This window comes from Pantoea sp. GD03673, assembly GCF_029844725.1.
Classification (GTDB): Bacteria; Pseudomonadota; Gammaproteobacteria; order Enterobacterales; family Enterobacteriaceae; genus Pantoea.
The window spans coordinates 457,722-688,407 of sequence record NZ_JAOCKJ010000001.1 but is presented as its reverse complement, the minus strand read 5'-3'; the positions used below and the strand labels follow the sequence as shown (position 1 = coordinate 688,407).

Genomic DNA, 230,686 nt, shown 5'->3' with positions numbered 1-230,686 from the left:
AACGGTGATTATGTCAACGTCACGCGTAAGATTCGGGTTATGCCGCTGGTCGTGGATAATAGCGAGCTCAGGTATGACGGGCTGACCCTGCGTAAAGTGGCGCGTCCGACCGTGGAGTGTCAGCAGGCACTGGAAGAAGTGGCAAAGCAGCCGAAAGCCGCCGTGATTCAGAATATCGAACCGCAGCTGCTGCGCACGCCGATCACTGAGCATAACGCGCAGTCGTAACCGCAGCCCATCAAAAACGTCCCGGCAGAGCATGCACGTGTCTGCCGGGACGGTTAACATTTACTCCGTCTCTTATTCTGCTATTACCCAGACGCTGACGCTGCCACCGTTACAGGCAAACAGGGCGGTGCCGTGTTCATCGGCGGTAATGGTCTCTTCACGATTACCCAGATGATCGCGCCAGACCTTACCGGCAAAGCCTTCTCCCATCGGCACACTTTTCTCGCCTGCATCACCGTTCGACATGATCACCACACAGCCCGGCTGTGTTTCGGTGCCGCTACGGCTGAACGCCACGCAATTGGGATGGTCAAAATAGTCGGTCTGCACGCCCCAGCCATATTGCTGACGCGCCCGGATTAATCCTTCCAGTTCAGGAATGACCGGCATCTCAATTTTGTGTTTCTCGCCATCACCGCCCTCATCTTCATAGGTCGCCCCGAACAGATCAGGATAGAAAATGGTGGGCACGCCCTGCTCGCGCAGCAGGATAAGCGCATAGGCCAGCGGTTTGAACCAGGCCTCCACCGGTGCTTCCAGCGACTGCAGCGGCTGAGTATCATGGTTGGCCACGATTGTCACGGCATGCCACGGGTCCGCCACCACCAGCGAGTTCGCAAAAATCTGGCTCATGTCATAGGCGCTGCCTGCGGTTGAAGCCTGATGGAAGTTCATGTGCAGTGGCGCATCAAACAGCATCGTTTTGCCTTCAACCTGATGCACATACTCCTGCAGCTTCCCGGTTTCAAACGACCAGTATTCCGCGACGATAAACATCGGTTCTTTAGCGGCTTCCTGAATATGGTCGATCCACTCTTTATAGAACCAGGCCGGAATATGTTTTACCGCATCCAGACGGAAGCCGGTGCAGGGCACCTGTTCCATCACCCAGCGCGCCCAGTATTTCAGCTCTTCCCTGACCGCATTGTTGCGGAAATCGATGTTGGCACCCATCAGATAGTCGAAGTTACCCAGCTCGTTATCCACCTGATCGTTCCAGCCTTCGGCGGTGTAATCATTGATGATTTTGAATACGCCGTTTTCGTCCGGATTTTCGATGTGGTCTACGCCGCTAAAGCATTTGTGATCCCAGACAAATTTCGAATACTCACCGGCACGGGCCGGAAAGGTGAATTTCGTCCAGGCTTCACATTCAACAACCTCGTCGTCGATTTCATCACGGTTGTCCGGATTGACGCGGTTAACGCTGATCGCTTCTTTCTCGTCAGCGCCCATTTTATGGTTCAGCACCACATCCAGCAGCACCCCAACGTTGTGGCTGCGCAGGGCTTCGGTCGCCGCCAGTAACTGCTGTTTATCACCATATTTGGTGGCAACAGCGCCTTTCTGATCAAATTCACCGAGGTCAAAGAGATCGTAGCTGTCGTAACCGACAGAATAGCCACCCGAATCCCCTTTGTAGCACGGTGGTAACCACACCATACTGATACCAATTTCGCTGAGCCAGGCCGCCCGATCGGCGACTTCAGGCCACAGTTTGCTGCCATCCGGGTAATACCAATGGAAAAACTGTAATAACGTTGGGTTTTGCATGTACCGCACTCCAGGGGATGATGAAAATCAAGTATGGAGTAAGCGGCAGAAAAGAGACGCCGCGCAGAAAAATAAATCTGGCGGCGTCACCGGGCAGGGGATCAGGAGAGGGTTTCGCGGGGGACCATAACAACGCCGCCCTGGTTGCCATAGGCGGACATGACCGATTTCTGGCGGCTGTTCTGACCGACCAGTGAGGCCAGCTCATCCATCCGCGCCTGCAGCAGGCGTTTCACTTCGCTTTCGTTATCCAGAATGTGGCGCAGGACCGGGCGTAGCTGTTCCTGCATCTGGGATGACGGCGACACCGCCTCTGTCGATTGGGCTAAGTTCTGCACCGCATTGACATATTCCATCTCCCTGCTGATCAATTCATCCCATTCGCCCTGTGCTGCATGACGCAGCATTCCCTGGCTGAGATCGAGTAACTGTTGGTAAACGGCAATCAAATGCGGTGAAGTCGTCATTAAACGGCGTCCTGAATCAGGTTAGGTTGAACCACTTCTTTCCACGCGTCTGCGATGTTGCGCAGCAGGCCTTCGACCTCCTCAATCGCGGCAACATCGTTGTGCAGGTTGGCCTGCAGCAGGCGACGCGTCATGTAGTTGTAAAGATCCAGCAGGTTGTCTGCCAGCTCATCACCCCGGTTTTCAGCAAGGCCCTCTTTCAGCCCTGCTTCGATAATATTGATGGCTTTAGAAATAGAGCTGCCTTTGCCTTCAATATTGCCATCCTGCATAAACAGGCGGGCGCGGATTAATGCGCTCAGTGCGCCGTCGAACAGCATCACGACCAGCTGCTGCTGGCTGGCGCTCATCACGGCGCTTTCTACGCCAATTTTTGCATAGGCTTTGGTGCCTGTAGCGGTGTACATGGTCACTCCTATGATTTTTCAGAAGAACTTGACGTATCGAACTGCTGCGTCAGATAGGTACTGGTTGAGTTAAGTTTACTGATGGCCAGATCCAGCTGGGTAAACTGCGTCTTATAACGTGCGATATCCGCATCAATGCGGTCGCTGGTGGTGTTATAGAGGGCCGTTAAGGTATTCAGTGTCTTACTGACGCCATCCGTTGCCGCCTGAACAATTCCTTTGGATGCCAGCCAGTCAGTCAGTTTGCTGTCTATTTTGGCGGTGATACCGGTTTTACCGTCACCCACGATCATCTCTTTCACACCCGCAGCATCTTTATCCAGTGCCGCGCTCAGCTTGGTCGAATCCAGTTTTAAGGAACCGGTAGTGGGATCCGTTGTTACCCCAATCTGTCCCAGTGATTTGTAGGACGATGTGCTTTGGGCGTTGGTCAGCATCGTTTTCAGCTGCGTTTCGATAGTCCGTAACGTGCTGTCGCCGAGCAGGGCACCATTGGTGGAGTCCTGGGCATCCGTATTGGTATCAACCTTGGTGTATTTGGTCAGGGTATTGAACTGATCCAGCAACGTATTGTAGGCATCTACCCAAGCGCTGACGGCGCTGGAGGCTTTTGAGGTGTCTTTGGTGATCGTCAGCGTCTGACTGCCCACGGTCTGTGCGGTCAGATTTAAGGTAATGCCTTCCAGCGCATCGCTAATCTGATTGCTGCTGTTTTCAATCGCAACGTTGTTAACCGTGAGCTGGGCATTCTGCGCTTTAACGCTTTCGGTCATCACATTGCTGCTGGCGCTGGCGTCAAAGCCCACAATGCCCTGCAGCGTGCTGTCACCGGTAACGGCAACGGTTGCTACCGCATTATCGCTGCCGGTTTTATTGGCGCTTAATGACAGGCGGAAGCTGCCGTCTGACACCTTGATAATACTGGCGGTGATGCCAGCATTTGCGCCATTGATCGCGTCACGCATACCGGTCAGCGAGGTCTGTTCGGTGGACAGCGTGATGCTTTTGCTGGTGCCATCTTTTAAGGTAATTGCGATGCTGCGGCTGGCCACAGAACTGTCGCCGAGGGCAGCGGTGTTGCTGCTCTGCACCGCAGAGGTCAGCACCTGCGCCTGCGCCAGCTGTGTAACGTTAATGGCATATTTACCGGCCACGGTGCTGCCAGAGGTGGTGGCGCTGATGGCCGAAGAGCTGCTGGTCGCGGTGGTGGCAGTAAAGAGGTCGGCACTGTTCAGCTTGGTGTTGGCGGTCTGGAACGTCGTCAGAGCGCTTTTCAGCGTTGAATAGGCACTGAGCTTGGCGGTATAAGCCGACTGCTGCGTTGAGATGGGTTTGAGTGCGGCTTTCTCAGCGGTCTGCAAACTGTCAAGCATGGTACTGAGCGGCAGGCCGGAGCCCACACCGAGATTGCTAATACTGGCCATGTTAATTCCTTTATAAGGTCGACAGGGAAATTGAATACCTGGGTTATCGGCCTTGAATAAGGAAAGTTTAACGTTATTTGCCTTAGTGTAATGACGTAAATAAGCACTATAGAGAAGGGTAATTCAGCCGCTAGAAAATTAATGAATCAGGTCTAAAGAAGTTCGGCAGGGTGGCGATAACTTAAAACGTGACAGGCTGAAGCAGAAAAATTCGCCTGGTACTAAAAAAATTCTAAAGGTTGTTAAACGGCAGACGATAACAACTTTGACGGCGCTGAAGCCGGCGGGTTGAAGCCCACACCTTAACCGAAAGACTTGATTAACAGGAAAATTTATCATGGCCCAAGTCATTAATACCAACAGCCTCTCGCTGATCACTCAGAACAACATCAACAAGAACCAGTCAGCTCTGTCTACTTCAATGGAGCGTCTGTCTTCTGGTTTACGTATCAACAGCGCGAAAGATGACGCTGCTGGTCAGGCAATTGCCAACCGTTTCACCTCTAACATCAAAGGCCTGACTCAGGCTGCTCGTAACGCCAACGACGGTATCTCTGCTGCGCAGACTACTGAAGGCGCGCTGTCAGAAATCAACAACAACTTACAGCGTATCCGTGAGCTGACTGTACAGGCTTCAAGCGGTACTAACTCAGATTCTGACAAATCTTCAATCCAGGACGAAATCAAATCACGTCTGGACGAGATTGACCGCGTATCTGGTCAGACCCAGTTCAACGGCGTGAACGTGCTGGCTAAAGACGGCAAAATGAACATCCAGGTTGGTGCAAATGATGGCGAAACCATCACTATCGACCTGAAAAAAATCGACTCCAAGACCCTGGGTCTGGATAGCTTCAACGTCAACGGCCCGGCAGGCACCCCAACTGCAGCTGGCGCAACAGAGTTCAAAGCAGCTTACGGTTCAACCACCAACGTAACTGGCGCAACTGTTGCTGAATCAAGTGCTAATGCCCTGTCTACCCGTCTGGGTGTTGCAGCGTCAGGTGTGACTGTTGATTCTGGTACTGTGTACAAAGATGACAACGGCAAAATGTTTGCTAAAGTCACCGTTGCTTCAGCAAGCGCTGCTGAAACCAACAACCTGAAAGCAAATGGCTTTGATATCGCCAGCGGCGCGTCTCAGTCCTTCTTCGTCGCAGTTGACCCACAGTCAGCGGATACTGCAACGACTGCAGGCAAAGCAGCGTTCAAACTGGACACCTCTAACATGAGCCTGTCTAGCCTGACCACTGGCGCATCATCAAGCCCACTGGCTAAACTGGACGAAGCGATTGCAAGCGTGGACAAGTTCCGTTCTTCACTGGGTGCGATTCAGAACCGTCTGAACTCAGCCGTGACTAACCTGAGCAACACCACCACTAACCTGTCAGCTGCACAGTCTCGTATCCAGGATGCTGACTACGCAACTGAAGTTTCAAACATGTCTAAAGCGCAGATCGTACAGCAGGCTGGTAACTCAGTGTTGGCAAAAGCTAACCAGGTTCCACAGCAGGTTCTGTCTCTGCTGCAGGGCTAATCGATTCTTACTGAATCAACGTAAAAAACCTCGCTTCGGCGGGGTTTTTTTTGGCTGAAAACGAGGACTGCGTTGCCGTTCTGGCAGATTAGCCCCTGTTTGCTGTTTTACTTCTCCGATTGAACCCAGGCACAAAGATTATGCTAAAGCAAAATGTGCGCTGCTCTCAGTCGATCATGACTAAGAGGAGTCAGTGAGAGAGAGTAAAATGCATCAACACGATCTGGTCAGCATTATTATTACCGCAGGGGCTTCAGCCTGGTTTACGCGCGCGCTCGACAGCGCACTCAGCCAGGATTACCCGCATATCGAAATCATTGTGGCTGATTACAGTGATGCCCCTTTTATTCACAAGAAGCTCGAAAGTTATCTTGATCAACACGGCCACCTTCTCCGCTATGTCAAAATCGACGACGAAACCGGACCGGTTTATCAGGCTGCCGTTAGCGCGGCGCGCGGAAAATATATCAAGTTCCTGTCCGATGCCGATCTTCTGAAACCGGTCTGCGTCTCCACGTTAGTGGCCGGACTGATGGCACACCCTGCGTGTCGGGTAGCGATCTCCCGTCGGGAGCGGATAGGTCCACAGGATGAAGTCCTGCCCGAGCTTATCTCCACATCAGCGCTGAACAGCGAAAATTGTATTATCAACGGCCAGGATTTGCTGCGTAATCAGACACTGAAAGCGTACAGCCTGCCGGGCGAACTGACCGCAGCGCTGTTTTATCGCGACGATCTCACCAGCAGCCTGATCGATCAGTCACTGCTCACCACCGGAGAACCGGCATTGCAGGCGGTTCCGGCGCTGGTCATTTACCACCATCATCTGAGCCACAGCCACCTTCTCTGGTTTGCCGCGCCGCTGTGCAGTGTGCGTGCTTCAGACGTGGAGTTTCAGCCTCATCAGCGTGAAAGTGACGATATTTTCAGGAACGGGCGTGAAGCGTTATATGAAAAAATCCGTCACGAAAGCGGGTTTGATGTCGGGCATGACCCACAACTGGTCCGCGTTGCCTCGCTGGCGCAACCCGATCTGTTCAGCCTTAAAAATCTTGCTGAAGAGCAGCAGAAGAACTTTACCTTAGGCACGCTCGCGACGTGGCGAGGTTCACGCACCCTGAATCCTCTGCAGCACAAGATGTTAGTGGATCTGGCCGCGACGCACGCGCATCCCATCAGCGTGCTGGCAGTCATTACCGTTACGCACGACACCGCCGCCGGTCTGGATGCGCTTTTACGCTCAATCAGCCAGACAGCAACAGTGGGCATCCGGTTTGAACCGGTCATCATTGCCATCGACGTTATTCCCGACACGGATGCTGAATGCTATGCCGCCACAGAGCAGAGCCGCATCCCTGTTATCAATCAACTCATCCATGAACGTGAAGACCAGTGGGTGATGTTTCTGGAGGCAACCACTGTTCTGCACGCCTCTGGTGTGATCGCATTAAGCAAAATGCTTCTCGCTGAAAACACCTGTTTAGCGCTCTATGCTGATGAATTTTTCTACATTGATAATGCGCCAATGGGTGCCGCGTTCAGGCCCGATTTTAATCTTGATTTGTTGCTCAGTTCCCCCAAAACGATGGCGCAACACTGGCTATTCCGCCGGGAACTACTGTTAGCTGCCGAAGGACTGGATGCTGATTATCCCGCGTCGGCTGAATTTGATCTCATTGTTAAGCTGATTGAATCTCAGGGATTTGACAGTATTGGTCATAGTGCGGAGCCGCTGTTAACAGGGCAGCTGAAAAGCAGGGACATCCTTGAAGATGTGGCCATCATTGAGCGGCATTTGCAAAACCGTGGCTATCCCGATGGACGGGCGGCATTAGATAACTTTTTCAATTACCGTTTACGTTACAACCATCCCGATAAGCCGGTTGTCTCCATCATCATTCTGGCTAACTGGCATCTCGCCTCGCTGATTAGTTGCGTCACGACCGTGCTGGAAAAAACGACTTATCACCGTTATGAGATGATCATCATCTGCGATAACCAGGGAACGCCTGAGCGGGACAAATGGGTGTCAGACATTGCAGGCGTTGATCCTGCCCGCATAAAAACGGCCCGCTTTAACGGCGCTTTCCGTCACAGCGCCATGGCTAATCTGGCCGCGGAACAGGCCACCGGCGACTATCTGCTTTTTATGCATTGTGAAATGGCGGTCACAGACGGTGAATGGCTCGACAATCTCCTGAATCATGGACTGCGACCGGAAGTGTTTGCGGTTGGTGGCAAGCATCTCTCGTCTGACAACAAGATCAGGCATGCAGGCTACGTCCTCGGTGTAAACGGTGCGGTGGGTGAAGTCTTCAGGGGCAATGACGACAAAGATGCCAACTATCTGGGGCGCATGAACGTCGATCAGAACTACAGTGCCGTTTCGGGTGATCTGGTGCTGATGCGTAAATCGGTCTTCGATGAGCTGGGGGGATTTGATCAGGACAAGCGCCTGTATGCGGATGTTGATCTCTGTCTGAAAGCGCGAGAGCTGGGGTATCTGACGGTCTGGACGCCGTATGCCCGTTTACACCGCCCCGCAGCCCGCACCAGCCCGTTCCCGGATGAAACGGTGCAGACATCCAGCAAATTAAAGCAGCTGGAAGAAGATAAAATTTATGCTGAATGGATGCCGGTCGTCGCCAGTGATCCTGCCTATAACCCCAATCTGTCACTGAGAAGCCGTCACTTCGAATTAAGAAACGATGATGTGAACGGGCTGACGGTCAGAGCAGAAAATCTGCCCACATTCCTGGCGCATAATGCCGATGTGTACGGTTGCGGACATTATCGTATTACGCAACCGCTTGAGGCGATGATAGCGGAAGGCGTTGCTCAGGGAAAAAGCGGCATGACGCTTCTGACACTGAGTGAAATGGGGCAGTTCAGACCCGACAGCCTGATTATCCAGCGCCGGTATGCACCTGCATTCCATAACTGGATGGAGCGGGTCAGCAAACTCCACAACGTCTTCAAAGTGTTTGAGCTGGATGATTACATTATTAATCTGCCCATGAAGCATCATGGCCGTCACGCTTATAAGCAGGAAACGGCAAAGTTAGTACGCAAAAGCCTGAGCTTTTTTGACCGCTTTGTGGTCTCGACCGCGCCACTGGCCGACGCGATGCGTGATATGCATCCTGACATTGTGGTGATGAAAAATCGCCTTCCCTCAGAGGCCTGGGGCAGGCTTCATTCACTGCGTCAGCAGGGCAAGAAACCCCGAGTGGGCTGGGCCGGTGGCGTCAGTCATCGCGGCGATCTTGAAATGATTTTCGATATCGTCCGGGAATTTTCGGCTGATGTTGAATGGGTCTTTATGGGGATGTGCCCGGATAAACTCCGGCCCTATGTGCATGAGGTTCACAGTGGGGTGGATCTCACGCTTTATCCTGCAGCGCTCGCGTCCCTTAATCTCGATCTGGCGCTGGCACCGGTTGAAGACAACATCTTCAACGCCTGCAAAAGTAATCTGCGATTACTGGAATACGGTGCCTGCGGCGTGCCGGTTATTTGCAGTAACGTTGCCTGTTATCGTGACGACAATCTTCCGGTTACCCGGGTCAATAACCGGTTTATTGACTGGCGCGAGGCTATCCGCATGCATCTTGCCGACCCCGATGCCAGTGCAAAAATGGGGCGGGAACTGCAGGCTGAGATCCGACAAAACTGGATGCTGACAGGCGAGAGCCTGCGCCTGTGGGCAAAGGCATGGCAGCCCTGATTGAGGCTGGCACCTGTTAACTTTTCAGGCCGTCTGATCAACTTTTCAGATGGCCTGAAACAGCGCAGAACGCAGATGGGTTAAGCGATTTCATCACTGTGGCAGGCCGGAGTGGCAATGTCTGACTATAAACACCCTTATTATATATTTTCCCCTGACTATCGGGAGTCATCCGGTGGTATTCAGGCTTTGCACAAACTCTGCCATCAAATCAATCTGCATGGCGGCAATGCGTGGATGGCAAACTGCGATATCGTCAATCCTGCCTGGAATACGCCAGTGCTGGACGGGGATATTTATGCCCGGCATAAAGCGGAACGGATACCCATCGCCGTTTACCCTGAAATCTATTCCGGTAATCCGATTAAGGCGGAAGTCTGCGTGCGCTATATGCTGAATCATGAAGCGCTGCTTAATGGAAATCGCCTTGATGAAACTGAAGAGGATCTCTTCTTCTGGTATAGCTCGCAGCTGATTGTCAAAGAACCTGACGTTAATTTTTTAACGATGGTCGGCCCGGATTTAGAAATGTTCTCGGATGACGGCAGAGTCAGAACGACAACACTGCTTTATCTGAATCGGGTGCCCGAAGAGAAAGTCGATTTTACGACGTTACCCGACGATATCACGGTTATTTCGGTTAAAAATCCTCACCCTCTGGCGGAGCTGGCAGAGATTTTAAAGTCGGCCTCGGTGATGTACACCTTCGAATGGTCCGGGACCTGCAACCTCGCGGCGTTGTGTGGGGTGCCGGTGGTTTCTCTGGTCGCCAGGGGGTATGAAAAGTTCGCCATCTCTGACGCGTCGATTCGCGACATGGGCGGGGCGGGCGTCTGCTTTAGTGACGATCCCGCCGAACTGGAGAGGACGCGTGCCGGGCTTTATAAAGTGCGCGAACACATGCGAAAATTTGAAGCAAACTTCTCACAGCAGCTTACCCACTTTTTCAGTAAAACCCAGGCGGCTGCCAATAAGAAAAGTGAAGAGAAGTTTGTTTCAACGGAAAACTGGCTTGCCCGGTATCCCGTGCCTGAAAACGCGCGGGCTGAAGCCGGTGGCAGTCTGTCCCTCAGCGTTGTGATCCTGCAGGACACTGCATCAAAGCAGGCACTCGACGCAACACTCACCTCACTTCACACGCTGAATGTGAATGTTAAACTCTGCGCGATTGCGGAAATGAGCGATGAGGATCTCAAACCCGAAAACTTCAGCCGCGGGTTAAGTCACCTGCTGGCTGAAGACCAGCATGAATGGATACTGTTCCTGCGCCCTGGCGACAGAATCCATCCGACTCTTTTCGCCAGTCTTTCTCTGTTCAGCGAGAAAATGGCGACTGCACTGGCCTTTTATTCAGACCGGCTCGCTCTGGAGTCGGACGGGAGAACATCGTCCCTTTTCCTGCCCGATTTTGACCTGGATTACTTTTTAGCAATGCCGGAATGCTTTGCAAGGGGCGCTTTCTTCAGACGTGAATTGTGCCTGGAGATTGTTAAATCGCGCCACATTTCACACCAGACGGTTGAAATGGATTTGTTATTCCCGCTGGTTAACGCACGGCTTATGGCTGACATTCAGCATATCCCGCTGCCCGTGCTGACGGTGTTGTCAGCAGACAATCATCACGACGCGTTAAAGCAGGCTTTGCTGGCAGAACACCTGACCCTGAGAGGGTACAGCGGCGCTTCGATTGAAAAAGAGAAGGGCGCGTTTGTTATACATTACCCTGACGCCGGCATTAAAAAGCTTAGCGTCGTTATTGTCGTAGAAGATGCAATTGATCAGGTTAAGCGGATGCTTTCGACGTTTGTCGATACCGTCACGGATACCGACTATGAAATCATTTTCATTGATAACCTGTCACAGGATGCGCGTGTCAGAACATGGCTATCCTCACTATCCGGTATGAATGAGGACATCTTCAGAGTCTATTTCGTTGATGAGAAAATCAGCAACGTCAGCGCGCTCAATTATGCTCTCTCAGTGGCGCGGGGCGAATTTACACTTTATCTGTCCTGCGGCATTTATTTTAACAATACAGCGTGGCTGAACGCCTTGCTGAACCATTGCGGACGTTCTGAACTCCTCGCCTGTGCGCCGTTTTTAACAAATAAACGTAACCGCCTCTATTCCCCCGGCGTGGTTGAGGGCGCGGCGCGCAGTCACTTCGATCCGTTATCCCCGGCGCATGCAGACTCGCCAGCACTGTGGGTGCCACGACAACATTTACTGCTCAGCAGTGAATGTATCATGCTACGAACCGCATCCTGCCAGCAGGCTGGAGGGCTGAATGAACAGCTGCCGACGGTAAATGAGGCGATCGCCGATCTGCTGTTAAGGGCTTCTGATAAGGAAACGGTGACGTTAGCCGTGCCTCAGTCGCGGGTGTGCTGCGATGAGATCAAGGCAGAGGCAGAACTCACCGTCGGCGATTCGCTGTTTTCAGAAAAATGGATTGGCCGGTTAGCCAGCGATCCTGCGGTGAATCCGAACCTCTCCTGGCAGGGTGAGCGTTATGAACGGGAGAATGATCGTTCGCGGATAGCAGCCCGTCTGGGCTTAACGCTCAACGCGTTATTTTTGTTTAATGCCAAAGACACTGCGGAATCGCAGCGTGTAAAAGCGCGCGCGCTGTCACTGTCGGATTCCGGTAACGGCCTGCACACCCTGATATGCCCGCATGTCCCGGCAGCGGAACTTTACAGGATCAAGCCTGAGTGTGTGGTGATGAGCGATGTGATGGCCCACAAAAACGGGTGGCTGTTCAGGAACCGGCATCTGTTCCCTGACACCCGCTTTATCGTTGAGGTGAGCAGGGCGTCGTTCAGCACGGAGAGTCATCACTCTGGTCGTGATGAGATTCTGCGGAACGCCGATCTGCTGGTGGTCAGAAATGCCGCTGCACTGAAGCTGTTCCGCCATCAACACGTCGTCCTGCAGGCTGACAAACTCAGCACCGACTGGCAGCAACTTATCCCGGCCAGTCCGCGTCCATCCGACCACCACGAGAAGCCCAGAGTGGGCATCGTGCTAGCGGATTTGCTCCCGGAAGACTGGCGACATATTGAAGCGCTGATTAAAGAGATGAGTGAGCGCGTCTGCTGGATTATCTACGGTGCCTGTCCTGACGCGTGGAAACCCTGGATCCATGAATATCATCGTAAAGTGCCGCAAAACAGGCTGCCGGAGATGTTTCAGTCGCTCAGATTAGACCTTGCGCTTGCACCCCTTTCCGATTCTGTGCTGAATCAGGCGGAAGGGCATCAGGTCATTGCGCAGTTAGGTGCCTGCGGTTACCCGGTGCTTGCCAGCGATCATGACGCTTATAAAGAGATAAGGAGCGTTGAGCGTGTTAAAAATAAAACGTCGCAGTGGCGGTTTATGATTAACAAAATGATCAGCAATCCACCGTTATTGCGCAGCCTGGGTGAAACTATCTATCAGGAAGTGAATGCAGACCGGATTTATCAGCAGGGTGAACGGCCAGCATGGCTGACCGGCCAGGCGTGCTAAAACCGGGAGGACGGGTACGCAGGCGTATCCGTCCCGTGCAGGTTTTTTTAGCACATCGCCCATCGCAGTCAGACAAGGATGATCACCCCGCCCGTTACAGTTCCCCCCCGGTCTGCCGATAACTCTTCACAGAACAACATCATTTTTTGATTTTAACTTTGTGGAGTGTCCATGCGCTTCAATTACGACCTGTTACCGGGTGAGCGGCTGACCTTCGAGGAGATCGCCCGGCGTTATGCGTTGCAATACCCTGATGATAAAGAGCTGACGGCGCGCGCCTTGCTGAGCCCGTCAACCGGCCTGCGCACGCTGAAGATCCGTGCGGTATTCGCACGGGAAGAGAGCAACAGCCCGCTGGAGGATCTGCTGTTTATCTCCAGTGATAACGAGCGTAAAAATTACCTGCGTCGCTTTGAGCACTACCTTAAGCAGAATCTCTCTTTCCTCTATTTTCGTCGCAGCGACAACGAGAAGCGCGACAACCTGTGGAAAGTGATGGGCAACAGCCAGGTCTTCGCGATGATCGATCCACAATCCGCTACGGCACAAAATCTGTTAAACAGTCGCGGCTACAAACTGGTGCTGATGCATCAGGATGATGAAGACATTTACTGGCAGCTCTTTAATCCGCAGGCCGATCCCTGTTTTCCGCAGTCGCAGCGTATTCAGTTCATTGTGGTGCTGAGCACCCCGCAGCACAAAGTTCCTGCGGCGGTGATGCCGGGAACGGAAGTTGGACGCCGCGTTAAAGCCCGCGTGCTTCAGCGCGCCAGCCAGGCGGAATTCAGCGCCGGTGTTAAAGCGCGATATGGTGCCTGCGTGATGACCGGAACCCAGCTGACCGAACGCCACAACTGGCCGTGGGTCGAAGCCTGCCATATCGACACGCAGGAAGGCGATGATGGTGTCCTGGCGGACAACAGCATCGATAACGGCCTGTTTTTACGCAGTGATTTACAGCGGCTATTTATTAACCGACTGATTAGCATTGATGCTGAATCGGGAACGATTCAGGTGCATCCTGGCGAAGAGGCGCTGCAGCATATTGCGCCCTGGTATCAGGAGCTGGATGGCCGTGTCTGCAGTTTGTGGGCCGCGGTGCCCCCCGCCACGCGGCAACGGCTGCGCGACCGTCGCTGATTCCGGCCAGCGTGCAGAGGGATCTGCACGCTGACATAACAAAAATCAAATAGCCTCGTTTTACCCCGCCTATTCAGCCAATCGAAAACGCTACAGAATTGGATAATCATGCCGATAACTTCATTAACGCAGGGTAGTCAACGTGAACGATTTCTATACCGCCGAAGGCGTGATGGACAAGCATTCGCTCTGGCAGCGCTACGTGCCGCTGGTGCGCCATGAAGCGTTGCGTCTGCAGGTTCGCCTGCCGGCCAGCGTTGAGCTTGACGACTTGCTGCAGGCCGGTGGGATAGGGCTGTTAAATGCCGTAGAGCGTTACGACGCGCTCCAGGGCACAGCTTTTACCACCTATGCCGTGCAGCGCATTCGTGGCGCCATGCTCGACGAGCTTCGCAGTCGGGACTGGGCACCACGCAGCGTGCGGCGTAACGCACGTGAAGTGGCAGGCGCAATGCACAGAGTGGAACAGTCGCTGGGGCGCTCTGCCTCCGAGCAGGAAGTGGCGCAGCAGTTGAATGTTTCCATGGAGGAGTACCGGCAGATCCTGCTGGACACCAACAACAGTCAACTCTTCTCCTACGACGAGTATCGGGAAGAGCACGGCGACAGCGCGGAGCTGGTGACGGAAGGCCATGAAGAGGCTAATCCACTTCACCAGTTGCTTGAAGGGAGTCTGCGTGAGCGCGTCATTGAAGCGATCGAAGCGTTACCCGATCGTGAAAAGATGGTGCTGACACTGTACTACCAGGAAGAACTGAACCTGAAAGAGATTGGCGCGGTACTTGATGTGGGTGAATCCCGTGTCAGCCAGCTGCACAGTCAGGCGATCAAACGCCTGCGGGCCCGACTTGCGGGAGCGCGCTAGCAGTATCAGTTCCTGGCGATTCAAAAATTATAAGAAACCGGGGACTCAGTAATGGGAGCCAAAACCAAGGCCAGACCGTTAAGTCGTTATCTTAAAGACTATAAACACAGCCAGAGCAACTGTTCACACTGTGGCAAGGTATTAGATCGAATGGCGCTCGTTTTTCGTGGCCAGATCATCAATAAAGAGGCCATCGCACGGATGGACCAGATGATTGATGAGCAGCTGTGGCTGAAACTTCAGCCCGAGCTGACCGCGCTTTGTCGTTTTTGCAGTGATATTTTTTGTAATACCCATCCTAATTACTTCGACATTATGGCGTTTAAACAGTACCTGTTTGAACAGACAGAGATGAGCCCCAGCACGATTCGTGAATATGTGGTGCGTCTGCGTCGACTGGATGAGATGCTGAAAGCCAAAAATTTCCCGGCCGAAAAGCTGAAAGGAAATAGCTGGCATCAGTGTCTGGAAAGCGATCTGCCTGATGCCGGTAATAACAATTATCGCATCGCGCTGCGCAAGTACGATCAGTTCTTAGGCTGGCAGCAGGCGTAAACCTGATCTGCACCGATTGCTCCCCCGCGTGTCTGCGGCACGTTCTCCCTTACCCGCCCGTCGGGCAAAAGGGAAGGGGGAGCACGGCGCTTCTCTCTTCTCACCTTTTAATCACCGCATCTGCTGACACCTGAATCAGAGTGATCCTTTTCGCATCTTCTGCAACACTGTAAAGATTATTTGAATGCCCGACCGGAGGCAGCTTTGTCTTTACACCTGTTACACCAATTCCCGCGTCTTGAACTGCTTGGCGCACCGACGCCGTTAGAACATCTGCCACGGCTCTCTGACTATCTCGGTCGCGATATTTTCATCAAACGTGATGACTTCACGCCGGTGGCGATGGGCGGCAACAAACTGCGCAAGCTGGAATTTCTGGCAGCGGATGCGCTGCGCGAAGGCGCAGACGTGCTGCTGACGGCGGGCGCGATCCAGTCTAACCATGTGCGTCAGACGGCGGCTGTCGCGGCCCGGCTTGGCCTGAAATGTGTGGCGCTGCTGGAAAATCCGATTGGCACCCACGCTGAAAACTACCTGAGCAACGGCAACCGCCTGCTGCTGGATCTGATGGATGCAGAAGTGATCATGGTCGATGCCCTGCACAATCCCACGGAACAGCTGGCTGAAGAGGCCACGCGTCTGGAAGCCCAGGGCTTCCGGCCTTACGTTGTGCCGGTCGGCGGCTCAAATGCGCTGGGTGCGCTAGGCTATGTAGAGTGCGCGCAGGAGATAGCTCATCAGAGTGAAGGCGTAGTCGATTTTGCCGCTGTGGTCGTCGCCTCGGGCAGTGCCGGTACCCATGCCGGTCTGGCAGTGGGTCTGGAGCATTTGCTGCCGGAGACTGAGCTGGTGGGCGTCACCGTTTCCCGTCAGGTTGAGGCGCAGTTGCCGCTGGTCGGGCGGTTGCGTCAGTCACTGGCAGAGACGCTGGAAGTGCAGGCAACGGCACCGATCACCCTGTGGGACGACTATTTCGCGCCACGTTACGGCGAGCCGAATGACGAAGGTATGGCTGCGGTGAAACTGCTCGCGCAGCTCGAAGGGATCCTGCTGGACCCGGTTTATACCGGCAAGGCAATGGCCGGACTGCTGGACGGCATCAGTCAGAATCGTTTTCGCCGTGAAGGCCCGTTGCTGTTTATTCATACGGGCGGCGCACCGGCGTTATTTGCTTATCATCCTTCGGTCTGAGACAAGCGAATAAAACAGTTTATACTCCGTGCGTTATCATTTTGAACTGGCAGCAATAAGCGGTGCTGCCCTTATAAGAACACACACACAATACTGTCAATAATGGGGTGAATATGTCCTTTTCTCGTGCAGGTCGTCAGATGGTGATGGGCGTCATGGCTGTGGCGCTGATCGCGGGCGTCAACGTTAAAACCTTTGCAGCGGAAAACCTGCTGAACAAAATTAAAGAGCGCGGCACGCTGCTGGTGGGCCTGGAAGGCACCTATCCACCCTTCAGCTTCCAGGATGAAAAGGGCAAGCTGACCGGCTTTGAAGTGGAATTCGCGCAGGAGCTGGCGCAGCACATGGGCGTCAAAGCGAGCCTGAAGCCGACCAAATGGGACGGTATGCTGGCTTCACTCGACGCGAAGCGCATCGATGTGGTGATCAACCAGGTCACCATCTCTGATGAGCGTAAAAAGAAGTATGACTTCTCTACGCCTTACACGGTCTCCGGCATTCAGGCGCTGACCATGAAGGCCAACGCAGGCACCATCACCAAACCGGCCGATCTGGCGGGCAAGAAAGTGGGCGTGGGTCTGGGCACCAACTACGAACAGTGGCTGCGTGAGAATGTGAAGGGTGTGGACATCCGTACCTATGATGATGACCCGACGAAATATCAGGATCTGCGATCTGGTCGTCTGAATGCCATTCTGGTCGATCGTCTGGCCGCGCTGGATCTGGTGAAGAAAACTGGCGATACCATGGCGGTTGCGGGTGATGCCTTCTCCCGTCAGGAATCTGGCGTTGCAGTGCGTAAAGGCAACGACGATCTGCTGAAAGCGATCGACCAGGCCATTGCGGATATGCAAAAAGATGGCTCGCTGAGCAAGCTGTCTGAGAAATGGTTTGGCGCGGACGTGACGAAATAATGCAGGAAAGTCTTCAACTGGTGCTGGATTCAGCACCATTTTTATTAAAAGGCGCGCTGTTTACGCTGCAGCTCAGCATCGGCGGGATGTTCTTTGGCCTGCTGCTGGGCTTTATTCTGGCGCTGATGCGGCTGTCGCGCTTCTGGCCGGTTCGCTGGGTGGCACGGATCTATGTCTCCATTTTCCGGGGTACTCCGCTTATCGCCCAGCTGTTTATGATCTACTACGGCCTGCCGCAGTTTGGCATTGAGCTGGATCCGATTCCTTCCGCGATGATTGGTCTTTCCCTGAATACCGCTGCCTATGCTTCAGAGTCACTGCGCGGCGCGATTGCCTCCATCGAGCGGGGACAGTGGGAAGCGGCGGCAAGTATCGGTATGACGCGCTGGCAAACCCTGCGCCGGGTGATTCTGCCGCAGGCGGCACGTACCGCGCTGCCTCCGCTGGGCAACAGCTTTATCAGCCTGGTGAAGGATACCTCGCTGGCGGCCACTATTCAGGTGCCGGAGCTGTTCCGTCAGGCGCAGCTGATTACCTCGCGCACGCTGGAAGTCTTTACCATGTATCTGGCGGCCTCGCTGATTTACTGGGTGATGGCAACGGTGTTGTCTGCGTTGCAGAACCGGCTGGAACAGCATGTTAATCGTCAGGATTCGGAGTCGAAATGAGCGCCATCGAAGTCAGAAAGCTGGTGAAATCGTTTAATGGCCAGACGGTGCTGCACGACATCGACCTTGATGTGGCCGCTGGTGAAGTGGTGGCGATTATCGGCCCCAGCGGCTCAGGTAAAACCACTCTGCTGCGGAGTATCAACCTGCTGGAAGTGCCGGATAGCGGCACCATCCGGGTCGGGGAGATTACCGTGGATGCAGCACTGGCACAAAGTAAGCAGAAAGAGCAGGTGCGTCGTCTGCGTCAGCAGGTTGGCTTTGTCTTTCAGAACTTCAATCTGTTTCCACACCGTTCGGTGCTGGAGAACATCATTGAAGGGCCGGTCATCGTCAAAGGCGAAGCGAAGGCGGATGCGGTAGCCCGCGCCCGCTCGCTGCTGGAGAAGGTCGGGCTGCACGGCAAAGAGCAGAGCTATCCCCGCCGTCTGTCGGGCGGACAGCAACAGCGCGTGGCGATTGCACGAGCGCTGGCGATGCGGCCTGAAGTGATCCTGTTCGATGAACCAACCTCGGCGCTGGATCCGGAGCTGGTGGGCGAGGTGCTCAACACCATTCGCGCACTGGCCGAAGAGAAACGCACGCTGGTTATCGTCACGCATGAGATGAGCTTTGCCCGCGACGTTGCGGACCGCGCCATCTTTATGGATCAGGGGCGCATTGTGGAGCAGGGCGACGCGAAAGCGTTATTCAGTAACCCACAGCAGCCGCGTACCCGCCAGTTCCTTGATAAGTTTCTCAGTCAGTAAGCCTGTGGCCTTCTCCGGAAGGCCCCATTCCCTCTTGTTCATCACTGTATGTTCAGGCAAAACACATTCTGATGAGACGCTATTCTGGCGCAGTATCATAATTCTCTAATAAGCCGCTAAACGTTTTGCCACATCTGACAAATCTTTTCTTTTCATCAACTGGTTATTGGTTTTTATTTCTGCCACTTTCTCTTATTTATCTCAGCCGCATTATCAAACATTATTGTTCTTTATTTTGTCTGTGCTGATGATCGCTGGCGCAGAATATTGCTAATCGATAAGTGTAAGGAAACGTTCGGCTAAGTAAATAACTGTGGCATCAGGGCCACGCAATAGGTTTTAAGAGTTTCGCTACATTCAATGCTGTTTCAATGGCGAATAATCGCTGAATAATCATAAAAGCAATACTGATTTCCTCGCTTTTACTTTCCAGCTTTCTGACCTACACAGCAGGAGTCACTGAATGAGCCAGACTAAGTCAGACCAGATATTATGGGTAGATACCCTGAAGGGCGCTTGCATATTGCTGGTGGTCCTGTACCACACGGTGCTACCCGGTTTTGAGGGGACGATGAAATATCTCTCTGCCGGATGGATCCCCGCCGAAATATGGATACAGTTTAATACGGTCCTGTCGCCGCTGCGTATGCCCGCCTTTTTCTTTGTCTCGGGATTGCTGGCAACAAATGGCATTCTGAACCGGCCGTGGAAACAGGTGTTTACCAGTCGCATCACGAATCTCTTCTATCTCTATATTCTGTGGGGTTTTATTCAGTGGTGGTCCATTATTGGCATCTCTACTGAAATTACCGGGCAGCGTATTTCTCAGAATCTTAATGCCGCCTATGCCGGTTCGCTGTTTGAGTTTCTTAAGCTGACTTTTATGGCCATGAGTACCTCGTGGTATCTCTATGGACTGGGACTCTATTTCCTCTGCGCCAAAATTTTCCGTGAATATAAGCTGGTCCTGGTGGCTGTGGCGATTCTGCTGAATTATCTGGCAGTTGAAAAAGTGATCCCGTTCTGGGGCCCACAGAGCCTGGCGCAATATTTCCTGTTCTTCCTGCTAGGGGCATTCTGGAGCCAGACTATGTTGCGTCTGAGTGAATGGCGGCGGGAGAATCTGGTGCCCTGGGCGTTACTTGCCACGCTGGCCGGGGTGCATGTGATATTCGGTCTGGATAAAAGTCTGTTCCTGTGCGTGCTGGCGGTGTTGTTCAGTATCGCCGCCTGCCGCTGGCTGAATCAGCATTTCAGCATGCGCTATCTCAACTGGGTCGGCCGCAATACGCTGCAGATTTACGTTATTCACCGAATTTTTATTGAGTTCTTTGGGATGTCCGCAATTCTGTTCGCGCAGCGGCATCATCTGTTTGAGCAGGCGTGGTTTTCGTTCCTGTGGGCCTGCTTCTACCCGGTAGCCATCGTGGGGCTTTGCTCGGTCTGTTCAGTGGCAATCTGGTCGCTGACTAACCGTGGCGTCGGGCAGTCGCTGTTTGTGTTCCCGACACTGATGAAGAGGGCACCGGGAGGGGGGTGAGTATCGGCTGGGCAGCGGGCTGGTTGTGAGGGGGGTTCGCTTTGCAGCGGGCTGGGTATGAGAAGGTTACGCCTGGCGGCGGGCTGGCTCTGAGCGGGATACGCCCGCCAGGCGGTGGGGAGTTTCAGGTTGCCCGTGCAGGCGGACGCGTCAAGGGGCGGACGCCCGCCCCTTAACAATCCCGGCGTCCGGCAGCCTCCGCGCCCCGCGAAGCGGGGTGCCTTCGTCACGCTCTGCGGCCGACGGACCACCCGGACGCGCCATCCCTGGCGCGATCCGTCCTTTCGCCGACGTCCTGTCGGCTCATCCTGGCCTCCGGTTGTTCCTCAGCGCTGCGGATGCCTCTGGCAGACCGCTGCTGGTGGGTTTTGTCTGGTCTGGGGGATTAAGCTGCTGAAAGCGTGTAAAGGGCCGGCGGGTTTGGCTGTGCAGCAGGCTGGCTGTGAGGGGGTTACGCTTTGCAGCGGGCTGGCTCTGAGCGGGGTACGCCCGCCAGGCGGTGGGGAGTTTCAGGTTGCCCGTGCAGGCGGACGCGTCAAGGGGCGGACCCCGCCCCTTAACAATCCCGGCGTCCGGCAGCCTCCGCGCCCCGCGAAGCGGGGTGCCTTCGTCACGCCCTGCGGCCGACGGACCGTCCGGACGCGCCATCCCTGGCGCGACCCGTCCTTTCGCCGACGTCCTGTCGGCTCTTCCTGGCCTCCGGTTGTTCCTCAGCGCTTCGGATGCCTCTGGCAGACCTGCGCCTTTCATGTCTTTGTTTTTTTCAGGCGACGTGTTGTCTGCTGGTTTGAAAACCATAACCATAACCAAAACCAATTACGGATTACGGAACCCACAGCGATAATCTCACTGTCCGAAAAAAACGGGAGTTAAGCGGGCAGGGGTAAGGCCATTCAGGCAGCTGAGCCTGGCGCAAAAAACCCCTAAAACCCACAGCGATAAATTACCTGACACAGAAATAAGAGATAACAGCGGGAAGGAGGGCCGTCTGAACCGCTGAGCGGATGAGGGATTTCAGGACGAGCGACAGGGATGTCGCGAAGAGTCGGGTTCGCGCCAGGGATGGCGCGTCCCGGCGGTCCGTGAGAAATCCTGAAGAAGCGAAGGGACCGCGAAGCGGCGGTGAAGCAGGCGGGAGCCGGGGTCAGGGGGGCGCGGCGACTGGCGCCCCCCTGTCGGTCGCCTGCAGAGGCGGAACTGAAACTGCCCGGCTCACCAGGCGAACGAAACCTTCTCATAGCCCGTTCGCGCAGCGAACTCCCCCAGCTTCAGCGCCGCAGCAACGAACCCCCCTTATCCGATGGTCATCAGACTCGCGTTACCGCCCGCCGCGGCGGTATTCACACTCAGCGAACGCTCAATCAGAAGACGCTCCAGCAGCAGATTGGTTTCGCCGCGGGCAAAGCCCTGCACCGAGACAATCGCGCCGTCACGTGCTGCAATCTGTTCGCACAGGGTTCGCAGCTGATCGGCATCACCGTGATAAATCACCGCATCAAACTCTGAGGCTAACGGGTCACGTGCCAGTGTAATGCGCGCTTTCACGGCGTCCGGTAGCGAGGCCCGCAGCGTGCGATGCAGCTCATCATCCTGCCACAGCGCTTTACTGCCGACGCTGGTAACCGCAGCCAGCTGGATTAAGGCATCCTGCTCGTTGTCAGCCAGACACAGCACCTGATCACGCGGTAACAGCGAGAAGGTATTGCGCTCACCTGTCGGGCCGGGCAGCAGACGGACCACGCCCGCCTGTGCCTGCTCACCATAGTGGTGGCAGAGTCTGGCCAGTTCAGGTTTGTCTTTAGCCCAGCTGCTCAGCGCCTGATGCGGGGCAAGCAGGGACTGACGCAGCGTGCTGTCCGCCGGGCGTTCGGCATCCTGCCGATCAAAGGTCAGACGCAGCGCACCATCCGGACGATTCGCCAGCAGGCGGTAAAGATAGAGCGGACCACCGGCTTTCGGACCGGTACCGGACAGGCCTTCGCCGCCGAACGGCTGGACGCCAACCACCGCGCCAACCATGTTACGGTTAACGTAGAGGTTGCCGACGCGGGCGTTGGCCGTGACCTGTGCAATGGTCTCGTCGATGCGGGTATGCACGCCCAGGGTCAGGCCATAGCCTGAGGCATTAATCTGCTCAACCAGCTGCGGCAGAGCAGTGCGGGTGAAGCGCACCACGTGCAGCACCGGTCCAAAAATCTCTTTATCCAGATCGCTGACCTGATTCAGTTCAATCAGTGTCGGTTTGACAAAGGTGCCGCTGTTCCACTCTTTGCTGTCCTGCGGGTTATCCTGTACCGCCTGATAAACCGTGAAGCCCTTGTTGCGCATCGCCTGAATATGGCGATCGATGTTGGCTTTCGCCTCGGCATCAATCACCGGACCGATGTCGGTTGAGAAGCGCTCCGGGTTGCCCATGCGGCACTCCGCCATCGCGCCGCGCAGCATCTTCAGCGTGTGGTCAGCAACATCTTCCTGAACGCAGAGCAGGCGCAGGGCAGAGCAGCGCTGTCCGGCACTGTCGAAAGCCGAGGCGACGATATCGATAACCACCTGCTCCGTCAGTGCGGAAGAGTCGACAATCATGGCATTCATCCCGCCGGTTTCCGCAATCAGCGGCACAGGACGACCTTGCTGGTCAAGACGACCGGCCAGATTCCGCTGCAGCAGCGTCGCGACAGCAGTTGAGCCGGTGAACATGACGCCCCGAACACGATCATCACCGGTCAGTTGCGCACCAACGGTTTCACCCTGACCCGGCAGCAGTTGCAGCACGCCTGGCGGCACACCCGCATCCAGCAGGATCTGCACCGCCTGTGCGGCAATCAGCGGCGTCTGCTCAGCCGGTTTGGCCAGCACGCTGTTGCCCGCAGCCAATGCGGCCGCAATCTGACCGGTGAAGATCGCCAGCGGGAAGTTCCACGGGCTGATACAGACCACCGGGCCCAGTGGGCGATGGGTTTCATTGTCGAAATCGTCGCGCACCATACCGGCGTAGTAATAGAGGAAATCAACCGCTTCGCGCACTTCCGCGATGGCGTTGCTGTAGGTTTTACCCGCTTCACGCACCAGAATGCCAATGAGTTGCTGCATCTGGCCTTCCATATTCTGTGCGGCGCGTTCCAGAATCGCTGCTCGCTCCTGCGGCGGTGTGGCAAACCAGATTGGTCCGCTATTCACCGCGGCATCCAGTGCCACAGAGACTTCCTGCCCGGTGGCTTCACGAACCTGACCCACGCGGTCACCCGGTGCAGCCGGATTCAGAACGTCGCGCAGTTCGCCCGCACCCGCTTCACCCTCAATCATCGGCCCGGCAATGCAGGGCTGTGCGGCGCTGCTCAGCAGAGCGCTGGAGAGGGAGGCAAGACGATGTTCGTTGGCCATGTCCAGACCCGCAGAGTTAACGCGATTATCGCCATACAGCTCACGCGGTAGTGGGATCTTCGGATGAGGCAGACCAATCGCGCCCTCGCTGACGCCCAGCTTCTCGACGGCCGTTACCGGGTCGGCCACCAGCTCATCGATCGGCAGTGAGGTATCGGCAATGCGGTTAACAAACGAGGTATTAGCCCCGTTTTCCAGCAGGCGGCGAACCAGATAGGCCAGCAGGGTTTCGTGGGTGCCGACCGGCGCATAGATACGGCAGGGACGGTTAAGCTTGCCGTCAGCCACTTTGCCGACAACCTGCTCATACAGCGGTTCGCCCATGCCGTGCAGGCACTGGAACTCATACTGACCCGGATAGTAGTTATTGCCTGCCAGCTGATAAATCGCCGCCAGGGTGTGGGCGTTGTGAGTCGCAAACTGCGGATAGATCAGGCTGGGAACGGAGAGCAGTTTGCGGGCGCACGCCAGGTAAGAGATGTCAGTGTAAATCTTGCGGGTGTAAACCGGATAGCCTTCCAGACCTTCCATCTGGGCGCGCTTGATTTCGCTGTCCCAGTACGCGCCTTTCACCAGACGGATCATCAGGCGACGACGGCTGCGCTGAGCCAGATCGATCAGCTCATCGATCACAAACGGACAGCGTTTCATGTAAGCCTGAATGACGAAGCCGATGCCGTTCCAGCCTTCCAGTTCTGGCTCGAAACAGAGTTTCTCCAGCATATCCAGCGACAGCTCCAGCCGGTCGGCTTCTTCGGCATCAATGTTAATGCCGATGTCATAAGAGCGGGCCAGCAGCGTCAGTGATTTCAGAATAGGGTAAAGCTCTTCCATTACCCGCTCATACTGCGCACGGCTGTAGCGGGGATGCAGTGCAGAGAGCTTGATGGAGATGCCGGGACCTTCATAGATGCCACGGCCATTCGACGCTTTACCAATGGCGTGGATCGCCTGCTGATAAGAGAGCAGATAGGCTTTGGCATCCCCTGCGGTCAGGGCGGCTTCACCCAGCATGTCATAGGAGTAGCGGAAGCCTTTTTCTTCCAGTTTGCGGGCGTTAGCCAGCGCTTCGGCAATGGTTTCACCGGTGACGAACTGCTCGCCCATCAGACGCATCGCCATGTCCACACCTTTGCGGATCAGCGGCTCGCCGCCCTTGCCAATAATGCGGTTAAGCGAGCTTGAAAGGTTCGCTTCGTTGTGGGTCGAAACCAGACGGCCGGTAAACAGCAGGCCCCAGGTCGCCGCGTTGACGAACAGTGACGGGCTGCGTCCCAGATGTGACTGCCAGTTGCCGTTGCTGATTTTATCGCGGATCAGGGCATCACGTGTCGGCTTGTCAGGAATACGCAGCAGTGCTTCAGCCAGGCACATCAGTGCCACACCTTCATGTGACGATAATGAGAACTCCTGCAACAGGCTTTGCACCATGCCAGCGCGTCCTGTTGCACCTTTCTGGTGCCGCAGCCTGTCGGCGAGCTGATAAGCCAGCTGATGGGTTTTCTCTGCCAGCGCCGCCGGTAAGCGTGCCTGCTCCAGCATCATTGGCACCGCGTCCGTCTCGGGACGACGCCACGCAGCGGTCACCGCCGAGCGGGTTACGGACTGAGGTAAAATTTGCTCTGCGAAGTCCAGGAACGGCTGGTGCGTCTCCTCGGGCTGGATGTCGTCAGACTCCGCGGCGGCCTGGGCAGAAAGCGGGATCTCCGGCACGGCATCGCCGCTCTCCAGCTGACCCAGGTAGTTGAAGATTGCCTGTTTAATCAGCCAGTGTGGCGTGCGATCAATACGCTGCGCAGCCAGTTTGATGCGCTCGCGTGTCGCGTCATCCAGTTTTACACCCATGGTGGTTGTAGCCATGACTCCAGAGCTCCTTAATAGTGGTTCAGTACGGCGTTGGCTGCACTATCACTTAAGTTGCAACTTTGTGCAACCGTGTTAAATGTGAGCCAGTTAACACCCTTTTAACGTTGGCAATTGTTAAATCGCGCAATGCGGCACGGATATTGCTGCAAGATCCTCGCCAGGTTGGCAGGCCCGATATAAAGCGGGTTTTTGGCAGGTGATACTGGAGTGCAACCGGATAACTGTGAGCGAGTGCAACCTATCAGCACGTTTTCACAAACGGTTAGTGAAATCACTGTAACGCCTGTGTTAAATCCATTGTGCGCGCCACGCCTTTCCGGCAGGATACCGCGCCGCTGGGAAATGACTGACGCCCTGACGAAAAAATCGGCCCGTTCTGCCCCGTTCCGGCAGGCGGGTAGCTGGCGATTTCTCTGGGATATCAAATAATAAGTGGAGAGACAGATGAGTGTAAGTACACCAATGCTGGTGACCTTTGTGGTTTATATTCTTGGGATGGTATTAATCGGTTTTGTGGCCTATCGCTCAACCAAAAACTTTGATGATTACATCCTCGGTGGCCGCAGTCTGGGTAGTGTGGTCACGGCACTCTCTGCCGGTGCATCCGATATGAGCGGCTGGCTGCTGATGGGATTACCAGGAGCCATCTTCATCTCTGGTATCTCGGAAAGCTGGATTGCGATTGGTCTGACGATCGGTGCCTGGCTGAACTGGAAAATCGTGGCCGGTCGCCTGCGGGTGCAGACCGAGCATCACAACAATGCTCTGACGCTGCCGGACTTCTTTACCAGCCGCTTTGAAGACCACAGTAAAATTCTGCGCGTGATTTCCGCCATCGTGATACTGGTGTTCTTCACCATCTATTGTGCCTCGGGCGTGGTGGCGGGTGCGCGACTGTTTGAAAGCACCTTTGGCATGGACTACCAGACCGCTCTGTGGGCGGGTGCAGCGGCCACCATCCTCTATACGCTGGTAGGCGGTTTCCTGGCCGTAAGCTGGACCGACACCGTGCAGGCCAGCCTGATGATTTTTGCCCTGATCCTGACGCCGGTGTTTGTGATTATCGCGGTCGGCGGCTGGTCTGATTCGCTGGCGGTGATTGAGGCGAAGAGCCTGGAAAACCTCGACATGCTGAAAGGGCTGAACTTCGTCGCGGTGATCTCCCTGCTCGGCTGGGGCTTGGGCTATTTCGGGCAGCCGCATATTCTGGCGCGCTTTATGGCGGCAGATTCGCATCGCTCCATCCGTACCGCGCGTCGCATCGGTATGGCGTGGATGGTGCTCTGTCTGGCGGGCGCGGTGGCAGTGGGATTCTTCGGTATCGCCTACTTCCAGAACAACCCGGCGCTGGCAACCGGCGTCAACGACAACGCGGAGCGTGTCTTTATTGAGCTGGCGCGTATCCTGTTCAACCCGTGGATTGCCGGCATCCTGCTGTCAGCGATTCTGGCGGCCGTGATGTCAACGCTGAGCTGTCAGCTGCTGGTTTGCTCCAGCGCCCTGACTGAAGACCTTTACAAAGGCTTCCTGCGTAAAAATGCCAGCCAGAAAGAGCTGGTGTGGGTAGGGCGACTGATGGTGCTGCTGGTGGCGCTGATTGCAATTGCGCTGGCGTCTAACCCGGAAAACCGTGTGCTGGGTCTGGTGAGCTATGCCTGGGCGGGCTTTGGTGCTGCCTTTGGTCCGGTGGTGCTGTTTGGCGTCTGCTGGAAGCGCATGAACCGCAACGGTGCGCTGGCCGGTATGATTGTCGGTGCGCTGACCGTGCTGGTGTGGAAACAGTATGGCTGGCTGGGCCTGTATGAAATCATCCCTGGTTTCATTTTCGCCAGCATCGCGATTGTGGTCTTCAGCCTGATGGGGCGTGAACCGTCAGCAGAAGCGCAGCAGCGCTTTGCCGCCGCAGAGGCAGAGTTCCAGACCAAATAAGCGAAGCGTTAATCAGCAAGGCCCGCCCCGCAAGGAGCGGGCTTTTTTTGTTACAAAGATAAATCACTCAAAGATGAAATTATCTCCACCGGCAACTTGTTTTTTTCTCAGCGATAATGATAATCGGTATCGTTTACACTTTACCTGAATTTACTGTCTATTGACGCTGCTTAACATTCAAGAGGTTGGCAATGTTTGTTCCCTTTCTCATCATGCTGCGCGAAGGACTTGAAGCCGCGCTGATTGTCAGCCTGATAGCCAGCTACCTCAAGCGCACCCAGCGTACCCAGTGGTTTCCGGCGATGTGGGCGGGCGTGTTTATCGCCGCTGCGCTCTGTCTGGGCCTGGGTCTGTTTATCAATGCCACTACCGGCGAATTCCCGCAAAAAGAACAGGAGCTGTTTGAAGGCATCGTGGCGGTGATTGCGGTGGTGATCCTCACCTCAATGGTGTTCTGGATGCGCAAAGTTGCCCGTAACATCCGGGTTGAGCTTGAGCAGGCTGTCGATCAGGCGTTGCAGCGCTCTGGCCGTGGCGGTCTGGCGCTGGTACTGATGGTGTTTCTTGCCGTGGCCCGCGAAGGGCTGGAGTCGGTGTTCTTCCTGCTGGCGGCCTTTACCCAGGATGTCGGCTATGCGCCGCCGATTGGCGCGGTGCTGGGGCTGGCAACGGCGGTGGTGCTGGGCATGCTGCTCTACTGGGGCGGCATCCGCCTGAACATGGCCCATTTCTTCCGCTGGACCAGCGTCTTCATTCTGTTTGTCGCGGCCGGCCTGGCAGCAGGTGCGATTCGCGCGTTCCACGAAGCGGGATTATGGAATCGCTTTCAGGATGTGGCCTTCGATCTCAGTGATACCTTATCGACCCATTCGCTGTTCGGCACGCTGCTGGAAGGCATTCTGGGTTATCAGGAGGCCCCCAGCGTCAGTGAAGTGACCCTTTACTTCGTCTACCTGATCCCGGCACTGATTCTGTTCTTTATGCCTGCACGGCCTGCTACGTCAGCCACGGTGTAATCAGACATTTAACGGGCGCGCCCGCCGCGTCTGCAACTTAACAGGGAATATCGAGATGACAATCTGTTTTCGCCGCAAGGCACTGCTGCTTCCTCTGCTGGCGATCTCCGCAACGGCGGCCGCCGCGGTGCCTCAGGTTACCGTAAGCGTTAATGACAAGCAGTGTGAGCCGATGAGCTTAACGGTCAAAGCTGGCAAGACTCAGTTTCTGATCAAAAACAACAGCCAGAAAGCGCTGGAGTGGGAGATCCTGAAAGGTGTGCTGGTGGTTGAAGAGCGTGAAAACATCGCGCCGGGTTTCAGTCAGAAGCTGACCGCAAATCTTGAGCCGGGCGAATACGAGATGACCTGCGGCCTGCTGAGCAATCCAAAAGGCAAGCTGATCGTAGAAGGTGAGGGCGCGGCGAAAAACAGCCCGTCCACGCGTCTGCAGCTGGAAGGACCGATCACCGCCTATAAAGCGTGGGTGACGGAGCAGGTTAACCAGCTGGTTAGCAATACCCAGACGTTTACTGACGCCGTCAAAGCAGGGGATGTGGAAAAAGCCAAAGCGCTGTTTGCCCCGACCCGTCAGTATTATGAGCGCATTGAGCCGATTGCGGAGCTTTTCTCCGATCTCGACGGCAGCATTGATGCCCGTGAAGATGACTACGAGAAGAAATCGGCCGATCCTAAGTTCACCGGTTTCCACCGTCTGGAGAAAGCGCTGTTTGCCGATAACAGCACCAAAGGGATGGCGGACTACGCGGATCAGCTGAATAAAGATGTGAAAGATTTGCAGGTGCGCATCAGCGAGCTGGCCTTCCCGCCCGCAAAAGTGGTCGGTGGCGCTGCCGGTCTGATTGAAGAGGTCGCCTCCAGCAAAATTTCCGGCGAGGAAGACCGTTACAGCCGCACTGATCTGTGGGACTTCCAGGCCAACATTGATGGCGCACAGAAAATCGTTGAGCTGCTGCGCCCGATGGTCAGCAAAGCCAACCCGCAGCTGCTGGCCAAAGTGGATGCCAACTTCACGAAAGTGGATGCGATCCTGAGTAAGTATCGCACTCAGACCGGTTTCGAATCCTATGAGAAGCTGACCAGCGCCGATCGTAATGCGCTGAAAGGACCGATCACCGCCCTGGCGGAAGATCTTTCATTACTTCGTGGCACACTGGGTCTGGATTAATCATGAGTCGTAAGGAAGATGACGCGCAGCCTGCGCGTCGTCGTTTACTGAAAGGACTGGGGCTGCTGGGCGGCGCGGCAGCACTGGGTGGCGGCTGCCCGTTCCATGCCGCCGCCGACAGCTTTTCGCCGGGTACGGTAACGCCGCAGGCGCGAGAGCAGACGCAGCCATTTTATGGTCAGCATCAGGCGGGCATCACGACGCCACAGCAGGCCTCAATGATGCTGGTGGCGTTTGACCTGCTCAGCAGCGATAAAGCCGAGCTTAAGCGGTTGTTTCAGCTGCTGACCCGGCGTATCGCCTTTCTGACCACTGGCGGGCCAGCACCTGCGGTGACCAATCCGCAGCTGCCTCCGATGGACTCCGGTATTCTTGGCGCGACTATCGCGCCTGACAATCTGACGATTACCGTGTCGGTTGGCGATTCACTGTTTGATGAGCGTTTTGGTCTGGCGCGGCTGAAGCCGAAAAAATTGCAGCCGATGACGCGCTTTCCCAATGATTCACTGGATGCCAGCCAGTGTCATGGCGATCTGCTGTTACAGCTTTGTGCCAACACCCAGGATACGGTGATTCATGCACTGCGTGACATCATCAAGCATACGCCTGACCTGCTTGGCGTACGCTGGCGTCGCGAAGGCTTTATCTCCGATCACGCGGCACGCAGTCAGGGGCAGGAGACGCCGATTAATCTGCTGGGTTTCAAAGATGGCACGGCCAATCCGGATACCCACAATCCTGCCCTGATGAATCAGCTGCTGTGGGTGACCGCCGATCAGGATGAACCGGCCTGGGCGCGCAATGGCAGCTATCAGGCCGTGCGCTTAATCCGCTTTCACGTGGAAATGTGGGATCGCACGCCGCTGGGTGAGCAGCAAACCATTTTTGGGCGCGACAAGCTGAGCGGTGCGCCGCTGGGAATGAAGCATGAACATGACGTTCCGGATTATGCCCGTGACCCGGACGGTGACGTGATTGCGCTGGATGCGCACATCCGCCTTGCTAATCCCCGCACGCCTGAGACGGCAAGCAGCCTGATGCTGCGGCGCGGCTACAGTTACTCGGCGGGTATCTCTGCATCCGGTCAGCTGGAGATGGGACTGCTGTTTGTCTGCTATCAGCACGATCTGGAACGCGGCTTTCTCACGGTGCAGCAGCGTCTGAACGGCGAAGCGCTGGAAGAATATATCCGGCCTTTTGGCGGCGGTTACTTTTTCGCTTTGCCCGGTGTCACCGATGCCAGTCATTATTTAGCACAGCCGTTACTGGAGGCATGATTAAATATTAACCATCGCAGGCGGTCTGTTCGCTGACCGCCTGCGTTTTCGGTTACCGCGTTTGGCTTGCTGAGTTTTTACTGAGATTAAGCGGTTTTCCCACGTATAAAAAATAATCTAAGCATCTGTAATTTATGGCTTTTACATTTACTCTTAAAAGAAATAGTTACGCGTGATTAGCAATTCCTTTGCCAGCAGGTAAAATTACTATTGCAAAGTTCCAACAAAATGATGCACTTTATTGAACAGGCGTAATCGGATGTGTCGCTGTATCACACTGGAGTTCGCGCATGGGTCGATTGTTTTACGGAAAGTCACTGTCACTGAATAAATTGCGCCTGACCGCGAGGGCAATTTTGCCTCGTTATTTCTTCCTCCCCTCAACCTATTCTTTTGTCTTAGCACAGCCTGTACTATCCGGTGTTCAGCCACGCTATTGCGCTGCTGCATACCCACTATCCTGTCCTGTCATGGCTCTAAAGGAAGCCAACTGAAACCTCTAAAGCGTTCACGTAATCGCAACGGGCCACCGGCCTCGCGCGGGAAATGAAACCAACTGAAAGGTGCCACTATGGGAAGACAGAAAGCAGTGATCAAAGCGCGTCGTGAAGCGAGAAGAGTGCTTCGTAATGACTCACGGAGTCATCGTCAGCGTGAAGAAGAGTCGGTCACTTCGCTGGTGCATATGAGCGGACTGGATGCAATTGGCATGGCACGCGATACGCGTGACCGGTTACCGATTGAAGCCCGCAATGAAGCTCAGGCGCACTATCTTAATGCCATAGGAACGAAACAGCTGATCTTTGCAACCGGTGAAGCCGGATGCGGTAAAACCTGGATCAGTGCCGCGAAAGCGGCTGAGGCCCTGATTAATAAGGATATCGACAGGATTATCGTTACGCGCCCGGTACTTCAGGCAGATGAGGATTTGGGATTCCTGCCCGGTGATATTTCTGAGAAATTCGCCCCTTATTTCCGCCCGGTTTATGACATTCTGGTTAAACGTCTTGGCGCATCATTTATGCAATATTGTCTGCGTCCGGAAATTGCCAAAGTAGAGATTGCGCCCTTCGCCTATATGCGTGGTCGCACCTTTGAAAATGCGGTGGTGATTCTGGATGAGGCGCAGAACGTGACCGCCGCGCAGATGAAAATGTTCCTGACCCGACTGGGCGAAAACGTCACAGTTATTGTTAACGGCGATATTACCCAATGCGACTTGCCCGCTGGGGTGCCTTCCGGTCTCACGGACGCGCTGGCGCGTTTTGAAGAGGACGAGATGGTGGGCATTGTGCGCTTTGGCAAAGAGGATTGTGTGCGTTCTGCGCTGTGTCAGCGCACCCTGCACGCGTATAGCTAGCGTTTGATTGAGTAGAAGTGTAGCGCCCAAACCCGGCTTCGGCCGGGTTTTCTTATTGTAATTGAAGAGCTTCTTCATGCTGCAGCTGTACCTGCCCGCGTTAGTCATAAAATGGATTGGCGCAGAACAAGGCACCTTTCAGTTACGGTTTTCCATAAGTTTTTCTCACCACATGTACCTAGCCCGTGTGTGGGCACTGCATAAATCCATGCTCAAAATGTCAAGAGCCAGGCTAACCGGCGCATTAGCAATCTCTTCCCGGTAACTGATTTCTCTCAAGCTTTATAGCCCTATTTTTTATTATTTTTCGTCAAAACTTAACGTGTCGAGGCGCTGTCAGGCCGCAAGATAACGGAGATATTGGTGGTTTTATAAGAAAGTTCTGATTGAATATCAATGTTTTGCATGGGGTTTAATTATTGCTTTCCGTAATTAACGTACTATATATTTACCCTGTACACACAAGGAAGATGTGACTATTGGCCGCTTTCCGTGCCATTTTACAGGAGTAAATATGAGAAATTTTTACCAGTCAGAGGTTCCCAAAGGCCGCATTAATCTCCAATTGACGTTACATACGGGTGGCGCTGCTAAGAAAACCGAGTTGCCTTTGAAGTTGTTGGTTACAGGTGACTTCAGCAACGGTCAGGAGCAGTGTCCGATCTCTGAGCGTGAAAAAATCAACGTCGATAAAAACAACTTCAACAGCGTGCTGGCGGATATTGCTCCGTCCGTTAACCTCTCAGTCAAAAACACCCTTAAGGCAGACGGCAGCGAAGACAATGTCTCACTTCGCTTCGAAGACATGAAAGACTTCGAACCGGAGCAGGTTGCCCGCCAGATCCCACAGCTGCGAGCCTTACTCGCCATGCGCGACCTCAAATCTAACCTGCTGGACAACGCGACTTTCGCAAAGCGTTGGAAACCATCCTCAAAGGTCCCGCGCTTAGCAACGAGCTGCGCAGCGAACTGTCAGCATTGGCAACGGAAAAAAGTCTGGCTCCATTTGATTAACGGATTAACGGATTAACGAAAGAGAATGCTCATGTCTGTACAAAACGAAACCGCGCACGGCGGCGAAACTACTGTACTTGAAAAACCGACCAGCAACAGTGTTTACAGCTCGTTGTTTGAAAAGGTCAACCTGTCTCCCGTTTCAACCCTGAGCGATCTGAACGTCTGGCAGGATAATCAGACAATGTCTGATGCTTCTGCAGATGAGCGCACTACCGCAGCCATGCAGGTGTTTCTGGAACGCCTGATGCAGAGCGGTACCCGGGTTGAAAAGCTGAACAAACACCTGATCGATCACCACATCGCCCAGCTTGACCAGCAAATCAGCCGCCAGCTGGATGAGGTGATGCACCACGATGACTTCCAGAAAGTAGAATCTGTATGGCGCGGCCTGAAGTCGCTAGTGGATAAGACCGATTTTCGCCAGAACGTCAAAATCGAGTTACTTGATCTCTCCAAGGAGGATTTGCGCCAGGACTTCGAATACGCACCGGAAATAACCAAGAGCGGCCTCTATCTGCAGACATACGTGGCCGAATACGACACACCTGGCGGCGAACCGATTAGCGCATTAATCTCCTCATACGAATTCGATGCCTCCGCACAGGATGTGGCGCTGCTGCGTAACATCTCTAGAGTGGCCGCTGCGGCGCATATGCCGTTTATCGGCTCGGCGGGCCCGGCATTTTTCCTGAAAGATTCAATGAAAGCGGTTGCGGCGATTAAAGACATCGGCAACTACTTTGACCGTGCAGAATACATTAAGTGGAAATCGTTCCGCGAAACCGACGATTCACGCTACATCGGCCTGACCATGCCGCGCGTGTTAGGACGTCTGCCATATGGCCCGGATACCGTGCCGTTGCGCAGCTTTAACTACGTGGAAGAAGTGAAAGGCCCGGAGCATGACAAATACCTCTGGACCAACGCTTCATTTGCCTTCGCCTCCAACATGGTGCGCAGCTTCATCAGCAACGGCTGGTGCGTGCAAATTCGTGGCCCACAGGCCGGCGGTGCGGTGCAGGATCTGCCGCTCCACCTGTACGATGTCGGCACGGGCAACCAGGTGAAAATCCCGTCTGAGGTGATGATCCCGGAAACCCGCGAGTTTGAGTTCGCCAACCTCGGCTTTATCACGCTGTCGTACTACAAAAACCGCGATTACGCCTGCTTCTTCTCGGCTAATTCGACTCAAAAGTCAGCGCTGTACGACACGCCTGATGCCACCGCTAACAGCCGAATCAATGCACGCCTGCCGTATATTTTCCTGCTGTCACGTATCGCCCATTACCTGAAGCTAATTCAGCGCGAAAACATCGGCACCACCAAAGACCGTCGTCTGCTTGAACTTGAGCTGAATACGTGGGTGAAGAGCCTGGTCACCGGGATGACCGATCCGGGCGACGAGCTAAAGGCGTCTCATCCGCTGCGCAATGCCAAAGTGCTGGTGGAAGATATTGAAGACAACCCCGGCTTCTTCCGCATCAAGCTGTTTGCCATCCCGCACTTCCAGGTGGAAGGCATGGACGTGAACCTGTCGTTGGTGTCGCAGATGCCAAAAGCTAAATTCTGACAAACGGAATATCAGGGATGAAAATATATCGTCCGTTATGGAACGAGGGGGCGCTACTGTCTCCTCAGCAGTTCCAGCAGCAATCAGCCTGGGAGGCCTTCACTAATGCCGGCCTCGCGGCGCTCGCCTCGCCCCATCCGTGGGGCATTGAAACGCTGGAGCTGGATGAATCCCAGCTCTCTTCTGGCCGGGTGCGCATTCAGGCACTACGTGCCTGGCTGCCGGATGGCACGCTTATTGACACGCAGCATGCGGATCTGGCACCGGCGCCGCGCGATTTGAACAACGATGTATCTGCCGATACTGACAGCGTGATTGTGATGCTGGCGCTTCCGCTCATGCAGCCTGGTGGTGACAACGTCAAATCGGAAGGTGAGATCACCAAGCGACCTCAGCGATTCCGTGAAGAGTGGGTCAGCGTGCAGGATGCCTTCGCTTCAGAGATGGAGTCTATGGCGGTGGCACGCTTCAGCCTGGCGCTGCGCTTTGCTCATGAGAGTAATGAAGCATGGGAAACCTGCACGCTCTGTCGCCTGATAAAAGACGGGCAGAGCGGATGGCGTGTTGACGCTGCTTTCATCCCGCCGCTGGGGCGCTGGTCTGCAAGCGCGGCGCTGCAGGAACGACTGGTGCTGTTGAACCGTCAGTTGCGTTCACGCCGTCAGCGACTGATGTCGATGCGCCGCGAAAGCAACGAGCGTCTGGCCGATTTTGCCGTGGCTGATGTATCGCTGTTCTGGTTGCTGAATGCACTGAACTCGCATGCCCGTGTGCTCAGCGAATATGAGCGTACGCCTGATCGTCACCCGGAGCAGGTGTGGGCCGAGCTGACGCGTCTTGCGGGTAGCATCATGACCTTTTCTCTTGAACACGATATTGAAGCGATTCCGCTCTATCGGCATGACTCGCTCGCTCAAACCTTCCCGCCGCTGTTTGATCTGATTGCCTCGTTGCTGGAAGCCAGCCTGCCGTCTCGTGTGGTAGCGCTGGAGATGTCGCGGCCCGACAGCCAGACGTGGAAAGCCTCGCTGCACGACCTGCGTTTGCGGGAAGACGCCGACTTCTATCTTTCAGTCCGCTCTGACGTGCCAGCCTGGCAGGTTACTGAACGCTTTCCTGAGTTATGCAAAGCGGGGGCGCCGGACGATGTGAATGCGATATCCAGCAGCGCACTGAACGGTATTCCGCTGATCACTGTCAGCCGCGTGCCTGCTGCACTGCCGGTCCGGATGGAGAACCAGTACTTTGCGTTGGATATGTCCAGTCCTGCTGCCGCCACCATGCTGGATCAGGGCGTATGTCTGTTCTACGTGCCGTCACTGCTGGGCAACCTTGAACTGGAACTCTTCGCGGTGATGCGCTCATGACTAACGACATCAATATCGACAAACTGATGGCAGACACCTGGCTGACGGTGTCAATGCTGAAACATGCCACCAGCATTACGGATGGCAGGCAGCTGTATCGCAACTGCGTGGCACAGGTGGAAAGCGTTCGCGCTGCACTGAAAGAGGCGGGGATTGACGACGAGAGCATTGCGCACGTCAGTTACGCCCAGTGTGCGCTGCTGGACGAGACCGTGCTGAACCGTGCGCCTGGCGATGCGCAGAGCGGTGATGGCACAGTGAGCGCGCAGGTTGAGTGGCGCAGTGTGCCGCTGCAGGCACGTTTCTTTGGCTCGCTGCGCGCGGGGGAAGCGCTCTGGGATCGCGTGGCCGAAATCCTGCGCCAGCCAGCGCCACGTCAGGAAGTTTTGACCTGCTATCAGAGGGTGCTGTCGCTGGGCTTTCAGGGCATGTATGGCACAGGAGCGGCTAATCCCGCGCTGCGCCAGCAGGCGCTCGATGCACTGAATGAGCGCGTCTCTCCGCTGGACGCGGAATTATCGCTGGTGGTTAGCAAAACCCGGCTTCGCCACTTCCGCTGGTTCCGTTCGGCCTGGGTCTGGGCCGGAATGGCGCTGATCGTGACCGGTCTGGTGTGGTGGGGAGGCCATCTGTGGTTGCAGTCACTGCTGGCTGCTCAGCTGCCGGAGCTGCGCTCCTGATGCGCCGCTCCTTTACCTTATCTGTACTGCTGCCAACGGCGATTGCTGTTTCCGCGCTGCTGTGGCTGCTGTGGAGTTTCTTACCACTGTCGTTGCCGCTTAAGTGGCTGGTCACGTTGGCGGGGCTGGTGGTTGTTTCTGTGGTGTTGCGCTCCGTCTGGCAGCGTTTCACCGCCAGCTCAGCAGCCAGCGAAACATTGTTAACCGATCTGCCTGACGGCCCGGTTGTGCTGGTGACGGGCAACGGGCTGGATGTGTTGTTTGGTGAGCAACGGGTGCGTAAAAGCGCGGCGGGCAGCCTGCACAGAATCGACAGGCTGACATCGCTGCGTGAGAGCGTTGAACAAATCTGGCGATATGCGCCTGGCCAGGCGGGGCGTCTGTCGGTGCTTTACACCTGCCTGCCCGATCAGATTAGCGATGAAGGAGAGCTGAGGGCCAGCATCCGCGCGCTACGACAGTTGCTCGGCAGCCTTACTGGCGTCACCGGATTTCCGCTGCCGCTTGCGGTGCAGTGCCAGCTCTCCGGTCCCTCTACACCGTGGTTACTCAATAGTGGTGATGTCACGACGCTGACCGATGACGAAGGTAACCAACAATCCGTCGATGACTGGCAGCAGCAGGGTGACAATATCCGCTGCGTTCCGGCGCTCCGCCAGGCATCGGCATTAATCCGCCAGATCATTCTCGATGAATTGCAAAAGCCGGATCGACTCAGCCCCGGACAGCATCCGGTAGCGCTTTTCCTGCGTCTGGGTGCGGAGACGGGAGACACGGATTCGCTCTGGAGCCAGTGGCTAACGCGTCACGCCATCATGCGCTACGTCACCCCAATGCCGGACACCATGCCGGATCGTCCGTTTACTGATCCGCTGCTTGCCGTGCTGGCACCCCTGACATTTGCCGTACAGGGCGGACGCACGGCTCGTCGCGTCACCGGTGTCCTGCTTTTCTGCGCTCTGGCGGCCACTGCCTGCTCGGTGATGAATAATCGCGCGCTGATTGAACGCACCGGAATGACCCTGCAACGCTGGTACGCCATTCCGGCGGAGAGCCATGATGTCATGGCGGCAACGTTGACAGGCTTGCAGCAGGATGCGCTGCTGCTTGAACGCTGGCACCGTCAGGGCGAACCGCCAAGTTACGGACTGGGCCTCTATCCGGGGGCGCGGCTGTGGTTTGCGCTGCAGCAGGCGATTGATAGCTATGTTCCGCCAGCGAAACCGCTCCCTGTTGCTGCGCCGAAGATTGTGCGCCTTGACAGCATGTCGCTGTTTGACACGGGTAAGGCCGATCTGAAGGCCGGATCCACCCGCATGCTGGTGAACTCGCTGGTTGGCATTAAAGCCCGTCCGGGCTGGCTGATTGTTGTCAGCGGCCATACCGACAGTACCGGGAATGCACAACTTAACCAGGCGCTCTCTTTACGGCGTGCTCAGGCGGTGCGCGACTGGATGCGCGACACCGGCGACGTGCCGGAGAGTTGTTTTGCGGTGCAGGGCTACGGTGCAGATCGTCCACTTGAGAGTAACGACACATCGGATGGCCGCGCGGCTAACAGGCGCGTCGAGATCAGTCTGGTGCCGCAGGCGGATGCCTGCCGGATGCCGGACGCAACCCTGCCGGCATCACAGGATGATGGCGACGAATATCCAGAAACGGAGTAACACATAGTAATTACGGTATACCTGGGGTTGAAGGACGGCGGCGGTGCGGACATCAAAGGTTCCGTGGACGTTAAGGATCGCGAGGGCAGCATCGAAGTGGTGGCGCAGAAATATAACCAGTATATCACGGCCGCCGCATTCATTTGCCGTTCCTGTTCACCAGAGACATCGACTCTTACAGCCCTGACCCCTGCAAAGACGGCAATATTATGCAGTCCGATTCGTGGAATAAAAGTGCAACAGCCTGATTCGCACTGATGCCCAGGGGAAGTTCACCCGCGGCGTCAGCATTTGCGGAAGATGCCTTATGCCTTCATCCACTTCGGGTGAAACTATGAGTCATCTTCACCTTTCAACCGGCCTTATGCGCTTTGGATTACGGCGATGGGCGGTAGCATGCTTCTAACCCGGAGAAATTTATTATGGACAGTCAGACAGCAGCGCTTCTGCGTCGCCTGAATCCCTGCTGTGCGCAGGCGCTGCAACCCGGCGAACCGCTGCTCACCGCTTACGTTGATGTAAGCATTATGGCGAGCGTCATCGCCGACCGGATCGGCATACCGCTCTCTTCGTTAATGAAGGATGAGCAGGCAGAGTTACCGGCACTGGAAAACCAGCTCAGTACCCGCGTGGTGCTGCAGGACGCGGCTCTAAGCGCCATCGCGCAGCGCCTGCACGCCTCAACGATGCAGCAACTGGGGGAGGTGCCGGAATCCATCGAATCCGACATGCATGAGTGCCTGGGTCCGATACTGCGTGACAACTTCCAGCCCGCGCTGCTGGCACGCATCCGGACGGGGAGTTACCTTCCTCTGGCACCAGAAGCCATGGACATCAACGTGGAGAGGAAGCTTAAAAAGATGAGCCAGCGGCCGCTTCGCCACTATGATCTACAGATGGGAATCACGGCTACACATTATGATACGGTGACTGACGCCTGCCTGCTGCCGGATACCGACGCGCGCGACGCCGACAGCCTGCTCAATCAGCAGATTTTGCCAGTACTGAGTCAGCAACCGCTGCAATATATTACCACCACTCAGCATCCGCAGATTCTGCAACTGGACCGGTATGACGAAGAGGGCGTGGTGATGGAGTTTAACGCGCCTGCAACGGAGGTCAGCTGTGTCTGAAATACTGGTTTCCGCCGCGCAAAAAATGACGCAGACGCTGGGGCATTCCCGCTATCTGGTCAGCGTGCACGACTGCCCGCACACGCTGGACGTGCTTAACTTCCACGCCGAAGAAGCGCTCAGCGAGCCGTGGCGCTATGTCGTCACCGTGACCTGCGACAGTGCAACAGTTGCCACTGAAGCGGTGTTGCTGAAGCCCGCCACCTTTACTTTCCAACAGCCGGTTTTTACCGGCGCGCCTGCTCTGCCGGTGCGTCAGGTATATGGCGTGGTGCACTCGTTTCGTCGACTGTCCACCTCTGCTGATGAAACCCGCTACCGGCTAACGCTGGTACCGCGTCTGGCGCTGCTGCGTCACACCCGCCGCAGCGAGATCTACCTCAATATGTCGGTGCCGGAAGTGGTGGAGCAGGTGCTGCGCTCACATCAGTTTGAGGGGCCGGACTTTGGCTTTCGGCTGACGCGTGAATATCCGCAGCGCGAGCTCATCACGCAGTGGCGCGAGACTGATCTGCAGTTTATGCAGCGCCTGCTCGCGGAGGTCGGGATTTTCTGGCGCTTTGAGATGGACAATCGCCTCGGTCAGGACGTTGTGATCTTTCTCGATTCTCAGCAACATTATCAGCAGGGTATGCGATTGCCCGTGCACCCGGCTTCGGGCCTGACCAATAGCGGTCTGGAGAGCATTGAGCGCATTGAAACGCACAACAGTGTGGTGAGCGCCCGGGTTGCCACAAGGGATTACAACTACCGCGAAGCGCTGGTGCCGCAGGACAGCACGCAGTCCGTCACCGGTCCCGAAGGTATCACCACCGGTGAGGTCTATCACTACGCTGAACCGTTTCTGTCTGAAGGTGAGCCGGATGATGCGGAATCGGGGGCGTTCTTTGCCCAGCTGCGGCATGAGCGCCTGCTCAGCGATCAGCAACAGGCCTGCGGCAAAAGCAACAGCGCGCAGCTGACGCCAGGGCAGGTGCTGGAGAGTGGCGATGCGTTTCCGGCAGGGTTTGCCGACGGGATTGTCATCACCCGCGTGCGCAGTAAAGGTTCGCGCAGTAAAAGCTTCAGTCTGCACTTCGATGGCGTACCCTACAGCGATAAGCTGTGCTGGCGTCCGGCACTGATTGATCGCCCGATAATCAGCGGCACATTGCCTGCCCGCGTTGAAAGTACCGACAGCAGCGACCTCTACGCCTGGCTGGATAACACCGGGCGCTATCGCGTGCGGCTGGATTTTGACCGCAACGCGCGCGAAGCCGGATACAGCTACCTGTGGTTGCGGCTGGCAAAACCGTATGCCGGCCCGGATTATGGCTGGCATGCGCCGCTGCTGGCAGGCACTGAGGTCTCCGTGGCTTTCGATAGCGGTGATCCAGATCGGCCCTACATCGCCCACGCGCAGCATGACTCCGAACATGCAGACCACGTTACCCGTGATAACCACAGCCGCAACGTACTGCGCACACCCGCCAATAACAAGCTCAGGATGGAAGACCTGCGCCAGCAGGAGCACATCAAGCTGGCGACGGAGTACGGCAAAAGTCAGATTAGCCTCGGTCATATTGTGGATGCACAGCGTAAGCCACGCGGACGTGGTTTTGAGCTCAGGACCGATGAGCGCGGTGCGGTACGGGCGGGCAGCGGCCTGTTCCTGACGGCAGACGAGCAGCCGAAAGCGCAGGGTGAAGTGCTGGCGATGCAACCCGCACTCAACAACATCAGCGCGGCTAACGAGCAGATGCAGGCGCTGAACAACGCGGCACAGGCGGCACAGGCGCTGACCTGCGACATCTCCGCGCAGCTGAGCCTCGCAGCTGAGCGGCTGAAAGGGTTGCAGTCGGCGGTGCTGCTGGCAAGCGCCCCGCAGGGTGTTGCCCTGACATCGGGCGAACACCTGCAGTTAACCAGCGGCAGGCACACCTTTATTAACGCCGGTAAAAACCTGAACGTGGGGGCGATAAAGAACCTGTCGCTGGCGGCTGAGCAGGCGCTGGGGCTGTTTGCCCATAAGCAGCAGATGTCGCTGATAGCCAATCAGGGCGACGTGGTGATGCAGGCACAGCACAATAGCCTGAACCTGAATGCGGCGCAGCAACTCACTGTGACCAGCACGGACGATGACATCATCATCAGCACGCCGAAGACGCTGACGCTGAACGGCGGTGGCTCTTATCTGAAGCTGAGCGGTGCCGGTATTGAGCACGGCTCGGAAGGGAAGATGATCATGAACGTGGCGCAGTTTCTCATTCCGGGCAGCGGTGCTGACTTGCCAGTAGAGACGCCCGACTTCAAACATAGTGAGTTCAGCCTCATCACACGCAACGTGCCTAAGTGGGCAAGCGAATAACAGGGAAGGTTATTAAATGTCTGCAGTTTTATCTAAATTCAGTTTTCCGGTGCCAATGAACAAGGCCGGACAGGTTTTCGGTTCAGCAGAAGAACTGTTGGCGAAGCTCGGTGGTGAAAGTTCCGGGCAGTACCTCGTCGGGCGTCAGGGCATGTGGCACGGTGGCATTCACATCACCCATGAGACCGCTCCCTGGTGTGCGCTGAGCACCGACAGAGAAGATGAGCAGGCCTTCTGTAACAATCAGCCTTATAAGGGCGAGCAGTTTATCCGCTGCATGGCGGACGGCGAGATTGTGGCGTACCGGGTGTGTAAGGACTATGACAGCGCGGCCATCAGCTGGAATGGCGGCAGGTTGCATATGTCTAATGCCTTTGTGCTGGTGAAGCACTACATCCAGCCGGGAGACACTGCTGAAAGCGGCCTGACGTTCTATACGCTCTATATGAACCTTGCACCACTGAGCGCCTATACACAAACAGGCAGTGAGCTGACGCGTACAGTGGTGAAAAAACAGCGCTATTATGCCAGTGCGGTAGACACGGCAGCATCAAAGATTGCCGGCACGCTGAAAGCCGGAACGGTGCTCACGCTAAGCGGCAATATTATCAGCCGGAACAAGGATCATCGACAATTTACAGAGGGAACCCTTGTTGCTGAAACGACTAATGAAGATGGCATTGTGTTGGCAGTCGGTACGAAAGTCTGGACTGTTTCAGACCGGGGGGCACTGAGCACCGCCAACTCGGTTGAGAAACCGTCGTGGTGGGCTCAGTGCTCACCGGCTTATGGTTTAGAGGGCAACGGTCAGGTGGAGGCAGCCACCCGTAAGGTAGTAAAATATTATCTGAGCAGTGATGACGTTCAGAGCGGTACGTCGGCGGGCAAGCTGGCCGCAGGGTTCCCCCTGCGCTATCCGTCGGGCAACAGCGTACAGCAGGTAATAAGGCCCATCATGACACCAGGTACCAGCCCGCCCATTCCTTCAGGCGCAGTTAACACCTTCAGCCTGGTTACGCTGGATACCGCGGTTGGCAACCTAAAGACAGGAGACCGCGTCTGGGCTGTATCGGATGAGGAGTATTTAGCGGTCACAGCGGCTGCAAGTTCAGGGGAGCAACCTGTATTCGGAGACGTGGTGCTCCCTGCAACACCCATCGCCATTCGTGCTGGCGACAGTATCGGGCATATGGGATTTTATGAACTCCCCACAGAGAGCGGAAAGGTGGCTCGCTATCAGGTGCATGTTGAGTGCCTGAGCATTAGTGATGTAGCTGAGTTCATCACTAATCCTGGCAAGGTAGGCGAGGATAAACCCGCGTTCCTGATGCATAATCCCGAAGCAGTGCTGTACGCGAAAAATGCCGAAGGGGTGATGGTTGCGACATCGCGTAAAACCAGAAGCCAGGGTATCGTCACGCTGTCAAAGGTGTCGGTGGTGAAAGAGGGTGATCAATCAAAGTACTACCAGATACGCCAGGAGGGGGGCTGGATAGCGGCATCCGACGCACAACTTATTTCCCAATATGCGCTGGCGGACAGGGGGTTTGTCACGCTTGACAAGTCATCAGCTAGCTTTGACCTTATAGACGGTAAGTTGCAACCGGATAACATCGTAAAAGACATCCTGTCGCAGCTTAAAACGGCTGCGGAAGCGGATAATCGTCCCGGTTATGCGCTGAACCAGCATAACTATCAGCGCCTGCTGGCGAAGATCGATAGCAACAACGACGGCCGCTATTCAATTGAGGAGTATTTGCAGGCCCTAAATATTGTGTCCTATCGGGATCGGCTGCAGCGTATTATCGCAAGGCATCCAAGCGAGTGGTATTTCGGCAAAGACGATCCATTGTGGAAAACGTATCTGGATACGCTGACGGGTGCTAACGCGAAGTGGAAAACCTATCTCGAAACGTTTATTGAGCAGATGAGCTGGATGAAGAAAGTGCCTGGCATGGAGCCAGCGGTATGGCATATGCATCCTGTGGTGTTTTTATCAGCGCTTGAACATCAAGTGTGTGATTGTGAAGTCTTATATGCCGATAAATTTAAAGTTACCAGATATGGCAGTGTTTATGGACCTATTTATAAAGGGAGTATAAGTCTAAAAGATTATTCTCGGTGGGATGTTCTTATTTCTCAGGGTAAATTAACCTCGGATGAGAAAGAAATACTTATAGCAATGTCAGAAAATGAAGGGAATATGGATGCACTACAATCTTACGATAGTGAGGTAATTACTGCGGGCGCAATGCAAAAAACAGTTAAAGACACTTTTAAGCCAAACGCTGACCCAGCGATTGACTTGAGAGGTAAGGGGGAGTTATCCGCACAATTTGCAAAATTCAAAAACCTTCATCCGGAATTGTATTGTAACTATGCAGTGAGCTGTGGCTGGACAGTTGAGGGAGAAGGCTCATCAGCAGTTCTTTATTATAGTGATTCACTGTTGACCAATAGCGATAAAATCACAGGGGCCGCCCTCAAGGGTTTGATCCGAAATGGATGTACTCAGGAGAAGTATGGCATGGTTGTTCACAACAAGCCTCTTGCGTCCTTACTGAAAGTGATTTTGTTGCCTGAATATCAAGACATTCAAGTCTTAGATTTTATTGATAGACTTCATAGTGCTGAAAATAAAGTTGTGAAATCTAGTTTTAAAATTCGAGATTTCGTGAAAAGTAAATTCGGAAGGGCTGTTGTATTAGACCACTCAGTGAATAGACCAGCTAATGTGGTAAGGGATTTTAAAAAAGCCATTGATAAGTTTTATGAAAATAACTCAAGTGTAAACAGCGATCCAACGCTTTGGGGAAGTGATTTTACTAAAAATGAAAGTGATCTTCTCAATGAATATAAGCTAACAAGAAAAATGACTGATTCCGTTGGCAGATTCAACTCATTAAAGGGTAAGCTATGAAATGTAAAGTGTTTTTAAATTTCGTTTTTTTCATGATGAGTTGCGTGCCGTTTTATTCATTTTCTGATGTGACGATATTATCTCCACTTGGAACTAGTGTGACTTTCTCAGATAAAAAAACTGGAGAGAATTATGATTCATACTCGTGGGGGGTGCTGACCTTTAAAGGAAAGAAGGGTGATGTTGATTTGGGCATAAAAGATCGATATTTTACCGAAGATGGTTCATCTAAGGTATCACCGTCAGGCCGATATTTAGTTGTTAATAGTGTTTCTGGTGGCTATCTGCAAAATGAGGCAGGCGAAAAAGAATACGTTGATAAAGCCTTTTGCAGTGTTGTAGATATGAAAAATGGATGTTATGTCAGTGACTGGGATGGAGAAGCATGTGGCTATGAATGGAATGAAAACGAAGATGTTCTTGAAAACTCTCAGGGTACAGATAAATTTGATTTTCTATCGTTTAGACCAAAAATAGATGATGTTAAGGATTCTCTATCTTCACTTAGCGAACTTACAGTAAGGCGATATATGCGCTGCGATTCGCCGGGAATCAATAACATTAATATCTACTCAAGATTATCTCAAGTAAATAAAGCATCAAAGTTGATTGTCAATGAAGGTGTCTTGGAATATTTGAAAGGGGTAACCGAAGAGAAAATGATTATACAAAAATCGTTCCTTTACTCATCTCCAAACGATGGCGGTAAAACAGCCTCATATCTTGTCGCTGGGGATAAAGTAAAAATACTACAATTCTCAAAAGACCGTCAGTGGATTAATGTTGGTTACATCAATGTGAAAGGCACGCCTCTTGTTGCATGGATACTCGCTGAATTTATAGATAAATAAATATGTTAGTGCGCTGTTCTGCATTGTTTTGTTTGGTTGTGTTTACTTTCGTTGCCAGCGATAAAATTACAGTTAAATGCTTTAAGTCGGGTTCGGCTCACGTTAAATTCGTCCAGGTCTCTACAATCGACGCGCAACCAGGCTACGTGTTATACAAAAAGTCCAGCGCCCTTATTACGTTGATATCTGAGAAAATTGAGTGTGAGGATAATGATGATGAACGCCCGCAGGCGTGTAATTCATTATGGCTTGAGGTTGTTAATGGAAAAGTAAACGGAACCTATCAGTTTGATTATATAGCAATCGGGGGTGTGAATACCAAATTCAACGAAGACCTTGATGCCTGTAATTCTGAGAGCTCCGACTGCGTTTGGAAATAACTCAATTCATTTAATAACTTTTTTTACTAAATAAAAAAACCACAAGGAATATGTGATGTTTCAGTTTATCCGTAAAGGCGACAAAACTACCCATGGTGGTGCAGTACAAACCTGCTCAGACACCATGATCGTCGGCGGTATTGGCGTCGCGCGCAAAGGGGATAAAGTCTCGTGTCCGCAGCCCGGTCATGGAACGACCACAATCATTGAAGGTAACCCTGAATTTCTTGATCACGGTGTACCGGTGGCATTCCACGGTCATAAATGCGGCTGCGGTTGTTCGCTGATCAGCTCATTCGCACCAGCGAAAGTGGGGTAATCATGCCTGTCTGGCTGGATGCCATTCCGGATGAGGCGCCGAAGGTTATTCGTCCAGCCCTGCACCGATGGCTGATACTACTAGTGGTGATTCTGGTCACTGTTATCATCGCCGGAGTCTGGTTCTGGCAGGGACCGCGCGAAGGTATTGTTTTCTGGTTAACGCTTACCGGCCTGCCTCTCTGTTTCTGGGGATTGCTCTTCTGCCTGCGCCGATTTGCTTATAAAACTGAGCAGGTTGGAGCAGAATCCTGGAATCGCGAGAGAAAGTCGCTCCTGGAACGCGAAACCCGGCGCGGTCAGCAGCCAGCCTGGATACTGGGCAGCCGCATTGAAATGTGTGCCGGGCAGGATGCTGAATCCATCAGAGACACCATCAGCCGGGCGGTTCCAGTGATAGAAGCACTGCGCCAGCCGGGGCACGCTGCGCCGGTTTATTACGCCGCGCTGCCTTATGCTGACGCGATGAATATCTCGCAGCAAAACGATGTTATAGAACTCATCACCTCCGGGATTACCGATACTTTGGCACCACTGCGTGAAGACCTCTCCTGCTGGTTGCAGATCGATAGCAACCTGCCCGCACAGCCAGAAACCTCCATGGCAATCGTGCGTCAGCTTGAAACGCAAAGCGGCAGAGTGTTCAGCCGTATCAGTCTAACGGGCATGGCGGGAATGGACCACTGGCTGGACAGAGCCACAGAGTCGCCGTCAGTGCTGGTAAGCATCGCCATTCACCTGCCGGAAAATCGCAAGGAAGGAGGGGCGGATGCCATTACTGCGCAGGTGCTGGCAAACCGTCCTTCTGACCATTATCCCGACGCCGTCATGCTGCACCGCCCCGAGCAGGGCAGTACAGATAACCTCAATGGCACTCTGAAGCGCGCACTGCTTTGGGCGGATGTCAGCGCAGAGCAACTGAATGGCGCATGGATGACCGGTCAGGCCATTACGCAGGGCGCCGCATGGAACACAGCGCTGGAATCCTGTGGTGCAACTTTTAGTCTCACTGACGCGCTGATCACCCCTGATCACGCAGCCGGTTATGCCGGTGTGGCCGCACCGTGGGCTGTTATCGCGCTGGCGCAGTCATCGCTGTCCTCTGGTGAGTCACTTGCCATTGCCAGCCAGTCACCAGATGAGGATGCCATCTGGGTTGCTGTGGTTAAACGTATAAAAGAAGAGAAAGGATCAACAGGGAATGTCTGACGAAAAATCCCGCTCGCTGATTGGCGCTGCCACGGCCATTTTTGTTCTACTTATAATTATCTGTGCCTTTCTGCTGTGGGCCTGGCCGCAGGCCATTGAGACTGCAGTCGGCATTCCACCGCTGGATGGCATTCGTATCGTCACCGTTGCGGTTGGGCTGATCGCGGTTGTTCTGCTTATCGGCTGGCTGGTGGAGTCGCTGACGCGCCGCGCCGGTAGTCAGGGGCTGCTAGCCGGATGGGGAAAAAATAAACAGAAGGCCGCACAGCAGCCAGCCGTTCAAGAGACCGTGGATACGCCGGTGAGTGCAGGGAAAAAGCGTTTTAGCGCAGAGCAGGTCAGGGAGTTACTGCGATTTCGCTATAGTCGCCGCTGGCAGCGGCAGGTGCGCATCCTTCTGGTGCAGGGCAGTGTTGCCGATACCGATGATGCCTTTCCCGGTTTAACCCGTGATAGCTGGCTGGAAGGCGAAGGATTTGTGCTGGTATACGCAGGTGAGCCGCAGGCGCATCCGGATGAGCCACTGCTGAATGGGCTGAAACAATTGCGTCCGCGCTGTCCGGCTGACGGGTTGCTGATGGTGGTGAATACCGGTTCGCTGCCCGCTAAGGCCACCAGTGATGCCATCGCGCGCGCGCGCCAGAAAACGGATAGCCTGCTGGGCTGGAAACTGCCGGTGTGGATTTGGAGCATTCAGCCAACCGCCTGGGCGCAGGATAACGACAGCGCACCGATTGCGCTGACGGCAGGTGCACAGGCCGGACGTAACGATCTGGCTTTGCTGCTGCATGAACTACAACCCCGTCTGCGCGAGGTGGGGACTGCCCGATTGCTTGCTGATGTCCGTAATGACTGGCATCTGGCGCTGGCCGCGCGGCTTGAGGGGGCGATGGGAGATCGTCTGATCGGCATGTTCCAGTCGCTGACGGATGCGCCCGCCGCCTGCCGTATTCCCGGTCTCTTCTTCAGCCCGCCGCGTGCCGCCGGTGAGCACGATGCGCACGTGCTGCCGGGAGAGCCGGTCTGGAACACGCTGGCAGAGTGCTGTCAGGCAGCGCGTCCACGCAAATTGACTACGGACTGGCTGCGTCTGGCTCGCATCACTCTGGCTGCGGTGCTGGCGCTGTGGTGCGCGGGCACACTGCTGTCGCTGGTGGCTAACCGCACACAGATTTATCAGGCACATGAAACGGCGCGTATCGCCGCTGATACTCGCGTGCCGCTCACACAGCGTCTGCAGAACCAGCTCCTGCTGCAACAGGCCATCGCCCGGTTACAGCACCGTCAGGCGACCGGTGCCCCCTGGTATACTCGCTTCGGCCTGAATCAGGATGCCGCCACGCTGGCGTCACTCTGGCCGCTGTATGCCGGCATCAACAATCCGCTGATGCGTGATTCCGCAGCACAGTACCTGCACACGCAACTGGAGAAGTTTGTCAGCCTGCCGCCTGCCAGCAGCGCCCGCCTCGACGCCACACGTCAGGCGTATGACTGGCTGAAGGCCTATCTGATGCTGGCACGTCCGGCGAACGTTGATGCCGCCTGGCTGGCACAGCATACGCTGACGCTGTGGCCAGCACGTCAGGACGTTTCCGCTGGTAGCTGGCAGTCGCTGGCACCGAAGCTGCTGGGATTCCAGGCGCAGAACCTGCCCCTGCATCCTGAATGGAAAATCAAACCAGACAGAGAGCTGATTGGCACCGTGCGCCAGATCCTGCTGAAACAGATTGGTCAGCGTAACGCGGAATCCGGCCTGTATCAGGAGATGCTGAAAAAGGTGGGGCGTAACTGGCCGGATCTGGCGCTGACGGATATGGTAGGCGATACCGATGCGACGCCGCTATTCCGTACCGAGGAAGTGGTGCCTGGCATGTTCACCCGCCAGGCTTGGGAAGAACAGGTTGAACAGGCGATTGACGAGGTGGTGAGTGCCCGCCGTGATGAAATTGACTGGGTGTTAACGGATAAATCGCGCCAGCCCGGCAGGGAGATAGCGCCAGAAGCTCTGAAGGCACGCCTTACAGAACGCTACTTCACTGATTTTGGCAATGTCTGGCTGAATATGATCAACAGCATCCAGTGGGTGGAAGCGAGTTCGCTGTCGGAAGCCATCGGGCAACTAAACCAACTGGCCGATGTGCGGCAGTCGCCGCTGGTGGCGCTGATGAATACGCTGGCCTGGCAGGGCAAAACCGGACAGAAATCCGACGCGCTGGCCGATACGCTGGTGGACTCGGCGAAGCAACTGCTCACGCGTGAGAAGAAGCCACGACAGATGATCTCGCAAGCAAAGGGGCCAACCGGACCGCTCGATGCAGTGTTCGGTCCGCTTACCAGCCTGATGGACGGCAAGGACGGTACCGGCAGCAATGGCAACCTCAGCTTCCAGTCCTGGCTGGCGCGCGTCACTCAGGTACGCCTCAAGCTTCAGCAGGTGACCAGTGCACCAGATCCGCAGGCGATGGCGCAGATGCTGGCACAGACCGTGTTCCAGGGACGGTCCATTGATATCACCGAGACCCGCGACTACAGCAGTCTGGTGGCTGCCAGCCTCGGCCAGGAGTGGAGTGGTTTCGGGCAGGCGCTGCTAGTGCAGCCGCTCGATCTGGCCTGGCGGCAGGTGTTGTCGCCTGCGGCAGACAGCCTGAACACCCGCTGGCAGAACACCATCGTCAGCCAGTGGAATGCGGCCTTTGCCGGACGCTATCCGTTCAAAGCCACCGGCAGCGATGCATCACTGCCGCTGCTGGCGCAGTTTGTGCGTGGCGACAGCGGGCGTATCACCACGTTCCTGAAGACCAATCTGGGCGGGATCCTGCATCAGGAAGGGAACCGCTGGGTGGTCGATCCGTCTGCCAGCCAGGGTATGCGGGTCAGTCCGGCGTTTCTCTATGCCATTAACCGGCTGGGTTCGCTGACCGATGTGGTTTTTGCCAAAGGCGATGCCAGTTTACGCTTCGAGCTGATGGCGCGTCCGTCAAAGGATGTGGCACGCGTTCAGTTCACGCTTGACGGCCAGAATCTGGATTTCTTCAACCAGATGGAAGGCTGGCAGAGCTTCATCTGGCCGGGTGAAACCTATTATCCCGGCGCGAATCTCACCTGGCAGAGCACCACCAGCGGCGGTATGCAACTGTATGGCAATTACCAGGGTAACTGGGGCTTTATTCGCCTGTTGGAAAAAGCGCGGACCACGGCGCTGGACAGCAGCCGCACGCAACTGGTCTGGTCGACGGATGACGGCAAAACACTGCAATTTATCCTGCGCAGCGAACTGGGCGAAGGGCCACTGACGCTGCTCCGGCTGCGCGCTTTCACGTTGCCGGAAAATATCTTCGATGTGGATGCCACTGCGCTGGCGCTGGATGATGAGGTGAGTGAATGACGCGTGCACTGCATTCGACTCTCGCGTTTGCCAGCCCTTTCGAAAGCTGGACGCCAGGCCTGTTCAGCCACGCCGTTCACTGGCGCGAAGCCACTGCAGACAAGCTCTGACAATAATGACCTGCACCGGATATACCGGCTGGCTCACGGAGTAGCTGCTGCGTCACACGTCGCCGGAAGAGGGATGTGTATCCGCTCCTTGCATGGCGCGGCGCACGCATCAACCGGTGTATCTGCCGCTGGTCGCGCGTCAGACCGCTAAACGCTGCTGCGCTTTGATGAACTTTTGTTCAGCGCACTGCGCCTCAGCCCGACGGATTGGGAACCGACAATGAGGCTTGAGGTTTGATAGCGCAGCCTGAATATGCTGCCCGTGAAATCGGTACGCCCTGAATCGGAAAAACTGCGGCTATCTCTGCAGATGGCCCTGATAATTTAGACCGATCATGCGCGGGCGCTGATCTTTTGCAACTGACTGAGAACAATACACCAGGAATTCGTGCATGGATGATTTAACCCTGCGTTATTACGAAGCCGAGATGCGCTATCTGCGTGAGGCCGGTAAAGAGTTTGCGCGCGCTCATCCCGACCGCGCTGCGATGCTCAACATGGACAAACCCGGCGCGCGCGATCCGTACGTCGAGCGGCTGTTTGAGGGCTTCGCCTTTCTGATGGGGAGAATGCGTCAGAAGCTGGATGATGACCTGCCCGAGCTGACCGAAGGTCTGGTCAGCCTACTCTGGCCGCACTACATGCGCACCATTCCTTCGCTTTCAGTCGTGGCGTTTACCCCGCAGTGGCAGAAGCTGCGCCAGGCGGAAACATTACCGTCTGGCTTTTCGGTACTGTCGCATCCGGTCGGCGAGCACCGCACGGCCTGCCAGTACCGCACTACTCGCGATATGGCACTGCAGCCGCTGCATCTGAGCGAGGCGCGCCTGCATACCAAAACCAGCGGTCGCTCAGCGATTCGTCTGCGTTTTGCCTGCCCACCGGGAGTGGACTGGGGTAAATGTGGCATTGATAAGGTAGCGCTCTACCTCAGTGCTGACAGCCCATTAGCTTCTGCGCTGCATCTGGCACTGACCCGTCAGGTACAGGCCGTGTATGTCAATCACGCTGGAACGAACAGTGAACGCACCCGATTTGACGGCTGGTTTCGCCCGATGGGGTTTGACGACAGCGACCAACTGTGGCCAAAAGGCGAGAGCGCTTTCAGCGGCTATCAGTTGCTGCTGGAGTACTTCAGCTTCCGGCAGAAATTCATGTTTCTCGAGCTGCGCGGGCTTGAGGGCATCGGCCTCAGCGGTGAGTCCACCTGGTTTGAGCTGGATGTGGTGCTGACTGAAACCTGGTCTGCCGATTTGCCGTTTGAAACCGAAAACTTCCGCCTGCACTGCGCGCCGGTGATCAACCTGTTTGGCCTGGAGGCGGACCCGCTGATGCTGAATCCGCTGGAGAACGAGTATTTGCTGCGTCCGCTGCGCCAGCAGGACGGTCACACCGAAATTTACAGCGTGGATGAGATCCACGGTTCAATGAAATCGGGCAAACAGGCCTACGTGCCGTTCAGCAGCTTCCGCCATAAGGGTGGCATGATGCGACACGATGTACCGGAGCGCTATTTCCACACCCGCGTAAAACGCGGAGTATCGGGCATGGTGGACACCTGGATTATTCTGGGCGGCAGCGCGTTTGACCTCGACAAATTGACTGAGAAGCCCGAGTCGCTTTCCGTGAGTATCACTGGCACCAATGGGCAGTTGCCGCGCCAGGCGCTGGAGAGCACGCTGCTGGATCGGGTGGTGAAAGCAGGCAAAGTGCCGGTGACGGTGATGAACCTCACCACGCCGACCATGCCGCTCTATCCGCCGGCTGCTGACAGATTCCACTGGCGGGTGATGAGCCATCTCGGCTCTAACTTTCTCAGCATGATGGATAACCCGGAGGTGCTGCGTGGCACGATGGCGCTTTACGACTGGACGGATGATGAGATGAATCGTCGTCGGCTGGAGGCTATCGTTGCGGTGAAGCACACGCTAATTCGCCGCTTCGAACGCGGTTTTATGCTGCGCGGTGTGGATATTGAAGTCACGCTCAATGCGGATAACTTCGCCGGTGAAGGCGATATCAATCTGTTTGGTGAAATGCTGCACCGCTTCTTTGCGCTGTATGCCGACATCCATCTTTTTAATCAGCTGACGCTGGTACTGCAACCCACAGGGAAGAGACTGCAATGGCAGGAGAATCACAGCCAGCACATACCGGGCTGACAGCGAAGCTGGGTAAAGACATTTGGCGGGTGAACTTTTACCGCTACTGCCAGTTGCTGGAACAGGAAAATGCCGGACAGCCGTTACTGGGGACCAGCAGCCATCCGGGCGACGATCCGGTACGCTTCCAACCATGGCCGGGCATGGGCTTTCCGGCCAGCGAGCTCCGGGCGGTGGAGTGGGATGACGATCATCCGGGTTTGCCGCCGAGCGTTCGCACCACATTTCTCGGCATGTATGGCGTGGATTCGCCGCTACCGGGATCCTATCTCGACGATATTGCCCAGCGGCGCGAAGGGCATGAGGCGCTGACGGCGTTTCTCGATATTTTCAGTCACCGCATCACCACACAGTATTATCGCATCTGGCGCAAGTACGCCTATCCGGCCACCTTTGAGGCGGGCGGTGCGGACAAAACTTCGCAGTGTCTGCTGGGGCTGGTGGGGTTGGGCATTCCCGGCACGGCGCAACATGTTGCCACGCCGGTATCGCGCTTTCTGGCGCTGCTTGGCACCATGCGGCTGCCCACGCGTAACGCGGAAGGAATTCAGGCGCTGGTGCGTTTGCTGGCCCCAGCCACGGAAGCCCGGGTATTTGAGCATGATACGGTGATCGTGCCGATGCAGGCTCGCAGTGGCCTCGCTAAAGCAAACCGGGTATCGCTGTCGCAGCGGGCAGTGCTGGGCAAATCCGCCCGTGACGGTAACAGCCGGGTGCGGGTTTCATTGTTTACGCAGGATCCTGCGGAAGCGCAGGGCTGGCTGCCCGGTAATCATCTGCAGACTGACCTGCTGGCATTGATGCGCGTTTATCTGGGTTACCGCAGTGACGCCCGCCTGCAACTGACCATTCCACTGTCGCTGCTGCCCGAGCCACGTCTCGACAGAAAGCAACGCCTGATCCTCGGACGTACCGGCGTGCTGGGGCTTAAACCCGCTAAGCAGAATAACCCGCCAGCGCATCTCACCATCAACCTCGGCTACTACGAAGGGATGGCGCTGTCACAAAGCGAGCCCGCAGCCAGCGGTCATTATCGCTTCGAATAATATCTGTGAAAGGAATCTGACTATGTTTGTTTGCTCCGGATGGCGCATTCTGTTGCTCTCTGCCTGCGGCCTGCTCGCGGGCTGTGGCCTGACCCAGACCGTTACTGACGGAACGGTCAACGTGACGAAATCGATCTTCTACAAAAAGATTAAAGTGCTGCATCTCGACTTCGTTCCTCGCGCCGCCGTCAACGCCGATGGCGGTCAAACCCCGCTTGCGAGCATGGTGCGCGTTTATCAGTTGAAGGATAAACAGGCGGTTGAAGCAGCGGACTACGCCTCGCTACTGCGCTATGGCGATCGGGTGCTGAAGGAGGATGTGCTGCAGTCCCGTTCACTGTTGGTGATGCCGGACGGCCATGCCACCCTCAACGTGCCGATGGATGAAGAGGCGAAGTACGTAGCGGTGGTTGCGCTGTTTAACCAGCCCGATCTGGTCAACAACCGCTGGCGGCTGGTACTTGAACGTAATGATCTCGATCCTGACTTTCCGCGCGTTATTGAACTGGGCAGCGGCACGTTGACCCTGCTGCCGGTGAAGGAGTGATGCACATGGAGGTGTGGCTTTCCCGGTTCACCGGTCAGAATCATTATCATCTTGAGATCCACAACTGTGCGCTCCAGCCGGATGTGCTGAAGTTCTACGGGCGCGAAGCGCTGAACGAGCCGTTCCGCTGGAAGATTGAGTTTACCTGCACACAGGCAGTGGTGATGGAGGACATGCTGATGACCTTCGCCAGCTTCAGCATGCGCAGCGGCAAGCGAGTGTTCGGCGTCATCACCGGATTTGACTGGCTTGCCACCACGGCAGACCAGTCGCACTACCGCATCCGGCTGGAATCCCGCCTGGCGCTGCTTTCCCGCACCCGCCGCAGCCGCGTGTTTCAGAACCTGAGCGTGCCGGAGCTGGCGGAGCAACTGCTGCGCGAGCACGGTTATGAAGGCCCGGAATTTGAGTTTCGCCTGACGCAGCCGCTGCCGCAGCGCGAGCTGATTACCCAGTGGCGGGAAAGCGACCTCGACTTTCTGCGCCGCATCCTGGCGGAAACCGGCATCTGGTTCCGCAGCGAGATGAATTCTGTTACCGAAAAGGAAACACTGATTTTCGCCGACAGCCAGCAGGACTATGCCGAAGGCGCCACGCTGCCGTGTCGTGGGTTGTCCGGCCTGCATGACGGCGGACGGGAAGCGGTATGGGGGTTGCGCAGCTGGCATGAGGTGGTGACCGGCGGCGTGGCGGTGAAGGATTATAACTATCGTCAGGCGGCAGAACCGGGCGAGGTAAAAGCCGCCGTGCGCGGTCACGCCATCACCACCGGCGAACACTATCGCTACGCGGAGCCGTTTGCGATGGCGGGCGATGATACCGCAGAACCCGAGAACGGCGCGTTTTATGCCCGGCTGCACCATGAGCGGGCGCTGAATCACGCCGCGCGTCTGCATCTGTTTAGCAACAGCGAGGCAGTTGCGCCGGGGCAACTGCTGAACGTCAGCGATAATAGCAGCGGAGAACTGGACGCCGGCATGGTGATTCGCCTCGCGACCTTTCACGGCGCGCGCGACCGTAAGCTTCAGGTATCGTTGTGGGGTATTCCCTACAGCGAACAATACGTTATGCGGCCTGAACCTCTTTCGCGCCCGGTTATCAGCGGAACGCTACCCGCCCGCATCGAGAGCCGTAACGCGGACGATATTTACAGCTGGCTGGATGAGCAGGGCCGCTACCGGGTGAAGCTGGACATTGACCGCGACAGCAGCGAATCCGGTTACAGCTACCTGTGGCTGCGGCAGGCAAAACCTTATGCCGGTGACACGCATGGCTGGCACACGCCGCTGGTGCAGGGCACAGAAGTCGCCATCGCCTTCGACGGCGGCGACCCGGACCGACCTTATATTGCGCACGCCCTCCACGACTCTGTACATCCCGACATTGTCAGCCGCGACAACCGCAGCCAGAACATCCTGCGCACCCCCGCGCGTAACGAGCTGCGCATGGAGGACAAGCGCGGCAGCGAGCACGTGGCGCTCTCCACCGAATACGGCAAAACCCAGATGAATCAGGGACACATTACTGATGCGCAGGGGAAACAGCGCGGCGCAGGTTTTGAGCTCAGAACCGACGAGCACGGCGTGATCCGCGTGGCAAAAGGGCTATTTGTCACCGCCGACGGGCAGCAGAAAGCGGTGGGCGAGGTGCTGGAGATGGACAGCGCGCTGCGGGAAATCGAACTCTGTCTGGAACAGATGAAGCAGTTGGACACGGCGATGCAGCAGGCGCAGGCGCTGCGGGCAGACCTCAATGCGCAGATAGCGATGTTTAATGAACGGCTGAAACCGCTTAACGAGATGCTCCACTTTGCCGCGCCGGAAGGTATGGCGTTTGCCAGCGGCGAAAATCTGCAGATGGCGGCAACAGAGAATGTGGCGATCAACGCGGGCGGCGATATCAGCGTGGGCGCGATGGAAGATATCAGCCTGATGTCCGGAGAAAGCGCCGGACTGTTTGCCCGCAGCGGCAGACTGAGCCTGATTGCCGGAGAGGGACCGCTGGTGATGCAGGCGCAGAATGCGGCGATGCAGTTGCTGTCGGAGAAGAAACTCAGCATGAGTGCCGAGCAGGACATGCTGTTTGCCGCGAAAAAGCGCATCACGCTGATTGGCGGCGGCAGCTATCTGAAAATCGAGGACGGGAAAATTGAGTACGGCACTACCGGGCGCTATATCGGCAAGGTGAATGCGGTAATGAAGGGCGGGGTACAGGGAATGCAAGCGTCACTTCCGAAAATGGGAACCGCCTATATGTACTCGGCTGTGTACCAGATTCTGGACAATACGGGCAAAGCGCTGGTTGGTGCGCCCTGGCGTCTTACGACGACTTCAGGCCAGATTTACGCAGGCTACAGTGATGAGGAAGGCCGCACCGTGCCAGTTTACACCCGAGTTCAGCAAAACGTAGAGCTGCATATTTTGAGCAAAAAAGTTCAGCAGGAAGACACGCTGTGGTTCATCGGCGACGTCGCTGATGAGAGACTCGAAACTGAATTCAGGGAGAGCAATACCTGATGGAACTGCCAGATTTACCCGGTGCGCCCAATGGCGTACCTGATATCCCAGATGCCGCGTTGGGCAAGAATAGTCAACCCTGGGACTGTACTACCACCGGCATTGAAATGGTGGAAAAACAGTCCAGATTACCCACCTCAAATAATCGTCAGTATCTGCATATCAAGGTGGAATATGCTATGCGCTTTCCCCGGTTGTCGGCTGAAATCCAGCGCGAAGGGAAAGCGTACCAAATGAGCCTCAAGCAGCTGATGATGAGTGGCCTGATTCGCGTGGACGAAATCGCTGCAAACTATCACTGGTGGTATAAAGCCGAGGTATCTTTCGACATGCGTACCTCGCCGCCGCGCCCGTTTCTCAGCAGTTCGCTTTTGAATGAAGGCGCGGGTAGGCGGCACACCACGAATCCTTTCCCGGTACCGGGCAAAGGGATTTATCGCCGTCCGGACGTGATTATTGTGAAAGATAAACAGGACCGCTGGCCGGGGCTGGCAGGACCTGATGCGGAAGGCCAGATACATGGTAATAATCTGGCCCGGCTGGTAGAAGTGAAGTTTCCTGGAGATGAATTATATGAAGAGCAGTATCGTGATTATATGGAAATAGTTGGTGGGCCCGGTAACGAAAAGCAGATGACTATCCTTGAGATTCACGACTGCCGTCCGCAGGAGCAGAAGTGGACGGACCAGGTGGTTAACGTGACGATGAAAGCCTGGAAAACCAGCGGTGCAAAATACTGGCCGCTGGCTCTTTATCCTCCTATCTTCACACCGCGCCCACCTTCAGCCCCCGTTCCGGCAAAAATTGAGCCCTGGACCTATGCCCGGAAAGGGGTAGCTGATCTGAGTGAGGGGGTGATTAACGGAATAGCGAAGGGCTGGAATATGTTATCCAGGGAAATGCAACAGGAGCTCAGTGCGGTTGCTGGCTGGTTAAATGACAGCGGCGAGTGGGTGTACAAACAAAGTAGCCAAGTGTGGCACTGGGCCAGCAGAACGGGGCGCATTGTGGCTTCCTGGACAGATGAGCAGCTACGGTCTGCCTGGCATGAAATTCAGCGGGCGACAGACATGACGCTGGATATGTTGCAACAGGTAGATTGGGTGCAGATCCTGACGAATGTGGCAAAGACCGTTGGCGTTATCCTGTTCGCCGTTGGAATTGGTGTTCTGATCGTAGTTCTGGGGGTCCCCGAGGCAGTTATTGCCGCATTTTTACTGATTGTCCGTCTGGCGATGAGTGCATGGGGGGCGCTGGCCGCCATACTCGGCACTGGAACAGCCACAGCTATAGCAGCCCAATAAGGAGTCAAAATGGAAGTTAAGGGTTATGAACTGGATTACATTGAAAAGTGGCTTCCGGAAGCCTCGGTAAAATACAAAGATGGCAGTCCAGCAGTGAATCTGGGACTAATAATTACTGTTTTTTTTAAAGATGGGCATACTTCAAACGTTCGCCGAAAAATGGTTGAATGCGTAGACAAATTTTATTCTGAATTTAAATCGAAGTTAAAAAAAACATTGACGACAAAATGGGTCGGAATTACCGATAAAAATTACGGTAAAAAACGCCAGGAAATAATTGACTCCACGCCAGAGGAGATTTTCTCATGGTATTTGGGAAGTGCAGAAAAAAGCAACATAGCCCCAGATTACAGTATATTAATTATGGGGGAGAGGGTTTTTCACAATGAAAGTAATCGCTCGGTTATTAAACTGACACTCCCATTATCACTGCTCAGCAATGTTGATGGTAAGGAAAATTTTGAGTCATGGTTATTATGGTTGAGCAATACATTTGTAGTAGAGAGTGGGTATGCAGGTTTGTCATTTGTCCTTCCTTATTCACGTGAGCGTATGTTTCCTTATGAGTATCAACTGGCGAAACGCTTCCCGGGAGTAATTGTCGATTCAATAGGCACGCTGGAAGGCAAGGCGGCTCTGATTGGCCTTAAAAGCGCCAGCTGGTACACCGTTCTGGGTAACCCGTGGCTGGAGAAAATCGGTGGCAGAGAGAAGCTGAATGCCTGTCTGAAAGCCACTCCAGCTATTGAACAGCTTACTTACAACAGTGGCATTATCCTGAAAGCGGGCCGTTTACCACCAGCTCTGGGAGAAATAAAAACGGAAGACCTCCCCCCATTGCTGGTTAGAGTGAATAAAATAATCAGACCGATACGTTTTAATAAACCGCGTTCATTTCATTTTTATTCCGAATATGAAGATTTTCAATTTGAAACAGAATCTACCATGCAGTGGATTCGACGTTTTGATGACGTCAGTGGCCTGATTGAAGAGGCCATTACAGCCTGTGATTCTGTACGGATAACCTGCTGGGCGGACGAGGTTTCACCTCATGCAGGAGAGTGGGCTGCAATCATGAAAGGAACGACACAATATATTCAGGTGCCTGAAGGTAAAAAAATGCCGTTATATGTAGATAAAAATGGCATAGCACACAGAGCGTGCTGGACGTTATTGAAAAGAGATGATGGTGGAAACGTATTTATTATACCTGATGCCTGAGCAGGTAATTTAAATTACAGCGCATCTTTACATAAACTGAGGTTGAAAAAGTTGTAAACAGTTTATGAAATAACACATCCATTGCAACCGCTCGCTCCAGTCAGATGTGCTTAAGTTCTATGGGCGCGAAGCGCTGAACGAGCCGTTCTGCTGGGAGATTGAGTTTACCTGCACGCAGGCAGTGGTGATGGAGGACATGCTGATGACCTTCGCCAGCTTCAGCATGCGCAGCGGCAAGCGAGTGTTCGGCGTCATCACCGGATTTGACTGGTTTGCCACCACGGCAGACCAGTCGCACTACCGCATCCGGCTGGAATCCCGCCTGGCGCTGCTGTCCCGCACCCGCCGCAGCCGCGTGTTTCAGAACCTGAGCGTGCCGGAGCTGGCGGAGCAACTGCTGCGCGAGCACGGTTATGAAGGCCCGGAATTTGAGTTTCGCCTGACGCAGCCGCTGCCGCAGCGCGAGCTGATTACCCAGTGGCGGGAAAGCGACCTCGACTTTCTGCGCCGCATCCTGGCGAAAACCGGCGTCTGGTTCCGCAGCGAGTGGTGATGAAAAAGAGAGGGGTATTAATTGGCTATAGCGATGATGTTAAGGAACTTGATTCCAATGCTCAGGCCAATATTATTGGTATAGGCCATAAGTTTGATACCGTGAATGAGTGGTAGGGTGCAATGGGCAACGATAATTTAAAAGTATGTGTTAGGGAAAAACAAAATTATCTGAAGGCAACCTGACGTTTCAAGTTGAAAAATTGGGTTTTTACCTGAAGGATACATACGATTTTGTTGACGAGGGGGAAACTCCAGAACCTCTGGGAGTTTGGAGTCAAAACAGAATATGTTCTTTACATGTCAGCATATTTATCAGGGTTATGTTGGCTCCTGATAAGGCAATATACTGGATTTGTTCCTGTTTTTAACTCTGATTTTCACCGATGGCAAGAAAACACAATGCTGGTGGTGATTTTATCGTTCTTTATTTTGTTCTATGGATTGATCCCCTGCCTAAAGATAAGTTGGTGCTTTTATGAAGGGATTAATTTCACGTAGGTTAGCCTTGGTGGTTTTTTTGTTTTGTGGTTTTTTTTACCATCAACGCTGATTCCTGGAACCTACAAAATGATTTATCAAGAACTAAGCCCGAATAAAAAATACATAGTAATTATTTATCGTGGAGTAGTTATTTCTCCAAAGTTACTCTATAAATATTTAACTAACAATAATTATTTTTTTCTTTGTATGATGACTCAGGTAAGGAGGTTTATAAATCGCCACCATATTATGGTGCTTCCGGAATTTTAGTATATGACTCAATAAGATTTTTATATGGGAAGCGAAACTGGTTATTTTTTCCAGATTCCGATGGCTATAATTCATTACAATTAAAAATTTAAATTAACACAGATGGATTGATATGCTGATCTAGGGTAGATAAAACTATTGCAGGCATTAAAAGTCTGGATGCTAAAAGTAAACAACTATTCAATAAGCGATAGCGGCGAAACGAACCATGATGTCGATTAAAAAAACCAGATACCCGATGAGTGATGAACTGGTGCGTCGTCAGCTATTCTGGCTATTGCAGCGGCTGAGTAGTTACACGCTATGGCAACGTAAACGTGATAACTGGGCTTATTTTGTTGAAAAGTTTGAACATGCGCTGAGAACCTGGCCGGAGGAGATTACTAAAGGTTTTGACCCGGAAGCGATTGTCTGGGCTTATGACGCGCTGCGTCTTTACGATGAGGGATTACCCGAACTGGCCAAGGGAAACAGGCAAGTATGGCAAATAAATACAGGAGAATTTTATCAGCTCGCCCGGCCAGTGGGATTAATAGAGAGTTATTTTTACCTGCCTTGCCATGAAAGGGGAGGGCAAAGAGAACCCTATCCACCTGAGGTCGAAAAACTGAATAAATTGAAAGTAGCGGCGAAAATCCATGGTGATTATTTTTTATATCCACCATCGAAAAATGTTTGCTATTATTTTGATGCCGAGTTCTTGTTTGAAAAAAGCCACTATGAGTATAACCTGAATAAATTGTCCTATCCCGTATTTCCCAAAAATCTGCCTCCAGTGCCTTATCGTAGAGATATTATTATCCAAACAGATGATGTCGTTCCCTGTGACGGCATCTGGGAACCGGTTAAAATTGAATATAATCATAAATTTTTTATAATAAAAAAGGATATCAGTGGATTTAAGAATCTTGGTGCTTACAATTATTTCATTCGCGGAGCTAAAGCTCCACGGCAAGTGTATTATGACGTACTGATGGAGAGTAATGAAGACATTCTGATACCCGACGATCCGATCCGCTACCGCGACGTACACTGGCGGTTGGTATGGGAAGACACGCGCTACTGCGACGGTATCATTCCAGATGAATCGCAATATTTTCTCGACGATCAACCGGGAAAACGCATTACTTGCGCCAGTGGCGAAATATGTCCGCACAGTGGTCGTTGGGCAACCATTGCGGGTAACCATCAGCAGTTTATTGATACCCAGTCCGGGCAAGTTATGCCTGAAGCCACACAGCATCAGAGTAACATATACGCACCAAAAATTTATCTACCAGCAGTCTGGAAGCTGCTTGAGCGTCAAGGTGAGGGGAGTGTCTTTATTCGAGAGTAAAGTGGGCAAGGCATCGTCAATGCAGTGCGTATTGAATATCAGACAGAAATGAAGGAACGAATCTTGATGTCGATTAAAAAGTCCAGATATCTAATGGATGATGAAGTGATGCGCCGGCAGTTATAAATTTTATCGATGATTTAATTCTTGAATCTTTTGATAAGAATAATCAGGTTATCGTGTCGGTGCCCGATAATATTCAGTGAGTTCTTAGTTTCTTGCAGGAGTATTTAAGCATCTGCAGGATCGGATATGTCATGCATACTGCTGTTGAAACCCGGAACCGCAGATCAACTGATGACCTGGCTCACCAGGACTTTATGCAATATAAAACCGGGTCAGAGAGGGCTTCTTCTGCGCTACGGGAACAGACTCTGCCGGGAGGGCTGCATAACGGCTTTAATGCAGATACCTGAAGGTATTAACCTGATCCGCTTCGGTACAGGGGTCATGCCGGGTAAAGGGGGCGGGTTCGCCATCCTGGTCAGCAGCCATAAGTGAATCACCACACACTTATGAAGCGTCTGACAGAACGTAATCACAAACAGGACAAATATGTCAGCGAAGACACAATTTTTCAAAAAACTTGAATCCTCCAAAATGGCCTTTGGCTCGGGAATGAGTAAAGGTGATGCTGATATCGCTGCCTTTTGCCAGAAAATGGAACAGCTGCATGAAAATATAAAGCAGTGGCTGGAGGGTTCAGGTCTGGTTATTAAAACCCGGCCGATAAAAGTGGTAGAGCTTCTGCTCAGAAACGGCAGTTTTCCTGTCACCGAAATCACCGTAAGTCTTGAAGGAAGAACGCTGAGTTTTACACCTCTCTTTCTCTACGGTCAGGGAGTGACCGGGTGCACAGAGGTCACACTTTCTATTGAAAGGAAACAAACGACACTCACTCGGCTATTGATGCGCTCTGGCCGAAACAGCGAATGGTTATGTTGCCCGGTCAATACAGCATATCGCTGTGAAACCTATTTTGATGAGGAGATGTTTTTTTGTCTGTTGAGTAAACTACTCCCCTAAGAAATATCATTCATTGCAAAATTTAATTATTGCAATGAATGCTTGCTCCTTAACTGAATTTAGATCGTGCTGAAGGATGGCTGCGCTGCTGCCAAATGAAGGCAACCTGTGATATTTAAGTTAAGCGGAAACTGACCTGATTGTGTGATCGCGGAATATACTCATGCTGGCTATTTTAGTTAACCCGGTAAGCGCTCCGGGCTATTGATCAATAGCCCCTTGAGAATCTGGTGATCCCGGATTAATCGCCCGGTCACAAAAGATGGCGGTGAGAAGGGCATTGATTCGCTTCGCTCACCCTGTGGGTAGCGTCGCAGGCTCCGCTGTCCGGCATGCTGCGCATGCGGTCGAACCCCGGTGGGGGTTCTCACCCCTTCTCTGTGCAAGATGCAAAAAAAACCTGAACTTTCGTTCAGGCTCTTCTTCAGAATGTGGCGGTGAGAGGGGGATTGATTCGCTTCGCTCACCCTGCGGGCAGCGTCGCAGGCTCCGCTGTCCGGCATGCTGCGCATGCGGTCGAACCCCGGCGGGGGTTCTCACCCCTTCTCTGTGCAAGATGCAAAAAAAAAACCTGAACTTTCGTTCAGGCTCTTCTTCAGAATGTGGCGGTGAGAAGGGCATTGATTCGCTTCGCTCACCCTGCGGGCAGCGTCGCAGGCTCCGCTGTCCGGCATGCTGCGCATGCGGTCGAACCCCGGCGGGGGTTCTCACCCCCTCTCTGTGCAATATGCAAAAAAAGCCTGAACTTTCGTTCAGGCTCTTCTTCAGAATGTGGCGGTGAGAGGGGGATTCGAACCCCCGATACGTTGCCGTATACACACTTTCCAGGCGTGCTCCTTCAGCCACTCGGACACCTCACCACATTTACTCCGCTGACCGCGCTGGGTCAACGGGGCGCTACTATAGGGAGTCGGCTGAAAAGGGTCAAGCACTATTTTTTTCTTTTGTTCTATTCGCTTAAGCTCTGAACGAATCGATTTATTACGGCCTGAAACCGGCCAGTTATGCGCCCGTTCCCACAATAATAACGCGCCAGAAGCGTGCTTTTTCACGGCTGCTTTACGGTAAAACAAAACGGGGCGGCGTACAGGCCGGCTTTCCAGCCAGAGGTCGCCCCGTCAGAAGCCAGAACTAGCTCTTCACCCGATTCGCAAAGCTTTTGCGCAGCTTCTGCAGTTTCGGTGGGATAACGGCCATGCAGTAACCGTTACGCTGGCCAGCACCTTCCCAGTAATCCTGATGATAGGCTTCAGCGGGATACCACTCTTTCAGCGGCTCAATGGTTGTGACTACCGGCACATCATGATCAGCCTGTGCGCGTTCAATGGCGGCACGCGCTTCGGCTTCCTGCTCTGCATTCGCCGGGAAAATGGCGGAGCGATACTGGGTGCCGATGTCATTGCCCTGACGGTTCAGTTGGGTCGGATCATGCGTGACAAAGCTGATATCCAGCAGATCGCCGTAGGTTACCTGCTCCGGATCAAAGCCAATGCGGATCGCTTCTGCATGACCGGTTGCGCCGCTGCAAACCTGCTCATAAGTCGGATTAGGACGGGCACCGCCGGTGTAACCGCTCTCTACCGACTCTACGCCGATCACATCTTTGAATACCGCTTCGGTACACCAGAAACAGCCGCCAGCGATAACTGCGTATTCGATTGCCATAATAATTTACTCCTGTCAGGTCGAAAGAGGTGAATGGGGGCGCAGCAGAGCGCTTTCAACTAGATAAGCATCTCCGGTTTAAAATCTCCGCTCTTATCCAGCCGTTTATCGCTCATCACGCTGAACCGGCCTTCACCGGTGTAGTGCAGGGTGGCGGGATATTCCGGTTGCTCGGCAACATGCGCTTTAACGATCTCAAAAATAAACAGGTTATAGCGGGCGACCATAGCATCGTCATAAAGCTGACATTCGAAGCTGGCAAAACATTCGGCAATCATCGGCGCTCCCACCACCTGAGCGGGCTCCGGCGTCAGGCCAAACGCTTCAAACTTATCAATACTGTCACCGTGGCTGTTGCCGACAGCCACAACTTCATTAATCAGTGAGGCAGAAGGAATATTCAGCACGCACTGACCGCTTTGGCGAATCAGCGCGTGGCTGTGGTTCATGCCTGAAATCATGCAGCCGACCAGTGACGGAGAGAACTCCAGCACCGTGTGCCAGCCAAGCGTCATGATGTCACTGTGATCCTCATACTGTGAACTGAGCAGCAGCACCGGTCCAGGCTCAAGGTATTTGCGGGCTTTGCTGACCGGAAAAGCATATTTTGCATGCGTTGGCTCATGGCGTAGCTCCTTTAACGAACGGTAGCCAGTAAGTGTAGAGTACCCTGCGGGTCTGTCAGTGGGGATAAAGGCGAGGGCAATGCGGGATCAAGACAAAACAGATATTTTTACCGGCAGTATCGTGCGCTTAAGGTTTCCTTAATCTGCAGTCGCGATACTGCCTGCTTTAACGGAGGATACTGCTATGAAAACTGCGCCTGCTGCTCTGCCTGTTTCTGCATCACGTCCCATCAGCGAATATGCTGCACTGCTGATTGCCGCAGCAACCGTTGTTCTGTTCCTGTCAGCCTGGTTTACCGCTTAAAACTTAATGACGGCGCGGCAACCGCTTCGGTCGCGACGGTTCTCTAAGAAAAACTGAAAGCGGTGTAACTGGACGATGCGGCTGACAATGCTCAGCCCGAGTCCGATTCCGCCATAGCGGCTGTCCATGCGGATAAACGCCTTACTCAGCTCGCCACTTTTACTTTCATCGATCCCCGGTCCCTCATCTTCCACCACCAGCATGGGCTGTGGAACAGACAACAGCTGCACACTGATGGTGCTGTTATCCGGGCTGTAGCGATGGGCGTTCTCCACCAGATTACGCAGGAGCATCTTCAGCAAAGTGGCATCACCACGCACAAACTGCTCCTGCGGCAGATCGAGCACCAGCCTCTGCTGATGCGCCTCCAGCATGATACTCAGCTCCGCTTCCATGGGCAGAATCACATCTTCAATCAGCCCGACGTTCTGATAGGTGCCCGAGGTAAACGACTGTCCGGCGCGTGCCAGATTCAGCAACTGCGACACGCTGTGGGTCATCTGATCCAGCCGCTGCACCAGCGGCTGAACTTTGACATCGCTGTTGCGTTCGATGAGCTCCAGATGCAGCCGCAGTCCCGCCAGCGGTGTGCGCAACTCATGCGCCACGTCGGCGGTAAACAACCGTTCGCGCTCCAGACTGCTGTTAAGACGGGCAACCAGCTGGTTTATCGCCTGCGTCACGGCATCGATCTCATGAACCTGACTGTAGCAGGCAACGGGATCGAGATTCTCTTCGCTGCGGTTTTCCAGTTCTCGCTGCAGCTGATAAAGCGGCCGGGTGATCCATTTCACCGCCTGATAGCAAAGCAGCAGTGTCAGGGTAATCATCACCAGACTCGGCACCGCCAGGCTGGCCACGGCTTCATGAATTTCACGCTTAACGTGGCTGTCCATGTTTCGCTTCTGCAACTGCGCTTCCACCAGAAACTGAATCTGTTCTTTACTCTCATGCCACAGCCAGACCACGCTGATCACCTGGAAGACCAGCAGGATCAGACCAATGGTCAGGATGAGGCGGAACCGCATACTGCGATGATCAAAACGTCTTATCATGTCGCCTCGCGAACGCCATCCTGCGTCACCAGCGCGTAACCAAACCCGCGCACGGTGCGGATGGCGCTTTTGCCAATTTTGTCGCGCAGATTATGAATGTGCACTTCCAGGGTATTAGTTGAAGGCTCGGTCTCCCAGTTATAGATATCCTGGTAAAGAATTTCACGGTGTACCGGATTACCGGCCTTCAGCATCAGTCGTGACAGAATGGCAAACTCTTTGGGCGTCAGGTCCAGCAGCACATCGCTGAGGGTGATCTGACGATGGGTCATATCCAGCGCCAGCGCCCCGACTCTCACCTGACTGTCGCCCTGATTGACGTGACGGCGGATCAGTGCGCGAATCCGCGCCAGCAGCTCATCCAGCGAAAACGGTTTGATCAGATAGTCGTCAGCGCCTGCGTCAAGCCCGGCAATGCGCTCGCTGATGGTGTCACGCGCGGTCAGAATCAGCACCGGGGTCATCTTCTTCTGCCGCCGCAGGCGTATCAGGAAGTGCAGGCCATCTTCATCCGGCAACCCCAGGTCCAGCACCACCAGACTATAAAGGCCGCTGGCGAAATGCGCCTCTGCATCCCGCACCCGCGTCACGCCATCGCAGACATAACCTTCACCTTCCAGCGCCAGCATCAGGCCCTGCAGCAGCAGGGCATCATCTTCAACAATCAGTATCTTCATTAGGGTTGGCTCCGACACGATGTCAAAATATCATCCGCAGGCACATATTCGTGGGTCGCGGTGCCGGTTAATCCCAGCATGGTTGAAAACAGATTATCCTGTGAAAAATCGTCTGTCGCCGCCAGTTTATTCAGACAGCCGCGATTAACCGCATAGCGTTTCTGATATTCATCAGAAAGCCAGATCAGCAGCGGTACATGTTTCTGCGTATCCGGAGCGATAGCATAGGGCAGGCCATGCAGGTACGCACCGTTTTCACCCAGCGATTCGCCGTGGTCAGACAGGTAAACCAGGCTGGTGGTGAAGCGATCCTGATGGGCACGCAGAACATTGATAGCCTTATCGACAATATGATCCACATTGACCAGCGTGTTGTCATAGGTGTTGATAAGCTGCTGTTGCGAACAGTCCTGAATCTGATTGGTGTCACAGGTGGGTTCAAACTGACGGAACTGTGGCGGATAACGATGGCTGTAAGTCGGACCATGGCTGCCAATGGTGTGCAGCACAATCACCGCGTTGCCTTTCAGCTGGCTGATATACTCATCGAGACCGTGGAACAGCACGTCGTCATAACATTCACCCTCAATACACATGCCGGGCAGGTTCAGGCTGGTCATGTCCTGATGCGGCACCCGGTCACAGGCACCTTTACAGCCGCCATCATTTTCATTCCACAACACGCTGATACCGGCGCGCTGAATAATATCCAGCAGTCCCTCCTGATGGGCGGCCAGCACATCATCGTAGTGCGCACGTGGCATATTAGAGAACATGCAGGGTACCGACACCGCCGTCGCCGTGCCGCACGATGTGGTGTGTGGGAAATAGATCACATCATCTTTTGCCAGGAGGGGATTGGTCAGACGACCGTAGCCGCCCAGCGAGAAGTTCTGCGCACGTGACGTCTCCCCCAGTACCAGAATGGTCAGATTCGGTTTGCCACTGCTGTGGCTCGGCTGCAAATGGGCATCTTCACCGATGCGGACCAGCGGCACATTCTGCAACTGCTCATGCTTATACCAGGAAAGCGTCGCCGCAATACTGTTAGACGGGCTGAGGGCTTTAACCAGCTCGCGGTTGTTGCGGAACAGCGAGGCGTAATCTTTATAGAAGAGCAGGGCAACCAGCACGATCAGCGAGGCGGAAAGCAATACGCTAAGCACTCGCGCCAGCACGCCACGCCACTGCTGCCGTTTTATCCGGGGCCAGAACATCAGCAGCGCCATCAGAACGCCCGAGGTGAGCAGGGTGAACAGCAGCTTCGGCGTAATCAGCGCAAAAGATTCAGAGGCCGTGGTATCCATCATATTGGTGATCATCGAGCGATCGACCACGATGTTATAGGTCTGAATAAAATACTGTGCCGACGCAGAGAGCAAAATAAACAGCGCGGCCAGCAGCCGATCCAGCCAGATAAACGAGGCCAGTGTAATCACGATGTTTATCACGCTAAAGGCCACTAAAGGCATCGATAAAAACACCAGCGTGGTATGCAGGTCGTTCAGCGGCATTACCGCCAGTACCTGACGGTAATAGGCAATATTAAGGAAAACCGCGATATAAACCGCAGCCAGGATCAGCAACGTAAGGCGGCTAATCAGCGGCCTCTTAAGGGTAAGCGCCATATGAGCAGGGACCAGAGTCATTAAAGTGTCATGAGAGTGCGCTTTCTATATTAGGAATACCTTAAGATGCTTAAGCTTTGAAGCGTATCCGCTGTACCTGATGTGAAAGAGGGGATTCTCCAGCCAGCTTCGGACCGATGCCGTCGCTATGATTAACGCGGGCACCGACGTAAAGGGCACTTTTCTGCTGACTTAACCGCAGCGGCTGGCATGAAAACTGCATATTTCTGGCATTACCCCTGTTTACGACTACACTTAATGCGAAGATGTTCCCGGTTAGCCAGTATTGTCAGCAATGCGCCTGCACGTTTGAGGAGAGTGACCTATCCAATCACCGCGTTTTACCCCTCAATCACCGCTTTATCAGAATTTCCCGCTTGCTGACCTGACTGCGTCAGGACATTCTTGTTTTAACTCAATGTTTTATTAAATTTGATTTTCAGGAGAAGTGACGTGACCCAAGCGGCAGACACCCATGCCAGGTACCCGACATTAGAGGGGAAGCAGTACGCCTTCTTTTTTGATGTTGACGGCACGCTGGCAGCGATACAGTCCCGTCCCGAAGCGGTATTTATTCCTGAGCAGGTTATCGCGCAACTTCAGAAACTCTCTGCACTCTCGCAGGGCGCACTTGCGCTGGTCTCCGGCAGACCCATCGAACAACTTGATGCCCTGGCCGCGCCCTGGCACGGCCCGGCTGCGGGCGTGCATGGTGCTGAGCGACGTAATGCAGACGGTCATGTTCATCGCATCAGCCTGCCGATCGAGGTCGAGCAAAATCTCAGGATGGAACTGCAGGACGCAATGGCATGCTGGCCCGGCACTCAGCTTGAGGTGAAAGGCATGGCCTTTGCACTTCATTATCGTCAGGCGATGCAGCATGAGCAGGATGTGTTGCGACTGGCTGAACAGTCAGTCAAGCGCTTCCCGGGACTGGCGCTTCAGCCAGGGAAATGTGTGGTTGAGATTAAACCAGCAGGCATCGATAAAGGTGCGGCAATTAGCGATTTTATGCAGCAGCCCCCTTTTGCCGGACGTACGCCCGTTTTTATTGGCGACGATCTGACTGACGAGAAGGGCTTTCTGGCCGTTAACGAACGGCAGGGCGTCTCGATTAAAGTTGGCGAAGGGTCAAGTCAGGCCGATTATCGGCTTAATGATGTCGATGCCGTTTACGGCTGGCTGGAAAGAACATTATTACTATTAGAGCAAGACAACGTCGGTAAGGAGTTTAGGTTATGAGTCGTTTAGTGGTTGTATCTAACCGTGTCGCCATGCCAGATGGGTCTAAAACCAGCGCAGGCGGCCTGGCCGTCGGCATTCTCGATGCCCTGAAAAGCACGGGTGGATTATGGTTTGGCTGGAACGGTGAAATCAGCGAGTTCACGGGCGAAGACGTGGAAGATGTCAGTGTGCAGGAGCACGAAGGTATTGAGTATGCCTCCTTCCCGCTAAGCCAGAACGATTACGATCTCTATTATTGTCAGTTCTCTAATACGGTCATCTGGCCCGCCTTCCATTATCGCCTCGATCTGGTGCAGTTCCAGCGTGAGGCCTGGGAAGGGTATTGCGAGGTTAATGATGCGGTGGCGCAGCGTTTAAAACCGCTGATCAAGCCTGACGATATTGTCTGGATCCACGATTATCACTTTTTACCGTTCGCGGCCGCGCTGCGTCGGGCGGGCATTAATAACCGTATCGGCTTCTTCCTCCACATTCCGTTCCCCACCCCCGAAATCTTCAATGCACTGCCTCCGCACAAAGAGCTGCTTGAAATGCTGTGTGAATATGACCTGCTGGGTTTCCAGACCGAATCAGATCGGGTGGCGTTCCTGGACAGCGTCAGCCAGCTCACGCAGTTGCAGAATAAAGGGGATAAAAAGCACCGCGCCTTTGGCAACACCTTTATGACAGAGGTGTATCCCATCGGCATTGAGCCAGACAGTATTAAAGAAATGGCCGAAGGCCCACTGCCGCCAAAAATGGCCGCGATGAAGAAAGAGCTGGGCGATGCACGCAATATTATTGCCTGTGAACGCCTCGACTATTCTAAAGGGCTGCCGGAGCGTTTTCTGGCCTATGAAGCGCTGCTGGAAAACTTCCCGCAGCATCGCGGCAAAATCCGCTATTCACAGATTGCCCCGACCTCGCGTGGTGATGTGCAGGCGTATCAGGATATCCGTCATCAGCTGGAGACCGAAGCCGGGCGTATTAACGGTAAGTACGGAACGCTGGGCTGGACCCCGCTCTACTATCTTAACCAGCATTTTGACCGTCGCCTGCTGATGAAAATCTTCCGCCTGACCGATGTGGGGCTGGTTACGCCGCTGCGTGACGGCATGAACCTGGTGGCGAAAGAGTATGTGGCTGCACAGGACCCGGATGATCCTGGTGTACTGGTGCTGTCGCGCTTTGCCGGTGCCGCCAACGAACTGACCTCCGCGCTGATTGTGAACCCGTACGATCGTGATGAAGTGGCCGCCGCGCTGGATAAGGCAATTACCATGCCGCGAACCGAAAGGATTTCACGCTACAACGATATGATGGCGGTCCTGCGCAAAAACGACATTACCGCCTGGCGCGAAAGCTTCCTGAAAGATCTGGAACGCATTGACCCACGCAGTGTTGACCACAGCACCGTTAACAAGGTGGCGACTTTCCCGAAACTCGCCTGATCTGTAGCGGGATAATAAAAGCAGCGATGCCGCCCTGGCATTGCTGCTTTTTTTTCGGCCCAGCTCACAGAAAACGTGTCAGCTATCTGTTAATGACACTGTGCTGCCATGCTGCGTCAGCAACCACAGGGGAGGCGCAGAGTGGCCCGATATATGCAAAAGGTCCCGAAAACCCTGTCAGACCGGCTTCTGCCGCTTTCTTTACCTACTTTGCTCAAGTTTTTCTTCAGACTGCCGATAGTAATAGTGCTAACGCATAACCTGCCATTAATTCATTCGACTTTCTTATGTAACCCCTTGTTACATTGGGTGTCAGAGCCTGAACATCCCGCTGTCACTGTTAACACCCTGTTGTCCCAGCCCCCCCTTACTGCCGTGTAAATCTTAACGATTCCATTACTCACACCCTGCGATACTCCCTTTAAGTAACTAATTTAACAGCAAATAACTCCCTGCATTGGCAGCATAATATGCTGGCAACCCTTATTTAGATGGTTCTAAATAGGGTGTTAAAACGATTAACACCCAATAATCATTTCGGACTGCTTAAAGCGCCGAATAGCGATGCTTTTACCCCCTATTAAACCTTTCTCAGGACGAATTGGACTTAAAAACACACATTTTTGCTCAAAAATTGATCAGTCGGTAAGCGATCGTAAAGGGTTGCTGAAGAAATTTGCGTTAAAAGTGTGATCTACGTCACACTTTATCTAAAATTTCGCACGGCTGTCGTTGTATGTCGAAATCAGACGATATAGATTTGCCTTGTTTTCGGATTAGTCCTAAAAAATGTAAGAAGACGTCACGGAAGATGTCCGGAACTCGAAAATAGAATGGCATGGATTTTCGACCTTCAGTGGGTCTGAAACCCACGAAAATAGAAGGCGAAAAACAGTGACATTGAAATTATGTGAAGTTTTTTTTGCCATCTTTTGATTTAACAAACAGCAGCTCGAACCGCAGATTTTAATCTGCGATACAGTTACGTCGCATCTCTCAGGATGGAAAAATAATGGGCACCTCTGAAGTACTGAAACATATTTACGATCTCAATTTGTCTTATTTACTGCTCGCGCAGCGTTTAATTAACCAGGATAAAGCTTCTGCAATGTTTCGCCTTGGCATCGATGAGAAAATGGCGAATGCATTATCTGAATTAACATTGCCTGAGATGGTAAAAATGGCGGAAACCAATCAACTGGTTTGCCAGTTCCGTTTTACCGACAGCAGCAGCATTAATCGCCTGACGCAGGAATCACGCGTGGATGATTTACAACAGATCCACACCGGCATCTTATTATCGAGCCGTTTACTGCGTAATGCGTCTAAAGATGAAGCGCCTGCTAAAAAGAGAGCAATGTCATGAGTGAGAAAAGTATTGTTCAGGAAGCACGTGATATTCAGCTCGCTATGGAACTGATCACATTAGGTGCGCGCCTGCAGATGTTAGAAAGTGAAACTCAGCTGAGCCGGGGTCGTCTGATCAAGCTCTATAAAGAACTGCGCGGCAGTCCGCCGCCGAAAGGCATGCTGCCGTTCTCTACAGACTGGTTTATGACCTGGGAGCAGAACATTCATGCTTCTATGTTCTGCAACGCCTGGAAGTTCTTACTGAAAACCGGTTTGTGCAGCGGCGTTGATGCCGTGATTAAAGCTTACCGTTTATATCTGGAACAGTGTCCGCAATCGGACGAGGGCCCGCTGTTGGCGCTGACCCGCGCCTGGACCCTGGTCCGATTCGTTGAAAGCGGCATGCTGGAACTGGCGGATTGCAAATGCTGCAGCGGCAGCTTTATCAATCATGCCCATCAGCCGGCTGGCAGCTTTACCTGCAGCCTGTGCCAGCCACCATCACGTGCCGTAAAAAGACGTAAACTTTCTGCAGAACCTGCCGATATGTTTCCACAACTGCTGGATGAACAGGTTAAACACGCCGTTTAAGTTTGTTCGCACTGTGGAAGTCATCCAGCAGCGGTTAATACCGCTGCTTTTTTTTTGCTTGCGGTTCAGGAATAACGCCTGCGGCTCTCTGGCTTAACTTCCACCAACACGTTACGGACGTAAGGATTTTTTTGTGCTGATAATTATAGGTTACCTGATTGTTATAGGCTCCGTGCTGGGCGGATATGCGCTGGTCGGTGGCCATCTGGGCGCGCTTTATCAGCCAGCCGAATTATTAATGATCGGCGGTGCCGGTGCCGGTGCTTTTTTAGTCGGCAACAACGGTAAGTCGATTAAAAAAACGATGAAGGCGCTGCCACTGTTATTCCGCGGCTCCAAATACAACAAAGCGGTGTACATGGATTTGATGGCACTGCTTTATCGCCTGATGGCGAAGTCGCGTCAGCAGGGGATGTTATCGCTGGAACGGGATATTGAAGATCCCAGCCAGAGTGAAATTTTTGCTAATTATCCCCGTATTCTTGCCGATAAACAGTTAGTGGATTTTATTACTGACTATTTGCGCCTGATGGTCAGCGGCAACATGAACGCTTTTGAAATTGAAGCGTTGATGGATGAAGAGATCGAGACATACGAACACGAGTGTGACGTACCAGCGCAAAGTATTGCTGCAGTGGGTGATGGACTTCCGGCATTCGGTATCGTCGCCGCGGTTATGGGCGTGGTTCATGCGCTGGCGTCGGCCGACCGTCCGGCTGCTGAACTCGGTGCGCTGGTGGCACATGCAATGGTGGGCACCTTCCTGGGTATTTTGCTGGCCTACGGATTTATCTCTCCACTGGCGTCAGTACTGCGTCAGAAGTGTGCGGAAACCACCAAGATGATGCAGTGCATCAAGGTGACCTTGCTTTCGAGCCTGAACGGCTATGCGCCGCAGATCGCGGTGGAGTTTGGTCGTAAGACGCTTTACTCCGCCGAGCGTCCATCGTTCAGCGAGCTGGAAGAGCATGTGCGTAACGCTAAGAACCCGGCTAAACAGACTTCAGACGAGGCTTCATGAAACACGGCAATCGCCCAATTGTGCTGATCAAAAAGCGCAAACATAAAGGCCATGAAGGCAGCCACGGATCGTGGAAGATTGCCTACGCCGACTTTATGACGGCGATGATGGCCTTTTTTATGGTGATGTGGCTGCTGTCGATCGCCAATCCGCAGGAGCTGGTGCAGATTGCAGACTACTTCAAAACGCCGCTGAAGGTTGCGATTACCGGCGGCGCACGCAGCAGCGATAGCGACAGCCCAATCCCCGGCGGCGGTGACGATCCGACCAAAAAGATTGGTGAAGTTAACAAAGTTGTCGATATGGATGCCCAGAAACGCAAGCTGGATGAGATTCGCCTTAACCGCCTGCGTGAAAAGCTTGACCAGATGATTGAAGCGGACCCGCGTCTGAAAGCGCTGCGACCGCATCTGATCATCAACATGGTGGAAGAGGGGCTGCGTATTCAGATTATCGACAGCCAGAATCGCCCGATGTTTAAGACCGGTCGGGCCGAGGTAGAGCCCTATATGCGCGATATTCTGCGGGCCATCGCGCCGATCCTGAACGACATTCCGAACCGCATCAGCCTGGCCGGACATACCGATGATTTCCAGTATGCCAGCGGTGACAAAGGCTACAGCAACTGGGAGCTGTCGACCGACCGTGCTAACGCCTCACGCCGCGAACTGGTCATGGGCGGCCTGGACAGCGGTAAAGTTTTACGGGTGTTGGGTATGGCCGACACCATGCGCCTGAAAAATCGTGGCGGGAATGACGCAGTTAACCGCCGCATCAGCCTGCTGGTGTTGAACCACGACACCGAAGCAGCAATAGAAAAAGAGAACGCAGAAAGTGATGCCGTCCAGATCAGCGATCCGGCGGCCATTGAACAGATTACCGCACCTGCAACACCAGGCAGCGCGGTGAATACAGCAGCCCCCTCACAGCCGAGGTGATTCCCGTGAGTATGGACATCAGCGATTTTTACCAGACGTTTTTTGATGAAGCCGATGAGCTATTAGCGGATATGGAACAACACCTGTTGGGCCTGGACCCGCAGGAGCCAGATTCGGAACAGCTTAACGCCATCTTCCGTGCCGCTCACTCCATTAAAGGAGGAGCCGGAACCTTTGGTTTTACGGTATTACAGGAAACGACTCATATCCTGGAAAACATTCTGGATGGTGCTCGTCGCGGCGAGATGCAGCTCAGCACCGACATCATCAACCTGTTTTTGGAAACCAAAGATATTATGCAGGAACAGCTCGATGCTTATAAAACCGCGCAGGAGCCTAACGCGGAGAGCTTCAAATATATCTGTGAAGCGCTGCGCCAGCTGGCGCTTGAGGCTAAAGGCCTGCCGGTTGATGTTCCGGCTGCGGTGACAACGACGGCCAGTGCAGAACCGGCCAGCACCAGCGGCCTGCGTGTACAGCTGATCGACCTCAAAGAGAAAGAAGTCGATCTGATGCTGGAAGAGATGAGCAATCTCGGCACCCTGACCAACGTGCAGAAGGGCAGCACCTCGCTGGACGTCTGCATTGATGGCGTCGGTAAAGATGACATCGTGGCGGTACTCTGCTTCGTGATCGACGAAGCGCAGATCCGCTTCCCGGACGCTGACGACGCGGCTGCTGAGCCGGTGGCAAGTACCGCCGCTGCGGCACCTGTGGCAGAAGAGGTTCACACCGCCAGCGTGACCGAACTGCCGGTGGCTGCCGTTAAGCGTGAAAGTAAGCGCGTCGCGGCACCGGCCAAGTCTAGCGAATCGACCAGCATCCGTGTTGCGGTAGAGAAGGTCGATCAGCTGATTAACCTGGTCGGCGAACTGGTGATTACCCAGTCGATGCTTGCCCAGCGTTCCGGCGAACTCGATCCGGTGGCGCATGGCGACCTGCTGAACAGCATGGGTCAGCTGGAGCGTAACGCCCGCGACCTGCAGGAATCGGTGATGTCGATTCGTATGATGCCAATGGAATATGTCTTCAGCCGCTTCCCGCGTCTGGTGCGTGACCTGGCCAGCAAACTCGGCAAAGAAGTTGAACTGACACTGCTTGGCAGTTCAACCGAACTCGATAAGAGCCTGATTGAACGCATTATCGATCCATTAACGCACCTGGTGCGTAACAGTCTTGACCACGGGATCGAAACGCCAGAGAAACGTCTGGTGGCCGGGAAAGTCGCAACCGGTAACCTGACGCTTTCTGCGGAACATCAGGGTGGCAACATCTGCATCGAAGTTTCCGATGATGGTGCCGGTCTGAACCGTGAACGTATTCTGGCCAAAGCCCTGTCTTCCGGCCTGCCGGTTCACGAGAACATGAGCGACGAAGAGGTTGGCATGCTGATCTTCGCACCGGGCTTCTCTACGGCGGAGCAGGTGACGGATGTTTCAGGACGCGGCGTCGGCATGGACGTGGTGAAACGAAATATTCAGGAGATGGGCGGTCACGTTGAAATCGCCTCGAAGCAGGGCAAAGGCACCACCATTCGCATCCTGCTGCCGCTGACGCTGGCCATCCTTGATGGCATGTCCGTTCGCGTGGCCGACGAAGTCTTTATTCTGCCGCTGAATGCGGTGATGGAGTCACTGCAACCGCGCGCCGAAGAGCTGAAACCGCTGGCGGGTGGCGAGTGTGTGCTGGAAGTGCGTGGTGAATACCTGCCGCTGGTTGAGCTGTGGAACGTCTTTGATGTGCAGGGTGCCAAAACCGAAGCCACACAGGGCATCGTGGTGATCCTGCAGAGCGCGGGCAAACGTTACGCGCTGCTGGTCGATCAGCTGATTGGTCAGCATCAGGTGGTGGTGAAGAACCTGGAAAGTAACTATCGCAAAGTGCCGGGCATCTCCGCCGCGACCATTCTTGGCGATGGTAGCGTAGCGCTGATTGTTGATGTTTCAGCACTGCAATCACTTAACCGTGAAAAACGTGTGGCCGGCGCTGCCGCCTGACAGATAACGAAAGGGTAAATAACATGAATGGAATGGCAACCGTGACAAAAATCGCTGGCGAAACTGTAGGTCAGGAGTTTCTGGTCTTCACGCTGGGCGACGAAGAGTACGGAATTGATATCCTCAAAGTTCAGGAAATTCGCGGTTACGATCAGGTAACGCGTATTGCGAATACCCCTGAATTTATCCGCGGCGTCACGAACCTGCGTGGCGTTATCGTGCCCATCATCGATCTGCGCGTTAAGTTTGCGCAGCCTGATGTTGAGTACAATGACAACACCGTGGTGATCGTGCTGAATCTGGAAAATCGCGTGGTCGGCATCGTGGTTGATGGCGTCTCTGACGTGCTGTCACTGACTCAGGATCAGATCCGTCCTTCCCCTGAGTTCGCCGTAACCATGTCTACCGAGTACCTGACCGGTCTGGGTGCGCTGGGCGAACGCATGCTGATTCTGGTCGACATTGAGAAGCTGCTGAGCAGCGACGAGATGGCGCTGGTTGATAACCTGCGTACCGCGTAATGGCGTTATCACGGGCTGGCTGCGGCTGGCCCGTGATGGTTTCGCTATGTAATAATTGCTGTTAATTCAATTCATTAAAGCTGAAGTGCGCGCTGAATTCCCGCTGTAACCTGCCGATAATCTCTCTGTCACTTTTAAATCATCTACTTTGTTCAGGGTACTTATGTTAACGAAAATCCGTGTGGTCACCAGTCTGTTACTGGTGTTGCTGGTGTTCGGGCTATTACAGGCGATCTCCGGCTCAATTTTCTACTCCGCCCTGAGCCACGACAAGCAGAGCTTCGCCGTGTCGCAGCTGGCGATGCAAAACACGCAGGCACTCAATGACGCCTATATGAGCCTCAACCAGAGCCGTGTGTTGCTGACCCGCATTCAGCTGCGTGTGGCGACCGGCAAACTGGAAAATAAAACGCCGGATATCGCCGGCCTGTTCGAAGAGAGCAGAGGTTTCCAGCAGGCGGCTGATGGCTACTTTAAGGCGTTCAGAGCCCTACCGGACACACCCGGTCAGGACGCGAAGCTGAACGACCAGCTTGATCAGCGCTTTAACACCTATGCCGGAGCACTCAATCAGTTGCAGGCCGCACTGGAGGCAAATGATCCGATTGCCGCCAGCAAAGCGCCCGTCGCACCCGGTCAGAGTGCTTTTCTCACCTTTTACCGTGAGTGGCGTGCCGACCAGAATCGCCTGACCACGCTGGGCGTGGACGAGAACAACAACGCCTACAGCCGTATGATGTGGATTCTTGCCGCCATCATGAGTGCCGTCGTGGCGGTGATCGTACTCTGCTGGTTTGGCCTGCGCAAAGTCGTGATAACGCCGCTGAACGGCAGCATTGATCACATTCAGCATATTGCCCGGGGTGATTTAACCCAGCCGATTGCGGTGGAAGGGCGTAACGAGATGACGCAGCTTGCCGCCAGCCTGCGGGATATGCAGCAGTCGCTGGTCCGCACCGTGACCCACGTCCGTGAAGGATCGGATGCGATTTTCACCGGTGCCAGTGAAATTTCAGCCGGAAACAATGACCTTTCCGCCCGCACTGAACAGCAGGCGGCGTCGCTGGAGCAGACGGCAGCCAGTATGGAGCAGCTCACGGCGACCGTGAAACAGAACGCCGAAAACGCCCGCCAGGCGTCACAGCTGGCACTCAGCGCCTCAGAAACCGCAGAAAAGGGCGGCAGTGTGGTGGCTGGCGTGGTGAAAACCATGAGCGAAATTGCTGGCAGTTCGAAGAAGATTGCCGATATCACCAGCGTGATTGATGGCATTGCCTTCCAGACCAATATCCTGGCACTCAACGCCGCCGTTGAAGCGGCGCGTGCCGGTGAACAGGGGCGCGGTTTTGCGGTGGTTGCGGGCGAGGTGCGTAATCTGGCGCAGCGCAGCGCCCAGGCCGCCAAAGAAATTAAAGGGCTGATTGACGATTCCGTGAACCGGGTCAGCGTGGGGTCGCAACTCGTCGGCACCGCCGGGGAGACCATGAGCGATATCGTCAGTGCGGTGACACGTGTGACCGACATCATGGGGGAGATCGCCTCAGCGTCGGACGAGCAGAGCCGCGGTATCGACCAGGTCGGACAGGCCGTCACCGAGATGGATCGCGTTACCCAGCAAAACGCCTCGCTGGTGGAAGAGTCCGCCGCAGCGGCGGCTTCGCTGGAGGATCAGGCCAGCCGGTTAAGCCAGTCAGTCTCGGTGTTCAAAATCAAACATGAAGCCAGGCAGACGCTGACAAAGCATCTGCCGATTGCCGCGCCCGTCACTGCGGCGCAGGCACCACGCAAAGCGTTGACTGCCCCGGTCAGTGATACCCACTGGGAAACCTTCTGATCTGACGCTGCGCATCCTGCGGGATGCGCAGCCCCTCTGTACTTCCCCGGCCTAAAGTCAAACGCCGCTCCGCCTGTTGATAAAAATAATTACAAAAGCCGTATCTCGCCAGAAAGCGCCGAAAAGCGTTAATTAATCGCCAAAACCCGCCGATATAGCCGCTGCACCTTAATCAACCTGCAGGGGAACAAGATGTTAAAAAAAATAAAAGTGGTCACCAGTTTAATCGCGGTACTGGTTATCTTTGGCGCGCTTCAGCTGATTTCTGGCAGCCTTTTCTGGTCCGCTCTGAACAATGACAAAGCGGCCTTTGCACTGTCGCAGGTCTCTAACCGCAACGTCACCTCAATGACGGATGCCTATATCTCTCTGAACAATAGCCGCACCACGCTGAACCGCGCCATGCTGCGGTTACAGACCAGCATGGCAGCGCAGATGAATGGCGGTCAGCTGGATGATCTGCTGAACCGCGCTAACAGCCAGTTAGCGGAAGCCGATCGTCACTTCAAAATCTATTACGATCTGCCCGCCACGCCAGGCTTAGAGGTGGCAATGCGCGACCGACTTGAAGCGGATTATGCGCAATATGAAAATGGGCTGAAAGGGATGGTAAAAAGCCTGCAGGCCCGCGATCTGGAAGGGATGTTCAAACAGAACATTGAGCAGAAGCAGGTTGCCATGCAGGAGAGCTACAGCGCCTGGCGTGAACGTCAGACCGAGCTTTCCGACCAGGGGATGGCGCAGAACCAGCGCGCCTTCACGCAGATGATGTGGCTGCTGATGGCGATTGGTATCATCGTGATTGCGGTCATCATCGCCTGCTGGTTTGGCCTGCGTCAGGTGCTGATCCAGCCGCTGCAACAGCTGTTGGCGCAGATTCGCGCTATCGCCTCCGGCGATTTAACCCAGCCGATTGTGGTTGAAGGACGTAATGAGATGAGTCAGCTGGCTGCCGGTATCCACGAGATGCAGCAGTCGCTGGTGATGACGGTAAGCAATGTGCGTGACGGTTCCGATGCCATCTTCACCGGTGCCAGCGAAATCGCCGCCGGTAACAACGACCTGTCTGCCCGCACCGAAGAGCAGGCGGCCTCGCTTGAGCAGACCGCAGCCAGCATGGAGCAGCTCACGGCCACAGTGAAGCAGAATGCTGACAACGCCCGTCAGGCATCGCAGCTGGCGCTGAGCGCCTCTGAAACCGCACAGCAGGGCGGCAAAGTGGTGGATGGTGTGGTTACCACCATGAAAGAGATTGCGGGCAGCTCGAAAAAAATCGCAGACATTATCAGCGTGATCGACGGCATTGCCTTCCAGACCAACATTCTGGCGCTGAATGCGGCAGTGGAAGCCGCCCGTGCCGGTGAGCAGGGTCGCGGCTTTGCCGTGGTGGCCGGTGAAGTGCGCAGTCTGGCGCAGCGCAGTGCGCAGGCCGCGAAAGAGATCAAAGGCCTGATTGAAGATTCCGTATCACGCGTCAACAGCGGTTCACTGCAGGTTGAAAGCGCGGGCAGCACCATGAGTGAGATTGTGGGTGCAGTGACCCGCGTCACCGACATCATGGGCGAGATCGCCTCTGCATCAGACGAGCAGAGCCGCGGTATTGAGCAGGTCGGTGTGGCCGTCACGGAAATGGATCGCGTGACCCAGCAGAACGCCTCACTGGTAGAGGAGTCCGCCGCCGCCGCCGCTGCCCTGGAGCAACAGGCCAGCGTCCTGACCCAGGCCGTCTCGGTTTTCAAAATTTCCCGCGCCTGATTTTCTGCCTTTCAACGTGGCAGCGGCCGAAAGCCGCTGCCACGCATAAAGTTCCCCCCGACGCCGCCGATAAATAAACACGAATCGCCAACCAATGAGGTGTTTATGTTTAGTCGAGTACGTGTTGTTTCCGGCCTGCTGTGTGTGCTGGCGCTCTTTGCGCTGCTGCAGCTGTTTTCCGGCGGAATGTTTTTCAAAACGGTCAGTTCAGATAAAGAGAATTTTGCCTACAACCAGCGTTTGAATACGTTGCAACAGGCGATGGGCACCTCATGGGTTTCGCTGGTTCAGGCGCGCAACACCCTTAACCGCGCCGGTATCCGTTTTCTGCAGGATGCACAGATGTCGGGATCGGGTGCCAGCGTGAAAGAGCTGGTCGCACTGGCGGGTGAAGAGCTGAAACAGGCTGAAGTCAACTATCAGATCTTTAACGATAATCTGTCAGAGAAGGGCAAAACGGCTGAAAACGTCCTGACGCTTCAGGCGAACTACAAGGCCTATCATGATGCGCTGGCTGAGCTGATGGTGTTCTTTACTACCGGCAACTTTAAAGGGTTTGTCGATCAGCCAACCCAGAGCTATCAGGACAAGTTCCAGAAAGATTACAGCGCCTGGCTTGAGAACAACAAAGCCCTGTCACAGCAGGGCGTGGAAGCGAATCAGCAGGCCTACACCCGCTCCATCACGATTGTCATTGCCACCCTGGCCGTGACGTTGCTGATGATTATCCTGGTGTGGAACGTCATGCGCTCGGCGCTGATTCGTCCTCTGCGTCAGAGTATTGATCACATCCAGCATATCGCGCGGGGCGATCTGACCCAGCCGGTTGAGATTACCGTGCGCAACGAAATTGGTGAGTTACTGACGTCGCTGCAGCATATGCAGCAGGAGCTGGTCAGTACCGTCCGCACCGTGCGTGACGGCTCTGATGCCATCTATACCGGTGCCAGCGAAATCTCCATCGGTAACAACGATCTCTCTTCCCGTACCGAACAGCAGGCCGCCTCACTGGAGCAGACCGCCGCCAGCATGGAGCAGCTCACGGCGACCGTGAAGCAGAATGCCGAAAACGCCCGTCAGGCGTCGAAGCTGGCGCTGACCGCCTCTGAAACCGCGCAGCAGGGCGGCAAAGTGGTGGATGGCGTGGTCACCACCATGAAAGAGATTGCGGGCAGTTCCAAGAAAATTGCTGATATCACCAGCGTGATTGATGGCATCGCCTTCCAGACTAATATCCTGGCGCTGAATGCGGCGGTAGAAGCAGCCCGTGCCGGTGAACAGGGTCGCGGTTTTGCCGTGGTCGCGGGTGAAGTGCGCAGCCTCGCGCAGCGCAGCGCCCAGGCCGCCAAAGAGATTAAAGGCCTGATTGAAGATTCCGTTAGCCGCGTTAATACCGGCTCAGTGCTGGTCGAAAGCGCCGGTGACACCATGAGCAACATCGTCAGCGCGGTTACCCGCGTGACCGACATCATGGGTGAGATTGCCTCCGCGTCAGACGAACAGAGCCGTGGCATTGACCAGGTGGGCCTTGCCGTGACCGAGATGGATCGCGTTACGCAGCAGAACGCCTCACTGGTTGAAGAGTCAGCGGCAGCAGCGGCAGCGCTGGAAGATCAGGCAAGTCACTTAAAACAAGCGGTATCAGTGTTCAATATTGGTAAAGAATTTGTCGCGCAGGCCGTTAACAAGACAACGGCGACAAAAACGCTTCAGTCTGATGCACCGTTAGCCGTTGGTCGTTCGTCTGCTGTACGCAGCGACGACAACTGGGAAACCTTTTAATCGCCCGTGGTCCGGCCGCCATCGCGCCGCCGGGCATCGCAGCAGACAGTTAATGTATTCAGTTCGGGCCAGGTGCAGAGATGAAAAAATCGACAATTCTAGATCAAAATGAGACGACAACGCTGCTGTCGCAAATGGTGCAGCGTTTACCGCTCTCCGATACGCATTTTCGCCGTATCAGCCAGCTGATCTATCAGCGTGCCGGTATCGTACTGGCCGATCACAAGCGTGAGATGGTTTACAACCGTCTGGTTCGTCGCCTGCGTACGCTGAATATCGATGATTTCGGTCGCTACCTGGCCCTGCTGGAGTCCGATCCGAACAGTGCCGAGTGGCAGGCGTTTATCAACGCGCTGACCACCAACCTGACCGCGTTCTTCCGCGAAGCGCATCACTTCCCGATTCTGGCGGAGCATGCACGCAAGCGACAGGGCAACTTCAGCGTCTGGAGTACGGCTGCGTCAACCGGCGAAGAGCCCTATTCCATCGCCATGACGCTGGCAGAAACGCTGGGCACCGGTCCCGGTAAGTTCCAGGTACACGCCAGCGATATCGACACGCAGGTGCTGGAAAAAGCCGTGGCGGGTGTTTATCGCCAGGAGGAGTTGCGCACGCTGTCACCGGCGCAAATGCAGCGCTTCTTCCTGCGTGGCACCGGGCCTCATGCCGGTATGGTGCGGGCGCGCCCCGAGCTGACCAATATGGTCACCTATGCACAGCTAAACCTGCTGGCCAATGACTGGGCGCTGCCGGGTCAGTTCGACGCTATTTTCTGTCGCAATGTGATGATCTATTTCGATAAAGAGACGCAGGAGAAGATTCTGCGTCGGTTTGTTCCACTGCTGAAGCCGGGCGGCATCCTGTTCGCCGGTCACTCAGAAAACTTCAGTCAGATCAGTAAAGAGTTCTGGCTGCGTGGGCAAACCGTCTATGGACTGACGAAGGAAAGATGATGAGCAAAATCACCGTGATGTGCGTAGATGACTCTGCGCTGATGCGGCAGTTGATGACAGAGATCATCAACAGCCATCCGGATATGGAGATGGTCGCTACGGCGCCCGATCCGCTGGTTGCCCGCGATTTGATCAAGCAGTTCAATCCGCAGGTGCTGACGCTGGATGTGGAAATGCCGCGCATGGATGGCCTCGATTTCCTGGAAAAACTGATGCGGTTACGGCCAATGCCGGTGGTGATGGTTTCATCGCTGACCGGGAAAGGCTCCGAAATCACCCTGCGGGCGCTGGAACTGGGCGCGGTGGATTTCGTCACCAAACCCCAGCTCGGCATCCGCGAAGGAATGCTGGCTTACAGCCAGATGATTGGCGACAAAATCCGTGCGGCGGCCCGTGCCCGACTGCACAACCGTGCAGCGATGCCGGTGCCCGCGACGCTGAAAGCGGGGCCACTGCTGAGCAGTGAGAAGCTGATTGCGATTGGCTCCTCAACCGGTGGCACCGAAGCGATTCGCCACGTGCTGCAGCCGTTACCGGCGACCAGCCCGGCGCTGCTGATTACCCAGCACATGCCGCCAGGCTTTACCCGCTCTTTTGCCGAGCGTCTGAACAAACTGTGTCAGATCACGGTGAAAGAGGCAGAAGATGGTGAGCGTATTCTGCCGGGGCACGCCTACATTGCGCCAGGCGCGATGCACATGGAGCTGGGCCGAAGTGGTGCCAACTATGTGGTGAAACTGAATGAAGGACCACCGGTTAACCGGCACAAACCCTCTGTGGATGTGTTGTTTAAATCGGTGGCGATTAACGCCGGACGAAATGCGGTGGGGGTGATCCTCACTGGCATGGGCAACGACGGTGCCGCCGGGATGCTGGAAATGCATCGGGCAGGTGCCTGGACCATCGCCCAGAACGAAGCCAGCTGTGTGGTATTTGGCATGCCGCGTGAGGCTATTGCCACAGGCGGCGTGAGCGAAGTCGTGGATTTAAGCAACATCAGCCAGCACATGCTGGCGAAAATTAGCGCCGGACAGGCATTGCGTATTTAACAGGCCCGTCCCGCCGGGCGAGACAACTCAGGAGTAGATATGGCTGATAAAAACATGCGCTTTTTGGTAGTAGACGACTTCAATACGATGCGTCGTATTGTACGTAACCTGCTGAAAGAGCTGGGCTTCAATAACGTAGAAGAAGCAGAAGATGGTGTGGATGCCCTTGGCAAACTGAAAGCGGGTGGTTTCGACTTCGTGATTTCCGACTGGAACATGCCAAACATGGATGGCCTGCAGCTGCTGCAGACCATTCGTGCTGACGCAGCAATGAGTTCGCTGCCGGTCCTGATGGTAACCGCAGAAGCCAAGAAAGAGAACATTATCGCCGCCGCCCAGGCGGGAGCCAGCGGATATGTCGTGAAGCCATTCACCGCGGCAACCCTGGAAGAGAAGCTGGGCAAAATTTTCGAAAAACTGGGCATGTAAGGAGATGTGATGAGCGACTTTCCGAAACCAACTGAGGATGCCGCGGCACACGACATCATTTCACGCATTGGCTCACTGACGCGCATGCTGCGCGACAGTCTGCGCGAGCTGGGGCTGGATCAAGCCATTGCCGATGCAGCTGAAGCTATTCCTGATGCCCGCGATCGTCTTGATTATGTGGTGCAGATGACGGCGCAGGCCGCCGACCGTGCGCTGAACTGTGTTGAAGCAGCACAACCCCATCAGGATAAGATGGAAGCCGGGGCAACTCAGCTGAAAGGGCGTTGGGATGCGTGGTTTGAGAACCCGATTGAACTGGGTGATGCGCGGGAGTTGGTGACGGATACGCGCGCATTCCTCACCGCCGTGCCAGAGCACACCGCCTTTACCAACAAGCAGCTGCTTGAAATCATGATGGCGCAGGATTTCCAGGACCTGACCGGTCAGGTGATCAAGCGCATGATGGATGTGATCCAGGAAATTGAGCGCCAGCTGTTAATGGTGCTGCTGGAGAACATGCCGGAAGTCAGCGCTGAGAAGCGTCAGGAAGGCACCAGCCTGCTGAACGGCCCGCAGATCCACGCCGATGCACCGGGCGTGGTCGCGAACCAGGATCAGGTTGATGACCTGCTGGATAGCTTAGGGTTTTAAGCCGGGTTCGCCCGCCTGCGGGCGGGCAGAACGGCTGCTATCGTCAAAAAACAGGGCTACCTTCGGGTGGCCCCGTTCCCCCTTGTCAGACCCATCCCCGAAAGAACGCCTGTTTTCCCCATCTTATCTCCGCTTTAACTTAAGTCAGATTTGGCATCCTATGCTCAGAATTCCTGCCAACCGAGGTTTGTCGTGGCTGAAGAAAGCGACGAAGACAAAACAGAATCGCCCACGGCCCACCGACTTGAGAAAGCGCGTGAAGAGGGCCAGATTCCGCGTTCGCGTGAACTGACGTCACTGCTGATGCTGCTGGCCGGCATCATGATTCTGTGGATGGGCGGTAACATGATGGCGCACCGGCTGGCGGCGATGGTCGCTACCGGTCTCCGTTTTGACCACGGCATGGTCAGGGATGACAAGATTATCGTCAGCCACATCGGCAGCCTTGTCACCCAGGCGCTGATGGCGCTGCTGCCGCTGATGGGCGGTCTGATACTGGTGGCGATTGCCGCGCCCATGCTGCTGGGCGGCATCGTTTTCAGCGGCAAATCGATCAAGTTCGACCTGAAAAAGCTCAACCCGATGGCCGGTTTCAAGCGCATGTTTGCGGCCCAGGCCTGGACCGAACTGTTCAAGGGCATTCTCAAGACCATTCTGGTGGGTGCCGTGGGCTGGTGGTACATCTGGAGCCACTGGCCTGAGATGTTGCGGCTGATCAGTGAGTCACCCGTTACCGCGCTGATTCACGGCATGGAGATGATCGCGGTCTGCTGTACCCTGGTAATGCTGGGGCTGATCCCGATGGTGGGATATGACGTCTTCTGGCAGCTCTACAGCCACTTTAAAAAGCTGAAGATGTCGATGCAGGAGATCCGCGACGAGCATAAGCAGCAGGAAGGCGACCCGCACGTTAAAGGGCGCATCCGGCAGCAGATGCGTGCCGCTGCACGACGCAGAATGATGGCTGATGTGCCAAAAGCCGACGTCATCGTCACCAACCCGACGCACTACTCGGTGGCATTGCAGTACAACGAGAAGAAGATGAGCGCACCGAAGGTGGTGGCGAAGGGCGCGGGCGAAATCGCCCTGAGAATTCGTGAGCTGGCTGCCGAACATCGCATTCCGGTTCTGGAAGCACCGCCGCTGGCGCGTGCGTTATACCGACACACTGAAATTGGTCAGCACATCCCCGGCGCGCTCTATGCTGCCGTGGCAGAGGTGCTGGCGTGGGTCTGGCAGTCGCGTCGCTGGAAGCGTGAAGGCGGCCTGATCCCAACCAAACCAAAAAACCTGCCGGTTCCGGCAGAGATGGACTTTGCAGGAGAGAGCAAAAACGATGGCTAATAACCTGGCCGCAAAACTACGTTTACCGGGCAACTTTAAAGATATGCAGTGGCAGGTACTGGCCGGGCCGGTGCTGATCCTGATCATCCTGTCGATGATGGTTCTGCCATTACCGCCGTTCATCCTGGATCTGCTGTTCACCTTTAACATTGCGCTGTCGATCATGATCCTGCTGGTGTCGATGTTCACCCAGCGGACCCTGGAGTTTGCGGCGTTCCCGACCATTCTGCTGTTCTCGACGTTGCTGCGTCTGGCACTGAACGTGGCCTCAACCCGTATCATCCTGATGGAGGGGCACACCGGTGCCGCGGCAGCAGGACAGGTGGTTGAAGCGTTCGGTCACTTCCTGGTGGGTGGTAACTTCGCCATCGGTATCGTGGTGTTTATCATCCTGGTCATCATCAACTTCATGGTTATCACCAAGGGTGCGGGGCGTATCGCTGAAGTGGGCGCACGCTTTGTGCTGGACGGGATGCCCGGTAAGCAGATGGCGATCGATGCGGACCTCAACGCCGGTCTGATCGGTGAAGATGAGGCCAAACGCCGTCGTGCCGAAGTGACCCAGGAAGCGGACTTCTACGGTTCGATGGACGGTGCCAGTAAGTTCGTTCGTGGTGATGCCGTCGCCGGTATTATGATCATGGTGATCAACGTCATCGGCGGCCTGCTGGTGGGCGTGGTGCAGCACGGCATGGACGTGGGGCACGCCGCAGAGACCTATACGCTGCTGACCATCGGTGATGGTCTGGTGGCACAGATCCCGGCGCTGGTAATCTCTACCGCAGCGGGTGTTATCGTGACGCGCGTCGCCACCGATCAGGATGTCGGCGAGCAGATGGTCACGCAGCTGTTTAAAGATCCCCGCGTGCTGATGCTCAGCGCCGGGGTAATCGGCTTGCTGGGTCTGGTGCCGGGCATGCCTAACTTCGTTTTCCTGCTGTTCACCGCCGCCTTACTCGGTCTGGCCTGGTGGCTGCGGGGGCGTGAAATGCAGCCGAAGAAAAAGACTGAAGTGGCTGGCAGCATCACCAAAATGCCTGACACGCCAGCCGCTACCGAAGCCTCCTGGACCGATGTGCAGCTGGAAGATACGCTGGGCATGGAAGTGGGCTATCGCCTGATTCCGATGGTCGATCATCAGCAAAACGGCGAGCTGCTGGGACGTATCCGCAGTATCCGTAAGAAAGTCGCCCAGGATGTCGGTTTCCTGCCGCCGGTGGTGCATATCCGCGACAACATGGAGCTGCCGCCTGCGCGCTATCGCATCCTGATGAAAGGGGTGGAGATTGGCAGCGGGGATGCCTATCCTGGCCGCTGGATGGCAATTAACCCCGGCACGGCAGCCGGAACGCTGCCGGGTGAAGCCACCGTCGATCCGGCCTTTGGCCTGGCGGCAGTCTGGATTGACAGCGCGCTGAAAGAGCAGGCGCAGATTCAGGGCTTTACCGTTGTTGAAGCCAGTACCGTAGTGGCGACGCACCTCAACCACCTGATTGGGCAGTTCGCCAGCGAGCTGTTTGGCCGTCAGGAAGCGCAGCAGCTGCTGGATCGCGTGACCCAGGAGATGCCGAAGCTGACCGAAGATCTGGTGCCGGGGGTGATCACACTGACCACGCTACACAAGGTGCTGCAGAATCTGCTGGTGGAGCGGGTGTCGATTCGTGATATGCGCACCATCATTGAAACGCTGGCGGAACATGCGCCAGTGCAGAGCGATCCGCAGGAGCTGACCAGTGTGGTGCGTGTGGCGCTGGGACGTGCCATTACCCAGCAGTGGTTCCCTGGCAACGATGAAGTGCAGGTTATCGGGCTTGATTCCACGCTGGAGCGCCTGCTGTTACAGGCGTTGCAGGGCGGGGGCGGGCTGGAGCCGGGTCTGGCCGATCGGCTGTTAAGTCAGGCACAGGCGGCCCTGCAACGCCAGGATATGCTGGGCGCACCGCCGGTGCTGCTGGTCAACCATCCGCTGCGTGCGCTGCTGGCGCGATTCCTGCGCCGCAATCTGCCACAGCTGGTGGTGCTCTCTAATCTGGAGCTGAGCGACAATCGCCAGATCCGTATGACAGCAACCATCGGAGGCAAGTGATGCGCGGACTTTTAACGATGTTCCTCATGCTGCCGCTGCTGGCTCACGCGGCCGGTGGTGCCTGGAGCGCCACAGCCAGTGGCCCGCCGCTGGCGAACCGTGGCAGCTGGCAACGGGCGCAGCCGCTGACGCCACCCACCGACGTCGGCGGTGAGGTCAGCATCATAAACTGGCGTTATCAGCTGAGCAGGCCAGCACCCGCTGGTCTTGAGGTAAGGCTGTGCGGCGAGCAGCGCTGCACCACCCTGGAGGGGGCCAGCGGCACCACGCGGGGACTGGCACATCTGAACGCCGGTGAGACCCTGCACATGGTATTTGGCTTTCCCGGAAGCGGTGCGCTGCCACCAGGATTACGGGTGGTGAGCAGCGAAGTGATGGTCAATTACGAATAACCGGCTGCATCAGTGACCCCGTCCCCGAAGACACCGATGCACAGCAATGTTGTGCATCGGCTGGCAGGTCACTTAGCGAGCAATTAATGAGCAATTAAGACCGCACTCACTAACCGCAGATCACTCACAAACGAAGTCATGTTCAGGCATCAGGCATTAACCCCTTTCATTCCCTCTTCAGAGTAACGGCCACCTTTTACCTCAATCTGCTGATGAAGGGTATTCAGCAACCGGAGGTCTTCCGCTTCCAGCTCAATCTCTGCGGCCTGCGCGTTTTCAGTCAGCCAGGCGATCTGTTTAGTGCCCGGTATCGGCACAATTTTTTCATACTGCGCCAGCAGCCAGGCCAGCGCGATCTGCCCGGTGGTGGCGTGATATTTCCCGGCCAGCGGCGCGATCGCGTTGAGGAGCAGCAGATTGTGATCGAGATTGTCCTGCTGAAAACGGTCGTTATGTTTGCGGAAGTCGCCCTCGGCAAACTCGCTGTTTTTGCGATATTTACCGGTCAGAAAACCTCTGCCCAGCGGTGAATAGGGCACCAGGCCAATGCCAAGCTGTTTCACCCTCGGCAGAATCTCTGCTTCAATATCGCGCGTCCAGAGTGAATATTCTGTCTGCAACGCGGCCAGCGGATGGATTGCATGCGCCCGGCTCAGCGTTGAAGCAGAGGCTTCACACAGCCCAATCCGGCCAATCTTTCCCTCCTGCACCAGACGGCTGAGGCAGGTCATGCTCTCCTCAATCGGCGTCGCCGGACTGATCCGATGCAGATAAAAAAGATCGATTCGCTCAACGCCCAGCCGTTTCAGAGAGGCATGGCAGCTCTGGGTAATGTAGTCCGGCTGATTGTTGATGGTGCGGGCATAGGCCTCATTCGCTGGCCGCTCAATGCCACATTTCGTCGCAACGGTAAAGGTCAGCCGTTCGGCCTTACTCATCCCGGCAAGAAACCGGCCTATCAACTGCTCATTGTGGCCGCGCCCGTAGAGATCGGCGGTATCAATAAAGGTGATACCCAGCTCGCGCAGCTGGCTGAGCAGTTGCAGTGAGTGAGCGTCGTTGGTCTGACCATAAAATTCGCTGAGCCCCATCGCGCCATAACCGATGGCGCTGACGTCCATACCCTGCGTTAACGTTCGCTTTTTCATGTGTCTCTCCTCGTCAGTGAGAGGCGATTGTTTCACCCGGCGGGAAAGCAATGAATTGCTCTTTGCGTTATGCAGAAAAGGTATCAGGGGGCGGAGAGGGGCGTCAGGCTTTTACCGGGACGGGACCCCGTATGCTGGCAATCACAGCCAGCGCGGGATAAGAGAAACAGCGACTTAGCGGCGCGGATCAGGCAGGGCGTCGTCGCCGTCAGCGGGCAGCGAAAGGCGTTTCAGCGCATTGAGAACCGCCTCATTTTTTTCATCGGCGCGAATCGCCGCATAAACATCAATCATCAGCTGCCGGGCTGCACGTTCAGCCAGTGGACGGTAACAGAGGCCAGCCTGATTAAAGGTACACGTTGACTGCGGCATCAGCGCAAACCCCTTGCCTCTGGCGATGTGCGACAGCATCAGCAGGGAGTCTTCCGGCTCCCTGATCCGTTTCAGCGTGATGCTGAGCGTGGCGAAGTAGCGCTCACACTTATCATAAAACAGCGGGTTAGCACTGCGCGGAAACCAGAACAGCGGCAGGTCAGCCAGTGACTCCAGCGTGACTTTTTCTGTCAGGCTGGCAGGATGCGCCGACGGCATAGCAACCAGCAGGGGTTCCTGATAAACCCAGGCGTACTGCACCGCATTTTCTGCGTCCGGGCCCCGTTCGCCGGTAATAATTACATCCAGCTGGTTTTTCGCCAGGCTTTGCAGCAGCTGAGCGGAGGTCAGGCTCGGCATCGCCATCTCATCGCTGGCATGAAGCGCGGCGAGTTGCCGGTTAAGCGGTGGCATCAGTTCAGCGTTCAGCGTGCGGGTCATGCCGATACGAAGTCTGCCCCCGGCAGGCTGTGCATCCTGCTTTAAGGCACTCAGCGCAATGAGGATCGCCTCTGCTTGTGCCACCAGCGCACGGCCAGAATCGGTGAGCGTCACCTCGTGGGTGGAACGGCAGAACAGCGACTGGCCCAGCAGATCTTCCAGACGCTGAATCTGCCGGGTGAGCGGCGGTTGCGTCATGCTGAGCCGCTCTGCAGCCCGGCGAAAATTAAGCTCGTGCGCCACAGCCAGAAAGCACTGCAACTGCCGGATGGTGGGAAGATGGCTGCTGATGAGATGCGCGGCTAGTGACATGACGCCATCCTGCTGCTGAGAAAGTGGGGGAGAGGGGAGAAAAACCGGAAAGTCAGTAACGGAGAGGGGGTGCCCTCTCCGTTTAAGCAATTACATGCGCTCGACGGTATCGATACCCAGCGTATCCAGACCCTGCTTCAGCGTCTTCGCGGTCAGCGCGGCCAGCTGCAGTCGGCTCAGGCGGGTCGCTTCTGATTCCGCACTGAGAATCGGGCAGTGCTCGTAGAATCCGGAGAACAGCCCGGCCAGATCGTAGAGATAAGCACACATGACGTGTGGCGTGCCGTCGCGAGCCACCTGGGTGATAACCTCTTCGAACTGCAGCAGACGCGCCGCCAGCTGTGCTTCGCGCTCTTCGGTGATCACGATCTCTGCATCCAGCGAATCGGCATCAATTCCCGCTTTGCGGAAAACGGAGAGCACGCGGGTGTACGCATACTGCATGTAAGGCGCGGTGTTGCCTTCAAACGCCAGCATGTTGTCCCAGTCGAAGATGTAGTCGGTGGTGCGGCTTTTTGACAGGTCAGCGTATTTCACTGCGCTGATGCCCATCACTTCCGCCAGCGTCTTCACTTCCGCTTCGCTCATCTCCGGGTTTTTCTCACGCACCAGCGTGTAGGCACGCTGCCAGGCTTCATCCAGTAAATCGGAGAGCTTGATGGTGCCGCCGCTACGGGTTTTGAACGGACGGCCATCTTTGCCCAGCATCATGCCAAACGCATGGTGCTCCAGCGGCACAGACGCCGGTACATAACCCGCTTTACGCACGATGGTCCAGGCCTGAACCAGATGCTGATGCTGACGTGAGTCGATGTAATACAGCACACGGTCTGCTTTCAGCGTTTCGTAACGGTATTTCGCACAGGCGATATCGGTGGTGGTGTAGAGGTAGCCGCCATCCTTTTTCTGGATGATGACGCCCATTGGCTCACCTTCTTTGTTCTGGAATTCATCCAGGAACACCACGGTCGCGCCTTCGCTTTCAACGGCCAGACCTTTCTGTTTCAGGTCGGAAACGATGCCAGGCAGCATATCGTTGTAGAGACTTTCACCCATGACATCATTGCGCGTCAGCGTGACGTTCATCCGGTCATAGATTTTCTGGTTCTGACTCATGGTGATGTCGACCAGTTTCTTCCACATCTGACGGCAGTAATCATCACCGCCCTGCAATTTCACCACATAGCTGCGCGCACGTTCGGCAAACTCAGGAGCTTCGTCATAGGTGCGCTTGGCTTCACGGTAGAAGCCTTCGAGATCGGCCAGCGCCATCTCCGCGTGATTTTCATTCTGCTGCTTTTCCAGGAACGCAATCAGCATGCCGAACTGCGTACCCCAGTCGCCAACGTGGTTGGCACGGATGACGTTGTGTCCAAGAAATTCCAGCGTGCGCACCGCCGCGTCACCAATGATGGTGGAGCGGATGTGACCCACGTGCATCTCTTTTGCGACGTTTGGCGCGGAGTAGTCAACCACAATCGTCTGCGGCTCGGCCAGCTGCACACCAAGACGTGGCAGACTCAGCGCTTCGCGGGCCTGGGTTGCCAGCCAGTTGTGATCGAGAAAGATATTGATGAAGCCCGGTCCGGCAATTTCAACTTTGCTGGCGATGCCGGTCAGGTCGAGGTGCTGAATCACCGCTTCCGCCAGCTGTCGCGGTGCCTGTCCCAGCTTTTTCGCCACGGCCATAATGCCGTTGGCCTGATAGTCTCCAAACTGAACCCGTGCAGACTGACGAACCTGCGGTTCGCAATCGGCGGGTGCGCCGGCTAAAACCATTGCCTGACTGACTTTTGCGGAAAGAAGAGCCTGAATATTCACCGAGTTACCTTCATGTGCTTAACAACGCCCGGACCTGCTAAGCCGGGCTGTCATCATCTTGCCTGAGCGCATCGCGTCACGAAGGGGCCGAAACGGATGGGCAGACAAAACGGAAAAAAATGAGGGGAAAAGTATACGTGAAATGTCGGTGGGCGTCAGCAGTTGGATGAAGCGGGGAAACAGAGCTGAAGAAGATGTTTCCCAAAGGCGTTAGCGACGTCGAAGATGACGACGCGGGTTCTTTACGCTTTTATCTTCACGCACCTTCCAATGGCGGGAGATTGCAAACCCCATCAGTGCGATCAGGACAGCGACAACGATGAGCATAGACATAGAGCCATTCCTTTTGGTTGTGTTAGGTCAAATTTATAGGAAGGCAGGATGGGCTGCAATTGTTTGATCTTTAAATAAGAGTTATCTTATTGTATTAAAGAAGTTGATTTAAATCAATAAATTAACCTGTTTTCATCAAGGAACTCATGGTCCTAAACAGGAGATAAATCCGAAATGAAAGATGTTATTATACGGTTTTGCGTTAAATTCCGGTTCAAATAAGATGAATCTTATCATTTTGTGTTGCCGGGCAGGCGGCGCACAGTAAACCAGACAGATTATAAATGCTAAACAAAGAGAGAGGAATTGCGGTAATGGAGCGATCTTTTCCGGCAGAATTGGATGATTTAAAGACAGATTTAGGACGTTTCGAAGAATCGTTGCAAATTTTTTCGCAGCGACTCGGTTTAAGCCTTAAGGATCTGGAGGTTGACCACATCGCCGTGCGTTGCCATCAGGACACGACAGCGATGCGCTGGCAGCAAGGCCTGCGGCAGATTGGCACTGAGTTTTCAGCCGCGATGATCAACGGAAGGCAGATTTGCCTGTTTAAACTGCATGATCCGCTGTTCGTGGCGGGCAGGCAGATTGATGTGGTTGAACTGCCGTGGCCGGGTGAAAAGCGTTATCGCCATGAAGGCTGGGAGCATATCGAGGTGGTGTTACGCGGCGATCACCAGACGCTGGGTATGCGTGCGATGGCATTGCTCTCCGACGACGCGCTGACGCAGCCGGGCATTTCGTTTAAAACCAGCTCACCACAGGGCGAGAATGAGCGTCTGCCCAATCCGACCCTGGCGGTGACGGATGGGCAGACCACGATCAAGTTTCATCCGTGGCGGCTTGAGGAGATTGTCGCCAGCGAACAGCACTAGATCCGGGCAGCGACCGCCCGCTTCAGGCGCGCAACAGCCTCATCGAGCAGCGCACGGGTGCAGCCGAAATTGAGCCGGACAAACTGGTCATCGCCAAACTCACGTCCGGCGGTTAAACCCAGTCCGTGCTTCTCAAAATAGAGGGCAGGGCTGGCTACGCCCAGCGCACTGGCGTCAATCCAGGCCAGGTAAGTCGCTTCCGGCGCGGCGACGGACAGGCCGGCCATTTTATTGACCTGCGAGACCAGCCAGTCACGGTTACTGCGCAGGTAAGCATTCTGCGCCTGCAGCCAGGGTTCCCCTTCGCGCCAGGCCGCTGCCGCAGCGGTGAGTGCCAGAATATCTACCTCCGGCACAATACCGCGTCGCATCCGGTTAAAGCGCGCACGCAGTTCGGCATTCGGGATGATGGCGATGGACGCACCCAGACCGGCAATATTAAAGCTCTTGGACGGTGACATCAGCGTCACACTGCGCTGGGCCGCATCCTCACTCAGCGACGCGAACGGGATGTGCTTAACGCCCGGTTCCAGCAGCAGATCGCTGTGGATTTCATCGGAACAGACAATCAGATCGTGCCTCTGCGCAAATTCCAGCTGTGCCTGCAGTTCGTCGCGACGATAAACCGTGCCGCCCGGATTCTGCGGGTTACACAGCATCAACAGCCGCGCTTTGCCAGTGAGCTGGTCTTCAGCCGCATCGGTATCCAGCAGCCAGCGTCCCTGTTGCAGCGTCAGCGGCAGCGTGATCTGACCGCGCTCGGCCAGTTTTGCCGCACCGCGAAACGGCGGATAAATGGGGGTAGGGGCAATCGTCAGCTCGTCCGGCGCGGTAAATGCCCGCACGGCGAGATTCAGTGCGCTTACAACACCCGGCAACACCACAATCCACTCCGGATTAACGTGCCACTGATAGCGTGAGGCCAGCCACCCTGTCGCGCTGTCGATAAATGCTGCTGGCGTGTCGCCATAGCCAAAAATCCCATGTCCGGCACGGGTTTTAATTGCATCGATGACGCAGTCAGGCGATCGGAAATCGGTGTCTGCCACCCACAGCGGCAGAATGTCCTGGTCCGCATATTTGTTCCATTTAAGGCTATCGCTGTGACGACGGTCTATCCGTTGGTCGAAATTGAATGCCATAGTTAACTTTCCCGGTAAACTCATTCCAGCAGCCAGACTAACTGATGAATCTGCCTTGAACCAGAGTCATGTAAAGGAGAAGAGAATGACCACACTGGAAATTTGCTGCTATGGCGTGGATTGCGCCGTGACCGCACAACAGGCGGGCGCTGATCGCATCGAGCTGTGTGCCGCACCGCGTGAAGGCGGGCTGACGCCATCGGTGGGGATGCTGAATGCCGCCCGGCGCGAGGTGTCAATTCCGGTTCATCCTATTGTCCGGCCACGGGGTGGCGATTTTTGTTATACCGCACGCGAATTTGACGCGATGAAATCGGATGTGGCGTTAATCCGTGAACTCGGTTTTCCCGGTCTGGTTATCGGGATGCTGGATGAGGACGCCCATATTCATCAGAGCCAGATGCGACAGATTATGGCGCTGTGTGAGGGCCTGGCCGTGACCTTCCATCGCGCCTTCGATCTCTGTCACAGCCCAAAGCGCGCACTGGAAGAGTTAACGGATTTGGGGGTGGCGCGAATTCTGACCTCCGGTCAGCAGCAGAGCGCTGAAAACGGAATTGCATTACTCCGGGAACTAAATGAGGCCAGTAACGGTCCTATCATTATGGCAGGGGCGGGCGTGCGTCTCAGCAACCTGCAAAAGTTTCTCGACATGGGGATTGATGAAGTTCACAGCTCGGCCAGTCGCCTGGTGGCGTCGCCGATGCGCTACCGCAAAGCGGGGGTCTCCATGTGTTCAGAAGCCGAAACCGACGAATTCAGCCGCTATTGTGTAGACGGCGATGTGGTTGAGGCGATGAAAAGCGTGATGCAGATGAGCACCGTTCGGGTCGCCTGAACTACAACCGATTTTGCCGCGCAGCACGCCGATCATTGACGTGGTGTTTGCAAGTACCAAACCCCAGTACCGCTTGCTGGGGTTCTTTTTGTGTAAATCTTTCTGCCTTCATCTGACCGCTTCGCAATGTCTCTCGCCGCCAGTATTTCTCTGCATGACACAACCCCCTGCATCTGCTGGCGTGGCGGGGCGGAATGTCTGAGAGTGGAGTCTGGATCCTAAATGTGATTAGATGCCAGCATCAGCCAGCCGATGAAGTGCCGCCATGAATCCCAGGGAAAAAATTGTCAGCCAGTTCAGTACGTTGTCGCCTGTGTTACAACGCGCTGCCGAGTTTTCACTTCAGAATACGAATCAGCTCGTGGTGCAGTCCATGCGGGCTTTTGCCACAGAAGCGGGGGTAAAACCTGCCACGCTGATGCGACTGGCACAGCGGCTGGGCTATGAGGGCTGGGGTGAGCTTAAAGACGCGTTTATTGATGATATCGGTCTGCGCGATGATACCTACGTCTCTAAAGCTGAAAAACTGATCGCTAAACCGACCCAGCCTCAGCTTTACGAAGAGGTCTTTCAGGCGCATCAGGCTAACCTTGCGGCAACGCAACGTGATAATCATCAGAAGATGGATAAAGCCGTCAGCCTGCTGGATGCGGCCGATAACGTCTACATCTGTGGATTTCGTGCCAGTTTTCCCATCGCCTGGTCACTGTTTTATATCTATCGCTTATTCAACCGCCAGGTTTCTCTGATCGATGGCCTGGCGAGCAATATCGAAGTCTTTACCCGCGAACTGACGGCGCAGGACGCGATCTTGCTGACCAGTTTTGCGCCCTATTCTCGTGAATCACTGACGGTGTTGCAGGCTGCCCGTCAGGCGGGGGCGAAAATCGTCGCGATTACGGATTCCCCTGTTTCTCCCCTGGCGCAGGCCGCCGACTGTACTTTGTTGTTCTCGGTGGAGAGCCCCTCGTTCTTTCCTTCTGTGGTTTCCGGTATGGGGCTGGCTGAATGTCTGCTGGCGATGCTGGTGGCCCGTCATGGCCGTGAGGCCGTCAGCAAAATCGAAAATGCCGAACGCTACCTGATTGATTCAGGTGCCTATGTGGTCCCTGGCAAACCCTGATAAGGATTCATTTGTATCCGTTATAAGAAAACAGAATGCATATGTATCATTCTCGCATTGACGTGATCCAAATGGATCCGGCATGATGCGCTGAGTTATCGCAGCGTATCCAGGAGCAGGACCCAGCATGAGCCATATTATTCACCGTAGTCTGCGCAGTACGCCCGCCGTGGCCGCAGGCGCACAAGGGGCGTACATCTTCGATGCACAGGGAAAACAGTATCTGGATGCCTGCGGAGGGGCTGCCGTTTCCTGCTTAGGTCACGGGCATCCTGATGTGCTGGCTGCGATGCATCGTCAGATCGATCAACTTGCCTATGCCCACACCGGTTTCTTTACCAGCGACACGGTTGAACAGCTCGCGGAACATCTGACCCGCAATGCCCCTGGCGATCTCAATTACGCCTATTTCGTCTCTGGCGGCTCTGAAGCGATAGAGACCGCGCTGAAGCTTGCCCGGCAATATTTTGTTGAAATGGGTCAGCCGTCCCGTACGCGTTTCATCGCCCGCAGTCAGAGTTACCACGGTAATACGCTGGGTGCGCTGGCGGTGGGGGGCAACGAATGGCGTCGTCGCCAGTTTGCCCCACTGCTGATCGACGTGATCCGTGTCTCAGCCTGTAATGAGTATCGCGACCGCCGTTCGGATGAAACCCGGCAGCAATACACACAGCGCCTGTTAAACGAGCTGGAGCAGGCGATTATTGATGCCGGTCCTGAGACGATTATCGGTTTTTGCGCAGAGACGGTGGTGGGCGCGACGACGGGTGCAACACCGCCTACACCCGGTTACTTCAAAGGAGTACGCCGCCTCTGTGACAAATATGGCCTGCTCTATATTGCGGATGAAGTGATGTGCGGCATGGGACGAACCGGTACGCTGTATGCGTGTGAACAGGATGACGTGGTGCCTGATCTGGTGACCATTGCCAAAGGGCTGGGGGGTGGCTATCAGCCGATCGGTGCGGTGCTGGCGAGTGAAAAAATTGTCACTGCCCTGCAGGCGGGCAGTGGCCTTTTTCAGCATGGTCATACCTATATCTGCCATGCTACGGCAGCCTCTGCCGCCCTGGCGGTGCAGCAGGTCATCCAGCGCGACAATTTATTAGACGCCGTGAAACGGCAGGGTGATTACCTGCAACGTGCGTTGCGCGAACGACTGGGTGAGTTGCCGCAGGTGGGTGACACACGCGGACGCGGCCTGTTCGCCGGGGTTGAGCTGGTTCGTGATAAAGCCAGTAAAACGCCGTTTGATCCCGCGCTGAAACTGCACGCAGCAATCAAAGCGAACTGTATGGCACGTGGTCTGATGGTCTACCCCATGGGCGGAACGATTGACGGGCAATATGGCGATCACATTCTGATTGCCCCGCCTTTTATTATTACGACAGCGCAGCTCGATTTTGTGGTGGAGACGCTGGAGCAGGTCATTCGTGAAGAGACGGCCAGATTATGATTAACCGTCTGCCGCCGCTGGCGGAGCATGAGTGGGACGATCGGCAACGCCCGCTGGCGCAGGAAATTATCAACGGACCACGGGGGGCGCTGCTGCCACCGTTTGAGCCGCTGTTGCGCAGTCCTGAATTGATGGCCCATGCACAGCGCATGGGGGAGTATCTTCGGTATCGCAGTGCGCTGGGGCAGCGTCTGTCGGAGCTGGCTATTCTGATGACCGCCCGGCACTGGTCCCAGCCGGTGGAGTGGGCGATTCATGCCCCCATCGCACGTGAGAAGGGCATTTCTGCGGCAGCGGTGCAGGCAATTAATGAAAAACGTCAGCCGGATGATCTTCAGCCCGATGAATGGGTGATTTACCACTTCTGCCAGCAGCTGCACCAGCAGCAGAAAGTCAGTGACGCCACCTGGCAGCAGGCCATCAGTTTGTGGGGCGAAAAGGGGGTGGTGGATCTGATTGGCATTAACGGCTATTACAGTTTTCTCTCAATGATCATGAACGGCGCACAGACGCCGGTACCCGAGACGCAGGATCCCATTATTCCTGAATAAGTTATCGTTTCATCCGGGTGCATTCTGATATGCCCGGTATTTTAACGACATTCTGTTTATTTATCCCGGCGAAATCCTCGTCGGGTGCTATTCACTGTACGCTTTTTCACTGACGCCGGGGGTTATTATGTCTGGATTATTCTCTACATTAAAAGTCTCATTAGTACTGGTCGCCTGTTCAGCCAGTTTTATTGCCACTGCCCAGGATAAACTGATGGTGGGTGTGGATACCGCATTTGTGCCCTTTGAATTTAAGCAGGGTGATAAGTATGTGGGCTTCGATATTGATCTCTGGAACGCTATCGCCAAAAAAATGGATGTCAGTTACGAATTACGCCCAATGGATTTCGGTGGCTTAATTCCAGGCCTGCAATCACGCAATCTGGATGTTGCGATGGCCGGTATTACTATTACCGATGCGCGGAAGCAGGTTGTTGATTTCAGTGACGGCTATTATAACGCCGATTTGCTGATGGCAGTAAAAAGCAGCGATAACGCCATCACTAAATTCAGCGATTTAGCGGGAAAAAAAGTGGGTCTGAAACAAGGGACAGCCGCGGCCAACTTTATGAAGAGCAAATATAAAGCGGACTATGTTGAATTTCCGAACATCGATAACGCCTATCTCGATTTGCAGGCGGGTAATCTCGACGCGGTAGTGCATGATTCCCCGAATGTTCTCTATTACGTGAAAACCGCGGGCAATGGCAAAGTGAAATCCACGGGTGAGACGGACAGCATTCTGCCGCAACAGTACGGTTTCGCGATGCAGAAGAACAGCAGCCTGACGCCGAAAGTCAACGCTGCGTTACGGGCGCTGCGTGCGGATGGCACTTACGACAAAATCTATCTGAAGTGGTTTGCAAAACAGCCGAAATAACTCAGCCAGGCCGGCACTGTCCGGCCTCATTTCGCCTTTATGGATCGAATTATGAATTTTGACAGTCACTATATCTGGGAAGCGCTGCCGCTGTTATTACAGGGATTGCAGCTTACGCTGATTATTTCATTGTCAGGTTTGCTGGGGGGCTTTGTTATTGGTCTGCTGGCCGGAACCTGTCGCGCATTGGGTGGGCGAATCACAAAAACGCTGTCGCTGATTTTTGTCGAGTTAATTCGTGGTACGCCCATTATGGTGCAGGTGATGTTTATTTACTTTGCCCTGCCGATGGTGATGCCGATTCGTATTGATCCGATCACGGCGGCTATTGTGACCATTGTTATTAATTCCGGTGCCTATATTGCAGAAATAACGCGCGGTGCCATCCTCTCCATTAATAAAGGGTTTAAAGAGGCGAGTCTTGCCATGGGATTATCACAGCGCAGCACCCTGTGGCATGTCATTATGCCGCTGGCGTTGCGGCGCATGATCCCCGCGCTGGGTAACCAGTGGATCATCAGTATTAAAGACACCTCGCTGTTTATTGTTATCGGCGTGGCGGAATTAACCCGTCAGGGACAGGAAATTATTGCCGGTAATTTCCGTGCGCTGGAAGTGTGGACCGCCGTCGCGATGATTTATCTGCTGGTGACGCTCTGCCTGAGTTTTCTGCTGAAGCAACTGGAAAAGAGGATTCATATTCTATGAGCATGGTTGAATTTAGCGCGGTGTCGAAAAACTTCGGCGCAACTCAGGTTCTGCACGATATCAATCTGAAGATTGAGGCGGGCGAAGTGGTGGTGATCATTGGTCCGTCGGGATCGGGAAAATCCACGCTGTTGCGCTGCATTAACAAGCTGGAGGAAATCTCCACCGGGACGCTGCTGGTGGCGGGTAAACACATCACCGATCCCCATGCGAATGAATGTGATATCCGCCGTGAGGCAGGCATGGTGTTCCAGCAGTTCCACCTGTTTCCTCACCTGACTGCGCTGGAAAATGTGATGTTTGGTCCTCTCCGCGTGCGCGGCCAGAGAAAAGCCTCGGCCCGCGAACAGGCACTGGCCTTGCTGGACCGGGTCGGCCTGCGTGAACGCGCCAGCCATTACCCCGCCGAGCTCTCCGGCGGTCAGCAGCAGCGTGTGGCCATTGCGCGGGCGCTGGCCGTCAAACCAAAAATGATGCTGTTTGATGAACCCACCTCTGCGCTGGATCCTGAACTGCGTCATGAAGTGCTGAAAGTGATGCGCTCACTCGCCGAAGAGGGCATGACGATGGTGATTGTGACCCATGAGATTGGCTTTGCCCGCGATGTGGCCTCCCGACTCATCTTTATTGATGGTGGTACCATTGCCGAAGATGGCTCACCGGATAAGCTGCTTAATGACAGCACCAATCCGCGCCTGAAAGAATTCCTGCAACACGTCTCCTGAAAGAAGTGACTGACAGCAAAATGAAAAAAATCGTAATCAGTGGTTCAGCGTTTGAAATCGGTCAGCAACTCGGTGAATTCGGTCGGGCGGCCTGGCATCAAAAACTGACGCACATCGCGCTGTGGCAAACCGTCACGGCCATGAAGCACACGGAACAGACTCAGCGTATGCGTGCGCAGGTGCAGGCTGAATTCCCGCAGATCTGGCTTGAGCTGGAAGGGCTGGCCAGCGGGTTGCAGGCTCCCCTTGATGAGGTCTTTGCATGGAACTGCCGGGGCGATCTGGTGCGTTCTACCTCGGATGGCTGCACCACGGTGGCCGGGCCATGCCGCGATGGCGCGTTGATTATCGCGCACAATGAAGATGGGTTTCCGCAGCTGCGTGGTGACTGTGCCATTGTGCGTGTGCTGCCGGATCAGGGCATCGGGTTCACCAGCTTTGCCTATCCGGGGTCGATATGCGGCCACACTTTTGCCGTGAATGACCGGGGCGTGGTGAACACGGTGAATAACATTCGCGCCGTGCATCGCCCGGCTGGCCTGCCGCGTCAGATTCTGGCACGTGCTGCGCTCAATGCAGCAACGCTCGATGAGGCGATTGCGCTACTGACGACCTCGCCGCGTGCAGGGGCTTTTCATCATACGCTGGGGCAGCGGGGTGATAGCCGGTTGTTCAGCGTGGAAGCCACGGGGTCGGGGTGTTCAGTCACGCAGCTTTCCGGCGTCTTCACCCATGCTAACCATCTTATCCATCCGCAACGCGATGTCATTGAGCAGGTGATCACTGACAGCTCCGCTTCTCGCCAGCAGCGTCTGGATGCGTGGCAGATGGAACATGCTGAGCTGGATGGTGCGTCCGCAAAAGCGATCCTCTCCGACCAGCACGATGACCTGTTGCCCATCTACCGGCTCGCTCCGCAAGACCCGGATGAAGAGAATACGCTGGCAACGGCTATCTTCACGCTGGCATCACAACAGGTGGCGTGGCAGGTGTTTACTCAGGATCGTGAACAGGCCGCTTTGCACGGCGTGGTGAGTGACGAACCCTGATTCATCGCCAGATGGCGTCACGCGCTAGACCCGCCGAGGCGGGTTTTTTCGTGCCAGCAGTTAATCCGCATGAGCCTTCCGTTACGAAACAGCCAGCAGTCAGCCTGTTTGACTTCACGCCCGTCAATGATGAAGGACTTTTGCGGGAAACATCAACACACTCCCTCGCCACATCCGTTACGCTTAGCGCGCCAGATCCCTGTTACGGAGGGCGGGCGATTTAAATCATCACAGATTGCCGCGATTCATCACCACAGCGTTTACACTGAAAGCAATGTCGCCTGGAATTTACCCTATGAAACGCAACCAGATTCTTTCTTTAAGCCTGATACTGACTGCGCTGTGCAGTGGCAACGCTGCAGCCAGCACATGCGGGCCCGTCAACGCAGCCGTTGTTAACAGCAACACGCTGATATTGCTGGGCGGCAATGCAAAAGGCGCGGTGAAGCAGGTGGTCGCAGGTGAGTTTGGTAAAGATGTGAATTCGCAAAAGCGGGTGCTGGGTCAGTTTGACGCCTGCGGCGATCTGACGGTGGCTGACGTCAGCTACGACAAAAGCGAACGCAACGTGATCCTCAGCATGGAGCAACACATCGCCCGGGTACAGGGTGGCTGGGTAGCGGAATATGCGTATCTGGTCAGGGTGCTGAAAGCGGGCAGGGAGGTTGTGGTTGATAACCGGCAGGGAACGATTAACTGGCAGAAAGGCGAGCATGGCAATATCACCAGCGCCTCGGACAGATTTACCAGCATGGGTAAAACCGGTTTTACCGACACGACCTATCGTTACGATCGCCAGCGACGGCTGGAAAAGAGCATAGCGCGGGGCAGCGATCCGCTGACCAACGGTGAATTTTACTACCACTGGAACCCCCAGGGGCTGGTGACGCGCACCACCTCCGCCCGGGGCACCGATGATTACACCTACGACCCCCAATGGCGTGAAGTACGGCTCAACGGCACGGCGACCACCCCGCTGAGCACCATCCGATCTGTGAATGAGTGCCAGTCCTGGGATGAGGTCGGCAACTGTACCCTGAGCTATTTGCATGAAACTGAAATCTTCACGCGTGGCACCATCGAACGCCATCTCAGTTCGGCCTACAAATATGAGTACTGGGACCAGCCTGCGGCAGAAGAGTAACAGGCGATCGGATGATCGCCCGTTGGCGGCTTATTTCACCGTCTGGCTGAAGGCATCGAGCGCCAGCAGGGCGCTGGCAATATCGTCAGGCGAGAGATGAGGATTGAGGTTTTTCAGCGTATCCCCCTCACTGTTCGCCAGTGCGCCCACTTTCACCAGATTCTCCCAGCTTTCCTTTTCCAGATGCATCTCCCGGAGCGTGGTCGGCATGTTGATGCTGCGATAGAAGCGAATGTAGCGGGCAATTTCTTCATCCGGACGCCGCTCCAGTACCATCTGCGTCAGTGTGCCATAGGCCACTTTTTCGCCGTGGGTCAGATGGTGGATGTCGCCATCGATGGCGGTAAAACCATTGTGAATGGCGTGGGCAGCTGCCAGTCCACCGTTTTCAAAACCCAGCCCCGAGAGCAGGGTGTTCGCCTCAACCACCGCTTCCACTGCGGGCGTGACCCTTTTTTCGGTGACGGCGACATAGGCGCTGTAACCCCACGTAAGCAGTGTTTCTTCACAGGCCCGGGCAATCGCCAGTCCGGCAAGGGTTGGATCCCCGTTTACCATTGATTTCGCATGGGAACGCGCCACCGCCTGTGCTTCAACCCAGGTAGCCAGACCGTCGGCAATGCCGGAGGCAAAAAGCCGTGCAGGCGCACTGGCACAGACGGCTGTGTCTACCAGCACTAAATCAGGATTTTTGCTGTAGAAGCGATAACTCTCAAATACGCCGCTGTCAGAATAGATGACGGACAGGGCGCTACAGGGGGCATCGGTGGAGGCAATGGTTGGCACGATAGCTACCGGCTGTTTCAGTTCGTCCGCCACCGCCTTAACCGTGTCCAGCGTTTTGCCGCCGCCCAGCCCGACAACCACGTTACAGCCCTGGCGCTTTGCCAGCGCACCGAGACGGGTGATCTCGTTACTGGAGGCCTCGCCGTTAAATTGCTGCCAGCTGAATTTCACACCGGCTGACTGCAATGTTTTTTGCGTCCGTTCGCCAATCAGGTTCCAGACAACCTCATCCGCCACCAGGAAAGCCTGATCGCCCAGTTCTGTCAGATAGGTTCCCAGTTCATCCAGCACACCAGCGCCCTGCACATATTTACGGGGTGATGAAAAAATAAATTTACTCATAATCACATCGCCTTAATATGAATGATTCGACCCGATCCAGCCTGGCACAATCCGCTCAGACTGACAGGCGATCTCGCGTATTACCCCGTCAGGGCTGTTACGCTGCCTTAACACCCCTTGCCCGAAGAGATAACGGAGAATTCATCATGAGCGCCACGCTCTTTTCGTTCCTGTTTGCCATTACCATTCTGACGCTCACGCCGGGATTCGATACCGCGCTGGTGCTGCGAACCGCGATTGCTCAGGGCTGGCAGCGCGCCTGTGCCACCGCGCTTGGCGTGACGCTGGGGTGTCTGCTCTGGGGAATCGCGGTGGGCGTGGGGCTGGGTGCGCTGCTGATGGCTTCTGAAATCGCCTATAACCTGCTGAAGTGGGTGGGCGCGGGCTGGCTTTTCTATCTGGGCGTGAAGCTGCTGCTAAAACCGCGTCAGCAGCCCGTGGAGACGCCCGGACAGCCTGCACAGCAGCAGGGCTTTCTGGCCTGCTTCAGCCGGGGATTAATGGGGAACCTGCTGAATCCCAAAGTGGGCGTGTTTTACGTGACCTTCCTGCCTCAGTTTATCCCGGCAGGGGCATCAGTGGCGCTCTGGTGCAGCCTCATGGCACTGGCACACATGCTGCTGGGGCTGATCTGGAATGCCGTGCTGATTGGCGGCAGCCACTATTTCGCCGGGCATCTGCGAAAACCGCCGGTGCTGAAGGTGATGGACCGCCTGACCGGCTGCGTATTTATTGGGTTTGCGGCGAAACTGGCGCTGTCTCGCCGCTAGCGCGTTAAGGCCTGGTAGCGACCAGCACGGCACGCAGGGGAGCCGGATAGCCTTCAACCGTCCTGCTGGGGTCATCGGGATCGAGGAACTCAGCAAGAGACTCGCTGATCATCCAGTCAGTGCGGCGCTGCTCGTCGGTGGTGGTGCGCGCAAAATCAACGATGCGCACATCAACAAATCCGCTTTTTTCCAGCCAGCTTTTCAGCGCGTCGGCTGACGGAATAAAGAAGACGTTACGCATCTGCGCATAGCGCTCACCGGGCACCAGCACCTGATTTACATCGCCCTCAATCACCAGCGTTTCCAGCACCAGTTCGCCCCCGCTCACCAGCTGGTTTTTAAGCTGTAACAGGTGATCCAGCGGGGAGCGACGATGATAGAGTACACCCATCGAAAATACGGTATCGAATGCCTGTAACGCCGGAAGCTGCTCAATTCCCAGCGGCAGCATATGCGCCCGGCGATCGTCATTCAGCAGCTTACGCACGGCTTCAAACTGCACCAGGAAGAGCTGCATGGGATCGATACCCACCACCAGATGGGCACCCGCGCCAATCATCCGCCACATGTGATAACCGCTGCCACAGCCGACATCCAGCACCGTCCGGCCTGCCAGCGGTGAGATGTGCGGTATGACGCGCTCCCACTTCCAGTCAGAACGCCACTCGGTGTTGATGTGGGTGCCGTAGAGGAAATAGGGGCCTTTGCGCCACGGCATCAGGTTACGCAGTAATTTCTCAATCCCCTGACGGTGCCGATCGCTGATGTCATCGCGGTCGGCGGTCACGCTGTGCAGCAGGTCCAGCTTTTGCGGTTCCAGCAGCGGCAGATATTCCAGCGACTTGTACCAGTCACGAAAGTGCCCGTGCAGGTTCTCACGCTGCCACTCGCTGATTTGCGCCGGTAACACTTCCAGCCACTTTGCCAGCGGGCCCACCGCAATTTGCTGATAAAAACGGCCAAAGTCGATCATTTCAACGCCACCAGAGATCCAAAATTAAAGCACTGGAACCAGAGTTCGGCGTGCGAGAACCCGGCCTGTTTCAGGCGGGCTTTATGTGCTTCCACGCTGTCAGTCAGCATGACATTTTCCAGCATGCTGCGCTTCTGGCTGATTTCCAGTTCGCTATAGCCGTTGGCGCGCTTGAAGTCGTGATGCATGTTAAATAACAGCTCGCCGACATCGGCATCCTCAAAACTGAACTTCTCTGACAGCACCAGTGCGCCACCGGGTTTAAGTCCCTGCCAGATCTTTTCCAGCAGCGCCAGGCGTGCGGGCGGCTCCAGAAACTGCAGCGTGAAATTGAGCACCACCAGCGAGGCGTTCTCAATCTCAATGTCGCGGATATCCGCTTCCAGCACCGTAACCGGCGTATCAGCGCGAAACGCATCCAGATGCCGGCGGCAGCGCTCCACCATCGCCGGGGAGTTATCCACCGCAATGATCTGGCAGCCCGGCACATGAATATTACGGCGCACCGACAGGGTGGCCGCGCCCAGCGAGCAGCCCAGGTCATAGACCTTGCTGTCCGGGGTAACAAAACGTTCTGCCAGCATGCCAATCATCGAGATGATGTTGGAGTAGCCCGGCACCGAGCGCTGAATCATGTCAGGAAAGACTTCAGCTACGCGCTCGTCAAAAGTCCAGTCGCCCAGTTTTGCAATGGGCGCTGAGAAGAGTTGATCGCGGTCAAACATATCGAAAATCCGAAGAGACGACGGAAAGGGCGCTATTCTCGCAGAAAGTGGGGCGGGCTGCACCCCTTAACCCAGGCGGGCTTAATGCAGGGACAGCACCAGTTCCCACGGCATATAAATCAGGTTGAAAATCACCATGCCGCACAGAGAAAACAGCGTGAGCATCATGCCATATTTGCGGCCCGTCATTGCGCTGCTGCGTAAGCCCCAGGCGTGCAGCAGGCGGCTGATGAAAAACAGCAGGCCGGTGAGATGCACCATCCAGATATCGGCGCCGTTCATCTCCATCATCACCAGCAGAAACAGCGCCAGCGGAATGGTTTCGATGGCATTGCCGTGAATGCGAATTGCCATTTTCAGGTCGTGATAGCCGCCATCGCCATACGCTACCCGGTAGAATCGGCGGTAACGCACGACGTCCAGCGTGAATTTCATTACCAGTAATGCCCCTGCCACCACATATAACGCGCTAACCATAGCCACTCCAGCGACTGTCCAAAATGGGTCTATTCTAACGGGCGTGCAGCCCGCTGTCCTGCAAAGCAATCAAAACAGTGACGTCTGTTGCGGCCAGTCCGGTCCGTTGCCGATAGTGGGGTCGATCTCCTGCAACTGCGGCCACAGCGCCTGCACCAGCGGAAAAACCTGGCCCATGTCGGGCGTGTGCACAAACAGCATGACGTCGCCCTGTTGCTGCCACTCAGCCAGTTTGCTGCGCCAGATTTGAAACAGCGGCACGCTCTCTTCCACGCTGTCGCTGCCGATAAAGCGCACCATTGGCTGCGAGCCGGTTCGCAGGGCATGCGGCGGCACTTTCGGCTTCTGGGAACGCGCAACCAGCGCGGCCGGGCTTTGTGAGGTGGAGGCGTGAACCGGGCGGCTGTCGAGCATCACGCGATTGATGCCACGTGCCAGCAGGCCCCGATTCAGTGACCGCTCAGCCTCGCCTTTAGCAAAAAAAGCCGGATGGCGCACTTCGACGCCATAATGAAAACGGCGCGGCAGGCTATCCAGAAAACGCCACAGGTCGTCCAGCTGCGTCGGGGAGAAACTGGCAGGCAGCTGTAGCCAGTACTGACCGATGCGGTCGGCCAGCGGCTCCATCAGGCGCAGGAAATCGGTCAGCAGGTCGTCGCTGTGCTGCAGCGCCGCCTGATGGCTGATGGTGTTAGGGAATTTAAAGCAGAAGCGAAATGCCTCATGCGTCATGTCGCGCCAGCGCATCACCGTATCCGCATTCGGCAGCGCATAGAGCGTGGTATTTCCCTCTACGCAGTGAAAGTAGCGGGCATAGTCCGCCAGGCTTTCGATACCCCAGCGTTTCCAGTGTGAATGCCCCCACTGGGGCAGGCCAATACGAAGTGTCACGTGCGCTCCTGGCTGCAGGTTAAGAGATTCCATTATCCGCCAGGGTCCGGCTGGGGGGCAAATGCACACAGGAAATCGGCGCTTTGGCGCTGATCTGCTTATCCTGTCTGGCTTTTTCCATTATAATGGCCGCCATTTTTGCGACAGCATCGCATCAGGTAACGCGGCCGGATGCTGTCAGCTGCAGCGGCAAAGTTAAAAGGATAGTGTTATGCGTACAGAATATTGCGGACAGCTCAATCTGTCTCATGTGGGTCAGCAAGTCACGCTTTGCGGCTGGGTAAACCGCCGTCGCGATCTGGGCAGTTTGATTTTTATCGACATGCGCGACCGTGAAGGCATCGTGCAGGTATTTTTTGATCCCGATCGTCAGGACGTCTTCAAGCTGGCTTCTGAACTGCGTAACGAATTCTGCATCCAGATCACCGGTACTGTGCGTGCGCGTGATGAGAAGAACAAAAACAGCGACATGGCGACCGGCGAGGTCGAAGTGTTTGCCCAGGCGCTGACCATCATCAACCGTTCTGAGCCTCTGCCTCTGGACTCGAATCAGACCAACAGCGAAGAAGCGCGCCTGAAATACCGCTATCTGGATCTGCGTCGCCCTGAGATGGTAACCCGTCTGAAAACCCGCGCAAAAATCACCAGCTTTGTCCGTCGCTTCATGGATGACGAAGGTTTCCTGGATATCGAAACCCCGATGCTGACTAAAGCGACCCCGGAAGGCGCGCGTGACTATCTGGTGCCAAGCCGGGTTCACAAAGGCAAATTCTATGCGCTGCCGCAGTCGCCTCAGCTGTTCAAACAGTTACTGATGATGTCCGGTTTTGACCGCTACTATCAGATCGTAAAATGCTTCCGCGATGAAGATTTACGTGCCGATCGCCAGCCAGAGTTTACCCAGATCGATGTGGAAACCTCCTTTATGACCGCCCCACAGGTGCGGGAAATCATGGAGCGTTTAATCCGCAATCTGTGGCAGGACGTGCAGGGTGTTGATCTCGGCGCGTTCCCGCAGATGACCTTTGCGGAAGCGATGCATCGCTACGGTTCTGATAAACCGGATCTGCGTAACCCGATGGAGCTGGTGGACGTTGGCGACCTGCTGAAAAACGTGGAGTTTCAGGTCTTCTCTGGCCCGGCCAACGATGAAAAAGGCCGTGTTGCGGCGCTTCGCGTGCCAACCGGTGCCCAGCTAAGCCGTAAGCAGATTGATGAATATGGCAAGTTCGTCGAGATTTACGGCGCGAAAGGGCTGGCGTGGATGAAAGTTAACGTGCGTGCCGACAGTCTGGAAGGCGTGCAAAGCCCGATTGCCAAGTTCCTGAACGCGGAGATCGTTGAAGAGATTCTGAACCGTACCGGCGCACAGGATGGCGACATCATCTTCTTTGGTGCCGACCGTGCCAAAGTGGTCGCTGACGCATTGGGTGCGCTGCGCCTGAAAGTCGGCCGCGAGCTGAACATCACCGATGAGAACGCCTGGGCACCACTGTGGGTGATCGACTTCCCGATGTTCGAAGAGGACGAGGAAGGCGGTCTGGCCGCGATGCACCATCCGTTCACAGCGCCAAAAGAGATGAGCGCAGACGAGCTGGCGGCCGAACCAACCCGTGCAGTGGCGAATGCCTATGACATGGTCATTAACGGTTATGAAGTGGGCGGCGGTTCAGTGCGTATCCACAACGGCAAAATGCAGCAGACGGTGTTCAGCATTCTGGGTATTGAAGAGCATGAGCAGCGCGAGAAGTTTGGCTTCCTGCTGGATGCGCTGAAGTTCGGTACTCCTCCCCATGCGGGTCTGGCCTTTGGTCTGGATCGCCTGACCATGCTGCTGACCGGCACCGATAACATTCGTGATGTTATCGCGTTCCCGAAAACCACGGCGGCAGCCTGCATGATGACCGAAGCACCAAGCGAAGCCAATCCGGCTTCACTGCTGGAGCTTGGCATTCAGGTCGTTAAAAAAGAAAAGCCTGAGAATAAATAATGGGCTATAAACACCCGGTTTCCGTGCTGGTTGTGATTTCGGCGCGTGATACTGGCCGGGTGTTGATGCTGCAGCGACGTGACGATCCTGCATTCTGGCAGTCGGTGACCGGCAGCCTGGAAGCGGGAGAGTCACCGCTGGCGACCGCGTACCGTGAGGTGAATGAAGAGGTCGGCATTGATGTGCTGGCTGAGCGGCTGGAGATCGAAGATTGTCAGCGTCAGATTGACTTTGAAATCTTCCCCCATTTCCGCCACCGCTATGCACCGGGTGTTACCCACAACCACGAGCACTGGTTTCGCCTGCAACTGCCGGAAGAGCGTGATATCACGCTGACCGAGCATCTGGCGTTTCGCTGGCTGTCACCCGCTGACGCTGCAGCATTAACCCGATCATGGAGTAACCGCCAGGCAATTGAAGAATTTATCTGAATGCTCGCCATCGCCCGGTATTCCGGCGGCGAATGGATTAAATTTTATGAATCTGGTGAGTTTTAACAGGACTACACCAACCTATTGAACAGTCAGGCGTCATCCTCGCCACGAAATTGTTCACCGTCAGCGTGAAATCGCCTGCGTACATGAGTACGTAAGGATGATGCGCAACGCTCGCCTTTGGGCATTCAGGTTGTCACTCACCTGTATGAGCATGGACGGTTAACAAGCGCGCAGCCAGGATAGTCTGCACCCTGTAAAAGATCGGAGAAATGTAAAATGGCAGGACACAGTAAGTGGGCAAACACCAAACACCGTAAGGCGGCGCAGGACGCCAAGCGTGGCAAAATCTTCACCAAAATCATCCGTGAACTGGTGACGGCGGCCAAACTGGGTGGCGGCGATCCGGGTTCAAACCCGCGTCTGCGTGCAGCTATGGATAAAGCGCTGGCCAACAACATGACGCGTGACACCATGGATCGCGCTATCGCACGCGGCGTGGGCGGCGATGACAACGCCAACATGGAAACCATCATTTATGAAGGTTACGGTCCGGGTGGTTCAGCCATCATGATTGAATGCCTGAGCGACAACCGTAACCGTACCGTGGGCGAAGTGCGTCACGCCTTCACCAAAACCGGCGGCAACCTCGGCACCGACGGCTCTGTGGCTTACCTGTTCAACAAGAAAGGCGTCATCTCCTATGCGCCGGGTCAGGATGAAGACGCAGTGATGGAAGCGGCACTGGAAGCCGGTGCAGAAGACGTTGTCAGCTATGATGACGGTGCAATAGATGTCTTCACCGCATGGGAAGAGATGGGTGCCGTGCGTGATGCACTGGAAGCCGTTGGCCTGAAAGCGGACACCGCAGAAGTGGCAATGATCCCGACCACCAAAGCGGAAATGGATGCGGAAACCGCACCAAAACTGCTGCGTCTGATCGACATGCTGGAAGATTGCGACGATGTGCAGGAGGTTTATCACAACGGTGAGATCTCCGATGAGGTGGCGGAAACGCTGTAATGGCGTCTGCTGTCACCCCGCTAACCGGAGAGGCGTAATGTCGATTATTCTGGGTATCGATCCCGGCTCACGCATCACCGGTTATGGTGTTATTCGTCAGACCGGCCGCCAGCTCACCTATCTGGGCAGCGGCTGTATCCGCACCAACACTACTGAGTTACCCGCCCGTCTTAAGCTGATTTATGCGGGCGTCTGCGAAATCATCACGCAGTTTTCACCCGACTTCTTCGCCATCGAACAGGTGTTTATGGCGAAGAATGCTGACTCAGCGCTGAAGCTGGGCCAGGCGCGCGGTGCGGCGATTGTTGCTGCGGTTAACCACGATCTGCCGGTGTTTGAGTACGCCGCCCGTCAGGTTAAACAGACGGTGGTTGGCATCGGCAGCGCCGAGAAAAGCCAGGTGCAGCACATGGTACGGACCCTGCTGAAGTTACCGGCAAACCCGCAGGCGGATGCCGCCGATGCGCTGGCAATTGCGATAACGCACTGTCACGTGGCGCAGAACGCAGCGCGAATGAGCGACAGCAAGCTGGTGCTGACGCGCGGACGGTTGCGCTCAGGTTAGGGCATCGCTCAGGTCTCACGCTCAGGCTGGATATTCATCCAGCCTTTTTTATGTTATAAAATCCGCCACATTCGTTAGTTAAGGAAGCATTCAGGTGATAGGTCGTTTACGGGGCAACATTCTGGAAAAGCAGCCGCCACTGGTGCTGCTTGAGGCACACGGCGTAGGCTATGAAATTCACATGCCCATGACCTGTTTTTATGAGTTACCTGAACTTCAGCACGAAGCGGTGATTTTCACTCACTTTGTGGTGCGCGAAGACGCTCAGCTGCTGTTTGGTTTTAACAGCAAGCAGGAGCGCGCACTGTTCCGCGAGCTGATTAAAGTCAATGGCGTCGGACCCAAGCTGGCGCTGGCTATCCTGTCCGGCATGTCTGCACAGCAGTTTGTTACCGCAGTAGAAAAAGAAGAGATCGCGTCACTGGTGAAATTACCCGGCGTGGGCAAAAAGACCGCCGAGCGTCTGGTCGTCGAGATGAAGGACCGCTTCAAAGGCATGCATGGCGACCTGTTTGGCGGCGAGTCGGCCTTTACGCTCACCACACCGAGCGCGGAGCCGGAAAGCAACGACGCGGAATCCGAAGCGGTTGCAGCGCTGGTATCACTGGGTTATAAACCGCAGGAAGCGAGCCGTATGATCAGTAAAGTCGGTCGACCGGATGCGGATTGTGAAACCCTGATCCGCGAAGCGCTCCGCGCCGCCATTTGAGGTAAGTCATGATAGAAGCCGACCGCCTGGTCTCCGCTGCCAGTATTAACGAAGAAGAGATAATCGACCGCGCCATTCGCCCGAAGATGCTGACCGAGTATGTCGGTCAGCCACAGGTGCGTGAGCAGATGGAGATTTTCATCAAGGCCGCGCAGCTGCGAGGCGATGCGCTGGATCATCTGCTGATCTTCGGGCCGCCAGGTCTGGGTAAAACCACGCTGGCGAACATTGTGGCCAACGAGATGGGCGTCAATCTGCGTACTACCTCGGGTCCGGTGCTGGAGAAGGCGGGCGATCTGGCGGCAATGCTGACCAACCTTGAACCGCATGACGTGCTGTTTATCGACGAGATCCACCGCCTCTCACCCGTGGTGGAAGAAGTTCTCTATCCGGCAATGGAAGATTATCAGCTGGATATCATGATTGGTGAAGGACCTGCAGCGCGCTCAATTAAGCTCGATCTGCCGCCGTTTACCCTGATTGGCGCGACCACGCGGGCAGGCTCACTGACCTCGCCGCTGCGCGATCGCTTTGGCATTGTGCAGCGTCTGGAGTTCTATCAGGTTAAAGATCTGCAGCACATTGTGGGCCGAAGCGCCGCCTGCCTGGGGCTGACGCTGAGTGACGAAGGTGCGTTAGAGATTGCCCGTCGTGCGCGTGGCACACCGCGTATCGCCAACCGCCTGCTGCGCCGGGTGCGTGACTTTGCAGAAGTACGGGCGAATGGTGAGATGAGCGGCGAGGTTTCCTGTAGCGCACTGGATATGCTTAACGTGGACAGCGAAGGGTTCGATTATATGGACCGTAAACTGCTGCTGGCGATCATCGACAAGTTTATGGGTGGACCGGTGGGGCTGGATAACCTGGCTGCCGCCATTGGTGAAGAGCGCGAAACCATCGAAGATGTGATCGAGCCTTTCCTGATTCAGCAGGGCTTTATTCAGCGCACACCGCGTGGCCGTCTGGCCACGCAGCATGCTTACCGGCACTTCGGCATCACCCGCGAAGAGTAATTACAGGGCCGGTTTGCGAACCATGCTGATGATAAACAGGATGGCGGCGCAGAGCACCACCGATGGCCCGGCAGGCGTGTCGTAAAACGCAGAGAAGGTGAGACCGCCGGTTACGGCGATGACCCCGATGACCACGGCAACCGCCGCCATGCCTTCCGGCGAGCGCACAAAACGGCGTGCGGTGGCGGCAGGGATGATCAGCAGTGAGGTGATGATCAGCGCACCCACAAACTTCATCGCCACGCCGATAGTCAGCGCCGTGACCAGCATCAGAATCAGTCGGGTTCGCTGGATATTGACGCCATCCACCTGCGCCAGTTCCGGGCTGATGGTCATCGACAGCAGCGAACGCCACTGCCACGCCATCACCAGCAGCACAATTACCACGCCGCCGCCCATCATCCAGAGGTCGTCTGGCGTGACCGCGAGCAGATCGCCAAACAGGTACGCCATCAGATCAACACGGACGTTTTTCATCAGGCTGACCACCACCAGGCCCAGCGACAGTGCGCTGTGCGCCATAATCCCCAGCAGCGTATCAATCGCCAGATGCGGGCGACGCTCCAGCCAGACCAGACCCAGCGCCAGGCAGACCGTCACCAGAATCACCGCGTAGTAGGGGTTCACGTTCAGCAGCAGGCCAAACGCTACGCCGAGCAGAGAGGCATGTGCCAGGGTATCGCCAAAGTAGGACATCTTACGCCAGACGACAAACGAACCCAGCGGACCGGCAGCCAGCGCTAACATCACACCGCCTATCCAGCCCGGTAATAACAACTCAATCATGATGAACCCTGTCCTTTGCGTAAAACAATACGTCCCTGAAGATCGTGACGATGATTATGATGATGACGGTAGATCGCCAGCTCTTTCGCGCCGCGCGGGCCAAACATCGCGATAAATTCGGGATGCTGGGAGACCGCTTCCGGTGTGCCCGAACAGCAGATGTGATGATTGAGGCACAACACTTCGTCGGTTTTAGCCATCACCAGATGCAGATCGTGGGAAACCATCAGCACGCCGCAGTTCAGTTCGACGCGTAACTGGTTGATCAGGTCATAGAGGGCAACCTGACCGTTCACATCCACACCCTGCGTCGGTTCATCCAGCACCAGCAATTGAGGATGATTCAGCAGGGCGCGCGCCAGCAGCACACGCTGCGTTTCTCCGCCGGAGAGCTTTTGCAGTGGAGAGTTGAGCAGATGACCCGCCTGAACGCGTTTCAGCGCAGGCATAATTTCCGCGTTTTTACTGCCACGGGTGAGACGCATAAAGCGTTCAACGGTCACCGGCAGGGTAGGGTCGATGTGCAGCTTCTGTGGCACATAACCAATACGCAGACCTGGTTCACGCTGAACGGAACCGGTCGAGGGGGCGAGCAGGCCGAGCACCACACGCACCAGCGTCGATTTTCCGGCACCGTTGGGACCGAGCAGGGTGAGGATGCGGCCGGGTTGCAACGCCAGGCTGACGCCGGATAACACGTTGCGCTGGTTAAATTTTATCGAAACGTTATCGAGTGTGACAAGTGAGGTCATAGTATTTACAGGTTGCACAGAATTTCGAATGTTATAATATCACATTCCACCTCACGGTCACGATGGAATGACGCAATATGTTACATAATAAAAAGGGCGCAATTTTCGCCTTAACTGCTTTATCAGTTTCAGCTTTATTAACCCTTCCTGCTCAGGCGAATGTAGTGGCTTCACTAAAACCGGTCGGGTTTATCGCCGCAGCCATTGCAGATGGCATCACACCGGTTGAGGTGCTGCTGCCGGACGGGGCGTCAGAACACGATTACGCTCTGCGCCCATCTGATGCAAAACGTTTAAAAAACGCGGACTTAGTCGTCTGGGTCGGGCCTGAAATGGAAGCCTTTATGGCGAAGTCGGCAGCTGAACTTCCCGCCCAAAAAAACCTCGCCATGGTAAACATCGACGGGGTAAAACCGCTATTGATTAGCGGTGGTGAAGATGAAGACGAGCACGCAGCGGATAAATCCGAAGAACATGACGCAGATGCGCATCACCATCACCATGGCGAGTTTAATATGCACCTGTGGTTGTCGCCAGAGATTGCGCGTAAGACCGCGGTTGCAATCCATGGAAAATTATTGGAACTTATGCCGCAAGATAAAGCCAAACTTGACGCCAACCTCCAGCAGTTTGAGGTAGCTTTGGCGGACACGGACAAACGCGTTAGCGCACAACTTGCTCCGGTCAGAAATAAAGGATATTTCGTTTTTCACGACGCTTACACGTACTTTGAAAAGCACTACGGTCTTTCGCCCGCCGGGCATTTTACCGTCAATCCTGAAATTCAACCGGGCGCGCAGCGTTTACACCAGATACGAACACAGTTGGTTGAGCAAAAGGCGGTCTGCGTCTTTGCTGAGCCACAATTCAGGCCAGCAGTCATCGATGCTGTCTCCCGCGGAACGCAGGTGCGTAAAGGCACGCTCGACCCCCTGGGCACAGACATCAGCTTAGCCAAAGACAGCTACGTGAAATTCCTCTCACAACTGTCGAGCCAGTATGAAAGCTGCCTGAATGGAGCATGAGGAATAGGTAAAAGTGCAGCAGATAGCCCGCTCTGTCGCCCTCGCATTTAATAATTTGCCGCGCCCCCACCGCGTAATGCTGGGTTCTTTAACTGTAGTCACTCTGGCCGTCGCTGTCTGGCGGCCTTACGTTTATCATCCCACGGATGATGTGACGCCCATCGTTAAAAACATTGAGCTGGATAAGAACACGCTCCGCACGCTGCTGCCGGAAGCCAGTGAGCCGATCGATCAGAGCACACCGGAACCGGACGAAGAGCTGCCTGCGGATGATGTCGACACCGCCGTGCCAGAAACGGCAGGGGTTCACGACTATACCATTTCATCCGGCGATACCCTGAGCAGTGCGCTGAATCAGTATGGCATCGACATCAGCGACATTAATGCGCTGGTGGTGAGCGACCGCGATCTGCGCAATCTGCAGGTTGGTCAGCAGCTGAGCTGGACACTGGATGATGATGGGGGGCTGAAAACCCTGACCTGGGAAATCTCCCGCCGCGAAACCCGTACCTATGAGCGCACCCCCGCAGGTGGCTTTAAAATGGATACGGAGATGCAGAAGGGTGAGTGGCGCAACAGCGTGATGCAGGGCGAAGTGCGCGGCAGTTTCGCCGCCAGCGCCATGCGGGCGGGGTTGAGCGGGGCTGAAGCAAACGCCGTTATCAAAGCGATGCAGTGGCAGATGGACTTCCGTAAGCTGCGTGCAGGCGACCAGTTCAGCGTGCTGATGTCACGTGAAATGCTGGATGGCAAGAGCGCGCAGAGTCAGTTACTGGGCGTGCGCCTGCGCAGCGGGGGTAAAGATTATTACGCTTTCCGCGCTGAAGATGGCAAGTTCTACGATCGCAACGGCTCCGGTCTGGCACGCGGTTTTATGCGCTTCCCGACGGTTAAGCAGTATCGTGTCTCCTCCAACTTTAACCCGCGTCGTCTTAATCCGGTAACCGGTCGCATTGCGCCGCACAAAGGCGTCGACTTTGCGCTGCCGATTGGTACGCCAGTACTGGCGGTGGGTGATGGTGAGATTGTCGTGGCGAAAAATGGCGGTGCCGCCGGTAACTACGTTGCTATCCGTCATGGCCGTCAGTACATGACGCGCTACATGCACATGAAAAAAGTGCTGGTGAAGCCGGGTCAGAAAGTGAAGCGCGGCGATCGTATCGGGCTGTCAGGTAACACCGGGCGCTCTACCGGACCGCATCTGCACTTCGAAATCTGGATTAATAACCAGGCGGTTAACCCCTTAACGGCGAAACTGCCGCGTATGGAAGGTCTGACCGGCAAAGATCGCAGTGATTACATGGCACAGGTTAAATCCTGGCTGCCTCAGCTGGGTCTGAAGTAAGCGAATTTCGTCAAATCGCGTAAAAACCGACGGCTTCTCCGTCGGTTTTTTGCTATCTGGCGCAGGATGATTGCAAATTTTCAGGTCGTCACTATCATAAGCCGGTCATTGCTTGAGGCGAGTGCATGGAAACCCGTAAAAAAAATAACACTGAATTTATTCCCGTTTTTGAACGTTCTTTTCTCAAACCTAAGTTCTGGGGCAGCTGGCTGGCAATTGGTGCGCTGGTGGGTCTGGCATATTTACCGCCGAAAGTACGCGATCCGCTACTGGGCCGTTTAGGCCGGTTTGCCGGTAAGCTGGCAAAGGGTGCTCGCCGTCGCGCACTGATCAATCTCTATTATTGCCTGCCGGAACTTAGCGAAGAGCAGCGCGCGACGCTGGTTGATGAGATGTTTGCGACCGCGCCGCAGGCGATGACAATGATGGCCGAGCTGGTGCTGCGCGACCCGGCGCGTATCCGTCAGCGCGTTGTGTGGCATGGTCGTGAAATTATCGACCAGATGAAAGCTGACCAGGAGAATGTGATTTTCCTGGTGCCACACGGCTGGGCAGTGGATATTCCCGCCATGCTGCTGGCGTCAGAAGGCCAGAAGATGGCAGCCATGTTCCACAATCAGAGCGACCCGCTACTGGACTATGCCTGGAACACCGCCCGTCGTTGCTATGGTGGCCGGATGCATGCGCGTAACGACGGGATTAAACCCTTTATCAGTTCAGTGCGTCAGGGTTACTGGGGCTACTATCTGCCCGACCAGGATCACGGTGCGGAGCACAGCGAGTTCGTCGATTTCTTTGCCACGTACAAAGCGACGCTGCCTGCGGTAGGCCGACTGATGAAGGTGTGCCGCGCCCGCGTGGTGCCATTGTTCCCGGTTTATAACAGTGAAACGCATAAGCTTGAAATTTATGTGCGTCCGCCAATGGACGATCTGCTGGAGGCAGACGATCACCAGCTGGCTCGCCGGATGAATGAAGAGGTCGAGGTGTTTGTCCGCCCGCATCCCGAGCAGTACACGTGGATCCTCAAGCTGCTGAAGACCCGCAAAGAGGGTGATATTGAACCCTATTCGCGCAAAGAGCTTTATCCGCGCAAATAGCAGTAAGGCCGCGAAAGCGGCCTTTTTGGTACGTCGGGTTTGGTTAGCGGTAAGTTCGAACATGCTTAGGGAACACGGTCAGATCGGAAAGGCGCTTAAGCCAATCCCTGGCCGCTCGGCCCGCGCCATCCGTGGCGCGGGACGCTTTCCTCCTCTGCCCGTGTTCCCTGCGCTTTAAGTTTATTCGCCGCTTTCAGATTCACCCGGATCCAGCGAGTAAGTGATAATAACAAGGCCGCTTTCGCAGCCTTTTATGATGTAAATAAAAGAGCTGGCTCAGGAAGCCTACGCCCTGCGCAAAGACGCAAATCGCCATCCGTGGCATGCTCAGCGCGGACGATTACGCAGCTTTGTTATAACGCGTCCAGCCTGCTGCGACGTTTGCGCTCGCGCATAAACAGGATCACCAGGCCAAACCACAGCACGCCGCTGATAAAGTTAATCAGACAGAACCACAACGTACCGCCGCTAAAATAGCCACTTTTCGCCAGTTCAATGCCTGCCGCCAGCGTCAGAATGCTGATCATCCCCAGCATCGCCGCCACGCTGCCTTTGCCTTCGTTGCTGGCGTAGAGCGTCAGGCGATAGAGTCCGGCATTCACCATGCCAGCGCCAAAGGCGTAGAGGCTCAGGCCAGCCGTAATCAGCAGATAACCGTGGCTGTTCATCAGGCTGGCCACCAGCGCGATGCTCAGACCCACCAGAATCGGCCAGGCGGCGAACTTCACCGGCTGCTCAATCGGCACCCGTCCTGCCAGCTTACTCAGCGTCAGGTTGCCAGCGATCATCGCCAGAAACACCGGCAGCTGCAGCAGGGCGTACTGCATGCGTGACAGACCTTCGTCATGCATCAGAATCACCGGCGACAACGCAACCCAGGTGAGGATCGGGATAAACACCAGCCCGATAGCAAAAGACCCGAACATCACCAGCCGGTCTTTCATCAATCGGCCATAGTTTCGCGCCAGATTCGGCAGGGCGATGGAGTGACTGCGGTCGCCTGCGGTTTCAGGCATCACACGCCACAACACCACGAACGCAACCAGGCTGCAGGCAGCAAACAGCCAGAACATACTGCGCCAGCTGCCCACGGTGAGCCAGGCGGCACCGGCAAGCGGACCCGCCAGCGGGGCCAGCAGCGCCACGTTGGCCATCAGCGCCATCATGCGCACCGCCAGCGCCTCATCAAACGCTTCCTGAATGGCGGCATAGCCGACCGCACCGATAAAGCACAGGCTGATGCCCTGAATAAAACGCAGGCTGACAAATTCTTCAATCGAGCTGACCCAGTTGGTCAGTATGCAGGCGACGGCAAAAAACAGAATGCCGGAGAGCATCACCGGTCGCCGCCCGAACTTATCGGAGAGCGGACCCAGCAGCCATTGCAGCACCACGCCGCCAATTAGGTAGGCGGTCAGCGAGGTGGAAACCCATTCCGGGCCGGCAGAGAACTCACTGGTAACGATCAGCATACCCGGCTGGATCATGTCGTGAGCGATATAGGTAGCAAACTCGAACAGCACTAACGCCAGAGGAAAAAGTAAAATTCGGCCGGTAAGCTGGCTGATGGGCTGGAAACGGGGCATCTTGCCTCCTTGTCAGAAAAGAAAACGCGACTGCCAGGCAGTCGCGTCGTTGATTCTACACCGACAATGTTAACCCGGGGGCAATTAATCCACGCGCAGCACGCGGGTCGTGTTGGTGGTGCCGGTGGCACCCATCACGTCACCCTGCGTGACGATGACCAGATCGCCGGAAACCAGGAAACCTTTATCACGCAGCAGGTTAACCGCATCGTGTGCAGCCGCCACGCCGTCGTTGTTGCTGTCGAAGAACACCGGCGTCACACCGCGATAGAGCGCGGTGAGGTTCAGCGTACGTTCATGGCGTGACATCGCGAAAATCGGCAGGCCCGAGGTGATACGCGAGGTCATCAGCGGCGTACGACCCGATTCGGTCATGGTGATGATTGCGGTGACGCCCTGCAGGTGGTTGGCGGCATACATCGAAGACATGGCGATCGCTTCTTCCACGTTGTCGAACTGCACATCCAGACGGTGCTTGGAAACGTTAACGCTTGGAATCTTCTCTGCGCCCAGGCAGACCTTCGCCATCGCCGAGACGGTTTCAGCCGGATACTGACCCGCTGCGGTTTCCGCAGAGAGCATCACGGCATCGGTGCCATCCAGCACGGCGTTCGCCACGTCCATCACTTCTGCGCGGGTCGGCATCGGGTTCGTGATCATCGACTCCATCATCTGGGTTGCCGTGATGATGGTGCGGTTAAGCTGACGGGCACGACGAATTAACGCTTTCTGAATGCCGACCAGTTCCGGATCGCCAATCTCAACGCCCAGATCGCCACGTGCAACCATCACCACGTCTGATGCCAGAATGATGTCATCCATCGCTTCCTGGCTGGCAACCGCTTCGGCACGTTCCACTTTAGCGACCAGTTTGGCCTCACAACCCGCTTCACGCGCCAGACGACGCGCCAGGTTCATATCTTCGCCACAGCGGGGGAAGGAGACGGCCAGATAATCGACGCGGATTTTAGCGGCGGTGATAATGTCTGCTTTGTCTTTTTCAGTCAGTGCTTCCGCTGACAGGCCGCCACCCAGCTTGTTAATGCCTTTGTTGTTCGACAGCGGGCCGCCCACGGTGACTTCGGTGAAGACTTTCATGTCCTGAACTTCCAGCACTTTTAGCTGCACGCGGCCGTCGTCCAGCAGCAGGATATCGCCTGGCACCACATCTTCAGGCAGACCCTTGTAGTCGATACCCACGCGCTCTTTATCGCCTTCGCCTTTACCCAGGCTGGCATCCAGCAGGAAGCGGTCGCCGATATTCAGGAAAACTTTGCCTTCTTTGAAGGTTGAAACACGAATTTTTGGACCCTGGAGGTCACCGAGAATAGCGACGTGACGCCCCAGTTTTGCAGCAATCTCGCGAACTTTGTCGGCACGTAGCTGATGATCTTCAGGCGTGCCGTGAGAGAAGTTGAGTCGTACAACGTTCGCGCCAGCAGCGATGATTTTTTCGAGGTTATTATCACGATCGGTGGCCGGGCCGAGGGTTGTTACGATTTTGGTTCTTCTGAGACGTCTTGACATCGAGGACTCCGTAAACATTTAAGCGTGTCCGGGTCTGTGGACACAGCATGGTTATCTATTCTATATGATCGACGGGTTGTGATACGACTCACATTGTAAATGTGATGTTAATTTTTTTGCTGATCATCCTCTTCCCGAATGGTGTTCTTTTCGTAACGCGACGCTTTCAACGCTTCTTTTACGCGCTTAAGGTTTTCCCGAAAGGGGGCTCCCCGTTCCAGGGTAAAACCGGTCGCCAGCACATCGATCACGGTTAACTGCGCCAGGCGCGACACCATCGGCAAATAGACATCAGTATCTTCCGGAACATCAAGCACTAAAGCTATCGCTGCTTCATGGGCAAGGGGTGAATCGGGAGAGGTGATGGCAATAACGGTGGAACCGTTTACACGGGCCAGGCGAGCCAGTTCTACCATATTTTTTGTGCGTCCAGTATGTGAAATGAGAACAAAAACGTCACCGGCTCGACTATTTATGCAACTCATGCGCTGGATCACAATATCGTCCGACCAGATGACGGGCAGATTAAAGCGCAGAAATTTGGTAAAGGCGTCATGTGCCACGACGGCGGATGCCCCCAGCCCGAAAAAAGCGAGTTTATCGGCCTGGGCGAGCAGTGTTACGGCCTGCTGCAGAGATGCGCTATCCAGCTGATCCCGTACCCGCTGTAGTCCTGCCAGCGCCGAGTCGAAGATTTTGTGACTGTAGTTCTCCACACTGTCGTCATCTTCCACGCCCCGGCTGACCCAGTTGCTGCTTTTCACCAGGCTTTGCGCCAGTTGCAGTTTAAAGTCGGGGAAGCCGCGTGCGCCCAGTCGATGGCAGAAGCGGTTCACCGTGGGTTCACTCACGCAGGCAACGCCCGCCAGTGTCGCGATGCTGGAGTGCATCGCCGCCTGGGGTTCAGCCAGAATCTGCCGGGCGACTTTCTGTTCCGCTTTGCTCAGCGCAGCGAACTGCGCCTCAATTTTTTCCAGCATATTCATAAACCGATGACCATTATCGCTTTTATCAATTTCAATTATCACTGTCGTCAGCGCCGATTAACAGAGACTATATCGCGTCAGCAGCCGACAGGCGCAGCGGCGGACAAGCCGATAACGCTTTTTTTTGGGATACTTTGATCGGTGCCAGATTTTCCTGACACCCGCAGACACAGAAAAAACCGGCAATCCGCACGCGTCATCACACGCGCTTAGCACATCCGGTACAGAGTTAATGCGGTTGGCCCGGCGAGTCGGTTTACCTGGCGCGGGGAAAAAAGTACATTGTGCTGAAAGAAAATAATAACCTGGACCCGGTGGCAGAGGATGCATCACCACCGGACTATCCTGCAACGAGGAGAGGAAAATGGCGGTAACACAAACAGCCCAGGCATGCGATCTGGTGATTTTCGGTGCCAAAGGCGATCTTGCACGCCGTAAACTGTTGCCTTCACTGTACCAGTTAGAGAAAGCGGGTCAGATTCACGAGGAAACCCGCATTATTGGTGTCGGCCGTGCCGAGTGGGACAAAGCGGAATATACCAAAGTGGTACGTGAAGCGCTGGAAACCTTCATGAAGGAGAAGATTGACGAAGCGCTGTGGGATAAGCTCAGTAATCGTCTCGACTTCTGCAACCTCGATGTCAACGACACCACGCACTTCCCGAAACTGGGCAAGATGCTGGACCAGAAAAACCGCACGACCATCAACTATTTTGCGATGCCGCCGAGCACCTTTGGTGCCATCTGTCAGGGACTGGGCACCGCGAAGCTGAATGCAAAACCGGCGCGCGTTGTGATGGAGAAGCCGCTGGGCACCTCACTGGAAACCTCGCAGGAGATCAACGACAGCGTTGGCGAATACTTTGATGAGAGCCAGGTATTCCGCATCGACCACTATCTTGGCAAAGAGACCGTGCTTAACCTGCTGGCGCTGCGCTTTGCCAACTCTATCTTTGTAAACAACTGGGATAACCGCACTATCGACCATGTGCAGATCACCGTGGCCGAAGAGGTGGGGATCGAAGGTCGCTGGGGTTACTTCGATAAAGCGGGCCAGATGCGTGACATGATCCAGAACCATCTGTTGCAGATTCTGACCATGATCGCCATGTCGCCGCCGTCCGATCTCAGCGCCGACAGCATCCGTGACGAAAAAGTTAAAGTGCTGCGTTCGCTGCGCCGCATCGACCAGACCAACGTGCGTGAAAAAACCGTACGCGGCCAATATACCGCTGGCTTTGTTCAGGGCAAAAAAGTGCCGGGCTACCTGGAAGAAGAGGGTGCCAATAAAACCAGCGCCACGGAGACCTTCGTGGCAATCCGTGTCGACATCGACAACTGGCGCTGGGCGGGCGTGCCGTTCTATCTGCGTACCGGTAAGCGTTTACCGACCAAGTGCTCGGAAGTGGTGGTTTACTTCAAAAACCCTGAGATGAACCTGTTTAAAGATTCTTATTCAGAGCTGCCGCAGAACAAGCTGACCATTCGTCTGCAGCCGGACGAGGGCGTGGATATCGAAATCCTGAACAAGGTGCCAGGCCTCGATCACAAGCACAAGCTGCAGACCACCAAGCTGGACCTGAGCTACTCCGAAACGTTCAACCAGTCGCACCTTGCGGATGCCTATGAGCGTCTGCTGCTGGAAAGCATGCGCGGCATCCAGGCGCTGTTTGTGCGCCGTGATGAAGTTGAAGCCGCGTGGACCTATGTTGATTCAATTATCAATGCGTGGGCGGCAGATGGCGACTCATCCAAGCCTTATCAGGCGGGCACCTGGGGCCCGGTGGCCTCGGTGGCAATGATCACCCGCGATGGCCGCTCATGGAATGAGTTTGAATAACTGACGTACTGAAGAAGCCCGCTACGCGGGCTTTTTTTTCGCCTCTGCACCGGACCAGCGGATAATCAGAAAACTGAACTGCTGTTTCAAAATGGGCGAAGAGGGATAGACGCTCAGGAAGCGGATCATGTATGGTAGTGACGCAATTTACAGGGCAGGAGCCGATGCTCCATGACCGGGTCGCGATCCCGGTGTAATCAAGCAAGGAAAACTGATGAAAAACTGGAAAACGAGTGCTGAACAGATTCTGACCACCGGACCTGTGGTGCCGGTTATTGTCGTGAACAAACTGGAACATGCGGTGCCGATGGCGAAAGCGCTGGTGGCAGGCGGTGTCAGAGTACTGGAAGTGACGCTGCGCACGCCAGTAGCGATGGATGCGTTACGTGCGATGATTAAAGAAGTCCCGGATGCGATCGTCGGGGCGGGAACGGTGATCAACCCGCAGCAGTTGCAGGAAGTGACCGATGCCGGTGCGCAGTTTGTTATCAGCCCTGGCGTAACAGAATCGCTGCTGAAAGCGGCGGTGGAAGGACCGGTTCCGTTGATTCCGGGTATCAGCACCGTTTCGGAGTTAATGACCGGCATGGACTACGGTCTGCGCGAGTTTAAGTTTTTCCCGGCAGAAGCCAATGGCGGCGTGAAAGCGCTGCAGGCGATTGGCGGACCCTTCCCGCAGGTGCGTTTCTGCCCAACCGGTGGCATCTCTCCGGCCAACTACCGTGACTACCTGGCGCTGAAAAGCGTGCTGTGTATCGGCGGCTCCTGGCTGGTGCCAACCGACGCGCTGGAAGCGGGTGACTGGGATCGCATCACCCGCCTGGCACGCGAAGCTGTCGACGGCGCGAAGTAAGTGATGGCGGTGAGCGTCTGCTCACCGCACACGTTTACCCCTGAACGGTAACGGCTGCTGCGCTGGCAACGGCACGCGCAATCGCCTGAGTGGTGGTGTCACCACTGGCCAGCGCGACGCCCAGACGGCGCTGTCCGCTAATCTCCGGCTTGCCAAACAGTCGCAGTTGCAGCCCTGCACCCAGCGCGGCTTCAACATTCACAAACTGCACATTCTGGCTGTCCAGCTGTGGCAGGATAACGGCTGACGCCGACGGACCATACTGCCGGATCCCGCCAATCGGCAGACCCAGAAACGCCCGCACGTGCAGTGCAAACTCTGACAGATCCTGCGAAATCAGCGTCACCATGCCGGTGTCGTGAGGACGCGGCGACACTTCACTGAACACAACGTCATCACCGCAGACAAACAGCTCAACGCCGAACAGGCCATAGCCGCCCAGCGCCTTCACAACCTGTGCAGCAACATCCTGTGCCCGCTGCAGTGCGACGGCGCTCATCTGCTGTGGCTGCCAGGATTCCCGGTAATCGCCATCCTCCTGACGGTGACCAATCGGCGCACAGAAGTGAATACCATCGACTGCGCTTATGGTCAGCAGGGTGATTTCAAAATCGAAGTTAACAACGCCTTCGACGATGACGCGACCGGCACCGGCGCGGCCACCCTGTTGGGCATAGTCCCAGGCTTTATCAAGCTGGCTGGCGTCGCGGATAAAGCTCTGACCTTTACCGGATGAACTCATTACCGGCTTTACAATGCAGGGGAAACCGATCCCGGCCGCGGCCTCATCAAAGCGCACCTTGCTGTCGGCAAAGCGATAAGGGGAAGTGGGTAGCGACAGCTCTTCAGCCGCCAGGCGGCGAATGCCTTCGCGATTCATGGTCAGCCGCGCGGCACGGGCGGTCGGAACCACGCGCTGGCCCTGCTGCTCCAGCTCAACCAGCGTATCGGTGGCGATGGCTTCGATTTCCGGCACCACAAAGTCAGGTTTCTCTTCGGCAATCAGTGCCGCCAGTGCTGCGCCATCCAGCATGTTGATCACATGGCTGCGATGGGCAACATGCATCGCCGGGGCATCGGCGTAACGATCCACCGCGATCACTTCCACACCCAGACGCTGACACTCCAGCGCCACCTCTTTACCCAGTTCACCTGAACCCAATAGCATCACGCGCGTCGCCGCCGGGCGCAGCGCTGTTCCGAGAGTCGTCATACATTCACCTAAGCAGTCAAAATTCGCGCGCAAGTATAAACGAAAACGTTTGCGTTCTCATCTTTCGTCCCGCTGACAGGTCTTTTTGAATTACTTTTCCCGCTCTGACGTTTCCTGACATCCTTTTCGTCAGGATAGCGGGCTGACATCCTGAAAGGAGTGAATGATGAATAACTGGTTGCAACAGATTCAGTCGGTGCTGGCAAAGAAGGGCGGTGAAGGCAAATCGGGCGGTGGTCTGAGTGACATGCTGGCTCCCGGTGCGCTGGGCGGCCTGGCCGCAATGCTTGTCTCCAGTAAGTCGTCGCGCAAACTGCTGACAAAATATGGCGGCAAAGCGCTGATTATTGGCGGCGGTGCGGCCGCAGGTGCGGTGCTGTGGAACAAATATAAGCAGCGGGTCAGTGAAGCGCATCAGAATGAACCTGACTTTGGCGTGGCGCAGACGCCCATCGACATGCGCGCCGAACGTCTGGTGACAGCGCTGGTGTTTGCCGCCAAAAGCGACGGGCACATCGACGACCAGGAACGGGCAGCCATTGAGCAGAATATTCATCAGTCCGGTTACGGTCAGGATGCTGAGCAGCTGATTCAGAAAGCGATGAATCGCCCGCTGGATCCGCAGTGGCTGGCCGCCGATGTGAAAAATGAAGAAGAGGCGCTGGAGCTCTATTTCCTGAGCTGTGCCGCTATCGATGTCGATCACTTCATGGAACGCAGCTATCTTTCTGCGCTGGGCGACGCGCTGAAAATTCCGCAGGATGTCCGCGACGGCATCCGGCAGGATCTGGAGACTGAAAAAGCCCGTCTGCCCGCCAGTTAATCCGTTAAGTACTTCGCTGACAGGTCACAGCATGTCACCTGTCAGCGGCCTCTTCTCTCGTCATACCTGGCTTCCGGCTGCTGAAGTGTTACGCTTACAGATCATTACGTTCACGGAGACGGATGGATGAAAGCACCCATCGCAAAAAGAATTCCCCATGAGATGACGCTGCACAGCGAGACGCGCGTTGACGACTATTACTGGCTGCGCGACGACAAACGCGAAAACAGCGACGTTCTTGATTACCTGCGTGCCGAAAACAATTACGGCAAAAAAATCATGTCAACGCAGCAGGCGCTGCAGGACCGGGTATTAAAAGAGATTATCGATCGGCTGCCGCCGGAAGATCACTCCGTACCCTATGTGAAAAACGGCTACCGCTATCAGAGCCGCTTCCAGAGCGGTAATGAATATCCGGCTTATTACCGTCAGCCTGCCTCCAGTGAGGAGTCAGAGGAGTGGAGTCTGCTGCTGGATGCCAACCAGCGTGCGTCACACAGCGATTTCTACACGATGGGCGCGCTGCATATCAGCCCGGATAACAGGGTGATGGCGCTGGCCGAAGATTTCCTGTCGCGACGCCAGTATGGCATCCGATTCCGCAACCTGGAGAGTGGCAGCTGGTATCCTGAAGTGCTGAGTAATGCCTCATCCAGCTTCGCCTGGGGCAACGACTCCCGCACTGTCTACTATGTGCGGAAACACCCGCAGACGCTGCTCTCTTATCAGGTGTGGCGACACGAGCTGGGCACGCCGCAGTCTGATGATCAGCTGGTCTACGAAGAGCAGGATGACACCTATCATCTCAGCGTGCATAAGACGACCTCCAAACAGTTCATCATGATTGCGCTTTACAGCACCAACACCAGCGAAATTCAGCTGATTGATGCGAATTTCCCTGACGCGCAGCCGCATGTCTTTCTGCCGCGCCGTCGCGATCATGAATACAGCATTGACCATTACGATCATCAGTTTTTCATTCGCTCCAATCGGGAAGGTAAAAACTTCGGACTCTACCGCACGCGCTATCTGGATGAGTCACGCTGGGAGACGCTGATCCCGGCCCGGGAACAGGTGGTGATGGAAGATTTCCAGCTGTTCCGCGACTGGCTGGTCGTTGAAGAGCGTCAGCGCGGCTTAACCAGCCTGCGTCAGATTAACTGGGCCAGCGGCGAAACCAGCGGCATCGCCTTCGATGACCCGACCTATGTGACCTGGCTCGCCTATAATCCATCGCCGCGCACCAGCAAACTGCGCTACGGCTATTCGTCGATGACGACGCCGACCACGCTGTTTGAACTGGATATGGATACCGGTGAACGGCGTATCCTGAAGCAGAGTGCGGTGAAAGGGTTTAACGCCGAAGATTACAAAAGCGAACATCACTGGATCAAAGCCAGCGATGGGACCGAAGTGCCGGTATCACTGGTCTATCACCGCGCACACTATCAGCCCGGTCAGAACCCGATGCTGGTTTATGGCTACGGCGCTTATGGCAGCAGCATGGATGCCGATTTCAGCGTCAGCCGCCTTAGTCTGCTGGATCGTGGCTTTGTTTATGCGCTGATACAGGTGCGCGGCGGGGGGGAGTTGGGTCAGCAATGGTATGACGGCGGCCGACTGCTCAACAAAATGAACAGCCTCACCGATTTTATTGAAGTGACAGAGGCGCTGGTGGCGCGCGGCATTGGCCACCCGGAACGGCTCTATGCGATGGGCGGCAGTGCAGGCGGCCTGCTCATGGGCGGGGTCATTAATCTTGCTCCTCAGCGATTTCACGGCGTGGTGGCTCAGGTACCGTTTGTGGATGTCGTGACCACGATGCTGGATGAGTCGATTCCGCTCACCACGGGCGAGTATGACGAGTGGGGCAATCCCAATGATCCCGAATATTACCGCTATATCCGGCAGTACAGCCCCTATGACAACATCGAGGCGAAAGCCTATCCCCACCTGCTGGTTACCACCGGCCTGCACGATTCGCAGGTGCAATACTGGGAACCGGCCAAGTGGGTGGCGAAGCTCAGATCGATGAAAACCGATAACAACCTGCTGCTGCTCTGCACTGATATGGATTCCGGTCACGGCGGCAAGTCAGGGCGCTACAAAGCCTACGAGGGCATCGCGATGGAGTATACCTTCCTGATCGGACTGGCGCAGGGAACCCTGCCGCCAGCGCAGGATTACTGAGACCCTGACAGGTATTTATTCAGCGCCTGCCGCAATGGCGGGCGCAGATCGCTGACATTCTTCAGCACCCACTTCAGGTAGCCGGGATCTTTCTTCGCAATCACTGCAATCGCCTGGCCACGGTATTTGCCGAACGGCAGAATGTCGTCGCGCTGGGCCGCCGGTTGGGAACGTACAATCATGTCGGAGGCACCCCAGCCGGAGGTCTCCATAATACGGATCAGCAGCGCTGCTGTGACATAGCAGTCATAGAGCGCACGGTGCGCATGCAGATCCGCAGGTGGCGTCACATCCAGCTTAAGCGAATGGCGCAGTGCCTGATTGCCATATTTAATGCCCGGCCAGAGCTGACGCGCCAGCTGCATGGTGCAGATCCATTCACCGTACATCTCCGGCAGCATCCGGCGATCAAAGCTGGCGTTGTGCGCCACGTAAAAAGCACTGCCGTAATAGCGCGGAATCGCCTCTTCAATGGTCGGTTTACCGATGACCATCGCTTCGGTGATGCGATGCACCGCCATCGCCTGACGGCTGATAGGGCGGTCGGGCAGGATGAGGTCACTCATCGGATTAACAATTTTACCGTCGATCACATCCACGGATGCAACTTCAACTACGCCACCCTGCAGCCCGCAGGTTTCGGTATCAATCACGCGGAACATCATTGCTTCATCTTCGGTTCATAAGGAAGGCGAGACAGGCTGAGTGACGCCTGGCGGTATTGCATCAGACGCTGACGAAACCAGTCTCGCAGCGCTTCCGGCTGCTCCTGCGCCACCATCTCAGCGACGACCGGCATGTTATAGCGCTCTTTGAACGCCACGCCCGCTGCCGCTAAATCGACATTGATCTTGTCTTTTTCTTCTGCGGACAGCTGGGCAAGGTTATGGCTCATAATTTTCTCCTGACGATAGCGGGCAAAAGTAATGTTTTCGGCGGTCTGAATCAAGGATAAGGATCGCATCGCTGGCCTCGACAGTGCAAATACAGCAGCGTATCCTTTTGCCACGTTTATCGCCCTGGCGGCGGTTAAAAGGATGATCTTATGCAGAAAAAACAGCTTTCCCGCGTGGTTATTGCACTGGCGACAGCCGGTCTGATGGCATTCAGCTCGCTGGCGGTAGCCCATGCACATCTTGAGTCTTCCCTGCCTGCAGCCAAGGCGCAGGTCACGACATCCCCCGATACGCTGACGCTGAACTTCAGTGAAGATATTGAGGCGGCCTTCAGCGGCGTGACACTGCTGGATAGCGCCCGTAAGCCTGTCACGACTGCGAAACCCCGCGTTGAGTCTGACCAGAAAAACCGTCTGATTGTCGGCCTGGCTCAGCCGCTAAAAGCGGGGCGTTACGAGGTTAACTGGCATGTACTGTCTGTGGATGGACATAAAACCGCAGGACGCTATCGCTTTAGCGTGAAGTAATCCTGTGACCAGCCTCTGGTTCCTGCTGCGCGCACTTCATTTCGCCGCCGTGATGTTGCTGACCGGCAGCGCCTGTTACAGTGCGCTGCTGGCACCCAGACGTTATCGCCCCCTGCTGGCGCGACGATTAAACCCGCTGGTGAAGGGGAGCGCCTGGCTGGCGCTGCTGAGTGCTTTGGCAATGCTTGCCTGCCAGAATGTGTTGATGAGCGGCGACAGCACAAATCTGGCCGATGCTGATATCTGGCTGGCGGTGCTGGGCACGCATTTTGGTGCGGTGTGGCAGTGGGAAATCGTGTTTAGCGCAGGGGCTATTGCCGCGTTGTGGCTGACCGGGCAGCTGCGTCAGCAGGCGTTACTGCTGGCTGGCGTGCTGCAACTGGGCTGCATGGCCCTGATTGGTCACGCCGCGATGCGCGATGGCTGGCCCGGCCTGCTTCAGCAGATCAACCAGGCAATACATTTGATTGCGGCGGCGTTCTGGGCAGGTGGATTACTGCCGCTGCTGTTTTTGATGCGTGAAGCGCGTCAGATCGATCGCCGTACCGATGCTATCCGCACCATGATGCGGTTTTCGCGCTATGGTCATCTGGCGGTCGCGTTAACGCTGCTGAGCGGCGTAATAAACAGCGTGATGATCGCGGGCTGGCCACTGACGTGGCACGATTCACGCTACATTATATTGTTGCTGTGCAAAGTGCTGCTGGTTGCCCTGATGGTGCTGGTGGCGCTGATCAATCGATACTGGCTGGTGCCGCGATTCCGCCTGGCGGGCAGCGGGACACAGCAAAAATTTATTCGCATGACACAGCTTGAACTGCTGCTGGCGTGTGGCGTGGTTGGGCTGGTCAGCGTATTTGCTACGCTGTCGCCAGCCTGAATGTGATGTAAGAGAGAAAAGGGTAGTTATGTTGCTGAAGAAAGTGATCCCCGCAATCCTGTTGTTATCCGTATGCGGCCAGGCGCTGGCGGCACAAATCATTACCGTCAGCCGCTTTGAGATCGGTAAAGATAAGTGGCCGTTTAACCGTGAAGAGGTGATGCTGACCTGCGAGAAGGATGGGGCGATGTTTGCCATTAACCCGAGCACGCTGATGCAATACCCGCTGAACGACATCGCCGACCAGCTGTTTAAAAACAAACAGGTGAAAGCGCAGCCGATCAGCGTGATCCAGAGCGAAGATAAAGCACATCCGGGCCAGATGATGAGCCTGCAGCCGATTGTTGAGCGCACTCAGGCGCTGTGCGGTAAATAAACCGCCCGGGTGCAGCTTCCCGCTGCGCCCGGTTCCTGCTTTTTTGCCGTTGCGATCACAAACTGGTCCGGTTTATGGCCCTGAGCCCCGCGTTTGCTGGCAATTCCTCTGCACTGTTCTAATCTTAAGATGCAAGGCGACACCGCCTTCATAAATGCCAACTTTTAGCGCACGGCTCTCTGAGAGCCATTTCCCTGGACCGAATATAGGAATCGTATTCGGTCTTTTTTTAGTTGGCATTTGAAAGCAATAACTTATCTTAAAATCAATCAGTTAAACCCTATCCGGTTGCCTTCTGTACTACTCTGCTGGACTCTGTGCCGCCACTTTGCCGCCACTTTGCCGCCACTTTGCCGCCACTTTGCCGCCATTTTTCTTCGCCATCAATGCCAGCGAATTGCATCCTCAAGATGGTCGGGCGCGAAGTGTGCATAACGTATCGTCACCCTGATGTCGGAATATATTGGACGTGGTTTCGGCTTCGTCGGCTCCTTCAGCGACGCGCACAACGACGGTCACGGGTTTTGACTGATCGGCAATGGCCTGCAGCGCGGCGGCGAGCGTGCCTTTTTTATCTGCTTTGCCGACAGCTGCCTGCACATTGGTAATAAGTACCGGCGTATTAAGCGGGAAGGTTGCCGCGTCCGCATCCTGCGCGGTGCAGACCATGCCGGCGATTTCGGTTGATACGGTTGTATTGGTGCGCGTGCCGTCGTTGACTTCGACGACGCGGACACCATGATGATAATCAGACATCTGATGCACTCCGTTTTGAGGGTGTGCTCAGGGTGTCAGGTCAGGCGGGGCCATGCATGCGGTTGCAGTTTGCTGACAGATGAACGGGCAACTGACGGGTAATGATCGTTTTATCTTCCTGTGGCACTATAAAACAGTCAGTGTCATAAACGAGGGATTGAGAATGAGTTCAGAAACAGCCGCAAGACAGGATCCCGGACGTTACTACACATTTGAATCAAGATTGCCTCAGGGCGTTTTTTTTGAGATTCGCCCCGGCCATTTGCCCCGAAATGCGAAGCCCATAACAGATGAAACCAGCGGTATGTGTATCGGTTACACGGTGGCACAGGCTCCGGGCTTATGGCAGATTTATGATGTGCAGGGACATTTTGTCAGGCTGGAAGAAGCGCCGCTTGAAACACCACTGATTGATCCCACGGATATTGCCCTGTTTGGCCTGGGTATTTTTCGTATCGTTCGTACAGGACGGGTGCTGTTTGAATCAGGGGCGCGTGCTGCTATTAATGCGAAGCTCAGTCAGTCTACAATATCCTTTCTGCGCAGCAGACTTAAAGTCGGGCTGCATGCACGTAACCTTAAAATGACTGAGGCTGCTGCAAAACACATGTATGAACCGGGTCGCTATGTCCCTCTGCAAATTCAGGAGCGGGCCATTCGCTATGGCAAGAGAATGGCTGACCCCCGTAAAGGTGAGGGCATGTTCAGATATGAGACCAGAATGTTCAAGTTACGCTTTAATAAGCAAACATTAGAGTATGAATACAAAGAATACACCCTCGAAGTTGTGGTGCGTGAATCAGACTGGACGATATCGCATTTCAAATATATGGATTAACTGACAGGAAGGCTTTTATGTTTGATTTTCGCAATGAGGATTTCACCTTTGTTATTTCTCCTTTTGAAAGGATACCCGATAATGAAGCAGATCCCATAGGGCATTTATGGGATTGGATCCAGTCATGGATAGAATTCTCCGTAAGCGGCGTGAAAGTACAGTTTCAAACTGAATTTACTGTAGGCGAGCTGAACATTTTAAAGGATGAGTTTGCAGCGAATTATCAGGCAATTATCGCACAGCGCGAATTAAAACCTTTTATTTTTCGCAGCGAGCGTGGTCAGCTCAACATGGTTATCAGGAAAGTGACTGGTAAAGATGGGGTAATAGTAGAGTTTGATATTCGCCCGGAACCACATGCCGACAGCGTCCAGGTTAAAGGCAGCTTTGGCCTTGATGAAAGCTATTTCCCCGACATTCTGAATCGCCTTGATGAAATGATTCAATGGCAGAATTAAACATTCTGCCATTGAAAATTTTAATAGAAAGCTACGGGCGTAAAACGAATTTTCTATTCAGGCGTTTTCGACCAGCTGATATCTGGCGCATTTGTGATATCTGCGGCCTGCACCGCCTGAATGTATTTCATCCATGACGTCAGCATCGCTTTATCTGCATCGGTGATAATGCCGAGCAGCAACTGCATCTGCCATGCCTGAGTGATGCCATTGGCCTCACTCACGCGCGCCGACTTTTCGCTGGCCGCTGCATCAAGCAGTGACTGCTGCTGCGCATCGCTGTCGGTTACCCACTTATCACCGTCCCACTTATCGAACGTGGTTGCCGGAGCCTGCGTTGTGGTGTCTGCGGGATAGTCGCCTATCGCAGTAATCTTCACCGGCGCGCCGCCGGAAACCGGGTAAACCGTTTCGCCGCGATGGTCCTGCACGCTCAGCCAGCTGCCGTCCTGATACACGGCCACCATGCCCGACTGCGCGGCAGGCGGTGCGCTCAGGCAGGCGCAGGCGGGAAGGCCGACACCCTGCGGAAGAAATTTCTGCACCGCGCCGGTAAACTCCCCGGTCAGCGCGTCATAGCCGTAAACCGTCAGCGTGCCGTCGGCTTTTGCCAGCCCGTTTTTATCAAGTGTCACCTTAGCCATTATGCAGCCCTCACGATGTAGTTAAACGCCACGTTGCGCGGGCGGGTTTCACTTCCCCCGGTCATGCCAACAGATTTCCCGGCACCGGCACTGCCCGCTGTGTTTACCGATCCCTGAATCTGACCGCGCGCCGGATCGCCGTCATCAGTCGATGAAGTGGCAGATGAAGTGGTACGGATATAGTGGTGATGGCTGGCAAAAGCGTCAGCCTGGGTACTTAATAGTGCTCGCCCGCTATCCACTCCGCGTCCTTCGTCCCAGCCACGGATAAACTCGCCGCGCAAATCAGGCAGTTCCAGCAATGGATATACTTTTGCAAGAAGCGGATAGGTCAGCGGCGCTGAATGATGCGCCATTACATTTCAGCCATCCCGCAGGCAATACAGATGATGCGTAAGGTAATGGCACACCTACTGGCACAGCAGGGCCTTCGCCTAAACCGAGGTTTTTGAGAACGTCGGCAACCAGCCCGGCGTCTTTAATTTCTGTCAGGGCGCTTGCGATTTGCAGGTACTGGCTGTGTGGGTTTTTAGCACCGGTATGACTTTTCATTACGCTATCAGCGTAGGCTTTCACCTCGATAACCGCAGCATCAACGTACTTGCGTGTTGCCAGCACGACAGATGGATCAATTTTCAGCGTCACGGCGGTTGTGCTGTTCACGATTAAAATCATGCGCACGGTCTGCGTGCGGCCGCTGCCTTCTGCCAGCTGGGGCTTGTAAGTTTCCGGGCAGTTAGCAACGGCAATTAGCACGCCGTCGGAGTCATACAGGCCAATCTCGCGGATCCAGAATCCGCCCTCGTTTTCGGGGATAATCTGCTCCGCGATAATCTGGCTGCTGTTTGCCGCGTTAACAGTCAGAGAATTAAGCTGCGCGCGGCGCTTCTCGCCGATGAGCTTTGTCTGCGCCGCGTCAGGCGTCGGCAGCGTGCCGCCACCATCGCCGACACCCATTGAGGTGATACTCACTTTTGTGCCGAGTGCGGCGGCGTTCGCCAGCTTAGCCGCGCCCTGATTGGTCAGCAGGGCAAAATATTTTGTCGTCATGCGCTCACTTCCGTCAGGTCAATAAGATGCACCGCCACGCCGGAATAACCCGGCCCGCCGACGCTGATAAGTTCAGGGGTATAGGGATAAACAGTCAGCTCGTCGCCGCTGTAGCTGGCAACGGCGACCGGCAGCGTGCCGTTAGCATCGAGATTAATGGACAGGCCGATAAGGTGACGGCTGCATGGCTTCGCATCGGTTATAAGGCGCTCCAGCTCGTTATACATTTCCTCAGTAATGCCGGTATCGAGTACGCATACATCAAGCCGGAACGTGCCTGGTGTCTCATTAGTTTTCCACCACTCGATTATTTTGATGAGATAGCCCAGCGGCTCAACGACGCGGCGGATTGCACCTATCGTGCCCTTGTGCCGGTGCACGTACTGCGAGGCGGCAACCACGGCGCGCTTTGTTGATTCCGGCCAGGCCTAATCCCAGCGGTCAACCGACCACGCCCACGCGAGATAAGGCAACAGTTGCACCGGGCAGGTGTAGGGATTCCATAACTGGCGCAGCGACACGCTCATCGCGCCGGGGCTTGCCAGCGCCTAAGCGGCGGCAATCTCAAGCGCTGACGACCCGGTCGGCATCAGGCGATCACTCATCCGAGCCTCCCACGGTCAGCGTGTAGCGCGTGCAGTAAGCGGCCTGCGTTTTGTCGAGTACCACATCAGCAGCAGGCTTAATCAGGCTGACGCGCTGCACGCCCTCAACGTGCATGGCGGCATACAGCGCAGACAGGCTAATGTCACGGCCGAGGCGCTTCTCCGCGGTAATGCAGGCGGCGAGCTTTGCCCCAGAGGCGGAGCGGACTGGCTCCGCTTCCGGCCCCGGATAGAGGTACAGCTCGGCCACGATTTCGTAATTCACAATCTTCGCTGACTGCACGCTCACCCGGTCGGCAACCGGGCGCACGTCTTCGTCATTGAGCGCAGCGTTAACCACGGCCAGCAAATCATCACCGGCCAAGCCGTTGCCCTCACGCGCGAGCACTGTCACCGTAACCACTGAAGGCGACGGGCTGATGGCTGATGCATCAGCTACGCGGCCGTCGGCGCTTCTGGCATGGTATTCATACGCGCCTGTCGGCCCCGCCACGCTCAGCCCCTCAAAGGCCGAGGCGATACGCAGCCGGAAATCGTCGTTACTTTCCATCACGGCGGCGGTCGGTGGGATGGTCGTATCGTCGGCCGGGGTACACCATTGTTAGCGCCGAGCTGGTCAAGGTCGCCGTCCAGTGCATAGGCAACCATGACGGCCTTTGCCGCCTCGTTGATGCCCTGGCGCAGGATCAGCTCGCGATAGGCGTTTTCCTGCAGCAGCTTGACGATGGGTTCTGATTCAAACGTCAGCGTGCGGGCGACGGCCTCCTGCTGGCCAGTGGGGTAAAGGGAAATCAGCGTCGCCTTTCGCTCGGCCAGCAGAGTTTCATAGTCCAGCCCCTCCACCACGTCAGGCGCGGGCGTTCAGCCAGCGCAGCCAGCCGGTTGTATTTTTTCCTGTATCGACACAACACAGCCCGCCGTCAAGATTGACGGCCGACACGGTTCCGATGCGGATCAGGTTGCGCAGCAGGCGCTGAATTTCTGCAATTTGTTCGTTCATGGCATAATTTTGAACAAGTGAAGCAGAACGTACTACTTAACTTGTTTGCTCATTTACCAACAAAAAGTGGCTAGAATTTTCAGTAAATTAGCACATCGCTTGATTATCAAAAGAGGTAGAAATGATTGGGACATTTTTTAGTGTAATAAAAGACATAGTGCTTACACTAACAGCCATCACCGGCGCCATTGTTGCAATGAAAGGTTTGAGTACATGGAAAAGGCAAATTAGCGGGCAAGCAAACTACAATTTATCAAAAAACCTGTTGATTAATTTATTTAAATATCGAGACATAATTAATTCAATTCGCCACCCTTTTATGAGCGGGAGTGAGTTACAACAGCCTGCAGAAGAAGAATTAGCAAAAATGGATGAAAAGCAGGTCAGGTTTTACGGAACCCATAAAGCATATGAAGCAAGGTGGAAGAGGATTGCTGAGGTTAGGGCGGAAATCTATGCCAATCTCATCGAAGCCGAAGCTTTGTGGGGTAACGAAATCAGCAAGCTATGGAAAGAAATAGCTAAAAAAGAACATGACTTATTGATTGCCCTACAGGATTATTTGGAATTCTTAAATCCTGATGTTGACCGTCGAGATAAGGAACATTTGAAAGATGAGCATCGAAATGTCAGACGAGTTGTTTTTTCGAGCGGCAATGACGATAAGTTCAAATCTGAGTTTGAATCTAAACTGGATGAAATGACCATTTATATAAAGCAGAAGCTTAGAGGTTAAAATAAAGGAGGCGACCAGCGCCTCTCATTAATTAACAAGTATTCTTATAAACTCATCTTCGATGAGATTTATATCACTTCGATCAAGCCCCAGCAGAGGGCGGGCATCATATTGCACCTCCTTCCCTTTACATGACGGCCGGTCGCGCAGCCCGTAATGATGCACGCGGGCCATGCGCTGCACGTTACCCGCAAACCCGATCACAGCCGCATCCGGGCTGGCCTGCGTCTTCCGGTATTTAGCCGTGCGCAGCTTTGCAAACATCTCGCGCTTTATCCGGCCCTTTTTACTGCGCACCGGCTGCGCTTTGCGGGGCTTAAACGGCGTGCCGTCTGGAGCCTGCTGGCGCTTGATGTTCTGCTGCTGACTCGCGCGCAGCTTGCGGCCAATGCTGCGCGCCATTTCTTTACGCGCCGGGGCTGACAGGCTGCTGATAAGCGCCTCCAGACGGTCATTTACAAGCTGAAGCTCGCTCATACTTGCCACTCGCTGACCAGCTCGCCGTGAACATAAAGCTGCACTGGCCGCATGTCATTCTCCGGCAGCGGGTTTTCGCCGACGTGGGTCACGTGCAGCCCGTCGTCGGCCTTTTGCACGATCACCCGCTCGCTCAGCTGCAGCTCAATGCTGATATCGCTGGCCGTGTCGCTGATAACATCTGCCTGAAAGGTAAAGCCCGTCCGGCGCTTTTCTTCGGTTGCCAAGGTCGGGTTCATTCGTGCGCTGACTTGCTCCCCGGTGATATTCAATCAGGCGCCTGTCTGTTTTCAAAAGAAGTTATTCCTTGTGTGATTTTAGCGTTATCAGGTGCTTCAGTATCCGGCTGCGTGATGCAGAACGTGGCCATCACAGGGGCCGCCCTCGGACAATGGCATTCCCACACCTTCACCACAAAAACCGACCCCACTCGCAAAAGTCACAACAACTCTCGCAGCAAGCACCCAAAGCTTACCTGTCAGCTTGTCATCACTTCCGTTTGGCTTATTCTTACCATTCAATCAAAAGGAGTAACGTTTATGAAAGCGGCAATTGCTAATAGTGAACATCAGGTTGAAGTCGTCGAGAAGACGCTGCGTCCTCTCAAAACCGGCGAAGCACGGCTCAGGATGGAATGCTGTGGTGTATGCCATACCGATTTGCATGTGAAGAACGGTGACTTCGGCGATAAAACGGGCGTCACGCTGGGCCACGAAGGGATCGGCATCGTTGAGGAAGTTGCACCGGATGTCACCTCGCTCAAGCCGGGCGATCGTGCCAGTGTCGCCTGGTTCTTCAAGGGCTGCGGGCACTGTGAATATTGCAACTCCGGTAACGAAACGCTCTGCAGAGATGTGATCAACGCCGGTTATACCGTCGATGGCGGCATGGCTGAAGAGTGCATTGTCGTTGCAGATTATTCGGTGAAAGTCCCTGACGGGCTTGATCCTTACGCCGCCAGTAGCGTCACCTGCGCCGGCGTCACCACGTACAAAGCGGTGAAAGTGTCGGAGGTGAAACCCGGTCAGTGGCTGGCGATTTATGGCCTTGGCGGGCTGGGCAATCTTGCCCTGCAATATGCGAAAAATGTCTTCAACGCCAAAGTCATCGCCGTTGATGTGAGTGACGGGCAGCTGGCGCTGGCGAAAGAGATGGGCGCCGACCTGGTCGTCAACTCGGCTACCGAAGATGCGGCACGCTTTATTCAGGAAAAAATCGGCGGGGCACATGCGGCTGTGGTCACAGCAGTTGCCAAAGCGGCCTTTAACTCGGCGGTGGATGCGGTCAGAGCAGGCGGTCGCGTTGTGGCGGTCGGACTGCCGCCGGAAGCGATGAGCCTGAATATCCCGCGTCTGGTACTCGACGGTATTCAGGTTGTGGGATCGCTGGTCGGAACGCGAAACGATCTGGCGGAAGCTTTCCAGTTTGCGGCAGAAGGCAAGGTCGTGCCGAAAGTGACCAAAAGAAAGATAGGTGAGGTGAATGCCATCTTCGATGAAATGATTCACGGTAAAATTCGCGGCAGGATGGTGATCGATTTCATCGGTCAGTCAGCGGATTAGCGCGTATCTGACTGTCACCAGGCCCGCAGCGTGCGGGCTTTTTTATGCCTGTCAGTTTTATTCCCGAACTTTGAACGACTGAAAACACATTCACGGTAAATATTAATAAGCCCGGCTTTATGTTTCATTGTGTGATTTTCACTTGCGCTTTACCGGTAACATTATAGTTTATGAGGTGAAGTCCTGATTACACACAACTGAAGGAGGGTTATTTATGGCGAAGCATCACTTACTCAAATCCATTGAAATTGCTGCAATTGTTCTGTTTGTTCTGATACTGGCTTATCTGGCTGTGACCGGTCTGATGTCATCAACGGGCATGGATCACGCCTGGCCTTATCCCACTAAGTAACTGAGTGCGGCACCAGGGAAATTATAAATATTATAAATAAAACTCCCCCGACGCAGGGGATAAAAACCCCGCCATTGCGAGGTTGATCTGAGGTTACACCAGACTTACCGATAGCAGCGTCAGCTCTTCAGTTTCCAGCGACAGGCTTTTTTTGGTTTCGAACATAAAGGCTTCAAGCGCTTCCTCCACATCGTCGCCCTCAATAAAGGCGTGTGTCGTGACATGATGTTCACCTTTTGACTTGATCACATAGGAAACAAACCACTTTTTCTTTTCCATGATACTTCTCCTGTTCTGAAACGGGTGATGCCGTCTGGCGGCAATGCATGAATACGCGGCTCTTACTCAGGCTCATCAGCGGAAGATACCCGTGATGCAGCGTGACGCACAAAGACTAATCAAGCGGGGCAGGATGCAGCAGGTCAATCACGTCATCAATTTCATTGCTGGCCGCATGGCGATCCAGGGCAACCGCGTAATAGCGTCCCTTACAATAGTGCTTTGTTACCGCCACACGATGACCGGTTTCGCTGTCAGCTTCACCGCCGGTCAGGGTCTGCAGATGGGGCGGAATAACCAGCTCACTTTCAAGCTGTTCTGCTTCAATGATCACTGTACTACCGTCACTGGATAGCAGCAGATGCTGAATGCTCATGGTCTCTCCTTTGCGTCAGATTGCTAACCGGGAAAGTGTAGTTCACCTCAGCGGGTGTGCTGACGACGTTGCGTAATCATTGCCTGTGCAGGCTTGTTATCACCGCTAATTGGTTTGTTCATGCAATAAAAAAGCCCCGTCAGGGGCTTTTAAGAACTGAATGGACTGCCTGAAAACTTAGCTGGTCTGACTGGCCAGCTTTGGCTTCAGCACGCGTTTACCCATCCGAATGCCGGGCTTCTCAACATACTTATAAAGTAAAGAGGCCAGCGCATAGGTCACCGGGATGGCAGAGACGCAGACGATCAGAAAGCGTGTCATGTCGCTCTTAAACGCAATGTCGGTGTGAGTCAGCAGCAGGGCGATCAGCGGGATCACAATCAGCAGGTGCAGCAGGTAAACCGAGAACGATACGTCACCCAGCCAGGTGCTGAGTCGGTTGTTCAGCAGCTTACGCGGCAGGGTAATCAGCTGAGCCATCAGGCTGCCCTGCGGGTATTGCCACAGAATCGCGGCCATACCCACGATCATCAGCGCCTCCATAATCACCTGCAGCTTAATCACGCCCATTCCAATCGCCACGCTGAAGACCGGGCCGAGCAGCGCAAAGGCAATATAGAGCAAGGATTTACGGCGAACCGCTTCAGCCAGCAGCATGCCCGCCAGGAACATGTTCAGCTTAATCAGGATCATCGACGGCATCTCAAAGGCCTCATAATACTCCGGCAGCACATAGCGACCGGCGCAGCAGAGCCCCATGATGCCAATCAGCGAAGCGGCATAACCAAAGCGCAGCGTGACCAGCATGATGAACGGGAACAGCAGATAGAACTGCATCTCCAGCCCGATGCTCCAGTCAGGCAGCACGGTGTTGAACCCATATTCGGGCAGCATGCCGAACAGGAAGCTGAAGTGAGTCAGGATGTTTGCCAGCGACTGATCGCTGTAACGTGAAGACGCCGTAGCGGTGCCGGAATAGAAGTGAGCAATGGTGTCACGCATCTCGCCAAACCACGGACCATAAATCAGGGCGATAATTAATAGCAGATAGTAGAGTGGGGCGATACGAAAGAAGCGGCGGATCCAGAACGTCTTGATCGTCTCCACGCTCTGCCACGGCTCTTTCTGCTGGCGCTCAATATAGTTTTTCGCCATCAGGTAGCCCGATAGCAGAATAAACAGATCCACCCCGATACCCGGTGATGAAATCAGCGTGATGTGGCAATGAACCAGTAAGCTGATATGACCAACCAGCACCCAGAGAGACGCAATGCCGCGTAATCCTTCCAGCTCCGTTGACCATCCTCGTGTTGCAGACATACCTCTTCCTCGTTTTTATCCGGCTTTTGGCGCTCACTAAGCCTCAAGGCAAGAGATATGTAAACGGGCCTTTACAAAAGTAAGAGAATTCCGAGCACAGAAAAAAGATGTAAATCAACCGAAAGCAGACGCGAAAGCACGGAAAGTTAAGGGCGTGCAATGGCACACACTTAACCATGATTTCTGTTTTACAGGCGCGATGAGGCCAGCTTTAACAGGATCATCCCGGCCATCAGCAGCGTCAGGCCCGCCCAGCCTTTGCGGTTCAGCCGCTGACCAAACAACACCCATCCGGCCGCGACCGTGGCGATAATCCCAAAGCCGCCCCAGACCGCATAGGCAATCGACAGTTCGATACCTTTAACCGCCTGTGCCAGTGCGCTGAACGCAAGCAGCACACAGCTGAGTGAAAGCAGACCGTGCAGCGGCTTCTTAAACCCATCAGAATATTTAATGAATATGTTGGCGGCTATCTCCAGCACGATAGCCAGCGCCAGCCAGGCAACATGAACAAAATCAGCGATGGCCATGATTAACCCCTGCTGATGATTGGGTGCCGGTTTTAATCAACACAATCCCGACGATCAGCGTGACCAGCCCGCAGATTTTCAGCACTGACAGCGCTTCACCAAACAGCTGCACGCTGAATAACGTAATCAGCATGATGCCGATACCTTCCCACAGGGCATACGCTACGCCCAGGGCGATACGTTTGATGGCGAAACTCAGCAGAATATAGGAACAGGCAATCATGCCCAGCATTATCAGGTAGCCTGAATGGCTGCCGTTGTGGCTGGACCACTTCATAAAAAGGGTACCAATAATTTCAGTAAGAATAGCGAGTGACAATAAAATCCATGCGCACATGGGGGGCTCTCCAGCAACGATAAATGACGACCTGCCACAGTAGGGGCAGACTCAGAAAAGTGTCGATGTGGTGAGGCGACTACAGGGCGTTACGCCAGTGCTGATCGGCGATGTTCCAGCCAGAAAGGAAAGCGGGGTTAAGGTGTGACATGAACAGTCTGCTCATAAAATTTACAACGCATCCACATTGTTGCTTCTCATCAGTGGACGGATAGTGCCTCCGGTTAACTAAACGCCAGATTTATAGCATTCTGCATATTACCAAATCAACAGCAGATGCTGCTTTGTTTGATTCTGGTTAAGGTTTGATGGTTTTGAAATGAGCGTTTATGAGAAAGGATCTGTCTAAGCTTGCCGCCGGAAATAAGCCTGAAAAAAAAGCCGGGCAACAGCGTGCCCGGCGATTATTGCGTGACAGTGTCACAGGTTATTCGGCGCGCTGCGGCACCGTGCGAACCGGGGCATCACCCGCGACATAATAAGAGGCAGTGCTGCGTGGCAGCGGATCGCGGCCTCGGATCTTATCGGCAATTTTCTCACCAATCATGATGGTGGTGGCGTTAAGGTTCCCGGTGATAATCAGCGGCATAATCGACGCATCCACGACGCGTAACCCTTCCAGCCCATGTACGCGACCTTCACCATCCACCACAGACATGGGATCGTTACCCATCTTACAGGTGCCACACGGGTGATAGGCCGTTTCGCCGTGGTTACGGACGAATTCATCCAGCTGCTCATCGGTCTGGCAATCCAGGCCCGGACTGATTTCACGGCCACGGTATTTGTCCAGCGCTGGCTGGTTGATGATCTGGCGCGTGATGCGGATAGCATCGCGGAACTCATGCCAGTCCTGCTCATGTGACATGTAGTTAAACAGAATGGCCGGATGACGACGCGGATCGCGTGACTTCAGGCGAACATGGCCGCGGCTTGGTGAGCGCATTGAGCCGACGTGGCACTGGAAACCGTGGGCATCGACGGCGTTGGAACCGTTGTAGTTAATCGCGACCGGCAGGAAGTGATACTGAATGTTCGGCCAGCTGAACTCTTCGCGGCTGCGGATAAAGCCGCCCGCTTCGAACTGGTTGCTGGCACCGATGCCGGTGCCGTTAAACATCCACTCTGCACCGATTTTCGGCTGGTTCCACCACTTCAGGGCCGGATAGATAGAGACCGGCTCTTTACACTCATACTGAAGATACATTTCCAGATGGTCCTGCAGGTTTTCACCCACACCCGGCAGGTCGTGAACCAGTGGAATGTCGAACTGCTTAAGCAGCTCAGGCGAACCGACGCCAGAACGCTGCAGGATCTGCGGTGAAGCGATCGCGCCCGCGCACAGCAGCACTTCGCGGCGAGCAGTGACTTTATTGAGGGTGTTGCTGTCGCCCTGCAGATACTCTACGCCGACTGCACGCTTGCCATCAAAGAGGATGCGATCGGTGGTGGCATGCGTGACGATTTTCAGGTTGGAACGGCCTTTGGCCCTATCCAGATAACCACGCGCGGTGCTGGAACGGCGACCCTGTGGCGTTACGGTGCGGTCCATCGGACCAAAACCTTCCTGCTGATAGCCATTCAGGTCGTCGGTGCGCGGATAACCCGCCTGCACGCCCGCCTCAATCATCGCTTCAAACAGCACGTTATTGCCCGCTTTAGGCGTTGCGACGCACACCGGGCCATCGCCGCCGTGGAAGTCATTCGGGCCGATATCACGGGTTTCCGCTTTACGGTAATAGGGCAGGCAGTCCAGATAGCTCCAGTTTTCCAGCCCTGGCTCACGGGCCCAGTTGTCCAGATCCATCGCGTTGCCGCGGATGTAACACATGCCGTTAATCAGTGATGAACCGCCCAGGCCTTTGCCGCGACCACACTCCATGCGGCGGTTATTCATGTAAGGCTCTGGCTCGGTTTCATACGCCCAGTTATAGCGTTTTCCCTGTAACGGGAAGGCGAGGGCCGCAGGCATCTGAGTGCGAAAATCAAAACGGTAGTCCGGGCCGCCCGCTTCCAGCAACAGGACGCTCACGTTGCTCTCTTCGGTCAGACGGGTTGCCAGAACGTTTCCTGCGGATCCGGCTCCAATAATAATGTAATCAAATTCCATTCATCGTTCCTCAGGTTAAGTGATTAAAAGACTGACTGAAAACGCGTCAGCTCAACCTGCACTGACTTCACCTGGGTGTAGCTCTGCAGGGTCATCAGGCCATTCTCGCGGCCAATGCCGGAGTGCTTATAGCCACCCACCGGCATTTCAGCGGCGGATTCGCCCCAGGTGTTGATCCAGCAGATACCTGCTTCGATTCGATGAATAACACGGTGTGCTTTATTCAGGTCCTGCGTCACCAGCCCGGCGGCCAGACCAAATTCGGTGTCGTTGGCGCGGCGGATCACTTCGTCTTCGGTTTCGTAGCTCAGGATCGACATCACCGGCCCGAAGATCTCTTCACGGACAATCTTCATCTCATCACGGCAGTCGGTGAAGACGGTCGGTGCAACCCAGGCACCCTGGTCGAAATCGCCACCGGTCAGGCGTTTGCCGCCGCACAGCACGCGTGCGCCTTCAGCAATGCCGGACTCGATGTAACGCATGACGTTGTCGCGATGGCTGAAGCTGACCAGCGGACCAAAATTGGTGGCCGGGTCACGCAGGTCGCCTGCCTGAATGCGGGCGACGCGTTCGCTGATTTTCGCCTCGAAAGCGCTCTGCAGTTTTGCGGGAATAAAGACGCGGGTGCCGTTGGTGCAGACCTGACCGGAGCTGTAGAAGTTCGCCATCATGGCGATGTCAGCAGCCAGATCGAGATCGGCATCATCAAAGATGATCAGCGGTGATTTACCGCCCAGTTCCATGGTGACCTCTTTCAGCGTTGAACCCGCTGCATTGGCCATCACTTTTTTGCCGCTGACCACGCCGCCGGTGAAGGAGACTTTGTCGATGCCAGGATGCTCAGTGAGCAACTGACCGGTGACCGAACCCATGCCCGGCAGCACGTTGAACACGCCATCTGGCAGGCCCGCTTCGGTGTAGATTTCTGCCAGCTTCAGCGCGGTGAGCGGGGTCATCTCACTCGGCTTGAAAATCATCGCATTGCCCGCCGCCAGTGCTGGCGCGGATTTCCACAGGGCGATCTGAATCGGATAGTTCCAGGCACCGATACCGGCCACCACGCCCAGCGGTTCGCGGCGGGTGTAAACAAATGAGGTTTCACGCAGTGGGATCTGCTGACCTTCCAGCGCAGGAACCAGACCGGCGTAATACTCCAGCACGTCCGCGCCGGTGACAATATCGACCGCTGAGGTTTCGCTGTACGGCTTACCGGTATCAAGCATCTCCAGCTCTGCCAGCTCATCATTACGCTGGCGAAGAATATCAACCGCGCGGCGCAGGATGCGTGAACGCTCCATCGCGGTCATCGCGGCCCAGACTTTCTGGCCTTTTCTGGCGGCAGCAACGGCGCGATTGACATCTTCCTGGCCGGCGGCATGAACCTCTGCCAGTACGTCGCCGTTGACCGGGTTAATCGTCTGGAACGTTTCGCCAGACGCTGCGGCAACATAAGCGCCATCGATGTAGAGTTTCTGCTCGGTGAATCGGGACATGTTTTCTCCTTCCGTTATTCGTGCTCGCCAGCCAGTTGCTGACGGATGAATTGGGTGGTCAGTGTGAGGGCGATAGCCGGAGTAAATGGCTTACCGCTCAGTGCGGCGCGCAGCCACAGACCATCTATCAGGGCAGCCAGACCGTGTGCGGCCAGTCGTGCCTTGTCCAGCGGCAGTTCACGCCGGAATTCGACCACCAGTGTTGAGTAGAGCCGCCGACTGCTGACCCGCTCAAGGCGATTAAGCTGGGGCTGATGCATGCTGCTCGACCAGAAGTCGAGCCAGGCTTTCATCACGGCCGTGTGTACCTGAGTTTCGTCGAAATTCCCTTCAACGATGGCACGCAGCCGCTGTTCTGCCGGGGCACTGGCCAGCGGTTGTAACCGCGACAGTACCGCCTCACGCAGTTGACGCGTCACATCACGCATCGTGGCTTCCAGCAGGCCGTTCTTGTCCCTGAAGTAGTGGCTGATGATGCCGGTTGATACCCCCGCCCGTCGGGCGATCTGGGCAATCGTTGCATCATTAATTCCCATTTCATTAATCGTGCTCAGGGTCGCATCAATCAGTTGCCGACGTCGTATCGGCTGCATCCCTACCTTTGGCATAGCTCCGGCTCCACCCTCAAATCGAGCCCCTATTTAAACTTTTTTTGATTGCACGTTCAATATAAAAAGAAAATTTGTTAGGATGCTGTTTTTTAAATGTAGCGTAAGCGAAACGGCAATGAGTGCTAAAATAGGCTGGATTGTCATAGCGATTAACAGGAAGTGATAGAAAGAAACAGAGCCGCACGGGCTGTAACCGTGGACGGCAAAATGTATCCATTGCGTATTTTCAGGACATTAACCAGAGGTAATCGATGAATAATCCACCTGCCGGTGAAAAAGACAGACTCAATCCCGTTGTATTTTATACCTCTGCCGGATTGATTCTGACGTTTTCACTCGTGACGATTCTCTACAGTGAACTGGCCGCGAGCTGGATCCTCAAGGCGGTCAACTGGGTATCCGCCACCTTCGGCTGGTATTACATGCTGGCTGCCACGCTCTATATCGTCTTTGTGCTCTACATGGCCTGCTCGCGCTTTGGCTCCATCAAGCTCGGGCCGGAGCACTCTAAACCTGAGTTCAGCGTGCTCAGCTGGTCCGCCATGCTGTTTGCTGCGGGGATTGGCATCGACCTGATGTTCTTCTCGGTCGCCGAACCGGTCACGCAGTACATGCAGCCGCCGGAAGGAGCAGGGCAGACGCTGGAAGCAGCCCGCCAGGCGATGGTCTGGACGCTGTTCCACTATGGTCTGACCGGCTGGTCGATGTATGCGCTGATGGGCATCGCACTGGGCTACTTCAGCTACCGATATAATCTGCCGCTGACTATTCGTTCGGCGCTCTATCCCATCTTCGGCAAACGCATTTATGGCCCGATTGGTCACACGGTGGATATTGCGGCGGTGGTCGGCACCATCTTTGGTATTGCCACCACATTGGGTATCGGGGTTGTGCAGCTTAACTACGGCCTGAAAGTGCTGTTTGATATCCCGGAAGGCCTGACTGCGCAGACCGCGCTGATCATTCTCTCTGTGGTGATCGCCACCATCTCAGTGACGTCGGGCGTGGATAAAGGGATCCGTTTCCTCTCTGAGCTCAACGTGATCATGGCGCTGGGCCTGATTCTGTTTGTGCTGTTCTTCGGCAATACCGAGTTCCTGCTGAATGCGCTGGTGCTGAACGTGGGGGATTACATCAACCGCTTCATGGGCATGACGCTTAATACCTTTGCCTTTGATCGTCCGACCCAATGGATGAACAGCTGGACGCTCTTCTTCTGGGCGTGGTGGGTGGCCTGGTCGCCGTTTGTCGGCCTGTTCCTGGCGCGAATTTCACGCGGTCGTACCATCCGTGAGTTCGTGCTGGGCACGCTGATTATTCCGTTCACCTTTACGCTGCTGTGGCTGTCAGTGTTTGGTAATGCTGCGCTGTATCAGATTATTCACGGCAACGCGGGCTTTGCCCAGGAAGTGATGAACCATGCGGAGCGCGGCTTCTACAGTCTCCTGGCGCAGTACCCGGCGTTTAAACTCAGTGCATCGGTTGCCACCATCACCGGTATGCTGTTCTATGTCACCTCTGCGGATTCCGGTTCGCTGGTGCTGGGCAACTTCACCTCGCGTCTGAAAGACATCAACAGCGATGCACCTAACTGGCTGCGTATTTTCTGGTCCGTGGCGATCGGGGTGCTGACGCTGAGTATGCTGATGACCAACGGTATCACTGCTTTGCAGAACACCACGGTGATCATGGGACTGCCGTTCAGCTTTGTGATCTTCTTTGTGATGGCGGGTCTGTTTAAATCGCTGAAGATTGAGGATCACCGCCGGGCCAGCGCCACGCGTGACACCGCACCGTACCTGGCGCATGCGACTGACCGTCTGACATGGAAAAAGCGTCTGTCGCGCCTGATGAACTATCCTGGCTCGCGTTATACCCAGCAGATGATGGAAAACACCATTTTCCCGGCGATGCAGGAAGTAGCGAAAGAGCTGGAGCTGCGCGATGGCCGTGTGACGCTGGAGCGTGTCGCGCCGGATGAGGCCAACCCGATTGGCTATCTGGATCTGCGCGTCCATCTGGGTGAGGAGCAGGACTTTGTCTATCAGGTCTGGCCGCAGCAATATTCCATTCCGGGCTTTACCTATCGTGCCCGTAGCGGCAAGTCGACCTACTATCGGCTGGAAACCTTCCTGCTGGAGGGCAGCCAGGGTAACGACTTAATGGATTACAGCAAAGAACAGGTCATCATCGACATACTGGATCAGTATGAGCGACACCTGAACTTCATCCATCTCAACCGTGAAGCACCGGGCAGCAATATCAGCTTCCCGAGCGTGTAAATCAGAGCCCGTCAGCATAGTGCTGGCGGGTTTTTTTTGACATCGACGGCGTACACGACGCCGTCGCCTGCCGATATCGTCTATCTTTAGGGCTTTGCTGGCCTGATGCCTGAAGGGTATAGACAGGGAGTCACATGGGAAAAATATTCAGTACGTTTCTGCCGCTCTACACCACCACGCTGCTGATGCTGCTCGGCTCCGGTTTACTGACCACCTACGTCTCATTACGGCTGGCCAGTGAGCAGGTTAACGGCGCGCTGATTGGCGCAATTATCGCGGCAAACTATATCGGGCTGGTGATTGGCGGCAAGGTGGGGCACAACCTGATTGCCCGTGTCGGCCATATCCGTGCCTATGTGGCCTGCGCCGGGATCATTACCGCCTCGGTGGTGGGTCACGGCCTGACTGACTTTATTCCGCTGTGGGTCTTTCTGCGGCTGATTATCGGACTTTGCATGATGTGCCAGTACATGGTGCTGGAAAGCTGGCTCAACGATCAGGCGGAGTCATCCCAGCGCGGCATGATTTTCGGTTTATACATGGTCGCCACCTACCTTGGACTTAGTGGGGGACAGGTGATACTGAGCCTGCAGACCGGATTTGGTGTGAGCACGCTGCTGATTGTGGCACTCTGCTTCGCGCTTTGTCTGGTGCCGATAGCGCTGACCACCCGCACCCATGTCAGGCCGATGACGCCGGCCCCCATGGAGCTGGGCTATTTTGTCCGCACCATCCCTAAACTGCTGGGCACCACCCTGGTGACCGGCATGGTCATCGGTGCTTTCTACGGCCTCGCCCCGGTTTATGGCAGCAGCAAAGGCTTTACCACCAGCCAGACCGGCTACTTTATGAGTCTCACGATTTTTGCCGGACTGGTGTCGCAGTTTCCGCTGAGCTGGCTTTCTGACCGCTACGATCGTCAGCGGCTGCTGTTTATTATTGCCATGCTGTTTGCCGCCATCTGTGTGCCGCTGATCCTGCTGCCGCATCTGACGTTTCACTGGATGATCGGCATCGCCTTTGCCGCCAGCATGATGCAGTTCGCGCTCTATCCCTTGCAGGTGGCGCTGGCCAACGATCAGGTTGCCGCCGAGCGCCGCGTCTCCTTGACGGCTTGTCTGTTGATGGCTTTTGGTATTGGTGCCAGTATCGGGCCGCTGGTGGTGGGTGCGCTGATGGAGCCGCTGGGCAGCAATATGCTCTATCTCTTCTTTGCCCTCTGTGCGCTGGTGATTGGCGGGCTGAGTTTTGTGCGTGCGCCGGGTCCGCTTCCCACCACCGAAGTGCCCTTGCCCCACGTGGTCATGCCTGACAGTCTGGCGACCTCGCCACTGGGAGCCGCGCTGATTCCGACGCTGGAAGAGGAGGTGATTCAGGCCACGATGGGCGGTCAGGAGCCGGAAGAGGAGAGCGATGCGTACGCTGAACCGGCTGATGAAGAAACCGTGCCCGATGATCCCAGGGATGTTCACGACGATCAGCGGCATAAATAGTCGCGGCAGGGCATTATGCGGCTCGCAGTAAAGCAGGATGGCCGGAACTGGCTCAGGTCTGTCCGTTTGCAGGCTCGACATTCGGGCCTGCAGCGGCGATGCTGGGTGCCCCGCCTCTTCAGGAATGACACCATGCTGGAACTTCGCCCTAACTGTGAACGCTGCGACATTGATCTCCCGCCATCGTCGCTGGCGGCGCGAATCTGCTCGTTTGAATGCACCTTCTGTGCAGATTGTGATGAGCATCTCGCGCATGTTTGCCCTAACTGCGGCGGTGAACTGGTACGCCGTCCGGTACGTCCGGCAGAAAAGCTGCAGAAGTATCCGGCTAAATTGCGCAGCTGATCTCAAATGATGACGAATGTGCGGGGGCAGAATAGCCTGTGCTGCCCGTTATCGTTATCATGACTTTCGTCCCTGACAGAGCTAACACCTTAACTGAGTGCCGGAGATAAGCGCCGGGAGGGACACACTTATCATGCCCGGTGAATTTCGCTTTCCGTACAGCGAGACGCTTTCTCTGCCTTTGTTGCATTCTGCTTTCCCGGTCCCCCCTTATTCATGGTCAGCCCTTATACTCTGGGGGGTGTTTCAGCAGCGAAAGGGGCGTGCTCCGATGTATTACGACTACCTGAATGGCGCAGCGTGGCAACGGATCTGGGTGGCGGGCGATCTGCATGGCTGCCGCCGCGAGCTGGAGGCACTGTTGCAGCAGCAGCAGTTTAACCCGCAGCAGGATTTACTGATTTCGGTGGGCGACATTATCGATCGCGGGCCGGACAGCCTGGGGTGCCTGGCGCTGCTGCTGGAGCCGTGGTTTCGCTGCGTACGCGGAAATCATGAGGAGATGGCGATTTCAGCGATGCAGGGCCATGACAGGGCACGCTGGCAGATGAACAGGGGTGACTGGTTTTTTCAGCTGCGGGGCGCGGCGTTAATCGCGGCGCGTCATGCGTTACAGCGTTGCCGTGAACTGCCGCTGATTCTGCATCTGCAACTCGGTGAGCGCACGATAGTGATTGCCCATGCGGACTACCCGGCACAGGAATACAGACTGAATAAGCCACTCGACTGGCATCAGGTGGTCTGGAGCCGTCAGCGGCTGGAGGCTATCGGGGCAGGCGAACAGGCGGGCATCCGGGGTGCGGACGCCTTTTACTTTGGTCATACACCGCTGAAACAGCCGCTGACGATTGCCAATCTGCATTACATTGATACCGGCGCAGTGTTTGGCAATCATCTGACAATGCTGCAACTTAAGTGACTCAGCGGAACAGGCGTCCGTCGCGGACCAGCTCGCGGGGATAGCTGTTCTTGATGCGACTGCCGACTTTCTTCGCCAGCCCCAGCGGCTGCTGCTGATAAGTGACAATCATCTCATTGCTGGCAGGCTCCGTTTCCGGATAGATATCCCGGCCGCGATACCACTCTTCCGCCTCGGATGCCGTGAGTTCGAAGGACTGAGCTGCATCAGGTTGCGCAAGGGCCACCACCGCTTCATGTTGCCAGCGATAGCCTTTGGCAAAGGTTTCAGCCAGTTTCAGACCAATACGCGAGAAGCGCACTTTGCCCAGCAGCGGGGTAACGGCCTCCGGGAACAGCCAGATCTCTTTGTCACGCTGCCACAGCACCCGTGAAGCGTCCCAGCGAAGTGAGACGGCGGCGGCGGCCTGAATGATTTCACTCTCCAGCTTGCGGCTGACGTGCGAGAAAGGCAGCTTACCGACTTTATAGCCGGGTGCAGGCAGGGGATCGACCGGGGTAGTTTTACGCAACCGGGCCACAAAAAAACCTTCGCTGTCGAACATCTGCGGGAAAACGTGCAAATATCCTTCAGGTGTGGCGGCCTGCTGCGGCCCCTCAAACAGTTCGCTGAGGGGCAGGATCTCCACGGCGTCGGGATAGCGCTGCAGCAGCCAGGCGACGACCTGCTGATTCTCAATCTGATTCAGGGTGCAGGTTGAATAAACCAGCGTGCCGCCCGGTTTGAGTGCGTGAAAGGCACTGTCGAGCAGATCGCGCTGGGTCGCAGCGATATCTTCGGTGCTCGCCAGCGACCAGTTCTTCAGGGCGTCCGCATCTTTGCGCATCACGCCTTCGCCGGAGCAGGGGGCGTCGAGCAGGATGGCGTCGAATTGCGCCGGTAGCGCAGGTCCGAATACGCGGGCGTCAAAATGCGTCAGCGCACTGTTGCTGACGCCGCAGCGGCTGATATTGGCGTGCAGGACTTTTACCCGGCTGGAGGAGAATTCGTTGGCCAGGATAACGCCCTGATTGCCCATTCGTGCCGCAATTTGGGTGGTTTTGGACCCCGGTGCCGCCGCCATATCCATCACGGCGCTGACGTCTGGCTGGGCATCAAACAGTGCGGTGACCGGCAGCATGGAGCTGGCTTCCTGAATATAGAACAGGCCGCTGAGGTGTTCCGCTACGCTGCCCAGCGGCAGGCTCTCATCTTCCCGGCTGATCCAGAATCCCTCTTCACACCACGGCACGGGCGTCAGCTGCCAGTCATAACCGGCGGTCTGACTCAGGAAGTCAGCCACGCTGATCTTCAGGGTATTCACGCGAATACTGCGGCGCAGGGGCTGCTGACTGATGGCAATAAATTGCGCAAAGCTCGCCTCATCGGGCAGGCTCTGGCGCATTAACGAGAGAAAATCGGCGGGGAAAAGCGAAGCAGCATCTGACACGGGCACATTCCAGTTAAGGCAAAGGCGGCAGTGTACCACGCAGAAAGGAAACGGGCAGCCTGGCTGCCCGTTCAGATGCACTCAGCGCGGCGACGGAATCGCCGTTCCCCAGTTGCGCCACTCTTTTGGCGCTTCATCCTGTAACAGGAAGTGTTTGTCCGGGTTCGCCTGCGGTGCCAGCGGCACCGTCGGTGGCGTCGCAAACTGAATGCCACCGCGAATAAACTGCTGGAAGGTGCCGGTTTTGACCACGCCGCCCACCAGACCGAAGTCCAGGTTGTAGCCTGACGCCTGCCAGAACACCGAGTTATTACGCACCAGATGCTGATACTTCTTACTGATGCGAAGGGCGATCTGCACGCGATCCGCCATCGTGCCCAGCGAGGTGCCGGTCACGGTGCCCACTTCCACACCCCGGAACAGCACTGGCGTACCCAGCGACAGCGAACCCGCTTCCGTGGCATCAACATAAATGTTCAGGCCATTCAGGTAGCGCGAATCGGTAATGGTGCTCTCCTGCAGCTCGAAGGTGCGCACGGCTCCGCCTTTGCCGGGGTCCACGTTAACATAGGGCTGCAGCAGGGTTTCCAGATGATTCACACCCGTGGCGGAAATCTCCGGTGAAACCACCGAGAAACGGCTGCCGAGACGGGCGAAATCATTCACATACTCAGGGTAAAGCACCGCTTTCGCTACCACCTGATTGTTATCTTTGCTTAATGACAGCGACTCCACCTGGCCGACATTAATACCCAGATAACGAATCGGCATCCCGGCAGAGAGCTTGCTGGCATCATAGGTGTGCAGCGTGATCTGACTGCCGACGGCGCGTGCCGCGGTTTCAGATGAATAGAGCACGCGTTTTGCTCCCTTAGCCGACTGCGCGCCGCTCATATTGTCGAAACTGATTGCGCCTTTCAGCGCACGGTTAAGCGGTGATGCCTGCACCGTCAGGCCGCTGCCATTAAGGCTGACGCGTGCGCCACCCTCTGCCCAGAACACGCTTTCGCTGCTCAGCAGCTTGCGATACTCCGGCTGAATATGGACCGCAATATCAAAGGCGTCAGCGCGGGGGGTCACTTTAACAATTTCGCCTACCTGGAATTTGCGGTAAAGCACGACAGATCCCGCCTGAACGTCAGGCAGGCTGTTGGCGGTCAGCGTCAGCGTCGTTGACGGGCCATCGCCGGTGATGCCTTCTTCCGCTTTTTCAGCATCCGCAAACAGCGGATAGGCGCTTTTCGGTTCGCCTTTTTTGCCCGGCTCCAGCCGGATGCCGCCATCAACCCATTCACGGGCGCTGGCACCTAAAACCTGCATCCCATCCAGACCGAACTTCACATCGAGCCGGCTGTTAACGATAAACTTGCTGTCGCCATGCACCAGATTGCGGTTTTCAGGATTGACCGCGACCACGAAGTTGACGCCATTTTCATCCAGCGAACGCGACATGACCTGACCAATCTGCATGCCGTGCAGCATCAGCGGCTGGCCCTGATCGATACCGTAACTGTCCGGTGCGCTGAGTCTGACTGTCAGCACGTTGGGTTTCTGCAGCAGGGTCTCGTTCGACGCCAGCACGGTGTAGTGCTGCTGTGGTTCACCTTCACCCGGCACCAGTTCCAGCGTGTTGCCGGTCAGCAGCGCGCTGAGGCTGGTATCGGTCAGGCTGATTTTCGGGCTGTGCATCTCAATACGGGTGCCGCTGCGCATCAGACCAACCACAGAGGGATCGATGGTCAGTTCGCCGGTAACCTTGCCGCCATCCTGCAGGTTCAGTCTGGTCAGCGTACCGACCTCCAGTCCCTGATAAATCAGGGGCGTGCTGCCTGCCTTAAGATTTTTGCCGTCAGGCAGGTCTAGGGTGATGAGCACGCCGCGCTGGCTGTGCGCCAGATCGGGATAGAGCCGGTAGTTCTGCTCCGCTTTGGCCGTTTCCGCACCCTGGGGTGAGTCAAACGCAATCGCGCCATTCACCAGCGCCGCCAGGCTTTCCAGCTGCACTTTCGCCCCGCTCAGACTGACGTCCGCATTAACGCCTGACACATTCCAGAAGCGGCTGTTGGTCTTCACCAGGTTGACAAAGCGACGGTCAATCAGCACATCAATCGAGACGCCATCGGTTTTGCTGTTGATGCTGTAGTCATAGACCCGGCCAACCGGAATTTTACGGTAGTAGACCAGCGAACCCGTGTTGAGCGAGCCGAGATCGGGCGCATGCAGGTGGATCAGCAGTTCGCCGGTATTGACCCGGTATTTCGGTTGTGTATCCAGCGCGGTAAACGCCTCGCTGGGTTTACCTTTACCCGGCATCATGCCGATATAGTTACCGCCGACCAGCGCATCCAGTCCCGAGACGCCCGCCAGCGAAGCTTTGGGCGTGACCAGCCAGAACTGCGTATCCTCACGCAGCGCGTCGCGCATGTCGCTCTTGATGCTGGCTTTAATCTGAATGCTGCGATAATCGTCGCTGAGATTAATGCCCTGCACGGTGCCCACTTCCACGCCCTGGTAACGGATTGGGGTGCGCCCCGGCACAATACCATCCGCCGTCTGGAAATTGATGGTGATGGTGGTGCCGCGCTCCTGATAGTTGGTCCAGAGCAGCCAGCAGGCGATCAGCATCGCAATGATCGGCAGCAGCCAGAAGGGCGAAATTTTGCGTTTATTACGCAGCGTTGCGTTAGTCGGTGTAGTCGGCGTTTCCTGTTGCATGTGCATCCCAGAGCAGGCGGCTGTCCAGCCACTCAACAGACATAATGGTCAGGATGACGGCCGCGCCAAAAAACAGCGCAGCCGGTCCCATGGTAAAAGCCAGCAGCTGATCACGGTTGACCAGCGACATGGTTAACGAAATGACAAACAGGTCGAGCATCGACCAGCGGCCAACCCAGGTCACAAACCGCAGCAACCGGATGCGGGTTCTCAGCCCCTGTTCACAGCGAAAATGAATGCTCAGCAGCAGGGTCAGCATGACCAGCACCTTAGTAAACGGCACCAGGATACTGGCGATGAACACAATCGCTGCCACCGGAATATTGCCTTCACCCAGCCCCAGGATGCCGGAGAAGATGGTGTCCTCGCGCCGTGAACCATTCAGATAAACCACCGAAATGGGCATCAGATTCGCCGGGATCAGCAGCACAATCGAGGCGATCAGCGCGGCCCAGGATTTTTGCAGACTATGGCGACGCCGGAAATCGAGCGGCGTATGGCAGCGCGGGCAGCGGCCCCGTGCGTCGGCCAGGCCGGTGTGATGACAGTTCAGGCAGACCTGCATATCGTCGCGGGCCATGTTGCCGGGGCGTTGCGGATAGAAATGTGCCCACAGCTGCTCCATATTCAGATGGATCATCGTCAGCACGCTCAGCACCGTCAGGGCAATGTAAGCCGCCAGACCATAGCCAATTTCCAGCGAAGCATAGTCCTGCACTTTGATGGATGCCACGGCAATGCCGATCAGATAGATATCAAGCATCACCCACTCTTTGAGCTTCTCCAGCATCAGTAACACCGGGCGCAGGTTCATGCCCAGACGATGACCGATACCGAGATAACAGATACCGGCGACCAGCGTTACCGGCGCACCAATGGTGCAGAACGCCACCATCGAGGCCGTCAGCACGTCACCCTGCTGGGTCATCTGAATCACGCCTTCCAGCACGCTGGCATTAATGCGCATACCCAGCAGCCGGATATCCACCAGCGGCAGGGAAAAAGCGAAAGGCATTAACACGATCATGGTGGCGGCCATAGCCAGAAGTCGGGTCATTGACCAGTCGCGTCCACTGAGAATCTCAGCGTTGCAGCGCGGGCAATGTGCCGACTGATGCGATTTCACATCCGGTAAGGAAAAAAGGGTATCGCATTGCGGGCAACGCTGATAACGTGCGTGAGGCAATGTCTGGCTGATAGCGTGAATTTTCATAGGGTGATGCAATTTTCGCTCTTCAGAGGGAACAGATATCGGTCATAAAGACATTGTCTGTGTGCCTGTCTCGGGCATCACGCTTCGATCCACAGAATGCTAAGGGTATAGCAACTAACGCTATGATTCACCTTGTGGCTCTGGATATTTAAAACTTATTTTAACGAACGGTCTCTATTACCCCGTTCAGATGTCATTGGTAACGGTTGAATAATGAACAAAACTGCCTTTTACGCCGATTTGAATCGCGATATGCGCGCCTTGCTGGCGGGAGAAACGGCGTTCCTTGCCGCGATGGGAAACTTTAGCGCGCTGCTCTACGAACGTCTCGATGGTGTGAACTGGGCAGGTTTCTACCTGCTGACGGAAGCCGATACGCTGGTACTGGGCCCGTTCCAGGGAAAAATCGCCTGTGTGCGCATTCCGGTCGGTAAAGGCGTGTGTGGCACGGCGCTGGCAGAAGAAAAAGTGCAACGCGTAGATGATGTGCATGCTTTCCCGGGCCACATCGCCTGTGACGCTGCCAGTAATGCTGAGATTGTGATTCCTCTGAAAGTGAATGGCACTGTGGTTGGGGTGCTGGACATCGACAGCGTTGAGTACAATCGCTTTGACAGCGACGACGAATCGGGGCTGGTCACACTGACTGATGGGCTTTGTGAAGTGCTTGCGAACAGCGACTTAGAAAAATATCTGCAGCTGACGCGCAGCTAATCGACTGGATCACATGGCAATTAGCGATGTTGTCATTATAATGTCGCCTGTTCATGCCTGCGCTGGTCGGCAAACCCGTTGTAATCAGGAAATTTCATGGAAAATCAACCTAAGTTGAATAGCAGTAAAGAAGTCATCACTTTTCTGGCGGAGCGCTTTCCGCACTGCTTTAGCGCTGAAGGTGAAGCGCGTCCGCTCAAAATCGGTATCTTTCAGGATCTGGTCGAGCGTGTTCAGGGCGAAATGGGTCTGAGCAAAACACAGCTGCGTTCCGCGCTGCGTCTTTATACGTCAAGCTGGCGTTATCTTTACGGCATCAAAGCCGGTGCGATTCGTGTCGATCTCGACGGTAACGCCTGTGGCGTGCTGGATGAGCAGCACGTTGAGCATGCACGCAAGCAGCTGGAAGAAGCGAAAGCACGCGTCCAGGCGCAGCGTGACCAGCAGCGTGCGGCACGCCGTGAAGCAGGCGAAAGCGAAGAGGGCGCGGCACCGCGTCGTCCGCGCAAGCCCGCGCCACGTAAGCCTGCAGAAGGCGACGCTGCGCGTAAACCGCGTCCGCAGACGACTGCACCGCGTGCGACCGCATCACAGCATCGCAAGCCAGCCCCACGTCCGGAGCAGGAAGCCCGACCCATCACTGATACCTCAACTTTGCAACCCGGCCAGAGTATTAAAGTTAAAGCAGGCAAAAGTGCGATGGACGCTACCGTTCTGGAAGTCTCTAAAGACGGCGTTCGGGTCCAGCTCGCTTCCGGCATGGCAATGATTGTGCGCGCAGAACATTTGCAGTTCTGAAACGGAGGCTAACCCCGGCATGAACACCCTTTTCAAAGTTGGACTTATTGCGGGCCTGCTGTTAGCAGGCCCAACCTTCGGTGCGGAGAACATCACCCGCGCCGATCAGATTCCCCAGCTTCATGAAGACCCGCAGGATCCTACGGTCAGTGAGCGCGTAACCTCGCGCTTCACCCGTTCCCACTACCGCCAGTTCGATCTGGATCAGAACTTTTCCGCGAAAATTTTTGATCGCTACCTTAATATGCTCGACTACAGCCACAATGTGCTGCTGGCGTCGGATGTGGCGCAGTTTGCCAGCAAAAAAACCACCGTCGGTGACGAGCTGCGCAGTGGCAAGCTGGATCTCTTTTACGATATTTATAATCTGGCGCAGAAACGCCGTTTTGAGCGCTATCAGTACGCGCTGACGGTGCTGGCGCGTCCGATGAATTTCAGCGGCAATGACACCATCGACATTGATCGCGCTAAAGCGCCCTGGCCGAAAGATCAGGCTGAACTGAATGCGCTCTGGGATGCCAAGGTGAAATATGACCAGCTGAGTCTGAAGCTGGCGGGCAAAAACGATAATGAGATTCGCGATGTTCTGACCAAGCGTTACAATTTCGCTATCCGTCGTCTGGCTCAGAGCAACGGTGAAGACGTTTTCCAGCTGGTCATGAACGCTTTTGCCCGCGAAATCGATCCGCACACCAGCTATCTGTCGCCGCGTAACACCGAGCAGTTTAACACCGAGATGAGCCTGTCACTGGAAGGCATCGGTGCGGTTCTGCAGATGGATGATGACTATACCGTTATCAATTCGATGGTCGCTGGTGGCCCGGCAGCGAAAAGCAAAGCCATCACCGTTGGCGACCGCATCGTGGGTGTCGGTCAGCCTGGCAAGCCGATGGAAGATGTTATCGGCTGGCGTCTGGATGACGTTGTAGCAAAAATCAAAGGACCGAAAGGCAGCAAAGTACGCCTGGAAGTTCTGCCAGCCGGAAAGGGCACAAAAACCCGTACCGTGACGCTGACGCGTGAGAAAATCCGTCTGGAAGATCGCGCGGTTAAAATGACCATCAAAAATGTCGGCAAGCAGAAAGTGGGCGTGCTCGATATTCCTGGCTTCTATGTTGGTCTCACCGACGACGTGAAAGTACAGCTGCAGAAACTGCAGAAACAGAACGTTGACAGCGTGGTGATTGATCTGCGCACCAACGGTGGCGGCGCGCTGACCGAAGCGGTATCGCTGTCTGGCCTGTTTATTCCGAGTGGTCCGGTGGTGCAGGTACGCGACAACAATGGCCGGGTGCGTGAAGACAGCGACAATGACGGCGTGGTTTACTACAAAGGACCGCTGGTGGTACTGGTCGATCGCTTCAGCGCCTCAGCCTCTGAGATTTTCGCTGCCGCGATGCAGGACTACGGTCGTGCGGTGATTGTGGGCGAGCCGACCTTTGGTAAAGGCACCGTTCAGCAGTATCGCTCTCTGAACCGCATCTACGATCAGATGCTGCGTCCGGAGTGGCCAGCATTAGGCTCCGTTTCTTACACCATTCAGAAGTTCTACCGCATTAACGGCGGCAGCACACAGCGTAAAGGCGTCACGCCGGATCTGCTGATGCCAACCGGCGTTGAAGCGGCTGAAACCGGTGAGAAATTTGAAGATAATGCGCTGCCGTGGGACAGCATCAAAGCGGCAACCTATGAAAAAACCGGTGATGTTAAACCGCTGGTTGCGCAGCTGACGAAGCAGCATGCTGACCGCATCGCCCAGGATCGTGAGTTCCAGTACATCATGAAGGACATTGCACGCTTCAATGCCCTGAAAGATAAACGCAACATCGTGTCACTTAATCTTGCGCAGCGCGAGAAAGAGAACCACGAAGATGATGCGTCACGTCTGGAGAGGATCAATGCGCGCTATCAGGCCGAAGGCAAAAAACCGCTGAAAAATCTGGATGAATTGCCGAAGGATTATAAAGAGCCGGATCCGTATCTCGATGAGACGGTGAAAATCGCTAACGACCTTGCGCAACTGGAGAAAGCCCAGCCAGACGCGCCAGCAGCGAAATAATCCGCTGTTGCCAGAAAAAGCACCGCTCAGCGGTGCTTTTTTTTGCACCTGAAAAAGTTTGCGGTTACGAATGATTAGCAAGGGTGAACCCGTGAGCAGGCAGTGCTGCACGCCAGACGTGTCAGAATGTAAAGTTATGTCTTTTTAGGCACTTAAACGTTAAGGTCGCTTGAAAAGCCGCCCAATGCTCATAGGATATGTATCCGCGTATAGGCGCGTGAACTACTGAGGAAGATTAACAAATATGATGCGTATTGCTCTTTTCCTGATGACCAACCTGGCTGTGATGTTGGTATTCGGGCTGATTCTCAGCCTGACAGGGATCCAGTCAAGCAGTGTTCAGGGCCTGATGATTATGGCAGGCCTGTTTGGCTTTGGCGGTGCGTTTGTTTCACTGCTGATGTCGAAGTGGATGGCACTGCGATCGGTTGGTGGTGAAGTGATTGAACAGCCACGCAATGAAACCGAGCGCTGGCTGGTGGATACTATTGGCCATCAGGCCCAACAGGCGGGCATTGCGATGCCACAGGTCGCTATCTATCACGCACCTGACATCAATGCCTTTGCGACAGGCGCACGGCGAAATGCCTCACTGGTTGCGGTTTCAACCGGTCTGCTGCAGAACATGAGCCGTGACGAAGCCGAAGCGGTGCTGGCTCACGAAGTCTCGCATATCGCTAACGGTGACATGATCACCATGACGCTGATCCAGGGTGTGGTGAACACCTTCGTGATTTTCATTTCACGTATTCTGGCGCAGATCGCAGCAGGCTTTATGTCCGGCAACCGCGATGATGAAGAGAGCAGCAACGGCAATCCGCTGGTCTATTTTGCGGTGTCGATGGTGCTGGAGCTGGTGTTTGGTATTCTTGCCAGCATCATCACCATGTGGTTCTCGCGTCACCGTGAGTTCCATGCTGATGCCGGTTCAGCGAAGCTGGTGGGTCGTGAGAAGATGATTGCGGCGTTGCAGCGCCTGAAAACCAGCTACGAACCGCAGGAGCCGAGCAGCATGATGGCGTTCTGCATCAACGGCAAAGGCAAATCGTTCAGCGAGCTGTTTATGTCGCACCCGCCGCTGGATAAGCGTATTGAAGCACTGCGCAGCGGTCAGTATCTGAAGTAACACGAAGCAAATCAAAAAAAGGCGACTCAGGTCGCCTTTTTCTTTGGGTTGCCGTCAGGCGCGGGTCTGCGTCATGCGCGACACACTCACCAGCGCCGCCACGGCGGCAAAGCTGCCTGCCAGCAGCAGCGAAGCGTGCGTTCCGCGGTCATCAAACAGATTAAACATCAGTGCAACCAGCGCGGCACCCATACTCTGGCCCAGCAGGCGCGCCGTCCCCAGCATCCCGCTCGCGCCACCGCTGCGATGACGCGGAGCAGAGGTCACAATAGTGTGGTTATTCGGTGACTGAAACAGCCCGAAACCGGCCCCGCACAGCATCATGCGCCAGATAATATCCCCATCGCCTGGATTGGCTGGCAGCCAGGCGAGCAGGAATAACCCCAGGGCGAACATCGCCAGTCCGATCCCCCCCAGCAGCCCGGCATGCACCCGCTCAATCAGACGGCCGGCAATCGGCGCAAAGATCATCGTCGCCAGCGGCCAGGGCGTCAGCAGCAGACCGGTTGCCACCTCATTACGCTGCAGGACGTTCTGCAGGAAGAAGGGCAGTGAGACCATCGCCAGCATCTGGGCGCAGAACGAACAGACTGACGTCCCCATCGACAGGCTGAAGATCGGGATACGCAGCAGATCAACCGGTAACAGCGGCACCGCCATGCTTAACTGGCGACGAATAAAAAACCAGCCAGTGATCAGCAGCGCAACGACCTCGGCCAGCACCAGCAGCTGACTTTGTCCCTGAGCAAAACCGCTAAGCGCGGAGATGATCAGGCCAAAGAACAGGGCATTCATGATGGCACTGGGCACATCAAATTTCTGTGTGGTGGTTTTCTGCGGATTATCAGGAAGCGTTCGCAGCGCCAGCCAGAGCGCCACCGCACCCAGCGGGACGTTAATCAGAAACAGCCATTTCCAGCTTGCTACCGAGAGTATCGCTGCCGCTACCGTCGGGCCTGCCGCGGTTGAAACGGCCACCACCAGCGAGTTGATCGCCATACCGCGTCCCAGATAACGCTGCGGATAGATAATGCGTATCAGCGCGGTATTCACACTCATCAGCGCCGCGCCGCCAAACCCCTGCAGCACGCGGGCCACGGTCAGCATAGTGAGTGAGGTCGAGAAGGCGCAGAACAGCGAGGTCGCAATAAACAGTGCCAGCCCCGCCTGATAGACGCGGCGGTAACCCAGCATGTCGCCAAGAAAAGAGAGGGACAGCAGCGAGACGATGATTGCGATCTGATAAGCATTCACAATCCAGATGGATTGCGCCGGGCTGGCATTCAGCTCACGGGAAATGGTCGGTAATGCGACGTTGGCAATCGCGCCGTCCAGCACCGCCATGGTCAGGCCCAGCGCAATGGTGACGATAGCCATGTAGCGCTGACGCGCAGGTAATCCATCCTGAGGGGGAGAGAGTGTCATAAGTTAATTACTAAAGAGAGTGAATATCATCATGCTAATGAAATCAGCGCTGAAATACAGCGTCCCGGTAGATAAAAAACTGTCTTTAAATATGACTCAATCGTTAAAACATTGCTGCTGTCCTGTGCATCACTCTATACTGACAGTCCGTTCCATTTTTTTTGAAACAGATTTAACAAGGTGCGCGATGTCCTCTGCTGAAAATGATAAACAGCCCGATTCCGTCTCTTCGGTACTCAAAGTGTTCGGCATTTTGCAGGCGCTGGGTGAAGAGCGCGATCACGGTATTACCGAGCTTGCGCAGCGCGTGATGATGTCAAAAAGCACCGTCTACCGTTTCCTGCAAACCATGAAATCGCTGGGCTATGTCACGCAGGAAGGTGAAAGTGAGAAATACTCACTGACCCTGAAGCTGTTTGAACTGGGCGCTAAAGCGCTGCAGAACGTAGATTTGATCCGCAGTGCAGATGTGCAGATGCGTGAGCTGTCTCGTCTGACCAAAGAGACGATTCACCTGGGCGCGCTGGAAGAGGACAGCATTGTCTACATCCACAAAATCGACTCGCTCTACAACCTGCGCATGTATTCACGCATTGGCCGCCGTAATCCGCTGCACACCACCGCGATTGGTAAAGTCCTGCTCGCCTGGCGCGATCGCAGCGACGTTGAGGAGATTCTGCGGGATGTGGAGTTCAAACGCAGCACGGCCAATACGCTGCTGAGTGCGGAGGCGCTGATTACGGCGCTGGAGCAGGTCAGGGCGCAGGGCTATGGCGAAGATAATGAAGAGCAGGAAGAGGGATTACGCTGTCTGGCCGTGCCGGTATTTGATCGGTTTGGCGTGGTGATTGCGGGACTCAGTATCTCGTTTCCCACTATTCGTTTTTCAGAAGATGCCCGTCAGGATTATGTGGCGATGCTGCACCGGGCAGCGCGCACGCTTTCAGCAGAAATGGGTTATCACGACTACCCGTTCTGAACAAAGCGGGCCATCCGGCCCGCTTAATGATCAGTTATCGATCACGTCGCCGCTTTTCTTCAGTAACGGACAATCCGTTACGCCCACCACGCCACTGTCCGTATGCAGATATTGCGCGCTGATGACGCCGCGAGCGGTAAGATAGCTGCACTGCAGGCCCAGTCCGGCGGCATTTTTCGTACTGCCGGTTAACACCCCGTAACCGGTAAACAGCATCGCCAGCCAGATCACCGCCAGCAAGCCTAATGTGCGAATAAACAGTTTCATCATGTCTCCTTGTGAAAGATAACTCAGCGCGCCACCTGGTGCTGCCGGTTATGATGATATCAGCATGCCTCGCTTTTCTGGTGGGATCGATCAGAGATAACTGAAACGGCAAATTCTGCATTAATGTGCCCCCCATTATCTTTTGCGATGGCTACAGGTAGAATAGGGGGTTGCCATGTTCTGGCGTTTCCACTGAGTTTTACGAGGCAGTTATGAATGAGTTAGCCGCAAATTCGGGCCCCCTGGTCAGCTATGGCCTGCTGGTCATTGTGTTGATTGTGGCGTTTGTCGCCTGGTTCTTTGTTAACCGGGCCAGCGTGCGCGCTGGTGAGCAAATCCGCTTACTGGAATCCTTACTTGAAGAGCAGAAAAAACAGAATCAGCTGCTGCGACGTCTCATTGAGTTGCAGCCTGGGGCAGAGTTGAAAAAAACCGATGACGAGCGGGAAAAGCGCGACTTTATCCGGTTAATTCCGGAACGTTAATCACTGCAGAGAGGCGGAATGGGCTGGAAAAATCCGTGGTATGACAGCAGTAAAACGCATCACACGCCGGAAGGATTCTGTAACCCTGAACCGGAACAGCGCAAACCGGGCGACCTGAAGCGCTGGCGCAGGGAGCGTAAAGCACAGCAGCTGCCGCAGCCACCGCAGCAGGGGTATGCGGCGTTTATCGACCAGTGGTGGCAGCCCGCGGATATCAGCGGTCATGACGATCGTCTCTGGTGGCTGGGACATGCTGCCGTGCTGTTGCGGCTGAACGGGCAATATATTCTGGTTGATCCCGCGCTCTCTTCACGCGCCTCGCCGCTGCCCTTTGCGGGGCCGCAGCGAAAAACGCCTGCGCCACTCAGCATCGCTGATCTGCCACGCCTTGATGTCGTGCTTATTTCCCATAACCATTACGATCATCTGGATAAGCCCACGGTGAAAGCGATTATCCGTCGCTTTCCACAGGCAACCTTTATTGTGCCGCTGGGCCTGGCAAACTGGTGCAGAGCGCAGGGCGTGAAACAGGTGTACCAGCTCGACTGGTGGCAGCAGATAACGCACGGTGATCTCTGCTTTGATGCGGTGCCAGCCCGTCACTGGAGTATGCGAACACCGCGCGATCGCAACCGTTCACTCTGGTGTGGCTGGGTCGTGCGCTCGGCCTCACAGCGTTTCTGGTTCTCGGGCGACAGCGGCTACAGTGACAGACTGCTGGAGATTCCGGCCCGTCTTGGCCCGTTCAGCGTGACTGCTTTGCCGATTGGCGCTTATGCACCCAAATGGTTCATGGCGGGCCAGCATATGGATCCTGACCAGGCGGTAGCCCTGTGGCAGGCGGCAGGCAGGCCATTGACCCTGCCTATACACTGGGGGGTATTTGAGCTGGCCGACGAGTCGCTGGATGCGCCACCGCAGGAGCTGGCGAATGCGCTGCAGCGGGCCGATGAACAAAATGGCCGCTTCGCTCCCTGGCGAATAGGCGAAGGCCGCAGCATAAATAACCCCGCCCAGGAATAATCCTAAAGCCTCCGTGATAAATAAAAGCCGGAGGTGTTTTATCTGACATCAATTTTTCAGATCAAAAGTTAAATTCTTAATAAGTAAAATCAGCATCGTTGCTTTTATTTGGAGCAAGGCTAATGGCTGGCTCCTGCTTTTGGTGCAAAAAGAGCCTTATCTGTACGAAATAAAAGTCGCTGTACAGGATTGGCGGCAGATTTTTGATATCTGCCACTGTTACCGCTTCGCTTATTCATTTCGTGATTGCCATATTTGTGAAATATTAATTTCTTATGGTATCCATTGAGTTACCCCTGGCAACAAAGGCAGGAGAGGGCGCTAGCCCCACGAAAGCTTTATTCGCAGGCGTATTTGTAAACCCCACAGAACAGGCAATGTGAGCCTTCTGGCAAATATGGGCGCAGTCGCGCAAGAGCTTTAAAAATGGCTTGCCATTATTTTTGGGATATGTGATAACAATTCGTGGGTTAAACGAGGTACAGTTCTGTTTATGCATGGCATCTTCAGTAAAGAAGTACGAGTAAAGACGTTGACGTTGAATACCGCTTCCTTGCCGAACCTTAATTAGTGCCTCATGCAGTAATGTCTCTGGTTTTTCTGTAAGACAGCCTTCAGGCTAAATAAACATCTAAAGGAATTTGCAAAATGGCAAAGATTAAAGGTCAGGTTAAGTGGTTCAACGAGTCTAAAGGTTTTGGTTTTATCACTCCTGCTGACGGCAGCAAAGATGTGTTCGTACACTTCTCTGCTATTCAGGGCAACGGTTTTAAAACCCTGGCTGAAGGCCAGAGCGTTGAGTTCGAAATTCAGGACGGCCAGAAAGGCCCGGCAGCTGTTAACGTCACTGCTATCTGATTCGACACCGCTGCGGTGCATGGCACCCTGACACGGATTTTCAAAGCCCTGGCTTCTCAGCCGGGGCTTTCTTTATGCTTCCGAAGCGTAGACGTTAAGGTTACACTGCGCCGCGTTATCTGATGCCGGAGTACCTGATGTCCCTGATTTGCCCTCTTTGTCACGCTTCTCTGACCTTCACCGACCGCAGCTGGTGCTGCGAAAACCGCCATCAGTTTGATCAGGCGAAAGAAGGCTACGTCAATCTGCTGCCCGTTCAGCATAAACGATCGCGTGAACCGGGTGACAGTGCTGAGATGATGCAGGCACGGCGAGAGTTTCTTGAGGCAGGCTACTATCAGCCGCTGCGTGATCGGGTGGTCAGCCTGCTTACGGCAGTGCTAAATCAGCCAGCGTGCAGCGTTCTGGATATCGGCTGTGGTGAAGGGTATTACACCGCCGCGCTGGCAGATGCGGCGGGGGACGGCGCGCAGATTGATGGGCTGGATGTCGCCAGGATGGCCATCAGGCTGGCGGCAAAGCGCTATCCTGCGGTGCGCTTCTGCGTCGCTTCCAGCCAGCGCTTACCCTTTGCCGATCACTCTCTGGATGCGGTTGTACGCATCTACGCCCCCTGCAACGAAGCGGAGCTGGCTCGCGTGCTGAAGCCGGGGGGGCTGGTGCTGACCGTGACCCCAGGGCCGCACCATCTGCAGCAGTTCAAAGCGCTGATTTACCGCGACGTGCAGTTGCATGTGCCCGAGCAGAAAGCCTATCCCGGCTTCCGGCAGGTCGCACAGCATGCCCTGCGCTACCCGATGGCGCTTACCGGTGCCGCTGCGACGACCCTGCTGCAGATGACCCCCTTTGCCTGGCGGGCGCGGGAGGCGGTCTGGCAAACGCTTCAGCAGAGCGAGCAGTTCAGCTGCGATGCTGATTTTAGCCTGACTGTGTGGCAGCGCGATTAACGGGCATCGACCAGCGTCGTGTAGATCCGCTCCAGATCGTCGAGTTGCTGCACTGCGACCAGCAGACGGCGCTGTTCCAGCTGAATAACCAGAATGCCATCCTCAGAAAGATTCATGCCCTGAATCCGCCGGTAGTCGATCCAGACACCGGCGTAAAACAATCCCTCATTCTTCATCAGCAGCGTGGGTTTCCGCAGCCAGAACAGCCAGAACGCCATAAAACTCAGCACCATCAGCAGTGAGGTGGTGAGCTGCGGGCCATGATGACTGACATTGTTCCACAGAAGTATCAGCAGCAGGCCGATAACAATCAGGCTGTCGATTTTATGTTGCCTGCGCAGTGCCACCCGTAAGCGGGTTGCTCCCCGCCGACGCGGTAAAATCGCCTCATGGTAAATGGCAAACAGCATCAGGGCAGCGATACAACACGCAATCAACACGTCAGTTACGGACATCACATCTACCTCAAACAGGGTGAGCTCAGCCAGTTGTGGCTCAGCTCACCACGCTTAAAAACCGGGAGCACAGGCTCCCGGCCGGGTGAAATTACAGACCGAGCAGGCCGATCCAGTAACCAAAAATACCGATGGCAAAGAAGCCAACGATAATCCACAGCGCATTCACTTTACGGCGTAGCAGCCACATACAGCCAAAGGTCAGCAGCAGCGGCACAATGCCCGGCATCAGCTGATCGAGGATCGACTGAACCGTAGTGACGGTGGTCTTGCCGGTGGAGTCCGTGATGCGCGACACCACCAGCGGGATGTTAACGTGCGTCCACTTGTTGACCAGCGCCCCCATGACAAACAGGCCCAGAATCGAGGCGCCCTCCGTGAGTTTCTGGAGAAAACCGCCGCCCATGTCGCTGACGATGTCGATCCCTTTGCGATAGCCATAGGCCACGCCGTAGTAGCGGGTCAGAAGACGTGCCAGGTTAAACAGTATAAAGAAGAGCAGCGGGCCCAGCAGACTGCCGCTCATGGCGATACCGGCACCTAGTGCTGCAAACACCGGACGCACCGTACCCCAGAAGATCGGGTCACCGACACCGGCCAGCGGTCCCATCAGCCCGACTTTCAGACCGTTAATCGCGCCATCGTCGATAGGTGCGCCGTTGGCACGCTGCTCCTCCATCGCCATGGTGACGCCCAGCACCGGCGCGGCAACATAAGGATGGGTATTGAAGAACTCAAGATGACGTTTGATCGCCTGCTTACGCTCATCATTGTTCTCAGGATAGAGGCGGCGGATCACCGGCACCATCGAGAAGCAGAAGCCCAGCGCCTGCATACGTTCAAAGTTCCATGAACCCTGGAAAAGGTTTGAGCGCATAAAAACAGCGCGGACATCACCGGGGGTCAGTTTCTTTTCAGCTTTCGTCATATCAACCATGTGATCACCTGTTCCTTAATCGAGTTCGTTATCAAGATCGTTTGCGGTTGCAGCCCCTGTGGGGGCTCCCGCCACACGGTTGTATTTCGGGCTGAGCTGAATGTAGAGCACCGCCATGACTACGCCAATCACACCCAGTGCCACCAGGTTGAAGTTGGTGAAAGCCGCAGTGACAAAGCCCAGGTAGAAGAACGGCATCAGATAGCCTGCGCGCATCATGTTGATGACCATCGCGTAACCGACCACCACAATCATGCCACCGGCGATATTAAGGCCGTTGGTGACCACTTCAGGAATTGAACTGAGCAGCGCGTGAACCGCACTGGTGCCAACGGAGATGGCCACAATCAGCGCCGGAATGGCAATACGCATCGCCTGGAGCAGCAGGGCAGAGACATGAATCCAGGAGATTGCGGTGAGGTTACCTTTCTCTGCGGCTTTATCGGCCGCATGCTGGAAGGCGACGGTCAGCGTACGCACGATAATGGTCAGCACCTGTCCGGCAGCCGCCAGCGGAATGGCCAGTGCAATACCGGCACCCACACTTTGTCCGCCAGCGATGACAAGGATGGTCGAGATGATAGAGGCGAGGGCGGCATCGGGGGCCACGGCGGCACCGATGTTCATCCAGCCCAGCGCAATCATCTCCAGCGTACCGCCGATGATAATGCCGGTTTTCATGTCACCCAGTACGATACCAATCAGCGTACAGGCGACCAGCGGACGGTGAAACTGGAACTCATCCAGAATCGACCCCATACCGGCAATACAGGCGACAATAAAAATCAAAATAATTTGTAGCGAGGTTATTTCCATCATACTTCTTGTCCTCAGCAGGATAATCAGGAGCCCGGAAACGCAGGCGCAGAAGTGCTTCTGTTACGCGTTAACTTTCGCAATCAGATCCATCATTTTCAGTTTCTGGTCACTGGAGACTTTACGCACTTCCAGTTCAATATTGCGTTCATTGAGTTTGCGAAAGGCGGCGATATCTTTTTCATCAACCGAGACCGCATTATTGACCTGGGTTTTCCCCTGGCGGAACGCCATCCCGCCAATGTTGACCGTTTTAATATCCACACCCTGTTCGACGACGCGCAGCACATCGGTGGGATTGGTAAACAGCAGCATGACCCGATCCTGACCATATTTCGGGTTATTCCACACCCGCACCATTTTATCGACATCCACCACATGCGCGGTCACGCCGGGCGGGGCGACCTGCGTCAGCAGGGTTTTGCGCACGTGATCGTTGGCGACGTCGTCGCTGACCACGATAATACGCTGAACGTTCGTCTCTTTTGTCCAGCGCGTCGCAACCTGCCCATGAATCAGGCGGTCGTCGATGCGCGCCAGCCCGATTTTCATGTGGTCACCGGGTGCCATTGGTTTAGCCGGTTGTGCAGCGGCGGCGGGTTTTACCGCAGCCGGAGCCGGTGCGTCCTCTTTCGCTTTCAGGGCTTTGACCCCTTCACGACCGGTCTCCACCGCCACGGCCACCAGTTCATCAAACTCTGGGTTGTCATCGCGCGCCATCAGGGTTTCAACCAGCATCGGGATATTGACCCCGGCGATGACCTCATACTGTGGCTTGTCGACAACAATGCGGCTGGCCGCGTTAAACGGGCTGCCACCCCAGGTATCAACCAGGAACAGTACCCCCTGGCGGGTATCCAGCTCTGCCAGTCGTGCCTGATATTTTTCAATCAGCGTTTCTGCGTTTTCACCGGGGACAAAGTCTATCCAGCCGATATTCTCCTGCTCGCCTAACAGCATTTCTGCTGTTTTCAGCAGTTGTTCCGCTGCCCAGCCGTGTGTACCAATTACAATCGCAATGGTCACGTGCTACCTCCGTTCGCTAGAGATGCTCATCTGAGTAAATGAACTGTAGTGAGACATATTTTGATTATTCGTATAACCCGTGAGTCCTGCTATCTGATATAGCGTCGTAAAAACAGGGGTTAACTTCATCAAGGCGGTAAAGTCGCGATTTATTTTAGTGATCGAAAAAATAAATTATGTGATGTCTGTCAGTTATTCATCCCGTAAGCAGGTGCTTTACCGCTTTTATGCGCCCGATCATCCATTATGCAGATTGTAAAAATAAGAAAATTTTTTGACGCATTTTGCCGACCTGATACATTAACGTTCTGTTTATTACTCAGGAGTAACGGGCTTCAGCCCACCTTTATGGATCGTCACCGACGTCGCTTAATCTGTTCTTTGCGCCTGCTGGCGCGTCACTCTTCGCCTCGCGGCGTTTTCACCGCTTTCCCGACTACCCGGATGTCACGCTTCGCTGCGCTGACAGGCACCGGCTCGATCTGTTCCCTGTTCTGGAGTCATAAATAATGGAATTTTTATTCGACCCCTCAATCTGGGCGGGTTTACTGACGCTCATCGTGCTGGAAATCGTACTCGGTATCGACAACCTGGTGTTTATTGCCATCCTGGCCGACAAACTGCCACCAAAGCAGCGTGATAAAGCACGCCTTATTGGCCTGTCGCTGGCGCTGGTCATGCGTCTGGGCCTGTTGTCGCTGATCTCCTGGATCGTCACCCTGACCACGCCTCTCTTCAGCGTAGGCGGTTTCAGTTTTTCCGGGCGTGATTTAATCCTGCTGTTCGGGGGTTTCTTCCTGTTGTTCAAAGCGACGATGGAACTGCACGAGAGGCTGGAGAACCGTCAGCTTGATGGTTCGGCAAACCGGGGATATGCCAGTTTCTGGGCAGTGGTATTGCAGATTGTCGTGCTGGACGCGGTCTTCTCGCTGGATGCTGTTATTACCGCTGTAGGGATGGTGAACCACCTGCCGGTGATGATGACTGCCGTGGTGGTTGCGATGGGTGTGATGCTGCTGGCGTCTAAGCCGTTAACTAACTTCGTTAACGCGCATCCGACCGTGGTGGTGCTCTGTCTGAGCTTCCTGTTGATGATTGGTCTGTCACTGGTGGCAGAAGGCTTTGGTTTCCATATTCCTAAAGGCTACCTCTATGCAGCGATTGGCTTCTCAATTCTGATTGAGCTGTTCAACCAGATTGCGCGTCGTAACTTTATTCGCCATCAGTCGAATCGCCCGATGCGTGAGCGCACCGCAGAAGCGATCTTACGGCTGATGGGGGGCCGCAACCGCGCCCAGACGGCCAGCAATGGCAGCAGCAACGGTAACACCAGCAGCAGTGAAGAGTCTGCGCTGGCGGAAGCGATGCCGCAGGAAGCGTTTAAAGATGAAGAGCGTTACATGATTAATGGCGTACTGACGCTGGCTTCCCGCTCAATTCGCAGCATTATGACGCCGCGTGGTGAAATCTCCTGGGTCGATGCGAATCGTCCGGTAGATGAGATTCGCGGTCAGCTGCTGGATACCCCTCACAGCCTGTTCCCGGTCTGCCGGGGTGAGCTGGATGAAATTGTGGGTGTGGTGCGCGCTAAAGAACTGCTGGTGGCGCTGGAACAGGGTGTGGATGTGGCAACCTTTGCGGCCAATACGCCGACCATTGTGGTGCCAGAGACGCTGGATCCAATCAACCTGCTTGGCGTGCTGCGTCGTGCCAGGGGCAGTTTCGTGATTGTCACCAATGAGTTTGGTGTGGTTCAGGGCCTGATTACCCCGCTGGACGTGCTGGAAGCGATTGCGGGTGAATTCCCGGATGAAGATGAAACGCCTGATATTGTTGCCGATGGCGATGGCTGGTTAGTGAAAGGCGGAACCGATCTGCACTCGCTGCAGCAGTTGCTCGACTTCCATGAGCTGGTCGATCCGGCAGAAGATCACGCCTCGCTGGCGGGCCTGCTGATTGAGAAGAAAGGGCAGTTACCGCTTCCCGGTGATGTGATTGATATCACTCCGCTGCACTTCCAGATTATTGAAGCGACGGACTACCGTATTGATCTGGTGCGTGTGACGAAAGATAAACCGCATGACGAGGATGAAGAGGCGTAACGGTTCACGTTATTGCCGGGGCGCGGCAGGCTAAACCGGTCGCGCTGAATTTTCCCGACAGCCGCTGCTTAACGCTGCGGCTTTTTTTCGTCGGTGGTGTGACGTGTTAAGGCCGGGGAAGTGGCACGGTTGCCGCTGTTAAGTGCGGGCGTCTGCCTGATGCTGCTTCAGCCAGGCCGGAAAATCCTCCAGTGGCATCGGACGGGCAAAATAGTAGCCCTGCAGGTGATCTACCCCGCGTTCGCGCAGATAAGCCGCCTGTTCAGCCGTTTCCACCCCTTCGGCCACCAGGCTGATATTCAGGCGCTGGGCCAGCGAAATCACCATATCGGTTACCGTGGCGTTAATGGCATCTGTGCCGATGGCTGCAGTGAAAATCTTGTCGATTTTGAGCACGTCTGGCTGCAAATCTTTCAGGTAGGAGAGCGAGCTGTGACCGGTGCCAAAGTCATCAATTGCCAGCCGGACGCCAATCTCGTGAAGTTGTGCAATGACCGACTGATCGACAACCGGCAGAGCGTCGCGCTCAGTCAGTTCCACCACCAGTTTTTGCACCGGACTGGCAGGCCACCACAGGTTCTGCAGATCTTCCAGAATGGCGCGGTCGCGGAAATGGCTGGCGGCAACATTGATGGCGATATGAAACGCGGGCGCATCGGGTAACTGAGGCAGCTGTCTCACTACCTCGTTCAGCACAAAGCGCGTCAGCGGCTTGATCAGGTTCTGGCGCTCCGCCAGGGGAATAAAGACATCCGGTGCGATCCAGCCCTGTCGGGCATTGTGCCAGCGCAGCAGCAGTTCTATCCCGTCGCACTCGCCGCTTTTGCTGTTGATCAGCGGCTGGCAATAAACCATGAACTCACGGGCCGTAATGCCATAACTGATTTGCCAGCTAAGGCTCATGCGATTCGCTGTCGCCAGCCAGATGATGTAGCCCATCAGCAGGCTCAGCAGCAGCGCCAGCGGCAGCTGTGAGGGAAGTGTCGCCAGCGCCAGCCGTGTCGGGGAGGGGCCATAGAGGGTGAGCGTAAAAGGGTAGCGCAGCGACCCCTGCTCATAGCTCACTTCGTCATCTGAGGGCACCGTTGGCTCAATCAGCGGATTGCCATACTCCAGGCTCTCACCATTGACGTTAAACACCGCGCGTTCTACCCAGGGCAACTGCGGTTCCAGCAGATAGTTGCTCATCATTTCAATGTTGATGACCTGCAATATTCCCGAACGGTTATCCAGGCTCTTTGGCGTCCACAGCAGTAACACCGGCGAGCCTTTCAGCAGATATTGATCGGTTGACAGGGCCATACGCTGATTGTTGAAGGCAAGGCCGGGGTAAGTCTGGCTGAACGGGATAGTGCGCGGGCCGTAAATACTGGAGCAGTAGAGCATGTCGTTATCGACCAGCAGAATGGCACGAACCGTCTGCAGCGAAGAGATTTTTTCGATGAGCGGAAAACGCACGTCCTGACAGGGGACGCCTACCAGGCCCAGCGTGTTGCTGGCTGACACTTCCAGCGGTGAAAACATCCGGTCGAACCGCATAATCGCTTTATCGGCGAAATCCATCGCCTGCTGTTCAATACGTGACTTCTCTTCGATATAGCGAAAGGCCAGCGTGACGATCAGCACCACGGTGGCAATTGACAGTGCGATCAGCAAACGCTTGCGTCTGAATTGTCCAACAAATTGCTGGGCCATAAACATCAGTATCCACCTTCCCATATAGCCTGAAAAAAGCAAAAAATAACGGGGTTAGTATCGGCACGGCCAGGTCAATATTGAGGCCGGAATGCAGAAAAGCGGGTCTGGAAAGCTGCGCAAACCGGACGGCTGCGCGGAAAACACTCTACCGTGTAAACCTGCGCTGAGATAGCGCAGGATGCGGATTTTATTACGTTTGCACGTTATTTAAACAACTTAGCGTTTCGCTTAATCACACTGAACTTTAATCGCCAGACCACCACGGGAGGTTTCACGGTATTTCGCGTTCATATCCTTGCCGGTCTCATACATGGTCTCAATGACTTTATCCAGCGAGACGCGGGGTTCGCTGGTGCGGCGAAGCGCCATGCGCGCCGCGTTAATGGCTTTAACCGAGGCGATAGCATTACGTTCAATGCAGGGCACCTGAACCTGACCCGCCACCGGGTCACAGGTCAGCCCAAGGTTATGCTCCATGCCAATTTCAGCAGCAACGCACACCTGTTCCGGGCTGCCGCCCAGCAGTTCTGCCAGACCGGCCGCCGCCATCGAACAGGCAACACCCACTTCACCCTGACAACCCACTTCCGCGCCTGAAATCGAAGCGTTCATTTTGTACAGCACGCCAATGGCACCAGAGGCGAGGAAATAGCGCAGAAAAATGTCGGGCGTCACCGGCTCGATAAAGTGATCGTAGTAAGCCAGCACCGCAGGCACGATACCGCAGGCACCGTTCGTCGGCGCGGTCACCACGCGACCACCGGCGGCATTCTCTTCGTTGACGGCCAGCGCGTACATATTGATCCAGTCGATAACAATCATTGGATCGCTGGAGTGCTTGGTGGAGGAGGTCAGCAGGCGACGCAGAGAGGCGGCACGACGTGGCACGCGCAGCGGTCCCGGCAACACGCCTTCGGTATTCAGACCCCGGTCGATACAGGCCTGCATGGTCTGCCAGATCGTCGCGAAATAGGCGTTGATCTCATCGCGGCTGTGCAGCGCCAGCTCATTTTTCATCACCAGGCCCGACAGCGACAGGCCGGTTTCACGGCAGTGAGCCAGCAGATCCCGGGCGGAGTGGAACGGCCAGGGCACTGACACTTCATCCAGCGCTGACTGCCCGAAGTGCTCTTCATCGACAATGAAACCGCCGCCCACGGAATAGTAGGTTTTTGACAGGATCAGCAGGTCGCCCGCAAACGCCAGCAAGCGCAGGCCATTTTCATGCAGCGAGAGGTTCTCACTGCGGAACACCATGCCACCTTCGCGCGGGAAATCGACTTCGTGCGCGCCTTTCGCCAGCAGCAGCCGCTCACGCTGTTCGACATCTTTGATAAATGCGGGGATGGCATCAATGTCTACCGTGTCCGGCGATTCGCCAGCCAGACCCATAATAATGGCAATATCAGTGTGATGTCCTTTGCCGGTCAGCGACAGAGAACCGTAAACATCCACGGCAATTCGGGTCACCTCCTGCAGTTTCTCCTGTTCGCACAGCAAATCCACAAACTGTTTACCCGCCTTCATCGGGCCGACAGTATGCGAACTTGAGGGACCGATGCCCACTTTGAACATGTCGAAAACACTAATCACAGGTGACACTCCTCACATTTATTCTCAGTCTGCCGGGGCAGTTTATGGCGCCCATAGTAATGGTCATGCACCGGAAAAGAGCAGCTTTTCGCATGAAATAAACTTATCAAAAGAGATAGAAAAAATTATAGCGCAGCCCGGCAGGTCGCTGACGGGCTGGAAGGGTGAAAACAGCAGGAAAGGTCTCAGAATGCGATCTGCGTACTCAGGGAACGGATAATTCCTGCCGTCATGCCCCACACCAGATAATCCTGATAGCGCGACAGCCAGACCGGATGACGGACGCCCGCCCGATGCACCTCCAGCGCGCTGTAGCGGCTGAGCTGCAACGCCTCTGCCAGCGGCATCTCAAAGGCACTGCTCACCTCATCGGGATTGATGGTTAAGTGCAGGTCAGCCGGGATAATGCCCAGTACCGGCGTGACCTGAAAGCCGGTGCTGCTGGTCACGGCGGGCAGCGCGCCTAAAATCTCGACCCGCTGTGGATCGATGCCAACCTCTTCCTGTGCTTCACGCAGTGCGGTGGCGATGAGCGAGGCGTCGGTGTCATCCTGCATCCCACCGGGAAAGGCGACCTGTCCGGCGTGTTTGCGCAGGGCGTGCGAGCGCTGCGTCAGCAACAGACCGGGTTCATGCCGCGCCACGATGGGCACCAGCACTGCGGCATGACGCCCGGAGAGACGCTGCGTGCTGCGGGCAGGCTGCTGCAGCAAAAAGCGACTGCGGAAAACCTCAAGCGTCAGCGCCAATCGACCCTCCTGCCTGTTCCAGTGCCGGTAAAATCCGGCTGACTTTATCAAGCGTTTCCTGATACTCCGCTTCAGGATCGCTGTCTGCCACCAGCCCGCCACCCGCGGCACAGTAGAGCTGCTGGCCTTCGGCGATCAGCGTACGGATCGTGATGCTGGTATCCATCCGGCCACACAGGCTGAGATAGCCGATGCTGCCGCACCAGGCATTACGCCGTTGCGGCTCCAGTTCATCAATAATCTCCATCGCACGAATCTTGGGCGCGCCGGTAATGGAGCCGCCGGGGAAGCAGGCACGGAGCAGATCGGTGGCCCGCAGGGTGTCAGGCAGCTGCGCCCGCACCGTGCTCACCAGATGGTGTACGGCGGGGAAGGGTTCAACCACAAACAGTTCCGGCACCGTCACCGAGCCGGGCAGCGCCACGCGGCCAATATCGTTACGCAGCAAATCGACAATCATCAGGTTTTCAGCCCGATCTTTCTCCGCATGGCGAAGTGCTTCAGCCTGTTGCACATCCGCAACCGGATCGGCACAGCGTGGCCGGGTTCCTTTTATGGGGCGGGTTTCAATCTGGTTTTGATTCAGCGACAGGAAGCGCTCCGGCGACAGGCTAAGGATGGCACTTTCCGGCAAACGCAGGAACGCGCTGAACGGCGCACGGTTAGCTGCATTGAGCAGGGTAAATGCCTGCCACTCATCGCCCTGATATCCGGCCTGAAAACGCTGCGCCAGATTAACCTGGTAGCAGTCACCCGCCTGAATATAGGCCTGAACGGCGGCAAAGCGCGCGGCATATTCGGCATAGCTCATATTAGAACGCCAGCCGCTGGTCAGTGAAAAGGGCACGACGTCGCGTGTAGGCCACTGCGCCAGCCAGGCGGCACGCTCCTGCACGTTCTGCAACGCCACCAGCGTCAGGGTTTGCTGATGATGATCGGCAATCAATGCCCAGTCATAGATCCCGGCCGCCATATCCGGGGTGGTGAGATCGGCCACCGCCTGCTGAGGAAGCGACTCAAACCGGCGGCCCAGATCGTAGCCAAACAGACCCAGTGCCCCACCCTGAAACGGCAGGGCTTCGCTGGCAACGGGCGTGACGCCCAGTGCATCACACTGCTGCTGCAGCAGCAGCAGGGGATCGTCGGTTGATTCGGTTATGCCGGTTGCGTCGCTCACGGTAGTCACTGGCCCACGGGTCACCAGCGTGGCGCGGGGATCGGCGGTCAGAATATCAAAGCGGTTGTCGCTGTGGCTGGCCTGCGCGGAGGAGAGCAGCATTGCCCAGGGCAGATGGGCAAGGGTGGCAAAACGCTGTGTCAGCGCATCCGGGGTATAATCAAGCGTGAGGGTTTCAACAATCATCGGGCAGACAAATCAGAAAGCAAAGAGGCGGTCAGACTGACATATTTTTTCCCGACTGGCACCTGTTAGTTCCGCGTGGGATACTGTCGGCCCCAATGCAGGAGTAAAACATGTTTACAGGATTACCGGCTCTCTCACATGAGCAACAACAGCAGGCTGTCGAACGTATCCAGGAATTGATGGCGGGTGGTTTATCAAGCGGCGAAGCTATCGCCCAGGTGGCGCAGGAAATCCGGCAGAATCACAAGGGCGAACAGATTCGGGCGTTATTCGACGACGAAGATGAAAAACCTGAAGAAGAATAACGCCCGGTACAATTAACGTGCGGCGATGATTTTAATTTCGATTTTGTACTTTGGATTCAGCAGCCCGGCCTGAACCGTACAGCGCACCGGCGCATTGCCCGGTGAAACCCAGGCGTCCCAGGCCCGGTTCATGGCAGGGAAATCGGCTTTATCCACCAGAAACAGTGTGGCATCAAGAATTTTGCTTTTATCGCTGCCGAGCCGGGTCAGAATCGCATCAATCACCGCCAGGGCATTGGCGGTCTGCGCTTCTGCATCAGCATCCAGATTTTCAGGCACGCTGGTGTAGTAGATGGTGTCGTTATGGATCACGGCCTCTGACATACGATGTTCCGGGTCAATGCGGGTAATACTCATCGGTTTCTCCCTGGTTAGTTGCGCATTAGCCTGGCATACTCCTCACATCGCTGTCACCCCTTACGCTTACAGGCAGCGCTCAACAATGGCCTGTCTGTCCGCCATCACCTGTGGAGACATGCGGAAAGTGGTGAAATATTTTACGTCCGCCCCTTTATGGCGGGGTGAGACATCAGCAAAAATCGAATCTTCCCAGGTAAAAACGCTGATCCTGCTGCCATCAGGCTGGGTGTGTGTGGTGTTATCGCGGGCAATAACGCTGGTGGTGGACCAGCCACGATAGATACAGTCGCTGAGCTGAGGAACGCTACGGGTGCTTTGACCCTGAAAAACGGGTGCCTGCAGACGAGCCTGATCGGGCGTGGGTGCCTGGCAGCCGCAAATAAGCAGCACGCCAGCCAGTGAGCCGATGCGGAAAGAGTTCATAACATGCCTCCGCCTGAGTCAGGCAGTCGGGTTAAGGCCATCTGCAAAACATCGCCAGAAAAGCAATGTTTTGCCAGTCTCAGCACGTCAGCCTGTGGGGGCTTCATCCCAACGGTAAGCTGATTTAATCATTATAATCCGGGCGGTTATTTCCTCGCTGCGTTCCACTGCATTTGATACCTGCATCACACTGTCGGGCTGACGGGTGTTGCGGAAGGCACAAGCCACTCACGTTAACAGGCGGGCCGGGACAAGGAAGTGAGGGCAGTGACGGCATAAAAATGTTATAAATCCGCCCCACGATAACGCCACAGGTTGAGGATGAGAACATGGCGAATACGCAGTATCTGTTTTGGGTTATGGCTGGCGCACTGACGCTGCTGTTTATTGTTATCGCGGCGTTTGTAGGATTATCCAAAGGCACTAAGCAGGGCGTTATCACCTTTGCTGTCCTGTTCGTCATTATGCTGGCAGGCGCGCTTTACATAAGCCACTAGCGCGACACCGTCTGATCATTTTCAGTCCGTTACAGCAATTTCACGCCTTGCTCACATTTCAGGCGGAAAATGTGCGGCCTCCGATGTCGGTTAGCTATGCTCAGTTGAAATAGCAGCACGGCTATTTATCACCGGAGGTAACTATGTCTGAACGTCCTGATTACGATGAACCGCTGCCAGATGATGCTGAGATCTATCCGGAAGATGAAGAAGAGGATGAGGAAGACGATCTGTCAGAAAAGGATGTGTAGCCGTCCGATAAAGATGGCTGTCTGAGTACCTCTCTTCTTCCGGGCTTACACCGCAAAACCGCCAGCACGCAGTTTTGCGGTTTCTCACTTTAGTTCCCCGCATCGATTCGCCACTTTCTCCACGCGTTAATGCCTTATTCCGTTTTGCTGCCCGGTATATTTCCTCAGGCAGAAGCGTGGCTTTAATCCTCGCAAAAACACGTAGAAACAATTCGGCTACAAATATTTCACGTTAATTAACATTAATGAAAATTATAAACTCGTTATTTATTCCATTCTGGTCTGACTGAATGCTGTCGCCTTGCTGACGTAAAGCTGACAGGCATAGTATTCCTGCTGCACATTTGCTTATTAAGCAGGGAAAAAATGGATAACCTGAAAATCTTAAGTCTGGCTATGGCGCTTTCGTCCATCAGCGCAGCAGGCGCAAAGGAGCTGCACTGGACCTGCGAAGACGGGTCTCAGCCATCAGTTAAAATTACAAATCCGGAGCAGGAACATTTTCAGCCTTCTGATCTGGCTTATCACACTTCCGCTGATAAGGGCATTATCACGGGGCGCACCCCTCAGAAAAACAGTGAGGAAGATGACCCCGGTCCCGTGAGCGAAAAGGTCACACTGTGTCAGGATCATTTTCCTGTATCGGGTCTAAACCCGAACATTGGGCACACCTTTCCCCCTGAAGCCCAGTGTTTCAATAGCAATGAGGAGAACAATCTGGTCGCGGTTGCGGTGATGTTAAAGCTGATAAAGCGAATCCGGCGCTGGTGCCATTAATTAACACAGCGACGAAACCGGTCAACCTTAGCTACCCGTTCGCTTTACATGCCGCTGGCAGGGCGGCACGCGCATCGTTTCAGCGGCCCGCCAGCCATGAATGCAGGGGAAGTAAGCGTGTTCTAATGGGTCTGTAAAATTGATAACCTGTTGATATTGCTTCATTTTGCTTTGTTAATCCAATACTGACATAATTACAGTGTTTTTGCCGTTCTTAGTGAGGGTATGTGGCAGACGATTTTGCAGTGGATGGCGCACTGGCGCGGGCGATCGCAGGCTTTAAGCCGCGTGAAGCACAACGTGAGATGGCGCAGGCGGTATCCGAAGCCGTAAAACAGCAGGGTGAACTGGTGGTTGAAGCCGGCACCGGCACCGGTAAAACCTATGCTTACCTGGCACCCGCTTTGCGGGCCGGTAAAAAAGTCATTGTCTCCACCGGTTCCAAAGCGCTGCAGGATCAGCTCTATGCCCGCGATCTGCCCACCATGATCAAGGCGCTGAAGTTCAAAGGGAAAACTGCCTTGCTGAAAGGGCGATCCAACTATCTCTGTCTGGAACGCATGGAACAGCAGTCAATGGCGGGTGGCGATCTCACCGTGCAGGCCCTGACCGATCTGGTGACGCTGCGTAGCTGGTCATCACAGACGGAAGATGGCGACATCAGCAGCTGTGCAGGCGTGACAGAGGACAGCCCGGTCTGGCCGCTGGTCACCAGCACCAACGATAACTGCCTTGGCACCGATTGTCCGCGCTACAAAGAGTGTTTCGTGGTCAGGGCACGTAAACGTGCTATGGACGCCGATGTGGTGGTCGTAAACCACCATCTGTTTCTCGCTGACCTGGTGGTGAAAGAGGGCGGCTTTGGTGAACTGATTCCCGAAGCGGATGTGATGATTTTCGATGAAGCGCATCAGCTGCCTGATATCGCCAGTCAGTATTTTGGCCAGCAGCTCTCCAGCCGTCAGTTACTCGATCTCGCCAAAGATATTATTACCGCCTACCGCACCGAAGTGCGTGATGCCCAACAGCTGCAGAAATCGGCCGATCGTCTGGCGCAATGTGCGCAGGATTTCCGCCTGTCATTAGGCGACCCTGGCTATCGGGGCAATCTGCGCGAACTGCTGAGTGATAACCAGATACTGCGTATGTTTACGCTGCTGGATGACGCCCTTGAGCTCTGTTACGACGTCATAAAACTCTCACTGGGCCGTTCAGCCCTGCTGGATGCCGCTTTTGAGCGGGCGGCACTGTATCGTGGCCGGTTAAAACGGCTGCGGGCGATTAACGAACCGGGCTATAGCTACTGGTATGAATGTACCTCACGTCACTTTATCCTGGCGCTGACGCCGCTCTCGGTGGCAGAACGCTTCCGTGAGGTGATGGATAATCGCAAAGCGGCCTGGATTTTTACATCGGCCACGCTGGCGGTGGATGAGAAAATGGCCCATTTCGCCGAACGACTGGGTGTGAATGCGGCAAAGAGCCTGATTCTGAACAGCCCGTTTGATTTTGCGAAGCAGGCACTGCTCTGCGTACCGCGCAACCTTCCTGAACCTAACCGTCCCGGTGGCGCACGACAGCTGGCCGCGATGATGAAGCCGCTGATCGATGCGAATAAAGGCCGCTGTTTCTTTCTTTGTACGTCGCACCTGATGATGCGAGAACTGGCAGCAGAATTTCGCGCTTCAATGACCCTGCCGGTGCTGGTGCAGGGTGAAACCAGTAAAGGTCAGTTACTGAAGCAGTTCATCGAAAAGGGCAATGCGCTGCTGGTGGCGACCAGCAGTTTCTGGGAAGGGGTCGATGTGCGGGGTGATGCGCTATCGCTGGTGATCATCGATAAGCTGCCGTTCACCTCACCGGAAGATCCGCTGCTCAAAGCCAGAATGGAAGATTGCCGGATTCGCGGCGGCGATCCCTTCGCTGATGTGCAGTTGCCGGATGCGGTCATCACCCTGAAGCAGGGCGTGGGACGTTTAATTCGTGACACGGACGATCGTGGGGTACTGGTGATTTGCGATCAGCGTCTGGTATCACGACCTTACGGCGCGCTGTTCCTGAACAGCCTGCCGCCAACGCCGCGCACCCGCGACATTGCCCGAGCCATCGCCTTTATCCGCCAGCAACCCGAACCAGACGCATAATTTTATGCTAATATGCGCGCCGTTTTCTTTCTTCTGAGGTAGTCATGTCAGCCCGAATATTAGCGCTGGATACGGCGACAGAAGCCTGTTCAGCCGCGTTGCTGAATCAGCAACAGATTGATGCCCGATTCGAAATTGCCCCGCGCGATCATACACAGCGTATTCTGCCGCTGGTCGAGGAGCTTCTGCTGGCGCAGCAGCTGGAACTGACCGAACTGGACGCGCTCGCTTTTGGTCGGGGGCCTGGCAGTTTTACCGGCGTGCGGATTGGTATTGGTATCGCGCAGGGACTGGCGCTGGGTGCCTTACTGCCAATGATTGCGGTTTCCACCCTGGCGACGCTGGCGGAAGGGGCCTGGCGTCTGCACGGGGCAACCCGGGTATTAACCGCGATTGATGCGCGGATGGGCGAAGTCTACTGGGCCGAATATCAGCGTGATGAGCAGGGTGCCTGGCAGGGCGAGGCCAGCGAAAGCGTGCTGTCGCCCGAGGCGGCACTGGCCCGGATGCAGGCGCTTTCGGGTGAGTGGATGACCGCAGGCACCGGCTGGCAGGCTTACCCGGCCCTTCAGCAGGGACACAATCTGACGCTGAACGCCAGTGACGTCACACTGCCTGCGGCCCAGGATATGCTGCCGCTGGCGGCCCTGGCGCTGGCGCAGGGAAATACGCTGTTGCCGGAAACAGCAGAGCCGACGTATCTGCGAAATGAAGTCGCCTGGAAAAAATTACCTGGCCGGTAAAATGCACGCAACTTATTGTTCTGCGTCCAGTCTAAGTCTTTACCTAACGGGAGAACGTCTATGTCGTCAATGTGTGGTAAAGGGCTTTCAGGTCTGCTGCTGACCTGTGTGCTGGCGTTAACCGGTTGTGTCTCAATTCCTGACACGCTGCAGGGCAGCTCCCCTCAGCCGCAGCAGGATCTGTTGCGGGTGATGAGCGATCCTTCGCTCTTTGTCGGGCAGGAATCGCGCTTTGGCGGCAAGGTAGTGAATGTCACTAACCTGAACGGCAAAACCCGGCTTGAGATTGCGGCACAGCCGCTGGATGAGAGCGCCAGACCGCGTCTGGGTGCCGCCTCGGTGGGCCGGATTTATGCTGACATTCACGGTTTTGTTGATCCGGTGGATGTCAGAAACCAGTACGTCACCGTGCTGGGTACGCTGAAGGGAACGGAGCAGGGTAAAATTGGTGAGGCCGATTATAAGTTTGCGGTCATTGATGTGCGCGGTTATCAGCGCTGGCGGATTGCTCAGCAGGTCACCGCGCCACCACAGCCTATCGATCCCTGGATCTGGTATGGTCCGACCCGCCATCGCGGCGGATACTGGGGGCCAAATCCTTACTGGGGCATGGTCAATACCGGACCCTCAGAGGTGCAAACTATTCTGACCGAATAAGCGCAAAAATGATTTTATCCAGCCCGGTCGCGGTGCTCGCTGCCGGGCTTTTTATTTGACTGTTTTCACAGCAAGAAATTTAGTGATGCACTTCGCAACCTCAACATGCCGAAACAGGCAAACTGGTACAATCAGTTAAAATATTGTTAACAAACCAGATTGGCTGAGGCAGCGATGGACATACAACATAATTATCGGGGTGGATCCTTGAATAAGGTTTGGCTGAAACGCTACCCGGCAGATGTGCCTGCCGAAATAAGTGCAGATCGTTACACCTCGCTGGTGGATCTGTTTGAGCAGGCCGTAAAACGCTACGCCGATCAACCCGCGTTCCTGAACATGGGTCAGAAGATGAGTTATCGTCAGCTGGAAGAGAAGAGCCGGGCCTTTGCCGCCTATCTCCAGCAGGAGCTGGGTCTGAAAGCGGGTGACCGGGTGGCACTGATGATGCCGAACTTACTGCAATATCCGGTGGCCCTGTTTGGTGTGCTGCGCGCCGGTATGGTGGTGGTCAATGTGAATCCGCTCTACACGCCGCGTGAGCTGAAGCATCAGCTCAATGACAGCGGGGCCAGCGCCATCGTCATCGTCTCAAATTTTGCGCATACCCTGGAAAAAGTAGTGGCGGAAACTGCCGTCCGGCACGTCATCCTGACCCGGATGGGCGATCAGCTGGCACCGATAAAAGCGACGCTGGTTAACTTTGTCGTCAAGTATGTTAAGAAACTGGTTCCAAAGTACCATTTGCCGGGGGCCATTTCGTTTCGTCAGGTACTGGAAACGGGCGCGACGCTCAATTATCAACGCCCCGTGGTTTCCAATGACGATCTCGCCTTTCTGCAATACACCGGCGGCACCACCGGTGTGGCAAAAGGGGCGATGCTGACGCATCGTAACATGCAGGCGAATCTGGAGCAGACCCGTGCGACCTACGGCAAAGTGCTGCGTGACGGAAAAGAGTTTGTCGTTACCGCGCTGCCGCTTTACCACATCTTCGCGTTAACCGTGAATGGCCTGCTTTTCCTTGAGCTGGGCGGCCAGAATCTGCTGATTACGAATCCTCGCGATATTCCCGGCTTTGTTAAAGAGCTGGCGAAATTTCCGTTTACCGCCATTACCGGTGTGAATACGCTGTTTAATGCGCTGCTCAACGATGAGCAGTTTACTAAACTCGACTTTTCGACGCTGCGTCTGTCCGCAGGTGGCGGAATGGCGGTGCAGAAAGTGGTGGCGGAACGCTGGGAAAAGCTCACAGGACACTATCTGCTGGAAGGCTATGGTCTGACCGAATGTTCGCCGCTGGTGTCAGTCAATCCCTATGACATCAGCTGTCATACGGGCAGTATCGGCCTGCCGGTTCCTTCGACCGATGTGCGGATTCTGGATGAAGCCGGAAACGACGTGCTGCCGGGTGAGCCGGGTGAGCTCTGTATCAGCGGTCCGCAGGTGATGCTGGGCTACTGGCAGCATCCGGAAGCGACAGCGGAAGTGCTGAAAAATGGCTGGCTCCACAGCGGTGATATTGTTACCGTTGATCAGGAAGGCTTTATTCGCATCGTTGACCGCAAAAAAGATATGATTCTGGTCTCAGGTTTTAATGTCTATCCGAATGAAATTGAAGATGTGCTGATGCAGCACCCTAAAGTGCGTGAAGCTGCGGCAATCGGCGTGCCCAGCGATCTTTCTGGCGAAGCGGTAAAAGTCTGCATCGTGAAAAAAGAGGCGTCGCTGACCAAAGAAGAGGTGCTCGATCACTGCCGCCGCCAGCTGACCGGTTACAAAGTGCCAAAAATCATTGAATTTCGTGATGAATTACCGAAAACCAACGTTGGCAAGATCCTGCGGCGTGAACTGCGCGACGAGGTGAAACCCGGCGCGAATTAACGCGGTACCTGAATTGAGGTTGAACGCCGGCATGCCCGGCGTTTTTGTTGTTTTTAACATGGAGCGCCGCGCGTTGTTGGCTGCGGTGGAAATCAGACGTGAACTATTCCCTTATCGACCAGGATGATCAACTGGCAGACGTGTGTCAGAAAGCCCGTCAGCACGCAGCGGTAGCACTGGACACCGAATTTGTCCGCACCCGCACCTACTACCCACAGCTTGGGCTGATCCAGCTGTTCGACGATCAGCAACTGGTGCTCATTGACCCGCTGAATATCCGCGACTGGTCACCCTTTGTTACTTTGCTGACGGATACCCGCGTCACGAAGTTCCTGCATGCCGGAGGCGAAGATCTGGAAGTCTTCCTGCACCGTTTCGGCGTGCTGCCAGCGCCGATGATCGACACCCAGATTCTGGCAGCCTTCTCCGGTCAGCCACTGTCATGGGGCTTTGCTTCAATGGTGGCGCATTTCACGCAGGTTGAGCTGGATAAGAGTGAATCACGCACCGACTGGCTGGCGCGTCCTCTGACCCAGCGCCAGTGCGAGTATGCGGCGGCAGACGTTCACTATCTGCTGCCGATTGCCCGTCAGCTGATGACCAACACGGAAGAGGCTGGCAACATGGCGGCGGCACTCAGTGAGTGCGACAACCTTTGCCAGCGTCGTCTGGATAGCCTGTCGCCGGATGAAGCCTGGCGGGATATCACCAACGCCTGGCAACTGCGTCCGCGTCAGCTGGCGGCACTGCAGCGACTGGCGGCCTGGCGTCTGAAACTGGCGCGTGAAAAGGATATGGCGGTTAACTTTGTGGTGCGCGAAGAGCATCTGTGGAAAGTCGCACGCTTTATGCCCGGCTCTCTGGGCGAGCTGGATCATCTGGGGCTGTCAGGCCACGAAATTCGTTTCCACGGCAAAACGCTGGTGGCACTGGTGGCCGAGGCTGAGGCGCTGGATGAAACTGAACTTCCCGCTCCGCTGGGCAATCTGATCGACCATCCGCACTACAAGCAGGTGTTTAAGGCGATGAAAGCGCTGGTGCAGCAGGTGAGCGAGCAGAGTGGATTCAGTCAGGAGTTACTGGCGTCACGACGTCAGATTAATCAGGTATTAAGCCTGCACTGGGGCCTGAAGCCACAGGGACGTCAGCCGGAGCTACTGACCGGATGGCGGGGCGAACTGCTGAAGCCCGGCATTGATGAGATTCTGGCGGGTTGTTAACCGGTTAAATTTCCCCTGCCAACGCGCAGGGGAAATTCAGGAAACGGTTAGCGTCATTTAGTCACTTCATCCGTTTCCGGCAGCGTCACGTTCAGCTCCAGAATTGAGATGTCATCACCTTTCTGATCGAGCTGTACCGTTACCATTTCTGGATCGATCTTCACATATCTGCAAATCACTTCCAGAATGTCGCGCTTAAGTTGCGGAAGATAGTGGGGCTCACTGTCGCCCCTTCTCCGTTCTGCCACGATAATCTGCAGCCTTTCCTTGGCTATGTTGGCAGTGTTCTTCTTCCGGGATAAAAAGAAATCAAGTAATGCCATGGTTTATCCCCCGAACAGGCGTTTCAGGAAACCCTTCTTCTCTTCTTCAATAAAGCGGAAGGGGCGTACTTCACCGAGTAACCGTTCAACGGTATCGGCATAGGCTTTGCCAGCATCAGATTCGCCGTCAAGAATCACCGGTTCGCCCTGGTTGGAGGCACGTAACACGGATTGATCTTCAGGGATCACACCGACCAGAGGAATGCGCAGGATTTCCAGCACATCTTCCATGCTCAGCATATCGCCACGGTTCACCCGGCCAGGGTTATAACGGGTCAGCAGCAGATGCTCCTTCACCGGGTCCTGACTGTTTTCAGCGCGACGGGATTTAGAAGAGATGATGCCGAGGATACGGTCGGAGTCGCGGACAGAAGAGACTTCCGGGTTGGTGGTGATAATGGCTTCATCAGCAAAATAGAGTGCCATCAGTGCGCCGGTTTCAATGCCTGCGGGTGAGTCACAGACGATGAAATCGAACTCCATCGCGGCTAAATCGTTCAGGACTTTCTCAACACCTTCACGGGTCAGCGCGTCTTTATCACGGGTCTGCGATGCAGGCAGAATGTAGAGTTGCTCAGTGCGTTTGTCGCGAATCAGCGCCTGGTTCAGCGTGGCATCGCCCTGGATAACGTTAACGAAGTCGTAGACCACACGGCGTTCACAGCCCATGATCAAATCCAGGTTACGCAGACCGATATCGAAGTCGATCACAACCGTTTTCTTGCCTTTCTGCGCTAAACCGGTGGCGATGGCCGCGCTTGACGTGGTCTTACCAACGCCCCCTTTACCGGATGTAACTACAATAATGCGTGCCATAAATGTTGATTTCCTTAACAAAAGAAAAGGGGCCTAATTAAGTGTCTGGATAGTCAGCGCGCCATCCTGCAGGCACAGACGCGCAGCTTTACCAAAAAATTCTTGCGGGATCTGATCCATGATCCAGTACTCCCCGGCAATCGAGACCAGCTCAGCGGCCAGGTTAGTACAGAAAATCTGGCAGTTGCGGTCACCGCTGGCACCCGCCAGGGCGCGACCGCGCATCATGCCGTAAATATGTATGTTGCCATCAGCGACCAGTTCGGCACCGGCGCTGACGCTGCTGGTGATAATTAAGTCGGCGTCACGCGCATAAATCTGCTGGCCTGAGCGCACCGGGGTGTTCACGATGCGGGTTTTCGCGGCCGCCGTTTCGGTTACAACCGGCGTCGGCTCAGGCAGGGGGGGCGACTGCGGCGCGTCGGCGCGCGGTCTGGCCTCTTTGCCTTCTGCCAGTACCGGCAGTCCTGCAAGGGCGATCATACGTTTCAGTGCATCATCTTTGCAGCCGCTTACGCCGACAATGCGTAAACCGGTAGCAAGAATCGCCTGCTGTAGCTGTTTCCAGTTAACATCGGCACTCAATGCCGAGACGTTAAGCACCACCGGGGCGTTTTTCAGGAAATCGGGAGCCTGGTCAATCTTGTCCTGGAGTGCCTTGCGAATCACCGCAGGGTCATGGTGATGCAAATGGACGACAGACAGGGTGAAACTGCTACCTTTGAATTCGATTGGCGTTTGCGACATCTGTCCCGACTCAGTCCTGTTTTCACTACCGTTAGCCTGGCGATGATAAAATCATCGTTGAAGCGCTAACGGTGAATATTCGAAGTTCTGCAAGCATGTTATAGTTACAGCTATATTCAGACAAGCCTCAACGCCGGTTAATTCGAGTAAAAAATATGTTTTGTGTGATCTACAGAAGCCCGTTACGTGACCAGACTTATCTCTATGTTGAAAAAAAGGACGATTTCTCGCGCGTTCCGGAAGAATTGCTGAAAGGATTTGGCAAGCCGCAGCTGGCTATGGTGCTAAAGCTGGAGGGCCGCGACAGGCTGGCAAATGCGGATATCAATAAAGTTAAGCAGGGATTGAGTGAGCAGGGCTATTATTTACAGCTGCCACCGCCGATAGAAAGTCTGCTAAAAATTCATTTAGAGGCCGATAAAAAAGTTTAACTCGGATTCTTCTGTAAATATAAATCCTGTCGCTGCTATCCTCCGGGGATAATATTGCTCTGAAGCTGCGCAAAATTAACTGTGCAGCTTATCTGTCTTACCCCTGTTTAAATTCCCAGTCCGGAATTTCGCGCCCTTATTTGTACGATTATTCAGCAAGCCAGCAGCATCATTTACGCTTTTTGACAAATTCCGCACCCCGGATGGTTAAAAGGATCTTATTATCACGCTGTCATACGGGCATTTCGATCAACGCATCAGCAAACATCAATCCGCCAGCCGCGCTGGCATTACACCTAACCTGAACAGGGGATGAGCATGTATCAGCATCATAACTGGCAAGGCGCTCTGTTAGATTTTCCGGTCAGCAAAGTGGTTTGCGTCGGCAGTAATTATGCAAAACACATTAAAGAGATGGGCAGTGCTACCCCCACCGAACCGGTGATCTTTATCAAGCCGGAAACAGCACTGTGTGATTTGCGCCAGCCGCTCTCCATTCCCGACGCATTTGGTGAAGTGCATCATGAAGTTGAACTGGCGGTGCTGATTGGTGCCACCCTGAAGCAGGCAACCGAGGAACACGTGGCTAAAGCGATTGCAGGCTACGGTGTGGCGCTGGATCTGACGCTGCGTGACCTGCAGTCCCGGCTGAAGAAAGCGGGTCAGCCGTGGGAAAAATCGAAAGGTTTTGATAACGCCTGTCCTGTCTCCGGTTTTATCCCGGTCGCCGAATTCAGTGATGACCCACAGAATGTTGAGCTTAAACTGGTGGTCAATGGAGAAGTCCGTCAGCAGGGCAATACGGCGGACATGATGCACAAAATCCTGCCGCTGATTGCACATATGAGCCACTATTTTACGCTGCGTGCTGGCGATATCATTCTTACCGGGACGCCAGAAGGTGTGGGGCCGATGCGCTCGGGCGACCAGCTGGAAGTGTCGCTGGCGGGGCATGGCATCCGCACCCGCGTGCTCTAAAAACTTGCATCACCGCAGCATAGGCTTTATAAGGTGCGTTTCAGGCACAACCCGGATAAATCATCATGACAGACACCCCTTTCTGGCAACAAAAACGCCTGGCACAAATGAGCGATGAGGAATGGGAATCCTTGTGTGATGGTTGTGGCCAGTGTTGCCTGAACAAATTGCAGGACGCCGACACCGATGAGATCTATTTCACTAACGTCGCCTGCAACCAGCTCAATATTAAAACCTGCCAGTGCCGCAACTATGAGCGCCGCTTCGAGTTAGAAGAGGATTGCATCAAGCTGACGCGCGAAAATCTGACCACCTTTAACTGGCTGCCGCGCACCTGCGCTTACCGGCTGCTGGGTGAGGGCAAAGGGTTACCGGCCTGGCATCCGCTGCGGGCTGGCTCGAAAACCGCGATGCATGCGCAGCGTATTTCGGTGCGTTATATTGCGGTGCGGGAGAGTGAAGTGCGGGACTGGGAAGATCACATTATCGATCGTCCCGATCGCAACGGCTAAGCGCCGCGGCATCATGCGGAGCGTAAAAAGGCTGCCAGTGGCAGCCTTTTTTGATCTCAGCTTCGGGACGTTTTAACGACCAAACAGATCGCGACGTTTGGGTTTAAAAAGCTGGGCAATCAGTACCAGCACGGCAACCAGCAGATAACCGGCGAAGATCCCAATCATCCACTGCGGCATGCTGAGCGTCAGGAAAGTCCAGCTGCGTTCTGCACAGTCACCGCTGGCAAGAAACACCGATGGCAGCCACTTGTCCAGCGGCAATCCGCTCGGGAAGCGGGCCGCAAAATCACAGGTGGTGAAAGGATTCGGGTGCAGCTGAATCATGGTGTGTTCATAAGAGAGACGCAGACCTTCCCACGCACTGTAAATCCACAACGCCAGCGCTCCCAGACGTAACGGTGTTTTCGGCGCAATCGCGCCCACCAGACCTGCGCCCATCACACCAAACAGCGCATTACGCTCATAGATGCACATTACGCAGGGCTTGAGTCCCATCACGTGCTGAAAAAAGAGTGCCGTCAATTCCAGCGCAAGGGCTGTCAGTGCCAGTAATAACCAGGCTCCGCGACCACGAGAACATTGATTCAGATATCGCAACATATTGCATTCCCTGTAAACGTTAATGCCACGCAGTGTAAACCAAAAGCACGGGCAAACCAGCCAGGGGCAGGGAAAAATCGTGTGCAAACATGACCTGATTCTGATCCAGAGCAGGTTACAGAAGAATAAGCAGAGGCCTTCCAGCTGATGTCCGCCCGGTAAGCAGAGCAAAAATGGCGAAGGGAAGAAAAAGCCGGTCGCGATCGGCAGGCCGCGCAACGGCAACGGCAGGCGCTGCGGTACGCAAATGCTGTGCGTTCAGGCGAGTCTTTTGCTGTGATGCGAGGCTGACCGTTCCGGCGAAGAAAATCGATCAACCGCCCACGGCTTCAGCGCTGTCAGCCATACTGAAATATGCGCCTGCGCCCGGTTTTAATGGTTATGCAGGCTATATCCGCTATAGGGCGTCTGGTATGATGAGTGCCCATCATGATTAGAAAAGCAACGAGAACACATTGCTATGGTTATAAAGGCTCAGAGTCCAGCGGGATTTGCTGAAGAATATATCATTGAAAGCATCTGGAACAGTCGCTTCCCGCCAGGGTCGATTCTTCCTGCTGAGCGTGAGCTTTCTGAATTGATTGGGGTGACGCGCACCACTTTGCGTGAAGTGCTGCAGCGCCTGGCGCGGGATGGCTGGCTGACCATTCAGCACGGCAAACCCACACGCGTGAACGATTTCTGGGAGACGTCCGGCCTCAATATTCTGGAAACGCTGGCTCGCCTCGATCACGACAGCGTACCGGTGCTGATCGACAACCTGCTGTCAGTCCGTAGCAACATTTCATCAATCTTTATCAGCCGTGCGCTGCGTCACCATCCTGACAAAGCGCGTGAAGTGCTGGAGACGGTAAGTGCCGCTGCCGATCAGGCGGATGCTTATACCGAACTCGACTACCGGGTGTTCCGTGGTCTGGCCTTTGCCTCAGGCAATCCGATTTACGGTCTGATCCTGAACGGCCTGAAAGGCCTCTATACCCGTGTAGGTCGTCATTACTTCTCTAATGCGGAAGCGCGCCAGGTTGCGCGTGATTTCTATCTGACACTTCTGGCGCTGTGCGACAAAGCGCCAGGACAGGATGAGATTGTGGACGTGGTGCGCAACTATGGCCGCCGCAGCGGAGAAATCTGGCACAGTATGCAGAAGAACCTGCCCGACGACCTCGGCAACAAACGTTAAAAAAAAACCGGACATCGCGTCCGGTTTTTGTTTTCAGGTCGATCAGAGCGAAGAACCGCGGGGCGGGTTACGATCCAGCAGCTCGACGCTGCCATCTTCATTCTGCTGTTCAAGAATCACATCAAATCCCCACAGACGATGCACGTGTTTCAGCACTTCGCGACGGCTCTTGTCGAGCGGCGTGCGACTCTGCGGCACATAACGCAGGGTCAGCGAGCGGTCACCACGCAGATCGACGTTATAGACCTGAATATTCGGTTCGAGATTACTCAGGTTGTACTGGGCAGAGAGCTGCTGGCGGATGGCCCGATAGCCCGCCTCATCATGGATGGCGGCGATCTCCAGATAGTTATTGCGGTCATCATCCAGCACGGTAAAGAGACGGAAGTCACGCATCACTTTTGGTGACAGGAACTGGCTGATAAAGCTCTCATCCTTAAACTCACGCATCGCAAAATGCAGGGTTTCCAGCCAGTCGGAACCGGCGATATCCGGGAACCAGTAGCGATCTTCTTCGGTCGGTGACTGACAGATACGCTTAATATCCTGCATCATCGCAAACCCTAAGGCGTAGGGGTTGATGCCGTTGTACCACTGACTGTTGTAGGGTGGCTGATACACCACGTTAGTGTGGCTGTGCAGGAACTCCATCATGAACCGTTCTGACACTTTGCCTTCATCATAAAGGTGATTAAGGATGGTGTAGTGCCAGAAGGTCGCCCAGCCCTCATTCATTACCTGCGTCTGCTTTTGTGGATAGAAATACTGGCTCACCTTACGCACGATGCGCAGGATCTCACGCTGCCAGGGCTCCAGCAGCGGGGCGTTTTTCTCCATAAAATAGAGCAGGTTTTCCTGCGGTTCAGACGGATAGCGTGCCGCCTCAAACGCCACAGTCTCTTTTTCACGCCGGGGCAGCGTACGCCACAGGGTATTCACCTGGCTCTGCAGATACTCTTCACGGCTTTTCTGCCGCGCTTTCTCCTCCTGCAGGGAGATCTTCTGCGGGCGTTTATAGCGATCGACGCCATAATTCATTAAGGCGTGGCAGGAGTCGAGCAGCCGCTCGACCTCTTCGACGCCGTAGCGCTCTTCGCAGTCGCTGATGTAGTTTTTGGCGAACAGCAGGTAATCGACAATCGATCCGGCATCCGTCCAGCTGCGGAACAGATAGTTATTTTTGAAGAAGGAGTTGTGCCCGTAACAGGCATGCGCCATCACCAGCGCCTGCATGGTCATGGTGTTCTCTTCCATCAGATAGGCGATGCAGGGATTGGAGTTGATGACAATCTCATAGGCCAGACCCTGCTGACCATGCTTGTAGCGCTGTTCGGTCTCAATAAACTTTTTGCCGAATGACCAGTGTGAATAGTTGATAGGCATGCCGACGCTGGAATAGGCATCCATCATCTGTTCTGAGGTAATTACTTCAATCTGGTGCGGGTAGGTATCAAGCCGGTAGAGCTTAGCGACGCGGTCTATCTCCGCTAAATAGACATCAAGCAGTTCGAATGTCCAGTCTGGTCCGTCATTGAGTCGTTTGCTGTCTCTGATGGCTTCGTCAAAGATTGTCGTCATAGCGCACCTCTTTTTTGCAAACCGGCTGACCCGAAAGACAACCCGTTCTGGTTATTTAAGGCTTCATCCTGAAAAAGGGAACCCGAAAAAAACTGAGCGAACACAACAATGATAGCCCACTGTCGCTTATCCGAAATGCGAACTCAAACGAATTCTTTGGCACAAAATCATTAAGAGGGGTGCAGCAGAGAATTTAATCGCCTTTAGTTCGGCTTTTGTCTTGAGGAAAAGAATATCATCCTGTTTATAAGCGGAATGTATGGGGTTGAAGGATTCTCCTGCAATGCGCAGATTTAACTGCTTTCGTTGTCATTTATTTCTGTCTTTACGGATTAAGTCGCATAAATCGCTGAAATTAGGGGTGCGACAAGATTTTAGTTACCTGAAAAGTGAAAAAGATGTGAAATGGATGCTGAATTTATGGGGTGGTGTCCGCTGTGTGAATCCGCTGACTATCATCTTCTGAACAGTGAATTATGCTTTTACCTGCCGGGTGGGGGATCTATGCACGTAGTAATTCTTGGAAGTGGTGTGGTTGGCGTAGCCAGCGCCTGGTATCTGGCGCGTGCCGGGCATCAGGTGACAGTCATTGATCGTCAGCCCGCCGCAGCGATGGAGACCAGCGCGGGTAATGCCGGTCAGATCTCACCGGGTTATGCCGCACCCTGGGCGGCACCGGGTGTGCCCCTGAAAGCCGTGAAGTGGATGTTCCAGCGCCACGCGCCGTTGGCTATCCGGCTGGATGGCAGCAGTTTTCAGCTGGAGTGGATGTGGCACATGCTGCGCAACTGCGACATCAACCATTATCAGCAGAACAAAAGCCGCATGGTGCGTATTGCCGAATACAGCCGTGACTGCCTGAAGGCGTTACGCAGCGAAACCGGCATCGCCTATGAGGGGCGTCAGGGCGGCACGCTTCAGCTGTTTCGCACGCAGCAGCAGTTCGACAGCGCCAGCAAAGATATTGCGGTTCTGCGTGACGCGGGCGTTCCCTATGAGCTGTTAGAGGCACATGAGCTGTCACGCGTGGAACCGGCGCTGGCGGCAACCCAGCATAAACTCACCGGCGGATTACGCCTGCCCAACGACGAAACCGGCGACTGCCAGCTCTTTACGCAGCGGCTGGCAAAAATGGCCGAAGCGGCGGGCGTGGTATTCCGCTTTAACACCCCGGTCGATCATCTGCTGCGCGATGGTAATCGTATTTATGGCGTGAAGTGCGGCGAGGAGATCATCAAGGCTGACAGCTATGTGGTGGCCTTTGGTTCCTACTCCACCGCGCTGTTAAAAAACGTGATCGATATTCCGGTCTATCCGTTAAAGGGCTACTCACTCACCATTCCGATTAAAAATCCTGACGCTGCACCGGTTTCGACGATTCTTGATGAGACCTACAAAGTGGCGGTGACCCGTTTTGACGATCGCATACGCGTCGGCGGGATGGCGGAAATTGTTGGTTTTAACACCAAACTCACCGAAGCGCGGCGGGAAACGCTGGAGATGGTGGTCAGTGATCTCTATCCTGAAGGCGGTCATCTCGCGCAGGCGAGTTTCTGGACCGGTCTGCGTCCGATGACGCCAGACGGTACGCCGATTGTCGGTGCCACGCCGATCTCTAATCTCTATCTCAACACCGGTCACGGTACGCTGGGCTGGACGATGGCGTGTGGTTCTGGTCAGTTGCTGGCCGATCTCATCTCCGGTAAAAAACCGGCCATTGCGGCAGATGACTTAGCGGTGTTCCGCTACTTACCCGGTTTCGCGGCGACCTCATCGCCGCTGCGTAACGCCAACGCAACTCGTTAAGTATTCAGGGAGAGAGAGGATGTCACGTCCGATTATCGCGACCATCAACCCGCAGGCGTTGAGTCATAACCTGGCTGTTGTTCGCCAGGCAGCGCCCGCGTCCCGCGTCTGGTCAGTGGTGAAAGCTAATGCTTACGGCCATGGCATTGAGCGCGTCCGCGAGGCGCTAGCTTCCACCGACGGCTTTGCGCTGCTTAATATGGAAGAGGCGATCCTGCTGCGCGAGCAGGGCTGGAAAAAACCGATTCTGTTGCTGGAGGGATTCTTCCAGCCAGAAGATTTGCAGCTGATCGACCGCTACCGCCTGACCACCAGCGTCCACAGTAACTGGCAAATCAACGCGCTGGCGAGTGCCACACTTTCTGCACCGGTTGATATCTATCTTAAAATGAACAGCGGGATGAACCGTCTGGGTTTTCGCCCGGAACAGGTGAATGGCGCATGGCACAAGCTGCGGGCGCTGAGCAACGTGGGTGAGATGACGCTGATGGCCCATTTTGCCGATGCCGAAAATCCGCAGGGCCTGATTGAACCGCTGCAGCGTGTTGAGCAGGCGGCAGAGGGGCTGAACTGCCCGCGGTCGCTCTCCAACTCCGCCTGTACTTTATGGCATCCTGAAGCCCATTTTGACTGGGTTCGCCCCGGCATCATTCTCTATGGCGCGTCACCCAGCGGCGACTGGCAGGACATTGCAGGCAGCGGTCTGAAGCCGGTAATGACCTTAAGCAGTGAAATTATCGCGGTTCAGCAACTACAGGCAGGGGATGGCGTGGGTTACGGATACCGCTATCATGCCAGCACGGCGCAACGCATTGGCGTGGTGGCCTGCGGTTACGCGGATGGTTATCCCCGTCACGCTCCGAGTGGCACACCCGTCTGCGTTGATGGCGTGATGACGCAGGTGGTGGGCGCGGTTTCCATGGATATGATCACCGTGGACTTGACGCCCTGTCCTCAGGCCGGAATTGGTTCAGCCGTGGAGCTTTGGGGTGAGCAGGTGAAGATCGATCAGGTGGCTAAAGCAGCCGGAACGGTAGGGTACGAGCTGATGTGCGCACTGGCACCCCGCGTTCCGGTTACTGTTATTTAAGCGCGGTCAGGCTGCCACGCATCTTTCTGCTGCAGCGCCAGGCAATAAAGGCCAGCGCTGCACCCAGCAGCATCATCAGGCTCAGCGACAGCTTCTCCGCCACGGGCAGCGCGACGATCACCAGGCTGCCTGCTGCACCACCGGCCATCTGAATAAATCCCTGCAGGGCGGACGCCACGCCAGCCTGTTGCTGATACGGCTCCAGCGCATAGCTGGTGGCCGGTCCCACCGTAAAGGCCAGTCCTGCCACCGATACCGCCACCGGGAACATGTAGAGCGCCCAGTGCGTCTGCATCTCCGCCGGGAAAATTTGCATCCCTGCCACCAGCAGCACCGCGCCCAGCAGCATCGTGAAAAATCCCATTGCCAGACAGAAAGGCCGGCCCGCTTTGCGAATCGCTTTATTGACGAACATGCTGACAAACATGATCCAGAAACCGTTGGCACCAAACGCAAAGGAGAACTGGATCGGCGTCAGGCCGCCTTCGGTCATTAAGACGTGCGGTGCCAGCGACACGTAGGTCAGCACCATGCCCAGCGCACCGGCGTTGGCAAATGCGAACGCCAGAAAGCGCGGCTGACGCAGGATTTCAGCGTACTGCTTAATCGGTAAGCCTTTCACCCGCAGGGTATCTGCCGGGCGTGTTTCGGGCAGCCAGATTATCACCAGCAGCGTAATCAGCAGGCCATAGGCGAAGAGGAACCAGAAGGGCGCGCGCCAGTCAAAGGCGCTGGCCAGCAAGCCCCCCAGCAGCGGTGCCAGCGCCGGTACGATGTTCAGCGCGCCGTTCAGGAAGCCATAGGCGCGGGCGGCATCGTCGCCACTCAGGCGGTCGCGCACGCCGCTAAAGGCCACGACGGCGCTACAGCAGACGCCACAGCCCTGCACCAGGCGGGCCAGAACAAACAGCGGGAATGAGGTGGCGGTTGCCGCAATGGCGCTGCCCGCGATGTACAGCGCCAGCCCAAGCAGGGCAATCGGCTTACGGCCGTAATTGTCCACCAGCGGGCCGGTCACCAGTTGTCCCAGCCCCATCACCAGCAGAAACAGGGGAATAGTGGTCTGAACCAGAGAGACCGGCGTATCCAGCCCTTCTGCGATTTGCGGCAGCGTGGGCAAATAGAGATCGATGCCTAAAGGTGCCAGCAGCACCAGGCTTAACAACAGCAGAGTAAATTTTTGCATAACAACCAGAGGGTAAGCGTTCTGTTAAAAAACGATGGCAGAGGGTAATGATTCAGAGGCAAAAAAGATAGAGGAAGTCGTGCGGAAACTGCGATGCCTGCTGTAAACAGGCATCGCAGCGTCGGGTTTAGTAAGCGCCGTCGCGGCGTAGCACCACACCTGCCGTTTTGAACAGGATCGCAACATCAGTCCAGAGCGCCCAGTTTTTAACATACCAGGAGTCAAAGTAGACGCGGGTATCGTAATCGATATCGTTACGTCCGCTGACCTGCCACAGACCGGTCATACCGGGCTTGGCCATCAGGTAATAGTCTACATCACCCGCATAACGCTCCAGCTCAGCTTCAATGACCGGACGCGGGCCGACGAGACTCATCTCGCCACGAATCACGTTCCACAGCTGGGGTAGTTCGTCGAGACTGGTTTTTCGCAGGAAGCTGCCAATGCGGGTGACGCGCGGGTCATTCTTCAGTTTGAAATCTTTGTCCCACTCAATCCGGGCCTCTTCACTGGTCGCCAGCAATTTCTCCAGCACCTCTTTGGAATTGGTCACCATGGAGCGGAATTTCAGGCATTTGAATTTTTTGCCATTCTGCCCCACACGTTCGTGACCGTAAATGGCATTGCCGCCGTCACGTTTCACCATGTAGCAGAGCAGGGCGAAGATGGGACCAAGGAACAGCAGCAACATCGACGCGACCACGATATCAAAGGCACGCTTCATGAAACGGGAGGAGTGCTTCGCCAGATTGTTGCTGACGCGCAGGATCATCACTTCATGACTGAAGATAAAGGACATGTCCGTGCCGTAAAGTGGCACACCGCGCAGGGTCGGGATCACCGAAACTGACCGGCAGTTCATCTTCGAAAGGAATTTCAGCCAGCGGTCACGCATCGGCTGCTGCTCATACTCCATAGCCACAATAAACTGCACGTTGTCACGGTCGATGGTCTGCCAGTTAATATCTTTCCAGGTGATCACCGGTACGCCATTCACGCTCTGCTGAGCCGGAACATCATCAACAGAGATAAAGGCCTGCACGTTGTAACCGAGGATCTCTTCACTCTGCAGCGCCGCATATGCTTCGGTGGCGTTTCTGCCGGAACCGATGATGATGGTCTCTTTTTGCCACTGGCCTGCTTTGTTAATGGCACGTTTGACCAGAGCACGCATCAGCGGCAGCAGCAGCAGGGCATAAGTCCAGCTGAAGACCCACACCATGCGGGAGAAGTCCCATTTAGAAAAAGCGATAAGCGCCAGGTCAAGCAGCGAGAAAACAAATAAGGTTTTAACAATCTCTTTCAGCTCAAACCAGAAAGGTTTGCGATAAGTGTAGTGACGCAGGCGTACCCAGAACCAGCCGGTACACATCACTGACATAATAAACTGAGCCACAAAACGATATTCAATCTGATGCGGTGGAATAAACGTATCCAGCTCGCCCCAAATACCCTGTATCGTCGCGGCAGATAAAAACAGTGCCAGGTTAAGTGCAATCAGATCGGAAAAACTCAGGGCGAATTTCACGATGATATTTTTACGCGTGCCGCTCCATGAGCGGCTCGGGCTATTCATTATCAATGTACTTGCCATAAAACCTGCTCTCTTTCTTAAGTAAAAGATGGCCTGACCAGAATCAGGGGCGCGCTCAGGCGTGGGCTTCTGAAAAATTAAAAAATTAATTTTCAGTCTGTTGCAGTCAGTACAGCCAGTGCAGCCGCAAAAAAGATAACGATTAAAGCGTGATGATACTCACGAAAAGTTGCAGCATTAAGAATGAGTATGCAGGAGTTATTTGACAGAGTTAATATGGAAAAAATCTGAAAACATCGAAAGTGATTAAAGTTTTAAATGGCTAACTATAGGTTTTAATTGAATAAAATAAGGAGAGGGTCAGTTATAACCAAACTGTTTAAGGCGTTTTTTAGGAATTACCGCCAAATCGTATGACTGGCGGTAGTGATAGAGGCTCAGGCAGGTTTCTTTAAAATCCAGCGGTCCTGCTGTTTATCGTAATGGCCAATCTGCAGATTCACCGGCTCCCCATTAATCCAGGCCGGTACGCTGGTATCTCGATCCCAGCCATCAAGTTGGGTAATTAAGCCGGGATTGGTGTGACAGGGGATACTGACGGTGTCGGCGTGCTCACTGTCAAGATCGGCATCTACAATCTCATAACGACCAATTTTAACCACGTGTCCCATTCATTCCTCCCGTTTTTACTGGCATAGACAACTAAGCTTAGCGCACTGAGAGAAAATAACGTGGCTGAATGATTAGGATTATTCCTTCTCTTCGGCCGGACGCACACCAATCTTCACGATACGGTTGTCCTCTTTCTCTGCCACCGTCCAGGTCAGCTGATTCCACTCCACCTGATCGCCGACAACCGGCGAGCCGCCCAGCATAGCCAGCACCAGCTGTCCCAGCGACTGCTGATCGTTGGTACTTTCATCCAGCTCCAGCCCGTAAATCTGCGCAACGTCACGCAGTCGTGCTTCTGCATCCAGAATAAAGTCACCGAAGAAGCGCTGGTCCAGTGAAACCGGTGGCGACTGGCTGAACATTTTGCCCAGTGCCGGAAGATCGCGCTCACGGCCAATCACGCAGATAACGTCATTCTCTTTCAGCCGGGTTCCGCCGCTGGGGTGCATCAGCACATTGTCACGGAACAGGGCAGCAATACGGGTTTCGCGCGGCATCTGCAGGTCACGCAGTGCGGCACCGACGCACCACTTGTCGGCACTGAGCTGATAGACAAACTGCTCCCACGGATTTTCCGGGTGAATATCAAGACCGACACGGCTGATAGGCGAGGCGGTAGGCGGCACCACGACTCTGGCTTTTTTCGCAGCAAAGCCCAGTGAGGTGCCCTGCAGCATCAGAGAGACCAGCACCACAAAGAAGGCGATATTAAAATAGAGCGAGGCGTTTTCTAAACCGGCCATCATCGGGAAGACCGCGAGGATAATCGGCACCGCGCCGCGCAGGCCGACCCAGCTGATAAAAAATCGTTCGCGGGTGGTAAAACTGCGGAACGGCAGCAGGCCAATAAACACCGACAGCGGACGCGCCACCAGAATCAGCCACAGCGAGAGGATCATCGCTGGCACCGCGATATGCCACAGGTCAGACGGCGTCACCAGCAGCCCCAGCACGATGAACATGCCAATCTGGCTCAGCCACGCCATCCCATCGAAGGTCTGCAGAATGCCGTGCCGGTTCCGAATCGGGCTGTTGCCCAGCAAAAAGCCGCACAGATAGACCGCCAGGATGCCGCTGCCCTCTAACACCGTGGTCAGCGCAAACACCAGAATACCGCCACTCAACGCCAGCAGCGGATAGAGACCCCCGGCCAGACTGATGCGGTTAATCAGCTGCTGCAGCGCCCAGCCGCCGCCCAGGCCCAGCACGATACCCAGACCGAACTGCTGCACCAGATGCACCAGGAACATCCAGTCAAGGCCGCTGCGGCCCTGTTCAATCATCTCAATCAGCGTAATGGTCAGAAACACCGCCATCGGGTCATTGCTGCCCGACTCAATCTCCAGCGTGGAACTGACGCGCTCATTCAGACCCTTGTCACCCAGCAAAGAGAAGACGGCGGCAGCATCCGTGGAGCCGATAATTGCGCCAATCAGGAAGCCCTGCATCATATCCAGCTTAAATAACCAGGCCGCCACCACGCCGGTTAAACCAGCGGTGATCATCACCCCGACGGTGGCCAGCGACAGCGCAGGCCCCAGCGCGACTTTAAACGAGCTGGCTTTTGTCCGCATACCGCCATCCAGCAGGATGATCGCCAGCGCCAGGTTCGAGATGAGATAGGCTGCCGGATAGTTGTCAAAGGCGATACCGCCAATCCCATCAACCCCGGTCAGCATGCCCAGGGCGAGGAAGATAACCAGAATAGGGATGCCCAGCCGGGATGAGAAAGAGCTGAGCAGAATACTCGATGCTACCAGCACGGAACCGATGATAAACAGACTGTAGACGATAGTGTGGTTCAAACCCGGTCTCCTGAGATATGACAGTACGATCCAGCAAGGGGTGACAAATATCCATGCTATCTCTGAAAGATAATGTTTTATCAAGGAGTTGTCATTGTGAAAATGCGCATTATACGAATTGTTCAGCCGCGTATGGAATCAGATTAATGTGAAGAATGAGGGGGTTGGCAGGCAAGCGGCAGAAAACAGACTGTTTTAGCAGGTTATTTGGCAGATAAAAAAAGCCGGTGATTAACCGGCTTAGTGCGTCAGGCTTCCATTGCCTGTTTATGGAACAGCGATCGGAACACCGGATAGATGTCTTCCGGCTCACGAATATGTTCGATGGCAAAGTTATCAAACGTCGCCTGCAGATGCTCATATTCACGCCACAGCGTCTGATGGGCACGGCGGGTGATCTCGATATAGCTGTAGTAACGCACCACCGGCAGAATCTGCTTCGCCAGAATCTCATGACAGAGCGGCGAGTCATCGGCCCAGTTATCGCCATCCGAAGCCTGTGCCGCATAGATGTTCCATTGCGCCGGGTCATACCGCTCTTTTACCACCTCATCCATTAGTTTCAGTGCGCTGGAAACGATGGTGCCGCCCGTTTCCTGAGAGTAGAAAAACTCCTGTTCATCGACCTCTTTGGCTTGGGTGTGATGGCGGATATAGACCACATCGACATTCTTGTAAGTACGGCTGAGGAACAGGTAGAGCAGGATATAGAAGCGTTTTGCCATATCCTTGGTGGCCTGGTCCATTGAGCCGGACACATCCATCAGACAGAACATCACCGCCTGGCTGGAAGGCTCCGGGCGCTTCTCAAAGTTTTTGTAGCGCAGGTCGAAGGTATCAATAAAGGGCACACGTTCAATCCGCGCCCGCAACTCGGCAATCTCTTTCCGCAGCCGCTCCTCTTCCAGCAGTTGTGCGGGTTCCGCGTTCTCAATCTCCTGCAACGTCTCTTCCAGTTCATGCAGCATCCGGCGTTTTCCCGCCGTCATCGCCGTGCGACGCGCCAGCGAGTTCTGTAAGGAGCGGACAACACTGATATTGGCTGGCACACCGTTGGAGGTAAAGCCTGCACGGTGGGTCTTGTACTCATTCAGCTGACGATGCTGATTGCGGCGCAGATTAGGCAGGGCGAGATCTTCAAACAGCAGGTCAAGATACTCATCTTTCGAAATCTGAAAGACAAACTCATCCTGACCTTCACCATCCTGACTGGCATTGCCCTGACCACTTCCGCCGCCACCGCCACCCTGCGGACGCTCGACGCGGTCATTCTGCACAAAATGGTCGTTGCCCGGATGAACCCGATGGCGGTTGCCGCCGCGTCCCTGATGGAAAATCGGCTCATTAATGTCGTCAATCGGGATAGAGACAGACTCACCGCTGCTTACGTCGGTCACCGAGCGTTTATTGATGGCCTCGGAGATCGACTGCTTAATTTGCGACTTATAACGGCGCAAGAAGCGCTGGCGGTTTACCGCGCTCTTGTTTTTGCCATTAAGCCGGCGATCGATGAAATAGGCCATGGTTTTCCCCCACACTACATTGTAAGCAGGTCGGGCGAACCCGACCGTCAGGCCGGTATGACTTACCGGCAAGCTTACAGACTCTTATCAGGACGATTTACGCACACGCAGATACCATTCGCACAGCAGGCGAACCTGTTTGCGGGTATAGCCTTTTTCCATCATGCGATCGACAAAATCATCATGCTTTTTCTGCTCATCGGTAGACGTCTTGGTGTTAAACGAGATGACCGGCAGCAACTCTTCCGTGTTTGAGAACATTTTCTTCTCAATCACAGTGCGCAATTTCTCGTAACTGGTCCAGTTCGGATTGCGACCGTTATTGTGTGCCCTGGCGCGCAGCACGAAGTTGACGATCTCATTACGGAAATCTTTCGGGTTACTGATGCCAGCGGGCTTCTCGATCTTCTCCAGTTCCGCGTTGAGCGATTCACGATCAAACAGCTGTCCGGTATCGGGATCGCGGTACTCCTGATCCTGAATCCAGAAGTCGGCGTAGGTCACATAGCGGTCAAAAATGTTCTGACCATATTCAGAGTAGGATTCCAGATAGGCGGTCTGAATCTCTTTGCCAATGAACTCAGCATATTTGGGAATCAGATAGCCTTTGAGGTGCTCAAGGTATTTTTCGGCCTGATCCTGCGGGAACTGTTCGCGTTCAATCTGCTGTTCAAGCACATAGAACAGGTGCACCGGGTTAGCCGCCACTTCAGCGTGGTCAAAGTTAAACACCCGCGACAGAATTTTAAACGCAAAGCGGGTTGAAAGACCGTTCATGCCTTCATCCACACCGGCGTAGTCGTGATACTCCTGCCAGGACTTCGCCTTGGGATCGGTATCTTTCAGGCTTTCACCGTCATACACCCGCATTTTAGAGTAGATGCTGGAGTTTTCCGGGTCCTTGAGTCGTGACAGGATGGAGAAGCGTGCCAATGTTTCCAGCGTGCCCGGTGCGCATGGCGACGTGGCCAGTTCACTGTGATTAAGCAGTTTGTCGTAGATTTTGATCTCTTCCGAGACCCGCAGGCAGTAGGGCACCTTGACGATGTAAACGCGATCAAGAAACGCCTCATTATTCTTGTTGTTACGGAACGTCACCCACTCTGATTCGTTGGAGTGCGCCAGAATAATGCCGTTAAACGGCAGCGCCGAAATGCCTTCCGTGCCGTTATAGTTCCCTTCCTGCGTGGCCGTCAGCAGCGGATGCAGCACCTTGATGGGTGCCTTAAACATCTCAACGAACTCCATGATGCCCTGGTTCGCGCGGCAGAGTGCGCCGGAGTAACCGTAGGCATCAGGATCGTTCTGCGCATGGTTTTCCAGTTTACGGATATCCACTTTACCCACCAGCGCAGAGATATCCTGGTTGTTCTCATCACCCGGTTCGGTTTTGGCAATCGCCAGCTGTTCCAGAATCGACGGCCAGACTTTCACCACTTTAAACCGTGAGATATCGCCACCAAAGTCGTGAAGACGTTTTGCGGCCCACGGCGACATGATGGTGCCGAGGTAACGGCGCGGCACACCGTACTCTTTTTCAAGAATGTGCGCGTCTTCCTGCGGGTTAAACAGGCAGAGAGGATGATCGTTGACCGGACTGCGTTCGCCGTCAGCGCTCAGTACGTAGATCGGCACCCGCTGCATCAGCGACTTAAGCCGCTCCGCCAGGGAGGATTTACCGCCACCCACCGGACCCAGTAAATAGAGGATCTGTTTCTTCTCCTCAAGTCCCTGAGCGGCATGTTTCAGATAGGAGACGATCTGTTCAATCGCTTCCTCCATGCCGTAAAACTCCTCGAACGCCGGATAGCGACCCATCACACGGTTGGAGAATATTCTGGAAAGGCGTGGCTCCTGAGCAGTGTCAACCATTACCGGCTCTCCGATAGCCATTAACAGTCGCTCTGCAGCGTTGGCGTATGCACTGCGATCCTGCTTACAGATAGCAAGAAATTCCTGCAGTGTGAACTCTTCGTCCTTGGCAGCTTCATAACGCTGACGATAATGATCGAATATATTCATAGCGATGCCCGTCCTTTCGTTTTTAGCACAGGTAAGGAGCGTAATTAACGACGTGTAGCAGCTCCCGGAAGATATTCTCTGTTGAGTACAGCAACCCTTATGCCAACCTGATCTTTTTTATCGGGATACACAACTTTTGTGGTTACTCTGCTCGTACAAAATCTCTGCTGTTAATTCTAACTGTAGATGGCTTCTAGGAAATTTCCTCCACGGGTTTGGACGAATGAGGGGGGGATCAAGGGTAATCCGGGTCAGTTGTGAGATGAGTTCATATTAGCGCTGCTTTAACTTAACGGGTTTTTAACCTTTGATGCCAGTTTCATCGGTCGATTGCTTAAAGGATTTCGATATAAGTTAATCCAGCCGTAAAAAAACGTTAGACTTCCTGTTTGATTGTTATATTTATGGAATGAATAAATTGTGAACCAATTCAAACTTAAGACGCTTGTTGCACTTTTACCCTGTTATTTGCTGGCTGCGCATGTCAATGCCGCTCCGCTTTCTGTGGGTGCTTCGGTCATCTACGCCGAATCACCTTATCGCGGCGGTCAGGACCGTTATCTTCCGGTTCCGGTCATCAATTATGAGGGTGAAGACTTCTGGTTCCGCAGCCTGCAGGGCGGTTACTACCTGTGGAAAGATCCTCAGAACCAGCTTTCACTGACGCTGCTGGGTTCACCGCAGGAGTACAAACCCAGCGACAACGATCTGGGCGACATGAAAGGGCTGGATAAACGCCGCATGACGCTGATGGGTGGCGCAACCTATCGTCACACGGCGGACTGGGGGATTGTCCGTACGGCATTGCTGGGCGATGTGCTGAACAACAGCAACGGCATGATCTGGGACCTGACTTACCTCTATCGCTTTGAGATGGGCGACTTCAGCCTGACCCCCGGCATCGGTGCCATGTGGAATAGCGCCAATCAAAACCGTTATTATTACGGTGTCTCCGGTCACGAAAGCGCCCGTACCGGCATCAGTCGTTATAACCCGGACGACAGCTGGTCACCTTATGTTGAGCTGAGCGCCAGCTATCAGATTGCAACGCAGTGGAATGTGGGCATCGTGGGACGTTACACCCGCTTCGACAGCGAGATCAAAGACAGCCCGATGATCGACAAGAGCGGACAGGCGACGCTCTGGACAGGTGTCAGCTACACCTTCTGATGACGCACTAAAAGAGGGCATTCGGTGCCCTCTGTTCTTTTATGGGGCCTCAGAATGAGGCGGGAGAGCAGAATGCGCAACACGATTAACTTTGCCGGACATAACACCCTGCCCGTTATCGGTCAGGGCACCTGGTACATGGGCGAAAATCCGGCGCAGCGTGCCGGTGAAGTCGCAGCATTGCAGGCAGGTCTTGAGTGTGGATTACAGCTTATCGACACCGCCGAAATGTATGCAGACGGCGGAGCTGAAGAGGTGGTCGGGCAGGCATTGCTGGGGCGTCGTGACAAGGCTCTGCTGGTCTCGAAGGTCTATCCCTGGAACGCAGGCGAACAGGATGCCGTTGAAGCCTGTGAGCGGAGCCTGCGCCGTCTGCAAACGGATTATCTTGATCTCTACCTGCTGCACTGGCGCGGAAATATTCCGCTGGAAGAGACACTGCGGGGTATGGAACGCCTGCAGCAGCAGGGCAAGATTCGCCACTGGGGCGTCTCGAATTTTGACACAAACGATATGGCCGAACTGTGGGACGAACCCGGCGGCAATCAGTGTGCGACCAATCAGGTGCTCTACCATCTGGCTTCACGTGGGATTGAATTTGATCTCTTACCAGCGTGTCAGCAGCGCGGACTGCCGGTGATGGCCTATTGTCCACTGGCACAGGCGGGACGGTTACGGGATTCGCTGTTTACCGATACGCTGCTGAATCAGCTTGCACAACAGAAGGGCATCAGCGTGGCACAACTGCTGCTGGCCTGGGTGATTAGTCAGCCTGGCGTCATTGCTATTCCTAAAGCCAGTTCTGTGGTTCACGTTCAGGAGAATGCTGCGGCGCTGGCGGTCATTCTTACCGATGAGGATTTGCAGCTCATCGATCGTGCCTGGCCAGCACCACAGCATAAATTACCGCTGGATATCGTTTAGCCGTTTGCCCTGTCACTGGCTGCGGCTTTCTTCTTCAGACGAAACGTTGTGGCCAGGCGGGCCGGCTTTTCACCTGCGCTGCGTAACGGTGTATTGATACGGGCCGTTTCGACGCAGACCATGGTTTTGTAACCGTCATTCGCCATATCCGTCATGCTGCAGGAGAGTTCCACTCCCGGATTCCAGGTGACAACGTCACTGTGATGATGGTGGTAAACTTCGATCTGCCGTAAGCCCACGGTATCATTAATCACCGAGCAGTCTTCCGCAGCAGTAAAGATACGGTCGATGCGTCCCGGATAGCGTTGTTTGCCGTCGCTGCTGGCAACCTCGCCATTATTCACTTTATCGATATAGCTGTTGCCCAGACCGGAGACCTCAACGCCATTAATGTCGCTGACGGTAAAGTAGCTGTGTAGCGCCGCTGTCGCTTCGAAGTCACCATGGGCTTCCAGCTCAATCTCACAGTGCTGACCCAGACGGAAGCGGGCGATGAGGGTGAATTCATGCGGCCAGAGTTTCAGCGTCTGTGCGTTGCTTTCCAGCACCAGCGTCAGCATCACCCCATCGTCATTCTCGTCGTGCGCAGTCAGCTTCCATGTCTGAGTCCGGGCAAAACCATGTGCCGGTTCGCCAGCCGGGCCAAACCAGGGCCAGCAGATCGGAACGCCGCCGCGAATCGCTTTGCCCTGGGAAAAGAGGCTCTTATCGCTCAGCCAGAGTACCGGCTTTTCACCGCTGGGTTGCCAGGCGATCAGATGTGCGCCCTGCAGCGTAATCGCTGCCCGTACCTTAGGGTGACTGATGACAATCGTCGGCAGTTCGCCGACCTGGCGCTGGGAAAGGTAAGGGGAGATCTGCGTGACCACGGGCAGAGAAAACAGTTTATCTTGCATGTTCGATTCCTTCCTGTGCGGATCAAAAAAAGGGCGACCGAAGTCGCCCTTAATCTCAATGATGTCTGTCTGCCTTATTTAGCAGAAACCAGCGCAATCAGGTCGAGAACTTTGTTTGAGTAGCCAGTTTCGTTGTCGTACCAGGAAACCAGTTTCACAAAGTTGTCGTTCAGCGCGATACCGGCTTTAGCGTCAAACACTGAAGTCAGGACTTCGCCGTTGAAGTCAGTAGAAACCACGTCATCTTCAACGTAGCCCAGAACGTCTTTCATCTCACCTTCTGCAGCGGCTTTAATCGCAGCACAGATTTCTTTGTAAGATGCCGCTTTTTCCAGACGTACAGTCAGGTCAACAACAGAAACGTTAGGGGTAGGTACGCGGAATGCCATACCGGTCAGTTTGCCGTTCAGCTCTGGCAGAACTTTACCAACGGCTTTCGCTGCACCAGTTGATGAAGGAATGATGTTCTGCGATGCGCCGCGGCCGCCGCGCCAGTCTTTGTGAGACGGGCCATCAACGGTTTTCTGGGTAGCAGTGGTAGCGTGAACGGTGGTCATCAGACCTTCAACGATACCAAACTTGTCGTTGATCACTTTTGCCAGCGGTGCCAGGCAGTTAGTGGTGCAGGATGCGTTAGAAACGATATCCTGGCCATCATATTTGTCGAAGTTTGCACCACGAACAAACATTGGGGTGTCATCTTTAGATGGACCGGTCAGAACGACTTTCTTAGCACCAGCAGTGATGTGTTTACGTGCGGTTTCGTCGGTCAGGAAGATACCGGTTGCTTCAGCAACAACGTCAACGCCCACTTCATCCCACTTCAGGTTGGCCGGATCACGCTCAGCAGTAACACGGATTTTCTTACCGTTAACGACCAGTGCGCCATCCTGAACTTCTACGGTACCGTCGAAACGACCGTGCGTAGAGTCATACTTCAGCATGTACGCCATGTAATCTGCGTCCAGCAGGTCGTTGATAGCAACGATTTCGATGTCAGAACGTTTCTGAGCAGCACGGAAAACGATGCGACCGATACGGCCAAAACCGTTGATACCTACTTTGATAGTCATATATTCCACCAGCTATTTGTTAGTGAATAAAAGGTTGCCTGTAAAATTACAAAAACCTTACCAGGCGTCAAGCGGAATCGTGTCAATTGTTGCGACAAATCAATTCGCCTGAGAGGAATTATTCGGTGCGCAACCGCTTGCGCGCCGCCAATGATATCGCGCTTCGTCGAATCAATCGCCGAATATATAGGGATGCCCGAAGCAAAAGGTGATCGAAGTCACAAATCCGCTCAGCGGAAGGCTGACTGAAAGGGTGAGCACAAAAAAAGACCCGGCTTATGTTGATCATTTGTTAGAATAATAGTCGAATTTTTCAGAATGGCACTCCCCGGAATCCTAAAATGGCTAAAGACACCGCACCCGAAGCAAAAATTGCGCAGCTGACTGAAATGCAGCGCTACGTTACTCAGCATCGCGGAACGGAACCGCCTTACAGCGGCGCGTTGCTCCACAACAAACAGGAAGGGATCTACCACTGTCTGATTTGTGAGGCGCCACTTTTCCTCTCAGAAACCAAATATGATTCAGGCTGCGGCTGGCCCAGTTTTTACCAGCCGGTGAATGATGATGCGATTCGCTATATCGACGATAACTCGCATGGCATGCAGCGTGTTGAGATCCGCTGTGGCAGTTGCGATGCCCATCTGGGGCATGTCTTCCCGGATGGTCCTCAACCGACCGGTGAACGCTATTGTGTTAACTCCGCCTCCCTGAATTTTACCGACGAGCAGGGCGAACAGACTAAAGGGTAATGCGATGAAGGAACAACTTGAAGCAATGCTTGCGTCAATGACGCCTGAAGTCTACGAACGACTGGCGACCGCTGTTGAGATTGGTAAATGGCCGGATGGCGTGGCACTGACGCAGGAGCAGCGCGACAACTGCCTGCAGCTCGTGATGTTATGGCAGGCGAAGCACAACGATGAGCCCCAGCACATGACCATCGGCAAGGGTGGCGAAATGGTGATGAAGTCGAAAAAAGAGCTGAAAGAAGCATTCGGCATCGACCCGGATGTGACCCGCATTCATCTGCACTAATAAAAGCTGGCGTTATGCCAGCTCCCTTTTTAAATCAGAATCGCGCCCTGAGCCGTCATCTGAGCAAAGGCGATGTCACTGTCCTCAGGGTTCAGATTGACGCCACGGCAGCCTTCTTTGACCACCTCGACGTGATAGCCCAGTTCCAGCGCATCCAGCACGCTGTATTTCACACAGTAATCTGTCGCCAGTCCCAGCATGACCAGATGGGTGATACCCCGTTCGCGCAGCCAGCTGTCCAGCTCGGTTTTACGACGGTGGCCATTATCAAAGAAGGCGCTGTAGCTGTCGACATCCTGATCCTCACCTTTATGGAAAGTTGCATCGAACAGTGAACGATCCAGGCCAGGATGGAAGTCCGCGCCAGCCGAGCCCTGAATGCCGTGATCGGGCCACCAGATCTGCGCCAGACCATTTAACTCGCCCAGGGTATAGACAGGCTCGCCGGAAACCGAGGCAAAGCTGCCATGATCGGCCGGGTGCCAGTCCTGTAGCGCCAGTACACATTCACCGTTTTCACGGAACATACGCGCATAACGATTTGCCACCGCGACCGTGTGGTCGCCCTCATGGACTGCCATCGGGCCGCCGGGGCAAAAATCGTTCTGAATATCAATAATGATGAGTGCCCGCTTCATTACATGTCGCTCCGTTTCAGTCTTCAGTCAGTTCGCCGCGCAAATTCTGCTGCATTCTGGCACGGATTTGTTCGGCAGAGAGTTCCTGGCTAAGTAAAAAGTGCAGCTTGGTCAGCGCGGCCTCTACAGTCAGGTCAAATCCACTGATAACGCCAGCATGTTCCAGCGCATTGCCCGTCGCGTATCCGCCCATATTTACCTTGCCTGAAATACACTGGGTAAGGTTGACCACCACAATACCACGCTCGCTGGCCTGCTGGAGTTCTGCCAGAAATTCCTTGTTCTGCGGCGCATTGCCCACACCATAAGAACGCAGGATGAGCGCTTTCACCGGCTGTCGCAGGAAGTTACGCACTACGTCGGCAGAAATTCCCGGATAGATGGTGACCACACCAATGGGCTGAGGCGTGATGGTGTGGACTTTAAGTTCACCCTGACCGGATGGGGCCGGTGGCGTATTGAGTCGGCGAATATGAATGCCCGCTTCCAGCAGGGCAGACAGGTTTGGCGAAGCAAAGGCGTTAAAGCCATCGGCATGGGCCTTGGTGGTACGGTTACCGCGGTACAGCGTGTTGTTGAAAAACAGCGACACTTCACTGATCGGGTAGTTGGCCGCCACATAAAGAGAATTTAACAGATTCTGCTGACCATCAGAGCGCAGCTCTGCCAGAGGAATCTGCGATCCGGTAACAATGACCGGCTTAGCCAGATTTTCCAGCATAAATGAGAGCGCTGAAGCGGTAAACGCCATGGTGTCTGTGCCATGCAGAATCACAAAACCATCATAGCGATCGTAGTTTTGTCGGATATCGTTGGCGATAAACTGCCAGTCTTCCGGGGTCATGTCGGAAGAGTCGATCAGGGGCTGATATTCATGAATGGTGAAATCAGGCATTTCGGGGCGGTGGAACTCCGGCATGTTTGCCAGCTGCTGCTGCAGGTGTCCGGAGACCGGAATGTAACCCTGCGCCGAGCGCTGCATGCCGATTGTCCCGCCAGTGTAGGCTACGTAGATGTTTTTCTTTTGCATTAGAGAACTCAGGCTCGCCATAAAACGCGCAGTATAAGGGGAATAGCGGGGAAAAGCAGCCCGACCAGCGGCCGGGCTGCGAGGTTTATCGCACTTCGCCGCAGTTCAGGCAGAAGGCGTAACGGTTCTGAGGATCGTTCTGCTTATCGAACAGACCCGGCTGGGCTTTCATCGCACTCATGACATCCAGCATGGGGGCTGGCAGCCAGGCTTTCAGCGTGTCCGGCAATACCGCCTGCACAGAGGCGCTCATCTGACTCAGCATCATATCCAGGAAGCCGGGCTCATCCTGATACCAGCTCAGCTGTGGCTTGCTCACTTTCGCCAGATCGCCTGCCTTCTTCACGGCGTCATCGAAGTCACCCAGCGCATCAACCAGACCATTGGCTTTTGCGTCGCTGCCGGTCCAGACATGGCCCTGCGCTATCGCATCAATCTGCTCTGGCGTTTTGTGACGCGACTTCGCTACCAGATCCACAAAGTTGCGGTAACCATTCTCAATGGTCAGCTGCATCATCTGCTGAACTTCCACTGGCAACGCTTTGGTGGTGGAAATATCCGCCAGCGGGGAGGTCGCGACACCATCCGTGTGCACGCCAATGCTGTCCAGACTGTTCTCCAGCGTATTGATCACGCCGAAGATACCAATCGATCCGGTCAGGGTGCTGGGGTTCGCCACAATGTAGCTGGCAGGGGTTGAGATCCAGTAACCGCCGGATGCCGCCATGCCGCCCATAGAGACCACGATCGGCTTGCCTGCTGCCTGGGCCGCAGCCAGCTCTTCACGAATTGCTTCAGAAGCCGTTACGCTGCCACCGGGGCTGTTCACCCGAAGAATGATCGCTTTGATTTTGGGATCGAGACGCGCATCGCGGATCTGCGCCGCCGTGGTGTCGCCGCCGACGTTGCCAGGGGTCTCTTCGCCATCCATGATGGCACCGCTGGCCATCACTACCGCAATGTTCCCATCCTGCTGTGCAGAGGCAGGTTTCACGCTGTAGTCATAAATGCTGACGCTACGATAATCGTTGCTCTGTTTATCCAGACCAAAGGTTTTCACCAGCTCCTCATCGGCAGCTGCCCGGGAACCCAGCGCATCGACCAGTTTATTATCCAGCGCATATTGCGCGGTATCGCCTTTCACCGCATTTAATCCGGCAATAATTGCCGCTGCGCCCGGAAAGAGTTGCTCCGGGGTGATCTGGCGATTCGCCGCCACGGTATTCAGATAGTTCTGCCACAGCTGACCAACCCAGCGGCTGTCAGCATCACGCGCTGCTGGCGACATATCGTCACGCAGGAACGGCTCGACCGCTGACTTATAGGTCCCGACACGGAAGACGTGCGAGGTGACTTTCAGCTTATCCAGCAGGGTTTTGTAATAAAGCCCGTTGGTGGCGAAACCATGCAGGTCCACCGTGCCCTGTGGCGACAGGTAGATTTTGGTGGCATAACTGGCAAGGTAATACTGCGCCTGGCTGTAGCTGTCACCCAGGGCAAAAATTGGCTTGCCGCTGTCGCGGAATTCACGCAGCGCTTTACCCACATATTGCAGCGAAGGCTGATCGCCACCGGCAAATTCACGTAAATCGAGCACCATGCCTTTGATGTTGCTGTCGCCTTTTGCCTGGCGAATCGCGTCGACCACATCAAACAGCGAATTTTCCTGCAAGCGGTCACTGCTGGCACCCAGCAGCTGACGGCCAATTTTACTCAGACGGTTACTCACTGATGGTTTATCAACCAGTACGCCACTGAGATCAACTTTCAGTGCGCCTTGCTGAATGGGCGCTGAACTGCCGCCCGAACCGCTGACCTGCAGCCAGATCCCCACACCCACCACAATCAACAAAATCAGGAAAATATTCAGAATAAATTCCCTGATAAAATTCAGCACCCGCCAGCTCCAGCGGAACAAACCTGCAATTATTCGCCACAATGTGCGCATCAGACTCTCCATAAATATGTAGCAGGAAGTGGCCGCCGCGCGGACCAGACTTCCCCGACGAGCTCATCCTAAAGAGCGCCGTGTTAAAAGTCAGCAGGAAATCACCGCGCACTGTTACAAAAAATCTGCCTGTGCCAGGATAATGGCAACACTACTGAGATCGGGAGAGAAACATGGACGCACTGGAGTTACTGGTCAATCGACGTTCGGCCTCACGCCTGACTGAGCCAGCACCAGCGGGTGACGCACTGGAAAATATCCTGCGGGCTGGCATGCGCGCCCCGGATCACGGCACGCTGCAACCCTGGCGCTTTATTATTGTCGAAAATGAGGGACGCGACCGGATGAGTCAGCTGCTTGAGCAGGCGGCACGCGACAAACAGCTGGATGAAAAGGCGATTAACAAAGCAAGCCAGTCACCTTTTCGCGCACCGATGATCATTACGGTGGTGGCCTATTGCGAAGAGCATCACAAAGTGCCGCGCTGGGAACAGATCGCCTCGGCGAGCTGTGCTGTAATGGCGATGCAGATGGCGGCTTTGGCTCAGGGTTACAACGGTATCTGGCGCAGCGGTCCCTGGACCGATGACGCGCGGGTTCGTCAGGGTTTTGGCTGCCGTGAGCAGGATGCGATTGTCGGTTTTCTCTATCTGGGCACCCCGCAACTGAAATCCAGCACTACGGTGCTCCCGCCTGACACTGCACCTTTCGTCCGCTATTTCTGATCGGCCTGTCGGGTTCCGGCAGGGTCTGTTTCAGCCCTGCCGTTTGCACGGTTCCTGTGCGAACGATAGCTCTCACCGTGCATCACGCTTACGCCCGAAGCCCTGCCAGGCTAACATAGCCCGTAAGATTCAAACCGACAGCGAACAACCGGTTATCACTGTGTTCCCCTGATGTTAAGGATTACCTGATTCAATGCGTTTGTTTATTGCGGAAAAACCGAGCCTTGGGCGTGCTATCGCGGATGTGCTGCCAAAACCGCATCGACGCGGTGATGGATTTATTGCCTGCGGCAACGATCAAATCGTTACCTGGTGCGTGGGACATCTTCTGGAGCAGGCGCAGCCCGACAGCTATGACAGCCGTTATGCACGCTGGTCGCTGGCCGATCTGCCGATCATCCCGGAAAAATGGCAGCTGAAACCGCGTCCGTCGGTCGCAAAGCAGCTGAAAGTGGTTGAGGGTTTGCTGGCGCAGGCGAGCGAAGTGGTGCATGCCGGTGACCCGGATCGGGAAGGGCAGTTGCTGGTGGATGAAGTGCTGGACTACCTGAACCTGCCGGCTGAGAAACGCAGCAAAGTGCAGCGCTGTCTGATCAACGATCTTAACCCTCAGGCCGTGGATCGTGCCGTAAACCGTCTGCGTGAGAACCGCGAATTTATCCCGCTGTGCGTCTCTGCGCTGGCCCGCGCCCGTGCTGACTGGCTTTATGGCATTAACATGACCCGTGCCTGGACGCTGCTGGGACGCAATGCGGGCTACGATGGTGTGCTGTCAGTGGGCCGGGTGCAGACGCCGGTGCTGGGACTGGTGGTGCGGCGCGATGAAGAGATTGAAAACTTCGTGCCGAAAGATTACTTCGAAGTTAAAGCGCATATCCTTACGCCTGATGGTGCCAGATTTGTTGCCAGCTGGATCCCCAGCGAAGCCTGTGAGCCGTGGCAGGATGAAGAGGGTCGTCTGCTCAAACGTGCGCTGGCCGATCATGTGGTGGCGCGTATCACCGGTCAGCCCGCCATTGTCACGGCCTACAGCGACAAGCGCGAAAATGAGGTAGCTCCGCTGCCTTTTTCCCTGTCCAGCCTGCAGATTGAAGCTGCAAAACGTTATGGCATGAGTGCCCAGACGGTGCTGGATACCTGTCAGCGGCTCTATGAAACCCATAAACTGATTACCTATCCGCGTTCCGACAGCCGCTATCTGCCTGAAGAACATTTTGCCGGGCGTCATGCGGTGTTAAACGCGATACAGGCGCATCAGCCGCAACTCACGCCACCGTCAGATTTCAGTGCCGATCGCAGAAATCGCTGCTGGGATGATAAAAAAGTCGATGCTCACCACGCCATTATTCCAACGGCCCGAAGCAGTGCTGTAAAGCTCAGTGAGAGCGAGCAGCATATTTATGAGCTGGTGGCACGTCAGTATCTGATGCAGTTCTGCCCGGATTCTGTTTTCCGTAAATGTGTCATCGATCTTGATATCGCTGGCGGAAAATTTGTGGCGAAAGCGCGCTTCCTGGCCGAGGCGGGCTGGCGCGCGCTGCTGGGGAGCAAAGAGCGGGATGAAGAGAATGACGGCATGCCGCTGCCGGTGGTGGCGAAAGGGGATGCGCTGTTGTGTGAGCGTGGCGAGGTGCTGGCGAAGCAGACTCAGCCGCCACGCCCGTTTACCGATGCCACCATTCTTTCTGCGATGACTGGCATCGCCCGGTTCGTTCAGGATAAAGAATTAAAGAAAGTGCTGCGTGCGACCGATGGTTTAGGAACGGAAGCCACACGCGCCGGCATTATCGAATTACTGTTTCGTCGTGGTTTCCTGGTGAAAAAGGGCCGCTATATCAACGCGACTGATGCCGGACGCGCCCTGATTCACTCGTTGCCCGATCTGGCGGCCCGGCCGGATATGACCGCGCAGTGGGAATCGACACTGACGCGCATCAGCGAAAAGGCCTGCCGCTATGATGAGTTTATGCAGCCACTGGTGCAGACCTTAACCGGGCTGATCCAGCAGGCGCGACAGCAGCCTGCGGCGCATGCATTTCGGGGATTACCGTCCACCGGTCAGAAACGTCCGGTGCGCAAAACCAGGCGTAAAGTGAAGGAGACGGAATGAGGCGTTATTCAGTATTACTGGTCATGGCTCTTATGCTTGTGACCAGCGCAGTGCAGGCCAACAGTCGTTATCAGTCGATGCCACAGGGCAACAGCGGTGTGAATACCGATGTGGTGGTGGATATGCCGCCGGAAGCCTGGACGCAGGCAGAGGGACGTCAGCCAGATTGTCTTCGCTGCTGTATTTTTGAGAACCGCAATTACACCGAAGGCGCGGTGGTGAAATCGGAAGGGGTGCTGCTGCAATGCGCCCGCGATGAACACGCCATTGGCACCAACAACCTGATCTGGAAAATAGTGAAATAGCCGTCGCGTGGCGCTCAGCCACGCGACCATTAATCAAAAGCGGAAGGTTGACCAGATAGGGGCGTGGTCAGAAGGTTTCTCCATGCCCCGGATCTCATAATCAATGCCGCTCTCAACGCAGTGTGACGCCAGGGTTTTGCTTGCCAGCACCAGATCGATGCGCAACCCGCGATTATCATCAAACCCTTTCGAGCGGTAGTCGAACCAGGAGAAGCGGTCTGCAACGTCCGGATTGTGCTCACGCCAGGTATCAACCAGACCCCAGCCCAGCAGGCGATCCATCCACTCGCGCTCTTCCGGCAGGAAGGAACATTTGCCGGTGCGCAGCCAGCGCTTGCGGCTGTCCTCACCAATCCCGATATCTAAATCGGTACTGCTGATATTCATGTCGCCCATAATCAGAACCGGCTTATCAGCAGGCAGATCCTCGGTCAGCATACGCTGCAGATCGCGATAGAACTTCTCTTTAGCCGGAAACTTGGTGGGGTGGTCGCGGCTTTCGCCCTGCGGAAAATAGCCGTTTATCACCGTAATGTCGCCAATCGGGCTGGGGATTTCCGCCATGATCAGGCGGCGCTGGGACGTTTCGTCATCACCCGGAAAGCCCCGGCTGACTGACACGGGCTGGGCTTTGGTTAACAACGCTACGCCGTAGTGGCCTTTCTGCCCATGATAGAAGACGTGATAGCCAAGCGCTGACACCTCTTCCAGTGGGAACATGTCGTCATGGACCTTCGTTTCCTGCAGACCGATCACATCGGGCTGATGCTGTTCGACAAGCGCCTGAAGCTGATGCGGGCGGGCACGCAACCCATTGATGTTAAATGAAACAAATTTCATGAGATCGACCATTGTTCAGCTAATAATGGGCGAAGATGGTAGCGATTTTTGGTGAAAAAGTCATGGCAGAACAGGCTGAGTTTGTGCGAAAGCGGGTAACAACGTAAGGCGGTGCAGGGCAGAACAGGAAGCTAAGGCGTTTTTTGGGTTTGATGCAGTATGCAAGGATGGTGGTGGGAGAAGGATTATTCGGCGCGTTGCGCCTCACCCTGCGGGCCGCGCTGAAGCGCGTTGTCTCGCAATGCCCGACCCGAACCTTGATCGAAGGTTCTCATTCCTCTCCCCGCAGAACAGGAAGCTTTGATATTTGTTTGGGACTGACTGCGACATGCAAGAATGGTGGTGGGAGAAGGATTATTCGGCGCGTTGCGCTTCACCCTGCGGGCCGCGCTGAAGCGCGTTGTCTCGCAATGCTCGACCCGAACCTTGATCGAAGGTTCTCATCCCTCTCCCCGCAGAATCAGGAAGCTAAGGACGTTTATTTTTGGGGTTATGTGCAGAATGCAAGGATGGTGGTGGGAGAAGGATTCGAACCTTCGAAGTCTGTGACGGCAGATTTACAGTCTGCTCCCTTTGGCCGCTCGGGAATCCCACCAGGGATAATGAAGTGGCTTAAGAGAATTCAGATTCAGATGGTGGTGGGAGAAGGATTCGAACCTTCGAAGTCTGTGACGGCAGATTTACAGTCTGCTCCCTTTGGCCGCTCGGGAATCCCACCTTGGCCTGAATCTTTCTCTCTTAAAGCGGGGCGCATCATACCAAATGCGATAAGGGTGTAAAGCGCCCGCTGGCAAAAGCCCAACTGTTTGCCCACTTTTTACGCGTAGCGCTGAATCTGCAAGCAATTCAGCGCACTGGCTGATTAAAGAATAATCGTGCGGTTGCCGTAAACGAACACGCGCTGTCCCAGAACTTTATACAATGCGTTGCTCAGGACATTCTTTTCTACATCGCGACCCGCACGCATCATCTCATCAGCGGTGTAGCTGTGATCGACATTAATCACATCCTGCATGATGATTGGGCCTTCATCGAGATTGTCATTCACATAGTGCGCAGTGGCACCGATGATCTTCACCCCACGCTCGTAAGCCTGATGGTAAGGACGGGCACCGATAAAGGCGGGCAGGAACGAGTGGTGAATATTGATAATCTGATTAGGGTAACGCTGCACGAAAGCAGGCGTCAAAACGCGCATGTACTTTGCGAGCACCACGTAATCGGGCTGATAGCGGTCAATCTCTTCCACCATGCGGTTATCGTGCTCTTCACGCGTCAACCCCTCGTGACTGACCAGCACAAACGGAATGTCAAAACGTTCAACCAGCGAACGCAGGGTATCGTGGTTACCCACAACCGCTGCAATTTCCATATCTAGGCCGCCGAACGCGCTCTTCATTAACAGATCGCCCAGGCAGTGTGCCTCTTTGGTGACCAGAATCACCACGCGACGACGACCGGCGCTGTGCAGTTCACGCACTGAACCCTGTGGCAGGGCGCTGTCGAGGTCAGCAAGCAGGGTATTGTCGTTGAAAATCCCTTCCAGCTCGGTGCGCATGAAAAAACGCCCGGTGCGATGATCAACAAACTCATTGTTCTGCACGATATTAAGTTCGTGCTTGTAACAAATATTGGTGATTTTGGCGATCAGACCTTTTGCATCGGGACAAATGGTTCGTAAAACTTTTCTTTGCATGGTTTGCGCTTGCATCTCAATCAGAGTCCTGTCAAAGCATTAGGGTGTAAACCGCTGGGGCAGCCATTAGCTTAACCACAACATTTTTTGAATTTTTTGCCAGTGCCGCAGGGGCAGGGATCGTTACGCCCCACGGACGGGACTGTACCGTCAACATAGTACCAGCGTTGATCCTCGCGAAGAAAGCGTGAACACTCATGAATGGCCTGTATGTTGGTTTTCTCGCGGTATCGCGCAAAAAAGGTAACGAAAGCTTCGTTCTCATGGCTTCCATGATTACAACGGGTTACATTCAGGCTCAGCCATTCGGTGCCCGAAAAACTTTCAGATAAAAGCCCTGACAGCCCCGGATGACGCTTCTCAGGATGCCAGGTCGCAACCAGATAGTCCGCATTATGCTTAACATAGGCGCTATAACGGGAGCGCATAAGTTGTTCAGCTGTAACAGGAATCAGGTTGCCCTGGAGAAAGGGCCCGCAACATACGCTATACTGCTCTCCGCTACAACATGGGCAGGTTTCTGACACATTGTCTCCCGGGAATAATGAGTCGATTTCACAAGCGCGCTATGTTAGCTGACCCCACGTTGTGACGCTACGTATTGACGGCAGGACCAGATACAAATGAGAAAGGTAAAAATTGGATTGGCTCTGGGTTCTGGAGCGGCCAAGGGATGGGCACACATCGGCGTGATTAACGCCCTGGAGCGCGCAGGCATTGAGATTGATGTCGTTGCAGGCTGCTCAGTCGGCGCGCTGGTCGGGTCTGCCTATGTGAACAACCGTCTGCCACTGATGGAAAAATGGGTCAGTGCCTTTCGCTACTGGGATGTGATTCGCCTGATGGATGTCTCATGGCAGCGTGGCGGGTTATTACGGGGCGAAAGGGTGTTTAACCATGTCCGTCAGCTGATCCCCAATGATGCAATAGAGCACTGTGATAAACCCTTTGGCGTGGTGGCAACCAACCTCAGTACCGGGCGTGAGCTCTGGCTGACGGAGGGCGATCTGCATCAGGCGGTCCGCGCTTCCTGCAGTATGCCAGGTTTATTACCGCCGGTGGGCTACAATGGGTATTGGCTGGTGGATGGTGCTGTGGTTAACCCGGTGCCGATTTCACTGACCCGCGCCCTGGGCGCGGACATTGTTATCGCCGTTGACTTACAGCATGACGCACATTTAATGCAGCAGGATCTCTTTTCCGTTACACCTCAGAACAGCGAAGAAGAAGCTGCCGCAGCGGCACTGAGTTGGGGTGGCAAGCTGCGACAGCGCCTGGTGAATTTCACCCAGCGCCGTGCATCTCAGTCACCTGGGGCAATGGAGATTATGTCTACCTCTATTCAGGTGCTGGAGAATCGCCTTAAGCGAAACCGAATGGCAGGCGATCCGCCCGATGTATTGATACAGCCGGTCTGTCCGCAAATTTCGACGCTGGACTTTCATCGTGCTGAAGAGGCTATTCAGGCAGGCAGGACCGCCGTAGAGAAGAAAATGTATGAACTATTACCACTGGTCCGTGGCAGATAATCAGGTTGTTCATTCAAAACGGTGACTTCGGGCAATTCTGAAAGGCGCAACTGCGTTTTATGAACCACTATTGAAATATCTGGTACGCAGGGGGAAAGAATGGAAAAACCACTACTCGGCAAAAAGATTCTCATTGTCGAAGATGAGGCTGTTTTCCGTTCGTTGCTGGACCAATTTTTGTTATCGATGGGTGCTGTGACGTTACAAGCGGAAGACGGTCTGGAAGCAATTGCACAACTACAACAGCATGCTGTCGACCTGATTATCTGCGATCTGGAAATGCCCCGTATGAGTGGTATCCAGTTCGTAGAGCATATTCGTACCCGCGGCAACGTCGTGCCGATACTCATCGTCTCGGCCACCGAGAACATGTCCGATATCGCACATGTACTGCGTCTTGGGGTGCAGGATGTGCTGCTTAAGCCGCTCAAAAACTTCGAACGCTTCCGCGAAGCGGTTTATGAGTGTCTCTATCCCTCAATGTTTACCTCAAAAGTGGAAGAGGATGAGCAGCTGTTCCAGGACTGGGATGCGCTGGTTCGCGATCCAAAAGCCGCCGCCAAACTGCTTAAACAACTCCAGCCGCCGGTACAGCAGACCATTGCAAACTGCCGGATTAATTACCGCCAGCTGACGATGGCCGAGCAGCCCGGGCTGGTGCTTGATATCGCGGCACTCTCCGATAAAGATCTGGCATTTTACTGTCTTGACGTAACGCGCGCCGGTGACAACGGCGTGCTGGCGGCACTGCTGCTGCGGGCGCTGTTCAATGGCCTGTTGCAGGAGCAGCTTACCGGCCAGAAACAGCGTCTGCCGGAGCTGAACGGACTGCTCAGACAGGTCAATCTGTTGCTGCGTCAGGCGAACCTGAGCGGTCAGTTCCCGCTGCTGGTGGGTTACTATCATCGCGGTTTAAAAAATCTGATTCTGGTTTCGGCCGGATTAAACGCCACACTGCATGTTCAGGCTCATCAGATTCAGCTCAGTAATGGTGTCCCCCTTGGCACTATGGGCAGCACCCATCTAAATCAAATCAGTCAGCGCGCAGACAACTGGCAGTGCCATGTCTGGGGCGCGGGCGGTCGCATCCGGTTGATGCTTTCAACAGAAGAATAAGTGCTGACAACAGGGAGGTTCTGGCGCTGAGTACAGGGCCAGCATTTAGCTTTACAGTTGGGTAATAGTCTTAATTTCGACGGTTTAGTCCCTTCCAGGATAAATCCGTTCGATACTAACTGATATACTCATTTCCGATTTTAAACCGACATATCAAGTATTAACTTGAACGGCCTATAAGAGAGGTATCTTAATGTCTGCCAATAATACCAAAGTAAAAAAAGCGGTAATCCCGGTAGCGGGTTTGGGTACGCGTATGCTCCCGGCTACCAAAGCGATTCCAAAAGAGATGTTACCGCTGGTTGATAAGCCGTTAATCCAGTATGTCGTTAACGAGTGTATCGCTGCTGGCATCAACGAAATTGTGCTGGTAACGCATTCATCAAAAAATGCCATCGAAAACCACTTTGATACCAGCTTCGAACTGGAATCAATGCTGGAAAAACGCGTTAAGCGTCAGCTGCTGGATGAAATCCAGTCAATCTGCCCGCCGCACGTCACCATCATGCAGGTTCGTCAGGGCATCGCTAAAGGTCTGGGTCACGCCGTTATGTGTGCACACCCACTGATCGGTGATGAGCCATTTGCCGTTATCCTGCCAGACGTCATCATCGACGAATATGAATCAAACCCAACCAAAGATAACCTGGCAGAGATGCTGAGCCGTTATGAAGAGTCTGGCCGCAGCCAGATCATGGTTGAGCCGGTTGCCGATGTTACCGCTTACGGTGTTGTCGACTTCCAGGGTGCAGAACTGAACCCAGGCGACAGCGCACCAATGGTGGGTGTGGTTGAGAAGCCTAAAGCGACAGAAGCGCCATCAAATCTGGCCGTAGTCGGTCGTTACGTTCTCTCTTCTGACATCTGGCCATTGCTGGCTAAAACCCCTCCAGGCGCAGGCGGCGAAGTTCAGCTGACTGACTCCATTGCAATGCTGATGGAAAAAGAGACTGTAGAAGCCTATCACCTGAAAGGCGTGAGCCACGACTGTGGTAACAAACTGGGCTACATGCAGGCTTTCGTTGAGTACGGTGTTCGTCATCCGGTATTGGGCAAAGATTTTTCTGAATGGCTCGATGGCGCAGTTGGCAACAAAAAGTAATTCATAAACACAGGATAACTCGATGAAAGTCACTGTATTTGGTATCGGCTATGTCGGTCTGGTTCAGGCTGCGGTGTTAGCCGAAGTCGGACATGACGTTCTCTGCATTGATGTCGACGAAAACAAAGTCGAAAATCTGAAAAAAGGCATCATCCCTATTTTCGAACCAGGTTTAACCCCGCTGGTAATGTCTAATTACGAAGCGGGCCGTCTGAAGTTCAGCACAGATGCTGCACTGGGCGTAAACCATGGTGTTATGCAGTTTATTGCAGTCGGTACTCCACCAGATGAAGACGGCTCAGCCGATCTGAAATATGTGACCGCCGTAGCGCGCACCATTGCGCAGCATATGAACGATCACAAAGTGGTTATCGACAAATCAACCGTTCCGGTTGGCACAGCAGACAAAGTTCGTGCAGTAATGACGGAAACGCTGAAAGCGCGTGATGCCAGCATCAGCTTCGACGTGGTTTCAAATCCGGAATTCCTGAAAGAGGGTGCTGCAGTTAATGACTGTATGCGTCCGGAGCGTATCGTTGTCGGCACCGACAACGACGACGTAGTAGAACTGTTACGCGAGCTCTATGAGCCGTTTAACCGCAATCACGATCGCATGATCATGATGGATATCCGCAGCGCAGAGCTGACCAAGTATGCAGCAAACTGCATGCTGGCCACTAAAATCAGCTTCATGAACGAGATGTCTAATCTGGCTGAACGTTTAGGCGCGGATATTGAGAAAGTACGGCAGGGTATCGGTTCTGATCCCCGCATTGGCTACCATTTCATCTATCCAGGCTGCGGTTACGGCGGCTCCTGCTTCCCGAAAGATGTGCAGGCGTTAATTCGTACTGCTGAGTCTATCGGTTATCAGCCACGTCTTCTGCAGGCCGTAGAAGATGTGAATGACAATCAGAAAAACAAGCTGCCGACCTTTATCAAGCGTCATTTTGGTGACGATCTGAAAGGTAAAACGTTTGCACTCTGGGGCCTGTCATTTAAGCCTAACACTGACGACATGCGTGAAGCCTCCAGCCGTGTGCTGATGGAAACGCTGTGGGAAGCTGGCGCATCGGTTCAGGCGTTTGACCCGGAAGCAATGGATGAAGCGCAGCGCATCTACGGTCACCGCAGCGATCTTAAGCTGATGGGAACCAAAGAAGCGGCACTGCAGGGCGCAGACGGTCTGGTCATCTGTACGGAGTGGCAAAACTTCCGTGCACCTGACTTCGACGTAATCAAAAATGCACTGAAAGAAGCCGTGATTTTTGATGGTCGTAACCTGTATGATCCAGAGCGTATCAGCAAACGCGGTTTCGTTTATTATGCAATCGGCCGCGGAGCGTCTATTCAAACTGCATAATTAACGAGGGATTTATGAACTTTCTGGTCACCGGCGCCGCAGGCTTTATTGGTTTTCATGTCAGTCAGCGTCTGCTGGCCGCCGGTCACCAGGTTGTCGGTATCGACAACCTGAATGATTATTACGACGTAAATCTCAAGCAGGCCCGTCTCGATTTAATTAAAGCTGAATCTGGTTTTACTTTTATTGAGATGGATCTGGCGGACCGTGACGCAATAGCGTCACTGTT

The 230,686-nt window shown here is 55.0% G+C and carries 200 protein-coding genes, 3 tRNA genes, 2 other RNA genes and 8 pseudogenes (2 of these 213 only partly in view); 130 read left to right on the top strand and 83 right to left on the bottom strand.

Features of this window, described 5'->3' with window-relative positions:
* Positions 1-228 carry the 3' portion of a lipoprotein YedD gene (gene yedD / locus N5J69_RS03215; RefSeq protein ID WP_279768020.1) on the top strand. The gene continues 246 nt to the left of window position 1, outside the view, so 228 of the gene's 474 nt are visible here — the last part of the coding sequence; its start codon lies off the left edge, out of view; the stop codon is at positions 226-228.
* Positions 229-300: 72 nt separating this feature from the next.
* On the opposite strand, the gene amyA is transcribed toward yedD, so the two are convergent.
* The 4 genes from amyA to fliD form a co-directional block, all read right to left on the bottom strand.
* Positions 301-1,782 carry an alpha-amylase gene (gene amyA / locus N5J69_RS03210; protein ID WP_279768019.1) on the bottom strand — a complete coding sequence of 494 codons (1,482 nt, stop codon included), beginning with the start codon at positions 1,780-1,782 and terminating at the stop codon, positions 301-303.
* 101 nt (positions 1,783-1,883) lie between these two features.
* Positions 1,884-2,249, bottom strand: coding sequence for a flagella biosynthesis regulatory protein FliT (gene fliT / locus N5J69_RS03205; RefSeq protein WP_279768017.1), 366 nt, complete (start codon positions 2,247-2,249; stop codon positions 1,884-1,886).
* Positions 2,249-2,656, bottom strand: a complete 408-nt coding sequence (gene fliS / locus N5J69_RS03200) for a flagellar export chaperone FliS (protein WP_279768016.1) — start codon at positions 2,654-2,656, stop codon at positions 2,249-2,251. Before fliS ends, fliT begins: the two co-directional genes overlap by 1 nt.
* Before the next feature lie 8 nt (positions 2,657-2,664).
* A complete protein-coding gene (gene fliD / locus N5J69_RS03195) occupies positions 2,665-4,080 on the bottom strand; it encodes a flagellar filament capping protein FliD (protein ID WP_279768015.1) in 1,416 nt (471 codons plus the stop codon).
* 337 nt (positions 4,081-4,417) lie between these two features.
* On the opposite strand from fliD, the gene N5J69_RS03190 reads away from it, so the two are divergent.
* The 11 genes from N5J69_RS03190 to N5J69_RS03140 all read left to right on the top strand — a co-directional run bounded on the left by N5J69_RS03190 (position 4,418) and on the right by N5J69_RS03140 (position 20,476).
* A complete protein-coding gene (locus N5J69_RS03190) occupies positions 4,418-5,617 on the top strand; it encodes a FliC/FljB family flagellin (RefSeq protein WP_279768014.1) in 1,200 nt (399 codons plus the stop codon).
* A gap of 208 nt (positions 5,618-5,825) precedes the next feature.
* A complete protein-coding gene (locus N5J69_RS03185) occupies positions 5,826-9,344 on the top strand; it encodes a glycosyltransferase (RefSeq protein WP_279768013.1) in 3,519 nt (1,172 codons plus the stop codon).
* A 117-nt stretch (positions 9,345-9,461) separates the two neighbouring features.
* Entirely contained in the window at positions 9,462-12,854 is a 3,393-nt protein-coding gene (locus N5J69_RS03180; protein ID WP_279768012.1) for a glycosyltransferase, read from the top strand.
* Between the two features lie 171 nt (positions 12,855-13,025).
* Positions 13,026-13,994, top strand: a complete 969-nt coding sequence (locus N5J69_RS03175; RefSeq protein ID WP_279768010.1) for an HNH endonuclease signature motif containing protein — start codon at positions 13,026-13,028, stop codon at positions 13,992-13,994.
* A gap of 142 nt (positions 13,995-14,136) precedes the next feature.
* Entirely contained in the window at positions 14,137-14,859 is a 723-nt protein-coding gene (locus N5J69_RS03170; RefSeq protein WP_003854529.1) for an RNA polymerase sigma factor FliA, read from the top strand.
* Between the two features lie 51 nt (positions 14,860-14,910).
* Positions 14,911-15,414, top strand: a complete 504-nt coding sequence (gene fliZ, locus N5J69_RS03165; RefSeq protein ID WP_008926851.1) for a flagella biosynthesis regulatory protein FliZ — start codon at positions 14,911-14,913, stop codon at positions 15,412-15,414.
* Positions 15,415-15,618: 204 nt separating this feature from the next.
* The gene (locus tag N5J69_RS03160) at positions 15,619-16,605 is read left to right on the top strand and encodes a D-cysteine desulfhydrase (RefSeq protein WP_279768009.1); all 987 of its coding nucleotides are present in this window, start codon (positions 15,619-15,621) and stop codon (positions 16,603-16,605) included.
* A gap of 113 nt (positions 16,606-16,718) precedes the next feature.
* A complete protein-coding gene (gene tcyJ, locus N5J69_RS03155; protein WP_279768008.1) occupies positions 16,719-17,519 on the top strand; it encodes a cystine ABC transporter substrate-binding protein in 801 nt (266 codons plus the stop codon).
* A complete protein-coding gene (gene tcyL, locus N5J69_RS03150; protein WP_279768007.1) occupies positions 17,519-18,187 on the top strand; it encodes a cystine ABC transporter permease in 669 nt (222 codons plus the stop codon). The genes tcyJ and tcyL overlap by 1 nt, the downstream gene beginning before the upstream one ends.
* Positions 18,184-18,936: an L-cystine ABC transporter ATP-binding protein TcyN gene (tcyN, locus tag N5J69_RS03145; RefSeq protein ID WP_279768005.1), complete on the top strand. Its 753-nt coding sequence runs from the start codon at positions 18,184-18,186 to the stop codon at positions 18,934-18,936. The genes tcyL and tcyN overlap by 4 nt, the downstream gene beginning before the upstream one ends.
* Before the next feature lie 463 nt (positions 18,937-19,399).
* On the top strand, positions 19,400-20,476 hold the full coding sequence (locus tag N5J69_RS03140) for an acyltransferase family protein (protein ID WP_279768004.1): 1,077 nt from the start codon (positions 19,400-19,402) through the stop codon (positions 20,474-20,476).
* Positions 20,477-21,769: 1,293 nt separating this feature from the next.
* Here the strand turns inward: N5J69_RS03140 and putA are convergent.
* Entirely contained in the window at positions 21,770-25,717 is a 3,948-nt protein-coding gene (putA, locus tag N5J69_RS03135; protein ID WP_279768003.1) for a trifunctional transcriptional regulator/proline dehydrogenase/L-glutamate gamma-semialdehyde dehydrogenase, read from the bottom strand.
* Positions 25,718-26,167: 450 nt separating this feature from the next.
* Between putA and putP the strand changes: the two genes are divergently transcribed.
* From putP to N5J69_RS02995, 28 genes and pseudogenes are all read left to right on the top strand, one after another.
* Entirely contained in the window at positions 26,168-27,652 is a 1,485-nt protein-coding gene (gene putP / locus N5J69_RS03130; protein WP_279768002.1) for a sodium/proline symporter PutP, read from the top strand.
* A gap of 191 nt (positions 27,653-27,843) precedes the next feature.
* Positions 27,844-28,668: an iron uptake transporter permease EfeU gene (gene efeU, locus N5J69_RS03125; protein WP_279768001.1), complete on the top strand. Its 825-nt coding sequence runs from the start codon at positions 27,844-27,846 to the stop codon at positions 28,666-28,668.
* 55 nt (positions 28,669-28,723) lie between these two features.
* Complete coding sequence (gene efeO, locus N5J69_RS03120; protein WP_279768000.1) at positions 28,724-29,836, top strand: iron uptake system protein EfeO; 1,113 nt, start codon at positions 28,724-28,726, stop codon at positions 29,834-29,836.
* 2 nt (positions 29,837-29,838) lie between these two features.
* Positions 29,839-31,113, top strand: a complete 1,275-nt coding sequence (efeB, locus tag N5J69_RS03115) for an iron uptake transporter deferrochelatase/peroxidase subunit (RefSeq protein WP_279767999.1) — start codon at positions 29,839-29,841, stop codon at positions 31,111-31,113.
* Between the two features lie 571 nt (positions 31,114-31,684).
* Positions 31,685-32,473, top strand: coding sequence for a phosphate starvation-inducible protein PhoH (gene phoH / locus N5J69_RS03110; RefSeq protein WP_279767997.1), 789 nt, complete (start codon positions 31,685-31,687; stop codon positions 32,471-32,473).
* A gap of 514 nt (positions 32,474-32,987) precedes the next feature.
* Positions 32,988-33,487 (top strand): annotated as a pseudogene (gene tssB, locus N5J69_RS03105) (type VI secretion system contractile sheath small subunit).
* Positions 33,488-33,512: 25 nt separating this feature from the next.
* Positions 33,513-35,060, top strand: a complete 1,548-nt coding sequence (tssC, locus tag N5J69_RS03100) for a type VI secretion system contractile sheath large subunit (RefSeq protein WP_279767996.1) — start codon at positions 33,513-33,515, stop codon at positions 35,058-35,060.
* A 17-nt stretch (positions 35,061-35,077) separates the two neighbouring features.
* On the top strand, positions 35,078-36,427 hold the full coding sequence (gene tssK / locus N5J69_RS03095; RefSeq protein ID WP_279767995.1) for a type VI secretion system baseplate subunit TssK: 1,350 nt from the start codon (positions 35,078-35,080) through the stop codon (positions 36,425-36,427).
* Positions 36,424-37,107 (top strand): type VI secretion system protein TssL, short form, encoded by a 684-nt coding sequence (gene tssL, locus N5J69_RS03090; RefSeq protein WP_279767994.1) that lies wholly within the window; start codon positions 36,424-36,426, stop codon positions 37,105-37,107. The genes tssK and tssL overlap by 4 nt, the downstream gene beginning before the upstream one ends.
* Positions 37,107-38,774 (top strand): OmpA family protein, encoded by a 1,668-nt coding sequence (locus N5J69_RS03085; protein WP_279767993.1) that lies wholly within the window; start codon positions 37,107-37,109, stop codon positions 38,772-38,774. The genes tssL and N5J69_RS03085 overlap by 1 nt, the downstream gene beginning before the upstream one ends.
* Before the next feature lie 3 nt (positions 38,775-38,777).
* Positions 38,778-39,022: pseudogene (locus N5J69_RS03080) on the top strand (hypothetical protein).
* A 174-nt stretch (positions 39,023-39,196) separates the two neighbouring features.
* A complete protein-coding gene (locus tag N5J69_RS03075; RefSeq protein WP_279767991.1) occupies positions 39,197-39,907 on the top strand; it encodes a hypothetical protein in 711 nt (236 codons plus the stop codon).
* Complete coding sequence (gene vgrG / locus N5J69_RS03070; protein WP_279767990.1) at positions 39,900-42,254, top strand: type VI secretion system Vgr family protein; 2,355 nt, start codon at positions 39,900-39,902, stop codon at positions 42,252-42,254. Before N5J69_RS03075 ends, vgrG (N5J69_RS03070) begins: the two co-directional genes overlap by 8 nt.
* 16 nt (positions 42,255-42,270) lie before the next feature.
* Complete coding sequence (locus tag N5J69_RS03065; RefSeq protein WP_279767988.1) at positions 42,271-45,174, top strand: hypothetical protein; 2,904 nt, start codon at positions 42,271-42,273, stop codon at positions 45,172-45,174.
* Positions 45,171-46,025: a hypothetical protein gene (locus N5J69_RS03060; protein WP_279767986.1), complete on the top strand. Its 855-nt coding sequence runs from the start codon at positions 45,171-45,173 to the stop codon at positions 46,023-46,025. Before N5J69_RS03065 ends, N5J69_RS03060 begins: the two co-directional genes overlap by 4 nt.
* A 435-nt stretch (positions 46,026-46,460) precedes the next feature.
* A complete protein-coding gene (locus tag N5J69_RS03055; protein ID WP_279767985.1) occupies positions 46,461-46,724 on the top strand; it encodes a PAAR domain-containing protein in 264 nt (87 codons plus the stop codon).
* A 2-nt stretch (positions 46,725-46,726) separates the two neighbouring features.
* Positions 46,727-47,932: a hypothetical protein gene (locus tag N5J69_RS03050; protein WP_279767984.1), complete on the top strand. Its 1,206-nt coding sequence runs from the start codon at positions 46,727-46,729 to the stop codon at positions 47,930-47,932.
* Complete coding sequence (locus tag N5J69_RS03045; protein ID WP_279767983.1) at positions 47,925-51,317, top strand: ImcF-related family protein; 3,393 nt, start codon at positions 47,925-47,927, stop codon at positions 51,315-51,317. Before N5J69_RS03050 ends, N5J69_RS03045 begins: the two co-directional genes overlap by 8 nt.
* Positions 51,318-51,819: 502 nt before the next feature.
* On the top strand, positions 51,820-53,589 hold the full coding sequence (gene tssF / locus N5J69_RS03040) for a type VI secretion system baseplate subunit TssF (RefSeq protein WP_279767982.1): 1,770 nt from the start codon (positions 51,820-51,822) through the stop codon (positions 53,587-53,589).
* On the top strand, positions 53,553-54,635 hold the full coding sequence (gene tssG / locus N5J69_RS03035) for a type VI secretion system baseplate subunit TssG (protein WP_279767980.1): 1,083 nt from the start codon (positions 53,553-53,555) through the stop codon (positions 54,633-54,635). Before tssF ends, tssG begins: the two co-directional genes overlap by 37 nt.
* A gap of 22 nt (positions 54,636-54,657) precedes the next feature.
* On the top strand, positions 54,658-55,182 hold the full coding sequence (gene tssJ, locus N5J69_RS03030; protein WP_279767978.1) for a type VI secretion system lipoprotein TssJ: 525 nt from the start codon (positions 54,658-54,660) through the stop codon (positions 55,180-55,182).
* 5 nt (positions 55,183-55,187) lie between these two features.
* A complete protein-coding gene (gene vgrG, locus N5J69_RS03025) occupies positions 55,188-57,698 on the top strand; it encodes a type VI secretion system Vgr family protein (protein ID WP_279767977.1) in 2,511 nt (836 codons plus the stop codon).
* On the top strand, positions 57,698-59,002 hold the full coding sequence (locus tag N5J69_RS03020) for a VRR-NUC domain-containing protein (protein WP_279767975.1): 1,305 nt from the start codon (positions 57,698-57,700) through the stop codon (positions 59,000-59,002). Before vgrG (N5J69_RS03025) ends, N5J69_RS03020 begins: the two co-directional genes overlap by 1 nt.
* A 9-nt stretch (positions 59,003-59,011) precedes the next feature.
* Positions 59,012-60,223 (top strand): DUF3396 domain-containing protein, encoded by a 1,212-nt coding sequence (locus tag N5J69_RS03015; protein ID WP_279767973.1) that lies wholly within the window; start codon positions 59,012-59,014, stop codon positions 60,221-60,223.
* Positions 60,224-60,329: 106 nt separating this feature from the next.
* Entirely contained in the window at positions 60,330-60,776 is a 447-nt protein-coding gene (locus tag N5J69_RS03010) for a phage late control D family protein (protein WP_347882071.1), read from the top strand.
* 202 nt (positions 60,777-60,978) lie between these two features.
* The gene (locus tag N5J69_RS03005) at positions 60,979-61,146 is read left to right on the top strand and encodes a DUF6402 family protein (protein WP_279767972.1); all 168 of its coding nucleotides are present in this window, start codon (positions 60,979-60,981) and stop codon (positions 61,144-61,146) included.
* Positions 61,147-61,736: 590 nt separating this feature from the next.
* Positions 61,737-62,864 (top strand): Imm72 family immunity protein, encoded by a 1,128-nt coding sequence (locus N5J69_RS03000; RefSeq protein WP_279767971.1) that lies wholly within the window; start codon positions 61,737-61,739, stop codon positions 62,862-62,864.
* A gap of 555 nt (positions 62,865-63,419) precedes the next feature.
* Entirely contained in the window at positions 63,420-63,890 is a 471-nt protein-coding gene (locus N5J69_RS02995; RefSeq protein WP_279767970.1) for a hypothetical protein, read from the top strand.
* A 772-nt stretch (positions 63,891-64,662) separates the two neighbouring features.
* Here the strand turns inward: N5J69_RS02995 and N5J69_RS02990 are convergent.
* From N5J69_RS02990 to eptA, 6 genes are all read right to left on the bottom strand, one after another.
* Positions 64,663-64,750 (bottom strand) — tRNA-Ser (locus tag N5J69_RS02990).
* Positions 64,751-65,021: 271 nt separating this feature from the next.
* A complete protein-coding gene (gene msrA, locus N5J69_RS02985; protein ID WP_013358241.1) occupies positions 65,022-65,555 on the bottom strand; it encodes a peptide-methionine (S)-S-oxide reductase MsrA in 534 nt (177 codons plus the stop codon).
* 59 nt (positions 65,556-65,614) lie between these two features.
* Complete coding sequence (locus N5J69_RS02980) at positions 65,615-66,112, bottom strand: flavin reductase family protein (protein ID WP_279767967.1); 498 nt, start codon at positions 66,110-66,112, stop codon at positions 65,615-65,617.
* A gap of 369 nt (positions 66,113-66,481) precedes the next feature.
* On the bottom strand, positions 66,482-67,540 hold the full coding sequence (gene pmrB, locus N5J69_RS02975; RefSeq protein ID WP_279767964.1) for a two-component system sensor histidine kinase PmrB: 1,059 nt from the start codon (positions 67,538-67,540) through the stop codon (positions 66,482-66,484).
* Positions 67,537-68,217 (bottom strand): two-component system response regulator PmrA, encoded by a 681-nt coding sequence (gene pmrA / locus N5J69_RS02970; protein WP_033732956.1) that lies wholly within the window; start codon positions 68,215-68,217, stop codon positions 67,537-67,539. Before pmrA ends, pmrB begins: the two co-directional genes overlap by 4 nt.
* Entirely contained in the window at positions 68,217-69,845 is a 1,629-nt protein-coding gene (gene eptA, locus N5J69_RS02965; RefSeq protein ID WP_279768102.1) for a phosphoethanolamine transferase EptA, read from the bottom strand. Before eptA ends, pmrA begins: the two co-directional genes overlap by 1 nt.
* A gap of 453 nt (positions 69,846-70,298) precedes the next feature.
* Between eptA and otsB the strand changes: the two genes are divergently transcribed.
* From otsB to N5J69_RS02875, 18 genes are all read left to right on the top strand, one after another.
* Complete coding sequence (otsB, locus tag N5J69_RS02960) at positions 70,299-71,087, top strand: trehalose-phosphatase (protein ID WP_279767961.1); 789 nt, start codon at positions 70,299-70,301, stop codon at positions 71,085-71,087.
* Complete coding sequence (gene otsA / locus N5J69_RS02955) at positions 71,084-72,520, top strand: alpha,alpha-trehalose-phosphate synthase (RefSeq protein WP_279767960.1); 1,437 nt, start codon at positions 71,084-71,086, stop codon at positions 72,518-72,520. The genes otsB and otsA overlap by 4 nt, the downstream gene beginning before the upstream one ends.
* A gap of 1,012 nt (positions 72,521-73,532) precedes the next feature.
* Complete coding sequence (gene flhD, locus N5J69_RS02950) at positions 73,533-73,886, top strand: flagellar transcriptional regulator FlhD (protein ID WP_279767958.1); 354 nt, start codon at positions 73,533-73,535, stop codon at positions 73,884-73,886.
* Positions 73,883-74,461, top strand: a complete 579-nt coding sequence (gene flhC, locus N5J69_RS02945; RefSeq protein ID WP_279767957.1) for a flagellar transcriptional regulator FlhC — start codon at positions 73,883-73,885, stop codon at positions 74,459-74,461. The genes flhD and flhC overlap by 4 nt, the downstream gene beginning before the upstream one ends.
* Before the next feature lie 133 nt (positions 74,462-74,594).
* Complete coding sequence (motA, locus tag N5J69_RS02940) at positions 74,595-75,482, top strand: flagellar motor stator protein MotA (protein ID WP_279767955.1); 888 nt, start codon at positions 74,595-74,597, stop codon at positions 75,480-75,482.
* Positions 75,479-76,420: a flagellar motor protein MotB gene (motB, locus tag N5J69_RS02935; RefSeq protein WP_161733167.1), complete on the top strand. Its 942-nt coding sequence runs from the start codon at positions 75,479-75,481 to the stop codon at positions 76,418-76,420. The genes motA and motB overlap by 4 nt, the downstream gene beginning before the upstream one ends.
* Before the next feature lie 11 nt (positions 76,421-76,431).
* On the top strand, positions 76,432-78,417 hold the full coding sequence (gene cheA, locus N5J69_RS02930; protein ID WP_279768101.1) for a chemotaxis protein CheA: 1,986 nt from the start codon (positions 76,432-76,434) through the stop codon (positions 78,415-78,417).
* Positions 78,418-78,440: 23 nt separating this feature from the next.
* A complete protein-coding gene (gene cheW, locus N5J69_RS02925; protein WP_150015287.1) occupies positions 78,441-78,938 on the top strand; it encodes a chemotaxis protein CheW in 498 nt (165 codons plus the stop codon).
* Positions 78,939-79,101: 163 nt separating this feature from the next.
* On the top strand, positions 79,102-80,772 hold the full coding sequence (locus tag N5J69_RS02920; protein WP_279767952.1) for a methyl-accepting chemotaxis protein: 1,671 nt from the start codon (positions 79,102-79,104) through the stop codon (positions 80,770-80,772).
* Between the two features lie 192 nt (positions 80,773-80,964).
* On the top strand, positions 80,965-82,527 hold the full coding sequence (locus N5J69_RS02915; protein WP_279767951.1) for a methyl-accepting chemotaxis protein: 1,563 nt from the start codon (positions 80,965-80,967) through the stop codon (positions 82,525-82,527).
* A 105-nt stretch (positions 82,528-82,632) separates the two neighbouring features.
* A complete protein-coding gene (locus tag N5J69_RS02910) occupies positions 82,633-84,309 on the top strand; it encodes a methyl-accepting chemotaxis protein (protein WP_279767950.1) in 1,677 nt (558 codons plus the stop codon).
* Between the two features lie 80 nt (positions 84,310-84,389).
* On the top strand, positions 84,390-85,262 hold the full coding sequence (gene cheR / locus N5J69_RS02905; protein ID WP_003849153.1) for a protein-glutamate O-methyltransferase CheR: 873 nt from the start codon (positions 84,390-84,392) through the stop codon (positions 85,260-85,262).
* Positions 85,262-86,311 (top strand): chemotaxis response regulator protein-glutamate methylesterase, encoded by a 1,050-nt coding sequence (locus N5J69_RS02900; RefSeq protein WP_233988161.1) that lies wholly within the window; start codon positions 85,262-85,264, stop codon positions 86,309-86,311. The genes cheR and N5J69_RS02900 overlap by 1 nt, the downstream gene beginning before the upstream one ends.
* Before the next feature lie 39 nt (positions 86,312-86,350).
* On the top strand, positions 86,351-86,740 hold the full coding sequence (gene cheY, locus N5J69_RS02895; RefSeq protein ID WP_010258559.1) for a chemotaxis response regulator CheY: 390 nt from the start codon (positions 86,351-86,353) through the stop codon (positions 86,738-86,740).
* Between the two features lie 9 nt (positions 86,741-86,749).
* Positions 86,750-87,391 (top strand): protein phosphatase CheZ, encoded by a 642-nt coding sequence (gene cheZ, locus N5J69_RS02890; protein WP_279767948.1) that lies wholly within the window; start codon positions 86,750-86,752, stop codon positions 87,389-87,391.
* Between the two features lie 192 nt (positions 87,392-87,583).
* Complete coding sequence (flhB, locus tag N5J69_RS02885) at positions 87,584-88,735, top strand: flagellar biosynthesis protein FlhB (RefSeq protein WP_279767947.1); 1,152 nt, start codon at positions 87,584-87,586, stop codon at positions 88,733-88,735.
* A complete protein-coding gene (gene flhA / locus N5J69_RS02880) occupies positions 88,728-90,821 on the top strand; it encodes a flagellar biosynthesis protein FlhA (RefSeq protein WP_279767945.1) in 2,094 nt (697 codons plus the stop codon). The genes flhB and flhA overlap by 8 nt, the downstream gene beginning before the upstream one ends.
* On the top strand, positions 90,821-91,213 hold the full coding sequence (locus N5J69_RS02875; protein ID WP_279767943.1) for a flagellar protein FlhE: 393 nt from the start codon (positions 90,821-90,823) through the stop codon (positions 91,211-91,213). The genes flhA and N5J69_RS02875 overlap by 1 nt, the downstream gene beginning before the upstream one ends.
* Before the next feature lie 149 nt (positions 91,214-91,362).
* Here the strand turns inward: N5J69_RS02875 and N5J69_RS02870 are convergent, their stop codons facing one another.
* The 4 genes from N5J69_RS02870 to N5J69_RS02855 form a co-directional block, all read right to left on the bottom strand.
* On the bottom strand, positions 91,363-92,361 hold the full coding sequence (locus N5J69_RS02870) for an aldo/keto reductase (protein ID WP_279767942.1): 999 nt from the start codon (positions 92,359-92,361) through the stop codon (positions 91,363-91,365).
* Positions 92,362-92,535: 174 nt separating this feature from the next.
* Positions 92,536-93,486, bottom strand: a complete 951-nt coding sequence (locus N5J69_RS02865; RefSeq protein WP_279767941.1) for a LysR substrate-binding domain-containing protein — start codon at positions 93,484-93,486, stop codon at positions 92,536-92,538.
* Between the two features lie 90 nt (positions 93,487-93,576).
* Complete coding sequence (argS, locus tag N5J69_RS02860) at positions 93,577-95,307, bottom strand: arginine--tRNA ligase (RefSeq protein WP_279767940.1); 1,731 nt, start codon at positions 95,305-95,307, stop codon at positions 93,577-93,579.
* Between the two features lie 210 nt (positions 95,308-95,517).
* Positions 95,518-95,640, bottom strand: a complete 123-nt coding sequence (locus N5J69_RS02855) for a hypothetical protein (RefSeq protein ID WP_009089698.1) — start codon at positions 95,638-95,640, stop codon at positions 95,518-95,520.
* 314 nt (positions 95,641-95,954) lie between these two features.
* On the opposite strand from N5J69_RS02855, the gene N5J69_RS02850 reads away from it, so the two are divergent.
* Positions 95,955-96,515 carry a VOC family protein gene (locus N5J69_RS02850; protein ID WP_279767938.1) on the top strand — a complete coding sequence of 187 codons (561 nt, stop codon included), beginning with the start codon at positions 95,955-95,957 and terminating at the stop codon, positions 96,513-96,515.
* Here N5J69_RS02850 and N5J69_RS02845 read toward each other — a convergent pair.
* On the bottom strand, positions 96,512-97,657 hold the full coding sequence (locus N5J69_RS02845; protein WP_279767937.1) for a PatB family C-S lyase: 1,146 nt from the start codon (positions 97,655-97,657) through the stop codon (positions 96,512-96,514). The genes N5J69_RS02850 and N5J69_RS02845 overlap by 4 nt on opposite strands.
* Before the next feature lie 85 nt (positions 97,658-97,742).
* Between N5J69_RS02845 and cutC the strand changes: the two genes are divergently transcribed.
* The 9 genes from cutC to N5J69_RS02800 all read left to right on the top strand — a co-directional run bounded on the left by cutC (position 97,743) and on the right by N5J69_RS02800 (position 106,131).
* Positions 97,743-98,495, top strand: a complete 753-nt coding sequence (gene cutC, locus N5J69_RS02840; protein ID WP_279767936.1) for a copper homeostasis protein CutC — start codon at positions 97,743-97,745, stop codon at positions 98,493-98,495.
* A gap of 265 nt (positions 98,496-98,760) precedes the next feature.
* Positions 98,761-99,618 (top strand): MurR/RpiR family transcriptional regulator, encoded by an 858-nt coding sequence (locus N5J69_RS02835; RefSeq protein WP_279767934.1) that lies wholly within the window; start codon positions 98,761-98,763, stop codon positions 99,616-99,618.
* Between the two features lie 127 nt (positions 99,619-99,745).
* Entirely contained in the window at positions 99,746-101,074 is a 1,329-nt protein-coding gene (locus tag N5J69_RS02830) for an aspartate aminotransferase family protein (protein WP_279767933.1), read from the top strand.
* A complete protein-coding gene (locus tag N5J69_RS02825; RefSeq protein ID WP_279767932.1) occupies positions 101,071-101,625 on the top strand; it encodes a carboxymuconolactone decarboxylase family protein in 555 nt (184 codons plus the stop codon). Before N5J69_RS02830 ends, N5J69_RS02825 begins: the two co-directional genes overlap by 4 nt.
* Positions 101,626-101,752: 127 nt before the next feature.
* Positions 101,753-102,505: a glutamine ABC transporter substrate-binding protein GlnH gene (gene glnH / locus N5J69_RS02820; RefSeq protein ID WP_279767931.1), complete on the top strand. Its 753-nt coding sequence runs from the start codon at positions 101,753-101,755 to the stop codon at positions 102,503-102,505.
* A gap of 51 nt (positions 102,506-102,556) precedes the next feature.
* Entirely contained in the window at positions 102,557-103,213 is a 657-nt protein-coding gene (gene glnP, locus N5J69_RS02815) for a glutamine ABC transporter permease GlnP (RefSeq protein ID WP_279767930.1), read from the top strand.
* 2 nt (positions 103,214-103,215) lie between these two features.
* Positions 103,216-103,938, top strand: a complete 723-nt coding sequence (gene glnQ, locus N5J69_RS02810) for a glutamine ABC transporter ATP-binding protein GlnQ (RefSeq protein ID WP_279768100.1) — start codon at positions 103,216-103,218, stop codon at positions 103,936-103,938.
* Positions 103,939-103,958: 20 nt separating this feature from the next.
* Positions 103,959-104,987 (top strand): C45 family peptidase, encoded by a 1,029-nt coding sequence (locus N5J69_RS02805; protein WP_279767929.1) that lies wholly within the window; start codon positions 103,959-103,961, stop codon positions 104,985-104,987.
* Between the two features lie 295 nt (positions 104,988-105,282).
* Entirely contained in the window at positions 105,283-106,131 is an 849-nt protein-coding gene (locus N5J69_RS02800; RefSeq protein ID WP_279767926.1) for a hypothetical protein, read from the top strand.
* 30 nt (positions 106,132-106,161) lie between these two features.
* Here N5J69_RS02800 and N5J69_RS02795 read toward each other — a convergent pair whose 3' ends face one another.
* Positions 106,162-107,259 (bottom strand): glycerol dehydrogenase, encoded by a 1,098-nt coding sequence (locus N5J69_RS02795; RefSeq protein ID WP_279767924.1) that lies wholly within the window; start codon positions 107,257-107,259, stop codon positions 106,162-106,164.
* Between the two features lie 146 nt (positions 107,260-107,405).
* On the opposite strand from N5J69_RS02795, the gene N5J69_RS02790 reads away from it, so the two are divergent.
* Positions 107,406-108,029, top strand: coding sequence for a LysE family translocator (locus N5J69_RS02790; protein ID WP_279767923.1), 624 nt, complete (start codon positions 107,406-107,408; stop codon positions 108,027-108,029).
* A gap of 4 nt (positions 108,030-108,033) precedes the next feature.
* On the opposite strand, the gene cmoB is transcribed toward N5J69_RS02790, so the two are convergent.
* The 4 genes from cmoB to N5J69_RS02770 form a co-directional block, all read right to left on the bottom strand.
* Complete coding sequence (gene cmoB, locus N5J69_RS02785) at positions 108,034-109,002, bottom strand: tRNA 5-methoxyuridine(34)/uridine 5-oxyacetic acid(34) synthase CmoB (protein ID WP_279767922.1); 969 nt, start codon at positions 109,000-109,002, stop codon at positions 108,034-108,036.
* Positions 108,999-109,727, bottom strand: coding sequence for a carboxy-S-adenosyl-L-methionine synthase CmoA (gene cmoA, locus N5J69_RS02780; protein ID WP_279767920.1), 729 nt, complete (start codon positions 109,725-109,727; stop codon positions 108,999-109,001). Before cmoA ends, cmoB begins: the two co-directional genes overlap by 4 nt.
* An 81-nt stretch (positions 109,728-109,808) precedes the next feature.
* On the bottom strand, positions 109,809-110,204 hold the full coding sequence (locus tag N5J69_RS02775) for an MAPEG family protein (protein ID WP_279767918.1): 396 nt from the start codon (positions 110,202-110,204) through the stop codon (positions 109,809-109,811).
* 69 nt (positions 110,205-110,273) lie between these two features.
* Positions 110,274-111,095: a DUF72 domain-containing protein gene (locus N5J69_RS02770; RefSeq protein WP_279767917.1), complete on the bottom strand. Its 822-nt coding sequence runs from the start codon at positions 111,093-111,095 to the stop codon at positions 110,274-110,276.
* 211 nt (positions 111,096-111,306) lie between these two features.
* Between N5J69_RS02770 and aspS the strand changes: the two genes are divergently transcribed.
* The 6 genes from aspS to ruvB all read left to right on the top strand — a co-directional run bounded on the left by aspS (position 111,307) and on the right by ruvB (position 116,829).
* The gene (aspS, locus tag N5J69_RS02765) at positions 111,307-113,085 is read left to right on the top strand and encodes an aspartate--tRNA ligase (protein WP_279767916.1); all 1,779 of its coding nucleotides are present in this window, start codon (positions 111,307-111,309) and stop codon (positions 113,083-113,085) included.
* Complete coding sequence (nudB, locus tag N5J69_RS02760; protein ID WP_279767914.1) at positions 113,085-113,516, top strand: dihydroneopterin triphosphate diphosphatase; 432 nt, start codon at positions 113,085-113,087, stop codon at positions 113,514-113,516. The genes aspS and nudB overlap by 1 nt, the downstream gene beginning before the upstream one ends.
* 282 nt (positions 113,517-113,798) lie before the next feature.
* Complete coding sequence (locus N5J69_RS02755; RefSeq protein WP_279767913.1) at positions 113,799-114,542, top strand: YebC/PmpR family DNA-binding transcriptional regulator; 744 nt, start codon at positions 113,799-113,801, stop codon at positions 114,540-114,542.
* Between the two features lie 37 nt (positions 114,543-114,579).
* Positions 114,580-115,107: a crossover junction endodeoxyribonuclease RuvC gene (gene ruvC, locus N5J69_RS02750; RefSeq protein WP_003849205.1), complete on the top strand. Its 528-nt coding sequence runs from the start codon at positions 114,580-114,582 to the stop codon at positions 115,105-115,107.
* Positions 115,108-115,201: 94 nt separating this feature from the next.
* Positions 115,202-115,816, top strand: coding sequence for a Holliday junction branch migration protein RuvA (ruvA, locus tag N5J69_RS02745; RefSeq protein WP_279767912.1), 615 nt, complete (start codon positions 115,202-115,204; stop codon positions 115,814-115,816).
* An 8-nt stretch (positions 115,817-115,824) separates the two neighbouring features.
* Entirely contained in the window at positions 115,825-116,829 is a 1,005-nt protein-coding gene (gene ruvB, locus N5J69_RS02740; protein ID WP_279767911.1) for a Holliday junction branch migration DNA helicase RuvB, read from the top strand.
* Here the strand turns inward: ruvB and znuB are convergent, their stop codons facing one another.
* A complete protein-coding gene (gene znuB, locus N5J69_RS02735; protein ID WP_279767910.1) occupies positions 116,830-117,615 on the bottom strand; it encodes a zinc ABC transporter permease subunit ZnuB in 786 nt (261 codons plus the stop codon).
* Positions 117,612-118,367: a zinc ABC transporter ATP-binding protein ZnuC gene (gene znuC / locus N5J69_RS02730; RefSeq protein ID WP_279767909.1), complete on the bottom strand. Its 756-nt coding sequence runs from the start codon at positions 118,365-118,367 to the stop codon at positions 117,612-117,614. The genes znuB and znuC overlap by 4 nt, the downstream gene beginning before the upstream one ends.
* A 77-nt stretch (positions 118,368-118,444) precedes the next feature.
* Here znuC and znuA point away from each other — a divergent pair, with 77 nt between their 5' ends.
* From znuA to lpxM, 3 genes are all read left to right on the top strand, one after another.
* The gene (znuA, locus tag N5J69_RS02725; protein ID WP_279767908.1) at positions 118,445-119,392 is read left to right on the top strand and encodes a zinc ABC transporter substrate-binding protein ZnuA; all 948 of its coding nucleotides are present in this window, start codon (positions 118,445-118,447) and stop codon (positions 119,390-119,392) included.
* A gap of 13 nt (positions 119,393-119,405) precedes the next feature.
* Entirely contained in the window at positions 119,406-120,737 is a 1,332-nt protein-coding gene (mepM, locus tag N5J69_RS02720; RefSeq protein ID WP_279767906.1) for a murein DD-endopeptidase MepM, read from the top strand.
* Positions 120,738-120,862: 125 nt separating this feature from the next.
* Positions 120,863-121,837 carry a lauroyl-Kdo(2)-lipid IV(A) myristoyltransferase gene (lpxM, locus tag N5J69_RS02715; protein ID WP_279767905.1) on the top strand — a complete coding sequence of 325 codons (975 nt, stop codon included), beginning with the start codon at positions 120,863-120,865 and terminating at the stop codon, positions 121,835-121,837.
* A 353-nt stretch (positions 121,838-122,190) separates the two neighbouring features.
* On the opposite strand, the gene N5J69_RS02710 is transcribed toward lpxM, so the two are convergent.
* The 3 genes from N5J69_RS02710 to N5J69_RS02700 form a co-directional block, all read right to left on the bottom strand.
* Complete coding sequence (locus N5J69_RS02710) at positions 122,191-123,423, bottom strand: MFS transporter (RefSeq protein ID WP_279767904.1); 1,233 nt, start codon at positions 123,421-123,423, stop codon at positions 122,191-122,193.
* Positions 123,424-123,507: 84 nt separating this feature from the next.
* Positions 123,508-124,950 (bottom strand): pyruvate kinase, encoded by a 1,443-nt coding sequence (pyk, locus tag N5J69_RS02705; protein WP_279767903.1) that lies wholly within the window; start codon positions 124,948-124,950, stop codon positions 123,508-123,510.
* 107 nt (positions 124,951-125,057) lie between these two features.
* Positions 125,058-125,936 (bottom strand): MurR/RpiR family transcriptional regulator, encoded by an 879-nt coding sequence (locus N5J69_RS02700; RefSeq protein WP_279767902.1) that lies wholly within the window; start codon positions 125,934-125,936, stop codon positions 125,058-125,060.
* Positions 125,937-126,300: 364 nt separating this feature from the next.
* On the opposite strand from N5J69_RS02700, the gene zwf reads away from it, so the two are divergent.
* Complete coding sequence (gene zwf / locus N5J69_RS02695; protein ID WP_013358160.1) at positions 126,301-127,776, top strand: glucose-6-phosphate dehydrogenase; 1,476 nt, start codon at positions 126,301-126,303, stop codon at positions 127,774-127,776.
* A gap of 214 nt (positions 127,777-127,990) precedes the next feature.
* The gene (locus N5J69_RS02690) at positions 127,991-128,629 is read left to right on the top strand and encodes a bifunctional 4-hydroxy-2-oxoglutarate aldolase/2-dehydro-3-deoxy-phosphogluconate aldolase (RefSeq protein WP_279767901.1); all 639 of its coding nucleotides are present in this window, start codon (positions 127,991-127,993) and stop codon (positions 128,627-128,629) included.
* A gap of 34 nt (positions 128,630-128,663) precedes the next feature.
* Here N5J69_RS02690 and purT read toward each other — a convergent pair whose 3' ends face one another.
* Positions 128,664-129,842 (bottom strand): formate-dependent phosphoribosylglycinamide formyltransferase, encoded by a 1,179-nt coding sequence (gene purT / locus N5J69_RS02685; RefSeq protein ID WP_279767900.1) that lies wholly within the window; start codon positions 129,840-129,842, stop codon positions 128,664-128,666.
* A 166-nt stretch (positions 129,843-130,008) separates the two neighbouring features.
* Between purT and N5J69_RS02680 the strand changes: the two genes are divergently transcribed.
* Both N5J69_RS02680 and N5J69_RS02675 read left to right on the top strand, forming a co-directional pair.
* A complete protein-coding gene (locus N5J69_RS02680) occupies positions 130,009-130,665 on the top strand; it encodes a DUF533 domain-containing protein (RefSeq protein ID WP_279767899.1) in 657 nt (218 codons plus the stop codon).
* Positions 130,666-130,791: 126 nt separating this feature from the next.
* The gene (locus tag N5J69_RS02675; RefSeq protein ID WP_279767898.1) at positions 130,792-132,855 is read left to right on the top strand and encodes a prolyl oligopeptidase family serine peptidase; all 2,064 of its coding nucleotides are present in this window, start codon (positions 130,792-130,794) and stop codon (positions 132,853-132,855) included.
* On the opposite strand, the gene exoX is transcribed toward N5J69_RS02675, so the two are convergent.
* Positions 132,849-133,517, bottom strand: coding sequence for an exodeoxyribonuclease X (exoX, locus tag N5J69_RS02670; protein ID WP_279768099.1), 669 nt, complete (start codon positions 133,515-133,517; stop codon positions 132,849-132,851). The genes N5J69_RS02675 and exoX overlap by 7 nt on opposite strands.
* Positions 133,517-133,750, bottom strand: coding sequence for a DNA polymerase III subunit theta (locus tag N5J69_RS02665; RefSeq protein ID WP_279767897.1), 234 nt, complete (start codon positions 133,748-133,750; stop codon positions 133,517-133,519). The genes exoX and N5J69_RS02665 overlap by 1 nt, the downstream gene beginning before the upstream one ends.
* Before the next feature lie 150 nt (positions 133,751-133,900).
* Between N5J69_RS02665 and copC the strand changes: the two genes are divergently transcribed.
* From copC to N5J69_RS02650, 3 genes are read left to right on the top strand one after another with little or no spacing between them, the layout of a single operon-like run.
* A complete protein-coding gene (gene copC, locus N5J69_RS02660; protein WP_279767896.1) occupies positions 133,901-134,278 on the top strand; it encodes a copper homeostasis periplasmic binding protein CopC in 378 nt (125 codons plus the stop codon).
* Positions 134,279-134,282: 4 nt separating this feature from the next.
* A complete protein-coding gene (gene copD, locus N5J69_RS02655) occupies positions 134,283-135,158 on the top strand; it encodes a copper homeostasis membrane protein CopD (RefSeq protein WP_279767895.1) in 876 nt (291 codons plus the stop codon).
* Between the two features lie 28 nt (positions 135,159-135,186).
* Positions 135,187-135,534, top strand: coding sequence for a YebY family protein (locus N5J69_RS02650; RefSeq protein ID WP_279767894.1), 348 nt, complete (start codon positions 135,187-135,189; stop codon positions 135,532-135,534).
* A 459-nt stretch (positions 135,535-135,993) separates the two neighbouring features.
* Here N5J69_RS02650 and N5J69_RS02645 read toward each other — a convergent pair.
* Positions 135,994-136,290 (bottom strand): annotated as a pseudogene (locus tag N5J69_RS02645) (phage tail protein); the annotation flags it as partial.
* A gap of 163 nt (positions 136,291-136,453) precedes the next feature.
* Between N5J69_RS02645 and N5J69_RS02640 the strand changes: the two are divergent.
* A complete protein-coding gene (locus N5J69_RS02640) occupies positions 136,454-137,128 on the top strand; it encodes a hypothetical protein (protein WP_279767893.1) in 675 nt (224 codons plus the stop codon).
* A gap of 17 nt (positions 137,129-137,145) precedes the next feature.
* On the top strand, positions 137,146-137,586 hold the full coding sequence (locus N5J69_RS02635; protein ID WP_279767892.1) for a hypothetical protein: 441 nt from the start codon (positions 137,146-137,148) through the stop codon (positions 137,584-137,586).
* A gap of 53 nt (positions 137,587-137,639) precedes the next feature.
* Here the strand turns inward: N5J69_RS02635 and N5J69_RS02630 are convergent, their stop codons facing one another.
* The 5 genes and pseudogenes from N5J69_RS02630 to N5J69_RS02610 all read right to left on the bottom strand — a co-directional run.
* The gene (locus N5J69_RS02630; protein ID WP_279767890.1) at positions 137,640-138,230 is read right to left on the bottom strand and encodes a tail fiber assembly protein; all 591 of its coding nucleotides are present in this window, start codon (positions 138,228-138,230) and stop codon (positions 137,640-137,642) included.
* Positions 138,230-139,280, bottom strand: a pseudogene (locus tag N5J69_RS02625) (phage tail protein). The gene N5J69_RS02630 and the pseudogene N5J69_RS02625 overlap by 1 nt, the downstream one beginning before the upstream one ends.
* Positions 139,277-139,825: pseudogene (locus tag N5J69_RS02620) on the bottom strand (phage tail protein I). Before N5J69_RS02620 ends, N5J69_RS02625 begins: the two co-directional pseudogenes overlap by 4 nt.
* A gap of 52 nt (positions 139,826-139,877) precedes the next feature.
* Positions 139,878-140,731, bottom strand: a pseudogene (locus N5J69_RS02615) (baseplate J/gp47 family protein).
* Between the two features lie 4 nt (positions 140,732-140,735).
* Positions 140,736-140,885 (bottom strand): annotated as a pseudogene (locus tag N5J69_RS02610) (phage baseplate assembly protein V); the annotation flags it as partial.
* 121 nt (positions 140,886-141,006) lie between these two features.
* Between N5J69_RS02610 and N5J69_RS02605 the strand changes: the two are divergent.
* Positions 141,007-141,621, top strand: a complete 615-nt coding sequence (locus tag N5J69_RS02605) for a hypothetical protein (RefSeq protein ID WP_279767888.1) — start codon at positions 141,007-141,009, stop codon at positions 141,619-141,621.
* Between the two features lie 27 nt (positions 141,622-141,648).
* On the opposite strand, the gene N5J69_RS02600 is transcribed toward N5J69_RS02605, so the two are convergent.
* Together N5J69_RS02600 and N5J69_RS02595 are read right to left on the bottom strand one after the other, a co-directional pair.
* Positions 141,649-142,098 (bottom strand): phage virion morphogenesis protein, encoded by a 450-nt coding sequence (locus N5J69_RS02600; RefSeq protein ID WP_279767887.1) that lies wholly within the window; start codon positions 142,096-142,098, stop codon positions 141,649-141,651.
* Positions 142,095-142,344, bottom strand: a pseudogene (locus tag N5J69_RS02595) (phage tail protein); the annotation flags it as partial. The gene N5J69_RS02600 and the pseudogene N5J69_RS02595, both read right to left, overlap by 4 nt.
* A gap of 293 nt (positions 142,345-142,637) precedes the next feature.
* On the opposite strand from N5J69_RS02595, the gene adhP reads away from it, so the two are divergent.
* Together adhP and N5J69_RS02585 are read left to right on the top strand one after the other, a co-directional pair.
* Positions 142,638-143,660 (top strand): alcohol dehydrogenase AdhP, encoded by a 1,023-nt coding sequence (gene adhP, locus N5J69_RS02590; RefSeq protein ID WP_279767885.1) that lies wholly within the window; start codon positions 142,638-142,640, stop codon positions 143,658-143,660.
* Between the two features lie 214 nt (positions 143,661-143,874).
* Complete coding sequence (locus tag N5J69_RS02585) at positions 143,875-144,012, top strand: hypothetical protein (protein ID WP_167493426.1); 138 nt, start codon at positions 143,875-143,877, stop codon at positions 144,010-144,012.
* 93 nt (positions 144,013-144,105) lie between these two features.
* Here N5J69_RS02585 and N5J69_RS02580 read toward each other — a convergent pair whose 3' ends face one another.
* From N5J69_RS02580 to betI, 8 genes are all read right to left on the bottom strand, one after another.
* Entirely contained in the window at positions 144,106-144,291 is a 186-nt protein-coding gene (locus tag N5J69_RS02580) for a hypothetical protein (protein WP_279767882.1), read from the bottom strand.
* Positions 144,292-144,406: 115 nt separating this feature from the next.
* The gene (locus N5J69_RS02575; RefSeq protein WP_279767880.1) at positions 144,407-144,667 is read right to left on the bottom strand and encodes a hypothetical protein; all 261 of its coding nucleotides are present in this window, start codon (positions 144,665-144,667) and stop codon (positions 144,407-144,409) included.
* Between the two features lie 177 nt (positions 144,668-144,844).
* Positions 144,845-145,987: an acyltransferase gene (locus N5J69_RS02570; protein ID WP_279767879.1), complete on the bottom strand. Its 1,143-nt coding sequence runs from the start codon at positions 145,985-145,987 to the stop codon at positions 144,845-144,847.
* Positions 145,988-146,175: 188 nt separating this feature from the next.
* Entirely contained in the window at positions 146,176-146,517 is a 342-nt protein-coding gene (gene mdtI, locus N5J69_RS02565) for a multidrug/spermidine efflux SMR transporter subunit MdtI (RefSeq protein WP_279767878.1), read from the bottom strand.
* A complete protein-coding gene (gene mdtJ, locus N5J69_RS02560) occupies positions 146,504-146,854 on the bottom strand; it encodes a multidrug/spermidine efflux SMR transporter subunit MdtJ (protein WP_279767877.1) in 351 nt (116 codons plus the stop codon). Before mdtJ ends, mdtI begins: the two co-directional genes overlap by 14 nt.
* Before the next feature lie 427 nt (positions 146,855-147,281).
* Entirely contained in the window at positions 147,282-148,964 is a 1,683-nt protein-coding gene (gene betA, locus N5J69_RS02555; protein ID WP_279767875.1) for a choline dehydrogenase, read from the bottom strand.
* A gap of 23 nt (positions 148,965-148,987) precedes the next feature.
* Complete coding sequence (gene betB, locus N5J69_RS02550; protein ID WP_279767874.1) at positions 148,988-150,460, bottom strand: betaine-aldehyde dehydrogenase; 1,473 nt, start codon at positions 150,458-150,460, stop codon at positions 148,988-148,990.
* A gap of 14 nt (positions 150,461-150,474) precedes the next feature.
* Positions 150,475-151,068 carry a transcriptional regulator BetI gene (betI, locus tag N5J69_RS02545; protein WP_279767873.1) on the bottom strand — a complete coding sequence of 198 codons (594 nt, stop codon included), beginning with the start codon at positions 151,066-151,068 and terminating at the stop codon, positions 150,475-150,477.
* Between the two features lie 254 nt (positions 151,069-151,322).
* Here betI and N5J69_RS02540 point away from each other — a divergent pair, with 254 nt between their 5' ends.
* From N5J69_RS02540 to N5J69_RS02525, 4 genes are all read left to right on the top strand, one after another.
* Positions 151,323-153,353, top strand: a complete 2,031-nt coding sequence (locus N5J69_RS02540) for a choline transporter (RefSeq protein ID WP_279767872.1) — start codon at positions 151,323-151,325, stop codon at positions 153,351-153,353.
* A 134-nt stretch (positions 153,354-153,487) separates the two neighbouring features.
* Positions 153,488-154,846 (top strand): MFS transporter, encoded by a 1,359-nt coding sequence (locus N5J69_RS02535; protein WP_279767871.1) that lies wholly within the window; start codon positions 153,488-153,490, stop codon positions 154,844-154,846.
* 132 nt (positions 154,847-154,978) lie between these two features.
* Positions 154,979-155,191 (top strand): DUF1272 domain-containing protein, encoded by a 213-nt coding sequence (locus N5J69_RS02530; protein ID WP_279767870.1) that lies wholly within the window; start codon positions 154,979-154,981, stop codon positions 155,189-155,191.
* Positions 155,192-155,462: 271 nt separating this feature from the next.
* Complete coding sequence (locus N5J69_RS02525; RefSeq protein WP_279767869.1) at positions 155,463-156,110, top strand: metallophosphoesterase; 648 nt, start codon at positions 155,463-155,465, stop codon at positions 156,108-156,110.
* Position 156,111: 1 nt separating this feature from the next.
* On the opposite strand, the gene rsmF is transcribed toward N5J69_RS02525, so the two are convergent.
* From rsmF to yebS, 3 genes are all read right to left on the bottom strand, one after another.
* Positions 156,112-157,539: a 16S rRNA (cytosine(1407)-C(5))-methyltransferase RsmF gene (gene rsmF, locus N5J69_RS02520; RefSeq protein ID WP_279767867.1), complete on the bottom strand. Its 1,428-nt coding sequence runs from the start codon at positions 157,537-157,539 to the stop codon at positions 156,112-156,114.
* A gap of 81 nt (positions 157,540-157,620) precedes the next feature.
* Positions 157,621-160,254 (bottom strand): PqiB family protein, encoded by a 2,634-nt coding sequence (locus tag N5J69_RS02515; RefSeq protein ID WP_279767865.1) that lies wholly within the window; start codon positions 160,252-160,254, stop codon positions 157,621-157,623.
* Positions 160,223-161,467 carry a membrane integrity lipid transport subunit YebS gene (gene yebS / locus N5J69_RS02510; RefSeq protein ID WP_279767864.1) on the bottom strand — a complete coding sequence of 415 codons (1,245 nt, stop codon included), beginning with the start codon at positions 161,465-161,467 and terminating at the stop codon, positions 160,223-160,225. Before yebS ends, N5J69_RS02515 begins: the two co-directional genes overlap by 32 nt.
* 213 nt (positions 161,468-161,680) lie before the next feature.
* Here yebS and N5J69_RS02505 point away from each other — a divergent pair, with 213 nt between their 5' ends.
* From N5J69_RS02505 to htpX, 4 genes are all read left to right on the top strand, one after another.
* Positions 161,681-162,181 (top strand): GAF domain-containing protein, encoded by a 501-nt coding sequence (locus N5J69_RS02505; protein WP_033732889.1) that lies wholly within the window; start codon positions 161,681-161,683, stop codon positions 162,179-162,181.
* 96 nt (positions 162,182-162,277) lie between these two features.
* The gene (gene proQ, locus N5J69_RS02500; RefSeq protein WP_033732888.1) at positions 162,278-162,979 is read left to right on the top strand and encodes an RNA chaperone ProQ; all 702 of its coding nucleotides are present in this window, start codon (positions 162,278-162,280) and stop codon (positions 162,977-162,979) included.
* Between the two features lie 19 nt (positions 162,980-162,998).
* Positions 162,999-165,038, top strand: coding sequence for a carboxy terminal-processing peptidase (prc, locus tag N5J69_RS02495; RefSeq protein ID WP_279767863.1), 2,040 nt, complete (start codon positions 162,999-163,001; stop codon positions 165,036-165,038).
* Positions 165,039-165,282: 244 nt separating this feature from the next.
* The gene (htpX, locus tag N5J69_RS02490; protein ID WP_279767862.1) at positions 165,283-166,164 is read left to right on the top strand and encodes a protease HtpX; all 882 of its coding nucleotides are present in this window, start codon (positions 165,283-165,285) and stop codon (positions 166,162-166,164) included.
* A 54-nt stretch (positions 166,165-166,218) separates the two neighbouring features.
* On the opposite strand, the gene N5J69_RS02485 is transcribed toward htpX, so the two are convergent.
* Complete coding sequence (locus tag N5J69_RS02485; protein WP_279767858.1) at positions 166,219-167,589, bottom strand: MFS transporter; 1,371 nt, start codon at positions 167,587-167,589, stop codon at positions 166,219-166,221.
* A gap of 187 nt (positions 167,590-167,776) precedes the next feature.
* Between N5J69_RS02485 and kdgR the strand changes: the two genes are divergently transcribed.
* The gene (gene kdgR, locus N5J69_RS02480; RefSeq protein ID WP_279767857.1) at positions 167,777-168,568 is read left to right on the top strand and encodes a DNA-binding transcriptional regulator KdgR; all 792 of its coding nucleotides are present in this window, start codon (positions 167,777-167,779) and stop codon (positions 168,566-168,568) included.
* A gap of 30 nt (positions 168,569-168,598) precedes the next feature.
* Here the strand turns inward: kdgR and N5J69_RS02475 are convergent, their stop codons facing one another.
* The gene (locus N5J69_RS02475; protein ID WP_279767856.1) at positions 168,599-168,835 is read right to left on the bottom strand and encodes a YobH family protein; all 237 of its coding nucleotides are present in this window, start codon (positions 168,833-168,835) and stop codon (positions 168,599-168,601) included.
* A 212-nt stretch (positions 168,836-169,047) separates the two neighbouring features.
* Between N5J69_RS02475 and N5J69_RS02470 the strand changes: the two genes are divergently transcribed.
* From N5J69_RS02470 to rlmA, 4 genes are all read left to right on the top strand, one after another.
* A complete protein-coding gene (locus N5J69_RS02470) occupies positions 169,048-169,320 on the top strand; it encodes a YebO family protein (protein WP_279767855.1) in 273 nt (90 codons plus the stop codon).
* A gap of 18 nt (positions 169,321-169,338) precedes the next feature.
* Positions 169,339-170,343 (top strand): MBL fold metallo-hydrolase, encoded by a 1,005-nt coding sequence (locus N5J69_RS02465; RefSeq protein WP_279767853.1) that lies wholly within the window; start codon positions 169,339-169,341, stop codon positions 170,341-170,343.
* A 648-nt stretch (positions 170,344-170,991) separates the two neighbouring features.
* Positions 170,992-171,201 carry a transcription antiterminator/RNA stability regulator CspE gene (gene cspE, locus N5J69_RS02460; RefSeq protein WP_003852684.1) on the top strand — a complete coding sequence of 70 codons (210 nt, stop codon included), beginning with the start codon at positions 170,992-170,994 and terminating at the stop codon, positions 171,199-171,201.
* Positions 171,202-171,338: 137 nt separating this feature from the next.
* The gene (rlmA, locus tag N5J69_RS02455; protein WP_279767852.1) at positions 171,339-172,148 is read left to right on the top strand and encodes a 23S rRNA (guanine(745)-N(1))-methyltransferase; all 810 of its coding nucleotides are present in this window, start codon (positions 171,339-171,341) and stop codon (positions 172,146-172,148) included.
* Here the strand turns inward: rlmA and N5J69_RS02450 are convergent.
* From N5J69_RS02450 to manX, 4 genes are all read right to left on the bottom strand, one after another.
* Positions 172,145-172,603, bottom strand: a complete 459-nt coding sequence (locus N5J69_RS02450) for a DUF986 family protein (RefSeq protein WP_279767850.1) — start codon at positions 172,601-172,603, stop codon at positions 172,145-172,147. The genes rlmA and N5J69_RS02450 overlap by 4 nt on opposite strands.
* A gap of 91 nt (positions 172,604-172,694) precedes the next feature.
* Positions 172,695-173,540, bottom strand: coding sequence for a PTS mannose transporter subunit IID (locus N5J69_RS02445; protein WP_279767848.1), 846 nt, complete (start codon positions 173,538-173,540; stop codon positions 172,695-172,697).
* 15 nt (positions 173,541-173,555) lie between these two features.
* Positions 173,556-174,356, bottom strand: a complete 801-nt coding sequence (locus tag N5J69_RS02440; RefSeq protein WP_033733019.1) for a PTS mannose/fructose/sorbose transporter subunit IIC — start codon at positions 174,354-174,356, stop codon at positions 173,556-173,558.
* Positions 174,357-174,419: 63 nt separating this feature from the next.
* On the bottom strand, positions 174,420-175,382 hold the full coding sequence (manX, locus tag N5J69_RS02435) for a PTS mannose transporter subunit IIAB (RefSeq protein ID WP_279767847.1): 963 nt from the start codon (positions 175,380-175,382) through the stop codon (positions 174,420-174,422).
* Positions 175,383-175,891: 509 nt separating this feature from the next.
* Between manX and N5J69_RS02430 the strand changes: the two genes are divergently transcribed.
* The gene (locus N5J69_RS02430; RefSeq protein WP_279767846.1) at positions 175,892-177,484 is read left to right on the top strand and encodes a TerC family protein; all 1,593 of its coding nucleotides are present in this window, start codon (positions 175,892-175,894) and stop codon (positions 177,482-177,484) included.
* Positions 177,485-177,622: 138 nt separating this feature from the next.
* Here N5J69_RS02430 and N5J69_RS02425 read toward each other — a convergent pair whose 3' ends face one another.
* From N5J69_RS02425 to pabB, 4 genes are all read right to left on the bottom strand, one after another.
* Positions 177,623-179,185 (bottom strand): cyclic diguanylate phosphodiesterase, encoded by a 1,563-nt coding sequence (locus tag N5J69_RS02425; RefSeq protein ID WP_279767845.1) that lies wholly within the window; start codon positions 179,183-179,185, stop codon positions 177,623-177,625.
* Between the two features lie 225 nt (positions 179,186-179,410).
* Positions 179,411-180,775, bottom strand: a complete 1,365-nt coding sequence (locus N5J69_RS02420; protein WP_279767843.1) for an L-serine ammonia-lyase — start codon at positions 180,773-180,775, stop codon at positions 179,411-179,413.
* 185 nt (positions 180,776-180,960) lie between these two features.
* The gene (locus N5J69_RS02415; RefSeq protein WP_279767842.1) at positions 180,961-181,524 is read right to left on the bottom strand and encodes a CoA pyrophosphatase; all 564 of its coding nucleotides are present in this window, start codon (positions 181,522-181,524) and stop codon (positions 180,961-180,963) included.
* Positions 181,508-182,887 carry an aminodeoxychorismate synthase component 1 gene (gene pabB / locus N5J69_RS02410; RefSeq protein WP_279767841.1) on the bottom strand — a complete coding sequence of 460 codons (1,380 nt, stop codon included), beginning with the start codon at positions 182,885-182,887 and terminating at the stop codon, positions 181,508-181,510. Before pabB ends, N5J69_RS02415 begins: the two co-directional genes overlap by 17 nt.
* A 110-nt stretch (positions 182,888-182,997) precedes the next feature.
* Between pabB and N5J69_RS02405 the strand changes: the two genes are divergently transcribed.
* Positions 182,998-183,192 (top strand): YoaH family protein, encoded by a 195-nt coding sequence (locus tag N5J69_RS02405; protein WP_279767840.1) that lies wholly within the window; start codon positions 182,998-183,000, stop codon positions 183,190-183,192.
* 12 nt (positions 183,193-183,204) lie between these two features.
* Here N5J69_RS02405 and N5J69_RS02400 read toward each other — a convergent pair whose 3' ends face one another.
* Both N5J69_RS02400 and N5J69_RS02395 read right to left on the bottom strand, forming a co-directional pair.
* On the bottom strand, positions 183,205-183,549 hold the full coding sequence (locus N5J69_RS02400; RefSeq protein WP_003852699.1) for a RidA family protein: 345 nt from the start codon (positions 183,547-183,549) through the stop codon (positions 183,205-183,207).
* A 66-nt stretch (positions 183,550-183,615) separates the two neighbouring features.
* The gene (locus N5J69_RS02395) at positions 183,616-183,975 is read right to left on the bottom strand and encodes a hypothetical protein (protein ID WP_279767839.1); all 360 of its coding nucleotides are present in this window, start codon (positions 183,973-183,975) and stop codon (positions 183,616-183,618) included.
* Between the two features lie 329 nt (positions 183,976-184,304).
* Here N5J69_RS02395 and N5J69_RS02390 point away from each other — a divergent pair, with 329 nt between their 5' ends.
* The 7 genes from N5J69_RS02390 (at position 184,305) to rnd (ending at position 192,148) form a co-directional block, all read left to right on the top strand.
* A complete protein-coding gene (locus tag N5J69_RS02390; RefSeq protein ID WP_279767838.1) occupies positions 184,305-184,472 on the top strand; it encodes a hypothetical protein in 168 nt (55 codons plus the stop codon).
* Positions 184,473-185,089: 617 nt separating this feature from the next.
* Positions 185,090-185,500, top strand: coding sequence for a hypothetical protein (locus N5J69_RS02385; protein WP_279767837.1), 411 nt, complete (start codon positions 185,090-185,092; stop codon positions 185,498-185,500).
* Between the two features lie 227 nt (positions 185,501-185,727).
* Positions 185,728-187,644 carry an ATP-dependent DNA helicase gene (locus N5J69_RS02380; protein WP_279767836.1) on the top strand — a complete coding sequence of 639 codons (1,917 nt, stop codon included), beginning with the start codon at positions 185,728-185,730 and terminating at the stop codon, positions 187,642-187,644.
* 44 nt (positions 187,645-187,688) lie between these two features.
* A complete protein-coding gene (gene tsaB / locus N5J69_RS02375) occupies positions 187,689-188,387 on the top strand; it encodes a tRNA (adenosine(37)-N6)-threonylcarbamoyltransferase complex dimerization subunit type 1 TsaB (RefSeq protein ID WP_279767834.1) in 699 nt (232 codons plus the stop codon).
* A 60-nt stretch (positions 188,388-188,447) separates the two neighbouring features.
* On the top strand, positions 188,448-189,044 hold the full coding sequence (locus N5J69_RS02370; protein WP_279767832.1) for a Slp family lipoprotein: 597 nt from the start codon (positions 188,448-188,450) through the stop codon (positions 189,042-189,044).
* Between the two features lie 207 nt (positions 189,045-189,251).
* Complete coding sequence (gene fadD / locus N5J69_RS02365; RefSeq protein ID WP_279767830.1) at positions 189,252-190,928, top strand: long-chain-fatty-acid--CoA ligase FadD; 1,677 nt, start codon at positions 189,252-189,254, stop codon at positions 190,926-190,928.
* Positions 190,929-191,026: 98 nt separating this feature from the next.
* Positions 191,027-192,148 carry a ribonuclease D gene (gene rnd / locus N5J69_RS02360; RefSeq protein WP_279767827.1) on the top strand — a complete coding sequence of 374 codons (1,122 nt, stop codon included), beginning with the start codon at positions 191,027-191,029 and terminating at the stop codon, positions 192,146-192,148.
* Positions 192,149-192,201: 53 nt separating this feature from the next.
* Here rnd and minE read toward each other — a convergent pair whose 3' ends face one another.
* Genes minE through minC form a run of 3 tightly spaced genes read right to left on the bottom strand, consistent with a single transcriptional unit; the run spans position 192,202 to position 194,034 of the window.
* Complete coding sequence (gene minE / locus N5J69_RS02355; RefSeq protein WP_008925314.1) at positions 192,202-192,471, bottom strand: cell division topological specificity factor MinE; 270 nt, start codon at positions 192,469-192,471, stop codon at positions 192,202-192,204.
* Positions 192,472-192,474: 3 nt separating this feature from the next.
* On the bottom strand, positions 192,475-193,287 hold the full coding sequence (minD, locus tag N5J69_RS02350; RefSeq protein WP_003852716.1) for a septum site-determining protein MinD: 813 nt from the start codon (positions 193,285-193,287) through the stop codon (positions 192,475-192,477).
* Positions 193,288-193,320: 33 nt separating this feature from the next.
* On the bottom strand, positions 193,321-194,034 hold the full coding sequence (gene minC / locus N5J69_RS02345) for a septum site-determining protein MinC (RefSeq protein ID WP_279767825.1): 714 nt from the start codon (positions 194,032-194,034) through the stop codon (positions 193,321-193,323).
* Positions 194,035-194,189: 155 nt separating this feature from the next.
* Between minC and N5J69_RS02340 the strand changes: the two genes are divergently transcribed.
* The 3 genes from N5J69_RS02340 (at position 194,190) to N5J69_RS02330 (ending at position 195,955) form a co-directional block, all read left to right on the top strand.
* On the top strand, positions 194,190-194,465 hold the full coding sequence (locus tag N5J69_RS02340) for a YcgL domain-containing protein (RefSeq protein WP_279767823.1): 276 nt from the start codon (positions 194,190-194,192) through the stop codon (positions 194,463-194,465).
* 318 nt (positions 194,466-194,783) lie between these two features.
* Positions 194,784-195,443, top strand: coding sequence for a fumarylacetoacetate hydrolase family protein (locus N5J69_RS02335; RefSeq protein ID WP_279767822.1), 660 nt, complete (start codon positions 194,784-194,786; stop codon positions 195,441-195,443).
* Positions 195,444-195,508: 65 nt separating this feature from the next.
* Positions 195,509-195,955: a YcgN family cysteine cluster protein gene (locus tag N5J69_RS02330; RefSeq protein ID WP_061062622.1), complete on the top strand. Its 447-nt coding sequence runs from the start codon at positions 195,509-195,511 to the stop codon at positions 195,953-195,955.
* A gap of 72 nt (positions 195,956-196,027) precedes the next feature.
* Here N5J69_RS02330 and dsbB read toward each other — a convergent pair whose 3' ends face one another.
* Positions 196,028-196,558, bottom strand: coding sequence for a disulfide bond formation protein DsbB (gene dsbB / locus N5J69_RS02325; RefSeq protein ID WP_279767820.1), 531 nt, complete (start codon positions 196,556-196,558; stop codon positions 196,028-196,030).
* Positions 196,559-197,018: 460 nt separating this feature from the next.
* Between dsbB and fadR the strand changes: the two genes are divergently transcribed.
* Positions 197,019-197,738 (top strand): fatty acid metabolism transcriptional regulator FadR, encoded by a 720-nt coding sequence (fadR, locus tag N5J69_RS02320; protein ID WP_279767818.1) that lies wholly within the window; start codon positions 197,019-197,021, stop codon positions 197,736-197,738.
* A gap of 42 nt (positions 197,739-197,780) precedes the next feature.
* On the opposite strand, the gene N5J69_RS02315 is transcribed toward fadR, so the two are convergent.
* Positions 197,781-199,316, bottom strand: a complete 1,536-nt coding sequence (locus tag N5J69_RS02315) for a SpoVR family protein (protein WP_150015168.1) — start codon at positions 199,314-199,316, stop codon at positions 197,781-197,783.
* Positions 199,317-199,820: 504 nt separating this feature from the next.
* Between N5J69_RS02315 and N5J69_RS02310 the strand changes: the two genes are divergently transcribed.
* Both N5J69_RS02310 and dadX read left to right on the top strand, forming a co-directional pair.
* On the top strand, positions 199,821-201,122 hold the full coding sequence (locus tag N5J69_RS02310; RefSeq protein ID WP_279767814.1) for a D-amino acid dehydrogenase: 1,302 nt from the start codon (positions 199,821-199,823) through the stop codon (positions 201,120-201,122).
* Between the two features lie 19 nt (positions 201,123-201,141).
* A complete protein-coding gene (gene dadX / locus N5J69_RS02305; protein WP_279767811.1) occupies positions 201,142-202,212 on the top strand; it encodes a catabolic alanine racemase DadX in 1,071 nt (356 codons plus the stop codon).
* On the opposite strand, the gene N5J69_RS02300 is transcribed toward dadX, so the two are convergent.
* From N5J69_RS02300 to yeaG, 6 genes are all read right to left on the bottom strand, one after another.
* Positions 202,205-203,398, bottom strand: a complete 1,194-nt coding sequence (locus tag N5J69_RS02300; protein WP_279767809.1) for a multidrug effflux MFS transporter — start codon at positions 203,396-203,398, stop codon at positions 202,205-202,207. The genes dadX and N5J69_RS02300 overlap by 8 nt on opposite strands.
* A gap of 127 nt (positions 203,399-203,525) precedes the next feature.
* Positions 203,526-204,992, bottom strand: a complete 1,467-nt coding sequence (gene wbaP, locus N5J69_RS02295) for an undecaprenyl-phosphate galactose phosphotransferase WbaP (protein WP_279767806.1) — start codon at positions 204,990-204,992, stop codon at positions 203,526-203,528.
* Between the two features lie 377 nt (positions 204,993-205,369).
* Positions 205,370-205,603 (bottom strand): DUF1480 family protein, encoded by a 234-nt coding sequence (locus N5J69_RS02290; RefSeq protein ID WP_279767805.1) that lies wholly within the window; start codon positions 205,601-205,603, stop codon positions 205,370-205,372.
* A 78-nt stretch (positions 205,604-205,681) separates the two neighbouring features.
* A complete protein-coding gene (locus N5J69_RS02285) occupies positions 205,682-207,409 on the bottom strand; it encodes a potassium/proton antiporter (RefSeq protein WP_279767804.1) in 1,728 nt (575 codons plus the stop codon).
* Positions 207,410-207,657: 248 nt separating this feature from the next.
* Entirely contained in the window at positions 207,658-208,932 is a 1,275-nt protein-coding gene (locus tag N5J69_RS02280; protein ID WP_279767803.1) for a YeaH/YhbH family protein, read from the bottom strand.
* Positions 208,933-209,019: 87 nt separating this feature from the next.
* Positions 209,020-210,954, bottom strand: coding sequence for a protein kinase YeaG (yeaG, locus tag N5J69_RS02275; protein ID WP_003852739.1), 1,935 nt, complete (start codon positions 210,952-210,954; stop codon positions 209,020-209,022).
* Between the two features lie 420 nt (positions 210,955-211,374).
* Here yeaG and N5J69_RS02270 point away from each other — a divergent pair, with 420 nt between their 5' ends.
* Both N5J69_RS02270 and N5J69_RS02265 read left to right on the top strand, forming a co-directional pair.
* A complete protein-coding gene (locus N5J69_RS02270) occupies positions 211,375-212,124 on the top strand; it encodes a MipA/OmpV family protein (protein WP_279767800.1) in 750 nt (249 codons plus the stop codon).
* Between the two features lie 72 nt (positions 212,125-212,196).
* Entirely contained in the window at positions 212,197-213,048 is an 852-nt protein-coding gene (locus N5J69_RS02265; RefSeq protein ID WP_279767799.1) for an aldo/keto reductase, read from the top strand.
* Here N5J69_RS02265 and N5J69_RS02260 read toward each other — a convergent pair.
* Positions 213,045-213,944 (bottom strand): D-hexose-6-phosphate mutarotase, encoded by a 900-nt coding sequence (locus N5J69_RS02260; RefSeq protein WP_279767798.1) that lies wholly within the window; start codon positions 213,942-213,944, stop codon positions 213,045-213,047. The genes N5J69_RS02265 and N5J69_RS02260 overlap by 4 nt on opposite strands.
* A gap of 74 nt (positions 213,945-214,018) precedes the next feature.
* Positions 214,019-215,017 (bottom strand): glyceraldehyde-3-phosphate dehydrogenase, encoded by a 999-nt coding sequence (gene gapA / locus N5J69_RS02255; protein WP_013358063.1) that lies wholly within the window; start codon positions 215,015-215,017, stop codon positions 214,019-214,021.
* Positions 215,018-215,358: 341 nt separating this feature from the next.
* Here gapA and msrB point away from each other — a divergent pair, with 341 nt between their 5' ends.
* Positions 215,359-215,769, top strand: a complete 411-nt coding sequence (msrB, locus tag N5J69_RS02250) for a peptide-methionine (R)-S-oxide reductase MsrB (RefSeq protein WP_279767796.1) — start codon at positions 215,359-215,361, stop codon at positions 215,767-215,769.
* A gap of 4 nt (positions 215,770-215,773) precedes the next feature.
* Complete coding sequence (locus N5J69_RS02245; protein WP_279767795.1) at positions 215,774-216,055, top strand: DUF1315 family protein; 282 nt, start codon at positions 215,774-215,776, stop codon at positions 216,053-216,055.
* Positions 216,056-216,084: 29 nt separating this feature from the next.
* Here N5J69_RS02245 and pncA read toward each other — a convergent pair whose 3' ends face one another.
* From pncA to sppA, 3 genes are all read right to left on the bottom strand, one after another.
* Positions 216,085-216,693, bottom strand: a complete 609-nt coding sequence (gene pncA / locus N5J69_RS02240) for a bifunctional nicotinamidase/pyrazinamidase (RefSeq protein WP_279767794.1) — start codon at positions 216,691-216,693, stop codon at positions 216,085-216,087.
* Between the two features lie 16 nt (positions 216,694-216,709).
* Complete coding sequence (gene ansA / locus N5J69_RS02235; protein ID WP_279767793.1) at positions 216,710-217,723, bottom strand: asparaginase; 1,014 nt, start codon at positions 217,721-217,723, stop codon at positions 216,710-216,712.
* An 85-nt stretch (positions 217,724-217,808) separates the two neighbouring features.
* A complete protein-coding gene (sppA, locus tag N5J69_RS02230; protein WP_279767792.1) occupies positions 217,809-219,671 on the bottom strand; it encodes a signal peptide peptidase SppA in 1,863 nt (620 codons plus the stop codon).
* Positions 219,672-219,844: 173 nt separating this feature from the next.
* Between sppA and N5J69_RS02225 the strand changes: the two genes are divergently transcribed.
* The 3 genes from N5J69_RS02225 (at position 219,845) to N5J69_RS02215 (ending at position 222,811) form a co-directional block, all read left to right on the top strand.
* Positions 219,845-220,396: an NAD(P)H nitroreductase gene (locus tag N5J69_RS02225; RefSeq protein WP_279767791.1), complete on the top strand. Its 552-nt coding sequence runs from the start codon at positions 219,845-219,847 to the stop codon at positions 220,394-220,396.
* A gap of 193 nt (positions 220,397-220,589) precedes the next feature.
* Positions 220,590-222,506 carry a DNA topoisomerase III gene (locus N5J69_RS02220; protein ID WP_279767790.1) on the top strand — a complete coding sequence of 639 codons (1,917 nt, stop codon included), beginning with the start codon at positions 220,590-220,592 and terminating at the stop codon, positions 222,504-222,506.
* A complete protein-coding gene (locus tag N5J69_RS02215; RefSeq protein WP_279767789.1) occupies positions 222,503-222,811 on the top strand; it encodes a DUF1496 domain-containing protein in 309 nt (102 codons plus the stop codon). The genes N5J69_RS02220 and N5J69_RS02215 overlap by 4 nt, the downstream gene beginning before the upstream one ends.
* A gap of 33 nt (positions 222,812-222,844) precedes the next feature.
* On the opposite strand, the gene xthA is transcribed toward N5J69_RS02215, so the two are convergent.
* The 7 genes from xthA to N5J69_RS02180 all read right to left on the bottom strand — a co-directional run bounded on the left by xthA (position 222,845) and on the right by N5J69_RS02180 (position 225,874).
* Positions 222,845-223,651, bottom strand: coding sequence for an exodeoxyribonuclease III (gene xthA, locus N5J69_RS02210; RefSeq protein WP_279767788.1), 807 nt, complete (start codon positions 223,649-223,651; stop codon positions 222,845-222,847).
* A gap of 168 nt (positions 223,652-223,819) precedes the next feature.
* Positions 223,820-223,947: non-coding RNA, RtT sRNA (locus N5J69_RS02205), on the bottom strand.
* A 41-nt stretch (positions 223,948-223,988) separates the two neighbouring features.
* A non-coding RNA gene (locus tag N5J69_RS02200) (RtT sRNA) lies at positions 223,989-224,116 on the bottom strand.
* Between the two features lie 45 nt (positions 224,117-224,161).
* Positions 224,162-224,246, bottom strand: a tRNA-Tyr gene (locus N5J69_RS02195).
* Positions 224,247-224,284: 38 nt separating this feature from the next.
* Positions 224,285-224,369 (bottom strand) — tRNA-Tyr (locus N5J69_RS02190).
* A 144-nt stretch (positions 224,370-224,513) separates the two neighbouring features.
* Complete coding sequence (purU, locus tag N5J69_RS02185) at positions 224,514-225,362, bottom strand: formyltetrahydrofolate deformylase (protein ID WP_003852258.1); 849 nt, start codon at positions 225,360-225,362, stop codon at positions 224,514-224,516.
* 56 nt (positions 225,363-225,418) lie between these two features.
* Positions 225,419-225,874: a YchJ family protein gene (locus N5J69_RS02180; RefSeq protein WP_279767787.1), complete on the bottom strand. Its 456-nt coding sequence runs from the start codon at positions 225,872-225,874 to the stop codon at positions 225,419-225,421.
* A 96-nt stretch (positions 225,875-225,970) separates the two neighbouring features.
* Between N5J69_RS02180 and rssA the strand changes: the two genes are divergently transcribed.
* From rssA to N5J69_RS02155, 5 genes are all read left to right on the top strand, one after another.
* The gene (gene rssA, locus N5J69_RS02175; protein WP_279767786.1) at positions 225,971-226,876 is read left to right on the top strand and encodes a patatin-like phospholipase RssA; all 906 of its coding nucleotides are present in this window, start codon (positions 225,971-225,973) and stop codon (positions 226,874-226,876) included.
* A 99-nt stretch (positions 226,877-226,975) separates the two neighbouring features.
* Positions 226,976-227,992, top strand: coding sequence for a two-component system response regulator RssB (rssB, locus tag N5J69_RS02170; RefSeq protein WP_279767785.1), 1,017 nt, complete (start codon positions 226,976-226,978; stop codon positions 227,990-227,992).
* A gap of 193 nt (positions 227,993-228,185) precedes the next feature.
* On the top strand, positions 228,186-229,094 hold the full coding sequence (gene galU, locus N5J69_RS02165; RefSeq protein ID WP_279767784.1) for a UTP--glucose-1-phosphate uridylyltransferase GalU: 909 nt from the start codon (positions 228,186-228,188) through the stop codon (positions 229,092-229,094).
* 22 nt (positions 229,095-229,116) lie between these two features.
* Positions 229,117-230,457 carry a UDP-glucose/GDP-mannose dehydrogenase family protein gene (locus N5J69_RS02160; protein WP_279767782.1) on the top strand — a complete coding sequence of 447 codons (1,341 nt, stop codon included), beginning with the start codon at positions 229,117-229,119 and terminating at the stop codon, positions 230,455-230,457.
* Positions 230,458-230,471: 14 nt separating this feature from the next.
* Positions 230,472-230,686, top strand: the 5' end (the start) of a protein-coding gene (locus N5J69_RS02155) for an NAD-dependent epimerase (RefSeq protein WP_279767781.1). The gene runs 793 nt beyond the window's last position; 215 of the gene's 1,008 nt are visible here — the first part of the coding sequence; its start codon is at positions 230,472-230,474; its stop codon lies off the right edge, out of view.

Bases quoted from the DNA above. Each gene is read 5' to 3' on its own strand.
- N5J69_RS02710 (WP_279767904.1), bottom strand. From the start codon at position 123,423: ATGCCCCGTTTCCAGCCCATCAGCCAGCTTACCGGCCGAATTTTACTT.
- znuA (WP_279767908.1), top strand. From the start codon at position 118,445: ATGTTACATAATAAAAAGGGCGCAATTTTCGCCTTAACTGCTTTATCA.
- msrB (WP_279767796.1), top strand. From the start codon at position 215,359: ATGGCTAAAGACACCGCACCCGAAGCAAAAATTGCGCAGCTGACTGAA.
- tsaB (WP_279767834.1), top strand. From the start codon at position 187,689: ATGTCAGCCCGAATATTAGCGCTGGATACGGCGACAGAAGCCTGTTCA.
- ruvB (WP_279767911.1), top strand. From the start codon at position 115,825: ATGATAGAAGCCGACCGCCTGGTCTCCGCTGCCAGTATTAACGAAGAA.
- tssF (WP_279767982.1), top strand. From the start codon at position 51,820: ATGGATGATTTAACCCTGCGTTATTACGAAGCCGAGATGCGCTATCTG.
- N5J69_RS02280 (WP_279767803.1), bottom strand. From the start codon at position 208,932: ATGGCCTATTTCATCGATCGCCGGCTTAATGGCAAAAACAAGAGCGCG.
- N5J69_RS02755 (WP_279767913.1), top strand. From the start codon at position 113,799: ATGGCAGGACACAGTAAGTGGGCAAACACCAAACACCGTAAGGCGGCG.
- N5J69_RS03015 (WP_279767973.1), top strand. From the start codon at position 59,012: ATGGAAGTTAAGGGTTATGAACTGGATTACATTGAAAAGTGGCTTCCG.
- N5J69_RS02650 (WP_279767894.1), top strand. From the start codon at position 135,187: ATGTTGCTGAAGAAAGTGATCCCCGCAATCCTGTTGTTATCCGTATGC.
- dsbB (WP_279767820.1), bottom strand. From the start codon at position 196,558: ATGTTGCGATATCTGAATCAATGTTCTCGTGGTCGCGGAGCCTGGTTA.
- tssL (WP_279767994.1), top strand. From the start codon at position 36,424: ATGACTAACGACATCAATATCGACAAACTGATGGCAGACACCTGGCTG.
- xthA (WP_279767788.1), bottom strand. From the start codon at position 223,651: ATGAAATTTGTTTCATTTAACATCAATGGGTTGCGTGCCCGCCCGCAT.
- flhA (WP_279767945.1), top strand. From the start codon at position 88,728: ATGGCTAATAACCTGGCCGCAAAACTACGTTTACCGGGCAACTTTAAA.
- aspS (WP_279767916.1), top strand. From the start codon at position 111,307: ATGCGTACAGAATATTGCGGACAGCTCAATCTGTCTCATGTGGGTCAG.
- pmrA (WP_033732956.1), bottom strand. From the start codon at position 68,217: ATGAAGATACTGATTGTTGAAGATGATGCCCTGCTGCTGCAGGGCCTG.
- htpX (WP_279767862.1), top strand. From the start codon at position 165,283: ATGATGCGTATTGCTCTTTTCCTGATGACCAACCTGGCTGTGATGTTG.
- N5J69_RS02805 (WP_279767929.1), top strand. From the start codon at position 103,959: ATGAAAAAAATCGTAATCAGTGGTTCAGCGTTTGAAATCGGTCAGCAA.
- minD (WP_003852716.1), bottom strand. From the start codon at position 193,287: ATGGCACGCATTATTGTAGTTACATCCGGTAAAGGGGGCGTTGGTAAG.
- glnQ (WP_279768100.1), top strand. From the start codon at position 103,216: ATGGTTGAATTTAGCGCGGTGTCGAAAAACTTCGGCGCAACTCAGGTT.
- N5J69_RS02370 (WP_279767832.1), top strand. From the start codon at position 188,448: ATGTCGTCAATGTGTGGTAAAGGGCTTTCAGGTCTGCTGCTGACCTGT.
- N5J69_RS02390 (WP_279767838.1), top strand. From the start codon at position 184,305: ATGGCGAATACGCAGTATCTGTTTTGGGTTATGGCTGGCGCACTGACG.
- N5J69_RS02215 (WP_279767789.1), top strand. From the start codon at position 222,503: ATGAGGCGTTATTCAGTATTACTGGTCATGGCTCTTATGCTTGTGACC.
- N5J69_RS02540 (WP_279767872.1), top strand. From the start codon at position 151,323: ATGAATAATCCACCTGCCGGTGAAAAAGACAGACTCAATCCCGTTGTA.
- N5J69_RS02160 (WP_279767782.1), top strand. From the start codon at position 229,117: ATGAAAGTCACTGTATTTGGTATCGGCTATGTCGGTCTGGTTCAGGCT.
- efeU (WP_279768001.1), top strand. From the start codon at position 27,844: ATGTTTGTTCCCTTTCTCATCATGCTGCGCGAAGGACTTGAAGCCGCG.
- N5J69_RS02665 (WP_279767897.1), bottom strand. From the start codon at position 133,750: ATGAGCCATAACCTTGCCCAGCTGTCCGCAGAAGAAAAAGACAAGATC.
- N5J69_RS02600 (WP_279767887.1), bottom strand. From the start codon at position 142,098: ATGAGCGAGCTTCAGCTTGTAAATGACCGTCTGGAGGCGCTTATCAGC.
- purT (WP_279767900.1), bottom strand. From the start codon at position 129,842: ATGACGACTCTCGGAACAGCGCTGCGCCCGGCGGCGACGCGCGTGATG.
- N5J69_RS02225 (WP_279767791.1), top strand. From the start codon at position 219,845: ATGGACGCACTGGAGTTACTGGTCAATCGACGTTCGGCCTCACGCCTG.
- gapA (WP_013358063.1), bottom strand. From the start codon at position 215,017: ATGACTATCAAAGTAGGTATCAACGGTTTTGGCCGTATCGGTCGCATC.
- cutC (WP_279767936.1), top strand. From the start codon at position 97,743: ATGACCACACTGGAAATTTGCTGCTATGGCGTGGATTGCGCCGTGACC.
- cmoA (WP_279767920.1), bottom strand. From the start codon at position 109,727: ATGTTTGACCGCGATCAACTCTTCTCAGCGCCCATTGCAAAACTGGGC.
- yeaG (WP_003852739.1), bottom strand. From the start codon at position 210,954: ATGAATATATTCGATCATTATCGTCAGCGTTATGAAGCTGCCAAGGAC.
- N5J69_RS02470 (WP_279767855.1), top strand. From the start codon at position 169,048: ATGAATGAGTTAGCCGCAAATTCGGGCCCCCTGGTCAGCTATGGCCTG.
- eptA (WP_279768102.1), bottom strand. From the start codon at position 69,845: ATGGCGCTTACCCTTAAGAGGCCGCTGATTAGCCGCCTTACGTTGCTG.
- mdtI (WP_279767878.1), bottom strand. From the start codon at position 146,517: ATGGCCATCGCTGATTTTGTTCATGTTGCCTGGCTGGCGCTGGCTATC.
- putA (WP_279768003.1), bottom strand. From the start codon at position 25,717: ATGGCTACAACCACCATGGGTGTAAAACTGGATGACGCGACACGCGAG.
- N5J69_RS02385 (WP_279767837.1), top strand. From the start codon at position 185,090: ATGGATAACCTGAAAATCTTAAGTCTGGCTATGGCGCTTTCGTCCATC.
- N5J69_RS02605 (WP_279767888.1), top strand. From the start codon at position 141,007: ATGATTGGGACATTTTTTAGTGTAATAAAAGACATAGTGCTTACACTA.
- rssA (WP_279767786.1), top strand. From the start codon at position 225,971: ATGAGAAAGGTAAAAATTGGATTGGCTCTGGGTTCTGGAGCGGCCAAG.
- N5J69_RS02825 (WP_279767932.1), top strand. From the start codon at position 101,071: ATGATTAACCGTCTGCCGCCGCTGGCGGAGCATGAGTGGGACGATCGG.
- galU (WP_279767784.1), top strand. From the start codon at position 228,186: ATGTCTGCCAATAATACCAAAGTAAAAAAAGCGGTAATCCCGGTAGCG.
- fliT (WP_279768017.1), bottom strand. From the start codon at position 2,249: ATGACGACTTCACCGCATTTGATTGCCGTTTACCAACAGTTACTCGAT.
- N5J69_RS02260 (WP_279767798.1), bottom strand. From the start codon at position 213,944: ATGCAAGATAAACTGTTTTCTCTGCCCGTGGTCACGCAGATCTCCCCT.
- N5J69_RS03085 (WP_279767993.1), top strand. From the start codon at position 37,107: ATGCGCCGCTCCTTTACCTTATCTGTACTGCTGCCAACGGCGATTGCT.
- N5J69_RS02425 (WP_279767845.1), bottom strand. From the start codon at position 179,185: ATGTTTATGGCCCAGCAATTTGTTGGACAATTCAGACGCAAGCGTTTG.
- efeB (WP_279767999.1), top strand. From the start codon at position 29,839: ATGAGTCGTAAGGAAGATGACGCGCAGCCTGCGCGTCGTCGTTTACTG.
- amyA (WP_279768019.1), bottom strand. From the start codon at position 1,782: ATGCAAAACCCAACGTTATTACAGTTTTTCCATTGGTATTACCCGGAT.
- ansA (WP_279767793.1), bottom strand. From the start codon at position 217,723: ATGCAAAAGAAAAACATCTACGTAGCCTACACTGGCGGGACAATCGGC.
- copC (WP_279767896.1), top strand. From the start codon at position 133,901: ATGCAGAAAAAACAGCTTTCCCGCGTGGTTATTGCACTGGCGACAGCC.
- fliD (WP_279768015.1), bottom strand. From the start codon at position 4,080: ATGGCCAGTATTAGCAATCTCGGTGTGGGCTCCGGCCTGCCGCTCAGT.
- N5J69_RS02245 (WP_279767795.1), top strand. From the start codon at position 215,774: ATGAAGGAACAACTTGAAGCAATGCTTGCGTCAATGACGCCTGAAGTC.
- N5J69_RS02675 (WP_279767898.1), top strand. From the start codon at position 130,792: ATGAAAGCACCCATCGCAAAAAGAATTCCCCATGAGATGACGCTGCAC.
- N5J69_RS02395 (WP_279767839.1), bottom strand. From the start codon at position 183,975: ATGAACTCTTTCCGCATCGGCTCACTGGCTGGCGTGCTGCTTATTTGC.
- N5J69_RS02290 (WP_279767805.1), bottom strand. From the start codon at position 205,603: ATGGGACACGTGGTTAAAATTGGTCGTTATGAGATTGTAGATGCCGAT.
- nudB (WP_279767914.1), top strand. From the start codon at position 113,085: ATGGGCTATAAACACCCGGTTTCCGTGCTGGTTGTGATTTCGGCGCGT.
- N5J69_RS03050 (WP_279767984.1), top strand. From the start codon at position 46,727: ATGCCTGTCTGGCTGGATGCCATTCCGGATGAGGCGCCGAAGGTTATT.
- yebS (WP_279767864.1), bottom strand. From the start codon at position 161,467: ATGAAAATTCACGCTATCAGCCAGACATTGCCTCACGCACGTTATCAG.
- N5J69_RS02800 (WP_279767926.1), top strand. From the start codon at position 105,283: ATGAAACGCAACCAGATTCTTTCTTTAAGCCTGATACTGACTGCGCTG.
- N5J69_RS02630 (WP_279767890.1), bottom strand. From the start codon at position 138,230: ATGGCTAAGGTGACACTTGATAAAAACGGGCTGGCAAAAGCCGACGGC.
- N5J69_RS02315 (WP_150015168.1), bottom strand. From the start codon at position 199,316: ATGACGACAATCTTTGACGAAGCCATCAGAGACAGCAAACGACTCAAT.
- tssG (WP_279767980.1), top strand. From the start codon at position 53,553: ATGGCAGGAGAATCACAGCCAGCACATACCGGGCTGACAGCGAAGCTG.
- exoX (WP_279768099.1), bottom strand. From the start codon at position 133,517: ATGTTCCGCGTGATTGATACCGAAACCTGCGGGCTGCAGGGTGGCGTA.
- betB (WP_279767874.1), bottom strand. From the start codon at position 150,460: ATGTCCCGATTCACCGAGCAGAAACTCTACATCGATGGCGCTTATGTT.
- N5J69_RS02915 (WP_279767951.1), top strand. From the start codon at position 80,965: ATGTTAAAAAAAATAAAAGTGGTCACCAGTTTAATCGCGGTACTGGTT.
- N5J69_RS02995 (WP_279767970.1), top strand. From the start codon at position 63,420: ATGTCAGCGAAGACACAATTTTTCAAAAAACTTGAATCCTCCAAAATG.
- N5J69_RS02875 (WP_279767943.1), top strand. From the start codon at position 90,821: ATGCGCGGACTTTTAACGATGTTCCTCATGCTGCCGCTGCTGGCTCAC.
- znuC (WP_279767909.1), bottom strand. From the start codon at position 118,367: ATGACCTCACTTGTCACACTCGATAACGTTTCGATAAAATTTAACCAG.
- N5J69_RS02680 (WP_279767899.1), top strand. From the start codon at position 130,009: ATGAATAACTGGTTGCAACAGATTCAGTCGGTGCTGGCAAAGAAGGGC.
- N5J69_RS03065 (WP_279767988.1), top strand. From the start codon at position 42,271: ATGTCTGCAGTTTTATCTAAATTCAGTTTTCCGGTGCCAATGAACAAG.
- N5J69_RS02220 (WP_279767790.1), top strand. From the start codon at position 220,590: ATGCGTTTGTTTATTGCGGAAAAACCGAGCCTTGGGCGTGCTATCGCG.
- N5J69_RS02640 (WP_279767893.1), top strand. From the start codon at position 136,454: ATGAGTTCAGAAACAGCCGCAAGACAGGATCCCGGACGTTACTACACA.
- cmoB (WP_279767922.1), bottom strand. From the start codon at position 109,002: ATGATCGACTTTGGCCGTTTTTATCAGCAAATTGCGGTGGGCCCGCTG.
- minE (WP_008925314.1), bottom strand. From the start codon at position 192,471: ATGGCATTACTTGATTTCTTTTTATCCCGGAAGAAGAACACTGCCAAC.
- purU (WP_003852258.1), bottom strand. From the start codon at position 225,362: ATGCAAGCGCAAACCATGCAAAGAAAAGTTTTACGAACCATTTGTCCC.
- N5J69_RS03075 (WP_279767991.1), top strand. From the start codon at position 39,197: ATGGACAGTCAGACAGCAGCGCTTCTGCGTCGCCTGAATCCCTGCTGT.
- N5J69_RS03055 (WP_279767985.1), top strand. From the start codon at position 46,461: ATGTTTCAGTTTATCCGTAAAGGCGACAAAACTACCCATGGTGGTGCA.
- cheY (WP_010258559.1), top strand. From the start codon at position 86,351: ATGGCTGATAAAAACATGCGCTTTTTGGTAGTAGACGACTTCAATACG.
- sppA (WP_279767792.1), bottom strand. From the start codon at position 219,671: ATGCGCACATTGTGGCGAATAATTGCAGGTTTGTTCCGCTGGAGCTGG.
- tssC (WP_279767996.1), top strand. From the start codon at position 33,513: ATGCTCATGTCTGTACAAAACGAAACCGCGCACGGCGGCGAAACTACT.
- N5J69_RS02700 (WP_279767902.1), bottom strand. From the start codon at position 125,936: ATGAATATGCTGGAAAAAATTGAGGCGCAGTTCGCTGCGCTGAGCAAA.
- otsA (WP_279767960.1), top strand. From the start codon at position 71,084: ATGAGTCGTTTAGTGGTTGTATCTAACCGTGTCGCCATGCCAGATGGG.
- N5J69_RS02330 (WP_061062622.1), top strand. From the start codon at position 195,509: ATGACAGACACCCCTTTCTGGCAACAAAAACGCCTGGCACAAATGAGC.
- flhC (WP_279767957.1), top strand. From the start codon at position 73,883: ATGAGTGAGAAAAGTATTGTTCAGGAAGCACGTGATATTCAGCTCGCT.
- N5J69_RS02440 (WP_033733019.1), bottom strand. From the start codon at position 174,356: ATGGAAATAACCTCGCTACAAATTATTTTGATTTTTATTGTCGCCTGT.
- N5J69_RS02830 (WP_279767933.1), top strand. From the start codon at position 99,746: ATGAGCCATATTATTCACCGTAGTCTGCGCAGTACGCCCGCCGTGGCC.
- kdgR (WP_279767857.1), top strand. From the start codon at position 167,777: ATGTCCTCTGCTGAAAATGATAAACAGCCCGATTCCGTCTCTTCGGTA.
- N5J69_RS02850 (WP_279767938.1), top strand. From the start codon at position 95,955: ATGGAGCGATCTTTTCCGGCAGAATTGGATGATTTAAAGACAGATTTA.
- N5J69_RS03045 (WP_279767983.1), top strand. From the start codon at position 47,925: ATGTCTGACGAAAAATCCCGCTCGCTGATTGGCGCTGCCACGGCCATT.
- fliS (WP_279768016.1), bottom strand. From the start codon at position 2,656: ATGTACACCGCTACAGGCACCAAAGCCTATGCAAAAATTGGCGTAGAA.
- N5J69_RS02835 (WP_279767934.1), top strand. From the start codon at position 98,761: ATGAATCCCAGGGAAAAAATTGTCAGCCAGTTCAGTACGTTGTCGCCT.
- motB (WP_161733167.1), top strand. From the start codon at position 75,479: ATGAAACACGGCAATCGCCCAATTGTGCTGATCAAAAAGCGCAAACAT.
- zwf (WP_013358160.1), top strand. From the start codon at position 126,301: ATGGCGGTAACACAAACAGCCCAGGCATGCGATCTGGTGATTTTCGGT.
- N5J69_RS02265 (WP_279767799.1), top strand. From the start codon at position 212,197: ATGCGCAACACGATTAACTTTGCCGGACATAACACCCTGCCCGTTATC.
- adhP (WP_279767885.1), top strand. From the start codon at position 142,638: ATGAAAGCGGCAATTGCTAATAGTGAACATCAGGTTGAAGTCGTCGAG.
- N5J69_RS02585 (WP_167493426.1), top strand. From the start codon at position 143,875: ATGGCGAAGCATCACTTACTCAAATCCATTGAAATTGCTGCAATTGTT.
- fliZ (WP_008926851.1), top strand. From the start codon at position 14,911: ATGGGAGCCAAAACCAAGGCCAGACCGTTAAGTCGTTATCTTAAAGAC.
- N5J69_RS02920 (WP_279767952.1), top strand. From the start codon at position 79,102: ATGTTAACGAAAATCCGTGTGGTCACCAGTCTGTTACTGGTGTTGCTG.
- N5J69_RS02525 (WP_279767869.1), top strand. From the start codon at position 155,463: ATGTATTACGACTACCTGAATGGCGCAGCGTGGCAACGGATCTGGGTG.
- cheZ (WP_279767948.1), top strand. From the start codon at position 86,750: ATGAGCGACTTTCCGAAACCAACTGAGGATGCCGCGGCACACGACATC.
- N5J69_RS02790 (WP_279767923.1), top strand. From the start codon at position 107,406: ATGAGCGCCACGCTCTTTTCGTTCCTGTTTGCCATTACCATTCTGACG.
- pyk (WP_279767903.1), bottom strand. From the start codon at position 124,950: ATGTCAAGACGTCTCAGAAGAACCAAAATCGTAACAACCCTCGGCCCG.
- efeO (WP_279768000.1), top strand. From the start codon at position 28,724: ATGACAATCTGTTTTCGCCGCAAGGCACTGCTGCTTCCTCTGCTGGCG.
- N5J69_RS02485 (WP_279767858.1), bottom strand. From the start codon at position 167,589: ATGACACTCTCTCCCCCTCAGGATGGATTACCTGCGCGTCAGCGCTAC.
- N5J69_RS03190 (WP_279768014.1), top strand. From the start codon at position 4,418: ATGGCCCAAGTCATTAATACCAACAGCCTCTCGCTGATCACTCAGAAC.
- putP (WP_279768002.1), top strand. From the start codon at position 26,168: ATGAGTGTAAGTACACCAATGCTGGTGACCTTTGTGGTTTATATTCTT.
- N5J69_RS02450 (WP_279767850.1), bottom strand. From the start codon at position 172,603: ATGTCCGTAACTGACGTGTTGATTGCGTGTTGTATCGCTGCCCTGATG.
- N5J69_RS02340 (WP_279767823.1), top strand. From the start codon at position 194,190: ATGTTTTGTGTGATCTACAGAAGCCCGTTACGTGACCAGACTTATCTC.
- pmrB (WP_279767964.1), bottom strand. From the start codon at position 67,540: ATGATAAGACGTTTTGATCATCGCAGTATGCGGTTCCGCCTCATCCTG.
- wbaP (WP_279767806.1), bottom strand. From the start codon at position 204,992: ATGGCAAGTACATTGATAATGAATAGCCCGAGCCGCTCATGGAGCGGC.
- N5J69_RS03140 (WP_279768004.1), top strand. From the start codon at position 19,400: ATGAGCCAGACTAAGTCAGACCAGATATTATGGGTAGATACCCTGAAG.
- N5J69_RS02865 (WP_279767941.1), bottom strand. From the start codon at position 93,486: ATGTCACTAGCCGCGCATCTCATCAGCAGCCATCTTCCCACCATCCGG.
- N5J69_RS02335 (WP_279767822.1), top strand. From the start codon at position 194,784: ATGTATCAGCATCATAACTGGCAAGGCGCTCTGTTAGATTTTCCGGTC.
- N5J69_RS02575 (WP_279767880.1), bottom strand. From the start codon at position 144,667: ATGAGCATTCAGCATCTGCTGCTATCCAGTGACGGTAGTACAGTGATC.
- N5J69_RS02775 (WP_279767918.1), bottom strand. From the start codon at position 110,204: ATGGTTAGCGCGTTATATGTGGTGGCAGGGGCATTACTGGTAATGAAA.
- tcyJ (WP_279768008.1), top strand. From the start codon at position 16,719: ATGTCCTTTTCTCGTGCAGGTCGTCAGATGGTGATGGGCGTCATGGCT.
- N5J69_RS02580 (WP_279767882.1), bottom strand. From the start codon at position 144,291: ATGGAAAAGAAAAAGTGGTTTGTTTCCTATGTGATCAAGTCAAAAGGT.
- N5J69_RS02570 (WP_279767879.1), bottom strand. From the start codon at position 145,987: ATGTCTGCAACACGAGGATGGTCAACGGAGCTGGAAGGATTACGCGGC.
- N5J69_RS02845 (WP_279767937.1), bottom strand. From the start codon at position 97,657: ATGGCATTCAATTTCGACCAACGGATAGACCGTCGTCACAGCGATAGC.
- pncA (WP_279767794.1), bottom strand. From the start codon at position 216,693: ATGAAGCGGGCACTCATCATTATTGATATTCAGAACGATTTTTGCCCC.
- lpxM (WP_279767905.1), top strand. From the start codon at position 120,863: ATGGAAACCCGTAAAAAAAATAACACTGAATTTATTCCCGTTTTTGAA.
- ruvC (WP_003849205.1), top strand. From the start codon at position 114,580: ATGTCGATTATTCTGGGTATCGATCCCGGCTCACGCATCACCGGTTAT.
- glnH (WP_279767931.1), top strand. From the start codon at position 101,753: ATGTCTGGATTATTCTCTACATTAAAAGTCTCATTAGTACTGGTCGCC.
- pabB (WP_279767841.1), bottom strand. From the start codon at position 182,887: ATGATTGTTGAAACCCTCACGCTTGATTATACCCCGGATGCGCTGACA.
- tcyL (WP_279768007.1), top strand. From the start codon at position 17,519: ATGCAGGAAAGTCTTCAACTGGTGCTGGATTCAGCACCATTTTTATTA.
- N5J69_RS02690 (WP_279767901.1), top strand. From the start codon at position 127,991: ATGAAAAACTGGAAAACGAGTGCTGAACAGATTCTGACCACCGGACCT.
- N5J69_RS02405 (WP_279767840.1), top strand. From the start codon at position 182,998: ATGTTTACAGGATTACCGGCTCTCTCACATGAGCAACAACAGCAGGCT.
- N5J69_RS02475 (WP_279767856.1), bottom strand. From the start codon at position 168,835: ATGAAACTGTTTATTCGCACATTAGGCTTGCTGGCGGTGATCTGGCTG.
- N5J69_RS02310 (WP_279767814.1), top strand. From the start codon at position 199,821: ATGCACGTAGTAATTCTTGGAAGTGGTGTGGTTGGCGTAGCCAGCGCC.
- rssB (WP_279767785.1), top strand. From the start codon at position 226,976: ATGGAAAAACCACTACTCGGCAAAAAGATTCTCATTGTCGAAGATGAG.
- N5J69_RS02400 (WP_003852699.1), bottom strand. From the start codon at position 183,549: ATGAGTATTACCCGCATTGACCCGGAACATCGTATGTCAGAGGCCGTG.
- N5J69_RS02910 (WP_279767950.1), top strand. From the start codon at position 82,633: ATGTTTAGTCGAGTACGTGTTGTTTCCGGCCTGCTGTGTGTGCTGGCG.
- N5J69_RS02530 (WP_279767870.1), top strand. From the start codon at position 154,979: ATGCTGGAACTTCGCCCTAACTGTGAACGCTGCGACATTGATCTCCCG.
- mdtJ (WP_279767877.1), bottom strand. From the start codon at position 146,854: ATGTGCGCATGGATTTTATTGTCACTCGCTATTCTTACTGAAATTATT.
- N5J69_RS03060 (WP_279767986.1), top strand. From the start codon at position 45,171: ATGAAATGTAAAGTGTTTTTAAATTTCGTTTTTTTCATGATGAGTTGC.
- msrA (WP_013358241.1), bottom strand. From the start codon at position 65,555: ATGGCAATCGAATACGCAGTTATCGCTGGCGGCTGTTTCTGGTGTACC.
- vgrG (WP_279767977.1), top strand. From the start codon at position 55,188: ATGGAGGTGTGGCTTTCCCGGTTCACCGGTCAGAATCATTATCATCTT.
- cspE (WP_003852684.1), top strand. From the start codon at position 170,992: ATGGCAAAGATTAAAGGTCAGGTTAAGTGGTTCAACGAGTCTAAAGGT.
- betI (WP_279767873.1), bottom strand. From the start codon at position 151,068: ATGCCAAAGGTAGGGATGCAGCCGATACGACGTCGGCAACTGATTGAT.
- N5J69_RS03185 (WP_279768013.1), top strand. From the start codon at position 5,826: ATGCATCAACACGATCTGGTCAGCATTATTATTACCGCAGGGGCTTCA.
- N5J69_RS02505 (WP_033732889.1), top strand. From the start codon at position 161,681: ATGAACAAAACTGCCTTTTACGCCGATTTGAATCGCGATATGCGCGCC.
- N5J69_RS02515 (WP_279767865.1), bottom strand. From the start codon at position 160,254: ATGCAACAGGAAACGCCGACTACACCGACTAACGCAACGCTGCGTAAT.
- tssK (WP_279767995.1), top strand. From the start codon at position 35,078: ATGAAAATATATCGTCCGTTATGGAACGAGGGGGCGCTACTGTCTCCT.
- dadX (WP_279767811.1), top strand. From the start codon at position 201,142: ATGTCACGTCCGATTATCGCGACCATCAACCCGCAGGCGTTGAGTCAT.
- prc (WP_279767863.1), top strand. From the start codon at position 162,999: ATGAACACCCTTTTCAAAGTTGGACTTATTGCGGGCCTGCTGTTAGCA.
- flhD (WP_279767958.1), top strand. From the start codon at position 73,533: ATGGGCACCTCTGAAGTACTGAAACATATTTACGATCTCAATTTGTCT.
- N5J69_RS02300 (WP_279767809.1), bottom strand. From the start codon at position 203,398: ATGCAAAAATTTACTCTGCTGTTGTTAAGCCTGGTGCTGCTGGCACCT.
- N5J69_RS02870 (WP_279767942.1), bottom strand. From the start codon at position 92,361: ATGAAAAAGCGAACGTTAACGCAGGGTATGGACGTCAGCGCCATCGGT.
- cheR (WP_003849153.1), top strand. From the start codon at position 84,390: ATGAAAAAATCGACAATTCTAGATCAAAATGAGACGACAACGCTGCTG.
- N5J69_RS03020 (WP_279767975.1), top strand. From the start codon at position 57,698: ATGGAACTGCCAGATTTACCCGGTGCGCCCAATGGCGTACCTGATATC.
- fadR (WP_279767818.1), top strand. From the start codon at position 197,019: ATGGTTATAAAGGCTCAGAGTCCAGCGGGATTTGCTGAAGAATATATC.
- N5J69_RS02635 (WP_279767892.1), top strand. From the start codon at position 137,146: ATGTTTGATTTTCGCAATGAGGATTTCACCTTTGTTATTTCTCCTTTT.
- N5J69_RS03180 (WP_279768012.1), top strand. From the start codon at position 9,462: ATGTCTGACTATAAACACCCTTATTATATATTTTCCCCTGACTATCGG.
- cheA (WP_279768101.1), top strand. From the start codon at position 76,432: ATGGACATCAGCGATTTTTACCAGACGTTTTTTGATGAAGCCGATGAG.
- N5J69_RS02900 (WP_233988161.1), top strand. From the start codon at position 85,262: ATGAGCAAAATCACCGTGATGTGCGTAGATGACTCTGCGCTGATGCGG.
- proQ (WP_033732888.1), top strand. From the start codon at position 162,278: ATGGAAAATCAACCTAAGTTGAATAGCAGTAAAGAAGTCATCACTTTT.
- N5J69_RS02430 (WP_279767846.1), top strand. From the start codon at position 175,892: ATGGAATTTTTATTCGACCCCTCAATCTGGGCGGGTTTACTGACGCTC.
- betA (WP_279767875.1), bottom strand. From the start codon at position 148,964: ATGGAATTTGATTACATTATTATTGGAGCCGGATCCGCAGGAAACGTT.
- rlmA (WP_279767852.1), top strand. From the start codon at position 171,339: ATGTCCCTGATTTGCCCTCTTTGTCACGCTTCTCTGACCTTCACCGAC.
- cheW (WP_150015287.1), top strand. From the start codon at position 78,441: ATGAATGGAATGGCAACCGTGACAAAAATCGCTGGCGAAACTGTAGGT.
- tssJ (WP_279767978.1), top strand. From the start codon at position 54,658: ATGTTTGTTTGCTCCGGATGGCGCATTCTGTTGCTCTCTGCCTGCGGC.
- glnP (WP_279767930.1), top strand. From the start codon at position 102,557: ATGAATTTTGACAGTCACTATATCTGGGAAGCGCTGCCGCTGTTATTA.
- N5J69_RS03000 (WP_279767971.1), top strand. From the start codon at position 61,737: ATGATGTCGATTAAAAAAACCAGATACCCGATGAGTGATGAACTGGTG.
- N5J69_RS03175 (WP_279768010.1), top strand. From the start codon at position 13,026: ATGCGCTTCAATTACGACCTGTTACCGGGTGAGCGGCTGACCTTCGAG.
- N5J69_RS02445 (WP_279767848.1), bottom strand. From the start codon at position 173,540: ATGGTTGATATGACGAAAGCTGAAAAGAAACTGACCCCCGGTGATGTC.
- minC (WP_279767825.1), bottom strand. From the start codon at position 194,034: ATGTCGCAAACGCCAATCGAATTCAAAGGTAGCAGTTTCACCCTGTCT.
- N5J69_RS02855 (WP_009089698.1), bottom strand. From the start codon at position 95,640: ATGTCTATGCTCATCGTTGTCGCTGTCCTGATCGCACTGATGGGGTTT.
- N5J69_RS02465 (WP_279767853.1), top strand. From the start codon at position 169,339: ATGGGCTGGAAAAATCCGTGGTATGACAGCAGTAAAACGCATCACACG.
- znuB (WP_279767910.1), bottom strand. From the start codon at position 117,615: ATGATTGAGTTGTTATTACCGGGCTGGATAGGCGGTGTGATGTTAGCG.
- N5J69_RS02535 (WP_279767871.1), top strand. From the start codon at position 153,488: ATGGGAAAAATATTCAGTACGTTTCTGCCGCTCTACACCACCACGCTG.
- N5J69_RS02795 (WP_279767924.1), bottom strand. From the start codon at position 107,259: ATGAGTAAATTTATTTTTTCATCACCCCGTAAATATGTGCAGGGCGCT.
- phoH (WP_279767997.1), top strand. From the start codon at position 31,685: ATGGGAAGACAGAAAGCAGTGATCAAAGCGCGTCGTGAAGCGAGAAGA.
- tcyN (WP_279768005.1), top strand. From the start codon at position 18,184: ATGAGCGCCATCGAAGTCAGAAAGCTGGTGAAATCGTTTAATGGCCAG.